The 230,686-nt window shown below is 34.0% G+C and carries 185 protein-coding genes, 4 tRNA genes, 3 rRNA genes and 4 pseudogenes; 89 read left to right on the forward strand and 107 right to left on the reverse strand.

Translation table 11 applies throughout. The features are described 5' to 3' along the window. Positions 1-10: 10 nt before the first annotated feature. The 8 genes from ACQY44_RS24205 to ACQY44_RS24240 all read left to right on the forward strand — a co-directional run bounded on the left by ACQY44_RS24205 (position 11) and on the right by ACQY44_RS24240 (position 11,599). On the forward strand, positions 11-979 hold the full coding sequence (locus tag ACQY44_RS24205) for a family 43 glycosylhydrolase (RefSeq protein WP_428233184.1): 969 nt from the start codon (positions 11-13) through the stop codon (positions 977-979). A 343-nt stretch (positions 980-1,322) separates the two neighbouring features. After that, complete coding sequence (locus ACQY44_RS24210; protein ID WP_428232845.1) at positions 1,323-2,363, forward strand: alpha/beta hydrolase; 1,041 nt, start codon at positions 1,323-1,325, stop codon at positions 2,361-2,363. Between the two features lie 532 nt (positions 2,364-2,895). Further along, a complete protein-coding gene (locus tag ACQY44_RS24215; RefSeq protein WP_428232846.1) occupies positions 2,896-5,211 on the forward strand; it encodes a glycoside hydrolase family 44 protein in 2,316 nt (771 codons plus the stop codon). Positions 5,212-5,794: 583 nt separating this feature from the next. Continuing rightward, positions 5,795-7,882, forward strand: a complete 2,088-nt coding sequence (locus ACQY44_RS24220) for a beta-galactosidase (RefSeq protein ID WP_428232847.1) — start codon at positions 5,795-5,797, stop codon at positions 7,880-7,882. 14 nt (positions 7,883-7,896) lie between these two features. Further along, on the forward strand, positions 7,897-8,064 hold the full coding sequence (locus ACQY44_RS24225) for a hypothetical protein (RefSeq protein ID WP_428232848.1): 168 nt from the start codon (positions 7,897-7,899) through the stop codon (positions 8,062-8,064). Positions 8,065-8,281: 217 nt separating this feature from the next. After that, positions 8,282-8,551, forward strand: coding sequence for a hypothetical protein (locus tag ACQY44_RS24230; RefSeq protein ID WP_428232849.1), 270 nt, complete (start codon positions 8,282-8,284; stop codon positions 8,549-8,551). Positions 8,552-8,597: 46 nt separating this feature from the next. Then, on the forward strand, positions 8,598-10,127 hold the full coding sequence (locus ACQY44_RS24235; RefSeq protein WP_428232850.1) for a family 43 glycosylhydrolase: 1,530 nt from the start codon (positions 8,598-8,600) through the stop codon (positions 10,125-10,127). A 419-nt stretch (positions 10,128-10,546) separates the two neighbouring features. After that, positions 10,547-11,599: a GntR family transcriptional regulator gene (locus ACQY44_RS24240; RefSeq protein ID WP_428232851.1), complete on the forward strand. Its 1,053-nt coding sequence runs from the start codon at positions 10,547-10,549 to the stop codon at positions 11,597-11,599. Positions 11,600-12,498: 899 nt separating this feature from the next. Here ACQY44_RS24240 and ACQY44_RS24245 read toward each other — a convergent pair. Then, positions 12,499-14,007, reverse strand: coding sequence for an ATP-binding protein (locus ACQY44_RS24245; RefSeq protein WP_428232852.1), 1,509 nt, complete (start codon positions 14,005-14,007; stop codon positions 12,499-12,501). 220 nt (positions 14,008-14,227) lie between these two features. Here ACQY44_RS24245 and ACQY44_RS24250 point away from each other — a divergent pair, with 220 nt between their 5' ends. The 5 genes from ACQY44_RS24250 (at position 14,228) to ACQY44_RS24270 (ending at position 20,289) form a co-directional block, all read left to right on the forward strand. Further along, positions 14,228-14,737: a response regulator gene (locus ACQY44_RS24250; protein WP_428232853.1), complete on the forward strand. Its 510-nt coding sequence runs from the start codon at positions 14,228-14,230 to the stop codon at positions 14,735-14,737. Between the two features lie 1,100 nt (positions 14,738-15,837). Beyond that, positions 15,838-16,665 carry a hypothetical protein gene (locus ACQY44_RS24255; RefSeq protein ID WP_428232854.1) on the forward strand — a complete coding sequence of 276 codons (828 nt, stop codon included), beginning with the start codon at positions 15,838-15,840 and terminating at the stop codon, positions 16,663-16,665. A gap of 76 nt (positions 16,666-16,741) precedes the next feature. Next, positions 16,742-18,193, forward strand: coding sequence for a DUF1254 domain-containing protein (locus ACQY44_RS24260; RefSeq protein WP_428232855.1), 1,452 nt, complete (start codon positions 16,742-16,744; stop codon positions 18,191-18,193). Positions 18,194-18,243: 50 nt separating this feature from the next. After that, positions 18,244-19,722: a DUF1254 domain-containing protein gene (locus ACQY44_RS24265; RefSeq protein ID WP_428232856.1), complete on the forward strand. Its 1,479-nt coding sequence runs from the start codon at positions 18,244-18,246 to the stop codon at positions 19,720-19,722. Between the two features lie 150 nt (positions 19,723-19,872). Next, positions 19,873-20,289, forward strand: coding sequence for a helix-turn-helix domain-containing protein (locus ACQY44_RS24270; RefSeq protein WP_428232857.1), 417 nt, complete (start codon positions 19,873-19,875; stop codon positions 20,287-20,289). A gap of 96 nt (positions 20,290-20,385) precedes the next feature. Here the strand turns inward: ACQY44_RS24270 and ACQY44_RS24275 are convergent, their stop codons facing one another. Further along, the gene (locus ACQY44_RS24275; RefSeq protein WP_428232858.1) at positions 20,386-20,760 is read right to left on the reverse strand and encodes a hypothetical protein; all 375 of its coding nucleotides are present in this window, start codon (positions 20,758-20,760) and stop codon (positions 20,386-20,388) included. 1,221 nt (positions 20,761-21,981) lie between these two features. Between ACQY44_RS24275 and ACQY44_RS24280 the strand changes: the two genes are divergently transcribed. From ACQY44_RS24280 to ACQY44_RS24305, 6 genes are all read left to right on the forward strand, one after another. Next, a complete protein-coding gene (locus ACQY44_RS24280; protein WP_428232859.1) occupies positions 21,982-25,056 on the forward strand; it encodes an amino acid adenylation domain-containing protein in 3,075 nt (1,024 codons plus the stop codon). Positions 25,057-25,180: 124 nt separating this feature from the next. Next, entirely contained in the window at positions 25,181-25,801 is a 621-nt protein-coding gene (locus ACQY44_RS24285; protein ID WP_428232860.1) for a 4'-phosphopantetheinyl transferase family protein, read from the forward strand. A gap of 1,002 nt (positions 25,802-26,803) precedes the next feature. Beyond that, positions 26,804-27,805 carry a hypothetical protein gene (locus tag ACQY44_RS24290; protein ID WP_428232861.1) on the forward strand — a complete coding sequence of 334 codons (1,002 nt, stop codon included), beginning with the start codon at positions 26,804-26,806 and terminating at the stop codon, positions 27,803-27,805. Positions 27,806-27,808: 3 nt separating this feature from the next. Beyond that, positions 27,809-28,681 (forward strand): S-4TM family putative pore-forming effector, encoded by an 873-nt coding sequence (locus ACQY44_RS24295; RefSeq protein WP_395340520.1) that lies wholly within the window; start codon positions 27,809-27,811, stop codon positions 28,679-28,681. A 195-nt stretch (positions 28,682-28,876) separates the two neighbouring features. Next, entirely contained in the window at positions 28,877-30,736 is a 1,860-nt protein-coding gene (locus ACQY44_RS24300; protein ID WP_428232862.1) for a hypothetical protein, read from the forward strand. Between the two features lie 3 nt (positions 30,737-30,739). After that, positions 30,740-32,464, forward strand: a complete 1,725-nt coding sequence (locus tag ACQY44_RS24305; RefSeq protein ID WP_428232863.1) for a hypothetical protein — start codon at positions 30,740-30,742, stop codon at positions 32,462-32,464. Positions 32,465-32,632: 168 nt separating this feature from the next. Here ACQY44_RS24305 and ACQY44_RS24310 read toward each other — a convergent pair whose 3' ends face one another. The 4 genes from ACQY44_RS24310 to ACQY44_RS24325 all read right to left on the reverse strand — a co-directional run bounded on the left by ACQY44_RS24310 (position 32,633) and on the right by ACQY44_RS24325 (position 36,827). Next, positions 32,633-33,598 (reverse strand): hypothetical protein, encoded by a 966-nt coding sequence (locus tag ACQY44_RS24310; protein ID WP_428232864.1) that lies wholly within the window; start codon positions 33,596-33,598, stop codon positions 32,633-32,635. A gap of 85 nt (positions 33,599-33,683) precedes the next feature. Then, positions 33,684-34,598: a hypothetical protein gene (locus tag ACQY44_RS24315; protein ID WP_428232865.1), complete on the reverse strand. Its 915-nt coding sequence runs from the start codon at positions 34,596-34,598 to the stop codon at positions 33,684-33,686. A gap of 176 nt (positions 34,599-34,774) precedes the next feature. Continuing rightward, entirely contained in the window at positions 34,775-36,178 is a 1,404-nt protein-coding gene (locus tag ACQY44_RS24320; protein WP_428232866.1) for a hypothetical protein, read from the reverse strand. Positions 36,179-36,275: 97 nt separating this feature from the next. After that, positions 36,276-36,827, reverse strand: a complete 552-nt coding sequence (locus ACQY44_RS24325; RefSeq protein WP_428232867.1) for a hypothetical protein — start codon at positions 36,825-36,827, stop codon at positions 36,276-36,278. A gap of 1,046 nt (positions 36,828-37,873) precedes the next feature. On the opposite strand from ACQY44_RS24325, the gene ACQY44_RS24330 reads away from it, so the two are divergent. Next, positions 37,874-38,191: a DUF3892 domain-containing protein gene (locus ACQY44_RS24330; protein WP_428232868.1), complete on the forward strand. Its 318-nt coding sequence runs from the start codon at positions 37,874-37,876 to the stop codon at positions 38,189-38,191. A 258-nt stretch (positions 38,192-38,449) separates the two neighbouring features. Here the strand turns inward: ACQY44_RS24330 and ACQY44_RS24335 are convergent, their stop codons facing one another. The 3 genes from ACQY44_RS24335 to ACQY44_RS24345 form a co-directional block, all read right to left on the reverse strand. Beyond that, on the reverse strand, positions 38,450-39,070 hold the full coding sequence (locus tag ACQY44_RS24335) for a hypothetical protein (RefSeq protein ID WP_428232869.1): 621 nt from the start codon (positions 39,068-39,070) through the stop codon (positions 38,450-38,452). Positions 39,071-39,219: 149 nt separating this feature from the next. Further along, entirely contained in the window at positions 39,220-40,770 is a 1,551-nt protein-coding gene (locus ACQY44_RS24340) for a hypothetical protein (RefSeq protein ID WP_428232870.1), read from the reverse strand. A 4-nt stretch (positions 40,771-40,774) separates the two neighbouring features. Then, the gene (locus tag ACQY44_RS24345) at positions 40,775-41,236 is read right to left on the reverse strand and encodes a hypothetical protein (protein WP_428232871.1); all 462 of its coding nucleotides are present in this window, start codon (positions 41,234-41,236) and stop codon (positions 40,775-40,777) included. 842 nt (positions 41,237-42,078) lie between these two features. Here ACQY44_RS24345 and ACQY44_RS24350 point away from each other — a divergent pair. The 4 genes and pseudogenes from ACQY44_RS24350 to ACQY44_RS24365 all read left to right on the forward strand — a co-directional run bounded on the left by ACQY44_RS24350 (position 42,079) and on the right by ACQY44_RS24365 (position 45,691). Beyond that, entirely contained in the window at positions 42,079-42,489 is a 411-nt protein-coding gene (locus ACQY44_RS24350) for a single-stranded DNA-binding protein (RefSeq protein ID WP_428232872.1), read from the forward strand. Positions 42,490-42,546: 57 nt separating this feature from the next. Further along, a pseudogene (locus ACQY44_RS24355) lies at positions 42,547-43,464 on the forward strand (DUF932 domain-containing protein); the annotation flags it as partial. Then, the gene (locus ACQY44_RS24360) at positions 43,457-44,995 is read left to right on the forward strand and encodes a recombinase family protein (RefSeq protein ID WP_428232873.1); all 1,539 of its coding nucleotides are present in this window, start codon (positions 43,457-43,459) and stop codon (positions 44,993-44,995) included. The pseudogene ACQY44_RS24355 and the gene ACQY44_RS24360, both read left to right, overlap by 8 nt. 237 nt (positions 44,996-45,232) lie before the next feature. Continuing rightward, a complete protein-coding gene (locus tag ACQY44_RS24365) occupies positions 45,233-45,691 on the forward strand; it encodes a helix-turn-helix domain-containing protein (RefSeq protein ID WP_428232874.1) in 459 nt (152 codons plus the stop codon). A gap of 61 nt (positions 45,692-45,752) precedes the next feature. On the opposite strand, the gene ACQY44_RS24370 is transcribed toward ACQY44_RS24365, so the two are convergent. The 3 genes from ACQY44_RS24370 to mnmE form a co-directional block, all read right to left on the reverse strand. Beyond that, positions 45,753-46,895, reverse strand: a complete 1,143-nt coding sequence (locus ACQY44_RS24370) for a tyrosine-type recombinase/integrase (protein ID WP_428232875.1) — start codon at positions 46,893-46,895, stop codon at positions 45,753-45,755. Further along, positions 46,892-47,455: a helix-turn-helix domain-containing protein gene (locus tag ACQY44_RS24375; protein ID WP_428232876.1), complete on the reverse strand. Its 564-nt coding sequence runs from the start codon at positions 47,453-47,455 to the stop codon at positions 46,892-46,894. The genes ACQY44_RS24370 and ACQY44_RS24375 overlap by 4 nt, the downstream gene beginning before the upstream one ends. 232 nt (positions 47,456-47,687) lie before the next feature. Next, complete coding sequence (gene mnmE, locus ACQY44_RS24380; RefSeq protein ID WP_428232877.1) at positions 47,688-49,088, reverse strand: tRNA uridine-5-carboxymethylaminomethyl(34) synthesis GTPase MnmE; 1,401 nt, start codon at positions 49,086-49,088, stop codon at positions 47,688-47,690. Positions 49,089-49,250: 162 nt separating this feature from the next. Between mnmE and ACQY44_RS24385 the strand changes: the two genes are divergently transcribed. After that, positions 49,251-50,084, forward strand: a complete 834-nt coding sequence (locus tag ACQY44_RS24385; protein ID WP_428232878.1) for a universal stress protein — start codon at positions 49,251-49,253, stop codon at positions 50,082-50,084. Positions 50,085-50,150: 66 nt separating this feature from the next. Then, positions 50,151-51,923 carry a MutS-related protein gene (locus tag ACQY44_RS24390; protein ID WP_428232879.1) on the forward strand — a complete coding sequence of 591 codons (1,773 nt, stop codon included), beginning with the start codon at positions 50,151-50,153 and terminating at the stop codon, positions 51,921-51,923. Positions 51,924-52,139: 216 nt separating this feature from the next. On the opposite strand, the gene ACQY44_RS24395 is transcribed toward ACQY44_RS24390, so the two are convergent. The 6 genes from ACQY44_RS24395 to ACQY44_RS24420 form a co-directional block, all read right to left on the reverse strand. Next, positions 52,140-52,769: a DsbA family oxidoreductase gene (locus ACQY44_RS24395; protein ID WP_428232880.1), complete on the reverse strand. Its 630-nt coding sequence runs from the start codon at positions 52,767-52,769 to the stop codon at positions 52,140-52,142. A 421-nt stretch (positions 52,770-53,190) separates the two neighbouring features. Continuing rightward, positions 53,191-54,309 (reverse strand): DNA polymerase III subunit beta, encoded by a 1,119-nt coding sequence (dnaN, locus tag ACQY44_RS24400; protein ID WP_428232881.1) that lies wholly within the window; start codon positions 54,307-54,309, stop codon positions 53,191-53,193. A gap of 107 nt (positions 54,310-54,416) precedes the next feature. Next, positions 54,417-56,102, reverse strand: a complete 1,686-nt coding sequence (gene gldG, locus ACQY44_RS24405; protein WP_428232882.1) for a gliding motility-associated ABC transporter substrate-binding protein GldG — start codon at positions 56,100-56,102, stop codon at positions 54,417-54,419. Continuing rightward, the gene (gene gldF / locus ACQY44_RS24410) at positions 56,102-56,827 is read right to left on the reverse strand and encodes a gliding motility-associated ABC transporter permease subunit GldF (RefSeq protein WP_428232883.1); all 726 of its coding nucleotides are present in this window, start codon (positions 56,825-56,827) and stop codon (positions 56,102-56,104) included. Before gldF ends, gldG begins: the two co-directional genes overlap by 1 nt. Positions 56,828-56,967: 140 nt before the next feature. Next, complete coding sequence (locus ACQY44_RS24415; protein ID WP_428232884.1) at positions 56,968-57,264, reverse strand: putative quinol monooxygenase; 297 nt, start codon at positions 57,262-57,264, stop codon at positions 56,968-56,970. A gap of 164 nt (positions 57,265-57,428) precedes the next feature. Then, positions 57,429-58,256 carry an SAM hydrolase/SAM-dependent halogenase family protein gene (locus ACQY44_RS24420; RefSeq protein ID WP_428232885.1) on the reverse strand — a complete coding sequence of 276 codons (828 nt, stop codon included), beginning with the start codon at positions 58,254-58,256 and terminating at the stop codon, positions 57,429-57,431. Positions 58,257-58,572: 316 nt separating this feature from the next. On the opposite strand from ACQY44_RS24420, the gene ACQY44_RS24425 reads away from it, so the two are divergent. The 7 genes from ACQY44_RS24425 to ACQY44_RS24455 all read left to right on the forward strand — a co-directional run bounded on the left by ACQY44_RS24425 (position 58,573) and on the right by ACQY44_RS24455 (position 66,435). Continuing rightward, positions 58,573-59,523 (forward strand): PhoH family protein, encoded by a 951-nt coding sequence (locus ACQY44_RS24425; RefSeq protein WP_428232886.1) that lies wholly within the window; start codon positions 58,573-58,575, stop codon positions 59,521-59,523. 202 nt (positions 59,524-59,725) lie between these two features. After that, positions 59,726-60,088, forward strand: coding sequence for a DUF1801 domain-containing protein (locus ACQY44_RS24430; protein WP_428232887.1), 363 nt, complete (start codon positions 59,726-59,728; stop codon positions 60,086-60,088). Between the two features lie 138 nt (positions 60,089-60,226). Next, positions 60,227-61,057, forward strand: a complete 831-nt coding sequence (locus ACQY44_RS24435) for a Cof-type HAD-IIB family hydrolase (RefSeq protein ID WP_428232888.1) — start codon at positions 60,227-60,229, stop codon at positions 61,055-61,057. A gap of 208 nt (positions 61,058-61,265) precedes the next feature. After that, positions 61,266-63,614 (forward strand): prolyl oligopeptidase family serine peptidase, encoded by a 2,349-nt coding sequence (locus ACQY44_RS24440; RefSeq protein WP_428232889.1) that lies wholly within the window; start codon positions 61,266-61,268, stop codon positions 63,612-63,614. Between the two features lie 116 nt (positions 63,615-63,730). Further along, a complete protein-coding gene (locus ACQY44_RS24445) occupies positions 63,731-64,687 on the forward strand; it encodes a phosphoribosylaminoimidazolesuccinocarboxamide synthase (RefSeq protein ID WP_428232890.1) in 957 nt (318 codons plus the stop codon). Between the two features lie 29 nt (positions 64,688-64,716). Further along, positions 64,717-65,856 carry a glycoside hydrolase family 26 protein gene (locus ACQY44_RS24450; RefSeq protein WP_428232891.1) on the forward strand — a complete coding sequence of 380 codons (1,140 nt, stop codon included), beginning with the start codon at positions 64,717-64,719 and terminating at the stop codon, positions 65,854-65,856. Positions 65,857-66,054: 198 nt separating this feature from the next. After that, positions 66,055-66,435: an ankyrin repeat domain-containing protein gene (locus tag ACQY44_RS24455; protein WP_428232892.1), complete on the forward strand. Its 381-nt coding sequence runs from the start codon at positions 66,055-66,057 to the stop codon at positions 66,433-66,435. A gap of 64 nt (positions 66,436-66,499) precedes the next feature. On the opposite strand, the gene ACQY44_RS24460 is transcribed toward ACQY44_RS24455, so the two are convergent. Continuing rightward, positions 66,500-67,039, reverse strand: a complete 540-nt coding sequence (locus ACQY44_RS24460) for an SRPBCC family protein (RefSeq protein WP_428232893.1) — start codon at positions 67,037-67,039, stop codon at positions 66,500-66,502. Between the two features lie 367 nt (positions 67,040-67,406). On the opposite strand from ACQY44_RS24460, the gene ACQY44_RS24465 reads away from it, so the two are divergent. Next, on the forward strand, positions 67,407-67,787 hold the full coding sequence (locus ACQY44_RS24465; protein WP_428232894.1) for an ankyrin repeat domain-containing protein: 381 nt from the start codon (positions 67,407-67,409) through the stop codon (positions 67,785-67,787). 198 nt (positions 67,788-67,985) lie between these two features. Here ACQY44_RS24465 and ACQY44_RS24470 read toward each other — a convergent pair whose 3' ends face one another. The 8 genes from ACQY44_RS24470 to ACQY44_RS24505 form a co-directional block, all read right to left on the reverse strand. Further along, a complete protein-coding gene (locus ACQY44_RS24470; RefSeq protein ID WP_428232895.1) occupies positions 67,986-68,588 on the reverse strand; it encodes a DUF2238 domain-containing protein in 603 nt (200 codons plus the stop codon). 141 nt (positions 68,589-68,729) lie between these two features. Further along, complete coding sequence (locus tag ACQY44_RS24475; RefSeq protein ID WP_428232896.1) at positions 68,730-71,828, reverse strand: efflux RND transporter permease subunit; 3,099 nt, start codon at positions 71,826-71,828, stop codon at positions 68,730-68,732. 58 nt (positions 71,829-71,886) lie between these two features. Next, positions 71,887-73,152 (reverse strand): carbohydrate porin, encoded by a 1,266-nt coding sequence (locus ACQY44_RS24480; protein ID WP_428232897.1) that lies wholly within the window; start codon positions 73,150-73,152, stop codon positions 71,887-71,889. Between the two features lie 4 nt (positions 73,153-73,156). Further along, positions 73,157-74,242 (reverse strand): efflux RND transporter periplasmic adaptor subunit, encoded by a 1,086-nt coding sequence (locus ACQY44_RS24485; RefSeq protein ID WP_428232898.1) that lies wholly within the window; start codon positions 74,240-74,242, stop codon positions 73,157-73,159. Positions 74,243-74,253: 11 nt separating this feature from the next. Continuing rightward, entirely contained in the window at positions 74,254-75,501 is a 1,248-nt protein-coding gene (locus ACQY44_RS24490) for a TolC family protein (RefSeq protein ID WP_428232899.1), read from the reverse strand. 84 nt (positions 75,502-75,585) lie between these two features. After that, positions 75,586-76,947 carry an ATP-binding protein gene (locus ACQY44_RS24495; protein WP_428232900.1) on the reverse strand — a complete coding sequence of 454 codons (1,362 nt, stop codon included), beginning with the start codon at positions 76,945-76,947 and terminating at the stop codon, positions 75,586-75,588. Continuing rightward, entirely contained in the window at positions 76,944-77,624 is a 681-nt protein-coding gene (locus tag ACQY44_RS24500) for a response regulator transcription factor (RefSeq protein ID WP_428232901.1), read from the reverse strand. Before ACQY44_RS24500 ends, ACQY44_RS24495 begins: the two co-directional genes overlap by 4 nt. A 65-nt stretch (positions 77,625-77,689) precedes the next feature. Next, positions 77,690-78,778: a M42 family metallopeptidase gene (locus tag ACQY44_RS24505; protein ID WP_428232902.1), complete on the reverse strand. Its 1,089-nt coding sequence runs from the start codon at positions 78,776-78,778 to the stop codon at positions 77,690-77,692. An 81-nt stretch (positions 78,779-78,859) separates the two neighbouring features. On the opposite strand from ACQY44_RS24505, the gene ACQY44_RS24510 reads away from it, so the two are divergent. The 8 genes from ACQY44_RS24510 to ACQY44_RS24545 all read left to right on the forward strand — a co-directional run bounded on the left by ACQY44_RS24510 (position 78,860) and on the right by ACQY44_RS24545 (position 94,174). Beyond that, a complete protein-coding gene (locus ACQY44_RS24510) occupies positions 78,860-79,543 on the forward strand; it encodes a DUF4294 domain-containing protein (protein WP_428232903.1) in 684 nt (227 codons plus the stop codon). Positions 79,544-79,835: 292 nt separating this feature from the next. After that, positions 79,836-86,732: a S8 family serine peptidase gene (locus tag ACQY44_RS24515; RefSeq protein WP_428232904.1), complete on the forward strand. Its 6,897-nt coding sequence runs from the start codon at positions 79,836-79,838 to the stop codon at positions 86,730-86,732. Positions 86,733-87,778: 1,046 nt separating this feature from the next. Then, positions 87,779-89,292 (forward strand): 16S ribosomal RNA (locus tag ACQY44_RS24520). A gap of 122 nt (positions 89,293-89,414) precedes the next feature. Next, a tRNA-Ile gene (locus ACQY44_RS24525) sits at positions 89,415-89,488 on the forward strand. A gap of 110 nt (positions 89,489-89,598) precedes the next feature. Beyond that, positions 89,599-89,672 (forward strand) — tRNA-Ala (locus ACQY44_RS24530). A 201-nt stretch (positions 89,673-89,873) separates the two neighbouring features. Continuing rightward, a 23S ribosomal RNA gene (locus ACQY44_RS24535) occupies positions 89,874-92,755 on the forward strand. Between the two features lie 185 nt (positions 92,756-92,940). Further along, a 5S ribosomal RNA gene (rrf, locus tag ACQY44_RS24540) occupies positions 92,941-93,050 on the forward strand. The 16S, 23S and 5S rRNA genes sit together here with 2 tRNA genes alongside, the layout of an rRNA operon. Before the next feature lie 692 nt (positions 93,051-93,742). After that, a complete protein-coding gene (locus ACQY44_RS24545; protein WP_428232905.1) occupies positions 93,743-94,174 on the forward strand; it encodes a nuclear transport factor 2 family protein in 432 nt (143 codons plus the stop codon). 6 nt (positions 94,175-94,180) lie between these two features. On the opposite strand, the gene ACQY44_RS24550 is transcribed toward ACQY44_RS24545, so the two are convergent. After that, positions 94,181-94,825, reverse strand: coding sequence for an endonuclease III domain-containing protein (locus ACQY44_RS24550; RefSeq protein WP_428232906.1), 645 nt, complete (start codon positions 94,823-94,825; stop codon positions 94,181-94,183). 47 nt (positions 94,826-94,872) lie between these two features. Next, positions 94,873-95,739 (reverse strand): alpha/beta hydrolase, encoded by an 867-nt coding sequence (locus ACQY44_RS24555; RefSeq protein WP_428232907.1) that lies wholly within the window; start codon positions 95,737-95,739, stop codon positions 94,873-94,875. 138 nt (positions 95,740-95,877) lie between these two features. On the opposite strand from ACQY44_RS24555, the gene ACQY44_RS24560 reads away from it, so the two are divergent. The 6 genes from ACQY44_RS24560 to ACQY44_RS24585 all read left to right on the forward strand — a co-directional run bounded on the left by ACQY44_RS24560 (position 95,878) and on the right by ACQY44_RS24585 (position 105,491). Further along, positions 95,878-97,305 carry a glycogen synthase gene (locus ACQY44_RS24560; RefSeq protein ID WP_428232908.1) on the forward strand — a complete coding sequence of 476 codons (1,428 nt, stop codon included), beginning with the start codon at positions 95,878-95,880 and terminating at the stop codon, positions 97,303-97,305. Then, on the forward strand, positions 97,295-98,575 hold the full coding sequence (locus ACQY44_RS24565) for a glucose-1-phosphate adenylyltransferase (RefSeq protein WP_428232909.1): 1,281 nt from the start codon (positions 97,295-97,297) through the stop codon (positions 98,573-98,575). The genes ACQY44_RS24560 and ACQY44_RS24565 overlap by 11 nt, the downstream gene beginning before the upstream one ends. A 38-nt stretch (positions 98,576-98,613) precedes the next feature. Next, positions 98,614-100,518 carry a 1,4-alpha-glucan branching protein GlgB gene (gene glgB, locus ACQY44_RS24570; protein WP_428232910.1) on the forward strand — a complete coding sequence of 635 codons (1,905 nt, stop codon included), beginning with the start codon at positions 98,614-98,616 and terminating at the stop codon, positions 100,516-100,518. 199 nt (positions 100,519-100,717) lie between these two features. Beyond that, the gene (locus ACQY44_RS24575) at positions 100,718-103,117 is read left to right on the forward strand and encodes a glycoside hydrolase family 31 protein (protein ID WP_428232911.1); all 2,400 of its coding nucleotides are present in this window, start codon (positions 100,718-100,720) and stop codon (positions 103,115-103,117) included. Positions 103,118-103,202: 85 nt separating this feature from the next. Then, a complete protein-coding gene (locus ACQY44_RS24580) occupies positions 103,203-104,015 on the forward strand; it encodes a M48 family metallopeptidase (protein WP_428232912.1) in 813 nt (270 codons plus the stop codon). A 171-nt stretch (positions 104,016-104,186) separates the two neighbouring features. Continuing rightward, positions 104,187-105,491: an MFS transporter gene (locus tag ACQY44_RS24585; protein ID WP_428232913.1), complete on the forward strand. Its 1,305-nt coding sequence runs from the start codon at positions 104,187-104,189 to the stop codon at positions 105,489-105,491. A 35-nt stretch (positions 105,492-105,526) separates the two neighbouring features. Here the strand turns inward: ACQY44_RS24585 and ACQY44_RS24590 are convergent, their stop codons facing one another. The 5 genes from ACQY44_RS24590 to ACQY44_RS24610 all read right to left on the reverse strand — a co-directional run bounded on the left by ACQY44_RS24590 (position 105,527) and on the right by ACQY44_RS24610 (position 110,653). Continuing rightward, positions 105,527-107,365: a serine hydrolase gene (locus ACQY44_RS24590; RefSeq protein WP_428232914.1), complete on the reverse strand. Its 1,839-nt coding sequence runs from the start codon at positions 107,363-107,365 to the stop codon at positions 105,527-105,529. A gap of 274 nt (positions 107,366-107,639) precedes the next feature. Beyond that, positions 107,640-108,380, reverse strand: a complete 741-nt coding sequence (locus ACQY44_RS24595) for a head GIN domain-containing protein (RefSeq protein WP_428232915.1) — start codon at positions 108,378-108,380, stop codon at positions 107,640-107,642. Between the two features lie 42 nt (positions 108,381-108,422). Beyond that, the gene (locus ACQY44_RS24600) at positions 108,423-109,481 is read right to left on the reverse strand and encodes a hypothetical protein (protein WP_428232916.1); all 1,059 of its coding nucleotides are present in this window, start codon (positions 109,479-109,481) and stop codon (positions 108,423-108,425) included. Beyond that, a complete protein-coding gene (locus tag ACQY44_RS24605; RefSeq protein WP_428232917.1) occupies positions 109,465-110,007 on the reverse strand; it encodes an anti-sigma factor in 543 nt (180 codons plus the stop codon). Before ACQY44_RS24605 ends, ACQY44_RS24600 begins: the two co-directional genes overlap by 17 nt. A gap of 91 nt (positions 110,008-110,098) precedes the next feature. Continuing rightward, positions 110,099-110,653, reverse strand: a complete 555-nt coding sequence (locus ACQY44_RS24610; RefSeq protein ID WP_428232918.1) for an RNA polymerase sigma factor — start codon at positions 110,651-110,653, stop codon at positions 110,099-110,101. A 286-nt stretch (positions 110,654-110,939) separates the two neighbouring features. On the opposite strand from ACQY44_RS24610, the gene lon reads away from it, so the two are divergent. The 7 genes from lon (at position 110,940) to ACQY44_RS24645 (ending at position 118,512) form a co-directional block, all read left to right on the forward strand. Beyond that, entirely contained in the window at positions 110,940-113,393 is a 2,454-nt protein-coding gene (lon, locus tag ACQY44_RS24615) for an endopeptidase La (RefSeq protein ID WP_428232919.1), read from the forward strand. A gap of 243 nt (positions 113,394-113,636) precedes the next feature. After that, entirely contained in the window at positions 113,637-114,656 is a 1,020-nt protein-coding gene (gene porQ, locus ACQY44_RS24620; protein ID WP_428232920.1) for a type IX secretion system protein PorQ, read from the forward strand. Between the two features lie 4 nt (positions 114,657-114,660). Next, a complete protein-coding gene (locus ACQY44_RS24625; RefSeq protein WP_428232921.1) occupies positions 114,661-115,260 on the forward strand; it encodes a murein L,D-transpeptidase catalytic domain-containing protein in 600 nt (199 codons plus the stop codon). 90 nt (positions 115,261-115,350) lie between these two features. After that, positions 115,351-115,950 (forward strand): murein L,D-transpeptidase catalytic domain-containing protein, encoded by a 600-nt coding sequence (locus ACQY44_RS24630; RefSeq protein ID WP_428232922.1) that lies wholly within the window; start codon positions 115,351-115,353, stop codon positions 115,948-115,950. Between the two features lie 43 nt (positions 115,951-115,993). Beyond that, the gene (gene cmk, locus ACQY44_RS24635; protein ID WP_428232923.1) at positions 115,994-116,686 is read left to right on the forward strand and encodes a (d)CMP kinase; all 693 of its coding nucleotides are present in this window, start codon (positions 115,994-115,996) and stop codon (positions 116,684-116,686) included. A gap of 68 nt (positions 116,687-116,754) precedes the next feature. Then, positions 116,755-118,131 (forward strand): nucleoside permease, encoded by a 1,377-nt coding sequence (locus ACQY44_RS24640; protein WP_428232924.1) that lies wholly within the window; start codon positions 116,755-116,757, stop codon positions 118,129-118,131. Between the two features lie 219 nt (positions 118,132-118,350). Further along, positions 118,351-118,512 (forward strand): hypothetical protein, encoded by a 162-nt coding sequence (locus ACQY44_RS24645; protein WP_428232925.1) that lies wholly within the window; start codon positions 118,351-118,353, stop codon positions 118,510-118,512. A 184-nt stretch (positions 118,513-118,696) separates the two neighbouring features. On the opposite strand, the gene ACQY44_RS24650 is transcribed toward ACQY44_RS24645, so the two are convergent. Next, positions 118,697-119,626, reverse strand: a complete 930-nt coding sequence (locus ACQY44_RS24650) for a DUF6708 domain-containing protein (RefSeq protein ID WP_428232926.1) — start codon at positions 119,624-119,626, stop codon at positions 118,697-118,699. A gap of 431 nt (positions 119,627-120,057) precedes the next feature. Between ACQY44_RS24650 and rpsA the strand changes: the two genes are divergently transcribed. Continuing rightward, positions 120,058-121,836 (forward strand): 30S ribosomal protein S1, encoded by a 1,779-nt coding sequence (rpsA, locus tag ACQY44_RS24655; protein ID WP_428232927.1) that lies wholly within the window; start codon positions 120,058-120,060, stop codon positions 121,834-121,836. A 127-nt stretch (positions 121,837-121,963) separates the two neighbouring features. Continuing rightward, a complete protein-coding gene (locus tag ACQY44_RS24660) occupies positions 121,964-124,087 on the forward strand; it encodes a DUF7619 domain-containing protein (RefSeq protein ID WP_428232928.1) in 2,124 nt (707 codons plus the stop codon). A gap of 113 nt (positions 124,088-124,200) precedes the next feature. On the opposite strand, the gene ACQY44_RS24665 is transcribed toward ACQY44_RS24660, so the two are convergent. Both ACQY44_RS24665 and ACQY44_RS24670 read right to left on the reverse strand, forming a co-directional pair. Next, positions 124,201-124,737 (reverse strand): ExbD/TolR family protein, encoded by a 537-nt coding sequence (locus ACQY44_RS24665; RefSeq protein ID WP_428232929.1) that lies wholly within the window; start codon positions 124,735-124,737, stop codon positions 124,201-124,203. Between the two features lie 100 nt (positions 124,738-124,837). Next, positions 124,838-125,770: a cation diffusion facilitator family transporter gene (locus ACQY44_RS24670; protein ID WP_428232930.1), complete on the reverse strand. Its 933-nt coding sequence runs from the start codon at positions 125,768-125,770 to the stop codon at positions 124,838-124,840. A gap of 213 nt (positions 125,771-125,983) precedes the next feature. On the opposite strand from ACQY44_RS24670, the gene ACQY44_RS24675 reads away from it, so the two are divergent. Then, on the forward strand, positions 125,984-126,538 hold the full coding sequence (locus ACQY44_RS24675) for a fasciclin domain-containing protein (protein ID WP_428232931.1): 555 nt from the start codon (positions 125,984-125,986) through the stop codon (positions 126,536-126,538). A gap of 71 nt (positions 126,539-126,609) precedes the next feature. Here the strand turns inward: ACQY44_RS24675 and ACQY44_RS24680 are convergent, their stop codons facing one another. From ACQY44_RS24680 to ACQY44_RS24710, 7 genes are all read right to left on the reverse strand, one after another. Then, a complete protein-coding gene (locus ACQY44_RS24680) occupies positions 126,610-127,455 on the reverse strand; it encodes an EamA family transporter (RefSeq protein ID WP_428232932.1) in 846 nt (281 codons plus the stop codon). A 105-nt stretch (positions 127,456-127,560) separates the two neighbouring features. Further along, a complete protein-coding gene (locus ACQY44_RS24685) occupies positions 127,561-127,701 on the reverse strand; it encodes an SsrA-binding protein (RefSeq protein WP_428232933.1) in 141 nt (46 codons plus the stop codon). Positions 127,702-127,791: 90 nt separating this feature from the next. Then, on the reverse strand, positions 127,792-129,162 hold the full coding sequence (locus ACQY44_RS24690; RefSeq protein WP_428232934.1) for a serine hydrolase: 1,371 nt from the start codon (positions 129,160-129,162) through the stop codon (positions 127,792-127,794). A gap of 104 nt (positions 129,163-129,266) precedes the next feature. Next, positions 129,267-131,024, reverse strand: a complete 1,758-nt coding sequence (locus ACQY44_RS24695) for a M56 family metallopeptidase (RefSeq protein WP_428232935.1) — start codon at positions 131,022-131,024, stop codon at positions 129,267-129,269. A gap of 67 nt (positions 131,025-131,091) precedes the next feature. After that, on the reverse strand, positions 131,092-132,732 hold the full coding sequence (locus ACQY44_RS24700) for a M56 family metallopeptidase (protein ID WP_428232936.1): 1,641 nt from the start codon (positions 132,730-132,732) through the stop codon (positions 131,092-131,094). A gap of 6 nt (positions 132,733-132,738) precedes the next feature. Further along, positions 132,739-133,107, reverse strand: coding sequence for a BlaI/MecI/CopY family transcriptional regulator (locus ACQY44_RS24705; protein ID WP_428232937.1), 369 nt, complete (start codon positions 133,105-133,107; stop codon positions 132,739-132,741). A 240-nt stretch (positions 133,108-133,347) separates the two neighbouring features. Then, positions 133,348-134,565 (reverse strand): MDR family MFS transporter, encoded by a 1,218-nt coding sequence (locus ACQY44_RS24710; protein WP_428232938.1) that lies wholly within the window; start codon positions 134,563-134,565, stop codon positions 133,348-133,350. A 97-nt stretch (positions 134,566-134,662) separates the two neighbouring features. Between ACQY44_RS24710 and ACQY44_RS24715 the strand changes: the two genes are divergently transcribed. From ACQY44_RS24715 to ACQY44_RS24735, 5 genes are all read left to right on the forward strand, one after another. Continuing rightward, positions 134,663-135,262 (forward strand): DUF1684 domain-containing protein, encoded by a 600-nt coding sequence (locus tag ACQY44_RS24715; RefSeq protein ID WP_428232939.1) that lies wholly within the window; start codon positions 134,663-134,665, stop codon positions 135,260-135,262. Beyond that, the gene (locus tag ACQY44_RS24720) at positions 135,262-135,921 is read left to right on the forward strand and encodes a TatD family hydrolase (RefSeq protein WP_428232940.1); all 660 of its coding nucleotides are present in this window, start codon (positions 135,262-135,264) and stop codon (positions 135,919-135,921) included. Before ACQY44_RS24715 ends, ACQY44_RS24720 begins: the two co-directional genes overlap by 1 nt. 79 nt (positions 135,922-136,000) lie before the next feature. Further along, positions 136,001-136,717: a tRNA threonylcarbamoyladenosine dehydratase gene (locus ACQY44_RS24725; protein WP_428232941.1), complete on the forward strand. Its 717-nt coding sequence runs from the start codon at positions 136,001-136,003 to the stop codon at positions 136,715-136,717. Between the two features lie 189 nt (positions 136,718-136,906). Beyond that, complete coding sequence (locus ACQY44_RS24730; protein ID WP_428232942.1) at positions 136,907-137,569, forward strand: HAD family hydrolase; 663 nt, start codon at positions 136,907-136,909, stop codon at positions 137,567-137,569. A gap of 67 nt (positions 137,570-137,636) precedes the next feature. Beyond that, on the forward strand, positions 137,637-138,479 hold the full coding sequence (locus ACQY44_RS24735; protein ID WP_428232943.1) for a DUF2911 domain-containing protein: 843 nt from the start codon (positions 137,637-137,639) through the stop codon (positions 138,477-138,479). Between the two features lie 199 nt (positions 138,480-138,678). Here ACQY44_RS24735 and ACQY44_RS24740 read toward each other — a convergent pair whose 3' ends face one another. The 12 genes from ACQY44_RS24740 to ACQY44_RS24795 all read right to left on the reverse strand — a co-directional run bounded on the left by ACQY44_RS24740 (position 138,679) and on the right by ACQY44_RS24795 (position 153,563). Continuing rightward, complete coding sequence (locus ACQY44_RS24740) at positions 138,679-139,308, reverse strand: MCP four helix bundle domain-containing protein (protein ID WP_428232944.1); 630 nt, start codon at positions 139,306-139,308, stop codon at positions 138,679-138,681. A 502-nt stretch (positions 139,309-139,810) separates the two neighbouring features. Continuing rightward, entirely contained in the window at positions 139,811-141,535 is a 1,725-nt protein-coding gene (locus tag ACQY44_RS24745) for a sodium:solute symporter (protein ID WP_428232945.1), read from the reverse strand. A 123-nt stretch (positions 141,536-141,658) separates the two neighbouring features. Beyond that, positions 141,659-144,190, reverse strand: coding sequence for a PIG-L family deacetylase (locus tag ACQY44_RS24750; RefSeq protein WP_428232946.1), 2,532 nt, complete (start codon positions 144,188-144,190; stop codon positions 141,659-141,661). 203 nt (positions 144,191-144,393) lie between these two features. Next, positions 144,394-146,025, reverse strand: coding sequence for a hypothetical protein (locus tag ACQY44_RS24755; protein WP_428232947.1), 1,632 nt, complete (start codon positions 146,023-146,025; stop codon positions 144,394-144,396). A 216-nt stretch (positions 146,026-146,241) separates the two neighbouring features. Beyond that, positions 146,242-146,772 carry a hypothetical protein gene (locus ACQY44_RS24760; protein ID WP_428232948.1) on the reverse strand — a complete coding sequence of 177 codons (531 nt, stop codon included), beginning with the start codon at positions 146,770-146,772 and terminating at the stop codon, positions 146,242-146,244. A 195-nt stretch (positions 146,773-146,967) separates the two neighbouring features. After that, positions 146,968-148,794 carry a hypothetical protein gene (locus ACQY44_RS24765; protein WP_428232949.1) on the reverse strand — a complete coding sequence of 609 codons (1,827 nt, stop codon included), beginning with the start codon at positions 148,792-148,794 and terminating at the stop codon, positions 146,968-146,970. Positions 148,795-148,871: 77 nt separating this feature from the next. After that, positions 148,872-149,972, reverse strand: coding sequence for an AI-2E family transporter (locus ACQY44_RS24770; RefSeq protein WP_428232950.1), 1,101 nt, complete (start codon positions 149,970-149,972; stop codon positions 148,872-148,874). A 109-nt stretch (positions 149,973-150,081) separates the two neighbouring features. Next, complete coding sequence (locus ACQY44_RS24775) at positions 150,082-150,612, reverse strand: mechanosensitive ion channel domain-containing protein (RefSeq protein ID WP_428232951.1); 531 nt, start codon at positions 150,610-150,612, stop codon at positions 150,082-150,084. A gap of 11 nt (positions 150,613-150,623) precedes the next feature. Then, positions 150,624-151,208: a Maf-like protein gene (locus tag ACQY44_RS24780; RefSeq protein WP_428232952.1), complete on the reverse strand. Its 585-nt coding sequence runs from the start codon at positions 151,206-151,208 to the stop codon at positions 150,624-150,626. Beyond that, positions 151,201-152,127 (reverse strand): geranylgeranylglycerol-phosphate geranylgeranyltransferase, encoded by a 927-nt coding sequence (locus tag ACQY44_RS24785; protein WP_428232953.1) that lies wholly within the window; start codon positions 152,125-152,127, stop codon positions 151,201-151,203. Before ACQY44_RS24785 ends, ACQY44_RS24780 begins: the two co-directional genes overlap by 8 nt. 163 nt (positions 152,128-152,290) lie before the next feature. Beyond that, complete coding sequence (locus ACQY44_RS24790; RefSeq protein WP_428232954.1) at positions 152,291-152,818, reverse strand: KdsC family phosphatase; 528 nt, start codon at positions 152,816-152,818, stop codon at positions 152,291-152,293. Then, positions 152,802-153,563: a Rossmann-like and DUF2520 domain-containing protein gene (locus tag ACQY44_RS24795; protein WP_428232955.1), complete on the reverse strand. Its 762-nt coding sequence runs from the start codon at positions 153,561-153,563 to the stop codon at positions 152,802-152,804. The genes ACQY44_RS24790 and ACQY44_RS24795 overlap by 17 nt, the downstream gene beginning before the upstream one ends. Before the next feature lie 171 nt (positions 153,564-153,734). Between ACQY44_RS24795 and ACQY44_RS24800 the strand changes: the two genes are divergently transcribed. From ACQY44_RS24800 to ACQY44_RS24815, 4 genes are all read left to right on the forward strand, one after another. Further along, on the forward strand, positions 153,735-154,724 hold the full coding sequence (locus ACQY44_RS24800) for a hypothetical protein (protein WP_428232956.1): 990 nt from the start codon (positions 153,735-153,737) through the stop codon (positions 154,722-154,724). 3 nt (positions 154,725-154,727) lie between these two features. Beyond that, positions 154,728-155,468: a hypothetical protein gene (locus ACQY44_RS24805; RefSeq protein ID WP_428232957.1), complete on the forward strand. Its 741-nt coding sequence runs from the start codon at positions 154,728-154,730 to the stop codon at positions 155,466-155,468. Between the two features lie 380 nt (positions 155,469-155,848). Then, positions 155,849-159,052 (forward strand): cytochrome c biogenesis protein CcsA, encoded by a 3,204-nt coding sequence (gene ccsA / locus ACQY44_RS24810; protein WP_428232958.1) that lies wholly within the window; start codon positions 155,849-155,851, stop codon positions 159,050-159,052. Positions 159,053-159,211: 159 nt separating this feature from the next. Next, on the forward strand, positions 159,212-159,865 hold the full coding sequence (locus ACQY44_RS24815) for a hypothetical protein (RefSeq protein ID WP_428232959.1): 654 nt from the start codon (positions 159,212-159,214) through the stop codon (positions 159,863-159,865). A gap of 60 nt (positions 159,866-159,925) precedes the next feature. Here ACQY44_RS24815 and arsB read toward each other — a convergent pair whose 3' ends face one another. From arsB to ACQY44_RS24855, 8 genes and pseudogenes are all read right to left on the reverse strand, one after another. Then, entirely contained in the window at positions 159,926-160,984 is a 1,059-nt protein-coding gene (gene arsB / locus ACQY44_RS24820; RefSeq protein ID WP_428232960.1) for an ACR3 family arsenite efflux transporter, read from the reverse strand. A 1-nt stretch (position 160,985) separates the two neighbouring features. Further along, on the reverse strand, positions 160,986-161,615 hold the full coding sequence (locus tag ACQY44_RS24825) for a low molecular weight phosphatase family protein (protein WP_428232961.1): 630 nt from the start codon (positions 161,613-161,615) through the stop codon (positions 160,986-160,988). A gap of 17 nt (positions 161,616-161,632) precedes the next feature. After that, positions 161,633-162,106 (reverse strand): DUF6428 family protein, encoded by a 474-nt coding sequence (locus tag ACQY44_RS24830; protein ID WP_428232962.1) that lies wholly within the window; start codon positions 162,104-162,106, stop codon positions 161,633-161,635. Between the two features lie 18 nt (positions 162,107-162,124). Beyond that, positions 162,125-162,457, reverse strand: coding sequence for an ArsR/SmtB family transcription factor (locus tag ACQY44_RS24835; RefSeq protein ID WP_428232963.1), 333 nt, complete (start codon positions 162,455-162,457; stop codon positions 162,125-162,127). Between the two features lie 83 nt (positions 162,458-162,540). After that, complete coding sequence (locus ACQY44_RS24840; RefSeq protein WP_428232964.1) at positions 162,541-163,275, reverse strand: DUF3667 domain-containing protein; 735 nt, start codon at positions 163,273-163,275, stop codon at positions 162,541-162,543. A 21-nt stretch (positions 163,276-163,296) separates the two neighbouring features. Continuing rightward, positions 163,297-163,674, reverse strand: coding sequence for a DoxX family protein (locus ACQY44_RS24845; RefSeq protein ID WP_428232965.1), 378 nt, complete (start codon positions 163,672-163,674; stop codon positions 163,297-163,299). Positions 163,675-163,778: 104 nt separating this feature from the next. Next, positions 163,779-164,567: an anti-sigma factor gene (locus ACQY44_RS24850; RefSeq protein WP_428232966.1), complete on the reverse strand. Its 789-nt coding sequence runs from the start codon at positions 164,565-164,567 to the stop codon at positions 163,779-163,781. Beyond that, positions 164,567-165,101: pseudogene (locus ACQY44_RS24855) on the reverse strand (RNA polymerase sigma factor). Before ACQY44_RS24855 ends, ACQY44_RS24850 begins: the two are co-directional and overlap by 1 nt. Before the next feature lie 974 nt (positions 165,102-166,075). Here ACQY44_RS24855 and ACQY44_RS24860 point away from each other — a divergent pair. After that, positions 166,076-166,663, forward strand: coding sequence for a glutathione peroxidase (locus tag ACQY44_RS24860; protein WP_428232967.1), 588 nt, complete (start codon positions 166,076-166,078; stop codon positions 166,661-166,663). Positions 166,664-166,830: 167 nt separating this feature from the next. Here the strand turns inward: ACQY44_RS24860 and ACQY44_RS24865 are convergent, their stop codons facing one another. Together ACQY44_RS24865 and ACQY44_RS24870 are read right to left on the reverse strand one after the other, a co-directional pair. Next, positions 166,831-167,328, reverse strand: coding sequence for an N-acetyltransferase family protein (locus ACQY44_RS24865; RefSeq protein WP_428232968.1), 498 nt, complete (start codon positions 167,326-167,328; stop codon positions 166,831-166,833). 158 nt (positions 167,329-167,486) lie between these two features. Next, a complete protein-coding gene (locus tag ACQY44_RS24870) occupies positions 167,487-168,665 on the reverse strand; it encodes a thioredoxin family protein (RefSeq protein WP_428232969.1) in 1,179 nt (392 codons plus the stop codon). 177 nt (positions 168,666-168,842) lie between these two features. On the opposite strand from ACQY44_RS24870, the gene menD reads away from it, so the two are divergent. After that, the gene (gene menD / locus ACQY44_RS24875) at positions 168,843-170,504 is read left to right on the forward strand and encodes a 2-succinyl-5-enolpyruvyl-6-hydroxy-3-cyclohexene-1-carboxylic-acid synthase (RefSeq protein ID WP_428232970.1); all 1,662 of its coding nucleotides are present in this window, start codon (positions 168,843-168,845) and stop codon (positions 170,502-170,504) included. 91 nt (positions 170,505-170,595) lie between these two features. Here menD and ACQY44_RS24880 read toward each other — a convergent pair whose 3' ends face one another. After that, on the reverse strand, positions 170,596-171,945 hold the full coding sequence (locus tag ACQY44_RS24880; RefSeq protein WP_428232971.1) for a M28 family metallopeptidase: 1,350 nt from the start codon (positions 171,943-171,945) through the stop codon (positions 170,596-170,598). Between the two features lie 167 nt (positions 171,946-172,112). Between ACQY44_RS24880 and ACQY44_RS24885 the strand changes: the two genes are divergently transcribed. The 8 genes from ACQY44_RS24885 (at position 172,113) to ACQY44_RS24920 (ending at position 180,816) form a co-directional block, all read left to right on the forward strand. Next, positions 172,113-172,970: a CvfB family protein gene (locus ACQY44_RS24885; RefSeq protein WP_428232972.1), complete on the forward strand. Its 858-nt coding sequence runs from the start codon at positions 172,113-172,115 to the stop codon at positions 172,968-172,970. An 806-nt stretch (positions 172,971-173,776) separates the two neighbouring features. Further along, positions 173,777-174,610 (forward strand): 1,4-dihydroxy-2-naphthoyl-CoA synthase, encoded by an 834-nt coding sequence (locus ACQY44_RS24890; protein ID WP_035681238.1) that lies wholly within the window; start codon positions 173,777-173,779, stop codon positions 174,608-174,610. Between the two features lie 86 nt (positions 174,611-174,696). Continuing rightward, the gene (menA, locus tag ACQY44_RS24895; RefSeq protein ID WP_428232973.1) at positions 174,697-175,659 is read left to right on the forward strand and encodes a 1,4-dihydroxy-2-naphthoate octaprenyltransferase; all 963 of its coding nucleotides are present in this window, start codon (positions 174,697-174,699) and stop codon (positions 175,657-175,659) included. A 31-nt stretch (positions 175,660-175,690) separates the two neighbouring features. Beyond that, entirely contained in the window at positions 175,691-176,368 is a 678-nt protein-coding gene (locus tag ACQY44_RS24900; RefSeq protein ID WP_428232974.1) for a metal-dependent hydrolase, read from the forward strand. A 124-nt stretch (positions 176,369-176,492) separates the two neighbouring features. Next, positions 176,493-177,020, forward strand: a complete 528-nt coding sequence (locus ACQY44_RS24905; protein ID WP_428232975.1) for a DUF2199 domain-containing protein — start codon at positions 176,493-176,495, stop codon at positions 177,018-177,020. Positions 177,021-177,023: 3 nt separating this feature from the next. Continuing rightward, the gene (locus tag ACQY44_RS24910; RefSeq protein WP_428232976.1) at positions 177,024-178,475 is read left to right on the forward strand and encodes a S41 family peptidase; all 1,452 of its coding nucleotides are present in this window, start codon (positions 177,024-177,026) and stop codon (positions 178,473-178,475) included. Positions 178,476-178,493: 18 nt separating this feature from the next. Next, positions 178,494-179,696: a tetratricopeptide repeat protein gene (locus tag ACQY44_RS24915; RefSeq protein ID WP_428232977.1), complete on the forward strand. Its 1,203-nt coding sequence runs from the start codon at positions 178,494-178,496 to the stop codon at positions 179,694-179,696. Between the two features lie 70 nt (positions 179,697-179,766). Beyond that, positions 179,767-180,816, forward strand: coding sequence for an o-succinylbenzoate synthase (locus ACQY44_RS24920; RefSeq protein WP_428232978.1), 1,050 nt, complete (start codon positions 179,767-179,769; stop codon positions 180,814-180,816). Between the two features lie 109 nt (positions 180,817-180,925). Here the strand turns inward: ACQY44_RS24920 and ACQY44_RS24925 are convergent, their stop codons facing one another. Both ACQY44_RS24925 and ACQY44_RS24930 read right to left on the reverse strand, forming a co-directional pair. Further along, positions 180,926-181,477 (reverse strand): hypothetical protein, encoded by a 552-nt coding sequence (locus tag ACQY44_RS24925; protein ID WP_428232979.1) that lies wholly within the window; start codon positions 181,475-181,477, stop codon positions 180,926-180,928. A 20-nt stretch (positions 181,478-181,497) separates the two neighbouring features. Continuing rightward, positions 181,498-182,409 (reverse strand): OmpA family protein, encoded by a 912-nt coding sequence (locus ACQY44_RS24930; protein ID WP_428232980.1) that lies wholly within the window; start codon positions 182,407-182,409, stop codon positions 181,498-181,500. Positions 182,410-182,608: 199 nt separating this feature from the next. Between ACQY44_RS24930 and ACQY44_RS24935 the strand changes: the two genes are divergently transcribed. After that, positions 182,609-183,085 (forward strand): CYTH domain-containing protein, encoded by a 477-nt coding sequence (locus tag ACQY44_RS24935; RefSeq protein WP_428232981.1) that lies wholly within the window; start codon positions 182,609-182,611, stop codon positions 183,083-183,085. A 4-nt stretch (positions 183,086-183,089) separates the two neighbouring features. Beyond that, positions 183,090-184,058, forward strand: coding sequence for a YpdA family putative bacillithiol disulfide reductase (locus ACQY44_RS24940; RefSeq protein WP_428232982.1), 969 nt, complete (start codon positions 183,090-183,092; stop codon positions 184,056-184,058). Positions 184,059-184,172: 114 nt separating this feature from the next. Here the strand turns inward: ACQY44_RS24940 and ACQY44_RS24945 are convergent, their stop codons facing one another. Together ACQY44_RS24945 and msrA are read right to left on the reverse strand one after the other, a co-directional pair. After that, positions 184,173-185,741: a protein adenylyltransferase SelO gene (locus ACQY44_RS24945; protein WP_428232983.1), complete on the reverse strand. Its 1,569-nt coding sequence runs from the start codon at positions 185,739-185,741 to the stop codon at positions 184,173-184,175. 123 nt (positions 185,742-185,864) lie between these two features. Then, positions 185,865-186,398 carry a peptide-methionine (S)-S-oxide reductase MsrA gene (gene msrA, locus ACQY44_RS24950; protein ID WP_428232984.1) on the reverse strand — a complete coding sequence of 178 codons (534 nt, stop codon included), beginning with the start codon at positions 186,396-186,398 and terminating at the stop codon, positions 185,865-185,867. Positions 186,399-186,576: 178 nt separating this feature from the next. Here msrA and ACQY44_RS24955 point away from each other — a divergent pair, with 178 nt between their 5' ends. After that, positions 186,577-188,064, forward strand: coding sequence for an aminotransferase class V-fold PLP-dependent enzyme (locus ACQY44_RS24955; RefSeq protein ID WP_428232985.1), 1,488 nt, complete (start codon positions 186,577-186,579; stop codon positions 188,062-188,064). Between the two features lie 332 nt (positions 188,065-188,396). Here the strand turns inward: ACQY44_RS24955 and ACQY44_RS24960 are convergent, their stop codons facing one another. The 6 genes and pseudogenes from ACQY44_RS24960 to ACQY44_RS24985 form a co-directional block, all read right to left on the reverse strand. Next, positions 188,397-190,139 (reverse strand): APC family permease, encoded by a 1,743-nt coding sequence (locus ACQY44_RS24960; protein WP_428232986.1) that lies wholly within the window; start codon positions 190,137-190,139, stop codon positions 188,397-188,399. A 126-nt stretch (positions 190,140-190,265) separates the two neighbouring features. Next, entirely contained in the window at positions 190,266-190,736 is a 471-nt protein-coding gene (locus ACQY44_RS24965) for a nuclear transport factor 2 family protein (protein ID WP_428232987.1), read from the reverse strand. Positions 190,737-190,788: 52 nt separating this feature from the next. Next, complete coding sequence (locus tag ACQY44_RS24970; protein WP_428232988.1) at positions 190,789-191,313, reverse strand: hypothetical protein; 525 nt, start codon at positions 191,311-191,313, stop codon at positions 190,789-190,791. Between the two features lie 8 nt (positions 191,314-191,321). After that, on the reverse strand, positions 191,322-191,798 hold the full coding sequence (locus ACQY44_RS24975) for a hypothetical protein (protein WP_428232989.1): 477 nt from the start codon (positions 191,796-191,798) through the stop codon (positions 191,322-191,324). A 6-nt stretch (positions 191,799-191,804) separates the two neighbouring features. Continuing rightward, a pseudogene (locus tag ACQY44_RS24980) lies at positions 191,805-192,477 on the reverse strand (peptidoglycan DD-metalloendopeptidase family protein). Positions 192,478-192,488: 11 nt separating this feature from the next. After that, positions 192,489-193,154: a spermidine synthase gene (locus ACQY44_RS24985; protein WP_428232990.1), complete on the reverse strand. Its 666-nt coding sequence runs from the start codon at positions 193,152-193,154 to the stop codon at positions 192,489-192,491. A 66-nt stretch (positions 193,155-193,220) separates the two neighbouring features. Between ACQY44_RS24985 and ACQY44_RS24990 the strand changes: the two genes are divergently transcribed. Then, the gene (locus tag ACQY44_RS24990) at positions 193,221-193,772 is read left to right on the forward strand and encodes a 1-acyl-sn-glycerol-3-phosphate acyltransferase (RefSeq protein WP_428232991.1); all 552 of its coding nucleotides are present in this window, start codon (positions 193,221-193,223) and stop codon (positions 193,770-193,772) included. Positions 193,773-193,856: 84 nt separating this feature from the next. On the opposite strand, the gene ACQY44_RS24995 is transcribed toward ACQY44_RS24990, so the two are convergent. Continuing rightward, a complete protein-coding gene (locus ACQY44_RS24995) occupies positions 193,857-194,309 on the reverse strand; it encodes a helix-turn-helix domain-containing protein (protein WP_428232992.1) in 453 nt (150 codons plus the stop codon). Positions 194,310-194,621: 312 nt separating this feature from the next. On the opposite strand from ACQY44_RS24995, the gene ACQY44_RS25000 reads away from it, so the two are divergent. The 4 genes from ACQY44_RS25000 (at position 194,622) to ACQY44_RS25015 (ending at position 199,567) form a co-directional block, all read left to right on the forward strand. Continuing rightward, entirely contained in the window at positions 194,622-195,776 is a 1,155-nt protein-coding gene (locus tag ACQY44_RS25000; RefSeq protein WP_428232993.1) for a M14 family metallopeptidase, read from the forward strand. A gap of 77 nt (positions 195,777-195,853) precedes the next feature. Continuing rightward, positions 195,854-196,333 carry an Lrp/AsnC family transcriptional regulator gene (locus tag ACQY44_RS25005; protein WP_008468989.1) on the forward strand — a complete coding sequence of 160 codons (480 nt, stop codon included), beginning with the start codon at positions 195,854-195,856 and terminating at the stop codon, positions 196,331-196,333. Positions 196,334-196,422: 89 nt separating this feature from the next. Next, on the forward strand, positions 196,423-199,008 hold the full coding sequence (locus ACQY44_RS25010) for a phosphoenolpyruvate carboxylase (RefSeq protein ID WP_428232994.1): 2,586 nt from the start codon (positions 196,423-196,425) through the stop codon (positions 199,006-199,008). Positions 199,009-199,051: 43 nt separating this feature from the next. Continuing rightward, positions 199,052-199,567, forward strand: coding sequence for a DinB family protein (locus tag ACQY44_RS25015; protein ID WP_428232995.1), 516 nt, complete (start codon positions 199,052-199,054; stop codon positions 199,565-199,567). Positions 199,568-199,776: 209 nt separating this feature from the next. Here the strand turns inward: ACQY44_RS25015 and recQ are convergent, their stop codons facing one another. From recQ to aroB, 5 genes are all read right to left on the reverse strand, one after another. Further along, entirely contained in the window at positions 199,777-201,885 is a 2,109-nt protein-coding gene (gene recQ, locus ACQY44_RS25020) for a DNA helicase RecQ (protein ID WP_428232996.1), read from the reverse strand. A gap of 141 nt (positions 201,886-202,026) precedes the next feature. Continuing rightward, entirely contained in the window at positions 202,027-202,434 is a 408-nt protein-coding gene (locus tag ACQY44_RS25025; protein ID WP_428232997.1) for a DNA primase, read from the reverse strand. 7 nt (positions 202,435-202,441) lie between these two features. Further along, entirely contained in the window at positions 202,442-203,410 is a 969-nt protein-coding gene (locus ACQY44_RS25030) for a deoxyhypusine synthase family protein (RefSeq protein WP_056253513.1), read from the reverse strand. A 104-nt stretch (positions 203,411-203,514) separates the two neighbouring features. Next, complete coding sequence (locus ACQY44_RS25035; RefSeq protein WP_428232998.1) at positions 203,515-204,918, reverse strand: arginine decarboxylase; 1,404 nt, start codon at positions 204,916-204,918, stop codon at positions 203,515-203,517. A gap of 298 nt (positions 204,919-205,216) precedes the next feature. Continuing rightward, positions 205,217-206,284, reverse strand: coding sequence for a 3-dehydroquinate synthase (gene aroB, locus ACQY44_RS25040; protein ID WP_428232999.1), 1,068 nt, complete (start codon positions 206,282-206,284; stop codon positions 205,217-205,219). 272 nt (positions 206,285-206,556) lie between these two features. Between aroB and ACQY44_RS25045 the strand changes: the two genes are divergently transcribed. Further along, positions 206,557-207,726 (forward strand): proline dehydrogenase family protein, encoded by a 1,170-nt coding sequence (locus tag ACQY44_RS25045; protein WP_428233000.1) that lies wholly within the window; start codon positions 206,557-206,559, stop codon positions 207,724-207,726. A 78-nt stretch (positions 207,727-207,804) separates the two neighbouring features. Here ACQY44_RS25045 and ACQY44_RS25050 read toward each other — a convergent pair whose 3' ends face one another. Next, positions 207,805-209,121 carry a hypothetical protein gene (locus tag ACQY44_RS25050; RefSeq protein WP_428233001.1) on the reverse strand — a complete coding sequence of 439 codons (1,317 nt, stop codon included), beginning with the start codon at positions 209,119-209,121 and terminating at the stop codon, positions 207,805-207,807. Positions 209,122-209,160: 39 nt separating this feature from the next. Next, the gene (locus ACQY44_RS25055) at positions 209,161-210,948 is read right to left on the reverse strand and encodes an ABC transporter ATP-binding protein (RefSeq protein ID WP_428233002.1); all 1,788 of its coding nucleotides are present in this window, start codon (positions 210,946-210,948) and stop codon (positions 209,161-209,163) included. Positions 210,949-211,211: 263 nt separating this feature from the next. Here ACQY44_RS25055 and ACQY44_RS25060 point away from each other — a divergent pair. Together ACQY44_RS25060 and ACQY44_RS25065 are read left to right on the forward strand one after the other, a co-directional pair. Beyond that, positions 211,212-211,289, forward strand: a tRNA-Val gene (locus ACQY44_RS25060). Positions 211,290-211,636: 347 nt separating this feature from the next. Next, positions 211,637-211,714: transfer RNA gene (locus ACQY44_RS25065), tRNA-Val, on the forward strand. Between the two features lie 95 nt (positions 211,715-211,809). On the opposite strand, the gene ACQY44_RS25070 is transcribed toward ACQY44_RS25065, so the two are convergent. After that, complete coding sequence (locus ACQY44_RS25070; protein WP_428233003.1) at positions 211,810-212,739, reverse strand: DUF2268 domain-containing putative Zn-dependent protease; 930 nt, start codon at positions 212,737-212,739, stop codon at positions 211,810-211,812. Positions 212,740-213,472: 733 nt separating this feature from the next. Here ACQY44_RS25070 and ACQY44_RS25075 point away from each other — a divergent pair. Beyond that, entirely contained in the window at positions 213,473-214,675 is a 1,203-nt protein-coding gene (locus ACQY44_RS25075) for a PQQ-binding-like beta-propeller repeat protein (RefSeq protein WP_428233004.1), read from the forward strand. A gap of 99 nt (positions 214,676-214,774) precedes the next feature. On the opposite strand, the gene ACQY44_RS25080 is transcribed toward ACQY44_RS25075, so the two are convergent. From ACQY44_RS25080 to ACQY44_RS25180, 21 genes and pseudogenes are all read right to left on the reverse strand, one after another. Beyond that, on the reverse strand, positions 214,775-215,245 hold the full coding sequence (locus ACQY44_RS25080) for a hypothetical protein (protein WP_428233005.1): 471 nt from the start codon (positions 215,243-215,245) through the stop codon (positions 214,775-214,777). A 50-nt stretch (positions 215,246-215,295) separates the two neighbouring features. Next, the gene (locus ACQY44_RS25085; protein WP_428233006.1) at positions 215,296-215,553 is read right to left on the reverse strand and encodes a hypothetical protein; all 258 of its coding nucleotides are present in this window, start codon (positions 215,551-215,553) and stop codon (positions 215,296-215,298) included. A gap of 128 nt (positions 215,554-215,681) precedes the next feature. Beyond that, positions 215,682-216,245: an adenylate kinase family protein gene (locus ACQY44_RS25090; protein WP_428233007.1), complete on the reverse strand. Its 564-nt coding sequence runs from the start codon at positions 216,243-216,245 to the stop codon at positions 215,682-215,684. Between the two features lie 23 nt (positions 216,246-216,268). Next, positions 216,269-216,796: a hypothetical protein gene (locus tag ACQY44_RS25095; RefSeq protein ID WP_428233008.1), complete on the reverse strand. Its 528-nt coding sequence runs from the start codon at positions 216,794-216,796 to the stop codon at positions 216,269-216,271. A 19-nt stretch (positions 216,797-216,815) separates the two neighbouring features. Then, positions 216,816-218,270 carry an FAD-dependent oxidoreductase gene (locus ACQY44_RS25100; RefSeq protein ID WP_428233009.1) on the reverse strand — a complete coding sequence of 485 codons (1,455 nt, stop codon included), beginning with the start codon at positions 218,268-218,270 and terminating at the stop codon, positions 216,816-216,818. Between the two features lie 675 nt (positions 218,271-218,945). Beyond that, positions 218,946-219,422 carry a DUF3471 domain-containing protein gene (locus ACQY44_RS25105; RefSeq protein WP_428233185.1) on the reverse strand — a complete coding sequence of 159 codons (477 nt, stop codon included), beginning with the start codon at positions 219,420-219,422 and terminating at the stop codon, positions 218,946-218,948. Between the two features lie 15 nt (positions 219,423-219,437). Continuing rightward, positions 219,438-220,511 (reverse strand): annotated as a pseudogene (locus tag ACQY44_RS25110) (serine hydrolase domain-containing protein); the annotation flags it as partial. 335 nt (positions 220,512-220,846) lie between these two features. Continuing rightward, positions 220,847-221,614, reverse strand: coding sequence for a T9SS type A sorting domain-containing protein (locus ACQY44_RS25115; protein WP_428233010.1), 768 nt, complete (start codon positions 221,612-221,614; stop codon positions 220,847-220,849). 147 nt (positions 221,615-221,761) lie between these two features. Beyond that, positions 221,762-222,133, reverse strand: coding sequence for a nuclear transport factor 2 family protein (locus ACQY44_RS25120; RefSeq protein WP_428233011.1), 372 nt, complete (start codon positions 222,131-222,133; stop codon positions 221,762-221,764). Between the two features lie 83 nt (positions 222,134-222,216). Beyond that, positions 222,217-223,293 (reverse strand): calcium:proton antiporter, encoded by a 1,077-nt coding sequence (locus tag ACQY44_RS25125; RefSeq protein WP_428233012.1) that lies wholly within the window; start codon positions 223,291-223,293, stop codon positions 222,217-222,219. A 243-nt stretch (positions 223,294-223,536) separates the two neighbouring features. Then, positions 223,537-223,863 (reverse strand): hypothetical protein, encoded by a 327-nt coding sequence (locus ACQY44_RS25130; protein WP_428233188.1) that lies wholly within the window; start codon positions 223,861-223,863, stop codon positions 223,537-223,539. Then, positions 223,848-224,255: a VOC family protein gene (locus ACQY44_RS25135; protein ID WP_428233013.1), complete on the reverse strand. Its 408-nt coding sequence runs from the start codon at positions 224,253-224,255 to the stop codon at positions 223,848-223,850. Before ACQY44_RS25135 ends, ACQY44_RS25130 begins: the two co-directional genes overlap by 16 nt. 261 nt (positions 224,256-224,516) lie before the next feature. Beyond that, positions 224,517-225,020, reverse strand: a complete 504-nt coding sequence (locus ACQY44_RS25140; protein ID WP_428233014.1) for an endonuclease V — start codon at positions 225,018-225,020, stop codon at positions 224,517-224,519. Between the two features lie 178 nt (positions 225,021-225,198). Then, positions 225,199-225,777, reverse strand: coding sequence for a YdeI/OmpD-associated family protein (locus tag ACQY44_RS25145; RefSeq protein WP_428233015.1), 579 nt, complete (start codon positions 225,775-225,777; stop codon positions 225,199-225,201). 13 nt (positions 225,778-225,790) lie between these two features. Then, positions 225,791-226,357: a DUF4256 domain-containing protein gene (locus ACQY44_RS25150; protein ID WP_428233016.1), complete on the reverse strand. Its 567-nt coding sequence runs from the start codon at positions 226,355-226,357 to the stop codon at positions 225,791-225,793. Positions 226,358-226,362: 5 nt separating this feature from the next. Beyond that, positions 226,363-226,818: an SRPBCC family protein gene (locus ACQY44_RS25155; RefSeq protein ID WP_428233017.1), complete on the reverse strand. Its 456-nt coding sequence runs from the start codon at positions 226,816-226,818 to the stop codon at positions 226,363-226,365. 88 nt (positions 226,819-226,906) lie between these two features. Further along, positions 226,907-227,290, reverse strand: a complete 384-nt coding sequence (locus ACQY44_RS25160) for a DoxX family protein (protein ID WP_428233018.1) — start codon at positions 227,288-227,290, stop codon at positions 226,907-226,909. A gap of 6 nt (positions 227,291-227,296) precedes the next feature. Further along, positions 227,297-227,764 carry an SRPBCC domain-containing protein gene (locus ACQY44_RS25165; RefSeq protein WP_428233019.1) on the reverse strand — a complete coding sequence of 156 codons (468 nt, stop codon included), beginning with the start codon at positions 227,762-227,764 and terminating at the stop codon, positions 227,297-227,299. 7 nt (positions 227,765-227,771) lie between these two features. Further along, positions 227,772-228,095, reverse strand: a complete 324-nt coding sequence (locus tag ACQY44_RS25170) for an ArsR/SmtB family transcription factor (RefSeq protein ID WP_428233020.1) — start codon at positions 228,093-228,095, stop codon at positions 227,772-227,774. Positions 228,096-228,299: 204 nt separating this feature from the next. Further along, entirely contained in the window at positions 228,300-229,886 is a 1,587-nt protein-coding gene (locus tag ACQY44_RS25175) for an ABC-F family ATP-binding cassette domain-containing protein (RefSeq protein ID WP_428233021.1), read from the reverse strand. 201 nt (positions 229,887-230,087) lie between these two features. After that, complete coding sequence (locus ACQY44_RS25180; RefSeq protein WP_428233022.1) at positions 230,088-230,456, reverse strand: hypothetical protein; 369 nt, start codon at positions 230,454-230,456, stop codon at positions 230,088-230,090. Positions 230,457-230,686 lie beyond the last annotated feature (230 nt).

The raw sequence follows: 230,686 nt of genomic DNA on the forward strand, positions 1-230,686 counted from the left end.
TTTTCTGCTCATTTCAGAAGGTGGTACTGAATATGGACATAAAATGACAATCGCGCGAAGCAAATCTATTTATGGACCTTATGAATCGAACCCGTCTAATCCAATTATGACACACATGAATGAAAATGCACAAAGCAACCCAATACAAGGTACTGGGCATGGCGATTTTATTCAGGCACATGATGGGTCATGGTGGATGGTTTTCTTGGGCTTTCGTCCGCAAAGCTTACTACATCACGTATTGGGACGTGAAACATTTTTAGCTCCAGTTAGATGGGATACAAATGCTTGGCCGGTAATCAATGGCAACGGTACAGTAAACATAGATATGAATGTACCTACTCTACCCTTACAAGCTGTTAAACAACATAACCTTGATACCGATTTTGATGAAGCTAAATTAGGCGTTGACTGGAATTACCTGCGCAACCCATTTATGAGAAATTATTCTCTTGCAGAGAAAAGAGGTTCGTTACGATTGAAAACAAGTCCGGTTTCTTTGGATGATAATGATTCCCCTACTTTTGTCGGACGCAGACAGGAGCATGTTAATTTTTCGGCTAGCACTGCATTATCATTAAATGATAAAAAGGAAGGCGACGAAGCAGGGATGACAATTTTTTACACGAGTCAGGCACATTACGACATCTTTTTAAAAAAATCAGGAAATGGCAAACAAAAACTGGCAATACGTTATCGTATGGGAGTGCTGAACCAAACCGCATACGAGGTGGAAATTCCCAGTGGTAAAATTTATTTGAAAGTTAAAGGAGATAAGGACTTTTACTCGTTTTATTATTCTCTGGACGGTAAGGAATTTAATTTTTTAAACAAGATAAACGTATGGTATCTGAGTTCTGAAACCAATGGGGGTTTCACTGGAGTTTATATTGGATTATATGCCGCATCCCAAAGTAAAAACTCTAAAGCTTATGCTGATTTTGATAAGTTTATGTATAAACCCGGCAATTCAGATTAATGTAGGTTTAATGGTATTTCGCCTAATCGATCTGATTAATAAAAAACCAAATGTAAAATGAAATCGGGTAGTTATTTATTTCAGAATTTGGAGGAGAATCTGTGTATGGAAATAATACTCGACCAGCATATGAAGCTGCTAATTGGACAGAAGAATGTCAGAAACAAATTTATGTCAATCAAATAGAGCTCATTAAGCCCATTTCGAACTTATCTGGTGTATCTCGCTAGCTGTTATTTGATTACAAATCTTTGGGGAGGATAAACCATGTTTATTAGAAAGGCTATAACAGAAAAGGATTGTTATCTGAAAAAAGGAAAAAAGAAAGCTTGGTATATTATGAATGGCTATTAAAAAAGAAATGAAAATAAAAAGCATAAAACAAACGGTATTGACCTTTGTATGTTTGATAGTAGTTGGTGGTACTATTTTTGGTCAAAGCAAAGTGATTGATCTATGGAACGGGAAAGTGCCTGGTTCAATTAAAAATCCCAACTATAAGCAAATAGTTGATTCTACGTATTACATAAAACTAAGGAATATTTCTGAGCCTACTATTGAAGTTTATCCTGCTTCTGCAGACAATAATTCAGGGACGGCTGTGGTGGTATGTCCCGGTGGCGGTTATTATGGGGTTTCTTTTATAAGTGAAGGTGTGGAAGTGGCAAAATGGTTAAATCAGTTAGGGATTACGGCTGTTGTTTTGCATTACCGTTTGCCTGATGACGCTATTATGAAAAACAAATCTATAGCTCCGTTGCAAGATGGGCAAGAAGCTATGCGTACAGTTCGCCGTAATGCAAAACAATGGGGTATTGATCCACATAAAATCGGCATCATGGGGTTCTCGGCTGGAGGCCATCTCGCATCTACTGTTTCGACTCATTTTGATGAAAAGGTGTATCAACCAAAGGATTTTACCAGTGCCCGTCCTGATTTTTCTTTGCTAATTTATCCTGTAATTTCAATGGATTCGACTATTACTCATGCAGGATCGCGCGATAACTTGCTAGGAAAACATCCTTCACAGGAAATGCTAAAACATTTTTCGAACGAGTTGCATGTTAATGCTAACACCCCTCCAGCATTTATGATACACTCAATGGATGATGATATAGTTCCGGTGGAAAACAGTATTGATTACGCCTTAGCTATGAAAAAGTATAATGCCTCCTGTGAACTTCATATTTATCAATCTGGAGGTCATGGATATGGTTTAGGAAGATCAAAAAACACTGAATCTACATGGACAGCGTCCTGTCGCAAGTGGCTTGAAGCTAACAGTTTTTTACCTAATATCGGTCAAGGAAGGGAGGACAGAAAGAGTGTATTGAGTCCTGACGACAAGCCTACATTCAAAGATCCGCCATTTGGTTTCAGATGAAAAAAGATGGCTAACGCACACATTGGATTTGAAACTGGATGTCTTAAGCTTGCTGGTTGGTATCAATGATGTGAATGCTATAATTGAGGGGAAGCAAGATGCGTTGGATGCAAAAACGTTCGATGCAACTTACCGTAAGTTGCTCGCTTGATGTAAAGAGCAAAAAACAAATCTTTTGATAGTACTTGGATTGCCTTTCTTTTTTGCTTCCGAATGGTGTAAAGATCAGTATCAAAAGTGGCATCCATTGACAGTTGAAAGAGCCGAAATCAACAGTATTTGGTCATGAACTGATGGCTCGTGAGTGCTTTAAGCAAGTTAGTAAACGCTTGAATTTTTTAAAGATATGTACAGAATAATCAAGCATTAGCTCCTTATGCTATCGAATCACCATTAAACGAAACATGGGAATTTAATTGAGTAAAATTACAGATCAATGTCCAATAGATGTCTGTATTTTATGTTTATGATAACTTTTGTCAATACTATTCAACCGAATTAAGCATAAGCTTAATATAACCAATTAATTATTATGATAAAACAACCAACAATTAGAAAACTCCATTTGGCAATTTTTGCTATTGGGATTTTAGTGTTTACCAATGGATGGTCACAGTCAGCTACCATAACCGTAGATGCAACGCTAAACAAACGTTTAATTTCCCCAAACATCTATGGGAAAAATGAAGACTTAGATAAATCTGTACAATTTTATAATGATTCAGGCTTGCGTTTTACGCGGTTGAATCATGGTAATAATGCCACAGGGTATAACTGGCAAAAAAAAATTACGGTTTCTCCCGACTGGTATAATAATGTGTATAGCGAAAACTGGGATGCAAAAGCTCAAGGACTTAATAATAACTATTCAAACATTCAGGGCATGTTTGCCTTTCAGTTATTGGGCAGGGTTGCATCCAACACAAACAACAATTTCAATGACTGGGCGTACAACCAATCACAATATTGGTCTGGTCTTGGCCAGAATTTAGCAGGAGGGGGAACACCCAATCCCGCCGGAGGAAGTACAGCACTCGTTGATGGAAATATAAATTTGTTTACTGAACCTTGGTCTGCTGATTCTTCTGTTGGTATTCTTGATCATTGGTTTGGAACCAATGGTTTAGGTTTGGACAAAAACAAGTTTGTTTATTGGAATATGGACAACGAGGTAGATATATGGAATGGCACGCATGATTGGGCTATGCCAACACAACTTTCGGCTTCTGCTTTTATGGATCGCTACATCGAATTAGCTAAAAAAGCGAAAGCTAAATATCCTGGAATCAAGCTTTGTGGACCTGTTACAACTTCAGAATGGCAATGGTACAAATGGTCAAATGAAAGTATTTATATCAATGGGAAGTACTATCCATGGATTGAATATTTTATTAAAAGATGCGCCGATGAAGAGCAAGTTTCCGGGGTTAGGGTGCTTGATGTTCTAGATATTCACAATTATCCTTTTTATAACAATGATGCTGAAGCACTGCAGGGACACCGAATTTATTATGATACAACTTATGATTATCCGGGTTCAAACGGTATTCGAACAAGTACTGGTGGGTGGGATACCACACTTACAAAACAATATATTTTCAAGCGTATCAATGATTGGTTAACTCAGTATTATGGAGCAAATAATGGAATAGGACTCGGATTGAGCGAATGGGGGACTATGTCGAGCAGTAACCCAAATCTTGAATCTGTTATATATGCTTCGCATCTTGGTGTATTTGCAAATAATGGCGTTGAATTGTTTTCCCCATGGAACTGGTCTATTGGTATGTGGGAAACCTTACATCTGTTTAGCAAGAATGCTAAAGATTATAGCGTTTCAAGTGTTTCTTCTGTAGAAAATACAGTTTCAGCTTATTCCTCGATAAATACAGTAGAAGATGCGATGACAGTTATTATTGTAAATAAAGACATGAACTCTGCTCAAAATGTGACAGTAAATCTTAACGGATTTTCAGTAGCGAATGGCAATTATACAACTTTACAATTATCGTCTCTACCTGCTACCGAAACTTTTGTATCGGAGACACAAAATGCACTTAAAACAGGTCAAGTTTCAGTGAACTCAAATTCGTTAACCCTATCTGTGCCAAAGCTTTCTACTACAGCCATTCTGCTTAAGAAAGCCCCAGTAGTTATCACAATACAGAATAAAACTACGGGGATGGCAATCGATGGAATGTATAGATTCAATAACGGCGCTATTACAGGACAGTGGACTTACAGCGGAAGCACTGCACAGCAGTGGGCGCAAGAAGCAGACGGAAATTATTTCAAATTTAAGAACGTTGCTTCAGGTTTATATCTTGATGGAAATGGACAGACCACTCCTGGATCAGCAGTTTATCAGGCCAATAATAGTACCGATTGGAATTTGCATTGGGCAAAGGAAACAGTCGGGGCATATATCAAATTTAGAAACCGTAATACCGGATTGTACCTCGATGGAATGTGGAGAGGTTCCAATTCAGATTTAGGACAATATACTGCCAGTACAGCAGATCCACAGCTATGGACAATAAATTTAGTAGGGAGCTCTCAATCCGCAAGAAAGAGTTTAGTATCTAAAGAAAATATTTCAGAAGAATCAAGTTTGTCGATAGTGTTGTATCCAAATCCGTTCTCGTCAACTTTTACCCTTAAAGTTGAAGAACCCAATAAAATAAATGATATTTCAATTTTTGATATGGCAGGTAAACTGGTTGAAAATATAGAATATTCTGAAATTACAAGTTCTATGTCAATCGGTTCTTCCCTAAAACCCAATGTGTATATTGTACAGGTTTCTGGGACAGATGGTGTAAAATCTTTTAAAATTGTTAAGAAGTAACGATTATTATGAGGTACAATGTTTTCAAGTCTGTGAAAGTAGTACGCAGTTGGATACATAAAAAAATATAACATCCGTTTGATGAAATTATTTTTTGAGAATTATTTTATCCAACGGTTGTTATTATGAAAATAAATGATAAAATAAAAAAACAGAAAATAGATAGCTTCTTCTTTTTTGTTTTTGAACAGTATTGTAATGCACAAACTTCAATTATTCAAAAAAAATAGTTTAGTTTCTGAATTTAAAAACGGTTCTATTTTTTTTTGACTTTTTCGGGAAAATTAATAGTACTAAAAAGATGAATCTTTAGCTGAATATTTTGTTATAATATCAACAAAAGCGCGAAAACGATACCTAAATGGATACATACGGATATTAAACAAGATAAAGGAAACAAATACTTTTGTAAGCTAGCTCCAGCAAATTAGTTTGCGATGAAGCTCTATTGTGCTCCCATATTGAAAAATAGATATTCATAAATCGTTATTAAGCTCTTAATATCGCATCAATATTAGCTTAAAATGCTGGTGATGAAGATAATAAATATGCGGTTTTAATTAAATTAAATGATTTGTAAAAAATGAAAAAAAGTATTAAATTCTTATTGTTACTAATGATAATAATGGGGACGACAGTGAAATCTCAAAATGCCAATAAATTTTTTCCAGAAAAGGACCTGATTACTACAGGAATTTATTATTATCCAGAACATTGGAACGAAAATCAGTGGGAACGCGATATTAAAAATATAGCGGATATGGGATTTGAGTTTGTGCATCTAGCCGAGTTTGCGTGGTACAAAATGGAACCTGTTGAAGGAAAATTCGATTTCGTTTGGTTAGATAAGGTTGTCAATATTTGTGTGAAAAACAACTTGAAAATAGTCATGTGTACACCTTCTGCAACAACGCCTTCATGGATGCGTATTGACTATCCTGAAACGTTTATTATGGACGGCCATTATATTCGTGGAGAAAATGGCACTCGAGGCTTAAACTCAATTGTTAACCTTAAATACCGAATGTTTGTTGGACGGATTGTTACCGAGCTAGCTAAACGTTATGGAAAAAACAATAATGTGGTAGGATGGCAAATTGACAATGAGCCACAAGCAATTACTGATTACAGCCCTGATTCTCAGAATTCATTCAGAGAATGGCTAAAAAATAAGTACCAAACCATAGAAGGATTGAATTACTCCTGGGGAGCTGCTTTCTGGAGTCAGTGGTTTAATAACTTTGATGAGGTTGTAATTCCAAATACGACCATAGTGGGCTGGTGGGGTAACAATCCTCATGCGTTGCTCGATTTTAAACGTTATTTAGCAGATCGTCAAGCAGAGTATCTTGATTTTCAAGCAAGTATATTGAGGGATCAGATTTCATATAATCAATACATAACGACAAATTACACGGCTATATGCACAGGTTCTGATTCGAGGAGAACCAAAAAACTTGATTTTGCTGCCTACACAGCCTATCCTAACGGAGGAAGTGACAATATTGGCGACCAGGGTTTTAGATTAGGAGACAGCAGATCCATTCTTTTTGCCGCCGAATATTATAAATCGGTTGGAGGTATTTCAGGGGTTATGGAAATTCAACCAGGCCCCGTTAATTGGGCAAATTATAATCCTTTATTGATACCGGGTACCGTACGAATGTGGTTATACCATACCTTTGCAGCTGGCGGTAAACTTGCATGCTCTTATAGATTTCGTCAAATAAATTATAGTGCGGAGCAATATCATGCCGGTATCATGAAGCCAGATGGTGTAACACTTTCTCCTGGAGGTAAAGATTATATCCAATTTATGAAGGAAATCAAATTACTTCGAAAAGAGTACAAACCTAATAATAAAGTGCCTGAAAAATTGAATGCAAGATCAACGGCCATTCTTTGGAATCTTGAGAATTATTGGGCAATTGATAGGCAAAAATTGACTTATCAATGGGATTCATGGAATTATCCTGTGAAGTTTTTGGAATTGACTAAGTCTTTAGGAGCTCCTACTGAAGTGATTTCTGAGAATGTGGATTTCTCTAAATATAAATTTTTAATTGTTCCCGCTTATGATTTAGCAGATTCCACTTTGGTTCAAAAATGGAAAAATTTCGTAGCCAATGGAGGGCATTTAATTTTAACTTGTCGAACCGCAACTAGAAATCGTAACGGACATATCTGGGAAGGAGAATGGGCAGCTCCAATATCTGATCTGATTGGTGCACATGTTGAGGCAACTGATATGCTTTCATCATATAAAAATGGAGATATATTGATGAATTCTACCCATTACAATTGGAATAATTGGGCCGATTTACTTACTCCTAAAAAAAGAACAGAAGTGCTGGCAGCATACAATAGTCAGTTTTATAAAGGGAAAGCTGCCGTTGTAAGAAATAAAATTGGTAAAGGCTCTGTTACCTATATTGGTGTAGATACTGATGATTCAAAATTGGAAAAAGATATTTTAAGAAATATGTATATAAATGCTGGAGCTACAACAGAAGACTATCCTGAAGGAATTTTCGTTTACTGGAGGGACGGATTCAACTTTGCAGTAAATTATTCCTCTGAAGATTATAAAATTAATATTCCTGAATCTGCAAAAGTCCTTATTGGTGAAAAATTATTAAAACCTGCAGGAGTTGTAGTTTGGAAAGAATAAGTAATATAAAATTCGTGAATCATCAAATCAAAGGATTAATTTTTGCTACTAAGCCTTTTATGAGCTTAAATACTTTTGCCCAATTGAAAACAAACCCAAAGTTTGCTAAACGTTTTTATTTAGGGAATGAATTAAAAGCTAGTTATGTTGCAAATGCAGGTAGAGCATGTAAAATCTCTTAGAAATTGAATGATTCAATTAAAGCCACAGGATTTAATTGTTAGAATACAAACAGTATGATGTTGTAAATCAGTTACGATATCATATTTCACTAATGTTTAATGTATAGCTCGTGTAAAGGTGGCTGATTTATTGTCTAAAGAATCAGCTTTATATGACTATAAATATGCACTAGGATACAGCTAGGATGGAGAAATATATTTAATAGAAAAAAATCAGATGGAAGTAGACTATAGAAAATATATTTATTGGACAGAACTAGCCAGCTATTTTAAAAAGCATGATGAACATTTACTCTTTGCAAAAGCCAATAAACGCAGTGCGAAAGAGGCTAAACAATTTGAAGCATTAAAGGCTTATGATCAAACTTTTATTTTTGCAGTTAAAGCAATAAGAAGAAACAATACATCTCAAAAACTGTTTTTTCAAGGGTATGAAACTGACAAAGCAAAAATAAAGTCTCTTTCAAGAAAAACCATTTATCAATAAATTCCTTTATATAACATATTTTATTTAACATTTATCGTCAACTAAAATGAATACAGTTAAATTTTTTGCGACATTTATTTGTCTCCAATTTGCATTTATCTCTAATGCCCAACACCAAACAACACCAAACAAAAAAGGAAATGGATATTACACCAATCCAATTTTTGCAGGAGATTATCCAGATCCTAGCATTTTGAGAGATGGCGATGACTATTATGTGGTGCATTCCTCTTTTGAATATCATCCCGGTCTATTGATTTGGCATTCAAAAGATTTGATTAACTGGACTCCGGTAACAGCTGCTTTAAACAAAAATATTGGTTCTGTATGGGCACCAGATTTAGTGAAGTATAATGACAAATATTATATTTATTTTCCTGCCAATGACAAAATATATGTAGTAGTAGCCGATTCAATTGAAGGGCCATGGAGCGATCCTGTTGATTTAAATATTAAAAACATAGATCCGGGGCATGTTGTTGATGAAAAGGGAAAGAGATATTTGTATTCTGCCAATGGTGAATTTGTACCCTTATCTGATGACGGGCTTTCAGTTATTGGAGAAACAAAACATGTTTATGATGGATGGCCAATTCCACGGGAATGGTCTATAGAATGTTTCTGTATGGAAGGACCAAAACTGGTTAAAAGGGGGGACTATTATTATCTCACAGTTGCTGAAGGGGGAACAGCAGGCCCTGCTACTGGACATATGATTATATCTGCGAGATCAAAATCGCCTTTGGGTCCTTGGGAGAATTCACCTCTTAATCCAATTATCAGGGCTGAAGATAGTAATAAAAGATGGTTGTCCAAAGGTCATGGGACACCTTTTGAAGATGCAAAAGGGAATTGGTGGATGTTGTTTCATGCTTATGAAAAAGGTTTTTATAACATGGGACGCCAAACTTTACTTTTGCCTTTAGAATGGACTAAAGACGGCTGGTATAAAATACCCGATGGGATTAGTGATGAAAAACCTATAAAAAGACCTAAATTAGATGTGACTTCAAATGAAAATACAGCAAGCTTTAATGATAATTTCGAGGGCAGTACACTAAATCCGAGATGGAACTTTTTTTCAGAATACAATCAAGAAAGATTTAAAGTTAAGGATAATGGTATTGTAATTAAAGCAAAAGGAAATGGAATAAGTGATTGTTCCCCACTGCTTTATAATCCAACAAATCATGCCTATACGGCAGAGGTAGAAATGTTAATCGAAGGAAATGCTATTGGAGCTTTGGTTCTTATATATAACAATATAGCTTATTCAGGCATCCTTACTAATGGTAAAGATATATTGGCAAACATTCATGGGTGGCAATTTGTAACAGAAAAAAATGTGGCCAAAGAGAGCGTATTTCTCAAAATAAAGAGTGTCAATAATACTGTTGATATGTATTATAGTACGGATGGAAAGAATTGGGTTAAAATTGAGAATTCATTAGAAGTTTCCGGTTTTAATCATAATACCTTTAGCGGATTTTTGGGACTTCGTGTAGGACTTTGCTCAATAGGGGAGGGATCTGTAACATTTAAAAATTTTAAATATACTCCAATAGCTAATAATTAAGAAACTGTTTCAATTTATTCGGAAAGAATTTAAACGATTATAAAAACAATTAACAAACAAATACAAGCAACGTGAATTCATTATAGTTATGCGATTACCTAGTTTTTTATTTTATTTTCCTGATTGCAGGTTATGGATTTTATATCCACAGACAAAAGAAAAAAGCTAGTATATCAGCTTCTCACGATTGAAGTGGTAACGCTTCGCTTCTTTCATGAGTTGCGTGCTTTGCAGATGGCTTTTGGCAAAGCGCAATATCATTTTTGATTGTCATTTCTTTTTGCTTCAATAATACAACATAAGAATGATTACTTGATAGTCATTCTTAAATTTTACTTTGTGAGTGCCGTTTATATCTGGTATAAATTTATAATTAACTATTTGAATATATGTTTACCCGCTAAGCTCAATAAGAAATGATGGAAAAATCAATAAATATTTTAATAAGAGTCAACAACCATTCCAGTATTCCTAAATATATTCAGGTAGCAGATAGTATTTCAGAAGATATTTTGAATGGAAATATTAAAAAGCAACATCGAATGCCGTCGATAAATGATCTTAGTAATTCGTCAAGGTTGTCTCGAGATACTATTGAAAAGGCATACAAAATCCTTCGAGACCGCGACGTAATTTTTTCTGTTAAGGGTATAGGATATTTCATTATCGACAATAAATCAGAATCCAAGAGTACTGTTTTTTTTCTCATAAATAAACCAAGTTCATATAAAATGGAAGTGTATAATGCTTTTGTCAATACAGTCGGCACTAAGGCAGATGTTAATATGTATCTATACTATTGTGAAGAGGATCTTTTTATTAACGCACTAAAGAAAAACATTAATAAGTATAATTATTTCGTGATTATGCCTCATTTTAAAAGTAAAAGCCAAAATCATGTATGTTATACACCCAAAGTAATTAAGGCCATTGAAACTATACCTAAAGAAAAACTTATAATAATAGATAATTCATATAGAGAAATTTCAGGCGCTTTTGCAGCCATTTATCAAGATTATAAAGAAGATATCGTCAACGCACTAAAAGAGGGGCTTGAAAAACTAAAAAAATATAAGAAAATAATTTTAGTGTATCCTTCTAAATTGGTTTTTCCGTATCCAGCGGGAATTCTTGTTGGCTTTATAAAGTTTTGCGAAAAGTATGGCTTCGAATTTGAAATTTTGGATAAAATTTATGCTGAATTAGAATTCGAATCAAAAGAGGCCTACATAATAATTGAAGAAGAAGACTTAGTTGAATTAGTACAACAGATTAGAGAGAAAAATTTGGTTATGGGTACGGATATAGGTTTGATCTCATATAATGAAACTCCCTTAAAGGCACTGCTGGGAATTACGGTAATTAGTACCGATTTTAAAGCCATGGGTATAGCGGCCGCAAAATTGGTATTAAATAACAAAAAGGAAATTTCTAAAAATCCATTCAATTATATTGAGCGTAATTCATTATAAAGTGGCTTCTTTATTGTAGCAGTATCATTCAGAACCCAGGTGAAAGTATCAATGAAAATGAGCTCTCTTAAATCAACTTAAATAAGGTTTTACTAGGGGCACTCAGAAATTAATGTGAGCTGCAGATTCGAACCTAACAGATGTCATTCTCTATAAGGTCCTTTTCAATGTTCTTCACCGTTATGTCTTTGGGGCCGCTTTGGGGTTCCTTTTAAGGGTTCTACGGGTCTTGGGGGCTGGGTGTTTTTGGCTGTGGTTTTTGGGTCTTTGATTTGGTTTTGGGAATTACGGTCTTCATGATCGTAATTTTTGGTTGTATGGGAAGTTGTAATTTTATTTTTTGAATTAGATTATTGCTGTTGTTTTTTTAGGTTTAATATTATTTTTTAGGAGCTTTTTCCCGCTATCCGTTCCAATCTTTTGCGCCGAACCCCGGCACAAAAGGATTTCCACTTCTATCGGGGCTAGGGCTGCTGAGGAGCCAGGCTGTTTAGACTAATAAAAATAAGTGAGATTATAAAAAAATGGCACCAATTGTCTTCAATTGGCGCCATTTGGCTTGTTTGTGACCGGGAACAGGACAAATTTCAATAAATTTTATGGAAGATTTGAAGAGGGTTGGCTTACTGGAAGTAGAGTTTGTCTTTGTATGGCGATAACAATTTGGTTAGATGTCCTGTTGGGGATTGTCGTTTTATGGTATCAATTTGTTTTTCTAATGCTTAAGTCAAGTACAGTACCTTGTAATAAACGAGGTTTAAAAAAATACGGCAAAATTTTAATAATAAAAATCGAAGTGTAATTTTTTAACAAGAACAGATATATTTGGAAATAAAGCCAATAGTTTAGATCGCAACAGTACTTTATTTCAATTATATTCTATTAAGCAATAGCGATTTCTAGATACTTTCGGAATTCTGCTTAAGGGGAAGGGTAACTATAAATTCGGCACCATTTTCTTTTTTTCCTTTAGCCATTATAGTTCCATTGTGCCTGTTAATTATTTTTTGGCATAGTGCCAGGCCAATCCCGTTTCCCTCGTACTGATCCTTGGAATGAAGTCTTTCAAAGGCGGCAAATATTTTTACTGCATCGACAGGGTCAAGCCCAATACCATTATCCTTGAAGGAGATTTCAACAGATTCAACCGAATTGATATTTTTTAGAACGGAGTTTATAATAACTCTGGGAGGCTGGCCCGCTTTTGTGAATTTGAGTGCATTTTGGATAAGATTATAAAATAGCTGCTGAATAAGAATAGCGGCTCCCTCGATTTCCGGAAGATCGCTTATGATTAAAATAGCGCCTTTTTCTTTTATTATAAGCTCCAGATCTGTTTTGATGTTCTCCAATAAATCGTTTAGGAAAATCTTTTCAACAGGCTGGGTGCTTTTGTCAATAGTAGAGTAGGCAAGGAGCCCTTCGATAATGCATTGCATGCGATTTGCAGAATGAGCAATTTTGTTTAAGTGTATAACGGAACGATCCGGCAACTGATTTGCGATCTCATTTTTTAACATGTTATTGAAGATCTTGATTTTTCTCACCGGCTCCTGAAGATCATGGCTCACCACATTGGCAAAATGCAGCAGGTCATCATTAGATCGCCGAAGGTCTAGTGTGCTTTCCTGAATCTTTCTTTTGAGTTCTGCTTCAATTTCTTTTTGATTATGTATATCCTGAACAATTCCTAGGATTGTTGACGGATCACCCTTTTCATTTTTTATGATTTTTCCAAAAACCTTAATCCACCTCGCAGGCTTGTTTTTCTCTATAATTCTGGCCTCGTAGCATACCATTCCGTTTACAAGGGCCTCTCTGTACGCTTTTTCGCGAAGGTGGCGGTCATCAGGATGCAGTTTTGCCTCCAGAGCCTCTATGGTAATGTCGGAGTCTATACGCCAGAGTTTTTTAAAATTATCAGAGGTCTTAACCTTGTTTGCTGTAAGGTCGATTTCGTAGGTTCCCATTCCGCAGGCTTCGATTGCCATGGTCAGCATTTCATCGGAATTTACTACCCGGCTTTTTGCCTCATGTAATCTGGTGGCCTCCGTGCAGGTATGAACCACGCCGTAAACAGCTCCCTTTTCATTGCACAGAGGGGTAAAACTATAATTATAAAAGAGTGGTGTCCATTCGCCCTTTACAAGTACATCAAGTTTTTGGTCATTGGCCTGAAAAGACAGCCCCGTTTTCATTACCCTTCGAATTTCCTGGCTGATCGGCTCCTGCTCAGGCCAAGCGGTAATATCAGCGAATTTTTTCCCGATAACCTGCCCGCCGGTATTCCACAAACTCAGCATGGCGTTGTTAGCAAAGGAAATCGTTAAATAGTCTGTACAGTAAACGGCAGTGGGCACAGGGGTTTGTTGTACTATATCTTGCAGAAAAATTAAATTATCGGGCACAGCTGTTGGCTTTATGTTTCATACCAAGGTAGTGTGCTGGCTGGCAAGTTATGTTACACAATTTAAGGATAATGATTGTACAACTCCAATGTAATGAAGCACTAACGGGTTATCTTTTGTCAATGCCAAATAAAAATTCAGCATATTAAAAATTATTGCTTTGACCGAATTTTAGTAAGCTTTTATATAGTACTTTTGGAAATTACAAAACCGCTTCAATATGACAAGTCCTAAAAATTCAGCCGTAACTTCTGATGACCAAGCAGAAAAAGAGTCGCTAAAAATTATACTCGCTGAGGATGATAAGGACGATCAGGAATTATTTATGGAAGCCCTTGAGGCCACGAAAGTTCCTTCTGAGGTTACTACCGTAGAAAACGGGAAGCAGTTGGTTGACACCCTGAAGGATCCGGCTGAACCAAAACCTGATATTGTTTTTATTGATATCAATATGCCCGTTAAAGGGGGCAAGCAGGCACTGGAAGAAATAAAGAGTGATCAAAAGCTGAAGGAGATCCCGGCGGTTATGCTCTCCACTTCCAATCATCCCAATGATATTGAAGAGACTTTCAGCAAAGGAGCAAACCTGTATATACAAAAACCAAGTTCTTTTACCGGCTTTATTCTCATTTTGAAAAAAGTATTCGTTCTTCATTGGACAAAAGCTTTAATCAATCCGGTTAAAAATATATTTTTTGTTTCGGAAAAGAATATTTCCCATAAGGATTAAATAAATGCCTTTAGTCTAAGTATGTATTGTAATTAATTCTGCCTTTGTCCTATGCTTGGGCCAGATGCGTTGTAAGGGCTGGCGGAAGTTTATATCTTAGAATCCAGTTTTCAGGCGTCAAATCTTCGTGTATTAAAATTTACACTGGGAAGGTTTAATATTGCCCGGTGCACCGCCCGTTTCATCCCTGGTGCTTTCATCTTCCTGAAGCTCGTCACTTCCAGGCTACCCAATTTCGAATTCCTTCCTTACCGGATTATCTTTTTGGGGTTCAATGGTCTCAAAGTAGTCATTTTCAGCCTCATCACTCTTGTTATTTTCAATATCAGTTTTTTAAACCCCTTTGATGGGTCATTCTCTATAAGGTCCTTTTCTATGTCCTTTCCCTTTATGTCTTTGGGGCCGCTTTGGGGTTCCTTTTAAGGGTTCTGCGGGTCATAGGGGCTTGGTGTTTTTGGCTGCGCGTTTTGGTCTTTGGTTTGGTTTTGGGAATTATGGTGGTGCTTGTGGTAATTTTTGGTTGTATGGGAATTTTTTAGTTTATTTTTTTTATCAGGTAATCAGGGTATTTAGGTATTGTGAATTGTTGGTGAATCTAATTGGGATGATTAGCATCGACGATTATATTTAACATTTTTTGAGGTTGATATTATTTTTTAGGAGCTTTTTCCCGCTATCCGTTGCAATCTTTTGTGCCGAAACCCGGCACAAAAGGATTTCCACTGCTATCGGGGCTAGGGAAGTTGAATCCGTTTTTTAGTAGTTATCACTTTAATTAAGACGATTTTCTTCTTTAAGTCTTTTGTCCATTTTTGTAAGATGCCATTAGACAGTGATACTTCGCTGGCAGCTGTGAAAACTCTTTTGAAAATAAACCAAGACGCCATTAGAAGATCATAAAGCAGAGGAGCTAATATTTATTAATTCAGCTGGCTTTATAAAAAGAAATCAAAATTACTGTGTTGTTTACCAGTTCTTTGTGTTTTTTGTATTCGAATTTTTCCTACTTTTATGTAGCTTGCTTACGAAATTAATTAGTTAACATTTCTTTAGCCAGAGTTTAAATAATTTATTCCTGTATTAACTATAACCTGTAGTATATGAAATATTTTAGACAACATATTCGAACTGCAACTGTAGCACTTACACTATTTTTTTATTTTACTTCAAACCCTGTTACGGCCCAGGAAGAAGCAAAAGCGGGCACAAGCGCGCAGGAACTTGCCGATAAAATGGCAAACCCGGTGGCGAGCTTAATTAGTGTGCCCCTGCAAAACAATCTTACCTACGGCATTGGTCCCTATAACGGCTCGAAATACCAGATCAACATACAGCCTGTCGTTCCTTTTAAACTGAGCGAAAATTTAAATTTAATTACCCGTTATATTCTTCCGGTAGTGGATCAGCAGGATGTCACCGGGGAAAACACGCATGAGTTTGGCCTCAGTGATGCTACGGTAACCGCTTTTTTTGCCCCTAAAACCAAAGGAATTATTTTAGGTGCTGGTCCCGCTTTTTTGGTCCCGACGGCAACCGAAAAATTGTTAGGAACCCAAAAATTTGGTATTGGCCCGAGTGTCCTTGTCATGCATCAGGGAAAAGGACTTTCTATAGGTTTTCTGGCCAATCAGATTTGGTCTGTGGCAGGTAATGCTGACCGGGCTGATTTCAACCAGTTTTACACCCAGATATTCCTGACCCACAGTTATAAAAGCGGGGCCAGTTTAGGTATAACTTCAGAAATTACACAAAACTGGCAGGGAAATACAACACTCATTACTGTTAGCCCCAATGTTGGGGCCATTACAAAATTAGGAGGGCAGACCATGCAATTTGCCGTTATGCCTTTAATACCCATTGTGGGCCATTCAGACATAAGACCTGATTGGGGACTAAGAGCTGTTATGGCTTTTGTTTTTCCACAGTAAACTATAATATATTCCTTAGCTGATCTGAAATTTAATTGCGAATCATTATCCATCTTAAGAAACAAAACGAAAAGACATGAAATCAAAAATTTTAGCACTTGCAATAGTTTGCTTTTTAGTATCCTGTACTAAATCGACAAAAACAAATGAAACCACAGCTGTTGCTGATACTACAGCAGCAGCAGCATTCAAACCTGCAGATTTTGAGGAACAGCTGGTGTATAATCGCGCAGTTGAAGCAGTGATTTGGGGAATGCCCGCCGTTAATTCTGAACTCATGCATGAAAGCCTGATAAAAGTTAAAGGAGACTATAATCAGGTGGTGTACTGGTCAGGATTAATCAGTTCTAAAAACCAGACTTTAACCCCAAATCCGGATGTCATTTACATTAATCCCTTTTTTGATACCAGACAAGGCCCGGTGGTGCTGGAAATTCCGGCAGCCGAAGGGGTTTCCTCACTTACCGGAAGTTTGGATGATGCCTGGCAGACCGCTATAGAAGATATTGGCCCGGCGGGGGTCGACAAGGGAAAAGGTGGCAAATATCTTATTCTGCCGCCCAATTATAAGGGAGCAGTGCCATTTGGATATATCCCGATGCCCTCAGCAACCTATACCGGTTATGCTATACTTCGCTCTAACCTGACCAACGGAAGCCCTGGTGATATTAAAAGGGCAGTGGAATATGGAAGAAAAGTAAAAATTTATCCCTTTGCAGAGGCGGACAGCCCTGCCGAAACAACATTTGTGGATTTAATAGATGCCTCCTTTGGAAATACAATACCCTATAACTTTCATTTTTTTGAAGTGTTAAACCAGTTTGTGCAAAGAGAGCCCTGGCTTCAGAGAGATTTGGTGATGATCGATCAGTTAAAAACCATCGGTATTGAGAAAGGGAAAGTTTTCCAGGCAGATGCCAGAAGACAGGAAATCCTGAATGCCGCCATAAAAGACGCACATAAGTGGATTGACAAGAAGTACGAAAAAATCTTTACACCTCCTTTTTATGAAGGAACGAGTTGGGCATTACCGGCATCGCAGGATGTGGTGAAAGCCATTATGTCCAATTATCTCGCGCCCAATATTTATCCCGTTGATGAAAGGGCCATAAGCTATTCCATGGCCTATTTCAGCGCCAAAAAACTGGGAACGGGGCAGTTTTATTTAATGTCAATTAAGGATAATAAGGGCCAGCAGTTTGATGGCTCCAAGCTGTATAAACTCCATTTGCCGGCCAAAGTTCCCGTAAAACTATATTGGTCCGTTACGGCTTACGATCGCGAAACGCATGCCCTGATTCCCGGCATGAAATATTCCAGCCGGGCTTCTACAAGTCCGGGACTTCAAAAAAATGCAGATGGTTCTGTGGATATTTATTTTGGTGCTACTGCTCCTGAAGGGAAAGAGTCCAATTGGGTGCCGACAGATCCGAAAAGAAAATTCGAACTCCTGGCGCGTTTTTACGGTCCGGAAAAAGGATTTTTTGACAAAACCTGGAAAATGGGAGATGTTGAAGAGGTCAAGTAAATCAAAATTAAATTATAAGTAAATAATTCACTGCTAAATTACCCTGAACTATGAAAAGTAAACATTTTTTTATTACAGCATTATCCTCTTTAATTTTAATTTTTGGTTGCAAAAAAGCAGCAACAGAAACAGAAAAACCTGTTGCTGTTCAAGTTTCAGATAGTGGAACTGAAGTTAAAATGGATGGAGAACTGCCTTCCAAAGAATCTATCGCTTTGTTATTTGACCAGATGGATTTCCAGCAGGCAACCCAAACTTATTTATGGGGACTGCCCATTGTGGCTTTTGCCCAGTGGCAGCAGCAGCAATACAAAACATTTAAGGCTACCAGCAATGATTTGATCCTTTATAATAATTATAATGACCGTTTAGGGATCCTGACCGCAAATGCTACAACGCCTTATATTGTTTCCTTTATAGATCTTGGTGCCAACGGTCCTACTGTAATTGAAATGCCCCCAGGGCATACCGCGGGCGGTCTGGCAGATTTCTGGCAGCGCGAGCAGGCCGTGATCGGGGAGATGGGACCAGATAAAGGAAAAGGAGGCAAATACATTTTAGTGCCCCCGACCATGAAAGATTTCAGGGCAGCAGGTTATTTTATAGTACCCTGCAATACGGTCAACATGTTTTTTGGGTTCAGGACCCTGGATCCGGATCCGAAAGTGACCCAAACTTTACTAAAACAGGTAAAAATATATCCGTATGACAAGCGGGCCAATCCAGCACCTACAAGGGTAATTAGCCCGCCCGCAGGCAAAAAATGGTTAGGGATTCAGCCCTCAGGGATTGCTTATTGGGAGCGTCTTCATGCCATTTTGCAGGAAGAACCCGTGCAGGAACGCGACCGCTTTTTTATGTCCTGGCTGAAAAATCTGGGCATCGAGAAAGGAAAACCTTTTGCCCCTGACGAGCGCCAGAAGAAAATTTTAATTGCCGCGGCCCAAAAAGGGGAGCAGATGGCCATGGCCAATTCATTTGAAAAACGCTTTAAGGATGTGAAACACTGGCCGGATAAAAAATGGGACTACGTGATGATTATCAAGGATCCCTCGCAGCATGCCGATAATTATGATGAGTTTTTCGAAAGGACTTCCTATTTCTATGAAGCCGTGACGTACTCCAAAGCAATGATCAGCAAAACTCCAAATGTCGGCCAGGCGTATTTGGGTTCCTATTTTGACAATAACGGAAACTGGCTCGATGGAGCAAAAAATTATACCCTTACCATTCCGGCAAACCCGCCTGCGGTAAATTTCTGGTCCATTACCATTTATGATGCTGCGACACGCTGCCTGATTGATAATGCGCAGCAAAATGCCGATTTATCATCGCGTAAGGATCTTTTAAAAAATGCCGATGGTTCTGTCGATTTGTATTTCGGGCCAAAGGCGCCGGTCGGAAAAGAGAAAAACTGGGTGCAGACCCTGCCGGGAAAACACTGGTTTACCTATATGCGTTTCTACGGGCCCACTAAGGCCTATTTTGATAAAAGCTGGAAGATGGACGATATTAAAGAGGCGAGGTAATACCAACGCATATAAAATCTTATCATAATTTGCTGCATGCCTGTCCTTACCGGTAACGCATCAAGGCTGCCTGTTATTTTTTGTCATTCATTTAGTGATAGTGCTGCTCTTTTACCCATATTGGACCACTTTTTTTATTAAGATATACATATGAATTTTAAAAAACTGACACAGAGCCAGAAACAGGTTTATCTGGCAAAAGCAGAAATTACCCTAGTTTCTGAAAAGCTCTTTTTAAAATGTGATTTGTCTCTGGGGGATCTGGCAAAAGAGTCAGGAATTCAGCTCCACACGCTTTCGCACCTGATTAATTCTCAGGCGAATCAAAATTTTAGGGATTATATAAATGTAATGAGAATCGGGTATTTCAAGGAAAAAGTAAACGATACTGGGTGGAAGGATTTCACGGTGGAGCAAATGGTAACGGCCTGCGGGTTTAATTCCAGGGCTACCGCTCACAGGGCCTTTATAAGGCATGTTGGCGCGGCGCCGTCGGAGTATTTAAAACTGCACAGGCTTCAGTATGATCACAGGACAGTTCCTAAAAAGGGTTATAACTTTGGCTGACTTTAAAAAAGTACAGACCATGCAATTTCTCATTTATTGATTAAAAAAGCAGATGAATCCAGGATGCTATAAAAACCGTTATTGATAACGGTTTTATTAAAATTTTCGCTGGGAAGGTTTAGTATTGCCCGGTGCATTATGACGCGGCTCATTTCTGGTAAGTTCCTCTTCTTTAAACGCCTGGTTGCCCAGCTTCCCAATTTCGAATTCCCTCCTGACTGGATTATCCTTTTCGGGTTCAATGGTCTCAAAGGAATCATTTTGAGCCTTGTCGCTCTTTTTAGTATCCATATCCCTTTGAGACCCCTTTGAAGGGTCATTCTCTATAAGGTCCTTTTCTATGTCCTTCACCGTTATGTCTTTGGGGCCGCTTTGGGGTTCCTTATAAGGGTTCTGCGGGTCATAGGGGCTGGGTGTTTTTGGCTGTGGTTTTTGGGTCTTTGATCGGGTTTTGGGAATTACGGTCTTCACGATCGTAATTTTTGGTTGTATGGGAATTTTTTGTTTTATTTTTTGGATTATGTTATTGCTGTTTTTTTTATAGGGGTAGCGGGGAGCAGGTTGGGTGGTATGGTTGTGCTGGTGTGGGATTGTGATTTGTCCTTTGCCATTTGCCCTTCGTCCTTAGTCATTTGTGCTATGTCAAATTTAAAAAGGATAGCAGCACTTTTTTTACAGAATAATGGTTTGGATTTATAAAATGGCTATCAGGTAATCAGGCGGGGTACGTTCAGAATTGTATATTATAGACGATGCTGATCACTTAGTTTTTAGGTTTAATTTTATTTTTTTGGAGCTTTTTCCCGCTATCCGTTCCAATCTTTTGCGCCGAACCCCGGCACAAAAGGATTTCTACTGCTATCGGGACTAGGTCTGCAGGACCTATTTTGCGTTGGAGAAATGTAAAATTGAATTCAATTGTTGTATTACTAATTTACAGGAGGTGCAAAAAATCAAGTATTTTTTCGTAAAATATTTTCTTATTTTTTTAGGTCTAATAAAAAGGAAACGAAAACAAAAAAAAAATAATTAATGTATTGATTAATAGTTTTTTAAGTAAAATAAGGTTCCAATTGTCTTCAATTGGCACCTGTTGGCTTTTTTGTGACCTTAACGGGCAGATTTCTATAAATTTCATCGAAGATCTGAAGAGATTGGCGTTCTATTGGTAATGGCTGTCTTTCAACGGCATAAATAAATTGGTTTGGATGTCCTGTTGGGGATTGCTGTAAAATTTATCTATTTTTTTTGCTATGAGTTATAAATATTTGAACCTAAATCCTGCAGGTCTTATTTTCCGAATTTTTAGTTGTTCAAAATACTTAGTGACATGATTCTGCTACAAAACTTTGACTTGTTAAATATTTCTAAAATACCGTCTTAACTTTTAGTGGAAAAAAAAGGTATCCACTGCAATATGGATACAGATTATAATTTGCACAAATAAGACTGTTATAATCTTAAAAGTGGAAAAAATAAAGCTCTATATTTTTTAGGTTGAATAAATTAGAAATTATACTCTTATTATTACAGCTTTTGATTACAATTTGTTACAGTTAATTTAGTATTTATTTTATATAATGTAAGATTTTTTAGCTATTTTTATCATACGTTTTTTAATGTTAAAATTTTATAAATAATTGATTTTTAAGTTTTTAATAAAATAAGTGTTTAACGTAAAATCAAATCACCATGAACAAGGAAATGCATGAAGAAAAGAATGAGAATCAAGGATTTTTTTTTAGTAGTAATTTTGAAAGACCCTCAAAAAATGTGGTAAGGAAGCTTGAACAAACAGCTAAAAAATACCCCGAAAAGCTGGCTCTGATTTATGAACAAGAAAGGATTACTTACAAAGAACTCCATGAACAGTCTAATCAGCTGGCTCATTATTTAAAAAGCCAGGGGGTTGAGCCAGGCGGAATTGTTGGAGTCTGCATTGGGCAGTCTACCAGCAGAATTATTGCTTTTTTAGCTGTTTTAAAAACCGGAGCGGCCTATCTGCCTATAGATGGCGAACTGCCTCAGGCACGTATACAGATGATGATCGAAGATGCCAGTATTGATTTAATGTTAACCGTTGAAATGTATCTAAACAAGGTGTGCAGTAACAACAGCAAGAGTATTGCATTAGATTTTTTATTTAAAAATGAAGATTATAAAAAGATAAGCATACAAGGTACCGATGTCGATATTTTACCTGAAAACCCAGCCTACATTATTTATACTTCGGGCAGTACAGGATTGCCAAAAGGGGTTGCTATTGGGCATCAGTCATTTTATAATTTTATAAAAGCACAATCAAAAGTTTTGGGTCTGTCGTCAGAAAATAAAACATTACAATTTTCTTCTCCGAGTTTTGATGCTGCGATAATCGATATCTGGACCCCTTTAATTAAAGGCGCGAGCGTCTATTTATACCCTAACAATAAAATTGTGGGTGAGCCTCTTTTAGATTATATTGTTAAAAATGAAATTGATACAATTCCGTTATTGCCGCCTATGGTTTTGGCTTCCCTTCCTTTAAATAAACCATTTGGAGATTTAAAAACCATAGCCATTGGAGGTGAAGCCTGTAGTGAAAACACAGTTAAAAAATGGTACAAAAGAATTAATCTGATCAATAGTTACGGGCCAACAGAAGCCACTGTCGCTGTAACAAATTACAAATTTAAAGCAGAAACCAATCCAAGAATTATTGGCCCTGCAATGCCGCTTGCACATTTATTTGTTTTGGATGAAAATTTAAAACCTGTTGAAAACGGAATCATAGGAGAACTTTATATCGGCGGTTCTCAGCTGGCTTTGGGATATCTTAAAAGGCCCGAAGATACTCAGAAGGCTTTTATAAAAGCTCCTCAGTGGCTGCTGGAAGATTTAAATGGATATGAAATTCTCTATAAAACAGGAGATTTGGTTTTAAAAAGACCCGATGGAAATCTGGAATTTTACGGCCGAAAAGACGATCAGGTTAAAATAAGAGGTTACAGAATTGAACTTGCAGAAATTGAACACAATATGGCAAAGCTGCCTCAGATTTCTAAAGCAGCAATTAAGGTTCAGAAAAAAGAAAACGGGCTTCCGGTCTTGGTGGCCTTTGTTCAATTACTATCTGCCGATGAAGAAGATGGGCAATCGCTGCAAAATATCAGGGCAAAACTGCAGCAGGTAATGCCGGCATATATGCTGCCGGATAAAATTGTTGTGGTCGATAAAATGCCGTTGACGCATGCCGGAAAAATTGATAAATTACTGCTGGAAATTCCAGAAAGTAAAAATAAGAATAATGCAGTTCCCAAATGGAAAGATGACAATCTTTCAGAGATTGTAAAACATATATGGAAAGAATTGCTATCTGTAGAAGAAATTAAAGATCAAGATGATTTTTTTGACCTCGGCGGACATTCCTTACTGCTGGCACAGTTTCACGTCCTGCTTCCTGAACCTGTGAGAAACCTAATCAGTCTTCCTGAACTTTATATTTTCACGACCATTTCATCATTGGTAAAAGAAGTCGAAAAAAGGATGCAGGACACTGAAATTTCTCAGAAAAACAAAGCACAATTGATGATCGATGAATTGGTTCGGGATTCAGAACTGCATATTGATTTTGATATAAAAGAACTTCCAGATGCGGAGGCTTTAACAAATCCGGAGCGTATTTTTTTAACCGGAGTTACGGGTTTTGTGGGTTCACATCTACTGGAAGAGCTGTTGCAGCATACAAGAGCGAGGATATACTGTCTGGTACGTGCGGTTTCACCCGAAAGGGGATTGGAGCGCATTAAGCAAACTTTTGAGAAATTTAAATTATCATGGCTGTCAGATTATGATAGTAAAGTCATAGCTCTTACCGGTGATTTATCCCTGCCGAATTTTGGAATGAATGCTGTTGATTATCAGTTTCTTACCGAGCATATTCAGGTTATATATCATTCAGGAAGTTCTGTGAGTTATGTACAGCCATATGAGTTAATTAAAAAATCAAATATTGATGGTCTGCATAATGTGATTGATCTTGCAGTTACAAATAAAATCAAATATTTGATTTTATTATCCTCCATGGGAGTTTTTAGCTGGGGAAGGCCTTTTACAAAAAAAACATGGATGTATGAAGATGATGGCATTGATCAAAACATGGAGGCTGTGTCGCGCGATTTGGGATATATCAAAAGTAAATGGGTAATGGAAAGCATTGCTGAAAAAGCCCGGGCAAAAGGACTGCCTATTATCAATTTCAGGTTAGGATTTGCAGTTTGTCACAGCACCTCAGGAGCTACGGTTATGAACCAGTGGTGGGGAGCTTTGATAAGGAGCTGTGTCCAGTTAAAATCATTCCCCCTGGTAATGGGATTAAAAGATGAGCTTACTACGGTAGATTATATGTGTAAAGCAATTACGCATATCAGTAAAAACAAAGATGCTGTCGGACTCAATTTTCATCTTTCACCGTTGGCTGAAAATGATGTTTCATTGACTGATTTTTGTTCTAAAATGAATGAGTATTATAATACTGATTTACAAGGAATGGAGTATCACCAATGGCTGAACCAATGGAAACACGATAAGAATCTGCCAATTTATCCCCTGCTGAGTTTGTTTACCCAAGATGTTCATGAAGGCAAATCATTGGTAGAGGCGTATGAAAACACCTATTATTATGACAGAAGCAACACCAGGCAGTTCCTGGCAGATGCAGATTTGACACCACCGGTTTTTGACAAAAAATTAATGACTCCATATTTGGAATTTATGGGTGTATTTTAAATGATAAAAGTGATCGGAAAGGAACAATACATTTTTGTTGTTCCTTTTTTCTTTTTTTGTCCCACGTTCAAATGATTGATTAATTCTTTAAAATTCAATTTTGATTTATATATATTACTGCTATTTGTCTGGAGAAAATCACGAAAAGTTATTAAAAAAGGAACTGCCCAAACTGCCTTTTGCTTTTAGGGAAAGATTAAAAAAACGTGCAAAATGGCAGGATGTACAGTTATCAGTCTTAGGAATGTCTTTGCTGTTTACTGCTGTTAAAAAGCAGTATCACTTAAATTTGGATGCTCATGATATATTTTACAATCAATATAACAAACCTTATTTTAAAGGAAATCCAGTCTACTTTAATATTTCCCATTCCGCTGAAATTGCTGTTTGTGCCATTACAGATAAAACGCAACTGGGAATTGATATAGAAAAGATATACCAAATTGAGTTGGGCAATTTCAAAGGTAACATGAGTGATCGCCAATGGAATGATATTGTTTTTTCAGATAATGCACAAGAGGCTTTTTTTGATTATTGGACCCAAAAAGAAGCTGTTATAAAAGCCGCTGAGAAAGGGTTAAATATTAATCTACAGTCATTCGAAATTCTGGAAAAATCTGCCAGTATAGAAAAAGAAATATATTTTTTGGAAGAGATAAAGATTGATAAAAGCTATAAATGTTATCTAGCACATAAGATAAAGGGAAAGACCTGTCTAAAAAGTATAGAAATTAAATTAATTTAAATAATCGAACATTGGGGTATCTTTCTTTTGATGCCGCGAAAATAATGCTGTCTTCTTAGGAGCCTTCCCCCTTTATGTCCAGTCTATGTGCCGAACCCCGGCACAAAAGGATTTCACTGCACACGAGCGAAGCGAGCTGGCGAAGCAATCGGGGCTAATAAGGCTTGACCATCACTATTGTTTTGCTGTAATCCACAGCACAAAAGCGTATCGCTTTGATTAAATAAAAGCCAGAGTTGATTTAAAACCTTAAATCCGTAAGGATATTGTTTTTCTTAAACTAAACATTTTTGAACCCCTGCAATACCTTTTTATTTTTGTAAATTAGTAACTGTTTCATGGAAGGGCCAATTGTACTTATTTTTAAGTCATTGGCTCTTTTTTAAAATACCCCTTTAAAGGGTCATTCTCTATAAGGTCCTTTTCTATGTCCTTCCCCCTTATGTCTTTGGGGCCGCTTTGGGGTTCCTTATAAGGGTTCTGCGGGTCATAGGGGCTGGGTGTTTTTGGCTGCGTGTTTCGGGTCTTTGTTTTGGTTTTGGGAATTACGGTGGTCCTTGTGGTAATTTTTTGTTGTATGGGATTTTTTGTTTTATTTTTTGAATTGAAGTATTGCTGTCGATTTTTTAAAAGACTCAGTTTTTAGGTTTGATATTATTTTTTTGGAGCTTTTTCCCGCTATCCGTTCCAATCTTTTGTGCCGAACACCGGCACAAAAGGATTTCCACTGCTATCGGGGCTAGGGCTGCGGCGGGGCAAATTTTATCTTTAGAGAATGTAAATTTGAGCCCAATTGTTGTATTCTAATTTTATTTGACAAAGTTTAGAAACAGGTATTTATACTGGATGTACTTTTTTAATTAAAAACTAATTTGCCATTTTAAAATTTGCCATTATGGAAAACCGTAATACAAAATAAAAGGAGTTTTATATGTTTGGTGAAAAAAGGAAAACAGTTAACAAAATAGATATCGTGAATTCTAATATACAAATTAATTAAGAATGGCAACAACAGTCAATAATGCTTTCGATACTTTTATGAAGAATATTATTCGTTTAGACAATGATCGCAATAATGTAGCAAAGAAAAGTAAAAATACTTTGGTTACGGAAATAGAAAAGTTCCCCAATGATGGGAAATTTTTAGACTTCTATACTGATTATATGAGTATTGATTACGGTTCTTTTTCCCGCAAGACAAAAATAAGGCCTTTGGATGACATTGATTTAATGATTGTTTTGCACGCAAAAGGTAATTGGAGAGAAGAAATTGAAGGAGGTTATAGAATTCGTGTCCAACAAGAAGCTAAAAAACAATTGGCACTCTGTAATCCTGGAACTGATGTACTCAATTCTATAAAGGTTATTAATAAATTTAAAGAATATTTAGCAAATGTTCACTTCTACAAGAAAGCTGATATTAAAAGAAATCAAGAAGCTGTAACGTTAGAACTAAACTCCTACGAATGGGTATATGATATTGTTCCATGCTTTCTAACAGCACCTAATCTCGGTAACACATTTTTTCTTATCCCAGATGGAAGTGGAAATTGGAAAGCTACAGATCCTAGAATTGATAAGGAAAGAACTTTAAGTATAAATAATAAACAGCAAATCTCCGTCCTTGATATGATCAGAATTATGAAATACTGGACTAAACGCCGTACAGCATCTACGATGGGATCATATTTCCTTGAGTGTATGATTTTGAATTATTATGATACTGTAAATGTTACTAGTACTACATACATTGACAGGGAATTACCTAATTTGTTTGCATATGTATATAATCAAATACACAAAAGTTTGTATGACCCCAAAGGATTTCAAGGGGACTTAAATACATTAAATTTGACCGAAAGAAATTCGATCCAAGAACGAGCTGAACTTGATTATAACCGATCTAAAGAAGCAATTGATTTTGAAACTAATGGAAAGCAAAAAGAATCCATCGAAAAGTGGAGAGAAATTTTTGGTCCTGAATTTCCAACTTATACAAATTAAAAAATGAACAATATAAAAGAAAATCAGGAATTGCCTCAAAATTTACTCTTATTGAAAGCACAAAGGGTGATATATGCTACAGCTAAAAAAATATATCGATGGCAACTTACGGTCACAATTATTATAGTAGTCATTTTAAACTTTCTGAAGCTAACTCAAAAAAACTTTACCGATATTGACTTAACGCCTTATATAGCCTTAGCTTCTGTTTCTATAACTTTATTTGATTTACTTTTTTTATCAGGCTATTTATCAAAGTTTAAAACAAACGGTGCAAAAGTTCAAGAATTATTTGACTGCCGTATATACAATATGGAATGGAATGAAACAAATAGTGGGGATATGCCGGAAAACTGGGTTATAGAAGAAGCTGAAAAGAATTATGTCCACAATCCCAAAGCGCCTGTGACAAATTGGTATCACATTGATCTTGATGGTCTAAAACATGAGCAGGCAATACTCCGCTGTCAAGAAACAAATTTGGAATATGATCGAAAGTTGAGATTTCATTTCAAAAATGATTGTATAATAATATGTTTAGTCATTGTCGTCTGTTCTTTTATCATAGCGACAATAGTTAATGCTTCATTAAAAGGTTACCTAACTAATTTTATTGCACCTACTTTACCTTTAATTGTAATTTTAATAAAATTAATTTTAGACAATCAAAAAGCAGTTAAATCATTGGAAGAAGTACGGAAAGCAGCCAGAAAACTTCGTAACTCAGAGAATCCCTCAATGAATCAGTTGCGACAAGTGCAAGATAAGTTATATTGTAGTAGAAAGGACAGCACGTTGATACCTGAGAATTATTATCAGTATCGCAGAACAAAATTGGAAGAATCAACAAAAAGTAATGTTGCAAAACAATTGTAAATACCATTTAAAAATAAGTTAAGCTTATATAAAAATGAATATAGTGAAATGAACTGTCTACTAGAATTTATCATATGATATAATTTTAGAAAGGACGGTAATAGTCATTTTTAAATTTAACATATTTAATTTGACGAAATTTATTTTTGATTCCATTAAATTTTAATAATTAAATTTACAACAAACTATTTGGGTATGGAAGATAATAACCTTATCGAAACTTTAATAATTTTTCACCTTACATATCCTAAAAATTCTTATAAAGTCAATGAATTGAGGGATGCATCAGAGCTTTTAAAAATTAATATTGTAAAAGAGAATGCAGATCATGATCTAGAGGTTAACTATGAATTGGATATCTTCCATAAAACCTTAATGAATATTGCATTTTTAGAACTTAAAAAAAGCATACCTGATGATATAGAGCTTGCGTTTCTCTATTGTAAAGAATTTGAAAAACATATAAGAGTAAAGTTTAAAAATGAAGGATATAGCACTATCTATAACCATCTTTTTAAAGCGGTAAAAATTAACTGCTTGAAAGTTATTAGTAATGAAAATAATATTTATCATTTTCTTATAAATCTTTATGACATCCCTAGCCGTCCGAAAGTGCTAAAGAATTTTGAAGAAATATACTTTTCATTTTTATTATCTTCAAACTACACACCAGAGATAGTTTATAACTCATGTTGTGCGGCCTATATTGATAAAAGTATAAACAATAGAAATACGTATCACGTAACAAAATATCTCACTGAAATAACTGCTATAAAAACTGATTTGGCAAATGAAATTTATTTATATGGGATTTCAAATGATATTGTTAAATATCCTGATTTTGCTTCTAACTTATTGATTGGACTCCACAATGCTAATGAAAAAAAAGCTTTTGACCTAGCTTTTGATTTGCTTCAATTAAGTATTCCGGAAGGACTAAAAGCATTTCGAGGCTTTGATATTGATACTTCGTTAAATGTTGAGAAAATATACGATGCAATAAGTCCACTATTAGTAGAAACAACTGAAATAGCAGATCTGAAAAGTTCTTTATTATCTCATATTATTCATCATAAAAACACACCAAATTATATCATTGAAAAAGGATTTGATCAAATTTCTTTTTTAGTTAAATCGCAAAATTTTGAAATTGCGAGAGCTGTAATTTTAAATGTGCAATATTGCATTAGGGACTATGAAGATAGGAAGTATAAAATATTGATTACCTATTTGGGTAATACAAAGGACTTTTCAATTCTTGATGATTTCTTCTACGAATTTAAGGATCTACAGTATTTTTTTCATATGCTGATTACCAATTATCGAGCAGTTGGCTTTAAAGCATCAGTTCATCGATTTGAACAAACTATTCTTCAATTCTGGCGAAAAAATCAAGAACAGATGGAAGCGCATATTCTTAACTTGTTTCGACATAAGGGGTTGAGTTTACTTGGAATCAAAGTAATACTAACAGGAGGGGCACCGTTAAAAGTTGATTTTCTAAAATTAGAAGAAGAAGAATTTCAAAATAATGCGATTGAAAGTATCTGTAATTATCCGCATTCCTTGGACAAACTTGTTGCAATTCTTTTAAATTTCAGAAATTCTAAATTCGTTCAGGTACAGAAAAACCTGGAGCTTCAACTTGCGGATCTAATTTTTACTACCTATCATGAATCTCTCTATGAACTAATCGAAAAGAAACTTGATACAAGAAAGGATAAAAAATTTCTAGAGCCTTTAATGAAAGCTTTACTGGAATATCAGGCCTTGAAAAAAAGAAAGTCCATAAAAGATTTAGATCCATATGAAAATGAACGGAATCTTATAGATCTATATTATAGGCTTGAGCATGAGAATAATGCCAAAATAATGAAAACAAGTAGTGAAGAGGATCGCTTTTTTACCACGGTAAAAATCGTAAGAGGGAACGCATGGAAGGTCGATGAAAGAGAAGAAGTATTGCCAATGCAGATAATTGAAAGCAGGTCTATGATTGATAGCAGAGCTTACAAGAATCCAATCGCTTACGAGCAAAACCTTGATAACTTTTAAGAAATGGATATTAAAAATATTATAGTTAAAGAGTATCTGGAATCACTTACTGAAAAAGATGAATTAAATCATATATTTCCGATACTTTTAGAGTCAATGGGATTCAGTATTCTATCAAAGCCTACAGAATACCTGGGTCTTCAAGAATATGGGAAAGATATTGTTGCTGTAGGACTAGATGATGATAACATAAAAAAAAGATTTTATTTTGAATTGAAGGGCGGTTCAGACAGGCACATAACCGAATCAAATTTTTATTCTTCGGATGGTATTCATAATTCAATTATTCAGGCATCTTATAATAAATATACATCTGCTTTTCCAAAATTTGAAAAACTACCACTTAAAATTGTTATTGTCCATAATGGAATTATAAAGGGAAATGTTCAGGGAACCTTAGAGGAGTTTTTTATTACAATGCAGTCAAAACTTGATAATGTGGCATTTGATCGTTGGGATATATCACGACTTACTATTCTTTTTTCTGAAAAACTTTTTTGCGCACATTTGCTGACGGATCCACAAACAACAAGATTATTCAATCGTGTATTAGTTAATTTAAATGTCACTGATGGTATATCAGGTGACTATGTTGAACTGCTTAATGTCATTTTAGCAAAAGAGAAATGGGAAAAAAAGAAACAGATATCACGAAAATGGAAATTACTTTTTGAAAGTTTAAAACTTATTGGTTTTATAATATATACCGAGGCAAAAGAATATGATAATTTAGAAATTGCGAAGCGCTATTTAGCGCATCTTGTAATTAAATTTTGGCACTGGATTCTAAAGAATAATCAAGAGGAAAATAAACTGATTATAAAATATTTTGATCAAGTTCTTTTATTATATCTAAAAGTACTGGGAGAATTTACCCGTAAAACATTGCCAATTGCGACTCTAAAAGACGGACTTTATTCCGAAAACGGAGGGCGTTATGAAGAAATCGGCTATACCAAGAGAACTTTGGAATATCTAAATTACCTGTGTTTTTTAATCAATGTTGAGCGATCAGTAGGGAATGGGAAAAATGATGCGCATATGGCCCAGGAACTAGTTAACGTAATTAATGCAAATAGTGTTTCCTCACGTTCTTTATTGGATATTCATTCTATACCTATTGTAAGTGTTTTAAGTTTATTTATAAGCTTTAATAAAATTGAGAGCGCAAGGAATTATCTTATGAATGTTGTAGATAATTTAATTAAGTCAAAAGAACAGCGCAATTTTCTGCCAGATGCCAATAATAGTATAGAAAATGTAATAAGATATACTGTAACGGATATGAAACCAGTATATTATGAAGACAGGACATCACTTTTAATAGGAGTCTTATTTGAATTTATACATTATTTGGATATGGACAAGCAATATTTGCTTTTGCGGGATTTCGTAATTAAATATAAAATTGAGATTGGTGTTTTTGTACCATTTCATGGAACAAATTCCTCATCAAAGCATCTCATTGCAGACAAAGAAAATGACCTCGAAGAACAATTATTTTCTCGTTCGTTCAGAGACGGTTATCAATCTCAATTATCTTTAACAAAAAACTTTGATAAGACTTTAAATTTTGAGGATTTTAAATTAAAAATTAAAAAGAAAGAAAAAGAATTTGAATATACATATAGAACCGATAAAGCGGGATATTCCTTTTTAAGGGATTTAGCACATATTTATTTTCAAACTCCATTTTTTCCTGATAAATGGAGAATTAATAATTTATAAATGTGAATCAAAACATAACAACAATGCGGCGCTATGTGGAACTAAATTAAGCGCATTCTTTGGATTTGCCATTCGAGCGAAGTGAACAGATATCCCATCCCAAATACAAAATGTGCTTCAAATTTATAGTAATATCCAAATTGCTTGTAACGTGTGTATTAGCATTGCTTATATGTTTTCAAATAGATTCAATTCTGTTTCTAATTTTGGACTATGGTTATAGATATTTTGACAAAATAAAAATTTGAATTCAGCAATTTTAATTTGAGGAATTTGATCGAAAAGATATTTTGACATTGACCAAAATTCAAGTCTTAGTGTTACTAAATCACTTAGTTCTTTGAAAATTTCTTTTTTATTTTCTGATTTCATTTTTTTAATAAAATTGTTTGTCCACTCGCAAGGATAATCTTTATGAAAACCAACTATTGCATAACTTTCATTTTCTTTCGGAAAAACATTTATAAAAGATGTGGGCATAATTTGTTTCTCTTCTCTCCACTTTTTATAATTAGAATTTTTGGGAATGTTTAACTCTCCAATATTTAGAGGCACTGAAATACATAATTCTATTTTTGGAATTTTTATGGTTTCAAAATAAAATGAATCTGAATTTTCAGAAATTATATTTTTCTCTAACTCAGTTTTAAATAAGTTAAGATTTTCAATACCATCATTATATCCATGAATTAAAGATTCAACTAATGGCAAAAATGCAGAAGGAAAATAAGGTTTTAATTCAATAATCCATTCGGTTGCAATTTCTTTCCGTCTAATTTCCTGACATAATCCACGATAACAAAAAAGTGCTTGTTGATTATTATCGTAGAAATTTAAGGTAGACTCTGTTTCTATTGATTTAAAAACATTAGAGTCATGTTTAGCACAAAAGCCTTGAAAAGTATATACATCATTTATCCCAACTAATTTAAAATCAGAAAATCCTTTTTCATTCATTTCAAAGGGATTGGCAGGCACCATTTGAATTAAATGATTATTCTCAGATATTTCACGAAGAATTCCATTTTTTTGTAAAACATGGGATTTGATTGTTTTGTGCGTGCAGTTTGTAAACATGCAATTTCTTTCTTTCTTTTCAGATTTTCTTCTAGCTTCTAAAACTGCTTTTTTCATGTTTTTGGTGGATTTATTGCGAAACGAAAACGCGGTTTTCACCACATAATTCGCTGCCTCGGTATACGCATGCTATTAGCCTTGCTTATTTTGTCAATTCGTTGAAATTTATATAAATATTTCCGGTCTCACTTGCTTTTCTTCTTTTTTTAAATAGTAAATCATTTAATGATATTCTATTGTCAAGAATTGAAAGTAAATCAATTCCGTCCATTATTATTATAGATTTGAAGTCGCTTGAAATTGCTTCTTTGGTAACTCCGTCTATAGAAATTAATAATCCTGCTGCATTTTTGAATTTTGTTTCAACTTTATAGCAGAATGTAGCTAAATCACTTCTGTTTACTTCTGTTGCCCACTTTGCTTCTAACAAATAATCTGTATTTTGAAATGTAAACGCTCCATCTATTTGTTCACCGTGAATTTTAAATGAGCCTTTAGGTTCAAGATCAAATAAAAGGAATATTTTGTACAGAAACTTTTCAAGTTGAAATCCTCGTTGATTGAAATTTGGATTAGTGGCTATTATATTAAATTCATTTTTAAGTTCATATAGTTCTTGCTCAAGCGATAAAGCTTTTTTTGTCTTTAAATCAGCCACAGCTTTCCTTAATTTAGCTTCTTCTTGTTCTTTTGTTATTTGTATAAAACCTTTACTTAAAGTTCTTAATCTATTTACTGCTTCTTTCGCTTTTTTTGTTTTCGTTCCGTCTTCATCCCAGTATGTTAGATTGCCAAAATCGTTAAAGTCAGTTACAGCTAAAATTAAGTTTATGAGATCGGATTCATAAATATCAATCCGATTAGTCATTCTTGTTATAAGTTCTTTTACAATTTCTCTTTTAGTTAGTGACCAATTTATGGTAGAAACAATTGCAGAATTATCAATTGTTAACTTTATAAATTGTTGTAAATCCTCTTTTTTCCAATAAATAACTGACAACGCTTCTTTGACTGCTGAGATTGCTTCTGCTGATATTTTCTTGTTTGTAAGTTTCATATATGTTGTTGAATTTTAGCAGTTTTGGTAGTATGGCTTATAACGTTCTACGGCTAGGTCCCAATAGCGGCAAGTTAGCGAAAAATGCTACAAGAAGTTGTGAAGTTCAAAGTTTTTCCCTAGAAAAGATAAAAAAAGACTAATATGCGAAACCGCTTTTATGCGGTGTTGATTTTTTACCACTCACTTTTCATCAAAGATTTTACTGCCAAATTTGCCAAGCTAACTCCCAAATTTAAATGATATTCTATTTCATCTTTCCAGTTTTCAGACAAACTCATTATTGCAATTTCTTTAATACTCATGTCATTGTTTAAATGACTGAATTCTTGTTTAAATATTTCTACATATTTATTTCGATCAGGAACTAGCATTAATATAGATTTCGAGTATTCTCGATGGTTATTTATGAAAGTCGGACAGAAAAGAATTGTATTTAGAATTCCACTTCTACTATTCATTAAATCCTTTAACTCTTCAAAGTTGTCTGTAAATTCACAATTACTTGAAGTCATTAATAATCCCCAAGACAAGTGGTGTTCAAAAATAAATTCTTCTTTTATATTTAATTTTTTAATAATTCCAATTGCAATATCAAGAATATATTTTTGGGCACTTATGTTGCCCTCAAAGAGAAAAAATGCAAGTGCAATATAAAATGGTACATGGTCTTGAATAAAAACATCATAGTCATAATTTAATCCTGGTAAATATTCAATTTTCCTAAATGTTTCAGTTTTCTGAGCTTTAATTAGTAAGTTGTTAAAATCAAAGTAATTATCTTCATTTTCATATTGTGAAAATAATAAACCTAAATTGATAAATTCAGATACTATACTTGCAGAGTAATTCTCATAACTCAGATTGAATGGTAGTTTGTCCTTAAAATATCTGTATATGAATTTCAAATATTGCTCTTGAAATGACTCGTCAAGAGAAGCAATATCAGCATATACCTGACCAATTCTGTAAAACTGGTTTTCATGCATTAATTTTTCAACATTCTTTAGAAATCCTTCGAATTCAATTTCTGATTTTATTTCTTCATAGCCGTTTATTAGTCTTAAAATATAACCCAAGTTTATTTCATTATGAATTCTTCTGTGTTGAGATATAATTTTTATTAATAAATTTTCAATATCTGCATTGTTTATTCTAAAGATGTCATAATTATGTTTGCCGAAAAGTCCAAGTAGGTCATTATATTTTTCTGAGTTTTCCGCTCCATCGATTATTATATGAAAAAAGAAAAGCGGTTTTTCAAAGACTTTACTGTCTTTTCCGAAAATTTTTGCTGGGTTATTAGCAATTGAATTATTGCTTGAACTTTCAATTTCAAATATGAAAAGTGGAAATTTATTCTCTTTATCATTAAACCATGCAATATCAATTGCTTGACTTCCAAATGAATTTTCACTCATCGGATATTCTGTATCAGTATGATAATATAACACATTTCCTAAGTCAATGAGGAAATCAAATAATTTTAAACTTGTTGTTGTCGAATGTTTACCCATTTTTTTTCCTTTGTTCTTCCATACCACATTACTTGCCGTAGCTTGATGCAGTAGTGAAGCCATCTGACTGATTATTGTCTGTTAAATATAAATTTTAGTGAAGAAAAAGCTTCAAGGCAATCAAGCAATCTAAATATTGCTTTAGCTATTAGCGACAGTATTAATTCACTAAATAACCTACTGTCATTGGATTTTCATGGAATATTAATTTTATTCGATCTTGATTACATCGCTGCTCATATTCGTGTAATAAATCATTTCTTCTATCTTCTGTTGGATTTCCAAAAACTAACAAGATTCCTCTATAATACCCATTTTCTAAATCTAACATACAATTTATTGTCCTTATATCTTTTAGAAAGCCCGTGTTTACATTATGTGTTGTTGCTCCAGTAAAAGTTTTTACCTCAATAATTGTATGGTTATCTTCCGGCCCCATACTTCCAGGTCTGTGAAGTAAAAAATCAGGATTTACTCTTCCGCAAAAAGGTGCTATTAATTCGTGTCCTGCTTTATCAATTTCGGCGCTAAAAGTGTATCCAATATTTTTAGGTAGAATATTTCTAATATGTCTATACAATTCATAACAATAATGTCTTTCTCTTTCAATGTGTTCAGCATTATATGCAACAGGTAGATTAAAATATTCTCGTTCAATTAATGCAGTTGATTGTAATATAGTTTCAATTAAAGTGTCAAATATTTGTTCCATACGTTGTTTATTAGATAAAGCGTTGTAAAATATTTCCGCTTTCTTTTGCCATTAGTAAGATTTTTAAGCGAATATAAGAATAAATGTCAAATCTTTTAGCTGTGCTGCAATAGCTGTCACAAAGTATTTTTAGCTCCTGTCTTTTACAAAACTTGGTAGGATCAGGGGGCAGTCTTTTGGAATTCTTCTCCAAGCTGACTGCTTTTCTTAATTTTTACTCTTAATCCACAGTATCCCAATTGCTTCCCTTTTACTTTTTACACGAGACCCTGTATGCTTTTGTTTTATTTCAGGAGCAAAGGTAGTCCGTGTCCTTTAGCAAAAGCAAGGCCGGGCCTTTCAGGTCTTGCCAAAAAATCTCCACCCATGCGGGTTTTTCTAGCTCATATTCTGCAAGGCCTGAATTAATCGGATATTAAGAATTGTTAGCAGAATCTAATTCGAAGTGATTATCATCGTCAATTGTATATAATATTATTTTTAGGAGCTCTTCCCGCTATGCGTTCCAATCTTTTGTGCCAGTGTTCGGCGCAAAAGGATTTTCACTGCTATCGGGGCTAGGGCTGCTGATCAGCCCCGTTTTGAGTTGGAAAACTGCCCATTCAGACCCAATAATAATTAAAAATTTATCGACCTTGATATTGTGACTCAAAACTCAAATTGTTAATTTTTAAACATTTTAAGTTGGTTAAAATGAATGACGGATATCAGAGCTAAAACAAAAAGTTTATGATTAATTTGAAAAGTTAGTGCTGGATACACTAATTAGGCCCTTAATACTAATAATGCTTTGATCGCCCATATATTAGTAAAGATAATTTGGAATTATTTTCAGTAGGAGCTTTATAAAAAAAGTGTACAAAAAAACCGTATAAATACCTGTTGTCAATCATTTATTATTGTAGTACTTGTTACCAATATTTATTCAACTTTATATTATCGCGATAATATAAAATACAAATGAATTTTAGACTTTTTATTAACCAACCTCTGATGATCCTATAAAATTAATTTGATAATGTCAGAGATCTTTAATTTTTATTTTTATGAGTACATTTTATGTAACAGCTGTTCGATATACGACCAATGGATCCTATATTTCCCATCTTATGGTACATGTTCCTGAATCAGAAAAAGGTCGTTTAAAAAAAGGAGTAATTATGACTAAAAATGATGTAATTACACTTTTAAAACAAAAAAATACCTTAACTACCGCGGTTTACAATTATACCGGTGGATTCTGGAGCAGAGGATCAGATATTGGTATAGTAGTAGTGAATAATATTGAATATTTGCGAACAGATCCTGATAAGACTTCAAGAGATAATTTAGCAAACCTCTTATTAATTGATGAAATCAGATAGATAAATTACCATTGTCTTGGTATTTGTGTTTTTGTATCAATGATGCAATTATTTACCGATCTTTTGATCTTAGATCCCTAAAGATTAAAGAAACCTCCAAGTTTGATTTTGGAGGTTTGTTTAATAATATAGTGCAGTATATCCGTAAACCTTACTTTGAAACCCTTTAACAGTAGGCTGCAAAATCTTTGCAGAAAAGCAGTTTCAATCAGGAAAGCCAGGATAGTTAATAATTTTTTAGATCTTTTTCAGAAATATTTACTGGTAACACGCTTCGATATTGTCAGGAAGTAAAATAGGATTAAGTTTTTGTCTTATTTTTTCACTGCTCAAAGAATAACAATTACCCGTAATCGCATTTGATATGTAAGCCTCCAGTCTTTTTTTCGGATCTGCTTTTTCTATCCAGCCTGCTTTTTTCTCCATATCATTTGTTTGATAAGGATATGCTCCATATCTATATTCAGCCAAAAGGAGGAAAAAAACCTGATCATCCTTAAGATTTTTATTGCGCCAGTCTCTAATTTCTTCACTTGTCAACTTATCCAAAGAAGTTACCGTGTAGGAGTTTGTATAATTATGCTGTACTTCTTTTAAAAGTCTGTTCCATGTATCCCTGGCAGCTGGGTAAACCTTTTTTAAATCATCGGGTATTGCATTGTTTTTAGAATAAACTAAGTTTATATCTTTGATCACGTTGCCTGCTGCCTGTTTATTGAAAAGATCTATGCCGTAATCGCATTGTGAAGAACCTGTAGATTCCGTGGTTACATCAATTTTACTATCTGTCCCCTTATGAACGTTTTTTGAACAGCAAAAAGAAAATAATATTGTAACTAATGGCAATAATATTACGCGATTTGTGAGTGTATATTTCATAAATTTATTATCTTATTTAAAAATAGTTTCCTTTAATTCTGTTCTTAACATATACTGTTTGTTGGAAGGAGTTCTAACGAAGAGCTTAATGCTCATTTTTATTCGGTTTTTGTCTGCCTTTGCGGTTTATTGCTGCAGGGGGAGTTATGTTAAGAGCGTGCTTCAATATTTAAATCTTTTAGCTGTCTTAGTTTTTTGAAATCTTCAGATGTCATCTTGTTTTTAGCAACGTATATTTTTTCAGTGCCGGAAACTTCGAAATAAATCTCAAATTTATTGGTACTAAGAGTTTTCGGATTTTCCTTGGCAATCTGTAGTTTGATCCATTTTAAAAATTCTTCAGGCTTGTCATCTGAAAACAAATCTAGTTCTTCTTCTTTTTTCCATGAAATATTAAGAATAACAGTGTTGCCAAGGGCATTTTTTGCGCTAATACGGTATACATATTTACAAAATAACATAGGATCTATTAGGGCATCGGCTCCATCTTTCATAGGAAGATGGTACATAGTGACTTTGTCGTCATATTCCAGGGAATTTTCCCCTGTTTGTTCTTTTAGATTTTCAACAGCCCTTAGTTCGCCTTCGTATTTCACTTTGAGCAGTAAAGGCTGGCTGTCGACGCATTTCACATAACTTACAGTCCTGCGGCCAAATGAAAGATCGTTTGCCGAGACAGGCTGGTAGCTCTCGTCAAACAAATTCTTGAAAGTATAGACGTTTTTCTCATCAGTTAAGTCCGAGCCCTTAAATTTAAGGGTTGCGTCTACGAATACATTTAATGAAATATCTGCATTCTGTCTGCCTTCCTGCGATACTACGATTTCATTAGGAGAAAATGAGAATCCTGCTTTCATCCTCTGTAGTTTAACAAGGCGTGCTTCATTCAAAGTTTCTGCATTTACATAGCCTATCTCACCTGTGACATTTGCTGAGGCACCATTTTTTGTAGTTGTTGTATTATTGGATTTCTTTGCACCGTTTAGATCTCCCGAACTATTAATCGTGCCTACTACGTTTCCATCTTCATCATAAACCTTTTTTTCGTTGCCAGACTTTGAGCTGTTGCTGTTTTCTGAAGAAACTGTACTTGTATTGTCGATGCTGCTTCCAATTTGTCCTGTAGCAGTAAGTTTTGAATTAAAAGTAACCGAGTTGCTTCGTGATAAATTACCGAGTTCAACTTCCTCAAATTCGTTTTCCAATTTATCAATACTTTTGAAAGCGATCCTGTTTTCCCCTTTTGGAATACTTATGTAAGTGTTTAAATAAGCAAGTCTGGTATTGGGATGTGTGAACCTCTTATCTGTAAAATACCTTTTTATGTTAGAAAAAGCCAAGCGGACCTTGTATTCAGTAAACTCAGTTGGCAATTCTGGAGGCGCACTATCCTTCTTAGCATTTATTGGCTTAGACATTAAGGCAATAATATCTTCGGGTTTCTGAGTTTTACTGCTGACTACTTTTAACAGGTGATGTGGCAGGCTGTCCTGCAGTTCCCATAATTGTTTAGGCTTCTCTTCCGGCTGAGCAGAAGCCTTATAAGGCAGTACACCAACCCTTACATCAATTACAGGGCTTGTTGTTGATTCATTGCCAAATTCATTATGATGAAGGTTGCTAAAAACTGGTTTAGGGCTTTTACAGCCTGTAAGATATATCAGGGTGGCAATGCAGATAAAGTAGATTTTTATTTTCATGGCTCTATACAATTTTAAATAATTTATATTCACGACCAGTACCGGGTTTGCAGCTGCCGGGTTTTTCTCCTAGATATTCAGCCACAACATCGTGAAATATTGGGCGTCCGTTGCAGTCTATATAAGGGTTTTCTCCTACACCGTAGTAATAATAACCGCTGTTTAAAGTGTAATTCTGTCCTATAACATGGGGTGTTTTATCCGGTTTTGTCCATAAAATGCTGCCAGTTGTAGGTTCTGATAATATTGCCTGCTTAAAGTATGAATTAGTAGCCTTATGAATGTAGGCTGGACTATAGCCTTTAACTTCAGTAAGAAGAAGATTAATTGTACCCTCTTTACTAAGGGTAACTTCTCCCTTTACACCTTTGTTCTGTAAAGCATGATGCTCAAACTTAATGGTCTTTTCTGAGCTGCCAGGCAGGTTTTTAAGCTCCTCTACAGCATTTATAATTTTTTGTTTCATGGTTTAGAGTATTGTTGTTTAGTTACTTACGAATTTAAAACTTATGCAAATTGTGGCATAGCGTATTTATACGGTATTATCAAATAATTATAATTTAAGGTGTAGGTCCATTTGGTTGTTCATTTTAAATGAACGGTATAAAAAGGAACAATGAGAACAGTACAAGTTACATTTACCAGCTTTATACTGATTCAGTTGCATGCGGTACTCATAAAATTGATGCATAATTTTTTATAACATAAAAATTTAAAACTCATTTTTTTGATGCGGGTAGATATCACAAATCAAATCATCCAATTTTTCCAGCCGCGACCCAGAAGCCGCGGTTTTTTATGTTTCTATAGGAAAGATTGAAAGTCTTGAACCGAAGTTGCCATCTTGGGGAATTCAAGCCCGTGCTGTCTGCTTTTTTCCTTAATGCCCTTTATCCACAGTATCCCCGTTGCTTCCCTTTTACTTTTTATCAAAGTCCCTGTATGCTTTTGTTTTTTGTTTCAGGAGCAAAGGTAGTCCGTGTCCTTGAGCAAAAGCAAGGCCGGGCCTTTCAGGTCTTGCCAAAAAATCTCCACCCCTCCGGGTTGTATTTTTTGCCAGAGCCTTGCTTTTGCCGGACACTTACCTTTTTATGCTCATGAAACAAAACATAGCATACTGCGGCTCTTTAGACGAATAAAAAAAAATGTCAGAAATGGGAATTGAAATATTGAAAACGGTCCTAATGAAACAAAACAGCGCCTGCTCTCATTGCCGAATAAAATTTCAAAAAAAAATAAAAGTAAAAAAAGTCAAAAGTAAAATGCGGGGCGGGAAAAAGAAAGTGAAAATTTTAAAAACTAGAAATCATGAACATTACAGGAAGATTGACAAAAGATGCGAAAGTAAGCACATTGTCAGACAGCAGACAGGTAGTAAATTTTTCAGTAGCCATCAACGAGAGCTACAAAAACAGAAAAGGCGACAGGGTAGAGCAGACTACCTTTTTCGAGTGCGCCTACTGGATAAGCCCAAGGGTTGCCGAGTGGCTGACCAAAGGCACGGTGGTGGAGCTTACAGGGATGGTAAGCGCAAGGGCGTGGACAGGGAATGACGGAGAGCCTCGCGCGGGGCTGAATTTCAATACGTCCAATATCAAACTGCACGGGGGCGGGAAGAAGTCCGAAGATGGGCAGGCGGTGAAAACTGGGCAGATTGCAGAGCAGGGAGAAAACAAAAAAGCCACCTTAAAAGAGCCTGAGGACGACATCCCGTTTTGAGCAGGCAGTAAAGGGTTCTAAACAATTTTATTTTTCTAAATTTTAAAATCAAATATCATGGCACATAATATCAATTACAACAGCGAGACAGGAAAGTATTCTTTTTTCAGCGTAAAGGAAAAAGCATGGCACGGGCTCGGGCAGATTGTGGAGCAGTACCCGACAAGCTCAGAAGCTATCAGACATGCAGGACTTGACTATGAGGTGGCTAAAAGCCCTTTATACACAAAAGCATCGGGCATTATCCAAACTTCGGGCGGTATTGAAATGGGCAGTACCGAACTGGCAGTACCTGACTGCTTTGCCACTATCCGCACCGACAGCAATGCCGTTTTGGGTGTAGTAGGCAAAGACTACCAAATCGTGCAGAACCGTGAAGCGTTCAGCTTTTTTGATGCCATTGTAGGCGGGGGCGACGGCATACTGTACGAAACAGCAGGGGCGTTAGGACAAGGCGAGCGCATCTTTATTACCGCCAAACTCCCTGACTATATTCGTGTCGGAAACGGGGATGATGTGACTGAAAAGTACATTTTCCTTACCACCTCCCACGACGGGAGCGGAAGCATCACGGCGGCTTTTACGCCCATCCGCATCGTATGTCAAAATACCCTTAACGCCTCGCTTAGAAATATGAGCAACGTGGTGCGCATCCGCCATACATCAGGCGCTAAACAGCGTTTGGATGATGCCCATAAAGTGATGGGACTGGCAGATAAACTCAGTAGTCAGTTAGAGGGCATCTTTAATGACTGGGCTCAAGTTAAGGTAACAGACAAGCAGGTTAAGAAATTGATTCAATTGGCATTATGCCCCAATACCGAAACACTCGCTTTAATTAAAAAAGGGGCTGAGGATGAAGTTTCCACCGTGTTTAAAAATACCGTTGAGGATGCTTTTGCGTACGCCATGGCAAGTGAATCTCAGCAGATGGAAACCACTAAAGGCACGCTTTTCGGGGCTTACAATGGAGTATATTCGTGTAAGTACTGACGAGCAAGCAGAAAAAGGATTCTCCCAACGGAATCAGGAGGAAATGCTAAGAAAATATTGCAGCATAAACCAAATACAGATACGCAATGTAATTTATGAAGATCATTCAGCAAAGACTTTTAACAGGCCTCAATGGAAAAAATTTCTTGATGATGTAAAAAAAAATAAAAATAAAATTAATTTGGTTCTTTTTATGAAGTGGGATAGGTTCAGTCGTAATGCGGGTGATGCTTACCAAATGATTAATGTATTAAGAAAATTGGGTATAGAGCCGCAGGCTATAGAACAGCCGCTTGACCTGAGTGTTCCAGAAAACAAAATGATGTTGGCTTTTTATCTGGCAGCGCCTGAGGTTGAAAATGACCGAAGAGCACTAAATACCTTTCAGGGGCTTAGACGAGGTAAGAAAGAGGGAAGGCATATGGGTATGGCCCCTTATGGTTATGCTAATAAAGTTACAGAAGATGGAAAAAAATATATTGCCATTGTGCCTGAGAAAGCCGTAAAAGTTATATGGGTGTTTGAACAGATTGCGAAAAATATTTTTAGTACTGAATCTATTTACCAAATGGCCAAAGAGAAAGGCTTTGGTATCTCTAAGAACAACTTGTGGCTTATTATAAGAAATCCTCTTTATTGCGGAAAGATAGTTGTTCCTCAGTATCGAGATGAAGAGGCGAGATTAGTCAATGGTCAGCATGATGCAATTATTAGCGAAGGATTGTTTTACCAGGTACAGGATGTCCTTGATAGTAAATCAAGGACATATAGACCGAAAATTAAAACAATAGAAAATTTTCCCCTTAGAGGTTTTTTTATATGTCCTAAATGCGGACAGAAGTTAACAGGGAGCAAATGCAAAGGAAGAAATAAATATTATTACTATTACCATTGTGATAAAGTTTGTAAATGGAGAATAAACTCTGAGATAGCTAATAAAACATTTAAAGTGCATTTAAATAAATTTAAACCTTTACCGCAAGTGAAGAAACTGTATTCAGCAGTTCTGCTTGAAGGCTACAGGGAGCATACTGGGTTAATCATTAATGAAAAAAAGAAATCTCTTGAACAAATTGCAGTTTATGAAAAGAAAATGACCGTTGCCAGAAATTTATTAGTCACCGAGAAAATAGATGCTGAGGATTATCATCTTATGAAAATTGAATACAATGCTGTTATTAGCAAGTTAGAGAAAGAGATTGGAAATGTAGATGACGATAGAGAGAATATAGAGTATCTAACGAACACGGGACTGGAAAACCTTTTAAAGCTTGGTGACGCCTTTGATGGAGGGACTTTAGCTGATTCCAGAGAGATAATTGGTTTAATTTTTCTGGAAAATTTTACATTTTCAGAAAACAAAATCCGCACCGCCCGAGTCAATGAAATCATCAACTGTATTTACCTGGTAAACAATAGGTTACGGGCAAAAAAAAACGGGACAAAAGATGATATTTCTCTTTTGTCCCGAGTAGTGACCTCTACAGGACAAATTTCAAATCATTTTATGTAAGATTTGAAGAGATTGTCTCACTATAAGTAGATACTGTCTTTTAATGGCACCAGGAAGTTGGTTTAGATGTCCTGTCGGGGATTGAAGTAAAAAATTATTTACGTATTCATTACAGTTGAAAATGTAATTTCAAGTCAGAAAGGAAATAAGCTTCCAATTAGTGCCAAATACCGTCAATAAGTATTTCAAAAGCATTTTAGAAATAATTTACCTTAATAAATTCTAAAGATGCAAGTTATGGAGAAAAGTATTGACTATAGTGAATCTAAATTGGCGACTGAAAAAGCTTCACAAATTCTTCGTTCAGAGGGATTAGATGTAACGTCTGATACATCTACTAAACATATCCATACTATGAAAGCATATAAATTTGAAGACCTTCCAGATATTTTGGGAGCACTTTATTTAAGAATAGAAAATATTGAAAGAATTTTGAAAGATTACAATAAACAAGATAAAGTAATTGATAATGATCTACTCTCTATAAATGAAGCTTCAATATTATTAAAACTTTCCGTTGCTACAATTTATTCCAAGGTTTGTAGAAATGAGATCCCAGTAAACAAGCAAGGAAAACGCCTGTATTTCTATCGTACGGAATTACTGAATTGGATCAAATCCGGCCGTATTAAAACTATCTCTGAAATCCAGCGCGAGGTTGAAGCAAACTTTAAATCAAAACAATCAATCAAATAAAAAAGATCTGCTTTTTAATAGTGAAAGACGCCACTACAAAGTGACGTCTTTTTTTGTTTTACTATTTCAAGCTTATTCTAAGCGATGCTTCTCTTTTCTTCTCATCAATTATTTTTGTGTAAATCTGCGTAGTTTTCACACTTTTATGACCAAGCATTTTTGAAATGGTAAAAATGTCTGTTCCAGAGAAAATTTGCAATGTAGCATAGGTGTGCCGAAAACAATGGAAAGTTATGTGTTTTGTAATTCCGGATTGGGCAACCCAGACTGGTAAAACTCTATCCACATCCCACTTTTTTAGACCAATAAAGACTTTGTCATTATCATTTGTCCTTTCACCAAGAGTTTCAAATGCCTCAGTTGATATCGGCATAGTCTGTAAGCCTTCAGTTTTCTTTTGTTTAAACCTAATATAATGTCCATCATCTTCTCTATACTGAACTTCTGACCAAGTTAATTTAACTATATCTGAATATCTAATTCCAGTGAGGGTTGAAAACATAGAAATTCTAAAAACTATATCTTTTGAGCAAGGAGTTGTAAATAATTTTTTTGCTTCATTTAAAGTTAAAAAATTTCGTTGTGATTCCTGTTCTTTAATGGAATCAATTCCGGCATTTATATCGGTTCGTAGTTTCCCTTCTTTATACGCTCTTTTAAGTGTAGACTTAAGCTTGTTGTGATAGGAGAGAGCTGTATTTTGTGCCAGAGTATTCCCAGTATCTCGTCTGTTTTTGGCTTTTAATAAATATTCTTTATAATCTTCCATCAAAGTCACTGTTATATCTTTGAAACAAATGTCTCTGCCAGAAAGAAAGTTTTCAAAATGAATAATAGCACTGCTCCAAATCTGGTAATTCTTTCCCTGTTTTTTATCCGCTAAATTTTTAAAATAATCTAAAAATGAGCCGCGTGCAATCCTTTGAATTTCCAACTGTTCTTTTTCAAATTCACTATAGACATCACACTTTCGCAGTTCGTTTTGTCTTCGAATCTGAATCAGCTCTGCCGTATGCAGAGTCTCAATATTTGAAATTTTTTGAATTGGATTTTTTGGACGCTCAAAAAGGTACAGTTTTAAGAATTCACGTCTTGTGTACTTATTCGTTTCTGCATTTAGTATTGGTGGATAAAAATCCAGGTAAAGAGATATCATTCCGTTTGCCAAAAGTTTTTTTCTCAATCTTACATTTCCCTTTTTCATTTTTCACTTACATTAAATATAATATCAATATCTTTCTTCGCAACATAATTAAATTTCCCTATCGAATATTTGGCTATTCCCTGACGCTGAATTAGCATATACAGAGCTCCTGGCGATATACCGAACTTCTGCTGTATCTGTGTTATAGTATAACAGTTCTCTAATCCGGGAAATTCCTGAACAGGGCGCAGTAATGACTCTTCCAGAGGAATGGAAAAGAAAGCATCCATATCGCATTTTCGAATAACGGTCCTTGCTCCAAATTTGGCTATATCAAGCTCCCCTTTGGAAATGATCCTATAGATCGTCCTTCTGCTTATACCAAACAATAGACTGGCTTGATTTACGCTCAGAAAATCTTTTGTTTTTACAGCTTCAAGTTGCGGATGCCGGGCAATTTCTGTCTGCCTGTTGCTTTCTTCAATTTTAGACTTTCTTGTCCTTGCTTTGTAGGCTCTGCTGCTGCATTTCAGCGAGCAATACTGCGTTTTTGTTGTCTTGGCCGTGAATTCATTTTGGCAGAATTCGCAGATGCGGGTAATCTTAATGTTTGTACTCATAGAAATGTGACTTTAAGTGTCCCACTGTGACTATGTGTGTCTACGCGTGCCATGATTTGGCCAAAAAAAAATATTATTTGTACCTCACAATCCCAAGGTACAAATACGGTACAAATTTAATCAAAACATTACATAATATCCAAAAGAAAAAGGAATTAAAAAACGAGTTAAAATATTGTTTATCAATGCTTTAACTCGTTTGTTTGTCGTTATTTTGCGTTATTTTGTCCTGCTATTTTCCAATGCAGAAATTAGCAAAAATATTCCCCAATAATTCATCATTAGAAACCTGGCCCGTGATCAATCCAAATTGATATAAGGCTTCACGAATATCAAGTGCAATCAGGTCGCTGGAAAGATTCGTTTCAAGACCAAATTTTACTTTTTGTATTTCATCTAAAGCTTTTAATAAAGAATCATAATGTCTTGTATTCGTAACGATTGTTTCATTATTACGTAAAGCACCGGTATTTACAAATGAAAGTAATTGATTCTTTAATTCTTCGACACCAATATTTTCCTTAGCGCTTAGAAAAATTTGTTTCAGGTGTAAGGTTTCAAGTTCTTCATGTGTAGCCTGAAGTTGTTCCTGACTGAGTTGATCTATTTTGTTACAAACAATCAAAATTTCCTTTAAAGGATATTTGTTTTTTATTTTCTCGATTTCGACTATAAATGAAGCACTTGAAACCTGAAACTTTAAGCTATCCATGAGATAGATAACAAGTTGCGCCTGTTCTATTTTTTCGAATGTTTTTTTGATTCCGATACTTTCTACAACATCTTTAGTTTCGCGAATTCCGGCCGTATCAATAAATCTAAAACCAATTCCGCCAATTACCAATTCATCTTCGATTGTATCACGTGTTGTTCCGGCAATGTCAGAAACAATGGCGCGTTCTTCGTTTAGTAAAGCATTTAGCAAGGTTGATTTCCCGACGTTTGGTTCTCCAACAATCGCAACCGGAATTCCGTTTTTAATCACGTTTCCAACAGCAAATGAATCAATTAAACGTTTTAATACAAATTCAATTCTGTTTAATAATTCATGAAACTGAGTACGATCAGCAAATTCTACATCTTCTTCCGCAAAATCCAATTCCAGTTCAATTAACGAAGCGAAGTTTAAAAGTTCTTCGCGTAATTTGGCAATTTCATTACTAAAACCACCGCGCATTTGTTGCATCGCTATTTGGTGAGAAGCTTCATTATCAGATGAAATTAAATCAGCAACAGCTTCCGCCTGGGATAAGTCAAGTTTTCCGTTCAGGAATGCCCTAAGCGTAAATTCACCCGCATCAGCCATTCTGCATCCTTTACGCAATAACAGTTGAATAATTTGTTGTTGAATGTAAGTAGAGCCGTGACAGGAAATTTCAATTGTATTTTCGCCCGTATAAGAATTTGGACTTTTAAAAACAGAAACCAAAACTTCGTCAAGTGTTTTTGAATCATCAACAATATGCCCTAAATGCAAAGTATGTGTTTTTTGCCTGGTTAAGTCTTTGTTTTTGATGGATTTAAAAACAGAATTTCCAATGGTAATAGCATCAGAACCTGAAATTCGAATTATAGCAATAGCTCCAGCTCCTGAAGGAGTAGCTAATGCAACTATAGAATCTTGATTTATCATGATGCAAAGGTATAAAAAAAGCCATAAAGTTGTGTCTTTGAAGCCCCATTGCAGAGATGTTCTTTTGTAAAAATATAAAATGTTAAAATACTGATAATTGTCAGACTATTTTGATTTTAGAATGACTAAATTTGAGAGAATAACTTCTAAATCCGAATCAAAATGAAAAAAATATTATTTCCAACCGATTTTTCCGAATGCGCTACAAATGCATTCGTACACGCTTTAGAATTTGCTAAAGTTGTCAATGCCGAACTTATTTTGTTGCATACCTTTGAGATTCCGGTTTATGACAGCCAATTTTTCCCTGAAAACTATGCTGCAATTTACAGCTCTATTGAGTTAGCGAAATTTGAAATGTTTAAAGATGAAATTCCAAAATTAAGAACCATTGCAGAGGAACGAAATTTAGGCGATATTGTTATAAAACATCGCCTGATGGATGGTGATTTGATTTATAATTTAAAAAATGCTGTAGAAGAAGATAAAGCCGATTTTGTTATTATGGGAACATCGGGAATTACAGACTGGACTAAATTCTTTCTCGGTTCCAATACAAGTGCTGTGATTTCTGAGATTAAGGTGCCTGTTTTATGTATTCCAGCGGATACGAAATACAAAAAAATAAAAACGATTGGTTTTACAACCCGCTATCGTGAAAAAGACAAAGTTGAACTTAGAAAAGTATTGGATATCGCAAAAAAAACAAACGCAAAAGTAAAAACATTGTACGTTAAAACTTCAAGTTCAGATGTTTATGAAGGAACTATTAAAGAGTGGGAAAAAGAATTTGCAAATGAAAATGTAGAGTTTTTAGTGTTGCCAAGTGACGAAGTCAAAGAAACTATCCTGGACTTTATACTGTATAAAGATATTGATATCATAACCACTATAACACATAAAAGATCTTTCTTTGAAGGTCTTTTCGATTCTAGTTTCACAAAAAAAATAACTAAAGAAGTCTCTATACCTATTTTGGTAATGCATGAATCTTAAAATATTTTTGATAGCTTATTTTTAGCAGTGTAAAACCTATATTTGTATTTCATTTAAATTTAAAGAATGGAAGCTTATCAAAATAAAGTTGAACACTATACTATAATTTTTCAAAAAATCAATAAAAGATACAATAGCATAAGTATTTTGCGTCTTTTAAGTATTTTTCTGTGTTTGTTTTTATTGTTTTATTACATAAAAACCAATGAAATTCTTTACGCAGTTTTTGCTTTTCTGTCTTTTGTTGGTTTTCTTTTTTTAATGCGCATTCATTCGGGATTGTCTTTTCAAAAAGAGCTTACCAAGGCAATTCTAAAACTCAATCAAAATGAGATTACCTACTTAAAAAGAGAAAAAATCCCTTTCGAAAATGGAATCGAATTCAACGATTTTCACCATCCTTACGCTTATGATTTGGACATTTTTGGAGATCATTCCTTATTCCAGAATATTAACCGGACAGCTACTTTTATCGGAAAAAAAACATTAGCCAATCAATTATTGAAGCTGTCTCCTAATGAAACAATTCTCGAAAACCAGGAAGCTATAAACGAACTAAAAACCAAAATAGACTGGCGTCAGGATTTCCTCGCTTTAGCCATGATCAGTAATGATTCTAAAGCTTCATACGATTCGTTATTGCATTGGAATTCATTTAAAAATAACACGCTGCCTAAAGTTTTAGTTGCATTGTCAATTATCCTTCCCACTTTGTTTTTAGGAATTCTAGCAGCTTATTTTATAAGTTCAAAAACTATTTTATTATCGTATCTGACATATGTTTTTATTGCAAATTTGATCGTATTAGGACAGTCTTTTAAGCGAATCCAATCTGAAATTGCAAAAGCAGATAACGTCGATAAGATAATAAAGCAATACAGTCTATTAGTTCAGAAAATTGAAACTGAAACTTTTGGATCGAAGAAGCTAATCGATTTACAAAATCAGCTTGTTTTTAGAAACGCAACCGCAAGTAAACATCTGAAAGATTTATCAGAACTGTTCTCAAGAATGGATACAATAAACAATTTCGTAACGGCAATTGTATTTAACGGAGCATTCTTATTTAATCTTCACGTTTTGAAAGCACTTTTAAAATGGAAAGACAATTATTCAACAGAACTCGAAAACTGGATAGCTATTATTGGCGAATTCGAAGCCCTGAACAGTTTAGCAAATCTGGCATATAACAATCCTGATTTTGTTTTCCCTGAAATCAATTCTGAATACAAAATCGGATTTTCGGATTTAAGCCATCCTTTGCTGAATCCCGCAACAAGGGTAGGAAATGACACTCATTTTTATCCCGAATTCTTTATGATTCTAACAGGATCTAATATGTCCGGAAAAAGTACCTTTTTAAGAAGTTTAGGAATCAACATGGTTTTAGGCGGAGCAGGTTCAGTTGTTTGTGCATCAAAAGCTAACATTCATCCACTTCCAGTTTTAGTTTCAATGCGTTTGTCTGATTCTTTAGCGGATAGTGAATCGTATTTTTTTGCTGAAATCAAACGTTTAAAACAAATTATGGATGCGCTGGAAGAACGTCCTGCTTTTGTGTTATTAGACGAAATTTTAAGAGGTACAAATTCTGATGACAAAAGAAACGGAACAATTGAAGTAGTCAAAAAGATCATTGCTAAAAATGCCATTGGCGCCATCGCCACGCATGATATCGAAGTATGTTTAACAACAAATGAATATCCAGATATCCTAACCAACCAATGTTTCGAAGTAGAAATTCAAAACAACGAACTTCATTTCGATTACAAACTCCGCAACGGAATCTGCCAAAATAAAAGCGCCACTTTCTTAATGCAGAAAATGGGAGTGATATAGAATTTTAGGGTGTAGATTTTTGATTTTTGAATCTGTAATGTGAAATTTTACCGGAAAGCACGCAAAGTTTTGATCAATAGGTTTTATAAAAGCAAAGTTCGCAAAGCTTGTTTAAACTTTGCGAACTTCGCGTAAAACCTTTGCGGTAAAATTCATAAGTGAATGTTTATCACAAGTGGCTAATAATCTAAAATCTACACTCTAAATTCTAAAATATTACTTCTGCACCTCCTTAATGGTATTTACAAAAGCTTCAACAGGCTGAGCTCCGGAAACAGCATATTTTCGGTCAAAAACGAAAAAAGGAACGCCTTGTACACCAATTTCCTGTGCTTCGGTAATATCACTTTGAACCTCCTTTAAAAATAAGTTTTCATCTTTTAAAACTTCTAAAACGAGATTCTGATCTAAACCAGCTTTTGCCGCCAATTCTATTAAAGTAGGGCCATCATTCAAATCTCTTCCTTCAGTAAAGTAAGCCTTGAAGAAAATTTCTTCCATTTCGTCGCCTAGTTTTTTGGCTTTAGCCAATTGTATAATACGATGTGCTGTCAAAGAATTCGAGATAACAGCTTTGTCAAAATGATAATCCAAACCAACGCTTTTTGCGCGTTCTACAACACCTTTATGCATTTCTATAGATTGTTCAACAGAAATACCTTTTCGTTCGGCTAAAAACGTATAAACGTCTTTACCTGATTGTGGTGTAATCGTAGGGTCAAGCTGAAAGCTTTTCCATTCAATTTCAAATTCGCCATTTGGAAATTCAGCTAAGGCTGTTTCCAGTTGTCTTTTTCCGATATAACAAAACGGACACATGATGTCCGACCAAATTTCTATTTTCATAGTACAAAGTTAAAGAAAAAAATGTTTCAGGTTTTATTTGTTTCAGGTTTCCAGTTTTTGTGCAGTACGATGTTTAACCGTAAAGTGCGCAATCCCGGTACCTATCAGGATACGCAAGGTTCGCAAAGACTTTATACAAAGCTTTGTAAACTTCATATTTATAAAGACAATCTAACGACAAAAAGACTTTGCGTGCTTTGCGATAAAAATCCACACAAACCATGATCTCATTTCAACCTTAAACTTCAAACCTGAAACAAAAAAAATTGTCTCAAAATAAAAAACCGCAAATCTTAAAAAAAGAATTGCGGTTTCTAGGTATAAAAAATGGTTGGTTAATAGCGATGTTTTTTTTTTTTACAATGATATGTCTTTAATTTGAAACTAAAAAAGATCCCTGTAACAAAAAGAAGTTTTGATGTTAACTATTTAACATTACGGGCATTACCAACATTGTAACAGTTTCTCCTTCTTCTAAACCATCAACTGGCGTCAGGATTCCGGCTCTGTTAGGTAATGACATTTCTAACATAATCATATCAGATTGTAAATTGGTTAGCATCTCTGTTAAAAAACGAGAGTTAAAACCAATCTGAAGATCATCTCCCTGATAATCACAAGTCAATCTTTCTTCTGCCTTGTTTGAGTAGTCGATATCTTCAGCAGAAACATTTAATTCGGCTCCGGCGATTTTTAAACGAATCTGGTGTGTTGTTTTGTTAGAGAAAATCGCAACACGTTTAACAGAACTTAAAAATAAAGAACGGTCAATCATTAATTTATTTGGATTCTCTTTTGGAATTACCGCTTCGTAATTAGGATATTTTCCGTCAATCAAACGACACATTAAAATATAATTATCAAATGAGAAAGTCGCATTTGAATCGTTGTATTCAATTTTTACTTCAGCATCAGAACTGCCTAAAATACTTTTTAAGATATTCAAAGGTTTCTTTGGCATAATAAAATCAGCAACCTGAGAAGCTTTTACATCTGTACGGGCGTATTTAACTAATTTATGAGCATCTGTGGCAACAAAAGTCAATCCTTCCGGAGAGAACTGGAAGAAAACCCCGGACATTACCGGACGTAAATCGTCATTTCCGGCAGCGAATATAGTTTTACTTACGGCAGTTGCTAAAACATCAGCAGGAACAAGTGTTACAGAAGGGTCTTCAAGATGTACCGATTTTGGAAATTCTTCTCCGGCAGCATATGCCAGAGCATATTTACCTGAGTTTGAACTAATTTCAACCGTATTGTTTTCTTCAACTGTAAAAGTTAAAGGTTGTTCCGGGAACGTTTTTAAAATTTCAAGCAAAAGTTTTGCTGGTACAGCAACGCTTCCTTTACTTGTAGAATCAATTGATAATGTAGCAGACATTGTAGTTTCAAGATCCGAAGCCGAAACCGTCAACTCATTATTGTCTAGTTCAAATAAAAAGTTATCTAAAATAGGCAACGTATTGTTACTGTTGATTACACTACCTAAAACTTGTAATTGTTTTAATAAGTACGAACTCGATACTATAAATTTCATCTCTTTTGTTTTATTTTTTTGCTCTTTTACTTAGTTTTTCTTCCACTAAGATAGGTTTTACAAATATATCGTAAACAATCTTAGTTTCGCAATTTTTTTATTAACATCTATTTACTGTATTTTCTTTTTCGCAAGTAAGTAAATACGAATCCAAAAACCATTAAAATTAGAATTGGAAGTCCGATAGTTATGAATTGTGTAAGACTATAATTTTCGTAAACTTTCTCTTTGTCCAATAAAGGTAAATTGACATCTTTACTTCTAATGTTAATAAGTCCTGTGTCATCCAGCAAATAATTAACACAATTCATCATGAAATCTTTGTTGTCGTATAGGTTTCCGGTACGCTGATCATAACCCAATTCAACTGGCATCATGTTTTTGTCCAATTGATTTCGGGCTAAATCTCCATCAGCAATAACAATCATTTTATTTGGCTTTCCTTTTGCTAAAAAGTTATTTTCTTTAAATGGTAAAACACGATTCTCGAAAGCAGAGTGAAAAGAACCTTCCAGTAAAACAGAAAGAGGTATGTTGCCTTTGTTTAAATAATCCTTAGGAGAAGTTTTCTCAGTCACAATATTTAAATTAATTTCTACCGGAGTGCCAATTACTTTTGAATACTGAGAAGATTGTAACAACACCGTTTTTTTGATTCCGTTTTTTAAAGTATCAATAGGGCTTGCAAAATCAAATTTAATTCCACCTAAATTTTTTACAATAGGGTGTTGGCTTGCCGGGTAAACTTGCGGAGCATATTTCCATACAAAATCCTGATATTGGGTAGCGCTTCCCTGTTCTCCCGTCGCTAATTTTATAGGACTGCCTTGTTCGTCTTTTACCAGGTCAGGATTAATTCTGAATCCATATTTAAAAAACATATCATTGAGGTTTAAATCTCTTGGATATGCCAGAGTCGCACCAGATTGATTGTAAAGGCTGTCCATATCCGCAGCAACCTGATCGATTAGCCATAGAGTTTTTCCGCCATTCATAATAAACTGATCTAAAACCTGTTTTTCTTCGTCAGAAAAAGTCTCAGTCGGTTTTGAGATAATCGCCAGGTCGTATTTTTTTAAAGCGTCTAACGTTCCGGTTGGATTCTTAGCCACAGAATCTAAAGTAAATGGTCCAATGTAATAGCTTTCGCGAATTTGTCTCAGTAATTTAGCAATGTGAATTTCGTTCAATTCCCCATTTCCTTTGATGATCGCTACTTTCTTTTGCCTGTCTTTTGTGATTTTATTAATAGCATCAGCGATCGAATATTCTAAATGCTGAATTGATCCAATTACTTTTTGTGTAGTCGAAGCACCCATGATGTTTTTCAACAATGGAATATTAACTTCTTTATTGTTGTAAACCGCAACGGCCCAGGGAAAAACCATTGCCTGAGATTGCTTTCCTTTATCATCAACAGTGATGTTTATTGGCGTAAGACCTTTTTGATAAAGAGATTTTACCACATCCAGATTATCTTCTCCATTTTCTAACGGATTCACAAATTCAAAAACAATATTACTGTTGTAAGCCTGAAACTCCTCCAGTAATTGTCTTGTTTCTTGCTGCAATCGTCTAAAATCTGCCGGTAAATCACCTTGCATATAGATCTTGACAGACAAAGGGTTTTTAACCTGTTTTACGATTTGTAAAGAGGTTTCGGATAAAGTATATCGTTTGTCTTTGGTTAAATCAAAACGGTGGAAAAATAAAGTTCCTAATATATTTAAAGCGATTAAAACAAAAACAGTAATACCTAATGTTTTGATATTTTTTTGAGTAGATGCTTTCATTATGCTTTAAAAGATTTTAATTGATAAACAGTAAAAGACAGGAATAACACCGTGATGCTTAAAAAATAAACAACATCACGCGTATCGATAACGCCCCGGCTCATACTTTTAAAATGATCCTGCATCCCAAATGCCGAAATAAGGGTAGACGATCCCGGAATCAATGATGCCAAACCTTCAAATCCAAAATAAAATATAAAACTCAGGAAAACAGCCATAATAAAAGCCACAATTTGATTTTCAGACAGGGTAGAAGTGAAGATTCCGATAGCAGAATAAGCAGCAATTAGAAATAATAATCCGAAATAAGAACCAATCGTACTACCCATATCGATATTGCCTTCAGGAGAACCAAGATCTGAAATTACTTTTACATAAATAAAGGTTGGAATAATAGCTAAAATAATCAATAGGAGTGAACCTAAAAATTTTCCGTTTACGATTTCCCAAATCGATAAGGGTTTCGTCAAAAGCAATTCTAATGTTCCCTGTTTTTTTTCATCAGAGAAACTTCTCATCGTAACAGCCGGAATCAGGAAAATTAAAATCCAGGGTGCCAATGTAAAAAACGGGGTTAAATCAGCATAACCGGTATTCAAAATATTATAATCTCCTTGGAAAACCCATAAAAATAGTCCGTTGCTAATTAAGAAAATAGCAATGACCAAATAGCCAATAGGAGAGCCAAAAAAGGATTTTATTTCTCGTAAAATGATTGATTTCATTCAATTGTTTGTTTTAAATCGTTGATTTTTTTGTTTCAAGTTTCAGGTTAGCTGCACTGTGTGAACTTTGTATTTTTTTGCAGTTAATACACTTCAATTTTCAGATTCAGTATATAACTTGCAACCTGAGACTTTAAACTTTAAGCCAAAGTAACTAACTTCTCTACACTCCAGGCTTCCGGTTTTGCATTAAAAAGCTTTTTTGTAAAACTCCAAACGGTATTAAATAACTGAGATTGCCTATAATTCTCTAAATCTTCTTCGGTTTCCCAATAACTGTAAGTAAAAAAGATGCATTTATTATTTTTATCCTGATACAATTCTAAAAAACGATTTCCTTCTGTATTTCGTATTTTCTCTTTTACGGTTTCAAAATTTTCCAGAAAATCCGGAATCTTTTCTTCGTAAAAACTCATCTTTACTATTCGAACAAACATGTGTTTAATTTTAGATTTTAAACTGTAGACTTTAGTTTTTTTTGAATATCTAAGATCATACAGGTGCGCAAAAATACCAAAATTGATGGTTCTTTTCAGGAAAAAATAAAATAATCTAAAAAGCGGTTCGTATTTGTTAAAACCGGGCAAAATCAGCGAGGTATTTACAAAAACTTAATCGTAATCACATCTCTGTAATTCAGTCCTAACAAACTATTAGCAGAGCCTACTTTTGACGGATTGCTTCTAAAAATAGCAATTTCAAGAAAACCTGCTTCGTTAAAAATAGCAAGTTTTTCTCCTTCATAAGTTTTAATGGGATACTTCTCAGAACTTGCAATTGCAGAATAATTGGGCAGAATTGTTTTGATACTTTTGGGCTTCATGACAATTTCGTAAGAGCGACCCTTTGCCACTTCACCAAATTGTCTTTTAGAGATATTAGTAATGACATTTCCAAAATGATCAATATAGATCACGTATCCTTTCATCGAATTTCCGTCATTTGAAACAACAGGCTGTAGTTCTGTAATTTGTTTGATTTCCTGAATTTCTTTTCCTATAACATTCAGTAATCCACCTTTAGCAAGATGACAGGCTACTTTTATAAAAATATCCAAATCACTAAATTCGCTCGGAAAACGATCGTGTATATTGATAGCAACAATTTTTTGCGGAACAATTTTTTGCGTAAGCATACTCAGGATACCATTATCAGCACAGATAAAGTAGTGATCGTTCCATTGCATGGCAATATGCTGATTTTCTTTATTGCGTTCGATATCGACACCTATTAAATGTATCGTTCCTTTTGGAAAACTTAAATAAGAAGCTCCAATGATATAACTTGCCTCCGCATTATTAAAAGGATCTACGTCATGCGAAATGTCAACGATTGTAGCTTCTGTGTACTCAGAAAATATTTTACCCTTTAGCGAGCCAACAAAGTGGTCCTTTAAGCCGTAATCGGTAGTAAGGGTAATTATTGACATAATTTTGTTTATAACTATTGGTAGTATTTAAATCTAATTTTCATTAAATTTGAGAAATGCAAAGCTAATAATAGTAAATGCAAATTGAAAGAAAGAAAAGACAAATTGCGATAAAATTATAGTAAAAGCATATAGTCGTCTCAGTTTACAGTTTCAGTTTTCAGTCTTTTAATAAAAAGTTGATTTTAACTAAAATTTTAAGTAATTTTTAAACAATATTAAAAACTGTAATAACAACTAAAAATTGTGATTAAAAAAGATACCCGACAACCCTAATTTATAACACTGATTTATTTTTAATTTAAAACTATCTCATTTGAACGAAAGAATTATCGAGCTCATAGACATCGCTCCAAAAGACTTTTGGGGCGCTCAAGACACTCATCTTGAAATAATTAAAAAGTATTACCCAAAGCTTAAAATAGTAGCAAGAGGTACCACTTTGAAAGCATTTGGCGAAAAAGAAGTTTTAGATGAATTCGAAAAAAGATTTCAGAGGCTTATGCTTCATTTTACCCGATACAACAACATTGACGATAATGTAATTGAACGCGTAATTATGAGTGATGGTCAGGATGAACGAAAATCATACGATCATGACAAAATACTAGTTCATGGAGTGGGCGGTAAAATCATAAAACCCATGACGCCTAACCAGCAACTTTTGGTAGATACCATTAAAAAAAACGATATGGTATTTGCTGTTGGCCCGGCCGGAACTGGAAAAACATATACCGGGGTTGCAATGGCCGTAAAAGCGCTTAAAGATAAAGAAGTAAAAAGGATCATACTGACGAGACCGGCGGTAGAAGCAGGAGAAAATCTTGGTTTTTTACCCGGTGATATGAAAGAAAAACTAGACCCTTATATGCAGCCGCTTTATGACGCTTTACGCGATATGTTGCCCAACGAGAAGCTCGAAGATTACATTTTAAAAGGAATTATACAAATTGCACCATTAGCATTTATGCGTGGTCGTACACTTGACAATGCCTTTGTAATTCTGGATGAAGCGCAAAACACAACCCACTCGCAAATGAAAATGTTTTTGACCCGTATGGGGAAAAATGCCAAATTCATGATTACGGGTGATCCGGGACAGGTCGATTTACCACGCAGAACTATTTCTGGTCTGAAAGAAGCTATTTTGGTTCTTAAAGATGTTGACGGTATCGGAATTATTTATCTTGATGATAAAGATATCGTACGTCACAGATTGGTTAAAAAGGTAATTGATGCTTATAAACAAATAGAAAATCACGATTAATTTTATGAAATGTCAAATGTAAATCGTGAAATGTGTTTTGATATTTAATGATATTCGTTTTACTCATGTCTTTTAAAGAAATGCGTAAAACGAATATTTTTTTGATTTATTTTGTCAGCTATAGTTTGTCAGACTAAGCGAAGTCGAAGCCCCGAAAAGTCAAGAAAAGTAAGCATGTTTGAATTTACAAATAAATTAGAAAATGAAACAACTCGATGATTTTTATTTAAAACAAGAAGAACCTGTAAAGGGACTATTTCTCGCATTAAAAGAAATTATTCTAAAACAGGACAAAGACATCACGAATGTTCTGAAATACGGAATGCCGTTTTTTTGTTACAAAGGAAAAATGTTCTGTTATTTATGGATACATAAAAAACTGAAACAACCGTACATCGCGATCGTAGAAGGAAAACACTTTGACGAACCTTTTTTAATTCAGGAAAATCGTTCAAGAATGAAAATAATGCTGATTGATTATGATAAAGATTTGCCATTAGTTAAGATTGAAAAAATCCTGAATAAAGCAATAAATTTATACAAAACAGGGATTATCAAGATTTAAATAAGAAAAACACAAGATTTAATTAAATAGTTAAATAAATAATAAACTTGCCTTACTTCAAGCTTTTAAGCGTTGCAATCTTTGTTCTTCTGAGGTGAAAGCCGTAAATTTGCATATCATAAATATTTGATCTTTAATATGACAAAACTTAAAAATATAAAAGTTGTAGTAAGTGACTTAGACGGAACTTTACTCAACCCACAACACAGAATTTCAGAATACACAAAATCTATTTTTCAGGAACTTCACAATCAAAATTATCTTATTGTCGTTGCCACAGGCCGTCATCATCTTGATGCTATGGCAATTATCGAAACACTGGAAGTGCCCGTTTATCTGGTAAGTTCAAACGGAGCGAGAATTCACTCGCCTGAAAAAGAAGAACTTTTCGCTTTTAACTTAAATAGTGATGTTGTAAAAGCAGCATTAAATGTAGAGATAGATCCTGAAATTACGGTAGTTTTATTCAAAGAAAATGTTTGGCAAACCAATAAATGGAGCGAAAAACTAAATGCTTTTCAAGCAGATTTAAAATACCATCCTGAATTGGTTGATTATAAAACCCTGGAAGATTTTGGTGCCATTAAAATTTTCTTTTCATGCGATAATCACGAAAAATTAGTACAGCTAAAAGATGCTATTCTGGCGAATTCTTCAGAACATTTACATCATGCTTTTAGTTTACCAACGTGCCTGGAATTTATGGACAAATCTATTGATAAAGCAGTTGCAATTGAGATAGTACTTGAGAAACTTGGCTTTACTCTGGATCAGGCCCTTGCTTTTGGTGATGGTTTTAATGATGTTCAAATGTTATCTGCAGCCGGAAAAGGTTTGATTATGGGAAATGCCCCAACTTCATTAAAAGAAACCTTACCAAATTTAGAAGTAATTAAAACCAATGCAGAAGATGGCGTAGCACATTATATTGCTTCGAAAATTTTAAATAAGGAATTCGCAGCGAGTTAATTAATTAAATACAACTACTATTTTAAATTTTAATTTTTTAGAGATTGAAATTTTAGACTTTTGATAAAAATGTGATCCTTGGAGATAATTCTTCAAGGATTTTTTTTATTAATTGAATATTACATAAAGAATTTCGCAAGCAAATGACAAAAACATTTTTTTAATAATTTTCAAAGTGTATTTTTGTTTTCTCAAAAAAACTAATACCATGACAAAAAACATTTTTATCCTTGCCTTTTTAATTTTTTCAATATCGGGCAAAAGCCAAACATTGAAATTAGAAGAAATAATGAAAGGCGAATCTTTTATTGGAAACCAACCAACAAACGGACGCTGGTCTTTAGACGGAAAAAAGGTTTATTTTGAATGGAATCCAACCGATGATTTAGGCGCAAATACCTATTCATGGCAAAAAGGTGCAACAAAACCTGTTTTGACCGAACCAAAAGAGGCTGCTTTTTCTAAATTGGATTTTAAAAGAAAAACAAATTCTGATGTTGTTTATTATACTGATAAAGGAGGTTTTTATTCTTATACCATCAGTACCAAAACGGTTAAGAAAATAATTCAGCAAAGCGCACCGGTTTCAAACATTGAATTAGGCGCAGCAAACGGAATCGTATTCTTTGAACAAAACGACAATATCTTTAAATACAATGCTAAAGAAGGATCAGTGCTACAGATCACTAACTTTAGTAAAGGTGTTAAAAAAGAAAAAACTCCCGAAAAAGAGTCATTTTTAAAAACACAACAAAAAGAATTATTCCAGTTTATTAGAGATAAAGAAGCAAAAAAACAATGGAATGTTGCTAAAAACAAAGCCGTTAAATCTGATTTTGCTAAAGAATATTTTTACGGAAAAGATAACTTATTTAATCTAAAAGCAAATCCAAATGGGAATTTTGCGACCTTTAGTTTAGTAGAAGAATCAGAGGTTAAAAAAGAAAAGATGGAAGTTTTTATAACAGACGATGGCTATAATCAAACCCCTGATACAAAACAAAAAGTATCTACAGCGAATTTGGTTAAAATGAAATTCGGAATTTGTTCTGTTGCAAAAGATACTGTTTATTTCGTGAATTTTTCGACGTTAAGCCACATTCAGGATACTCCAAAATATTATGAGTCTTATGATAATTTAAAAAACAAAGCCAAAGAAGACAGGTTAATTATGGTTCAGGCTCCGGTTTATAACGAAGACGGATCTTTTGGAATTGTAGAAATCAGAAGTCAGGACAATAAAGACAGATGGTTGGTGAGTTTAAATCCTGAAAACGGAACATTTCAGGAAATTGAACACCAGCATGATGATGCCTGGATCGCTGGTCCCGGAATTCCATCGTATTCTTTTGATTCTGGAACTCTTGGTTTTTTAGCTGATAATGAAACAATTTATTTCCAGTCTGAAGCTACAGGATATTCTCATTTATATACTTATAACTTAAAATCAGGTAAGAAAACGCAACTAACAACCGGAAACTGGGAAGTACGAGATGTAACATTGTCTAAAGATAAAAAAGTATTTTACTTAACAACAAATACAACACATCCCGGTAACAGAAACTTTTATAAATTAGCCTCGACAGGCGGTACTTTAGAACCAATTTTAACCAAAGACGGAGCTCATGAAGTAGTAGTTTCTCCGGATGAAAAGTCACTTTTAGTGCGTTATTCGTATAAAAATATTCCTTGGGATTTTTATATTGCTGAGAATAAAAAGAACACGACTTTGCAACAAATTTCTTCTTCAGTTTCTGAGGATTTCAAAAAGTACAAATGGAGAGAACCGGAAGTGATCACATTTAAAGCACAAGACGGAACTCCTGTAAATGCAAGATTATATACACCTAAAGCAGAAAACACAAATAAAGCAGCGGTTATATTTGTTCATGGAGCCGGGTATTTGCAAAACGCACACAATTACTGGAGTAATTATTACAGAGAATATATGTTTCATAACTTGTTGACTGATCTAGGCTATACGGTTTTAGACATTGATTATAGAGGAAGTGATGGTTATGGACGTGATTTTAGAACCGGAATTTACCGTTTTATGGGTGGAAAAGATTTATCCGATCACCTTGACGGAAAGAAATTATTGGTAGAAAAATACGGAATTGATGCCAATAGAGTAGGGATTTACGGAGGTTCTTACGGAGGATTCATTACCTTAATGGGAATGTTAACGACTCCTGGTGAATTTGCGTCAGGTGCAGCTTTGCGATCCGTTACAGATTGGGCACATTACAATCACGGATATACAGGAAATATTTTAAATTTCCCTGAAACAGATCCTGAAGCATACAAAAAAAGTTCCCCGATTTATTATGCAGATAATTTAAAAGGAAATTTAGTAATGCTGCACGGTATGGTGGATGATAATGTCGAATACAAAGACATTGTACGTTTGTCACAACGTTTTATAGAGTTACAGAAGAAGAACTGGAGTCTTGCTTCTTTCCCGGTTGAATCTCACGGATTCAAAGAAACATATTCCTGGATTGACGAATACAGCAGAATTCTAAATTTGTTTAATTCGACACTTCTGAATAAATAAGGTTACAGTCACTGCACGACTAAAAACTGTGGATAAAAAAAGAATCTGAATAGATTCTTTTTTTATTTTAATTAGTTTTAAATTTGCATTCATAAAAAACAACACAACTAAGGATAATGAGCAATACAATTACAACTACAAATTTTAATTTCCCAGATCAGAAATCAGTTTACCGAGGAAAAGTAAGAGAAGTTTATAACATCAATGACGAACTTTTGGTAATGGTAGCAACCGACAGACTTTCGGCTTTTGATGTGGTTTTACCAAAAGGTATTCCGTACAAAGGACAAATCCTGAATCAGATCGCGACAAGATTTATGGAATTGACAGAAGATATTGTACCAAACTGGTTGATTGCAACTCCGGATCCTAATGTTGCCGTTGGTCATTTGTGTGAGCCTTTTAAGGTTGAAATGGTAATTCGCGGATACCTTTCAGGACATGCTGCCCGTGAATATGCTGCCGGCAGAAGACAAATTTGTGGTGTAACAATGACAGAAGGTTTAAAGGAAAACGATAAATTTCCGGAACCAATTATTACACCAACTACAAAAGCAGACAATGGTTCTCATGACGAAGATATTTCCCGTGAAGACATTTTAGCCAAAGGAATTGTTACCGAAGAAGATTATATCGTTTTAGAAAAATATACACGTGATTTGTTTCAAAGAGGAACTGAAATTGCTGCTGAACGTGGTTTGATTTTAGTAGACACTAAATACGAATTCGGAAAAACAAAAGAAGGTGTTATTGTTTTAATTGATGAAATTCACACACCGGATTCTTCTCGTTATTTTTATGCTGACGGATATCAGGACAGACAAGATAATGGAGAGGAGCAAAAACAATTGTCAAAAGAGTTTGTGCGTCGTTGGTTGATCGAAAATGGTTTTCAGGGTCAGGACGGACAACAAATTCCGGATATGACAGAGGAATATATTGAGTCTGTTTCTGAAAGATATATCGAATTATATGAGAATATCTTAGGAGAAAAATTCATAAAAGCTGATATTGCTAATATTGATCAACGTATTGATAAAAACGTATTAGAATATCTTACTACTAAAGAGTAATTTTCGGGTTTAAACTAACTCTTTAAACCATGAACATTATTAGAAATAAAAAAAATGCCTTGTTATTTATAGTAATAATAACAGGGCATTTTCTTTTTGGGCAAATCGATAAAAACGCCACAAAAGAAACCAAAGTCTTATATGAAAATCTAAAAATAATTTCAAAAAAACACATCCTTTTTGGGCATCAGCATGCGTTAGAGTATGGACACGGATGGTCTAATGAGCCCAATAGATCAGATGTAAAATCAGTTACGGGTTCTCATCCTGCGGTAATAGGAATTGATTTTAATGGATTTTCCGGACATTCTAAAGACGAAATTGAAAAGACTGCTGCAAGTCTAAAAAAGAATGTTATTGCCACTTACGAGCGAGGCGGAATTACAACAGTTTCATGGCATTTTATGAATCCTGTTTCCGGTGGCAGTTTTTATTGGAAAGATTCAACTTCTGTTGCTGCTATGTCTCTAATTAAAAAAGGAGGATTGTATCACGAAAAATACAAAGAAATTCTAAAAACGATTGCCGATTTTGCACATTCTGTAAAAGCAAAAGACAGTACATTGGCACCTATGATATTCAGGCCTTATCATGAGTTTGACGGAGATTGGTTCTGGTGGGGAAAGTCACATACTTCGCGTGAAGATTTTATAGCCGTTTGGCAATTTACGGTTTCTTATTTAAGGGATACTCTTGGCGTGCACAATTTTATTTATGCTTTTTCTCCTGATGTTAGATTCAATTCAGAAAGTGATTACTTAGAACGTTATCCGGGCGATGATTATGTAGACATGTTAGGCATGGATGATTATGGGGATTTTGGTCGTGACGGAAAATACGACATTGCCGGGGCGGTTAAGAAACTCAAAATAATATCTGATCTTGCCATTAAAAAAAATAAACTTGCAGCTTTGACTGAAACGGGCTTAGAATCAATTCCGAATGCAACCTGGTGGACAGATACTTTATTGAAGGTTTTAAAATCTGAAAATCTTGAATTATCTTATGTTTTAGTTTGGAGAAACGACAGCACAAGTCCAACTCATTTTTATGCTCCTTTTCCGGGGCAGATAAGCGTACCGGATTTTTTAAATTTTTATAATGATCCCTATACGCTGTTCGAAAATGATTTAAAGGGTGTTTATATTAAAAAAATCAGTTTAAAATAAAAGCTTTTTGCAGCAATAAATGAAGTGCAATGTAGGTTTAGCCCACATTGTACTTTTTTTATTTATAATTTTTGGTATTTATCTGTAACGTTTTTGAACATTTATGCGTCTACTATAGTAATCATGGATTTTTAAAAATTGCATTATGCAATAATTTAACTTCCATTTAAATCATCAATCATTAAATCATCAATCAACATGAAAAAATCAGTAATTATTTTAGGTATGGCCCTGGCTATATTTACAACTGCATTAGAAGCTTCTAATCTTAAGCCTTCAGTAAAAGATCAAATGAGTTCCCCATCGTATGTAGCATCTCCTTTGCATTACGCCGTATGTGACGGAGATATCGAAAGTGTAAAAAAAATCATTAAATATGGTGCCGATGTAAATAAGTTGTCCAGAGACATGTCACCTTTAATGCTGGCAGCACGCTTTAACAAATTTGAAATCGTTAGAATTTTGCTGGCAAATGGAGCTAATCCTGCAATTGAGAATGAAAAAGGTTTTAAAGCATTAAATTATGCAGAATACGCAAAAGCAAATGAGTCTATTGCTATTTTAAAAAATCTAAAATAAGTTGTAATAACAAAGCATCATTAATTGTAATGATGCTTTGTTATTTACCAGAGATATTGATTCATTATTGTTCTAATGTGGACTTCAAATTTTCAAGACCTTTTTGTAAATCGTTTCCAATCATATGATCCATTTTCATCATAGGCAACATAATATTCATAGGGTAGGGAATAACCCCGTTAATTCCCCATTTTACTTTAGTTTGATTTCCTGCAACAGTTTCTGTCGACATATATCCTACAGCAGTATCTTCCATTGGTTTCTTGAATCGTAACGCAAAATCAATACGTTTTCCTTCTGTTATTTTTGTAATCTCCTGTTCGCCCACACCAACTTCTTTCACATCACTTTCCCAGGCAGATTTTGAACCTACAGCTCCATCAGTTCCGGTATAAGTAGATTTCATTTTTGGATCAATGTTGGCCCAGACACTAAACTCATTTTGATTTTTTAAAGATTTTACATAATTGAATACGGTGTCTATCGGTTTGTTAATTGTAATCTCTCTTTCTACAGCATAAGTTTTTGGCATAAAATACGCCGCAGTCAGTACAATAGCTACAATCAGGATTAGAACTATCAGAATTTTTTTAATGATTCCCATAATTTTTGGTTTTTTTAGGTTATTAATTGTTTTTGGCTCATGATTTAAATTGTAAAACACTCATATAGAGTTGTTTTAATTGAGGCAAAGTTAAAAAACTAAAGTTTTTAATGCGTAGAAATCAGACTTTTTTACTGCTTTTTGTTTATTTTTTTGTTTTACTGTAACATTTTAGGTTTTGCAACGTCTTTTATAGAGAAGCTTTAATTAGATAATATAAAATTTAGTTTAGCCGGGTTTTATTAGTAAAATGTTAAGAATTAGTTAAAACATAGTACTTTGTTATACATAATACATCAAATAGAATTACATTTACAAAAGAATTAAAAATCATCATTAATCAATCAACAATTAACAATCAATCATTATGAAAAATTCAATCATTTATTTAGGAGTAGCTTTAGTAGCATTTGCAAATGTTTCAATGGCATCAAATCAAGCATCATTTGTACAACCACAAATGGAAGTAGCATACGATTTTACAAGTCCACTAACAGTAGCAGTTAGTAAAGGAGATTTGGACTTTGTAAAAAAATTAATAGAATACGGAGCAGACGTAAACGAGATATCTGAAGACTTATCACCGTTAATGATAGCGGCCCGTTATAATAAAGTAGACATTCTGAAAATTTTACTGTCTAACGGTGCCAATGCATCTGCTAAAAACGAAAAAGGCTTTACAGCTCTTAAATATGCACAATTATCAAATGCTACTGAGGCTATTGCCATTTTAAAAGATTTGAAATAAGAGTTTAAATCGAGTTTTTGAGTTAGTATATGAAACGACCTTCCTTGAGCAGAGGGTCGTTTTTCATTTATGTAGTTTTACTGGTTTACTACCTAACGTTACCGGATATCGGGAAACATAAAAGACAGAAAGAGGACCGGAATAGCACTGTTGATTTTCCCCATAAGTTTTCAATCCCTAAGATTGATCGTAACTCTTTTAAAAATATATTTTTTGAATGTATTTATCCTGAATTTTAGAAAACAGAATCAACCCTGCAATCGCTCCAATGGTTGCAAACAACATATCTGATTGGGTGTCCCAAACATAACCCTGGGTCCCTAAAAACGCATCACCACCATCACCTGTAGCTATAGAAACGAACCATTCGATAAATTCGTACGTAGCGCTAATTGCCAAACAGACAGAAACAATAATAAAATTGAAGAAGCTTTGATCGGCAATTACTTTTTTGCGAATAAACAATTCTCTAATAATCATTGCCGGCACTAAACCCTGAGCAAAATGACCTACTTTATCATAATTGTTACGGCTTTGATGAAATAGCTCTTTGATATAATCAAAAAGAGGAACTTCGGCGTACGTATAATGACCACCAATAAACAGAATAATACAATGAATCAATATCAAAGTATAAGTAAAGTTGGTAAAGCGGAATTTTTTAAAAGTGAAAGCTAAGATTAAAACTCCGATAATAGCAGGGATAATTTCCAGAAAGCAAGTAAAAATTTCTTTTGGATTTATAATTGATGCGATTAAAGAGATAAAAAAAATACTGAGTAAAAAATAAATGTATTTCATAAATTGGCTTACATATTAAAAATACATGCAAGATATAAACTTATGTTTCTTAAAATAAAAAAAGCACCATTAAAAATAATGATGCTTTCTTCGTTAAAATCCAATCAAATTAATTTAACCAATTAATAAATCTTAAAATTCTTATTCTATAGGAATATTTTTTTTACGATTGAATACCCAGAATATAATTGGGAAAACCAATAGCGTTAAAATAGTCGCTGTAATTAAACCTCCAATAATAACAATAGCCAATGGTTTTTGCGATTCAGAACCAATTCCGGTAGAAATTGCAGCCGGCATTAAACCAATAGACGCCATAAGCGCTGTCATTACAACTGCTCTCGTTCTGGCTTTTACCCCCATAAAAATAGATTCTTCTAGTGTAAATTTTGCTTTTAGATTATGATGAAATTCGGATATTAGAATCACTCCATTTTGGATACAAATTCCAAGCAGAGCGATAAAACCAACTCCTGCAGAAATACCAAAATTCATTCGGGTAAGATGTAAAGCAATAATTCCTCCAATAATAGCGAACGGAACATTTGCCAAAACCAGTAATGAATCTTTGATGTTTCCGAACAAAATAAACAGCAATACAAAAATCCCGATCAAACTGATAGGCACCACCTGGGCCAAACGGGCACTGGCACGAACCTGATTCTCAAATTCACCTGTCCATCCTACGGTATATCCTGTCGGAAGTTTCATTTTAGCCACTTTAGCCTGCGCCTCTGCAATGGTACTTCCTAAATCCCGATCACGAACAGAGAATTTTACTCCAATAAAACGTTTGGTATTATCTCTGTAGATGAAAGCGGGACCTGTAATGGTTTTTAAATCACAAATTTCTTTTAATGGAATTTTGATTCCGCTAATGGTCGGAACTTTAAGTTCGGCAATATCATTTTCATCTTTACGGTATTCTTTAGAAAAACGAACACGAACATCAAATTTCTTGTCATCTTCGTACTTCTCAGTTGCTGTTTTTCCTCCAAATGCTAATTCTAAAACTGCTTGTGCATCACTTAATGTTACCCCGTAAGCTGCCATTTTATCCCTGTCAAGTACAACACTAATTTCAGGCTGCCCCACATTTCGTAGAATTCCGGCATCTTTTATTCCCGGAATATTCTTTATCTGATTTAAAACCTCATTAGACAATTCGTCTAGTTTATCCAGATCATCCCCATAGATTTTAACCGCATTTGAAGCCTTAAAACCTGCCACAGATTCTGCTACGTTATCAATTACGGGTTGTGAATAATTATAGGTAATTCCCTGATGAACTTTTAGTTTTTCATCCATTTCGTTGATTAAGTCATCCATGCTAATTTTTCGTTTCCAATCTGATTTTGGTTTTAAATCAACTTGTAGCTGTATAAATCCAAAACCATTTGGATCTGTTCCGTCATTACTTCTTCCGGTTTGTGATAAAACTTTTTTTACTTCAGGAAAACTTTCTAAATCTTTTCGAATAGTTGCTGCAGTTTTGACGCTTTCAGGCAATGATGTACTCATTGGTAACTCGGCCGTAACCCATAATGCCCCTTCATTAAGTTGTGGTAAAAATTCTGTTCCTAAAAAGGTGGCTGAAAAAAATACCGCAACTAAAAGGGCTATTGAACCAATAAGTGTTTGCACTTTGTGCTTAAACGTCCAGGCAAAACCACGACTTACAATACGGTCCCAGAAATTAACAAATGGATTGTGTTTTTCTTTTACGTTCTTATTTAAAAGTATGTGTGATAAAACAGGAACGAGCGTCAAGGTAAAAAGTAAAGCGCCCATTAAAGCAAAACCTAAAGTATAGGCCAGGGGAGAGAACATTTTTCCTTCTACTTTCTGGAAGGAGAATATAGGTAATAAAGCTGTAATGATGATTAATTTAGAAAAGAATATGGCTTTACCCATTTCAGCCCCCGTTTTTTTTATCAAACTACCTTTGGCAATTTTATTAAAAGCCGTCATTCCTAATTGATGTGCCCTGCGGTCTAAAACAACAAATAATCCTTCGACCATAACGACGGCACCATCAATGATGATTCCGAAATCGACCGCACCCAAACTCAGTAAGTTAGCACTCATTCCCATCATTTTCAGACATAAGAAGGCAAATAATAAGGATAATGGTATGACAATCGAAACGGTAAAAGTAGTCCTCCAATCCGCCATAAAAAGAAACACGACGCAAGTCACCAGAATGATTCCTTCGAATAAATTGTGCATTACAGTTTCTGTCGTGAAGTTCATCAAATTATCACGATCATAAAAGGTCTCTAATTTGATGTCCTTTGGGAGAACATTATCATTCAGGTCTTTTATTTTGGCCTTGATTAAAGCTAACGTTTCCTGTGGGTTTTCACCTTTACGCATCACAATAATCCCTTCAACAACATCATCATTTTTAGCTAAACCAGTTTGTCCAACTCTTGGCATGGCACTTTCATAAACAGAGGCTAAATTTTTTACCAATATTGGGTTTCCATTAGCATCGTCTACAATGATATTCTCAATATCCTGTATCGATTTTAGAAGTCCAACACCACGAACTACAAAAGCCTGACCATTTTTTTCGATAATATCACCACCAACATTTAAGTTCCCTCCGTTTACTGCGTTATAAACCTGAAGCGGTGTAATGTTATATTTGGCCAATTTGATAGGATCTACACCAACTTCGTATGTTTTGGTTTGTCCTCCAAAAACATTTAAATCGGCAACACCGGGAACAGAACGAAGCTGTTTATCGATTACCCAGTTTTGATACGTTAGTAATTCTCTACTATCTCTGCTGTCGCTTTTTACAATATATCTGAAAATTTCACCGGTAGGACCATAAGGAGGCTGTACATCCGGTTCTACATCATCCGGCAGCGAAACATTCTTTAATAAGTTGTTGACCTGCAAACGCGCAAACTGATCATCGACACCATCATCAAATATAATTTTGATAACGGATAAACCAAACATCGTAATACTTCGAACGCTTGTCTTTTTTTGTACCGAGTTCATCGAGATTTCAATAGGCGACGTCACAAAACGTTCTACTTCCTCAGCACTTTTTCCGTTCCATTGCGTAATGATGATAATTTGGGTGTTGGTTACGTCCGGAAAAGCATCGATTGGCATGTTTTTGAAAGAAATAAATCCCGCAACAGCCAATAATCCAACCCAAAAAAAGGTAAATGCTTTGTTCTTAAGCGAAAAAGCAATAATGTTTCTTATGAATTTGTTCATTTTAAAAAGTATTTTTAATGATGATTTTTTATTTTTTAATTATATTTTCATTTTAAGCTTAGAACTCCGTATGGAAGCGTAATGCAAAAAACTGAATTGGCCCCCGATCTTTATTATAAGCCGGATTCATCGCAAATTGATAATCCGGTGAAAGTGTAATATGCGTATTAGGGACTAAAAAAGAATAAAAAACTTCTACAATTTGTTCTATTCCGTAATTTAGGGTACCATCACCAATCATAAAACCATTTCCGCCAAGTTTCTGGTATTCTTCGTGTGGTTTTGATAATCCGTTAGCCACTAGTGCAACTCCGGCAAAATCATTTTCACGGTTCCACATTTTACCTTTTAAATTAATACCCAATTGTGCTGACCGGTCTATTTCTGTAAATGCCCAGGTTTCATTTTTACCATCATTATAGCTCATTCGTGCAAAAAGCCCCCAATTATCTCCATGTGAATAATCCATATTCAACCCCAGACCATATTTAGTACGGCCTTTTTGTCTCGTGCTTTTAATATCCGGTGTTGTTGTAAAATTTGAATTGGCTTCATCATAATTTCCCATTCCGGCTACATTTCGAAATCCCAGTAGTTTAATGGTACTTGTATCACTATTTTTAAATACTATTTTCTTTTCAATTTCTATGTTTACAGCATTAGAATCGTTAAAACTAAATTCCACATTTGGTCCATTAGCATAGGTAGGCAAAGCAGAAAGCGAACCTCTTACCTGCCAGGTATCAAACTGATAATTAATATATAGCCCATCTGTATATCCTCGGGTATTTGCGGCATAATCCCACGCTCCGTGCGTCATCAATGCCCAGTTTAAAAACTGTGTTCTGGGATCGTGAGAATAGGTATTATTATCAAAATAATCAGATAATCCAAATTTTCCAAAAACCAATTGCAATGATTGATTATTTTTAAACTGAAACTTTTGCTCCAAAAGCATTCTGGCCACATAGACAACAGGCTTAGTGTCTCCAATTCTAAAAGTTTCTCCGTTAGGAAAGCCACCTAATCCTCTGGCTTGGGACAAACCTTGGCCTCCGGACATTTCAGGATTAAAAGTTATGGTGGCACCTTTCCAGAGTGGAACATCTAAATACAAAGTAGAAGTTAGTGATAACGCACTTTCTTCTTTAGGATTCATACTGTTGGCACCTGAATAGTCAGCATGAAAATCTGGATGGTATTGATATATAGACGTCATTTGAAATTTCAGACTATATTTTCGTATCGAATCTGTTTCTTGTGAAAATAAAAGTGCTGAAAAAAACAACGTCGCAAAACTCAATATATATACAGATTTTCCCATTTAATTACTCGTTTAAAGCGCGATAGATAAATAACTGATTATTTGTAATTACTTTTTCATTTTCTTTTAGTCCTTTAGAAATATAGGTAACATCCCCAACGACTCTGTAAACATCTACCTGTCTGGTTTCAATATTATTACGGTCCTTAAATATCATTACGAAGTTTTTGCTTTTGTCAAAAACAATTGCTTTACTAGGTACGGCTATCATAGACTCTCCTTCACTGTAAGATAGTTTTATATTAGCATTCATATCCGGTTTTAGCATATATCCGGGATTCTGCAATTTGATACGGGCCTGCATCGCTTTAGTTTCCGGATCGATTACATTGAAGATCTTGTCTACTTTTCCTTTAAAAACTTTATCAGGATAACTTAATGTAGTCACATCAGCATCAATACCTAATTTTACTTTATTAATATCAATTTCATTAATATTAGCCAATGCCCAAACTTCACTAATTTCTGCAATATCAAAAATATTTTCAGAACGATCGCTTCGTAAAAGCATATCCTGATTGATACTTTTTTGAATGATAAAGCCACTAATTGGAGCAGTTACTTCGTAAATAGAACCGGCTTTGATATTATAAATTTTGTAGGTTTCCTGAACTTTACCCAATTGAGATTGTGCTTTATTTACTTCAGATTTCGCCTGAAGTACATCGCTCTCAGAATTTAATTTTCCATCAAATAATTCCTGAGCAACTTTCAAATGGTTTTTAGCTACTAATAAATCATTTTTAGCATCGATTGACTGCTTTTCAAAATCAGCAATATCAGTACTTTTTATCGTAGCCAGGACTTGTCCTTTGCGTACATAATCTCCAAGTTCTACATTTACTTTGACTACATTTCCACCAACAAGAGGATACACATCAATCATTTTATTGTTATCAGCAGTAATTTTTCCGTAAAAACTCAAAATGTTTTTTACAGGTTGCGTTTCTGCTATTGCAGTTGTAGTCGTTTTTAGCATCGAATCGCTTAATACAAAAGACGCATTAGTGTCAGGATTGTCAACTTGCTTTTTGCAACTTGCGATTAATAAACTCACGAGCGCAATTCCTATAATTAGTTTATATTTCATTTTATTTAGTTTTAGAATAAGTCTTTGTTGATGGTACTATTTAATTCTTCGCCTGAAAGCACTACTTTTTTCTTCAGTTCATTTATCTGAATAGAAGCCTGATTGTAACTCTCCATAAAATCAGTAAACTCTAGTAAACTAATATTTCGTTTTTGAAAGTTGGTCAGGATCCCGTTATAAACCGCTTCAAAGTCTGAATTGACAGTAGGTTTGATTACAACATAGTTTTTACGGGACTCATCCCATTTGTTCCATGCCGAAGTAATTTCGGTTTGCAATTGAAGTTCAAAGTTTTGTTTTTCAACTTTGGACTGTTCCAAAATAGTTTTTGCATATTTGATATTTCCTTTGTTCTTATTCCAGAGCGGTAAAGGAATCCCAAGTGTAAGATTTGCCTCTCTGTTAAAAGCGCCACTTCGTTGGTCATAATTGGCACCAACAGTAATGTCAGGCACAGAAAGTGCTTTTTGCCATTTCACATTGATTTCATTAGCTTCAATATCTTTTTGTTTGGCTAAATAATCCGGACGATTGGCAATGGCATCATCCTGAAAAATCTTAAGATCAAACGGAATTGGTTTGGTGTATTTATTAAACTCATCACTCGTAACATTTGGAACCACATTTTCTGTAGAATTTAATAACAATTTTAAATTCGCTTGCTCTTCAATATTTTCATTGACAACTTCCATACGCTCATTTTTAAAATTTAAATAAAGCGATTGCAAACGCACAAGATCTCTTAAAGGAATGTTGCCTTTTTGCACCTGAACAGAATAAGAGCTGATCAAATCTTCGATATGAGCAAGTTGATTGTCTGTAGTTTCAAGACTTTTAGTATTGTAGTATACCGTAAAAAAACTAGTCCGCAATTGCAGCTTTAATGTTCTCAACAAATCATTGAATTGTAACTCCGCCAGTTTTTCGTTCGTTTGGGCTAATCTTACTTCGTTGCGTTTTTTTCCGCCCAAATAAATCAATTGTTCAACGCCAAATGCTTTTTGCCCCTGTTTTCCAATATCGAAATATTGGTTTCTTTCCGGATTATAAGCATTTAATTCTGCCGTAAGTGAGGGATTGTCCCAAATTCTGGCTTGAATTGTCAGTGCTTTTGAAGCATCGATATTATATTGCGATGCCAACAGAAAAAGATTTTTTTTAAGAAATTGGCTTTCACAGTCCTGAAGCGTAACTGTTTTTTGAGCCAACACTACAGGGCCAAATAGTACAAGTAGTAATAATGCACATAGTTTTCTCATTGTATCATTTTTATTTTATACAAATATGCTATTAGTAGACTTTAAGACACCTTAAAATCTACCTTAAAAATACCTTAAAATAAATTACGAATGAAAAAATAATTGAAATAAATTCGTGTTAATGTTTGGAACACTGTAAGTTATTGACGCATTATGGAGTGTTAAAATACGCTGAACGATACGTAATCCAAGGCCAAAGCCTGAAGTTCCCCTGGAATTTTTACCACGCATGAAGGGCTGAAAAAGATTTTTTTGTTCTTCTTCGTTTAAAGTCGATCCAGTGTTTGAAATTGACATAACTAAGTTGTTATCCTGAGTACTTATAATTACTTTAGCCTGTTTGTTGTCTGAATAAACACAAGCATTTTTTAAAATATTACTTATAGCAATTTCTAATAAGTTTTTGTTACCGTTTATTTCTAAAGCAGTATCTAAATTATCATTTTCTTCTATTTCAAATAAAATCACAAATTCTGGATAGCTTTTATTTAAATTTTCAATAGCAGAAAACAATACTTCATCCATACGATGAACGTCATTGTCCGCATGTTTCTTATTGTCTATTTTAGATAAAATTAATAACGAATTTATCAGTTCAGTTAATTGATTGACATCAGACAGTATGTTCGTTAAAAAGCTCTTTCGCTCATCACTTGTTTTGCTGTCGGCAATGACGTTTTCTATTTGAGATGTAATTCGGGATAATGGTGTTCTAAGCTCATGAGAAGCGTGTGCAGTAAATTCTTTTTGTCTTTGATACGAGATTTCAATTCGATCCATCATAAAATTGAATTCATTAGCAATCAAATCAATTTCGTTTTTATTACTTTTTGACTCTACACGAGTATCCAGATTGTTCTCGTTTATGTTTTTTATTTTTTGATGAAAAGTATTTAACGGGCTCATCAGTTTTTTTACTGTAATAGAAGTGATTACCCAACAAATACAGGTAAAAAAGATATAAGATACTACTAATGTATATCTTAAAAAAAGCAATCTTCGTTGTCCAAAATTATCAGTTGCCGATATTAAAGCATAAAAATCGCGGTCTTTAGTATCATAAAAAACACCGTAAACTTCGTAATTTCCCTGTTTCTTAAAAAAGGTTTTATGTTTTTTTAAATATTTTAAGTCATCGACAGACCACTTAATTTTGGCATCATCAATACTGCTGTAAATAAGTTTGTAATTAGAATCAAAAACCAATGTTTTTTCATCATACAATTTATTAATGGAGTTTTGGTCAATCATTTTCAAAAGCTGATTGTCAACTTCTTTCACATTTACCAAAAGTTTAATGTTTGAGAGCGCTTTTATTTCAAGACGATCTCTAAATTCATCTTTTCTAAAATTAGAATACAAAACAAATATCAAGGTAGAAGCCAACCCAAAAAGGATCGTAAATAATAAGCTGACTAAAAGTGATATTCGGTTTTTTAACGTCATTCGTGATCGCTCAAATAGTATCCATAACCAATTTTGGTTCGTATAAGTTTTGTCTCGTGGTCTTTATCAATTTTTTTTCTTAAAAAGTTGATGTAAACTTCAATTGTATTCTGATTGGTTTCGATGTGATAATCCCAAAGTTTTTCAGCTATAAACTGCTTGGACAAGATTTTTCCCTTGGCATGAGCCAAAATCAAAATTAGTTTGAATTCTTTTGGAGTCAACTTTATCTCTTTGCCTAAACGAAATACTTTCATTTCTGTTTCCAGAATTTCTAGGTCGTTTATTACAATTTTATTTTCAATTTGTTGTGGAATTTCTTTTCTTCTCAAAAGAGAAGTAATTCGGGCATACAATTCTTCAAAATGAAAAGGTTTTACCAAATAATCATCCGCACCATTATCAAAAGAAGCCAGTTTATCCTCGATTTCACTAAAAGCCGTAAGCATGATGATGGGGGTTTTTTTGTCGATTTCGCGAATACCTTTGCAAACTTCGATTCCGTTAGCTCCGGGAACATTAATGTCGAGAATTATTAAGTCATATTCATAAGGGAAATATTTTTTTAATAATAAAGAACCGTCATAGTAAGGGAAACACTCGAATTCTTTTAGGGTAAAAAATGCTGAGATTTCTTTGGATAAAGTAAAATCGTCTTCGAGTAATAGTATTTTCATTTAATTGTTTATTTACAAATTCGGTTATTGTTGCAAATAACCGAATTTGTATTTTAAATCTTCTCTTATTTAAAATAAGAAAAAGTTTCATTATTTTCAATTTTTAATAAAGATGCATAAATCAACTGAATTACATTTTCTACGTCTTCTCTATGAACCATTTCTACAGTAGTGTGCATATAACGCAGCGGCAAAGAAATCAATGCAGATGCCACACCACCATTACTGTAAGCAAATGCATCAGTATCAGTTCCCGTAGCTCTTGAAGTTGCATGACGCTGAAACGGAATTTTGTTTTCCTCTGCAGTATCAACAATCAGATCACGAAGTTTATTCTGAACTGCAGGAGCATAAGCAATAACAGGACCTTTCCCCATTTTAAGATCACCTTCTACTTTTTTATCAATCATAGGAGTAGTGGTATCATGACAAACATCAGTTACAATAGCAACATTGGGTTTAATAGTTTGCGCAATCATTTCTGCACCACGAAGACCAATTTCCTCCTGTACAGAGTTCACGATATACAAACCAAACGGAAGTGTTTTTTTGTTTTCGTGTAATAAACGTGCTACTTCGGCAATCATAAAACCGCCCATTCTGTTATCGATGGCACGACAAACAAACTTATTCTCGTTCAGGATCATAAATTCATCAGGATAGGTAATCACGCAACCTACATGAACGCCCATTTCTAAAACTTGTTCTTTCGTTTCACAACCCAAATCAATAAAAATATTACTGATTTTTGGAGACTCTTCCTTATCACGTAAGCGTGTATGAATTGCCGGCCAGCCAAAAACACCTTTTACAATACCTTTTTTGGTATGAATATGAACTCTTTTTGATGGCGCAATCTGATGATCTGAACCACCATTTCGTATTACATACAATAAACCATCATCTGTAATGTAGTTGACGTACCATGATATTTCATCGGCATGACCTTCAATAACTACTTTAAAAGGCGCATCAGGATTGATAACACCAACAGCCGTTCCGTAAGTATCTGTTATAAAAGTGTCTACATAAGGTTTTAAATAATTCATCCAAAGTTTTTGGCCTTCACTTTCGTAGCCGGTAGGAGAGGCGTTATTTAGGTAGCTTTCGAGGAAAGCAATAGAGGTATCTTTTAAGATCGATTCTGTGCTCATAAAAATATTTTTTTGCTAATTTATAAATTTGGTATTAGAGTTGTGTATAAATATATAATTTTACACTTAAATTATGATTCAATGAGATTTACTTACTGCATTTTATTCTTTATATTGATTCCGTTTATAAGTCAGGCCCAGGTTACTCCCAAAGAAAACCAACAAATGGGTTATATATTAACGGAACGCGATTCTATTTTGAACGATACGATCGAATTACCCGAGATTATTATTTCAAAAGAAAAATTAGATCCCGAATCGCAAAAGCAATTCCTGATTCTTCAAAATCGTGTTTACAAAGTATATCCTTATGCAAAATTAGCCGCAGATCGTTTGACAGCTTTAAATAGTGGTATGGCACGTTTGAAAACCAATCGCGAAAAGAAAAAATATTTTAAAATTGTAGAAGACTACCTGAATAATGAATTCGAAGAAAGGCTTAAAAAGCTTTCCCGCAAACAAGGGCAAATTCTGGTAAAACTAATCCACAGGCAAACCGGAATCACAACTTACGAATTAATTAAGACCTTAAAAAGCGGTTTTAAAGCTTTTGTTTCAAATACTACCGCTAACTTATTCGACATAAGCCTAAAAACAGAATATAAACCTTTTACCTCTAATGAAGATTACTTGATAGAAACCATTCTTCTCAGGGCATTTGAATCAGGTCGGCTTGCGAATCAAAAACCTGCAAATCCTGTAAATTATGAAGAGCTGATGAATCATTGGGAAGCGAAAGCAAAAGAACCCAAAGCAGAAAAATAGCTAATGGATTACCGACTAAAAAAGACTTACAAATTATTTGTAAGTCTTTTTTTTATACAAAAATGCTGTTTAGACTACAATACATTTTCAAATTAAAAGAATTTACTTACTTATATTTTTAATTATGTTCGGCTGTGATGGCTTAGTATTACTGTGTTTTTGTTATATATTTTTAGATTAACATGAAATTATATCTTTTTTTTAACAAATTAAATATAAATATTATTTGTTATTGAAAGTTTAATTTGTAGGTTTACTCTTCTCAACTATTTGTTAACTAAAATATTAAATTATGAAAATAAAATTACTTAATTTATTTATGTTACTATTGACCAGTATTTTATGGTCACAAAAGGAATCTGATAATAATTTTACAATTTCCATAAACGGTAATAAAATCGCTACCACTGCAAATTTTAAACAGCAGTTTAAAGAAAAAAAGAATACGGGTAAACAAAATCCTAAAACAGAGTATACTTTGTTACAGTTTACAAAAATACCATCAGTAGAAGAGCAGCAAAAATTAAAATCACAAGGAATATTATTGCTTAGCTATTTATCTGGTAATGCATATTATGCTGCAATTTCTTCTGAATTTTACAGCAAGAGTACTGTTTCGGATAATATAAGAGCAGCCATAACGGTCGATCCTAAATATAAATTAGATCCAATGATTGTTGATAGCGCTATTCCTGATTACGCAGCAGAAGGAGCTAATGGGATAAAAGTTGTTATTAGTTATTTTAAAGGGGTAAACAACAAGGTTATTGCACAGGATTTAGCATCGTTATTTATTAAAAGCAGTAATAATATAGAAGATTTTAACCAATTATATCTTCAGGCCCCTAAAGAAAAACTTGAGGAAATTGCAAAACTCAATTGGGTTCAGAACATTGAATTAGTTCCTGCTCCAGTCGAAAGCGACAATAAACCGGGACTAACTTCACATAAAGCCAATGTTTTAGGATCTGTAATCCCGGGACTAGGCTATGGATTAACCGGAAAAGGAGTAAAAGTGGGGGTTTGGGATGGTAATCTTGAACTGCATAAAGATCATACCGGCAGAGTTATCAATAGGGAATATGAATCAAATTCTTCGCATGGAGATCACGTTTCCGGAACCATTGGAGGAGCGGGTCTACTAGACCCAAAAGCCCGCGGAATGGCTCCGGAGGTACAAATGTACGGCTGGAATTTTAATATACAATCGAATAATAAATTAGTTTACGAAGAAAGAAGGATATCAGCTGATGAAGACGGCATTGAGATAACATCAAACTCATACGGTGTAAATTTAACTTCCGGATATAATTCCAGACGTTATGACGCAGGAGATGTAGGAGACGATAAAGTTACGGTCGATTATCCTTATCTACTCAATATATATTCGAACGGAAATGCGCAAACAGCCTATCCTGGCGGTTTTAATACATCAACAAAAAATTCAAAAAATGCATTGCATGTAGCCGCAAATAATCCGGATGATTTAATAAGTAGTTATAGTAGTTTCGGCCCCACAATAGATGGTCGTTTAGTCCCTCAGATTGCAGCAGTTGGTACTAATGTTTATTCATTAGATTATAGTAACTCTTATCAGATAATGAGCGGAACCTCAATGGCAACACCAGGAACTACAGGTACAGTGGCATTACTGTACGAAAGATATAAAAATATTTACGGAACAAAACCTTTAGCATCTTTAATGAAAGCTTTAGTGACCAATACAGCCAAAGATGCCGGTAATCCGGGTCCTGATTATAAATACGGATTTGGTAACTTAAATGGTTTAAGAGCAGTTAAAGCATTAGATAACAAATTATTTTATACCGCAACAGTTGCTAATGGAGCCACTTACGAAAAGGATATTGTAGTTCCGGCAGGATTGGTGACATTAAAGGTAATGCTTGCATATTCTGATTTACAAGGAACGCCTGGCGCAACTTCAGTTCAGATAAATGATTTAGATATTAAAATTGTAAAAGACGGTATCACTACTTTACCATGGGTTTTAAATCCAACAACTCCAAATTCAAATGCTTCAAGAGGAGTAGATAATATGAATAATATCGAACAGGTAACTTTAGACAATCCTTCATCCGGAACATATAAAATTATTGTTACAGGTTCAAGAGTTCCGCTGGGTACTCAGGAGTTTTCTGTAGTCTATGATTTTGTAGCCCCGGAATTAATTCTTACTTATCCGGTGGGTGGAGAAAAATTCGACACAGATAATACGGAGTACATTCGTTGGGATTATGAAGGAGAAGAAAAAACATTTACAATTGAATATTCAACGGATGGCGGAATAACTTATCAGTTGATAGCCAAAGATGTTCCGTCTGCTGCGAGAAATTTTGCATGGAAAGCACCAGCGGGTACTGTTGCAAATGCAAAAATAAGAGTTAGCGCAGGAACAAAAGTAGATACTTCAAAAGAAGTATTTAATATTATTGCAGAGCCTAAAAATTTGGTTATCGCACCGTCAGTATGTGGTACATCTTCTTATAAAATGGATTGGGATCCAATAGCAGGTGCAAAATACGAGGTTTTAAAAATGAACGGTTATAAGTTTGATGTGGTGGCAACAGTTACAGATCCTACTTATACTTTTACAAATCTTACACCTGGAGATGATAATTGGTTTTCAGTGCGGACTGTAGACATTGCAACCGGAATTGTTTCTGAAAGAGTTAGAGCTGTAAACGTAGAACCAGTTTCTCAGCCAGTCCTTAGTGCTATAAATTTACCTTTTACAGAAAACTTTAATACCAGAAAAGCAAGTAATTATGTATTTACTGAAGGCGTAACAGGAACGGTAAAATACGAATATATAGATCGCACTTTATTAGACGGGGCAAAAATGTCAGGATCTGGTGATGCACCATCAGCTCCCTGGATAGCAAGTACAATAGCTAATGCTTTTACTAATAATCCAAATTTTATTCAAAAAGTTTCTTTTTGTGATATAGACGCCACAAGTCTTACAGGAAAAGCACTTAGACTTAAATTTAATTTACTTTGGAGTAATGTTGGGCCAGTAAACAAAAACTTTTTTAGGCTTACTGTAAATGGCACTCCATTAAATAGTTTTGAAAATCTAGGCGTTTATGGGGGGACTGCCTTAACGGGTAATACAGAACTGGTATATGATTTATCTGCTTATGCGGGAACAACATTTAGCCTCGCTTTTGAATCAGCTATCGATAATGATGTTATAGTAGTGAATAGCGATAATGTTTACAATTCAGTATTCATTGATAATATTTCGCTTTTTGAAGCTACAGCTACAGATCTTGCACTATCTTCATTCATACCTAATGCAGGCCTTACTGTTGCCGAAACAGTAAAAGTAAAAGTGTACAACCACTCTCCCGTTGCAGTGAGTAATATTCCCGTTTCTTATAAAATAAATAACGAAGCTGAAATAGTTGAAATTATTCCAGGACCACTAGCTCCTCTTAGTGAAATATCTTACGATTTTGTACAAAAAGCAGATTTTTCAGCTCCCAATATATATACTGTAATTGGAAACGTAAACTATCCAGGGGATGCTGTTGCAGCAAACAATACAATTCAAAAACTAGTTACCAATGTCGGATCAGACATTCTTATAGGGGCACTACCTAGCGTGACTACTTGTTCAGCAGTATTTACAGATGGCGGAACTCGCTACGCTAATTATGGAGATCAGCTTACACAAACCATAACTTTTAAACCCGGAACGATTGGTAGCAGTATTAATGTGAATTTTACTGATTTTGATCTTGAGCAGGATTATGACTTTTTATATATTTATAACGGACCAAATACTTCTTCTCCTTTATTAGGTACTTTTACAGGAAGTAATTTACCACCATCATTAACATCTACAGCTACTGGTGGAGAGCTGACTTTTAGATTTATTTCAGATCAAGTTGAAAATGGAAGAGGTTGGATTGCTGATATTACTTGTGTTGCAAAACCACTTGTAAACGATGCGGCTATTGCTTCTATCGTAACGCCTGAAGTTTTGGGTAAAAAGACAAGTACGAATGATATAACAATCAGAGTTAGTAATCTGGGACCAATTGCTTTAACGAATTTCCCTGTGTTTTATCAGGTAAACGGTGGAACTAAAGTTACTGAAACTATTCCTGTAATTGCGCCTGGCGCCACGGTTAGTTTCACTTTTACCACTAAAGCAGATTTATCCGTTGTAGGTAGTACTCCTTACACGATCAAAAGCGGAGTAGATATTGCAGATGATAACGCTGCCAATGACACACGTGAAAAAGTAGTTTACAATCAAAACGATTTGCCTGTTCATACCAATACAAACGGATATGCTATTTCAAAATTAAAATGGAATGATGTTGTTAACAATTCTGGAACTACAGCTTATTCCGATTTTAAAAATGTGAAAATTCCAGTTTATGCTGGTTTCACTTACCAGCCGGAAATATCAATTACTAAAACGGAGACACCAATTACAAAAGATCAATCAGCGTCAGCAGTTGGAGTATTTACGATGATTGTGATCGATTTAAATGGAGATGGTAATTTGACAGATGAATTTTACGCAGGAACCTTTTGGGTAAATACTACACCAACTTCTGCATCGCCAGCTATTCCGTCAACAACAGGCACACATTATTTCAGAAACAACTCTACCTTAGCAGGAGGGGTAACTATTCCTGCAGGTACAGTTTCGGGTGAAAAGTTAATGCGTATAATACACATGTTCCGTTCACCATCGGAATATTACAATGTCAATCTCGGACCAACTTTTGACGGACTAACCAGTTCAAGAAATGATTTTGAAGTAGAAGAATACACTATTAATGTACTACCATTCACAGCTGCTGATGCGAGTGTAGAAAGAATAATAGCACCAATTAAACCGGGTAATGCACCAGTGTCGGTTACTGCTTTAATTCGTAATTTTTCAAATTCAGCAATTTCAAATTTCCCGGTAGCTTATAAGATTAATGGAGGAGCAGAAGTAGTTGAAAATTTCACAACCCCAATTGGGGCAGCTGCAACAGTTAATTTTACATTTACCACAAAAGCTGATCTGGGAAATACCGGAAATTACACAATTGAGGTGTATACAAAATTACCTGGAGATACAGATCCTGCAAATGATTCTAAATCAGTAACTCTTTCTCACGTTGCAAACTATGCTACAAATGTCACGGGAACTTTTGACGGAATAAATGATTTTATTAAAACAGATGTAACTCCAGCTCTAGATATTATCCATAATTATACGTACGAACTTTGGGTCAATCAAAATAAACCATCAATTTTTGGAAGGCTTTTAGAGAAAGGTTCAGTATTGGCTTTTATACATAACAATAGCAGCCTGTCTATTTATAAAGAGAATAGTTTAGTAATTTCTATTACAACACCTACAGGTTCTTATGTAATTAATACAGGATTAAATTCTATCAGGCAAAATACATGGCATCACATTGCCTTTACAGTAAGTGAGACTAATGATTATACAGTTTATATTGATGGAATTTCGGTTCCTTATACAAGTACAGGTATTGCAAATGCAGCCTCTTCTAATGCGACAGCAGCAGCCTATATCGGCAATAATGCAGGTTTAGCACGTGGTTTAAATGGTAATATAGACGAAGTTCGTATATGGTCAGGAGTTAGAAGTCAGGCAACAATTGCAGCAAATGCAATGACAAAATATATTGGAAATGAACCGGATCTACTGGCTTATTATTCTTTTTCAGAAGGAGACAAGCCATTTGTTTTTGACAGCACAATAAGCGATAATACAGCTGTAGTCACAAATGCAGACACTGATGGTATAGGAGTTGGTAAGTTCTGGAATGTACCAGTATTATTGCAAAAAATAGAATTTGTAAATCAATTATCGTCATCTTATGATGCTGCAACCAAAACATATTCGATATTATTAAATGACGGAGCTGATATAACGAATGCAATTGCTAATTATTCCTTAGGAATGAAGAGTATTGCAAAAATAAACAATGTCACACAGGTTAACGGAGTAACAGCAAACGATTACACAAATCCTGTTACAGTAGTAATAGAGGGTGTTGGTTTTAATACTGGAATCTCAGAGACTTATACAGTTAAAGTAATTACAGGTCTAAGTAATGAAAGTAAATTACTTTCTTATGATTTCAAAACTGCTTCAAATCCCGGACTATTACAAGAGATTAATACAGATATAGTCGGAAATAATGCAACTAAAATCGTTCCATTTGGTTATAACGTTTCAAATTTAATAGCTGATTTCGCTGTTTCTCCGGGAGCTGAACTTTATGTGAATGGAGCTAAACAATTGAATTCAAAAGTAGTTGCTTCAGATTATACCAATAGTTTTTTCGTGACAGTACTTTCAGAAAACAAGCTTTCTCAAACGAATTACAACGTTACTATCAATGCTAAAAATTCAGAAGCAAATATCTTAAATTATTCAGTTGCAAATCAAGTAGGAGTAAGCGTTATAGATCCAACGTTAAAAACGGTAAAAGTTTTAGTGAATAATAACGCTGATTTAAGCACCTTAGTTCCTATTGTTCAGTTATCTGATTTTGCTACTTTGCGTATTGGTACTTACATTCAGAACAGCGGGGTCACAACATTAAATTACACAGCACCTGTAACATACAATGTGCTTGCTCAAAATGGAACTATAGAAAATTGGACGATTACAATCGAAGCCGCCAAACCAACTATTACCCTTTCAGGAGATGCTGTAGTTTCAATTGATAAAGGTTGTGTATATACGGAACCAGGTTATGCAGCTGCAGACAATTTAAATACAGATCTTACTGCTACAGTTGTGGTATCGGGTAATGTTGATGTGAATACAACAGGGCAATACATGTTAAGTTACACAGTTAAAGATGCCTTACAAAATCAAACTGTAGTAACCCGTACAATAAACGTATCAACTACTGATTGTACTTTAGGATTACCTGTCAATACGATAGAAGGTTTTGTATTGTACCCAAACCCGGTTACAGAAGACAAGGTATATATAGAAACAGCATCTGGCAGCAGTAAGAATATTTTAATATCAGACATGTCTGGAAAAAAACTGCTTTCTATTCAGACTAATAAGAATGAATTAAATGTTTCTGGTCTTTCTACTGGAGTATATATAATAAAGGTAGAACAGGACGGAAACAATGCAATACAGAAACTAATTATTAAATAAAGAATTTTATCAAATAATCAAAAGGACTACCATAAAACAGCCTTTTTTATAAACATTCAGAGAGCTTTTGTTATTTTATTGGAGAGCGTTTTCTTCACTACTATACACAAGGCAAGATTTCAATCCCTCAACCCGACAGGTTTCCAAAACCTGTCGGGTTTATTTTTTGTTACTTATATATAAGAAGGATTTTTATCTAACGGAGAGAAAGAAGAGCTTATGAAATTAGGAATTTGAAGTTTTATGAGGAGCTATTTCCCGCTATCCACTCCAATCTTTTGTGCCGAACCCCGGCACAAAAGGATTTCCGTTTCTATCGGGGCTAGGGGAGCAGTTTGCGGAAGAGTTGTAGATGTATATAAGGTAAAAAGGCAAAGTTAGGATCTGTTCAAAGCTAGTAAACCCGGTAAACTCCACTTTTACGTTCTTTTCGAAGCAGATCCGGAGAAGCAAAACCTGGCGTCTTTGAGATAAAATCAGCCTAAGGCACTTAATGCTGAGAGAACTCAAAAAAAAACTGGCTTGTAAAAAACACCTAACCAGTAACTTATGAAAAATATCGAAAATAGTGGAGAAAAAGTATTGTTTAAGCCTGTAAAGAGTGTACTTTTGCACCCGCAACAACGATAGACGTTCACTGAAATACTGGCAGGCACAACGAATCAAAACTGAGAATTTATTTTCAAAAAAGATTTCAAAAAGCTTGCGAGATTTGAAAACAGATGTTACCTTTGCACCCCGCAAAATACGGAAAGTTCATTGATAGACTGGTTGGGAGATGAGAAGAAAAGGAAAAGAAATTTTCTAAAAAAAAACTTCAAAATTTACTTGCCGGTTAAAATAAATTTTCTACTTTTGCACCCGCTTTGAGAAACAAGCGAAATTGAAAAAGAAGACACGTTCGTAGACATATTGAATTGACAGCCGCTTTAACAGAGATGTTAGGGCAAAAGAATAAAGAGTAAGATAATCGAGAGATTAGAAAAGAACCGATAGAGACTGATTCGAATAACAATACGATCTGATGCAAATCAGATCAACAATATACGATGAAGAGTTTGATCCTGGCTCAGGATGAACGCTAGCGGCAGGCTTAACACATGCAAGTCGAGGGGTATAAGTCTTCGGATTTAGAGACCGGCGCACGGGTGCGTAACGCGTATGCAATCTACCTTTTACAGAGGGATAGCCCAGAGAAATTTGGATTAATACCTCATAGTATAGCAGTTTCGCATGAAACCACTATTAAAGTCACAACGGTAAAAGATGAGCATGCGTCCCATTAGCTAGTTGGTAAGGTAACGGCTTACCAAGGCTACGATGGGTAGGGGTCCTGAGAGGGAGATCCCCCACACTGGTACTGAGACACGGACCAGACTCCTACGGGAGGCAGCAGTGAGGAATATTGGACAATGGGCGCAAGCCTGATCCAGCCATGCCGCGTGCAGGATGACGGTCCTATGGATTGTAAACTGCTTTTATACGAGAAGAAACACTACTTCGTGAAGTAGCTTGACGGTATCGTAAGAATAAGGATCGGCTAACTCCGTGCCAGCAGCCGCGGTAATACGGAGGATCCAAGCGTTATCCGGAATCATTGGGTTTAAAGGGTCCGTAGGCGGTTTAATAAGTCAGTGGTGAAAGCCCATCGCTCAACGGTGGAACGGCCATTGATACTGTTAGACTTGAATTATTAGGAAGTAACTAGAATATGTAGTGTAGCGGTGAAATGCTTAGAGATTACATGGAATACCAATTGCGAAGGCAGGTTACTACTAATTGATTGACGCTGATGGACGAAAGCGTGGGTAGCGAACAGGATTAGATACCCTGGTAGTCCACGCCGTAAACGATGGATACTAGCTGTTGGGAGCAATTTCAGTGGCTAAGCGAAAGTGATAAGTATCCCACCTGGGGAGTACGTTCGCAAGAATGAAACTCAAAGGAATTGACGGGGGCCCGCACAAGCGGTGGAGCATGTGGTTTAATTCGATGATACGCGAGGAACCTTACCAAGGCTTAAATGTAGATTGACCGGTTTGGAAACAGATCTTTCGCAAGACAATTTACAAGGTGCTGCATGGTTGTCGTCAGCTCGTGCCGTGAGGTGTCAGGTTAAGTCCTATAACGAGCGCAACCCCTGTTGTTAGTTGCCAGCGAGTGAAGTCGGGAACTCTAACAAGACTGCCAGTGCAAACTGTGAGGAAGGTGGGGATGACGTCAAATCATCACGGCCCTTACGCCTTGGGCTACACACGTGCTACAATGGCCGGTACAGAGAGCAGCCACTGGGCGACCAGGAGCGAATCTATAAAACCGGTCACAGTTCGGATCGGAGTCTGCAACTCGACTCCGTGAAGCTGGAATCGCTAGTAATCGGATATCAGCCATGATCCGGTGAATACGTTCCCGGGCCTTGTACACACCGCCCGTCAAGCCATGGAAGCTGGGGGTGCCTGAAGTCGGTGACCGCAAGGAGCTGCCTAGGGTAAAACTGGTAACTAGGGCTAAGTCGTAACAAGGTAGCCGTACCGGAAGGTGCGGCTGGAACACCTCCTTTCTAGAGCCTCGAGTGTTAGCAGTAATGCACGCTGAGGAAAAAAGAAGAAGCTTTAAAGGTTTTGATTTTAAGACTATTTTACTCTTGCTGTTAGTTCAAATAATAAATTTTAAGAATAAGAGTGTCTCGTAGCTCAGCTGGTTAGAGTACTACACTGATAATGTAGGGGTCGACAGTTCGAGTCTGTCCGAGACAACTATTTTGCTCTTAAAAAAAGGAAATTCTGGAAGTTGGAATTCACCAAAAGAGATTAGAGAAGAATTCAAGAATCTAAAATCTGAATTCTACAATCTAAGATTGAAAAATGGGGGATTAGCTCAGCTGGCTAGAGCGCCTGCCTTGCACGCAGGAGGTCAACGGTTCGACTCCGTTATTCTCCACAAATTTAGTCGAAAGACTAAAGTCTGAAAGTCAAAAGTATGACTTTATGACCTTAGGCTTTACAACTTTCGACATAAATAAAGTTCATTGACATATTGAGATAAGAAAATAATAAAAAGTAGAAAGCGTTTTTTGTTATAAGTAGCAATACGAATAATAAAAGACAAAAAAAACGGTCATAATTAATTTTATGATTGGTACAATAAGCAAAATAAGGGCGTATGGGGGATGCCTTGGCTCTCAGAGGCGATGAAAGGCGTGATAAGCTGCGAAAAGCTGCGGGGACGGGCACACACCGATTGATCCGTAGATACCTGAATGGGGCAACCCACTATGTTGAAGACATAGTACACCGATAGGTGGGCAAACCCGCTGAACTGAAACATCTAAGTAGGCGGAGGAGAAGAAAACAAAAGTGATTCCGTAAGTAGTGGCGAGCGAACGCGGATTAGCCCAAACCAATGATGTTACGGCATTGTTGGGGTTGTAGGACCACGACATTTTATGTACAAGGAACCGGAAGTTACTGGAAAGTGACGCCATAGAGGGTGATAGCCCCGTATGGGTAACGAGTATAATAGATAGTGGTATCCTGAGTAGGGCGGGGCACGTGAAACCCTGTCTGAATTTGGCGGGACCATCCGCTAAGGCTAAATACTCCTGAGAGACCGATAGTGAACCAGTACCGTGAGGGAAAGGTGAAAAGAACCGTGAATAACGGAGTGAAATAGATCCTGAAACCATACGCTTACAAGCGGTCGGAGCCCTTTCGTGGGGTGACGGCGTGCCTTTTGCATAATGAGCCTACGAGTTAACGTTGCTGGCAAGGTTAAGTGGTTCAGCCACGGATCCGTAGCGAAAGCGAGTCTGAATAGGGCGCTTTAGTCAGTAGTGTTAGACGCGAAACCGTGTGATCTACCCATGGGCAGGATGAAGCTGTGGTAACACATAGTGGAGGTCCGAACCGGTTGACGTTGAAAAGTCTTCGGATGACCTGTGGGTAGGGGTGAAAGGCCAATCAAACTCGGAAATAGCTCGTACTCCCCGAAATGCATTTAGGTGCAGCGTTAGTTATAAAGTTATATAGAGGTAGAGCTACTGATTGGATGCGGGGGCTTCACCGCCTACCAATTCCTGACAAACTCCGAATGCTATATAATGTTCACTAACAGTGAGGGCTTGGGTGCTAAGGTCCAAGTCCGAGAGGGAAAGAACCCAGACCATCAGCTAAGGTCCCCAAATATATACTAAGTTGAAAGAACGAGGTTTGTCTGCCCAGACAGCTAGGATGTTGGCTTGGAAGCAGCCATTCATTTAAAGAGTGCGTAACAGCTCACTAGTCGAGCGGACGAGCATGGATAATAATCGGGCATAAGTATATTACCGAAGCTATGGATTTAGAGTTTACTCTAAGTGGTAGGGGAGCATTCTAACAGGGTTGAAGGTGTGTCGTAAGGCATGCTGGACTGGTTAGAAAAGAAAATGTAGGCATAAGTAACGATAATGCGGGCGAGAAACCCGCACACCGAAAAACTAAGGTTTCCACAGCTATGCTAATCAGCTGTGGGTTAGTCTGGTCCTAAGGCGAACCCGAAAGGGACAGTCGATGGCTAACGGGTTAATATTCCCGTACTACTAATTACTGTGATGGGGTGACGGAGTGATGAAAGCGCCGCGAACTGACGGAATAGTTCGTTGAAGTACCTACCTATAAGATGCGCAGGCAAATCCACGCGTCTTGGGGAAATACGATAGTACTCGGAGTCTTCGGACAAAGAGATAGTGCGCCTAAGGGCTTCCAAGAAAAACCTCTAAACTTCAGGTAATTAGTACCAGTACCGTAAACCGACACAGGTAGTTGAGGAGAGAATCCTAAGGTGCTCGAGAGATTCATGGCTAAGGAATTAGGCAAAATAGACCTGTAACTTCGGGAGAAAGGTCGCCAGCGCAAGCTGGCCGCAGTGAAGAGGTCCAGGCGACTGTTTATCAAAAACACAGGGCTCTGCAAAATCGTAAGATGAAGTATAGGGCCTGACACCTGCCCGGTGCTGGAAGGTTAAGAGGAGATGTTATCTTCGGAGAAGCATTGAATTGAAGCCCCAGTAAACGGCGGCCGTAACTATAACGGTCCTAAGGTAGCGAAATTCCTTGTCGGGTAAGTTCCGACCTGCACGAATGGTGTAACGATCTGGACACTGTCTCAGCCATGAGCTCGGTGAAATTGTAGTAACGGTGAAGATGCCGTTTACCCGCAGTGGGACGAAAAGACCCTGTGCACCTTTACTATAGCTTAGTATTGACCTTGGATAAATGATGTGTAGGATAGGTTGGAGACTGTGAAGTGGCGTCGCCAGGCGTTGTGGAGTCATTGTTGAAATACAACCCTTTGTTTATCTGAGGCCTAACCCCGTTTTGCGGGGGACATTGCTTGGTGGGTAGTTTGACTGGGGTGGTCGCCTCCAAAAGAGTAACGGAGGCTTCTAAAGGTTCCCTCAGTACGCTTGGTAACCGTGCGTAGAGTGCAATGGCATAAGGGAGCTTGACTGAGAGACATACAGGTCGATCAGGTACGAAAGTAGAGCATAGTGATCCGGTGGTTCCGCATGGAAGGGCCATCGCTCAAAGGATAAAAGGTACGCCGGGGATAACAGGCTGATCTCCCCCAAGAGCTCATATCGACGGGGGGGTTTGGCACCTCGATGTCGGCTCGTCACATCCTGGGGCTGGAGAAGGTCCCAAGGGTTGGGCTGTTCGCCCATTAAAGTGGCACGCGAGCTGGGTTCAGAACGTCGTGAGACAGTTCGGTCTCTATCTACTGTGGGCGTTAGAAATTTGAGTGGATCTGATTCTAGTACGAGAGGACCGAATTGGACAAACCTCTAGTGTATCTGTTGTTCCGCCAGGAGCATCGCAGAGTAGCTACGTTTGGAAGGGATAAGCGCTGAAAGCATATAAGCGCGAAACCCACCACAAGATGAGATTTCTTTTAAGGATCGTGGAAGATGACCACGTTGATAGGCTATAGATGTAAAGGCAGTAATGTCATAGTCGAGTAGTACTAATAATCCGTAAGCTTATGTACACCCTTTCCCGATAGCCTAGGCTATCGGGAGAAAACTTTCTAAAAATAGTAAATAAAAGTACTTTTCTTTATCTCAGTATGTTAAGATATTTGCCCGTCGCGGGCAGTCTTTTAGTCAAAAGATAAAAGTCATAAAGTCGAAAGGCTTTATAACTTTAAGACCTTTGACTTTAGACTAACAACCTTAAGGTGGTTATTGCGGCGGGGCTCACCTCTTCCCATCCCGAACAGAGTAGTTAAGCCCGCCTGCGCAGATGGTACTGCAGTTATGTGGGAGAGTATGTCGTCGCCTTTCTTTTAAGAATCCTTCCCGATTTATCGGGAGGGATTTTTTGTTTTACAAATACTGCAGTTATGTGGGAGCCCCGATAGCTATCGGGGGTCGTCGCCTTTCTTTTAAAGAATCCTTCCCGATTTATCGGGAGGGATTTTTTGTTTTACAAATACTGCAGTTATGTGGGAGCCCCGATAGCTATCGGGGGTCGTCGCCTTTCTTTTAAGAATCCTTCCCGATTTATCGGGAGGGATTTTTTGTTTTACAAAATACTGCAATTATGCGGGAGCCCCGATAGCTATCGGGGGTCGTCGCCTTTCTTTTAAGAATCCTTCCCGATTTATCGGGAGGGATTTTTTGTTTTACAAAATACTGCAGTTATGCGGGAGCCCCGATAGTTATCGGGAGGCGTCGCCTTTCTTTTTAAAAAACCTGTTTTTAACAAAACGTTTTTTTGTTTTTATATACTTCTTTAAAAAACTCACTTCTTTTTTTTTTTGAAATTAAACTAAGAATATTTGATTTAAGCCCACAAACGTGGACTCTGAGAATCCCTTATTTGAAAAATATTAAGGACTTATATCGATAAAGCAATTCTCAGTGAGGTAATTTTATGCTTAAGATATGTGATTTCAAATAATTCTGCCTAAAATCAATTATTAATATCTGATAAGAATTTATATCTTAGATTAGAATTTTTAATTTCTTAGTATATGAAACTTTATATTATAATTTTATTGCTTATAGGATTTTCGGTTCATGCACAAAAACAAGATGTGCAGAAAAGTATTGAATTGTTTTTTGAAGGATTTCATCAAAAAGATACTGTAAAAATACAATCTGTTTGTTCTTATAAAGTTATTTTGCAGTCAATTAGTGAGAGTGTCACAGAAGGAAATAAATTATCGGATGAAAGTGCAAAAGAATTTTATAAATCTACTGCTTCAATTCCGTCAACTATGAAATTTCAGGAGAAAATCTTAAATTATAATATTCAAATTGATGGCACAATGGCTCATGTTTGGGCACCTTATGAGTTTTATTTGAATGATAAATTGAGTCATTCAGGAGTTAACACCTTTACTTTATTTAAAGAAAAAGACACCTGGAAAATTATTTATCTGATTGATACCAGAAGAAAATAGTAGTTTTTATATTATTTGTGTTAGATAATAATGGCAAATATCTGCCAATAAACATTCTTCGCATTTGGGCTTTGGTCTACATATTTCTCTTCCATGAAATGAAATTGCCATTCCAATTTCTGACCAGATAGATTTTGGCAACGCTTGCATTAATTCTTTTTCGACTTTATTTCCGTCTTTACTTTCTTTTATAATTCCAATCCTTGGAGCTACACGAATAACGTGTAAATCAGCAATAATACCTTCAGCTGGCTGATGGGTTTCTCTCATTATAACATTAGCAGATTTTCTTCCTACACCTTTTAATGCGGTTAATCCTTGCATGGTTAAAGGTATATCTTCATCATTTTTGATTGTTTTTGCCATTTCTAACAGCCATTGTGCTTTTGTAGGATAATTTCTAACATTGCTAATAAAGGGTATAAATGTTTCAGCATCAGTTTTTGACAAACTTTTAAGTGTTGGAAATTTATCAAATAAAGCGGGAGCGATTTTATTAATATTGGCATCAGAATCCTGAGCAGATAAAACTACCATAACCAGTAATTGGTAAGTATTTTGATATTCCAGAGGATGCTTTTTTCCTTTATATTTCTTTAAAAGGGGTTTTAACTTTGTTCCCCAGTCAGATGTTTCTCCAAATAAATCCATTTCTATTTTCTTTACAATTGACGAATAAAAACATAACTATCATAAAATTAGTTACTTTTAATGAAATCTACGACCTTTTTAATCACATTTTTATCTCCCAATATTTTTCTGTGGCCTAGCCCCTGGGTTAAAAACAAACTTGAGTTTTGTAGATTTTCATGAATATGAATTCCGGCTTTTACAGAAACTTCAGGATCATCTTCATCATGAATGACTAAAACAGGAATAGTAACTTTTTGTGCGGCAAGATAAGCGGAATAATCATTCATTTTAGTTTGATATTTCTTTTCAAAAAGATCACGTAATCTATTGCTGATTTCCTGTTTCAAGCCTAATTTTGAAATAAATTCGTCCAAAATATCCTGCACAATATCTCCGCTACCAATAATAATGGCTTTCTCTACTTTTAAACCGTCTTTAATAGCGTTTAAAACTGACATTCCACCCAGGGAATGCCCAATTGCAATTTCAAATGGCCCATACTGTTTTTCCAGTTCTAAGATGGAAAATATAAAATCGGACATAATGGTAGTTTTTCCTTCGGATTTTCCATGTGCAGGAGCATCAAAACTCACGGTAGAATATCCGTTTTTTAGAAGCTCGTCAGCTATTTTAAATAATTGTGTTCCGCGACCGGACCAACCATGGACCAGCAAAATTTTATGTTCACTTTCTCCATATTCATAAGTAACAATGTTTTTATGTATTGCAGGAACTGAAATCGTTTTTTTAATGCTTTTATGATCCATCTCAAACTCTCGTTTCGGGACTTTGTGTTTTATTGGTGTTGTAAAAAGCCTTGCAGTAAATATAGTAGCTGTTTTAGGTGAAATAAAAGCTAGTATTTTACTGTATAATATGATAATCTGTGGAATTTTTAAAGATTCTATAGGATTTGTAGCCTTTTTTGTCATATCAATAAATTTTTTTCGGAGCCTTAATTTTACTTATTTTTTCCTAAATTTAGGAAACATAAAAGTAGCATTTTAATATGCTTACTAAAAAAAAATAATTAGCAAATTAGTTTTAATAATACGTTTATAAATTTCTAAATGGAAATATTTCATATTAGTGCAGAATGTTACCCAATGGCAAAAGTCGGCGGTTTAGCCGATGTCGTAGGTGCATTACCAAAATACCAGCAGAATGCTGGCCATGAAGTTAAGGTTGTGGTTCCTTGTTATGATACTAAATTCAGGAAAGAAAATGATTTTGAGTGTGTGCATTGGGGAACTGTAAAACTCGGTAATTTTGATTTCCCTTTTAGTGTACTAAAAGAAACTACAGATAAGTTAGGATATGAATTGTATCTGATCGAAATTAAAGAATTATTTGACCGCCCAAATGTTTACGGATATGAAGATGATATCGAACGATTTTTATCTTTTCAAATTGCTACTTTAGATTGGATTTCAGCCCGTACAACTGTGCCTGATGTTATGAATTGCCATGACCATCATACCGGATTAATTTCATTTTTGGTTAAATATGCTTATAAATATGAAACTTTACGATCTGTAAGAACTGTAATTACAATTCATAATGGATTGTATCAGGGTTGGTTTGGTTTTGATAAATTACATTACTTACCAGAATTTGATTTAATTCATGTTGGATTTTTAGAATGGAATAATTCGCTTAATTCTTTGGCTGTAGGAGTAAAGTGCGCACATGCTGTAACAACAGTTTCTCCTAGCTATTTAGACGAAATTAATATCTCTGCAAATGGTCTGGAATCTCTGTTTAATTCGGTTAGAAATAAATCAAAAGGAATCTTAAACGGAATAGACATTGAAGTTTGGGATCCTGCAAAAGATCAAATGGTTGCTGAAAATTATTCTATTGAGAATTTAGAAATTGGAAAGCAAAAGAATAAAGAAAAGTTATGCGAACAATTTGAGTTAGATCCTGCTAAACCATTATTTAGTTTCATTGGTCGATTATTTGAAGAAAAAGGAGGAGATTTATTACCTCAGGCTTCTGCGTTGGCCTTGTCTGAAAATTTCGAAAACATAAATATTTTGATTTTGGGATCTGGAAATTCTGTTATTGAGGAGCAATTAATACAATTACGAAATGATTACAAGGGAAATTATAATGTTTTTATTGGTTATAACGAAGAATTAGCACATTTGATTTATGCAGGTTCAGATTTTATTTTAATGCCCTCAAGAGTGGAACCTTGCGGCTTGAATCAGATGTATGCCTTGCGTTATGGTACTGTTCCAATTGTTAGGAGAACTGGTGGTTTGCGTGATACGGTAATTGATTTTGGCGATAACGGAAACGGAATATGCCATGATCAGGCGTCAGTTGGAGATATTTGCTATTCTATAAATCGCGCAGTAAAATTATACGACGATAAAATAAATTTTGATAAAATAAGAAAAATGGGAATGGCAATCGACCATTCATGGGAAAGAGTTTGCCAAGAATATATTGAGATATACAACCTAATAATTGAGAAAAATGAAATTTAAAAAGAAAAATGTAATTGCCATTATTTTAGGAGGAGGACAGGGATCGCGTTTGTATCCATTGACAGAAACCAGATCAAAGCCAGCAGTACCAATTGGTGGAAAATACCGATTAGTAGATATTCCTATTTCAAATTGTATCAATTCTGATATTTTCAAAATATTTGTTTTAACACAGTTCAACTCCGCATCTTTAAATGCACATATAAAAAACACTTTTAATTTCAGTATTTTCAGTCAGTCATTTGTTGATATTTTGGCAGCAGAACAAACTCCGGATAATCCAACCTGGTTTCAGGGAACTGCAGATGCTGTACGTCAATGTATGTCACATTTTTTAAAACATGATTTCGATCATGCTTTAATTCTTTCAGGGGATCAATTATACCAAATGGATTTTAATGAAATGCTGGAAGCTCACATTGCGGCAGATGCTGAAATTTCAATAGCAACTTTACCGGTAAATGCAAAGGATGCTCCTGAATTTGGAATTTTAAAAACCTGTCACGAAAGTTTTGTTGAAGCTTTTATAGAAAAACCTCACGCATCACTTTTGCCGGAATGGGAATCTGAAGTAAGTGAACATATGCAGGAAAAAGGTAAAAAATATTTGGCATCAATGGGAATCTATATTTTTAACCGCCAATTATTAGAAGATTTAATGTCTAATCCCGAAACCAAAGATTTCGGTAAAGAAATTATCCCTCAAGCTGTTGGTAAACACAAAATTTTGAGCTACCAATATGAAGGGTATTGGACTGATATTGGAAATATAGAATCATTTTTCGAGGCAAATATTGGTTTAACAGCTGATATACCTGAGTTTAATTTATTTGATAATGATAATAAAATATTCACGAGACCCAGATTATTGCCACCATCAAAATTTAGAAATTCAATTATAAATCAATCTTTAATTTCCGAAGGCTGTATCATTAATGCAAAAGAAATTAAAAGTTCTGTAATTGGTATTCGTTCCAGAATTGGGGAAGGGACTATTCTGGAAAACTGTTATGTAATGGGTAACGATTTTTATCAGGATCTTGACGAGATGAACCATGAAAGCACGATTAATAAAATTCATGTTGGTATTGGCGAAAATTGTTTTATAAAAAATGTTTTGGTAGATAAAAACGTTCGCATAGGAAACAATGTTCATATCAATGGAGGAAAACATTTAGATAATTTTACAAACGAATTATACAGTATAAAAGACGGAATTGTAGTTATTAAAAAAGGAGTGGTTCTGTCGGATAATTTTAGAATTGAATAGTATACTTAAAAAATTAATTGTTGCCTTAAAAACCAAATATGAATAAAGTTATCACGCATTCTCTTTTTACTGATTTTGATATTAATCTATTTAAAGCAGGCAAACACTTCAGGTTATATGAAAAGTTAGGAGCACATTTAGTTGAAGTTAACGGAGTAAAAGGCGTTTATTTTGCGGTTTGGGCCCCAACGGCTCAATCTGTTTCGGTTGTTGGTGATTTTAATTATTGGACAGAAGACGAACATTTGCTACAAGTCCGTTGGGATTCTTCGGGAATTTGGGAAGGATTTATTCCGGGTATCGAAAAAGGAGCACTTTATAAATATAAGATAGAATCGAGTATTAACGGAATTGTAACTGAAAAAGCGGATCCATTCTCGTTATATTGCGAAAAACCACCCCATACAGCTTCGGTAGTTTGGGACTTGGATTATAATTGGAAAGACGAAAAATGGATGGAAATACGTCCGGGAAAAAACGGTTTGGACAAACCTTACTCGGTTTATGAAGTGCATTTAGGTTCCTGGAAACGCGGAGAACACAATCGTTTTTTGACTTATCTGGAACTTGCTGACGATCTGGTAAACTATATAAAAGAAACAGGTTTTACACATGTTGAATTTATGCCTGTTATGGAATATCCGTATGATCCTTCGTGGGGATATCAATTGACAGGTTATTTTGCTCCAACTTCCCGTTTTGGTAAACCGCAGGATTTTATGGTGCTGGTCGACAAATTGCATCAGGCTGGGATTGGAGTGATTTTAGATTGGGTTCCATCTCATTTTCCTGATGATGCGCATGGCTTAGGTTTCTTTGATGGCTCGCATTTGTACGAGCATCCCGATCGCAGGAAGGGATATCACCCGGATTGGAAAAGTTTGGTTTTTAATTATGGACGTAATGAAGTCAGGGCATTTTTAATCAGTAATGCCGTTTTTTGGTTGCAACATTATCATATTGATGGTTTGCGTGTTGATGCCGTAGCTTCTATGTTATACCTTGATTATTCACGAGAAGAAGGGGAGTGGGAGCCTAATATTTATGGAGGCAGAGAAAATCTGGATACAATTAGTTTTCTTAAAGAGTTTAATGAAGTAATCTATGCTAATTTTGATGGAGTTCAAACTATTGCTGAAGAAAGTACTTCTTTCCCAATGGTATCAAGACCAACGTTTACAGGTGGTTTAGGTTTTGGAATGAAATGGATGATGGGATGGATGCACGATACTTTAAAATACTTTCAGAAGGAAACAGTTTATAGAAAGTACCATCAGAACGATTTGACTTTTTCGATGACCTACGCTTTTACTGAAAATTTTATGCTTCCGTTTTCTCATGATGAAGTGGTCTATGGAAAAAAATCTATAGCCGGTAAAATGCCTGGTGACGAATGGCAGAAATTTGCTAATTTAAGGTTGTTATACGGTTATATGTTTACACATCCAGGAACCAAATTACTTTTTATGGGTTCTGAATTTGGACAAAGTGACGAATGGAATTTCGAAAAAAGTCTGGATTGGCATTTGTTGCAATATGATTATCATTTAGGAACACAGAAACTGATTACAGACCTAAATCAATTGTATAAATCGCGTCCTGCATTATATGAAAAACAATTTTCAGGAGAGGGCTTCGAATGGATTAATTATTCGGATCATCAAAATGCAGTTTTGTCTTATATTCGAAAAGGAAATAACCCTGATGAAAATGTAATCGTAGTTTGTAATTTCACACAAATAGTTCGCGAAAATTATAGAATTGGAATTCCGAAAAAAGGTAAATTGGAAGAGATCTTCAATAGTGACGCATCTGTTTACGGAGGGAGTGGAGTTGGAAATTTTAAATCTTTAAAAATTGATCCTGTACCTTATGACGGAAGAGACTTTTCAGTTGAATTAATTTTACCTCCTTTAAGCGTTACCGTTTATTCTTTTAAATAGAAAATTATCTTTTTTTCGAGATACCAATTTATCAATTTTATGTTTTAAAATTATCGAATTGTTTATTTTTTGAGGTCTAATTTATCACCCATTCAGAAAAAACGTTTTCGTGAATAAACCTTATATTGATATAGGTTTAAATGGTTTTTTTGTATGTTTGGAATAGAGATAAAATTCGAATAATTAATTCATTAGCGTTATGATTACAAATACATCATTAGAATACAAAGGCGATTTATACCCATCAAAAATTGTTTCGTATGAACATGAAGGCGATTCTGTTTTTTTTCATACCGATAACAAAGTCATCTTAAAAGTTACTATTCTTAGAGACAGTTTAATTCGATTTCGTTTTACTACAAAAGGTTATTTTAGTAATGATTTTTCGTATGCAATTGACAAAAGCCAGTTGCATGGTTATAATTTTTTAGAACTTACTGAAGAAGAAACGTATTTTCAGATCAAAACCAGTAAAGTAAAATGCAAGATTCAGAAAGCTGATCTTCGTTTGTCTATCTATGATTTAAACGATCTTTTAATTCTTGAAGACGAACTTGGTTTTCATTGGGAAGAAAGTTACGAATATGGCGGAAACATCGTAAAAATGAGTAAATCTTCTAAAGATGGAGAATGTTTTTACGGCCTTGGAGATAAAGCTACCCAAATGAATTTAAAAGGCAAAAGACTAGAAAATTTTGCTACAGATCAATACGCTTATCAAAAAGAGCAAGACCCTTTGTATAAAGTAGTTCCTTTCTATATTGGTCTACAGAACAAACAATCTTATGGAATTTTCTTTGATAATACTTTTAGAACTTTCTTTGATTTTTGTCAGGAAAGAAGAAACGTTACCAGCTTTTGGGCCGAAGGTGGAGAAATGAATTATTATTTTGTTTATGGCCCTCAAATGCAGGATGTTGTAACCACTTATACAGATTTAACGGGGAAACCGGAACTTCCGCCACTTTGGGTTTTAGGATACCACCAATGTAAATGGAGTTATTATCCCGAGAGTAAAGTTAAAGAGATTACTTCAAAATTTAGAGAACTCAAAATTCCATGTGATGCCATTTATCTTGATATTGATTACATGGAAGGATTTCGATGTTTTACCTGGAATAAAAATTATTTTCCTGATCCCAAACGAATGATTGCTGAATTAGCCGAAGACGGTTTTAAAACGATTGTTATCATTGATCCGGGAATTAAAATTGATAAAGATTACTGGGTTTATCAGGAAGCTTTAGAAAAAGATTATTTTTGCAAAAGAGCCGATGGGCCTTACATGAAGGGTAAAGTTTGGCCGGGAGAATGTAATTTTCCTGATTATACAAATCCCGTGGTAAGAGAATGGTGGGCAGGATTATTTAAAGAATTAATTTCAGATATTGGAGTAAAAGGAGTTTGGAATGATATGAACGAGCCTGCCGTTATGGAGGTTCCTAATAAAACGTTCCCGATGGATGTTCGTCACTCTTATGACGGAAATCCTTGTAGTCATAGAAAAGCTCATAATATTTATGGAACGCAAATGGCAAGAGCAACATATCACGGTGTGAAAAGATTTACTTATCCTAAACGCCCTTTTGTAATTACGAGATCGGCTTATTCGGGCGCACAACGTTATACATCATCGTGGACGGGAGACAATGTAGCAACCTGGGAACATTTGTGGCTTGCTAATATTCAGGTACAACGAATGAGTATTTCCGGAATGGGATTTACAGGTTCTGATATTGGTGGTTTTGCAGAACAACCTACAGGCGAACTTTACGCACGCTGGATTCAGTTAGGGGTATTTCATCCGTTTTGCAGAACGCACTCTTCAGGAGATCACGGCAATCAGGAACCTTGGGCCTTTGATGAAGAAGTGATTAATATCACCCGTAAATTTGTGAGTCTTCGTTATCAATTATTACCTTATTTGTACACCATGTTTTGGCAATATATTGAAGAAGGAATCCCAATGCTAAAACCATTGGTTTATTATGATCAGGAAGATACACAAACACATTACAGAAACGACGAATTTATATTTGGAAATCAAATTTTGGTGTGTCCAATTCTTGAACCTAATGCTGTAGGTAGACGTATGTATATCCCAAGAGGCGAGTGGTATAACTACTGGACAAATGAATTTGCAACAGGAGGAAGAGAAGTTTGGATTGACACTAAATTCGACGAAATCCCGGTCTTTGTAAAGGCAGGAGCTATCATTCCTAAATATCCTGTTCAGCAGTACGTAGGTGAACTTGATTTTGATGAATTAACACTTGATTTGTATTTTAAAATTGGTAAAGAAAAGTCAGTTGTTTATGAAGACGGACAAGACGGTTACGACTACAAAAAAGGACGTTACAGCTTTTTATCTTTTAGTACAATCGGAAAAGAAAAAGAGCTTATTATCCAACTTCATAAAGAAGGAAAATACGATACCCCTTACACTAAATATAAAATTAACTTAATCGGACTGCCATTTAATGTTATAGAAATTGAAATTGATAATGAAAAAATAGCTTTTGAAAAAATAGCTTTTGATGATAATAATTTCTTAATTGTTGATAAAGAGTTCAATGAACTTCATATCATAGGTAAATAAGCAAATTCTGTTAAAATTCTAAAAAATTATATAAAACATAAAATAATATTAATTGTATTTTTGCTTGTGTTAAAAATATAAAACCATGAAGAAACATTTAATATTAGTGATTTTTACTGCTGTGTTAGTAATTAGTTGCGCTACAAACCCTGTAACAGGAAAGAAAAATTTGAACTTCGTTTCAAATAGCGAATTGTTCCCTTCTTCTTTTCAACAATACAATACTTTCATAGCTCAAAATAAAGTTATAACAGGAACTGCAGACGCCAAAAGAGTGGAAGCAGTTGGAATGAGAATCAAAGCAGCTGCAGAAAAATACTTAACCTTTTTAGGCCAGTCTCAATATTTAAAAGATTACCGTTGGGAGTATAAATTAGTTGAAAATAAAGAAGTGAATGCATGGTGTTTGCCAGGAGGTAAAATTGTAGTGTATTCCGGAATTTTACCAATAACCCAAAACGATGCAGGCTTAGCTACTGTTATGGGACACGAAGTTTCGCATGCATTGGCAAATCATGGAGCACAAAGAATGAGTGCTGCACAATTGCAACAAATAGGAGGGGCGGCATTAGATGCAGCAACAAGCTCTAAGTCAGAAGTAACCAGACAAATATTCGCACAAGCTTACGGAGTTGGTTCTGAAGTAGGAGTAATGCTTCCGTTTAGCAGAAGTAATGAAACAGAAGCAGACAAAATTGGCTTAACCCTTATGGCAATTGCAGGTTACAATCCAGATGACGCAATCTCATTCTGGACCAGAATGTCCGCCAAATCCGGAGCAGCAGGAACACCTGAATTCATGAGTACTCACCCGTCTGATGCTACGAGAATTGCTAATTTAAAAGCGTTAATTCCTGAAGCGAAAGCTACAGCACTTAAAGTTGGAGTTTTAAAATAAAGATCTTAATTGTTCAATAATATCATAAAAGCTATTCTTTTTTAGAATAGCTTTTTTTATGTAGAGATTATTTAAAATTGTTTATAATTTATTAATATACGATTTATTAGATTTCTATTTGATTATGATAAAAAATAGATAAATTCGTAGCCTGTTAACTAAACCAATTATATGAAAGATTTACAAAAAGGAGATAAAAAATTACTAAATGCCTGGGCTTTTTATGATTGGGCAAATTCAGTTTATCCATTAGTTATTTCATCTGCTGTTTTTCCTATTTTTTATGAAGCTTTATTTTCTGAGAGAGATCATTATATTGATGCTTTCGGAATGAATCTTAAAAATTCGGCCTTAATAAGTTTTGTTACTGCTGCAGCATTTTTAGTTGTAGCTTTTATTTCTCCTTTGTTATCCGGTATTGCAGATTATGTGGGAAATAAAAAATTATTTATGAAATTCTTTTGCTATATGGGGGCTTTGTCCTGTATGGGATTATACTGGTTTAATCTTGAAAATATATACATAAGCTTACTTTTTTACTTTTTAGGATTGATTGGTTTCTGGGGAAGTTTGGTTTTTTACAACTCCTATTTGCCGGACATTGCTTTTCCGGAACAACAAGATAAATTAAGCGCTAAAGGATATTCATTAGGATATGTAGGAAGTGTTGTTTTGTTAATTATAAATTTAGTAATGATAATGGGCGCTGAAGGCGGAGCTGCTAAAGTTGAAGCGATGCGATATTCATTTCTAATGGTAGGTATTTGGTGGATTCTTTTTAGTCAGTATACGTATTATTATTTACCAAAAGGAAATAAAACAACAGATCAAAAAGTAACAAAAGATGTTATTTTTAATGGTTTCAAAGAATTGAAAAAAGTGTGGAAATTACTTGAAGAAAATATTTCGTTAAAACGATATTTAGGAAGTTTCTTTGTTTACAGTATGGCAGTACAAACCGTAATGATTGTGGCTACTTATTTTGGAGCGCAGGAAATTCAATGGTCTTCAGAGAGTGAAAGTACAACAGGTTTAATTATCTGTATCCTATTAATACAACTGGTAGCGATAGGTGGAGCCCTTTTAACCTCAAGAGCATCAGCAAAATTTGGAAACATTCCAACATTAATTGTTATCAATTGTATTTGGGCAGTACTTTGCATATTAGCCTTTTTTATAACATTACCGATTCATTTTTATGTTATGGCAACTTTAATAGGTTTTGTTATGGGAGGAATTCAGGCGCTGTCTCGTTCAACATATTCTAAATTATTGCCTGAATCAGAAGATACAGCATCTTTTTTCAGTTTCTATGATGTTGCAGAGAAAATTGGAATTGTAATCGGAATGTGTATTTATGGTATAATCGATCAAATTACCGGAAGTCCTAGATTTTCTATTGTTTTTCTGGCAGTATTTTTTACAGTTGGCGTTTTGTTATTAAGGAGAATACCCAAAAAAGGCATTTTAAATTAATGCCTTTAGTGATTTTATAATTTGTTTATTTTTAATTAAAGCCGAGTATTGATTCTTGCAATCATCTGTCTGGCATTTTCATTATGAGTATTAAGATCTAATGATTTTTGATAGCTTAGTTTGGCGAAATCTAATTTTCCAATTGTTTCGTAAATTTCTCCTAAACTGTCATAAGTATTGGCAGATTGAGGATATTCCTGGCAGTTAAGGATAAAAATCTGAAGAGAAAGATCAGTTTGTTTTTTGTTTAAAAACAGATATCCCAGATTATTCAAACTTTTTTCAAAATTAAAGTCAGGATATTTTAATCTCAGCTTTTTTAATATGATTACCGCGTTTTCAAAAGTATTTTCGCTAAAAGCTTCCGTTAACTGAGTTTGAGGAGTTCTTATCTGATCTAAAGTTAACTCTAATGCTTTGGTAGTAAAGTCTGGCCTGGAAATACTTATTCCTGTAAGTTCATTTTTGTCGTTCAGATTAAATTCAATAATATTGGGGTAGTTGTCCATTTTGAAAGAATTATTCCCCAGATAATGCATCCTGCTTTTTTCGTCGCTAAAACTCTCCGCTAAAAATGGTGAACTAAGATATAATATGTTATTTTCTTCAAAAATTTTAGTTGTCCCTATTCGGTCGTAGCCATATAAAATTTCAGTATAATATCCTTTTATAGTTTCCTTTAATTTTAAAGGAATAGGATCTTCATTTGTTATTTCAATAGGTTTGTCCCAATTAAGTTTTGTAATGACCTCTTTTTCTATATAAGAAATTACAGGCAAACGATTTGGTTTGTCTCCATTTGCAAGTACTGCAATTCCATTACCATTTTTCATTGTACCCATTAAATCTCCCCCGGTTCCGGTGTTTGACCCATCGTGAGAAAACCATTCCAGATTTCCAAAACCCAAACTCCTTTGCCAGCCATAACTCCAGCCACGCGGGCCATTCATGGTAACAATATCAGTAACCTTTTTGGCAACAGCAGTAGAAATTACTTTATTTCCTTTTCCTGATAATGCTTTTTGCATTTCGATAGCAATTTCCGCTAAGTCAGTAGGAGTAGACCATAAACCTGATGGAGCAACCTGTGGCGTAATAGGTATTCCGGTTTTAATAATTTTGCCTTTGCTATTATGTACTTTGGCAATATTGGTTAAAAAACCTTTTTCGTTAGGCTGAATCATAGTGGAATTTTGTAATTGTAAAGGATCCAAAAGATTTTCTTTTATAATCTGAGCTAAAGTTTTTTTTAAATGATCCTCAAGTGCACATTGAATAATTACATAACCACCACCGCTATATTCCCAACTTGTTCCTGGTTCAAACAGAAATTCAATTTCTTTGTCAGATCGGGATAATAATTTTCCTTGTAAACTTTCTACAATTGTTGGTATTGAATCGCCTTGATAATAATCTTCAAAACCACTTTGACTTGTTCCGGCTGTATGTGATAAAAGTTGTTTCCAGGTCACATTGTTAGTATTAGAAGAATTACTTTTAGGTAGTTCCCATCTTTTTAAATAACCCGCAATAGGATCATCTAAATTAATTAGTCCTTTTTCTTCTAACATAGCACAGACAATTGCTACCATAGGTTTTGAAATTGATGCAGTCGAAAAAGCAGTATTTTGATCGATTTTTTCTTGATAATCTGCTGCTTTTACTCCCCACTGATTTGTCCAGATTATTTTGTAATTTTCGAAAACAGCAACACTTAACCCTTTAAGATTATACTGTAGCATCATTTCTGAAGTACTGTTTTTTAAGCTGTCTAAAGAATTGATTTTATACGCTGAATTTTCTGGATCTTTTGTTTGAGAAAAAGATAAGGCACAAGAAAAAGCAAGAAGGAAAATTAAGATTGTCCGTCTCATAGTATTGATTTTTGAAATTTATTTAAGTAAATTTTACTTTTTTATTCTCATTTAAAGAATTCTATACGAGATGTCTGGTATAAGTTTTACCATTTTACAACACGAATAGAAACGGAATGTTTTAAGTCTGGATTGTTTTACTATAGTGAAGATTAACACTATTGACTAAGATTGTAGAATTTAAGCTCAATAATAAAAGAAGATGATTGTGTTTCTTTTAAAATTTTGATTTGATGATTTTTTGAATTCTTTTATTATTGAGCTTAACTTAAAATTATGCTTTTGAAATATTTCCTGATCCTGAAACTTTAACGTCACGTTTTTCAGGACTTCCGGTGTATTTAATATCTCCTGAACCGGAAACTCTTGCGGTTAGACTTTCGGTGCAGTTAACCCTGCTATTTCCGGATCCTGAAACATTTACATCAACATTTTTAGATTTTAAATCAGTAGCATCAATGTCACCTGACCCTGAAAGTTTTGTCGTGAAAGTATCAGTATTTCCTTTTAAACGAACATTTCCGGAACCACTTAGGTTTAATTCTAAATTATTGGAATCGATTGCTAAATTAAAGTTGCCCGAACCGGATAATTTCGCTAAAAATTTATCATTTTTGATACTATTTTTTGATTTAACATTTCCTGAACCGGTTAAATTCACTTCCGATATTTTTTCAAACGGAACCGTAACTTCGATTTTTTTACCAATACCAGGTCTGATATTGCTTCCTTTTTCAACATAAATTTTCAGGACATTATCTTCAACTTCGACTTTAATAGAAGATAATAAATTTTCTTCTCCTTTAATGATAATTTTGCCTTCTTTTCCGGCTACCAGATCAACGTCAAAAAAGCCGGAAACTCTTATTGCGTCATATTCAGCTGTTGTTCTTGTTTGAGAAATTACATTACCGTTTCCTTTGATTTTGTTTTTGTCATTTGATGACCATTGCGCATTTGCAATAAAACTTATTAATAATGCACTACAAACTAGTAATTGAATTGATTTTTTCATGGTTTTGATTGATTATTATTTGTTGATTGACTTATGAAACTACTATTTTCTAATTAGGATTACATTGCCATAATTAGAATTGATCACGACTTTATTTTGCCCTTTTTTCTTATTATATCCACTTATTCTTTTTGAATTATTTTTAATTTCGCTAACTGAAACATCTAAAGAACTATCATTCTTGATATTGCCGTATTTTGTATTGATATCAAAATCAAAAGAATAGTTTGCATCATAACCTAACGAGATATTTGTATATCCAGTATTAATATTGACGTTCTTTGACTTCTCATTCATTAATTCTACGTTTATTTTAGAGTAAGTCGATTCAATAGTTAAGCTGTTAGAAACTTCAGCTACAGAAATGGTTAAGTAATTTCCGGAACCAACGAGCGAGTTTATTTTTTGAAATTTAAAACCGCCATAATTCCCATCATATTTTATGTTTTGGCCTTCCTGCAATGATACATCGCTGTAATTGGCATCAAGATTCAGATTTCCTGATTCGTTTATTTTTAGTCCTGAATAACGCGCTTCAATATTCCCGTTTTTAATATAATCTATACTTGAGTTTTGACTGTATCCAAGTTCAATTCTATTGTTTGTACCATTTAGTTTTCCTAGTATAACTTTACCATATTTACAAGAAATATCGGTACTGGATTCTAAAGTGAATGTTGTGATGTTTCCGTATTTATTATTCAGCTTTACCGTTCCGTTTTTCGGAATTTTTATTACATAATTGATTTCAAAACTATTACTGCTTCCCCTGCTTTTTAAGGAAGAGTTGCCAAGGTTGGTAACTGCCGAAACGAGGGATTTAAGAGCCGTAATATCAACATCGATACTGTTTAATCTTTCACTTACCCAATTTTCATTTCCTCCTGTTACCTTGATCGTGATATCAAGATCAATTTTATCTTCATCCCAGGTACTTACTGTGATGTTTCCGTATTTATTATCGATATCAATTCCTGCGTTCGAGTTTACGATATAGGTTTTTTTGATATTTTTCTGTTTTGAAATAAAGCTGTCATCATTTGAAAATCCTAAAAAAGGAAGCAAAAGAAATAAGGTTAGTATGTTATAATGTTTTTTCATGAGTAGTATTTTTAAATTTTTCATTATCATCAATTCGCTGTAAAACCGTTTGTAAAAAAGATATTCGGGTTTGCAGATTGCTGATCATGGCATAAATGATTTGTTTGTTTTCGCCGTTTTTTTGAACCTCTTTTAGAATTTTCTCATAATCTGCATCAAAAACCTTCATTTGTTTCAATGCATCGTTAATGATTTGTGCATTTTCAGGTGAACTTTTCTCTTTTAGTTTAATTAATTCATTATCAATTAGAATGCTAAAAATAGAATCGGTTCTTTTGGTTTCTTTCGAAGCAAATTTAAATTCTTTGGGTTTTTCATAATTGTTATAAAAAAGGGACACTCCTAACAATACTACAATTGATGCAGCAATTGCCCAGACGGCATAATTTAATTTTTTAGGTTGTTTTTGTTTTTTGTTTAATTTATTTAAAAAATCAACTTGATGGTCAGCATTCATTCTCTTTACATCCCACTGATTTTCGAATTTTTCAAATAATTGATCTAAATCGTCATTTTCCTTTTTCATATATGTAAAATTTATTTTTTAGTATTAAAATATGGCGCCGCCTTTTTATTTCCTTGTCTTTGTTTGCGCAAAACTCTTGTTGTCGGCGACCTCATAAATCCTCTAATTTTTTTCGTAAGCTTTCTTTTGCTCTGCTCAGTGTTGTTCTGCAATTCGCATAGCTAATGTTTAAAATTTCGCTAATTTCTTCCTGATCATAACCTTCAATATAGAAGAGCGTCAACACCATACGATAGTTATCTTTTAAACCTAGAATGGTATCTAAAACTTGTTTCACTTTAAGTGAATTCAAATCTATATTTTCAGAAAAAAAGCTATCGTTTTCTTCTATTTTATATAATGTCTTACTCAGATCTTCGACCTGAAAGGCATTATTCTTCTTATAAAAATCAATACTGTAATTGACAATTATTTTTTTTAACCACGCTCCAAAAGCCACTTCCTGTTTGTAGTCGTTAATTTTAGTAAAAGCTTTGAGAAAACCTTCCTGCATGACGTCTTGTGCAAAATGTTCATCTTTTACTATACGGTACGCCACATTATACATGGCTTTACTGTAACGATTGTAAACTTCGAATTGTGCCTTTTGGTTATTCTCTTTACAAAGTGTGATTAATTCTTCGATATTTTGGTTTGTAATACTCAAGTAATGGTTGCTAGTTTTTTATAATGACTTTCCTTTTTTTGGTTTGTTACACTTTTGCTAAAATTAATTGTATTTTTTTTTAAAATACCTCTGTTTGTTCTATTAATTGGTTTTCTGTATTAAATTTCAAAACTTTCTTTTTTGCTTTTGGCATAATGATTGTCTATTTTTACCGCCTATCTTATAAATGAAACACTTAGCGCAGTTTTATTAAAACGAACTACATCTGAGGTTAGATTTGAGGTTAGAATTAAAAATTTAATGACAAAACGACTTATATACTATTATGTCAGACCATAAAATACTCACAATTGACAATCTGTCACTTCAAGAATTTGATTCAGAAGCAGAATTGATTCCATTATTAACTCCAGAAGACGAAGAGGAAATGAACAACGAGGAGCTTCCGCTTTCGTTACCAATTTTACCTTTGCGTAACACTGTTTTATTTCCGGGAGTTGTTATTCCTATTTCTGCGGGGAGAGACAAATCAATTAAATTAATAAACGATGCTAATGCTGGCGGAAAAATCATTGGAGTAGTTTCTCAAATTAATGAAGAAGATGAAGACCCATCAAAAGATGATATTCATAAAATAGGAACAGTAGCGCGAATTCTACGTGTTTTAAAAATGCCTGACGGAAACGTTACGGTAATTTTGCAGGGAAAAAAACGTTTTGAAATAGACGAAGTCCTTTCGGAGGATCCATACATTACTGCAACTATTAAAGAAGTTTCAGAAGATCGCCCGGAAGAAAACGATACTGAGTTTACGGCTATTTTAGATTCTGTAAAAGAATTGGCCATCCAGATTATTAAGGAAAGTCCAAACATTCCTTCAGAAGCTACTTTTGCGATTAAAAATATTGAAAGCCAATCGTTTTTAATCAATTTTGTTTCTTCTAATATGAATTTATCGGTAAAAGAAAAACAAGGTTTGTTATCGATAAGCGGATTAAAAGAAAGAGCGCTTGAAACTTTACGTTATATGAACGTGGAGCTGCAAAAATTAGAATTGAAAAATGACATTCAGTCAAAAGTTCGTTTTGATTTAGACCAGCAACAGCGTGAATATTTCTTACACCAGCAAATGAAAACCATTCAGGAAGAATTGGGAGGCGTTTCGCAGGAGGAAGAAATGGATGAAATGGGACTGAAGGCGAAAACTAAAAAATGGGATGAAAAAACGCAAAAACATTTCGAAAAAGAATTGTCTAAAATGCGTAGAATGAATCCGCAATCGCCAGATTTTGGAATTCAGCGTAACTACTTAGAATTGTTTTTAGAATTGCCCTGGGGTGAATATTCTAAAGATAAATTTGACTTAAAATATGCACAGAAAATATTAGATAAAGATCATTTTGGACTTGAAGAAGTAAAGAAAAGAATGATTGAGCATTTGGCTGTATTGAAACTTCGAAACGATATGAAATCGCCAATTATATGTTTGACAGGACCTCCGGGAGTTGGTAAAACATCAATTGGACGTTCTGTTGCCGAAGCTCTAGGACGTGAATATGTACGTATTTCATTAGGTGGCTTACGTGATGAGGCAGAGATTCGCGGACACAGAAAGACTTATATCGGTGCAATGCCGGGAAGAATTATTCAGAGTCTGAAAAAAGCCGGAACATCAAACCCTGTTTTTATTTTAGACGAAATAGACAAACTCTCAAGTGGTAATAGCGGAGACCCTTCTTCTGCTTTATTAGAAGTTCTGGATCCGGAACAAAACAACGCTTTTTATGATAATTTCCTCGAAATGGGGTATGATTTGTCTAAAGTCATGTTTATCGCTACATCTAACAATATGTCTTCGATTCAGCCTGCTTTGCGTGACAGAATGGAAGTGATTAAAATGTCAGGATATACAATTGAAGAAAAAGTAGAAATCGCAAAAAGACATCTTTTTCCTAAGCAATTAGAAGCACACGGATTAACGGCTAAAGATTTGACAATTGGTAAAAAGCAATTAGAAAAAATCGTAGAAGGATATACGCGTGAATCAGGTGTTCGTAATTTAGAAACTAAAATTGCTCAGGTTATTCGTAATGCTGCAAAATCAGTTGCGATGGAAGAGGAGTACAATAAAAAAGTAACTGATGAAGATATTGTCAAGGTTTTGGGTGTACCGAGATTAGAACGTGATAAATATGAAAACAATGATATTGCAGGCGTGGTAACAGGTTTAGCCTGGACTAGTGTTGGTGGTGATATTTTATTTATCGAGTCTTTAATATCTGAAGGAAAAGGTTCGTTGACTATTACCGGGAATCTTGGGAATGTAATGAAAGAATCAGCTACAATTGCTTTAGAGTATATCAAAGCGAATGCTAAAAAGTTAGGATTAAGTGTTGAGCTGTTCCAAAAATATAATATTCACTTACATGTACCTGAGGGAGCAACACCAAAAGACGGACCAAGTGCGGGTATTGCAATGCTGACTTCATTAGTTTCGTTGCTGACACAAAAGAAAATAAAGAAAAGTTTAGCAATGACAGGCGAAATCACGCTACGTGGAAAAGTTTTGCCAGTTGGCGGAATTAAAGAAAAAATCTTAGCAGCAAAAAGAGCTAACATTAAGGAAATTATTTTATGTCATGAAAATAAAAGTGATATTGATGAAATAAAAGCCGAGTACTTAGAAGGTTTGACTTTTCACTATGTAAAAGAAATGAGTGAAGTTTTAGCTTTGGCGCTTACAGATCAGAATGTTAAAAACGCAAAACAGTTAAAATAAAAATTGACTGTAAATTCAATATTTAAAAATCCAAATTCCAAAAAAACTGAATATTTTTCACTTTGGAATTTGGATTTTTTTTTGTTTTTTAGTTTCAATTTGGAACTTTTAATTTTGGAATTTCTTCTTCAATTGGAATTTGAAATTTTTTTATTGGAATTTTAAATTTAATTTATTTTTTATAAGTTATATAATTTTATCTTCGCAGTTGCGTTATTCCCATATAGGAATCGCCCCAAAAGCATGTTAAAACGATTTGTTTTACTTTTTTTTATGTTAGTTTGTTCGGTTTCTTTCGGGCAAATTGGAGGGCGCTACACTTATCAGTTTCTTAATCTAACTACTTCTCCAAGGCAGGCGGCGTTAGGAGGTAAAAATATAACCATTTATGATGAAGATGTCAATCAGGCAATGTCCAATCCCGCAGCTTTAAACGAAGATATGGACAATCATCTTGCAATGAATTACGGCAACTACTATGGGGAAGCTTCTTACGGAACTGCTTCTTACGCCTATACTTATGACAGGCATGTGCAAACATTTTATGCCGGAATAAGTTATGTGAACTATGGTTCGTTTGAAGGTTATGACGAAAATGGCCAGGCAACATCAGATTTTACAGGGAGTGAAGGTGCTCTTTCGTTAGGATATGCTTATAATATCCCTTACACAGACATACATGTTGGAGCTAATGTGAAGTTAATAAGTTCGACCTTAGAAAGTTATAATTCGATTGGCGGTGCAATTGATGTGGGAATTATGTATGAAATTCAAAAAAATAATGTAAATTTGGCCCTAGTATTTCGAAATATAGGAAAACAGTTTACTACTTATTCAGGAATACAAGAGAATTTGCCCTTTGAAATCATTGCTGGTGTTTCGCAAGAATTAGAACATGTACCTATTCGTTGGCATCTTTCCTTAGAGAATTTGCAACAATGGAATATTTCTTTTTCGAATCCGGTCAGAAGCGAAACCAACATTGACGGATCAACAAGTGATGAGAAAGTTTCGTTCGTAAATAATGCTTTGAGACATGTGATTATGGGAATCGAACTTTTTCCTCAAAGAGCATTTAATTTGCGTTTAGGATATAATTTTAGAAGAGGTGAAGAATTAAGAATTGACGAGCAACGTAATTTTTCAGGAGTTTCTTTAGGATTTGGTTTAAAAATGAATAAGTTAAAATTTAATTATTCGTATTCAAGATATACATTGGCAGGAAATACAAGTCTTTTTGGTCTAATCTTAAATTTTCAATAGTGATATGAAAATAATCAGTTTGTTTTTATTTGTAACTGTAGGGTTTTTAACGGGTTCAAAACACTACTATAAGGAAGAAGCGATGACTTCTCTGGAAGTCGAAAGAATGAATACCAGAGTTAGTGAAATAAGAAACATGATTAGTATTGATCCTAAATACAATACTAAAATTGCTTTTTTTGTCGATATGAGAATACCTTCAGGTAAAAATCGTTTTTTTGTTTACGACCTGGTAAATAATAAAATTATAGATCAGGGACTTGTAGCTCACGGGTCAGGATCTGAAACCGGAGTAAAAGGTAGTTTGAAATTCAGTAATGAACCCAATTCAAATTGCACTGCATTAGGCAGATATTCTATCGAAAAATGTTATAAAGGATGTTTTGGAAAGTCATACAAACTAAATGGTTTAGACGAAACAAATGATAACGCCTTAAAAAGAGCTATCGTTTTACACTATTATTCAGCCGTTCCTTATGATGAGCAGGATTATTATATCAGTAACAGTCATGGATGTCCAATGGTTAACGAACAATTCTTTAAAAGAATTGAAAAGATAATTGATACTTCAAAATCTAAGATTATTTTAGACGTTTATTATTAAGATTCTTAGAAATTAATATCTATTCATAAAACCTTTTATGATCTAAAGCAGTTTTGTTTTTGATTATAAAGGGATTTTTTTTTAATATCTATGAAAAAGTTGTTTTTTGTAATGCTTTCTATTGTGTTAGCCATTATAGTTTATAAAGTTAGCACAAAAAGAAACAGTACTAATTACGAAGTAGTTAACAGAATTAATTCCCGTGTTAATGAAGTAAAAAAGATAGTTAATAGTAACTCCAGGTACAATAAGGATATCGCTTTTTTTATTGACATGAAAATACCGTCAGGGAAAAATAGGTTTTTTGTTTATGACTTAAAGGAAAATAAAATTATTGACAAAGGTATAGTTGCACATGGTTCGGGTTCTGAAACCGGGGTTAAAGGAAAGCTTAAATTCAGTAATGCTCCTAATTCGTTAAGCACCTCATTAGGAAAGTATTGTATTGGGAATCATTACAACGGTAAATTCGGAAAAGCTTATAAATTATACGGATTAGATAAAACCAATAGTAATGCATTTATTAGAGATATTGTTTTTCATCACTATTTTGCTGTTCCGTATAAAGAGAAAGATGGTTATATTTGCAACAGTTTTGGATGCCCGATGGTTAATAAAAAATATTTTGAAAGAATAGCCCGAATAATTGACAATTCGGAATCGGATATTATTATGAGTATCTATTACTAGCATGTAAATAAAGTTTAGGGATTAAGAATTAAAATATAAGAAATTGAAAAAAATTACTGTTGCTATTGATGGATTTTCATCAACAGGAAAAAGCACTTTAGCTAAACAATTAGCAAAAGAGCTAGGATATGTTTATGTAGATACCGGAGCAATGTACCGTGCAATCGCCTATTTTGCAATGCAAAATCAGCTCATCGAAACTGATTTTTTCAATAAAAAAGCCTTGATTGAGGCGTTGCCTAAAATTCAATTAGAATTTAAATTCAATGCTAATTTAGGTTTTTGTGAAATGTATCTGAATGGTGAAAACGTTGAAAAGCAAATCAGAACTATTGAAGTTTCTAATTTTGTAAGTAAAGTAGCAGAAGTTTCTGAGGTTCGTTCTAAATTAGTAGAGCAGCAACAGGAAATGGGAAAAAATAAAGGTATTGTTATGGATGGCAGAGATATAGGAACGGTTGTTTTTCCTCATGCTGAACTTAAAATTTTTATGACAGCCAGTGCAGAAACCCGAGCACAAAGGCGTTTTGATGAATTGCAACAAAAGGGCGATGATGTATCGTATGAAGACGTTTTAAAAAACGTCATGGAAAGAGATCATATAGACACACATCGTGAAGATTCTCCATTAGTGATTGCAGATGATGCAATTGAAATCGATAATTCGTACTTAAGTAGAGAAGAACAGTTCTCAGCTGTTTTGGAATTAATAAATGATGTTGTTAAAACAGTTTAATTTTTTGCAGATATCATTTTTAATGGTAGTTTTACCGCTTCATTTATTTAAAAAGACAATTTCATCATATGGGAATTAAAAACAGGTTGATTATAATGAGCTTTCTTCAATTTTTTGTTTGGGGAGCCTGGCTTATAACAATTGGAAATTATTGGTTTGGAACTAAAAATTGGGAGGGAACCCAATTTGGTCTTGTTTTTGGAACCATGGGAATTGCTTCCTTATTTATGCCCACACTTACCGGTATTATTGCAGATAGATGGATAAACGCAGAAAAATTGTATGGTTTTTTGCATATAATCTATGCATTAGTTTTGTTTGGGATCGCTCAGGTCACTACACCGGATAATTTTATATATGTAATGTTTGCCGCAATGTGTTGCTATATGCCAACGATTGCATTGAGTAATTCGATTTCGTATACTTCGCTAAAACTGAATAATAAAAATATTGTAAAAGATTTCCCGCCAATTCGGGTTTGGGGAACTATTGGGTTTATCGCAGCTATGTGGATTACCAATTTAAGCGGAAGTAAAGCAACTGAATACCAGTTTTATATTGCCGGGGTTGGTGCTTTGATTTTAGGAATATATGCTTTTTCATTGCCAAAATGCGAGCCGCAGCGTTTGACTAAAGAGGATGCTTCATTAGTTGAAACTTTAGGATTGGAAGCGTTTAAGTTATTTGGTAATTATAAAATGGCTTTGTTCTTTGTGTTTTCTATGTTTTTAGGAGGTGCATTACAATTGACAAACGCTTATGGAGATGTATTTCTGGATGAATTTAAGCATTTTCCTAAATATGCAGATTCTTTCGTAATTCAATATTCGACTATTATTATGTCGATCTCTCAGGTTTCTGAGACTTTGTTTATCCTGGCAATTCCGTTTTTCTTAAGACGTTTTGGAATCAAACAAGTAATGCTAATTAGTATGCTGGCATGGGTATTACGTTTCGGATTATTTGCTTTTGGAGATCCTGTTGGTGGTTTATGGATGATTATTTTATCCTGTATCGTTTACGGAATGGCCTTTGACTTCTTTAATATCTCAGGTTCGTTATTCGTAGAAAGTAATACTGACTCTAAAATACGTTCTTCAGCACAAGGTTTATTTATGATGATGACCAATGGAGTAGGAGCGGTCTTAGGAAGCTTAACCTCAGGTTGGGCTATTGATCGTTTTTTTACTAAATCATTTCATAACACCACTGAATTAGCTGGATTTTTACAAACCGATGCTTCAAATTCTAAAATGTTAGATTTTGTAAAAAGCCATGGTAATACAGTTTCTCCGGATGGTATTTTTGGTAGTGAAATTTTGATGAAAGACTGGCACAACATCTGGCTGTCATTTGCAGCGTATGCTTTGATTATCGCTATAGCTTTTGCTGTTTTATTCAAGCATAAACATGATCCTAAAGAAATAGAAAATTTAAGTCATTAAGACTTCTATATATTATATCCTAAAAACCCGTTTTCAATAAATTGAAAACGGTTTTTTTTTTTTTTTGCTTTATAGGTATATTTGATTATTCATCTTTAGTGTTTTAATATGTAAAATCAACAAAAATCACTTCCTCCGTTTAGAGTTGTTAGCTCAAAACCGATGGTGATCCTAAATTTTATTTTTGGCTTATTTTGGATGGTTTTTGCATTGTTTTTTATGGGAGGAATAATTTTTCTGGCAACAAATTCTCCTGAAGAAACAGGGCTGGACGAAATTGGCACTCCAGTTTTATTTTTTGTATTTATTATTGTTTTAGGAATAGCTCTATTACTGATCTATTCAAGAGAAAAAATGTCTACCAGTACCGACCGGAACTAATTCGGACTTTTTTATTAGGGGTAAAGCATTACCGACAAGATATTACTATAGACCCTATTAATTTACAGACAATTATATAGATCCGGAAAGTTTTGTAATTAATCATGGTCTGCGCAGACATCTTGAAATTATCGGAATATTATTTTTTGTGTTGATTTTATTGGTTGTATATTATTTTTTTTGATTATCTATATCCTTCAGGGTTTGAACCTGAATCTCCGATATAAGGATCACTTGGTTTAATTCTACATTCATCTTCGGTTTCTTTTGGCCATAAGGGTACTTTGCTTGTCCAGCGATAAATAAAACGCCCAAGGAAGGCTAATGCCAGAAATGGAGTTATTATGGTTTTAAACACAGGCATTGATTTGTATTCTGATATCAATGCCATCCAGCCCTGATGAATGGTTTCGTGTTTGTCTGCAATGGGGAGATAATATTCCAGGCCAGGGGCTTTAATAACTGCCGGAACACCTTTTTCCATATAACGGCGAATAAATTCCCAATATCTTAAACTGTCGCTTTCAGTAAATGAATCTGAGCCAATATTGAACTTTTCCTTAACTGTTTGAGAATCTTTCATGACCAACCCCCAAATATTATATTTGGTGTTCCTTGATACCGATGCCAGTACGATAAAATATACTTCATCCCACGGAACCTTTAAGACGGTATCGTCACCGCGAAATACATAGATCATGCGATTTTTGCGGTTAAAACGTATAGGATAATGTGTGTAACGAAACCATTCGCCAATTGTACGATAGAAAGCAATTGACCCGATAATAAACAGTAATGAAATAGCAATAATAGAGAAAGTTCCCCAAAGCATTTCAGATTCTTCATGGTGATCCCAAGTCGGATCGAGATACGTGGAAATTGTACTATATAGTAGAAAAATAATAACGAATGCAAAAAGACCAATGCTAAAAGCCCCACCCAAACTCAATACCCCTCGTTTTGTGTACATATAGTCTACTGTTTCTAAATAGGTAGAATTCATACGAATCGCTCTTCCGTAAGCATGTGGATTTTCAACAGCTCGATCCAGATGTAAACGATTATAGCACTCCTGATCTTTTAACTTACGTTCTTTTTTTACCGTTGTGAACATTATTGAAGGGAATAAATTGAGCTGAGATTTTTTTAAGAGACCTGCAAAATTAATTTATCCATTTTTGTAGTATTGCCTCAATAAGACATAAAAAGGTCTGGAAATAGTACAATAAGGCATAAGTGTTTTTAGTAGTATTTTTGCTGTTTTAAAAACTTTTGCTTAATCCTTTTCCTGGGGCTTTAGCCAGAAAAAATATAGGAGCGAAAGCAGGACTTCAGGTCTTGAAAACCCTTAAATTTCCTGCTTCTGAACAATAGGCTGATAATCATATAGAATTGTTTTGCTATTACAAATAAATGTATTAATTTTGCAAACCTTTTGGCAGAGAAGAGTTTCCATTAGGTATCAACTATTTATGTAAAACAACTTCTGTTTTTTCTATCGCTTTATGAAACTCAAGAAAAGCAGAATACAAATTTTTTATCAGCATGTCTGAACAATTAAAATCACAAGAAGAGTTTTTAGCAAATTTTAACTGGCATAACTTCGAAGAAGGTATCGATGCAGTAGATGAGAAAAACTTACAAGAATTCGAAGACTTAGTATCAAAAACTTTCATCGCTACAGATCAAGAAGAAGTAGTTGAAGGTGTAGTTGTTAGAATTACAGATAGAGACGTTATCGTTGATATCAATGCAAAATCGGAAGGTGTTATTTCTTTAAACGAATTCCGTTACAACCCAAACTTAAAAGTTGGTGACAAAGTAGAAGTATTAATCGACATCCGTGAGGACAAAACAGGTCAATTAGTATTATCTCACAGAAAAGCACGTACTATTAAATCATGGGATAGAGTTATTTCTGCAAACGAAACAGGAGAAATCGTTAATGGTTTTGTAAAATGCAGAACTAAAGGTGGTATGATCGTTGATGTTTTCGGAATTGAAGCTTTCTTACCTGGTTCTCAAATTGACGTTAAGCCAATTAGAGACTACGATGTATACGTAAACAAAATGATGGAATTCAAAGTGGTAAAAATTAACCACGAATTCAAAAACGTTGTTGTATCTCATAAAGCGCTTATCGAAGCTGATATCGAAGTACAGAAAAAAGAAATCATCGGTCAATTACAAAAAGGACAAGTATTAGAAGGTGTTGTTAAAAACATTACTTCTTATGGTGTGTTTATTGACTTAGGTGGTGTTGACGGATTAATTCACATTACTGACCTTTCTTGGAGCAGAATCAACCACCCAAGTGAAGTTCTTGAATTAGACCAAAAATTAAACGTTGTAATCCTTGATTTCGATGATGAGAAAACAAGAATTCAATTAGGACTGAAACAATTAAACGCTCACCCATGGGATGCTTTAGATGCTAACTTAAACATTGGTGATAAAGTAAAAGGTAAAGTAGTTGTAATCGCTGATTACGGTGCATTTATTGAAGTTGCTGAAGGTGTTGAAGGTTTAATCCACGTTTCTGAAATGTCATGGTCAACTCATTTACGTTCTGCACAGGATTTCGTAAAAGTTGGAGATGTTGTTGAGGCTGTTATCTTAACTTTAGATAGAGATGACCGTAAAATGTCATTAGGTATCAAACAATTGACTCAGGATCCATGGACTGACATTACTTCTAAATACCCAGTAGGTTCTAAACATACAGGTATCGTTAGAAACTTTACAAACTTTGGTATTTTCGTAGAATTAGAAGAAGGAATTGATGGATTAATTTACATCTCTGACTTGTCTTGGACTAAGAAAATCAAACACCCATCTGAATTTGTAAATGTTGGTGAAAAACTTGATGTAGTAGTATTAGAATTAGATGTTGAAGGACGTAAATTATCTTTAGGTCACAAACAAACTACTGCTAATCCTTGGGATCAGTATGAAGATTCTTTCGCTGTAGGAACTATCCACAATGGTGAAATTTCTGAAATCGTTGACAAAGGAGCTACTGTAGAATTCGGAGATGATATCGTTGCTTTCATTCCTACTCGTCACCTTGAAAAAGAAGACGGAAAGAAATTGAAAAAAGGTGATACTGCTGATTTCAAAGTAATCGAATTCAACAAAGAATTCAAAAGAGTAGTTGCTTCTCACACTGCTATCTTCCGTGAAGAAGAAGAGAAAAATGTGAAATCTGCAACTGAAAATACTTCATCTAACTCTTCTACAAATGCACCAGCTGCAACTTTAGGAGATAACAATGATGTATTAGCTGCATTGAAAGCTAAAATGGAAAAAACTGAGAAAAAATAATTTCTAAGTTTCCTCTAAATAGAAAGTCCCACAGCAATGTGGGACTTTTTTTTGTCTTATGCATTTAATTTTAACAAATAAAGTTGTGTTATAGTCTTAAAAAGTTATTTTTGTTAAAATTTTATATATGAAAAAACTCTACTTTTTAGTTCTGCTTATGGCTTTGTTTTTTTTTAATGTTTTGAGTGCGCAAGTTATTAATTTTCCTGATGCTAAATTAAAAGCAAAACTTTTAACTGCAGCTGCCGGAAATACTGTACCGGTTGCATCTATACAATATGTTAATCAAGGATATCCGACTTATTATAATAAGATTGATACAAATAATGATGGTGAAATTCAAATTAGTGAAGCATTATTAATTAAATCATTAAATATTTCTAATGCAAATATTACTGATTTAACAGGTTTATCATATTTTAGTAATTTGCATACACTTTTTTGCCATAGTAATAAAATATCAAATTTATCTGAACTTAACTCAATTCCAAGTTTAGTGCAATTTCAAATGAATTACAATACTGGTTTAAATCAAATTGATTTATCTAATTTAATTAATTTAAAAACACTTACTTGTATATCTGATAATTTAACCCTGCTAAATGTTTCTAACAATGTAAGTTTAGAAAGTATTTCTTGTCAAGATAATAAACTTACTTCGTTAGATGTATCAAATTGCCCCAATTTAAATTGGTTAGTATCTTTTTATAATCAGTTAGAATTTTTAAATATTAAAAATGGCAACACCAAAAATTGGTCAAATTTATCTATTCATAATGGTGAACGATATTTAAGATATATATGTTCAGATGAAGAAGATGTATCGTTGGTTCAAAATAAGACTTCAAATTTACCAAATTGTCATGTAAATACTTATTGTAGTTTTACACCTGGAGGTACGTTTTATACTATTGAAGGTAACCAAAAATTAGATTTTTTAAATGACGGTTGTGATAGTGATAATAATTTAATTCCATATTTCAAATACTTATTAAATGATGGTGATTCTACTCAAATACTATTTGCAAACAATTTTGGATCCTATTATATTCCTGTGCAAGCTGGAGAATACACGCTAACACCACTACTGGAAAATCCAACCTATTTTTCTATAACTCCTCAAAATATTACAGTTAATTTTCCAACACAAACTAGTCCGTTTATTCAAAATTTCTGTGTTTCTACTTTTGACAAACATGATGTTGAAGTAATAGTTGTTCCTATTAATTCTGCCAGACCAGGCTTTGAGTCTAATTATAAAATCATTTATAAAAACAAAGGAAACAGAATAGAAAACGGGACAATTAATTTACAATTTAAAGATGCAGTTTTGGAATTGGTTGTTGCTAGTCCCATAGTTTCGACTCAAACTGAAGGTAACTTATCCTGGATTTTTTCTAATTTAAAACCATTTGAAACTAGAGAAATTACTTTTACATTAGATGTAAATTCGCCGATGGAGATACCTGCGGTAAACAACGGTGATATATTAAAATTTGTAACAACAATAGTATCACAAAGCACAGACGAAACTCCAATTGATAATACATTCACTTTAAACCAAACAGTTGTAGGTTCTTACGATCCTAATGATAAAACTTGTTTAGAAGGTTCTGTTATTACTCCAAGTTTAATTGGCGAATATGTTCATTATATGATTCGTTTTGAAAATACTGGAAATTATCCAGCTCAAAATATTGTTGTAAAAGATATGATTGATTTGTCAAAATTCGATATTTCTACCTTAATTCCAACCAGTTCAAGTCACTCATTTGTAACTAAAATTTCAGGAGAAAATAAAGTAGAATTTATTTTTGAAAACATATATCTTCCTTTTGATGATGCCAATAATGATGGTTATATTGCTTTTAAAATTAAAACAAAGCCAACGCTTGTTGTTGGAGATTCATTCACAAACGAAGCTAATATCTATTTTGATTATAATTTTCCGATACTTACCAATAAAGCAACATCAAAATTTGAAGTCACTTTAGGTACTAAGGATTTTGAATTCTCTAATTATTTTACTTTGTATCCAAATCCGGCTAAAGATGTTTTAAATATTAGTACTATACAAAGTATAGAAATACAATCATTAGCAATTTATGATATTTTAGGACAATTGGTTATTGCGGTACCAAATGCAAAATCGGTTTCTAATATTGATGTTTCGAAGCTTAAAACGGGCAATTATTTTATAAAAGTAAAATCAGATTTAGGAAATTCAAGTATGAAATTTATTAAGCAATAAAAGTTTTTATATATAAAAAGTCCCACAGCAATGTGGGACTTTTTTTGTTTCGGGATTTTCTTGTTTTGTTGTCTTTTCATATAGCCCGTGGTTTCAACCATGGGATAACGAAATTATTTAGCGGCAAGTAATTTCGATTCTTCGGGACTAAACTCATTGACAATAGCGTAAGTATCAATTTTCGCGATAGTCATTTCGTCTAAAATATCTATTAAATTTTTATAATTACATTCTTTACTGGGTTTTATAATGACAATAATTCCGTTACCTGGCTTACCTACATTTGCTGAATATTGAAGCATAGACTTATTTCTAGCAAACAATTCCTGACGAATACCATTTTTGCCATAATTTATCTCTTTTGGAGGAACTAATGGAATTTCTAAAATACCTAGGTAAGAGACTAATCTATTGTCGCTTCCTAACAAAATAGTCATAACTCTTCTTTCTGTTCCGCAACCTGAATAAGCCCTAATACAAGTCCATTCATTATCAGGCAAACTTAAATCCGCCACTTTAGGTTTCGCCAACTCAATTGTCACCATAAAAAAGATGATCAATAAAAAAGAAACACTCACCATTGCGGTTAAATCAACTCTTGTACTTAGCTTTTTACTTCTTACTTTTCTATCATTTGTATTTGATGTCATAACGAATGTCTTTTAGATGAATTAAGAATATAATTGCATTACTTTATGCTAAAATGTTAAATAAATATAAAAAATAAAAAATAGCTATGGTTGAAAAATTCTAAATTGTTTTCCATTCCTGAAAATCTGGTTCAATATAAAGCCATTTTACATCTGGACGTTTTGTACGTAGTTTATCTTCAAAAGCATTGATTAACAAACTAATACTTTGAGTAGTGAGATCAGGAACAATTTTTATTTTGATACAAACTAAAACTTCTCCGGGACCTTGCTGAACAGTTCTGCAGTTTAAAACTTCGGCGATTTTATTTTCTGCTTTAGCAATCTCCTGTATAATTTCTAAGATTTCAGGATCGGCACTTTCTCCAATCAATAATGATTTTACTTCACTTGCCAGAAAGATCGCAACAGCAATCAACACGATTCCGATGCAAAGAGAACCGATGGCATCATAACGGCTGTCGCCTGTATAATGTGATACCAACAGCGCAATTAAGGCCAAAAACAACCCCAAAACAGCTGCTGCATTTTCCCCAAAAATAATGATCAAATCGCTGTCTTTTGTAACGTGCAGGTAGCGAAAAAAGGAAATTAATTTTTTACGTTTTCGAATTTCTATAATGTTAGATATCATGGCATAACCTTCCATTACAATAGAAAAAAGAATAATTCCAATCGCCCAGCCAATATTATGAACGGGTTCGGGATTGTTATACTTGTGTACGCCTTCATAAACGGAAAACATTCCCCCAATAGAAAACAGCAGCATAGCCACCATAAACGACCAGAAATAAACGGATTTTCCATATCCAAACGGATGTTCTGAATCGGCATCTTTTTTGGCTTGTTTTACACCAAGCAGAAGCAAAAGCTGATTGGCGCAATCTGCTGTAGAGTGAATTGTTTCAGCCAGCATTGCACCGGATCCGGTCATAAATGCCGCAAATCCTTTTGATACGGCGATGGCCACATTTACCAATAAACTTTGAATTATATGTTTTGTTCCTTGATCGGCTTGGTTTTGATTTTCCATTAAAATTGAATTTTATACTTAAAATTAGTGATAATAAAAAGACTAAAGTCATTCTGATTTTAAAAATAATCAAAAATAATTTTAAGGATTAAAGCCTTGTTTTACAGACTTATTTGAGGATCTTTTATCTTTTTTTAATCTTTTTTACATATTTAGTAAAACCAAAACAATTATTACTCCGTAAATGAGCTTATAACTTAAAAATATTTAATCATGAAAACTAGAAAATTTTTAGCCGTAGCAATCTTAGCATTAGGATTTGGATTTACATCATTTGCACAAAAAACCGTAATGGTTGGTGGAGCCGCAATGTACCCAAACAAAAATATTATTGAAAATGCCGTAAATTCAAAAGACCATACTACATTAGTAGCTGCTGTAAAAGCTGCCGGGTTAGTTGAAACTTTAGAAGGTAAAGGCCCATTTACCGTTTTTGCCCCTACAAATGAAGCGTTTGCTAAATTACCTGCCGGAACTGTTGAAACATTATTGAAACCTGAAAACAAAAAAATGTTGCAAACAATCCTGACTTATCATGTTGTTGCTGGTAAATTAAATTCATCAGATATTGCTAAAGCTATTAAAGCCGGAAAAGGAAAAGCAACTTTTAAAACTGTTAGCGGAGGTACTTTAACCGCCTGGATGAAAGGAAAAGATTTATACATCAGCGACGAAAGCGGTAATAAAGCTAAAGTTACTATTGCAGATGTAAATCAGTCTAATGGTGTAATTCATGTAGTTGATACAGTATTATTGCCAAAGAAATAATAGCAATATAATTTTACAAAAAAAGTCCTGTATTTACAGGACTTTTTTTGTTTAATCAATTTTATAAAAAATTATCTCTTAGCAGTTAAAGTTGATCCGACAGAAGCAATAACAACACAAACCACAGCCAAAATCTCATAAAAATTCAGGTGTTCCTGTAAAAATACAAAAGCACAAATAGAAGCTGCCGCAGGTTCTAAACTCATTAAAATACTAAAAGTTCGGGGAGGGAGTTCACCCAGGGCTTTCATCTCAAGAGTAAACGGAATAGCACTTGACAATAGCGCCAATGCGATACCCATCCCTAAAAGTTTAGGAGTAAGATTTGCTAAGCCATTTTCGTAAAAACCAAAAGGCAGAATTAAAATTGCTGCAAACAACATTCCGGTTGATACGGCCTGACCGCCATTCATGATTTGAGAAATCTTTCCACCTAAAACAATATAAGCTGCCCAAAGCCCTCCAGCCAAAAGAGCAAATAAAATCCCCAGTGCATTTACATTGTTATTTGTCCAGGGAGCGATTAAGGTGATTCCGATAGCAGCTAGTATCACCCAGCAATAATCAACTAAACGTCTAGAACCAATAATAGCCACTACTAATGGCCCAATAAATTCAAGTGTCACAGCTAACCCAATAGGTATTCTTTCTATCGCTAAATAAAAAATCAAATTCATAGCACCTAATGATAAACCATAAGGCACAACTATTTTCCATTGTTCAGGTGTTATTGCTTTTAGGTTTGGCCTGTAAGCTATTAATAAAATTATTGCCGAAACACCAATTCGTATCGAAGCCGTTCCTGCAGCTCCAATGGCAGGAAACAAGCTTTTAGCGATCGCTGCTCCGCATTGTACACTAATAATAGCCAGAAGTACCGCATAAATAGGCGGTATATTGAATTCTTTATTTTTCATGAGAAATTTGAAATGAAATCATAAGAAATGATTAGGAAAGAAACATTTCTTATTTTTTTAAGCGTTGTTGAAATGAAAGTCAACTATTTATAAAGAAACTTTAAATTATTCTAAAGCACGTTTTGTAACAAACGCACGATAACCAATAATAGCCATTTGCCATTTTTTTGCTTTCGAAATATCCAAACCTTGCCTTGTAAAACTTGGTAAAAGAAATTTATTTATTTTAGCTAAAATTTTATACATGGCAGATTAATTTTTACCAAAGATATAAAAAAAAGACTTTGCGATTAGGGAAAGTCTTTTTTGAATTAGAAGTTATTACCGGAGATTGATTTACGACTTTTTAGTTAAAGCCTTTTCTATTTTTTCAAGCATTTCTTTTGCATTAGAATTATCCGGTTTGAGTTCTAATGATTTTTTATAATTTTCTTTTGAAATTTCGAGCTGATTGTTTCTAAAATGACCATCAGCCAGACTGTCAAATGCATTTGCGGATTTTGGATTTTCAATTGCATTTAATTCCAAAACTTCGATACCATCCTTTAGTCTTCCGTAATCCATCAAAGTATAACCAATAACATTTAATCGATATTCAAAATCCCAATCTGGACGGCTCTTTTTTACATCCAAATAATTTTGTTTTGCTTTTGTGATTTCGAGTTTCAAAAAGTCTTGATTTATTTTCTCGCCAGCAAGATAGTAATCGTCTGTTAATGCTTTATCTATAATGGCAGCAACATGATTTATTACTTGACTCTGAACATACAAACCAGAATATTTATGTCCATTTGATAAAAATATAATTGTTAATTTGTTATCGGGAAATTTTCTAAAAGCAGTTTCATTTCCACCTGTAAAGCCATAAGAAAGAATTTTATTTACAGGAACAATTTCCCAACCGTAAGCAAAGCGATCTGTTTTGTTGGCAAACGGGAATGGTTCCCACATCGCATATTTAGTTTCTTTTTTGATATAAAAATCATTATCCAGATTTTGATTCCAGAGAATAAAGTTTTGTAATGTGATATTTAAACCATTGGCAGAATGTGCATCTAATCCGAAATTCGAAGTGTTTTTTATATATTTTTTAGTTTCAGTACTATAATTGTATCTCGGCGCACTATTAGGGACAGTCTCTCCAAAATTTGACGAAAAATAAGCACCTGATTTTATAGACGGAAATTGATTTTGTAAAATGTAATCTTCAAAAGTCTGACCCGTTATTTTCTCAATGATTTTAGTCAGAAATAAATAATTGGTTTGATTATAATTGTACTCATTTCCAGTTACGAACTCCATTGGTTTTTGCGAGAGTATTGTTATTTTTTGATCGAATGGCAATGTAATCGGAATATCTGGAAACATTATAATATTAGGTAGACCGGAAGAATGCGATAATAGATTTTTAACTTTAATTCCCTGCCATTCATTAGGCAGATTATCAAGATATTTAGAAACAGGGTCTTCTAATGACAATTTACCTTTCTCTATTAGCTGAAAAATCCCAACATTTGTTATTAGTTTTGTTGTGGAGAAAACTTTAAAAGCAGTGTTTTTATCCACTGCTTTATTTTCCTCCAGAGAAGCTTTTCCGAAATATTTTTCATAAATAATTTTTCCATCTTTAATGACCGCTAAGGCGACTCCGGGAATTTCATTTATTTTGATTACTTCTTCGATGTAATTATCAATTTTCTGTTCCATTAATTTTTTGTCATTTTTTTGACTAAACGACAAATTACATATAAATACGAATGACGCGACTAAGAAATATTTTTTCATCTATGAGGTTTATAATGCATTTAAAATTAAGACTTTCTGCAATCTCTCTCCATTCTCTTCAGTTCTCTTTCATGAAGCTTCATATCTTTCTCCTGCTGTTTCATATCTTTTTCATGTTGTTTCATATTTATTTCATACTGCCTCATATTCAGCTGATATTCTTTGGAGTCTTTACCATACTTTTGCTCCATGTCGGCATTAAATTTCTCCATCGCAAGTTCATATTTTGCCATCTCTTTCTCGTATACAACTTCTCTTTGTGACATAATTTCTTCTATCTGTTTCTCATAGGCTGACATATCCGGTTGAAAAGCCTCCCTCTTTTTTTCAAATTCCGCGATTTCCTTTTCAAACTTGGCCATTGCCACTTTATCTTTATGATTTGCTGGTGCTACAGGAGGCTTTGGCATTTTAGACATATCAGCATTAGGCGCCTGTGGCATCGGACCAGAAGGAAATACTGGAAGAGTTGGTGGTGTAGGAGGGGCCACAGGTACTGTACGAACATCAGGATTATTTGTTTCACTTACTTCTATAACGCGATTTGCCACAACCATTGGTTTATCAACGTCACCATCTGTAAATAAATTGATCTTTTTAGAACCATTATCTTCAGTTGAAACGACAATACCACAATTTTCAATAGCTTTATCTCCTTCAATATGAAAACTTTGTACTTGTCCAGCGCTTTTTTTAATATCAACTTTAATAGCGATCAATTCATTCGCTGAATTTCTTTTTACCTCAGATACAGCAATATCAATATTGTGATTTTTCTTTAATTTTTCAGCTATTTCTTTTAATTCCTGATCTGTTGTCGTTTTTTTGATTTTGTAAACATCAATTTGATCTTCTTTTTCGACAACTTCTTTACGTTCTTTTGTTTCTTTTTGCTGAGCTATTGTATTAATTTGAAACAATAGCACAAAAGCAATAAGTGCCGGAATTACAGCGTAATATTTCCAATAATTTCGTTTTTTTGATTGATTTTTGCTTAACATGACAATTCGTTTTTTGATTAATGATTGATAAAAATGATTGGTGATGGCAACACAACTTTCATGTGTTGTTATTTTTAAAAGCGTGTATTGATAGGCTTTTTTGTCTGATATTTTTTTGGCAGCTTCATTATCTGCAATAAATTCAAGGTTTTGCAGGATCGCTTTTTTATACAGCCACATGATTGGATTAAACCAGAATAATACACAAAATACCCTTGAGATTAAGACATCTACAGTATGATACTGATCACTATGCACTTTTTCGTGTTCGATAATATTTTCTAATTCTGAGTCCGTAAACATTGATGAGTTGTAAACGATATATTCAAAATAAGAAAAAGGAGCAATATTTTCTTTAATGTCAACAAATTTAAAATCAGCCTGTTGTTGTATTTCTTTGCCTTTTAAAACGGAATTCAGACTATAGAAATCAATAGCAAATTTTATGAGTAAGATTAAAAAACCGATAGTATAAATAGCGAGAAGTACGTAATTCCAATTAATATCAAAAGACTCTTTTTCGATAATATGGCGCAAAGAAACCTGAGAATTGTTTAGCGGGGAAATCGCATTTGTATTTAAAACATTAACAGGTGCCGGATCAATCCAAACTACTTTAGTATAAACTATAAAAGGCAAAACCACTGAAGTAACTAAACCGGCTAATAAAAACCATCTGTTACTATTAAAGAAGGTTTCTTTGTGCAATAAAAGATAATAAGCACAATAAAACAATACTAACAATGCGCTCGATTTTGCAATAAAAATAAAAAGTGCTTCCATAAAATTCGGATTATTTCTTCTTCTTTAATTAATCAGTTTTTTCATAACTCTAGTTTTGCCCAATGAATTATTTTCTGGTTTCAATTATAATAACACCATTTTTTCCTTGCTCGCCATACTTTACAATTGCGTCAATTCCTTTATAAACATCCATGCTTTTTATATTTAGTTCCTGAAGATCATCAGTTGTTATTTTGTCATTGACAACAACACCATCTACAATTACTAATTGTTCTAAATTTTTCTGAGATCCTGATTTTTTAGAAGATATCTCAACTATCGTTCCTGCTTTAGCATTATCATTCACACTTACAGTAACAGAACTATCGACATTTGTACTTACATCAGTATTGACATTAGTTGTACCAGTGTTTGCACTAACATTTTCATTAGTATTAGAATTAGATTTAACATTGTTATCAGAATTAGAATTGGTTTTTGTAGTAATTGAATTAGTGTTCTTACTTGTAGTTATGACTGTTTTTAGCTTTTTGTGAGTTGCATTCTTTTGATTTTCATCCGTCCCATTACCTGTTTGAAAACCAACTTCTTTGCCACCGTCTTTGTCTGTTGTAACGACTATCCCGAAATCTTTGATGGTTTGATGTCCTCCTGTCTGAATTGATTGTGTTTCCTGATTGCCGTTTTTGATATTAATTTTAATTGATATAAGATCGCTTTCGGTATTTCTTTTTATGTCAGAAGCTTCAAAGTCAATATTATGAATTGTTTTTAATCTCTCTTTGATTTCTTTTAATTCAGTGTCTGTAGAATTCTTTTTGATTTTGTAAAGATCAACAGATTTAATTTTATCTGAAAATTCTTTTGCTGCCAATACTTTATCTTTTGCAATTACTTCCACCTGAAATAAAAACATAAAGACTACAAGTGCTGGAATTACGGCATAAAACTTCCAGTAATTTCTCTTTTTTGATTGGTTTTTGTTTAACATAATGATTCGTTTTTTGATTAATGATTGATAAAAATGATTGCTAATGGCAACACAATTTTCATGTGTTGTTATTTTTAAAAGCGTGTATTGATAGGCTTTTTTATCTGATATTTTTTGTGAAGCTTTATGGTCTGCAATAAATTCAAGATTTTGCAAAACGGCTTTTTTGAACAACCAGATAATTGGGTTGAACCAAAACAAAACACAGAATAATCTTACTATTAAAACGTCTGCCGTGTGATTTTGTTCGCTATGCACTTTTTCATGCTCAATAATACTTTCTAATTCTGACTTGGTATAGAATGATGAATTGTATACGATATAATCAAAGTAACAGAAAGGAGCAATGTTGTCCCTGGTATCTATAAACTTAAAGTCAGCTTTTTGTTGTATTTTCTTTCCTCTTAAAACAGCATTTAAACTTTTAAAATCCATTAGAAATTTAAACACAAAAAACAGAAGGCCAATGTTGTAAACCGCTAGTGTTATAAAACTCCAATTGATTTTAAAGGAGTCTTCTAGTGGTTGATTGACAGTAAGTTGAGAAAGACCGAAATCCTCCATTGGCGCAGGAGTTATCCAGATAGTCTTAGTGTAAACTATAAAAGGTAAAATTATTGAAGTAAATAAACCAGCCAATAAAAACCATCTGTTGCTATCAAAGAATGTCTCTTTTCGCAATAGAAAATAATAAGCACAATAAAACAAAACTATTAGTCCACTGGATTTTGCGATAAATACGAAAAGTGCTTCCATAGATGATTATTTTTCTTCTTTTGGATTTTCAATCATAGCTAAAATTTCACGTAATTCTGCCGCGGAAATTTTTTCTTCTTTAGCAAAAAAAGAAACCATATTTTTATAAGAACTATTAAAATAGTTTTCAATTGCAGTATTCATATACTTCTTACTGTAGGTCTCTAAAGTAATTACAGGATAATACTGGTGCGTGTTTCCAAATGCATTGTGACCAACAAAACCTTTCTCTTCAAGGTTTCGTATAATAGTCGATAATGTATTATAATGTGGCTGATCTTCAGTTATCTCTGCCTGAACTTCTTTTACGAATGCTTTTTTTAGCCTCCATAAAATGTGCATAATTTCCTCTTCTTTGTTTGTTAGCTTTTGCATGTTTTGTAATTTTAATTCAAACCTACAACTATTTTTTTAGTTACACAACTATAAAAATAGTTATTTAACTAAAAAACACGTTTGAATTACTTTTAAGGCGCAGAAAATCCATTCTTAACTGTTTAATTTAAAGGTTGAAATGATGATAAAAAAAAATTTACCGCAAAGTTCGCAAAGCTATAGTTGATATAGCTTTGCGAACTTTGCGGTAAAATTTAGAAAGTAATTTAAATTTAGTATTTAAGAGATTTTTTCCCGTAGCAATGCTTTCTTAATCCAGAAGCAACAAAGCGTTGCCATAACCCCAATAATAGCCATAAAGAACCAATTGATTTGATAACCGAATCGGGAAATAATTTCGAATCCAACTTTTGAACTTACGATATGAGCCAGGCTAAAACTCATCGTATAAAGCGCCATATAACGACCTTCCTGACCTTTTGGTGCCCGGCTTAAAGCAAAAGCATTAGAGAACGGAAAGGTTAAAATCTCGCCAATCGAAATGCAAACCATACTAATCACCAGTATTCCGGCCCAAACATTTATTAGCAATAAAAAGAAACTGGAAGCCATTATAAAGGATCCCAGAATAATAATTCTTATTTTAGGAAAACCTTTTCTCTCCATAAAACCAACCGTTGGCATTTCCAAAGCAAAGATTAAAAGTCCGTTTAAAGTCATTAATAAACCCGTTTGAAATTCGGTCAGGCCAAACTTCTCATTATGATATAAAGGTAAAGTTGTAAAAAGCTGAAAGAAAATCATAGCGGTTACAAAACTCACAAATAAGAAAACCCAAAAGATTTTATCATGAAAAACAGATTTAGTATTTAGAGCACTCTCTTTTTTATCGTCATGAACAACTTTTTTCTTTTCCTTAACTAATAAAGCAAAAATCGAAATCGAAACAATACAGGATGCGCCATCAATCCAGAACAAACCTGAATAACCAATTCCCATAATAATCAAACCACCTAAAGCCGGTCCGGCAGCAAAGCCAAGATTTACTGCCAAACGCACCAAGGTCAAGGCTCTTGTTCTGTTTTCGGGTTTGGCATAAGCGCCCAACGAAACAAACATAGCCGGACGAAACATATCAGCAATAACCATTAAGAAAAACATCGCCATGCATAATGCCCAAAAAGAAGTAACGTATTGTATGAAGAAAAGGGAGACCCCACTGGTGAACAAACTAAAAATCATGATTTTATAAAAACCAATTTTATCAGATAATTTTCCGCCCAGCCAGGAACCTAACATTGAACCCAGACCAAATGCCACCATAATCCAGCCCACTTGGTTATAAGTAAACTGAAGATCTTCTTTTAAATATTTTGACAAAAAAGGAAGTACCATGGTACCGGCACGATTAATAAAAGTAACTATAGCAAGTATCCAAATTTCTCTTGAGAATCCTTTAAAATTATTGATGTAGTGACGAAAAGCGGTTTTGAGCATTATAAATAAGTTATTTGCAACAAAGTTAGGAAACTTTGTACGGATGAGCGGTTGCTGCTTTGTTACTTTTAAACTATTTTTGCTCAAAATTTCCAAGATGAAAAATATTATTGCTTTTTTAGTATTGCTAATCGTTAATTTCTGTTTCAGTCAAAATAAATTTGATCAAAAAGAAACTGAAAAATTTCAAAAGACAATTAATAGTGAATATGCTGATGCTAAGACTAGTCCTTTAATGGAAGAAGATTTAAAAACATTTAAAAGTTTAGATTTTTATCCTATAAATGCTGAATATTTTGTGGTTGCCAAATTTGAAAAAGCAAAAAATGAAAAGGTTTTTGAGATGAAAACAACCGGAACAAGAACTCCAAAATACATTAAGTACGGAACATTATATTTTACTTTGGACGGTGTTGCTTTAAAATTGAATGTATATCGAAATATTGAACTTTCAAAAACAGCGGAATATAAAGATCATTTATTTTTACCTTTCTCCGATTTGACTTCTGGTAAAGAAAGTTATATAGGGGGAAGATACATCGACTTAAAAATTCCGAAGGGAAATACTATTGCAATTGATTTTAATCAGGCTTACAATCCGTATTGCGCTTATAACCATAAATACTCTTGTCCGCTTGTTCCTTTAGAAAATGACTTGAATGTAGCAATTAAAGCAGGGGTAAAAACATTTCATTAATGGAATTCTTTAATTTTCATACCCATCAATTTACGAATCAATCCAATATTTTGGAAATGGTCAATCAATATCCGCAAGAATTTGATGCTTCACTTCCGTATTATTCTATTGGAATTCATCCGTGGTATATTCAGGAAGACAGAATTGATGAAGATTTGAAAATCATAGAAGATAAATTACAAACCAAAAGTTGTTTAGCAATTGGAGAATGTGGTTTAGACAAACGAATTGAAATTCCTTTAGCACTACAAATCATAGTTTTTGAAAAACAATTGGCTTTGGCCGAAAAATACAAAAAACCAGTGGTTATACATTGTGTTGCCGCTTATCAGGAAGTAATTGCCATTAAGAAGAAGATGAAAGTTACGGTCCCGATGGTAATTCACGGTTTTTCAAAAAATAGTCAAATTGCGCATCAGCTCATTACGGCAGGATTTTACATTTCGTTTGGAAAATATTTACTAAGAAATCCAGATTTAAAAACCGTCTTTGAGAACGTTCCAAACAATAGATTCTTTCTCGAAACTGATACAATCGAAGAAGGAATTGAGGAGGTTTACAGCAAAGCATCTGATTATAAGAATATAGCAATGAAGGAATTACAAGGGATTATTTCAAGTAATTTTGAAGTATTATTTAAGGATAAAAGTAATAAGTAAAAGAAAAAAGTAAGAATTGGAACTTCAAACCTGAAACCTGAAACAAAATTTTAAAACAAACAAAAATAATAAAGAAGATATGGCAGAGTGGACAGAAAGAGCCGAGCTTTTATTTACAAAAGAAGGATTACAAAACCTGCAAAACTCTAATGTTTTGGTAGTAGGTTTAGGAGGAGTTGGATCATTTGCAGCTGAGTTTTTGGCGAGAGCAGGAGTAGGGAACATGACCATTGTAGATGGCGATGTAGTAGACATTACAAATATTAACAGACAATTACCTGCTTTGCACTCTACTGTTGGACAGCCAAAAATTACCATAGTAGGAGATCGATTAATGGATATTAATCCGGAATTGAAGCTTACGCGTGTACAGGAATTTTTATCTCCGGAAAGAGCTTTTGAGATTGTTTCTGCTGATTTTGATTATGTTTTGGATTGTATTGACAGTATAACTCCAAAGTTAAATTTAATCATTGGAGCAAAACGTAAAAGAGTAAAAATCATTAGCAGCATGGGCGCTGGTGGAAAAATGCTGGCTTCTAAAGTAAAAGTGACAGACATCTCTAAAACCATAAACTGTTACTTTTCGAAAGCAATCAGAAAGCGCTTAAAAGCAGAAAAAATAAACAAATTAAAGGTAGTTTTTTCCTCAGAAATCCAGGACGAAAAAAGCTTAAAACTAACTGACGGGAAAAATTTCAAAAAATCATTTTACGGAACAAACAGTTATATGCCGGGATTATTTGGCCTGCATGCTGCTGAAACCGTGATTAGACATTTGCTGAAGAAGGAATAGACAGATTGACTAAGATGCTAAGGACCGAAGTTGCTAAGTTTGCAACTAAAAATAATTCCTGAACAACTTTACCAAAGTTAAGTCAGGCAGAAAAACCGAAACAAAAGCTTAGCGACTTAGAATCTTACAACTTTATCAGCTAAAAAACTTAGAGCATTAGCAACTCAGAATCTTACTAACTTAAAAAGAATGATAAAAACAGTAATTTTTGATATGGATGGTGTAATTGTAGACACTGAACCAGTTCACCGTTATGCTTATTACAAACAATTTTCAGAATTAGATATTACAGTAACCGAAGAAATGTACACTTCGTTTACCGGATTTTCGACCCGTAATACATTTCAGACCTTAAAGGGATTTTTTCCAACGATAGAACACGAAGTAGAAGATTTGATACAAAGAAAAAGAAGTATTTTTAATGATGCCTTCGATACCAAAGAAGATTTGTATTTATTGGAAGGAGTAGAAGATTTAATTAAGGATTTATACGCTAACGGAATACAATTAATTTTAGCGTCGTCAGCTTCAAAAGTGACCATTGATCGTGTTTTTACAAGATTCAATTTGCATCAGTATTTTACTGACATCGTTAGTGGTGAAGATTTTCCGCAATCAAAACCTAATCCGGCCATTTTTTTACACGCCGCTTCATTGTCGATTGCTCCAAAAGAGAATTGTATTATCATTGAAGACAGTACTAATGGTGTAAAGGCGGCAAAAGCAGCAGGGATCTTTTGTATAGGATACAACAGTCTTCATTCTAAGATGCAGGATTTATCAGAAGCGGATTTGATTATCAATCATTTTAGCGAATTAAACGCTCAAAAAATATCACAGTTAAAGGGCTGAATTATAGAAAATTTAACATTTGTTCGCTAATTGAATTTGTAAATTTGAACAAACAAATAAACTCAAAATGAAAAAACTACTTATTGCATTAGCCATTATTCTGGCTCCTTTTGCTACAGAAGCACAAATAAAAACTCCGCAAGCGAGCCCTAAAGGATACATCAAACAAACCGTTGGATTAACTGATGTTGAAGTGACCTATTCAAGACCAGGCGCCAGAGGAAGGGCGGTATTCGGAAATTTAGTGCCGTTTGGTAAATTATGGAGAACCGGAGCAAATGAAAACACGATCATTAACTTTAGTGACGATGTAGTAATCGATGGTAAAACATTAAAAAAAGGAAAATATGCAATTTATACCATTCCTAAAATCGAAAGCTGGGAAGTAATTTTTTACCTTTCGACAGACAACTGGGGATTGCCTGAAAACTGGAGTGATTCATATGTAGCTTTAAGAACTACTGTAAAAGAAGATGCCTTACCGACACCATTAGAGACTTTTACCATTGGAATTAATGGTTTAGATCCAAATTTTGGATACTTGGATATGGCTTGGGAAAACTCTCATGTAGCTTTAAAATTTGAAGTTCCAACTGCAAAAATCGCTACTGCAAGTATCGAAAAAACATTAGCAGGACCAACTTCGAATGATTATTTTGCTGCAGCTACTTATTTGTTTCAATCCAACGGAAATATCGAAACTGCCAGAACTTATGTAGATAAATCATTAGATATGAGTACTGAGAAACCATACTTTATCCTAAGATTAAAAGCACAGATTCAAGCCAAGCAAGGAGACAAAAAAGGCGCTATCGAAACGGCAAAAGCATCACTTGCTGCTGCTGAAGCGGCTAATAATCAGGATTATGTAAAACTAAATAAAGACAGTATTGCTGAATGGAGCAGATAATTCTTTAAATTCCAAAACATAAAAAAATTCCAAATTCCAAAGCTTTTAGAAGTTTTAGTATTTGGAATTTTTACTTTAATAGAGTTTGTTTTTTTTGTCATCTCGACGCACAAGGAGAGATTGCACTAGAAACTCAGCAAAGATTATCCAGTATAAACGATTTCTTCCACTCAAAGAACAGGACAAAAAACGAATAAGATCAATTCATACTTGGCGATTCCGGAATTTTGATGCTTCTCTTGATTTTCTTTACGATTAAGAGATAGAACGTAATTCCTCCCAAGATTATAAGCAATGCGATTTGTAGTTGCCCCAGACTATTATTTTTACTATACATGGCGTTAGCACTTGCCAATTTTGCTTTTCCTTCCTGAATCTGAATTTGGGATAAAGATTCTAATGTTATCAAAGCTTCATGACTCAAAACAGCAATTTTACTCCAGTCTTTGCTCGCAACATGTTTGTTTATTTCTCTACAGGAAAGTAAAAAAGCATCAAAATACTGTTTTTCTTTATTAGTTAAAACCGTCTTCGCATACAAATCATCAATAGTATGAATAATGCTTAAGGTATGAATAATTTCATTTTTCTTAATAGTATCGCTTAAATCCAGTTTTTCAGCTTCTGCTTTTATAAAATGAAGTTCCTTAGAATATTGAAAGATATAATGTGCCACAACCAAACGATCCTTGTAAATAGCATTAATATTTTCATTTACGTTTTTTGAATTGAGAAGTGTATTAAAATTACCCAACAAAATTATTAGCATCACAATAAGTAAAATAAAAGCAGCCTTGGTTTTATTGCTGTATTTTTTTAAGTCTTTCATAGTGATGCGTTTTTGGCTGATTTAAAGAATGGTCGTTTTTCAAAGATATCACTTTTGATGAAGAATCAAAACTATAGATTACTACAATCTTTGTCAAAAACGTATCTTCAAAATTGGTCTGTGCATTTTTGTCATCCCGTTCATATGGATGACAATGATGGTGTTTTTTTTGTTTGAAATACTTTTTAACTTCCTTGGGTTTTTAAAAGGAATGTTCCTTACAGTCTTGGGTTTTATATCTTGACAAAGATATATTGGTTGATTTTTTGAACTTTACGTAGAGAACATGAAAACTTTAAGATTAGAATTTTCAGGAGCTGTTTCCTGCTGTATGCTATATCTTTTTCTGGCTAAAGAAGCCAGAAAAAGGATGCCGCTCCCATCAGGGCTAAGGATTTAGTGCATCATTTAACTTTTAGAATTATAGTACGTTTTTTAGGTAATACAGCTGTAAATATTTTATATCGAAGAATTAGGCTTTAATACCATTGATTTTAAATAGTTATTCCAAAACCACCTCTTCAGAATATGGTTCTTTTCTAAAAAACAAAAATTGTATTAGTAATGACAACACAATAGTCAAAATAGCCCCAATAAAATTCAGCCATAAATACCCTAATTTTTCCTGACGGTAAATCATGAAATAATAAATGATAAATATAGTTGCCTGACTGATAATAGCACTAATAAACATGGCTTTTGCCTTTACGCGACGGAGATAAAATCCAACGAGAAAAATTCCTAAAACCGTTCCGTAGAAAATAGAACCAATGATGTTTACCAACTGAATCAGGTTTTCAAACAAAGTACCTACACAAGCAAAAAGTATGGCTACAATTCCCCAAAACAGGGTAAAAAACTTAGTGGCATACAGATAATGCTTATCCGATTTCTCGGTTTTTAAATTGCGTTTATAGATGTCAATTGCTGTTGTAGAAGCCAAAGCGTTTAATCCTGAAGCTGTTGATGACATTGCCGCCGAAAGAATTACAGCTAATAACAAACCAATAAGTCCTTTGGGCAAATAATTCAGGATAAAGTGAAAAAACACATAATCTTTATCATTAGTTTCACTACGTGGGTCAGCTCTTAAAATGATTTCTTTGGCACGATCGCGTAAATCTTTTTCCTTGTTGGACAAAGTCACTAATTCTTTACGTAAAATCGGATTATCAAAATCCTGATTCAACTGATCGATATACAATAAATTGATTACTTTTTTATCTTCAGAAAGGTTGCTTAGTTTTTTTTCTAAAGAATGATATTCTTCTTTATAAGGTGATTTTTCAATCACCGTTTTATTATTCGGATTAAAATTTAGGGGTACGGGATTGAATTGAAAAAAGACAAAAACCATAACTCCTGTTAGCAGAATAAAAAACTGCATGGGCACTTTTAAAAGCCCGTTCATAATCAATCCCATTTGACTTTCACGAATTGATTTTCCGGACAAATAACGTCCAACCTGAGACTGATCCGTTCCAAAATAGGCAAGAGCAAGGAAGAAACCACCAGTTATTCCGCTCCAAAATGTATATTTTTCCTCAGGATCAAATGAGAAATTTACAATATTCATTTTATCGTTTGCACCGGCAATATGCAAGGCACTTGTAAAAGTCATGTCGTTTGGCAAGTAGTGTAAAATCAGGAAAAAAGTAATAAACATTCCCGACATAATCACAAACATTTGTTGTTTTTGCGTGACGTTTACAGCTTTTGTCCCTCCTGAAAAAGTGTAAATAATCACCAGAACACCAATCATGATGTTCATTAAAGTTAAATTCCAGCCTAAAAGTGCTGATAAAATAATTGCGGGAGCATAAATGGTCAATCCTGTTCCTAAACCTCTTTGCACTAAAAATAGAATTGCAGCGAGTGAACGCGTTTTTAAATCGAATCGTTTCTCTAAAAATTCGTAAGCTGTAAAAACTTTATTTTTATGGTATAGCGGAATAAATGTCACACAAATAACTATCATAGCGATTGGCAATCCAAAATAGAATTGCACAAAACCCATTCCGTCATGATAAGCCTGTCCAGGAGTAGATAAAAAAGTAATAGCACTGGCCTGTGTCGCCATTACCGAAAGCCCAACAGTGTACCAGGGCGTTTCATTGTTTCCTAAAATAAAATCCTCGACATTTTTACTTCCTTTGGTTTTCCAGGATCCATATCCAACAATAAATAAAAGCGTTACAATCAGTACGATCCAATCAAATAGTTGCATAGGTTATGAGTATAATTTCATGATTAAGAAAAAAATAACAATGTAAATAGCGTTGACTACCAGTACATAAGTGTAGCTTTTTTTCCATTTTTTTGTTTTTTTAGCTTCCATATTTTGAATGTTCTATTTCTTTAATTCTTGCTTTGGAGTTTCTATGGGCTGTTTTAATGAAATCATATTCGATAATAATCGATATGCTCCCGGAACACCTTCCGGTAATTCCCTGAAAAAACTCAAACTGGTGTAAATATAGTATCCTTTTCCGTATGGAGCGACCAAAAGTGCCCCATCTTTAGGCGATTCACCTTTGTCATGCGAAGACAGAATAGGAGTGAAGGCAGGATCGTATTGATCCGGATAATTTAAACCCTGCTCTTGTGTCCAGCCTTCGAAATCTTTTGTACTGATTTTGTTTGGCGTATTCAAGATAGGATGATTGGGCGCAAGAAAAGTAACCTTAGCATTTTCTTCAGTTACACGATCATTTGATATTCTTAAAGGGTAGGGTGCAATTTGATCCGTTACTGTCTTACCATAAGTATTATATTGTACAATCATGTTTTTACCACTTTTCACAAAGTTGAAAAGTATCTTTTGCTTGTGAGCCAAAGCATTTACAGTGTTATAAGCACGAATTCCGGTAATCACAACATTAAAAGAATCCAGCTTTTCAGGGGTAATCTCTTCCGGTTTTATGAGGGTAACTTTATAGCCCATTTGTTCTAAGCTTTCAGGAACTTCATCACCCGCTCCCATAATATAGGCAATTGCGTCACCATTTGTTTTTAAATCAATTCGAATGCTCTTTGATTCTGCCGGTTTTAAAACCATTTGTTTGGTGATATGATTGTAGTCAATAATTGTTTGATCTTTGTCAAAACGTTTATTGTCTACAATTGCAATACTTTTTGCTACAGCTTCTTCCGGATTTACGGGAGGTGTAACTTCAAAATAAAAGATTTGTTCATTTCCTTTTTTCTCTAAGGTAAAAGGAATTTCTTTTGGAGAAACACTCCAGCTTTTAGGCAATTCTAAATGTAAATCACCTTTAATTTCGTCTTTTCCGGCACGTACTTTTACAGGAACCATTTTACTTTTAGTAGTTCCGAAAATCAGAACTTTTTCTAAAATCGAAGTAGTAACTTCAGGAACGATGTCAAGAAAATTATACATTTCGCCTTTTACACCATCATTGTATTTGTACACCACTGTACGTTCCATCGGAATTTCAACACCATTTATTTTGACATTAAAAATAACTTTTACTTGTCTGATAATATCCGGAATACCGATATTTTCCTGATTCGAAACCGTATACATTCCTACAGTTGCTTTTTCTTTCAGCCAGTAAGGCTGCGTATATTCAATTGTATCCGGAAGCTTAACCTGTAAGTTTATTTTTTGATCGTTATTGTTTTTAAGCAGAATATTTTGAACCGTATTTTTATTATCAGGCAATGAAGTCACACTCGTCAGTTGCATCTCTACAGGAGACCTGTTGACAGCTTCAAGGCTAAGTCTCAACGTACTTCCCGGAGTTGCCTCCTGTTCGCTGGCAACGGCTTCCAAATACAAACCGGAACACGACGCGATAATGTTTTTTATGGCGGCAGCTTTTAAAGTTTTCCAATGGTCATCTTCCAAAGCTTCGATCATTGTATAAGCTTTTACCAAATCCGGGATACTGGCAGAAGGATTGCTAAAATCATATTTTTTGATAATAGCAGAGATTAAATCTCCAATTGGTTTTCCGTTTTTGACACGGTTCCATGAGGTATCAATTCCATCAAAGATATTATCACGTTCTTTAGGGCTGTCTCCGCTGATAAGTTCCAGATATTCCGTTTCTTCACCACGGGCACCTGTACTTCCAAAGCCCTGTGACTGATGCCGGCTTCTGCTTAAAGCAGCAATTTCCTGATTAGATTTGCCAATTCCGGTGTAATAAACGCCAATGTCTAATTTTGTGAATGTTGACTTATTCGCGGCATCAAATCTTTCCTGACTTCCGTAAAACCACCACGAAGGATTAAAAAACAAACGTTTTACCTGCCAGGGTTTTACATATTTTAATTGTTCAGGATATATTTTTGGATCGTTGGTTAATTTAAAACTTTCTACACTCAACATAGCCGATGATGTGTGATGTCCGTGTGTTGTGCCTGGAGAGCGATGATCGAATCGATTGATAATCACATCAGGCTGAAACTTTCTGATGGTCCAGACCACATCAGCAAGTACCTTATCCTTATCCCAGATTTCTAAAGTTTCATTCGGATTTTTAGAGTAGCCAAAATCATTGGCACGAGAGAAAAACTGTTCACCACCATCTATTTTTCTGGCTTCAATTAATTCCTGGGTTCTGATAACACCTAATAATTCACGCAATTGCGGACCAATCAAGTTCTGACCACCATCCCCGCGAGTTAAGGATAAATAACCTGTCCGGGCATTCATCTCGTTGGCCATATAAGAAATTAAACGGGTATTTTCGTCATCCGGATGGGCAGCCAAATACAAAACAGAACCTAAAAAATTCAGTTTTTTGATTTGATTGTAAATTTCGACAGAACTTAATTTTTGTGGTTGTTGTGCAAAAGAAAAGGAAATCCCCGTTAAAAAAATAAGAAGAATTTTTATCTGAATTTTCGGCATAGTTTGATTTGGTGTTTTGAAAGAGCTTCAAAAATACTAATTTAATCTTTGAACAGTATTTAAATGATATGTTAATGTTTGGTTATTGATTTCCTCTCTGAGACAAGTGACAAAAAAAAAGCTGTCAGATTTTATCTGACAGCTTTTTAGAGAATCAACCTAATAACCTAAATTATATGCTGTTTTTGATAGTACAGAAGCACTTATTTCAATTTGTTTTCTGTGTCTTTATAGGTTCCGGTAATGGTAACATTACTATTTTTTGTTACTTTTCCGTATATTGTTATAGCGGAATCGTTTCCTATAAAATTGATTTTTGCCCCACTATTTAATCTTAAATCGCCCCAAATCACAACAGTACCTTCAATTTGCAATACCGCATTACTATTTATAATAAGTTCTGTTGGGTTTTGTTGTTGGTATTTACCCTGAAGTAAAGTTCCTCTCATGTTGAAAGTTCCTCCGCTATTCAGTGTCAAACCATTTTGAATAGTGATGGATCCACAATGCGTTAATACAGCACCGGAATTCACCATAGCAGAATTGATTGCAGTAGAACCTGAGTAGGATTTAATTTCATTTGAATTTAAAATCAAATTCTGCCCCTGATTATAAGCACCATATTGTGTACAGCTATCAAAAGTAGTATTTGGTTTTTCCATCTTAATGATTTTCAAACCACCTTTTCCGCTGGCTACATAAATAAAATCTCCACTTGATTTTACATAGTTTGATGAACCTGTAATATCTACTGTACCTAATAAACTAAGCTGAGAACCTGTTTTATATACATTTAAACCTGCAGCACCATTCGCTACAAATGCATAACCATCATTAACAGAAACTGCATTGGTTACATTTTCTTCACCCGCTGTGGCAATGGCTATCGTTTGTAGTTTCGAACCACTATTGATATCGTAAACCCCTAAACCATTATATCCTTCAGATACTAATAATTTAGTACCATCTAAATCCATTGTTCTTTTTGCAGCACTTACATCTGTAGATGTTGTAAAGCTTTTTTGCAAAGCAAGAGTAGATTCATTGTAGATATTTACTCCTTTTGTACCACTTAAAGTAATAATCTTATCACCGCTAATAACTACAGAGCGCAAATCTTCTAAAGTTGCTTTTGCAGAAATTGCTTTGGTAGCACTATTAATTTTAAACAGACTTCCCTGATCTCCGGTTGTAGCAAAATAAGAAGCTGAATTTGCAGCAACATCTGTGGTCACTTTGCCCTCAAGATCTGTTATGGTGTATTTATCCGTAAGCATGCCGGAACTCAATGGCACGGTTATAATAATTGAAGGACTTGCTAATTCCGGTTTTTTATCAATATCAGTCGCAGCACCAATGATCAAATTTCCGTTTGAGTAGGTCAGGGATGTAATATCAGTGTTTGCAATTAATGCAGACGTAATCAATTTAGGTTTATAAGGATCGGAAACATCAATAACGTCAATTGCCCCAGAATAGGTTTCTCCACTCATTGTATAGGCTACATAAGCATAATTTCCGTTTACAGCAACATGATTCGCCTGAAGAGTACGTCCATTACTATCCTTTGGCGGATTTACTTCTGCTATTTGTACTAATGGTAAATCACTAGCTGAAGATTGACTGCTCTTTGCCAGCATTCCACCAGAAGGACTTGTAAATGAAAGTACTCCCGAATTGGTATAATCAAGTCTTTTATTTAAAGAGGTAAGATCGTTATTGATTTCGATAGTATTATCTTTAGCCTGATTATCAGTACTTGATTCGTCATTGCTACTACAACATGCAAAAATTGACATCGCTATTAAGGACACTATATAAACACTCTTTTTCATAAATCTATTTTTTTGTTCTAATTTGGCGCAAAAGTAAGTTATTAATATTGTTTTGTCAATATGTTTAGCAATAGTTTAACTTATATGTGTTTTTGTAATGTTATTTTGGTAAAAAATTAATAATTTAACATTTAATCAATTTAAAGTAGGGGCATAAAAAAAGAGTATCATTATTTTGATACTCTTTTGTGTTAAAAATCAGGTGATTATGATTTTTTATCTTCTTCCAGGTCCACGAGAACCTTCATGCCCATGGTCATCATGATTATCATGTCTGTCACGTCTATCGTGTTTATCGTGATGATTGTTATCATAACGTTTGTAATCTCTATGATCATTACGACGATCATTGTAACCATACACTTCTCTTGGTCTGTAAGGTCTTTGTGGAGCTCCGTGATATCCTTTATAATAACTTACTCTGTGACGATCAAAATAGGTGTAAGGTGTTCTTCCGTGGTAATCGTTTAGCACTACTTTGTAACCTCCGTATAAATCATAATTTCTGTATTGTCTTGGTAAACGACTTGCTCTTATCCATCTTCCTCCTCCAAAATAAATAAACTGAGAGGCTCTAACATCATAATATGCTTCAATGTCAGGTAAATAATAATATTCCATTTCAGCATATCCCGCAGGTCCCCAGGCAGGAGGTGATCCTATGTTAACATTTATTGATACCTGGGCTTGTGTGGCACTTGCAACCAAAAGGAATAAACCTGCGATTGCTATTTTTATTGTTTTCATTTTGTTTAGTTTTAATATTAATGTTATTCTTTTAGGGATATTCATATACTGTGCCAAAAATAAAAACAGAATGCATTTGGTCGGTTAAAATAAGCATTTTAACGAGTATCAACAGGGTAAAGATGTTGTAAAGTTTTGATTTTTAAAACGTTTTGATGATTTTAAGGAGATAAAAAAAAATCACGATTAATTTTATTATTTATATTCTACAACTCTTGGTTTTGCGAGTTCAAAACTTTGCAGACCAAAATCACTAGTTTCAAAAGTGTTGGTTTTAAATACACTATCGCCCTGATAAGGAATTGTGGGATAGTAAGAGATGGAAAGCTGAAAGGAACTGAATACCAAATAGTCATTACTGATTAATAAACCCAGCGTTATTTTTTGATACACTTTATTTTTCCCCATTGCATTATGTGGACTTCCTAATACAGCGGCTGTATAGTTAAAAAATGGATTCATACGAAATCCCCAAAGCGCATGAGGCGCATAAGTTTGCGTCTGAAGTGACAACAACATCTTATTGGTGCCATATATAGCACTATTGAAACCCGCTAAACCGTTTTGTTCATTTATATTTAATTGGTCTCCAATAACATAATCACGGTTTGCACCTATAACTACTTTTGGATTAACAAATTGTCTCAATTTCCAGTTTCCTATGCTGTACAGTTTCGTAAAATAGTTAGTTTCCATTGAAAACGCCGTTTGATAGGTTTTGGAATCCTGAAAAAATGTACCGGCTTCAAAATTCATGCTAAGAAAACCTAATCGATAATAATTTCCAAATGAAAATTGAGCACCAACATACGGTCGCCAAAAGGTATTTTTATATTGATATCCGAGTGTAATTCCGTAGATACGTCCAATAGGGACATCCTCAGTTCGTCCGTTCCTAAAAATGTAACTGTCTTTTATAAATTTACGTCTGTTTAATCCAATTCCGGCTAGAATTAGTTTTTCATCTGAGTAAAAATTATTAGCATCATAAAGCTCACTTGGTGATTCTGTATAATCAACGTTTAAAAAACGACCAGTTGCCACTAAGTTCGTAATACCATTTTCATCTTCAAATACTTTACTGGCATGTCCTGCCCAGAAATCCTGAAAACTATTTTTAAAAGACTGGTAGGCAAACGACAAATCCGGTGCCTGGAGAGTATCTTTTCTGAAATTCTGACCTACATAAACACCACCTGCCCATTTTGTTAAAGGAGAATAAAAGAGCCGTTCGACATTTATACTTTTAGCATAATTATTGTCAAGATCCATCCTGTAGTACAACTTGGTTCCTATATAGGTATTCTTGATATTAGGAACGGTATAAATCACTTCATTGGCATTTTGGCCATCGTCAAACCGATTGGTAAATCGATATTCGAATTGCTGGCCTGAGCCAAAAAAATCTTTTTCTTTTACTCCTAAAGAAACCTGGTTGCCAGAGATCGAAAATTTAGGAATTGTACTCCAAGAATCTAAAACACGAATTGTTACATCTACAGAATCTGAAGCGACACCGGCCAGCTTATTGGTGACGCGTACTGCAGTTACATAAGTCTGAGAACGTATTAAACGTTCAGATTCCTGTACTTTATAAGTATCATAAGGAGTGTTCTTTTTGAATAACAGTAAATTTAGAATGGCTATTTTTTTTGTTTTCAAATGCAATCTGTTTCCTGTTCGTTCTCCCCAATTTCTTGGCATTTGAGTAGTATCTGAGACAGAATGCCCAAAAGGATCGAGGGTTACTATATTGATGTTTCGAATAATTTTACCACTAAAATCAGTGGTATCATTTTGCACCAATATTTCTTTTTTTCGGGGTTTACTTCCTCTAAATAATAATTTGTGAAGAGTTTGTGTAAATTTATTTTTTTTAGAATAATTTCTAATTTTTGTATACACCTCTATACTGTCTTTTTTGTCGTGCGCATCCTGTTTCGTCTTATCAACCTGCCCATAGGTGCTTTGTAAACAAAAGCACAATAAAATAAAAACTACTATTTTTTTGTTTACAAACATTATTTAGACTGACTTACAGGTGAATTGGATATCAATATAGGAAATTTACAGGACTTTTTTTAAAATTGAATTACGATTTAGTTTTCAATTTTTAGTTTTCGGATTCTCCAGGTGAATCTTTTAGGCATATGATTTCCCATCAGATAGCCCCAAGGCTCCAGGGATTCAATTCTTTCAAATATAATCTTTAAGATCGCTAAAAGCGGAATGGCCAGGAACATACCCGAAATACCGGCAGCAGCTCCTCCGATTATAATTCCCATAATAGAAACAAAAGCATTGATTTCGACTTTTGAATTAATAATCAATGGTACAAGTATATTGTTATCAATAAACTGAACAATAATATTTACAATCAGAATCCCCAGGATAATTGAAGTTTCAGGTGTTCCCGTTAAAGACGCCATTACTGTAATAATTCCGGCAATTAGAATTCCTATATACGGAATCATGTTTAGAATTCCTGTGATCAGTCCCAACAAAACAAAATATTTGACCCCAATAATCCAAAGGCCTAAACTGGTCAGAACAGAAACGACAATCATTTCAAAAATCAAACTGAGAATATAATTATTGATAGAAACTTTTATTTGAGATAAAATATTTTTTAAAGTAGAATGGTCTTCTTTATCTACCAGCTTAGCCAGAAAAAGAACAAAATGATCTTTATACAACAGGAATAAAAAAGTATAAATAGGAATGATGGTACAATCTAAAAGCAAGTCTGTTATTGACAATATTGCGGTACCAATTGTGGCTTTTCCGTTCTGAACGGAATCTTTGGTTACATTATCCAGGTATTTTTTTTGTTCGCCGATACTAACATGAAATTTTTCATTTATAAATTTATGAATGTCAGTAATAAAGGAATTTGCATTTTTCTTTATAGTATCAAAATCATTGGCAATATCACTTACCTGATAAGAGATAAAAGCCAGTATGCCAATAATAAACAAGGCAAATATTAAGATACAGCACGCAGCTGCGAGATGTCTTGGAAATTTAAATCGTGTGTGTAAAAAAGTAAAAATTGGGAGTAGTAACACGGCAAATAAAAATGCCAATAATACCGGGGTAATAATATCTTTTCCGATACAAAAAATAAAAGCAAACGAAATAAGGCTAACTAATATAAAGGCAAGTTTAGCATAAAACGGTAATTTTATGGTGCGAATCATGGTTTTGGGTGATTTAGTAAAACTAGTAATTGGTAAAGCAAATATTATATTTTATTTAAAAAATAACGTTTTAGCTTTTTCTTAATAGTTTATAAAATTCCCATTATGATTAATCGAAAAATTCTTTCTCTTCGTAGTGTGGCTGCATGATTGAGATCCCTTTTTGAAGTAAAAGGTTGTTGGGAAAAATGATTCTTTCGCCTTCTTTGGTCCTTAGGTTGACGTGAAAAGCGCTAATATCTTCAATCTCCGCTTCGATAGGGAAATCTTTGTCATGAATTTTGATGGTATCTCCAATTCTAAAAGGAAAAGAAAAGAACAAAATCATTCCTGAAGTAATGTTACTTAAAATAGACCACTGTGCAAACATAGCCACTCCAATTACAGTTGCGATAGAAGAAACAGTTATAAAGATATCTTTAGTTTCAACACCCCAAATTACAATCAGGCTAATCGTTACCAATATATTCATTAGTACATGAATATATTTGATGACCAAATTGGTTCTATGCTCTAGCAATTGACTTGTACTGGCGTAACGACGGATTAATTTTGCAATAATCACCCTTAATGCTGCTAAAGCAAAAAGAATGACTAAAGTGCTTAAAATCTCGTGGCTATATTCTTTAAAAGAAAACATAAATATTTATTTTACACTAAAGTACTCAAATATTCGTAAACTTTAGCCGTTGGTAATCCCATAACATTTGTATAAGAACCTTCTACTTTTGCAACTGCCATAAAACCAAACCATTCCTGAATCCCATAAGCCCCTGCTTTGTCATAAGGTTTATAGTTTTCGATATAGTATAAAATTGCTTCGTCTGATAAATCTGTGAATGTTACTTTTGTCACGTCATTAATCACAGTAGAGGAGGAGTTCGTTTTAAAACAAACTGACGTAAACACTTCATGAGTAGTATTAGACATTGATTTGATCATTTCAAAAGCTTCTTCAGCGCTTTTTGGCTTTCCTAAAGCTTTGTTCTGATGCCAGACAATCGTGTCGCTAGTAACTAAAATTTCATCGTCTTTTAGTTCTCCTTCAAAAGCAGCGGCTTTTAATTCTGCTAAATAATCTGTGATTTCAACTGCTTTTAATTCGGGAGGATATATTTCTTCGATTTCTTTTAATCTAATTTCGAAATCAAGGTCCAGATCTTTAAAAAACTGTTGCCTGCGTGGTGATCCGGAAGCCAGGATTAGCGTATATTTTTGTAATTTCTCCTTAAGCATTGTATTTTATATTTAAATTAATAATCAGAATTGATAAAATCCCGAAGAATAAAATCAGTTTTAAAACCGTACTCAAATGATGAAAATCCTTCTGTGATTTGGCAGAAAATATTTTCATAATAAAATATAAAAGCGGTGCCAAAATTAAGGCAAATGCATAAAATGTGGCAAAAAAAAGATTATTTTGAAAGAAATAAGTATTGCTATAAAGCAAACATACAATAAAGGAAATGACAGCTAATGCCAATGCTATTTTTGCCGCACGACTGATCCCTATTGCAATTGGTAAAGTGTTCATTCCTTGATTATAATCGCCATTTACATCTTCAATATCTTTAATAATTTCACGAATAAAATTAATCATAAAAGCAAATAAAGCGTAATCTGTCAAGATAGAGAAAAAACTTGCCATTTCAGGCTGGTTTTCTGCATTAGTAACCGGAAAAAGATCAAAAACACCAATAATAAGAACGCTTATTGAAAGCAATAAGGCTACAACAAAATTGCCCAGAATCATAATCTGTTTTAACGAAGTCGCATAAAAATAAAGCAGTGTAGCAATCAAAATAAAAAGTGATGCAAAACCTGGTTTTGATATGATATTCGATAAAATAAAACCAAGAGCAACACCGGTAACATTAAGCGCTACATAAATATTATAACCGGCCGTTTCAGAAATTCCTTTGCCTATTACTACGTCTTCCGGTTTATTGATTGTATCTGTGGCAACATCATGAATGTTATTGATGACATAACCAGCCGCTGCTAATAAAACAGTACTTAAAACCAATAGTCCGTATTGCCAGTCAGATAAAGCCAAAGGGATGTTTTGCTGTTTTAAAAAGGCATAACGAAACAATAGCTGCATAAAAGCAAGCATGAGTAGGTTTTGATATCGAATGAGTTTGAGGAATTTCATTTTTTAAGGTTCTGAGTGGCTTAGTTACTTAGGTTCTAAGTTTTTTTGACTTGGAAATTTTTGTCAAATTTTAAACTTTGACAAAGATAGCTTTACAAATAATGATTAAAAACGATGAGTAAAAATCATAGAAAGTGACTCGTAATTAATAATTTATAATTATTTAATCGTGTTTGCCGCTAAAATGTTCCATCCATTTTCCTTGTACTTTCATTACTTGTTCGATTACATCACGTGCAGCACCTTTTCCGCCTTTTACATGCGAAATGTAACGACAAATATTTTTGATTTCAGGGCTTGCATCTTGAGGACAAGTTGGCAATCCTACTAATTTCATGACATGAAAATCCGGAATATCATCGCCCATATACAATACCTGTTCAGGTTTAATATTATAAAGCTCTGTGTATTCTTTAAATGTTGCTACTTTATCAGGAGTCCCCAAATGAATGTCTTTAATTCCAAGATTGCGTAAACGAACGCGAACTCCTTCGTTGCTTCCGCCAGAAATAATACATACATTATAACCACTTTCAACTGCCGCTTTCATAGCATAACCATCACGAATATTCATCGTACGAAGTATTTCTCCTTCATTGGTTACAAAAACAGAACTGTCTGTAAGTACGCCATCAACATCAAAAACAAATGTTGTGATGTCATTCATTATTTCTTTATAACTTTTTGCCATTATTTTGTATAGATTGTGTTAGTATTTTATAAATATTCTTTTGGTTTTCATTGGTTAAATATTCCAAATGAGCCTCAATTGTTGTAGAATCATGTCGTTTTGCAGGTCCGGTTTGCGCATCAATCGGCTCAAGTGTTTGTATCTTTTCAGCAGTTTCCCGTATCAAAGGTTTTAAAATCTCAAATGGAAGCTTGTGTTCTTTGCAAATTTCTTCTCCTATCTGATATAAATGATTTGTAAAATTATTGACAAAAACAGCTGCAACATGCAACGCTTTCCTTTGATCTGAATTAATGGGAAAAACGACGTTTGAGATACTCTTTGCTACAGATTCTAAAACACGAAAATCGAAAGTGTTTTCAGCTTCTAAACAAAGCGGAATGGTCGAAAAATCAACCTCTTTATTCTTAGAAAATGTTTGAAGCGGGTAAAAAACACCTTTTCTGTTTTTGGAGTCGATAACATCCAGTGAAGCTGCACCAGAAGTATGAACGACAATCCGGTTGTGGAAAGGCAATTGCTTAGAAACCTCTGGAATAGATTTATCTGAAACCGCTATGATGTATAAATCGGCCTCTTTTAAATCCTCAAAAACATTGACAATTTTATCAAATTCGATTAAAGAAGCCAAAGTTTCCTTTTTTCGGGAATATACTTCTACAATTTCGACAACTTCACTTTTAGTAAAGGCTTTGATCAAATGTTGCGCAACATTTCCGGAACCAATTATTGTAATTCGAATCATGCCGCAAAATTAGCATTATTTTTTTTAAAGAATAACGCTTTTAAATGGTGACATATAAATTTACAAGCATTTTACTTATTTACTGAAATTTGAAGTAAGATAAATACTTGTAATTAAAGTTTAGTAATGCCATTTTTTGATCTATTTTTGGCGTCTAAATAACATAAAAAAATGAAAAAACTTATTATCATAATTACAATTTTATTTACTAAAATGATCTCATTTTCACAACAAATTAGCGATGGTTATGCACCGGGCATAGATAATTATACTATTCCTCTAAAGTCGGGTGTTTATAGTGGCTTGAATGCTTTGGGAGGTATTCCAGATACGAGTCAACAATGGAATCACTTATTTGTAATCAGACATGGAAATGCTAATACTAATTATCAATTACAAATTGCATCTACAATCTTTGAAAATGACAGATTGTTTTTTAGAAAAATAGCGAGTGGTGATTTAACTTCTGCAAATCCTGTGTGGCTTGAAGTTGCAACAAGAGGCGCAAATATTTTTAGTGGAAATCAAACTATTGATGGAGATTTAGTTATAGGTGCAAATAACAATGTAGCCAAGTTAACTATTCAAGCCAGTCCTAATGGTTTTCCAACACCATTAAAAGCTATAAGTATCAATGGGCCAAATTCACCAGAAAATGCTAATTCTGCTAGAGAGATAAGCTGGGATTTTGCTGCAGCAGGATCAGCTGCCATAAGAAGTTATAGAGGAAATAATTATGATACTTATTTACAATTTCTAACCAATCCCAATTCAACAAGTGGTAATGTACCTCAAATTCGCTTGCATATAAACGGTGATGGCAATGTAGGTATTGGCACAACAAACCCAAAGAATAAACTAGACGTAAATGGAACAATTCGCTCGAAAGAAGTAAAAGTCACCGTAGAAGACTGGTCAGATTTTGTTTTTAAAAAAGATTATAATTTACCAACGCTTGCAGATGTTGAAAAACATATTAATGAAAAAGGACATTTAGAAAATATTCCAAGTGAAGAAGAGGTTTTAAAAAATGGAATTAATCTTGGAGAAATGAATGCTAAACTTCTGCAAAAAATTGAAGAGTTAACAATTTATATGATAGAGATGAAAAAGGAGAATCTTGAAATGAGAAATAGATTAATTAAACTTGAAAATAAATAAATTATGAAAAAAATCACCTTAATACTTTTGCTTTTATTTGTTTATACAATTGGACTTTCTCAACAAATTAGTAATGGTTATGCAACTGTAATAGATAATTATTCCATCCCACTTAATTCAGGAGCATATAGCGTGAATACTACTAGCTTAATTCCTGATACAAGTTCTAATTGGAATCATCTTTTTGTAATTAGACATACGAACGCTAATAATAATTATCAATTACAAATTGCTTCTTCATTTTCTGAAAATGATAGAATTTTTTTTAGAAAATTAGCAGTTGAAAATTTATCTTCTGTAAATCCTGTTTGGGTTGAAATAGCTACAAGAGGAACTAATACTTTTACAGGAGATCAGGTCATTAATGGCAATGTAGGCATAGGCGTCACAAACCCAAACAACAAACTAGACGTAAAAGGAACAATTCACTCCAAAGAAGTAAAAGTAGATATGATTGGCTGGTCTGATTTTGTTTTTAAAAAAGAGTACAATTTGCCAACACTTGCAGATGTTGAAAAATATATTAATGAAAAAGGTCATTTAGAAAATATTCCAAGTGAAGAAGAGGTTTTAAAAAATGGAATTAATCTTGGAGAAATGAATGCTAAACTTCTGCAAAAAATTGAAGAGTTGACATTGTACTCAATTCAGCAATCAAAAGAAATTGAAATACTTAAAGAAGAGAATAAAACTTTTAAAATCCTTTCAGACAGACTCTCTGAAATTGAGAAAAAGTTAAAATAAAAAATATTTTTTTTAAAGAAAATAACCACGGCAAAGTTTAGCCACAGATTGCAGGGATTAAATAGATTTTCACTGAATATTATTTTGTTAATGATATTCAAATGTTGTTTAAAGACAGGTAATTTATTTGACTTTGGCTTTTGAACAGAAAAAATAGATTGATAATTTGGAGAATTCTTTTAAACTTGTGAAATCTCAGGTAAATATCAAATTCACGCTAAATATTGGTCAGTGGGATTTTGTAAAACTAAGCGTACATTTTTATGGCTTTTACTTAATTTGATATCCTATTTTTAGTTTTTATTAACAAACTTCAAATATTGGAACTCAACATTTTTAAGTACTTTTGTGCCACTTTTATACAATGTAATTCCTCAAAAATGGATAAAAAAATATTCTCTTTTTTGTTTTCTACACGATTAATGTCTGTTCTTTTTTTAACATTTGCTATCGCAATGGGTATTGGTACTTTTATCGAAAGTAAGTACAATACAGACACAGCCCGAATTTTAATTTATAATACCTGGTGGTTTGAAGCTATAATGGTCTTTTTTATGATCAATTTCTTCGGAAATATCAAACGTTACCAATTGCATAAAAAAGAAAAATGGGCCACGCTTTTACTTCATATTGCTTTTATTTTTATTCTTTTAGGAGCATTTATTACGCGCTACATCAGTTACGAAGGTATGATGCCAATTCGTGAAGGTGCTGCCGAGAATCAAATTTATTCAGACAAAACATTCCTGACTGTTTTTGCAGACGGAGAATATAAAGGAGAAATGAAACGCAGAGTCTTCGAAAAGAGCCTATTGTTTTCACCTGTAACCAATAATGATTTTAGTATTTCAGGAAAATTTGATGAAACCCCTTTTGAAGTGAGTTACGTCAATTATATCATGGGAGCTAAAGAAACCATAAAACCAACTGCTAACGGAACTTTATACCTTAAATTGGTAGAAGCGGGAGCAGGCGGACGTGAAGAGCATTTCCTGAAAGAAGGCGAAGTTCAAAATATTCATAATGTACTATTTGCGTTGAATAAACCAACTGAGGGCGCCATCAACATCAATACTAAAGGAGAGAAATATACCATTCAAACGCCTTTTGAAGGAGAGTTTATGCGAATGGCAGATAAATTAAAAGGAACGGTAACCAAAGATAATGTACAGCCTCTTATGATGCGTTCGTTATACAGCATTGGTGATATCCGAATTGTATTTCCGGATCCTGCAGTAAGAGGAATTGTTGACTATGAATCGAATAACGATTTTAAAGCCAAATCACATCATGATGCTTTGATTGTAAAAGTAAAAGCAGAAGGTCAGGAAAAAGAAGTTCGACTTTTAGGTTCTAAAGGTAGTGTAGGGGAGCCTCAAACCGTGAAAATTGGTAAAATTGAGTACAGCTTGTTCTACGGCAGCAAAGCCTATATCCTGCCTTTTAAAGTGAAATTGAATGATTTTATCGCTACAAAATATCCGGGAACTGAAAAAAGTTATTCGGCTTTTGAAAGTAAAGTAACTGTTCAGGATTCAACCGAAACATTTGATGCTGATATTTACATGAATCACGTTTTAGATTACAAAGGATACAGATTTTTTCAATCTTCATTTGATCCGGACGAAAAAGGAACAGTATTGTCTGTAAACCATGATTTCTGGGGAACTTCAATTACTTATTTAGGATACTTTATGTTATTCTTTGGCCTAATGGCGATCATGTTTACTAAACATTCTCGTTTTGCAGATTTGAAGCGAAAATTAGAAGACGTGAAAAAGAAAAAAGAAAAATTCATCACCATTTTGGTTTTAATGATCAGTATGAGTGGTTTTGCTCAGGCACCACATGTTCATACTCCTGGTCACGATCACAATCATACAACAGATCCCAACGATCATGCGAATCATGTTACAGCACCACCAAGCCAGAAACAATTAGATTCTTTATTGACTATTTACAAAGCACCAGCAGCACATGCTGCTAAATTTGGGCGTTTGATTATTCAGGATGCAGGCGGTAGAATGAAGCCAGTGAATACTTTCTCATCTGAATTATTGAGAAAAGTAAGTCATGATGATAAATATAACGGAATGAATTCTGATCAGGTATTCTTGTCGATGACACAATATGCTCAGGTTTGGATTCAGGTTCCGATTATTTATATTAAACCTGAAAACGATAGTATTCGTAGAATTATCGGAATTGATAAAGAAGCTAAATTTGCTCCTTTTGTAAAATTCTTTGACGAAAACGGAAATTACAAACTATCACCTTATTTAGATACAGCGTATAAAGCAGCAAATCCAAATAACTTTGAAAAAGATTTTATCGAAACAGATAAAAAGGTAAACCTGATGGAATCTGCTCTAAGCGGAAGTATTTTGAAAATTTTTCCAATCCCGAATGACCCAAACAATAAATGGATTTCTTATTTAGAGATTCAAAATGCAGGTTTAAAAGGAATGGATTCTACATACGTAAAGCAAATTTTACCCATGTATTTTAGCGCTTTAAACAACGGTGCAATTACTAAAGATTTTAAAACTGCAGATCAGTTAGTAGAAAGCATCAACGGTTTTCAGAAAAAATTCGGAAGTAAAGTACGCCCAAGCGACAAAAAAATCGATCTTGAAATAGCGTACAATACCTATAATATTTTGCCAAAAATGTTCTATTGGTATTCGCTTGCCGGAATCTTTATGTTGATTTTTACCCTTTTTAGTATCTTTTTTGATAAAAAATGGTTGCGAATCACAGTTAATGGTTTTCATATATTAATAGGAATCATATTTGCATTTCATACCGTAGCCTTAATTGCACGTTGGTACATTTCAGGTCATGCACCTTGGAGTAATGCTTACGAAGCAATTGTTTATGTAGCCTGGGCAACCATGTTCTTTGGATTAGCTTTTGACAGAAAATCAAAACTTACCGTAGCATCAGCAGCCTTCGTAACTTCGATGATTTTCATGGCCGCAAACGCCAACTGGATCGACCCTGAAATTGCAAATCTGCAGCCGGTTCTGAATTCATATTGGTTAATGATTCACGTAGCAGTAATTGTAGCAAGTTATGGCCCGTTTGCATTAGGTATGATATTAGGTTTTGTATCGTTGATATTGATTTTCTTTACCAACGAAAAGAACAAGGCCAAAATGGATTTGAATATCAAAGAAATCACTTATATCAACGAAATGTCTTTGACTATTGGTTTGATCATGTTGACTATTGGTAACTTTTTAGGAGGACAATGGGCCAACGAAAGTTGGGGGCGTTACTGGGGATGGGATCCAAAAGAAACCTGGGCTTTAATCTCGATTATGGTGTATGCTTTTGTAATTCATGCCCGCTTTGTACCTTCATTAAGAGGACAATGGTTCTTTAACTTAATGAGTATGTTTGCTTTCGTTTCGATCTTGTTTACCTATTACGGAGTAAACTTCCACTTAGTTGGTTTGCACTCATACGCAAGCGGAGAAGCACATTCACTAAGCTGGATCTGGTATTCGTTAGGAACGATTTCACTTATTGGAATCCTGACCTATCCGAAATACCGCAAGCATTATAAAAAGAAAAAATAAGTAAACACAAGGAGTTTTATTAATTCATAAAAAAGGTTCGGCTGGATAGTTGAACCTTTTTCTGTTATTGCAACCTTCTAAATTTTTAAAATCTCCCAAAGGCAGAGAAATTTACATTTAGTATTTTTGCGTTCACTTTCAAAAAAACGTATTAAAGTTATGATAAAAAATACCGCAGAAAAATTGTTAGGACGTTCGTTAAAACACGAAGATGGCTTTGATAGCGACACAATTGATAAAATAGAAGCCCAATTAGGGCAAAAAATCCCAATTGCATTAAAAGAGTTTTATCTGGCCGTGGGAAAACTGGATATTTTCATGTCATCATTTCAGCGTTTCCTTCAACCGGAAGATTTGTTTTTTGAAGATGAAAAACTAATCTTTTTAGAAGAAAACCAAGGTGTATGTTATTGGGGAATTAGCTTAGAAAGCAAAGAAGAAAATCCTTTGGTTTATCAGATGCAAAATATAGAAAATACTAACTGGCAGTCTGAAGAAATTTTACTTTCTGGTTTTTTAGAAATGATTTTGTATGGACAATGTGCAGAAGGAGGATATCAGTTTTCAGGAGCGATTTACGATATGGATCAGGATGAATTAATAGCGTTTTTAGAAGAAATTAAAACAAACAGCTGGCAAAAAGTGGTGGATCATAACAACTGGATTGTTTACGAGAATAATAGAAAGTTAATATGGTTTTATACAGATACTGAGGGAAAATTATCTGAAGATTATCCTTTATTTGTTTCTACGCAAACTCAGGAAAATTTTCTGGAAATGGAAAAAGAGTATGGTTTCTCAGATCTGGATTAGATAATGCATAAAAAAAAGTCCAACCGCTAAGTGGAACCTTTTTTTGCACACTATTTAGAATCAAAAAAATCTTTTTCTAAACCAAAAAGCCACATTTACCAAAGCTATTAAAGCAGGAACTTCAACCAACGGACCAATTACGCCGGCAAGAGCCTGCCCGCTATTGATACCAAAAACACCTATTGCAACCGCAATGGCCAATTCAAAATTATTGCCTGTCGCGGTAAAAGCAATAGCAGTACTTTTAGAATAATCGGCACCAAAATATTTTCCGGTAAAAAAACTAATGACAAACATCAATCCAAAATAAATCATCAACGGAACCGCAATTCGTACAACATCCATTGGAATCTGAACAATCAGTTTGCCTTTTAAACTAAACATAAGGACAATTGTAAATAATAAAGCAATCAAAGTAAAAGGAGAAATGAAAGAAATATATTTTTGCTGAAACCATTCTTCGCCTTTGAGTTTTATCAAACCATATCTGCTTATAATTCCTAACGCAAACGGTATTCCTAAATAAATACCAACACTTTCAGCAATCTGAATCATGCTAATATCAACCGTAAAACCAGAATATCCAAAATAAGGAGGCAAAAGCGTTATAAAGATATAAGCGTAAACACTATAAAGTAAAACCTGAAAAATACTGTTTAAGGCAATAAGTCCAGCAGCATATTCGCGATTACCATCAGCAAGATCATTCCAGACTACGACCATGGCAATACAACGTGCCAAGCCTATCAAGATCAAACCAATCCTATATTCAGGATAGTCTTTTAAGAATAAAAGCGCCAAAGCAAACATTAAAACAGGGCCAACAATCCAGTTTAAAAAGAGAGAAGCACCTAATATTTTGGTGTTTTTAAAAACTTTTCCAATTTTAATATAATTCACTTTTGCTAATGGTGGATACATCATTAAAATAAGTCCAATTGCTAACGGAATATTAGTCGTTCCGCTAGAGAAGGAGTTGATGAAACTGCCGCCTGACGGAAAAAAATATCCTATAGCAACACCAATTGCCATGGCGAGAAAAATCCAAAGCGTTAAAAAACGATCCAGAAATCCTAATCTTTTTCTATCTGCAGCAGGAGCACAGTGATCTATTGCCATATTATTTTTTTATTTGAGAGAAAACATAAAACATTTCAGTCGCAATTTGAAGACTTCTTTCGTGATATTTTTCTGTTTGTTGTACACTGTCATCAAAAGCTTTTGGATCTTCATAAGTTATGGCAATTCTTTGTTCAGCTCCAGCGATAAAAGGACAACCGCCATCTGCCTGAGAACAGGTCATAATAGCTGCAAATTCATTTTCAGGATTAAAATCATCATCATAAGTTTTAGAAAAACCTATAATTGGAGCTTGATTTCCAGCAAATTTTATAGCATAAACAGGATTATTACCTTTTGATAACTTGGTGATTTTAAAACCAGATTCCGCTAATGTTTCAGCAATTTTAGGATATAAAGCTGTTGCTTCAGTTCCTCCGGAATAACAAAAGACATTCTGAATTCCGTAATGATGCGCAGCTGTTTGCGCCCAAACCTGAGATAAATGGCTTCGTCTGGAATTGTGCGTACAAATTAAATTCAATCTAATTTCCTGATGTTGGTCAGACTTTAACTGAATAAAACCAATAAGAGGCTGGAGGGTTTCTCTACGATCTTTAGAAATTGAAGCAAAATCAAAAGATTGGACTAAAGATTGAATTTTCGGTAATAAAGCATTTTGATTTGACATTTTGTAGGCATTTAAATTTAACAACAGCTTCCGCCCGGAGTACAAGAATTGCCTTCATCTGTACTTAATTGTGTCAGTTTCAATTTTGGTTTTTCTGACGAAATTCCGCATTGATCCTGCGCTAAGCAAGCTGTAGTTTTATTTAAAAGCAAAAAAACTTTTCCATTAAAACCTAAATCGTATTTTCCAATAGTCGTGTTTTGATATTCTACTTCAATTTCAAAATCTTCAATTCCCAAAACTTTTTCGGAAAGTTCTATAATATGAATTAATTTTCGAGGCTTTAAACTGTGTTCATAATCGTTCGCATCCCAAAGTTGAAAATTTACAACGGTTTCTTTACGAACAACTCCGCCACAATCAATAAAATTCTTAGTAACCAAACCCACTTCGGTTACGTGAAAATATTCCGGAACAAAATTTCCGTCAGGTAGTTGAAAATTAACAGCTTCAATAGTAGTCAGTATTTTTTTAATTTCAGACAGTTTCATAATGATTCGATTTAATAATTAACAACATTCGTTTTTTCTTTTTTCTAAATGAAGGTTTATTTGATTGAATAAAACTTTTATTTTTTCAAAACCCGCTTCGTTAATACAATAACAAATGGCATTTCCTTCAATATTTCCTTTTATCAAACCAGCATTTTTAAGCTCTTTTAAATGCTGGGAAACCGTTGGTTGAGATAAAGGAAGTTCGTTTACGATATCGCCACAAATACATGTATTGACTTTCAATAGATACTGAATAATAGCAATTCGTGCAGGATGCCCTAAAGCTTTAGTTAAAATAGCCAATTCGTTTTGGTTATCTGTAAAGTAATCTGTTTTTGTAGCTCCCATTGGTTTATTTTAATATTGCAATATTACGATATGTTATTTTATAAAAAAAGAAACCATTTCATTATTTTCGTTTTTTTTTAAATTTACTCAAAAAGTTTTCCTGTACATAAAAGTACAATTGCCATTACTATTAAAAAACAAATTAAAAAAATGAGATGACTTAATACAGACAACAAGAATGCTTTAGTTTTCGATATTTTATCAAAAAACTGAATGTTAGTCCAAAATGTTAATGCGATATCAACCGCATAAATAAAAGAGGTAACTTTTTGAATTTCAATCATTCCGTTATAATAGATCAGTAATGGAAATAATAAAAGATGAGAAAAAAGCTTTTGAGAAGCCTTGAAAGTGTTCAGAACGAAATATTCGACAAAATTATAACCCTGTTTTTTAAAACAAATAAAAGTACCGATAGTAAACAAAGGAATTGTCGCAATTGTTATCCAGGAAAAATGAGTCGAAATCCATTCGTTAAATTCAGGATAATTTAAACTATCTTCTGATGTAGCGGGAAGTAAATTGATCTTAAAATAATGATATAAAACTCCATAAAGAGTAGCTAAAACAACGACTAATGATAACGGTTTAAAATGTTTAACACGTTTGCCCTCTATAAATTCCCGAATAGAATTTCCCGGTCTGGTAAATAATTGTTTAAAAGAATACAGAATCCCTTTGTCAAAATGCAATAGTCCGTGCTGAATATCGTGCCATAAAAAATGCCAGTTTATCTTGTGCGTTTCAGCAGACTGTCCGCAATTATTACAATAATGTCCTTTGTAAGTGTGATGACAATTTTTACAGACTATTTCCATTTGAGTTATGTTTATTCTGTTTTATTTTTTTACAAATCCATCAGGATACATAATCGCCAATAAAACAATAATTAATAAAAAATTATATTCCACACCATTTCTTCCGCCTCCAACAACAAACCATCCATCCTGAAAATGAACCAGAATAATACCCATTATCAAAACAAAAATGGTTACAAAACCAGCCAGCTTAATATATTTGTTTAAGATTAAAAGTACAGCAGCCACTACATGTGACAATTTAATTGACCAGGCTATAAAAACCCCAAAAGGAGCAAACCCAATCTGGTTTAAATATAAATTCCCAAAATCATTAATTCCATTATTGAATATTCCGGAAACAGAATGAGTGAGGAGAATAAGAGCAACTGCAAATCGCAAAAGTAAAGTTCCGTTCATATTTTAATTTGTTTAGATGGTGTGTTTATTAGAATTAAAAATAATAAAAAAACGCGTATCAAAATAAATGAATACGCGTTGTAAATTTTATAATTAGCTTATACTTAAACTTTTCCTAAGGTATACAATTGCTCCATTGTAGGCGTTAAACTTCCTCCTGCAGGTTCCAGTGTAATTCCAAAAGCTTCTGCAGAATCTGTTTGACTTACAGCAAAAATCTTTTGGCTGTTCTGATCAAAATCATTCAGTAAACCAATGCTTGTAGGAGTAAGGACAGGACTTAATTTTAAAGCCCAAACCTGATACACCATACCTTTTGGTGGTTTTGGTAAACCTGCCGCATCGATATAAGTGGTTTTAGTGTCTTTATTCCAATATACTTTTGCAAATGAAGCAGGAGAAACCGCCTGACCGCCAAGTGTTACACCGGTATTTTTAATATCCCTGACAATCGTTAAATTTTTCTGCGTTTCTTTGTTTTGTTGGTCTAAAAAAGCATAATCTCTCTGGATTTTATTTTTCTCAGTGCCAACAGTAGCAATAGTTTCTTTTGTTTTGGTAAGTTCTAAAGTTTGATACCCAAGACCCAAAAGCAATAGTACAGCCGCTGCCCAGCCCACATATTGTGACCAGTTTGAAGCAGGTTTCATATCGACTACTTTACCATGTTTCAGTTCTAAACGGGCCTTTATCTTTTCAAAATTTGCTACCGAGTGAAAAGGCGAAAAACTGGATGACAAGGCCACAATAGCTTTTTCTATCGAAATAATTTCCTGATCAACTTCCGGATTCTTTTTAGCCAATTCGGCTATTTCCAGATTCTCAGTTTCGGTCAATAAACCATAAACATAAAGTTCCAGAATTCCTGATTCTATATATTCTTGTGCTTCCATTATATTTTTAGATAATTTCTTAGATCGTTAATACAGTTTCTGTTTTGCGTTTTGATAGTCCCCAATGGGAATGGCCAATTCTTCTGGAAGCTTCTTGCTGGGTATATCCTTTAAAAAATAATAAATCAATAATCTCAATACATTTTGGTTTCAATTTCTTTACAAATTCCTGAATTCCAATGGTATCAATTCTATTAACGAGTTTATTACTGTCGTCTAACAGATTTACGAAATTATCTGAAGAAAGGTTTTTTTGACTGTTATTAAAATTTTTCGATCTCAACTTATCAATCGATGTATTCCTAGCAATATCTAAGGATCCACGTATAAAAACGACCTTTACTTTCATTATATGAATCTATATTTTTCCAGATTTTGACAAAAACTTCCTGCAAAACATCTTCCGCTTCTTCCCTGTTTTTTATAAGAACATTTATAACCGAAAATAAACTTTTTGAATACATATCATATAAATGGGTAAAAGCTCTTTCGTCTTTCTTGTAAATTAAAAACTAACAATTCATCTTGACTCATAGATTTGGATTTTAAGCTTAAACAAAATTTTAGTATACTTTTTTATACTTTGAGATAAAGATAATTTATTTTTTTGTGAAAAACCTAAATTTTTTAACAGGCTTAAACCTAGTAAAACAGGGCGTTTAAAAAAAAGATTACTTTTTTTTTCATTTTTTTAAAACCAAAAGCAATCCAATTACGTAAATGCTATTATAACATTAAAAGATAATTCTGTAAAATAGCAGTACGAAAGAAAAGAGCTTCAAATTAAAGATTTATAGTTTTTTTGAAAATTGTAACAGGAGACAAAGTTTAACATTTGACAGATTGTAAATTGTAAATTAAATCTCAGTAAATAAAAAAGAAATATCATGATTACCGTATATAATTTGAAAATATTGATTGTTGGTTTAACGACAGTTTTAGCTTTAGCACATTTTTGCAACAGTGATTTCAGCAAGGTATTAATGATCATCAGGATTTGAATTTGAATGCCAATATTTGAAACAAACAGAAATTATGAGGGTCTTAAAAATATTCTTGTTATTGAGCTTTACCAGTATTTTTTATCACTGTTTGAAAATAAGATTTAAAAAGAAAAAGGATCTGACTTACATTTAAATACAGAATAGTTGATGTCCCCGGACTTCCAACCCGAAAATTTAAGTAGTAATTTAAAATACCAAGTTAATCTCAAATATAAGAATTAGTAAATTTTATGATGTAAACGCCAATAAGCAATAGAAGAAATGGAAGGTATTTGAGATTCTAAATATAATTTTCACTATAACCGGGGCATTAACTATAATTTAGTAAAAAACAGAAAATAACATTACAATTAATTCATGGTTTGATTTGTTTGTATGGGGGGAAGCCTAGCGTCTGATTAACGCTAGGCTTCAATTTTTTATTTAACTTATGTTTAATAAAAATAAAGAGGCTAAAGCATTTAACGAAAACAGTTTTTAACTAATTTTATAAAAAATTAAACGATGAAAAAAATAGCATTAATAGCTTGTAGTGTAGTTTTATTAATAAGCTCACAAGTTCAGGCTCAAACGAGTAAAAATAAATTATCTAAAACGGATAAAGTCATGGCAAAAGAAAACATTTACCAATTTAAAGTTCAGGATTTATCTGGAGACACCTTTGATTTTGCTTCTCTAAAAGGTAAAAAAGTAATGATTGTAAACACTGCTTCAAAATGCGGATTAACACCTCAGTACAAAGATCTTGAAGCGATCTACAAAGAGTATAAAGATAAAGGGTTTGTAATTGTAGGTTTCCCGGCTAATAACTTTGCCTCTCAGGAACCTGGAACAAACAAAGAAATCGAAACGTTTTGCCAACAAAATTACGGGGTAACTTTTCCAATGATGGATAAAGTTTCTGTAAAAGGGGATGATATGTGTGAAGTATATAAATTCTTAACGCAAAAATCTAAAAATGGTTTACAGGATTCTGAAGTTGAATGGAATTTTCAAAAATACCTGATCAACGAAAAAGGTGAATTGGTTAAAGTAATTAAACCAAGAACATTACCAACAGATCCTGAAGTGATCAACTGGATAAAAAGTTAATTAATAACTATCTCAACCCAAAAATCCACAAATCTGAATTAATTCAGGTTTGTGGATTTTTTTTTATAGGTCATTCTTAGTTCTTTGCTGTAAATTAAAAAAAAAACTTTTTTGCTTTCTGTTAGCGACCTTTTCGTAAACCTTTGCGCTCTTTGTGGTTAAAAAATCTACTTCAATATCAATTGCATGAAAACCAAATCCAGCCAATGATCAAATTTATAACCCACCTCACGAATAGTTCCGGTTGCAACAAATCCAAATTTTTCATGAAAAGCGATACTCCCGGAGTTATCAGCATCAATAGCACCAATCATTACATGATAACCTTGTTCTTTTGCCAGACGAATTAGTTCGAGTAATAATTGAGATCCAATGCCTTTGCCTATTATGTTGTCAATAACATAAACAGAGTGCTCCACTGTATATTGATATCCAATTTTTTCCCTGAATTGTCCGTAACTCCCAAAGCCAACCACTTCACCATCTAACTCAGCAACAACAATGGGTAGGTTTTTAGCAGTTTTGTCTTCAAACCATTTTGTCTGAATATCTATAGTTTGAATATCATAATTATAATTTGCAGTGGTGTGCAAAATAGAATGGTTGACAATTTCAAGAATTTTCTCTAAATCATTGGTTGTGGCTGATCTAAGTATTACGTCCATGTTTTTTGTTGGTAGTTTTTGCTATGATTGGCAAATTAGTTTATATAATTAATTCGTGCTTGTTTTTGTTTATTTCTCTGAATTTTATTTTAAAGCATGTATAGAGTCTTCAGGAGAAGCTCGCTTTAAATTTGAAATTTAATTATTGGAGTTAAAAGCTATTTAGTCCCTAATTCCGCTAACAAAGCATCTACATCTTTGGTACTCCAGGTCATTTCGGTACAAATTACTTTGGCATCCCTGGCATATTGTATAGCTGATTTTTTATCCTTTATCTTATTATATAGTCTTGCCAGAAGGAGATTTCCATCATAAGAATCATTCAGTTCTAATGAACGTTTAACCCAGCCTATCGATTTTTTTAAACTTTCAGTATCTGTAATATGTTTCAGGTAAGTCTGGCCGATATCTTTAAGGAAACTGGCATCATTCCAAGCTAGCTTCTCCGTATCCGCAAGTGTTACTTTTTTATAATTTTGCCATTTCTCAGTTCTTTCCGCAAGCGTCAAATCCAATTTAAAAACGATAGAATCTGTTTTCTGCAATCGTATCGATTTTACAATTTCCCTTTGTTTATAATAATTTATCGTATCTAAATTATCGACATACGGACGAAGCGATTCATTAACAATACTTTCTATCTTGCGGTCAATACGACTCTGGGATGCTACCGCAGCAAAATCCTTCTGATGCTTTAAAACATATTGAAATTCTCTTGAATTAATATCAGTTACACCATTTGCAATCACACGCCAGTTCAATTCGCTAACCAATTGTGTGTCAGATTGTGTATTAAGATAAATATGCGTAGGAATTGACAAGTCTGTTCTGTCTTTTCCTTTTTTCAATGTATTCAAATACGCAAAAAATTTAGTTGAATTGCCTGGGTCAGCAAGGAATTCTTTTTCTAAATAAGGCAATTGCATCCCGGGATTCAAGGCATAATTGGCCTCGGTCATAAAATCTGCCTTTTTCGATTCTCCTTTTAAAGCATATAAAAGAGTTTCATTATTGGGATCTATAAATAAAAAAGTAGGCAATGATTTAGTATTGTATTGGTCTTTAAGGGCAATTCCTTCTTCTTTTTCGACGTTTTTCCAGGCACAAACATAATTTTTATTTAAAAAATCCATCACTGCAGGATCACTGAAAACTTCTTTCTTCATTTGATTGCAATGAGGGCACCAATCTGCATAAAGCATGACAAAAAGAGGTTTTCCTTGTTTTTTTGCATTTTCTAAAGCTGTTTTATAAGGTGTGTCGTCCGGTACAAACTTATTTTGGGAAGTAACGGTTTGCAAGAAAAAACAAAGAAAGAATATAGAGAAGAAACGCATAAAGAGTTTGTTTTTTATTAAAAAATCTGTTTTACAAATATATTCCCTTTTTCTAAAAATACCCCTTAATATCTTCCTATTTATAAGTTAAATCCAGTACTAAGTTTGTAACTTTGTGTTATCAAAAAGAAATCGCGAACTTTAGATTTCTTTAAAAAAAAGTAATACACCATAATAATGATTTACCCCAAAATAGCGCTTGCTCAAAGCATTATAGAAATTTGTTCAGCAAAAGGAATCACCAATATCATAATTTCTCCCGGATCAAGAAACGCCCCTTTAACTATTGGATTTGCACAAAATACTGATTTTAAATGTTACAGCATTGCAGATGAGCGTTGCGCTGCTTTTTTTGCGTTAGGAATTGCACAACAAACTAAACTACCAACTGCAGTTGTTTGTACATCAGGATCAGCCTTATTAAATTATTATCCGGCTGTAGCCGAAGCATTTTACAGTCAGATCCCATTAATCGTAATTTCGGCAGATCGTCCGCAAAGCAAGATCGATATTGGCGACGGACAAACGATTCGCCAGGAAAATGTTTTTCAGAACCATTCTGTTTTCAATGCCAATTTATCGGAAGAGGCTTCTGTAGAAAATGATATAAAAATCAATAAAGCAATCGAAACCGCAATGCTTCAAAAAGGGCCCGTTCATATCAATGCCCCCTTCGAAGAACCTTTATATGAAACCGTTGACACACTTTCAGTTCAATCAAAAATTACCCATTCCGAAGACACTATAGGAACAAAAATCATCGAAAACATAGAAGATGTTGTTTCAGTCTGGAATGCCGCTAAGAGCAAATTAATTCTTGTAGGTGTTAATGAAGCGAACAGTATTGATCAGGATATAATAGAAAATTTCGCAAAAGACGAATCTATTGTGGTACTGACAGAAACAACTTCGAATTTACATCATTCAGGTTTTATTAATAGTATTGATACTTTAATTACGGCTTTTGATGATGCTGAATTTAAAGCTCTTCAACCGGAAATTTTAGTCACTTTTGGAGGAATGATTGTTTCGAAACGTGTCAAGGCATTTTTAAGAAAATACCAGCCCAAAGAGCATTGGCACATTGATACTTTACGTGCTTATGATACTTTTGGTGCTTTAACGCAGCATTTCATCATGCAACCGAATGATTTTTTTAAGGCTTTATTGCCTAAAGCTACTTTTACAGAAAGCAATTATTTTTCTAAAATTGATGCGATTTACGATTTACGGAAAAATAAAAGACAGGAATATTTAGAGAAAATTCCATTTTCAGATTTTAAAGTTTTTGAAAAAGTAATCGAAAGTTTGCCTAAAAACAGCCAACTTCAAATCAGTAATAGCTCTGCCATTCGCTATGCACAATTAATTGATACTGACCCTTCGATAGAAGTTTTCTGTAACAGAGGAACCAGCGGAATTGACGGTAGTACCTCTACAGCAATTGGCGCTGCAGTAGGAAGCGGAAAGCAAACCGTTTTCATTACAGGTGATATTGGATTTTTATACGACAGTAACGCATTATGGAATGCCTATATCCCTAAAAATTTCAAAATTATTTTAATTAATAATGGAGGAGGGGGAATCTTTAGAATTTTACCAGGGCATGAGGAGAAACCGGTTTTTAATACGTATTTTGAAACGTCACACGACTTAACAGCAGAACATCTGGCAAAAATGTACACCTTGAATTATTTTACTGCAAAAGATGAAGAATCTTTAAGCAGAAGTATTAGAGCTCTTTATCAGGACAATGAAGCCGGGGGAATTCTTGAAGTTTTCACTCCCACTTTTGAGAACGACGTCATTCTGAAACAATATTTTAAAGAGTTAGTTTAATACTCAGGGAAAATATAAAGTTCATAAAATAACCAAGAGAATTAAAATGCAAAAAGCGCCTAATTGGCGCTTTTTGTATGTTGTATTTTCGTTAACGAATTGGAACCGGAAAAACCGGTAAACTCGCATGTCCTAAAGCATCTACGGTTTGTATTGCAAAAAAGTAATTGTCTTTGGAATACGGTATTTCTGCTTTCGTATCCTTTACAAAAAATGTTTTTTCCCAATGCGAAGAAGACGTTTCTCTCATTAGAATTTGATATCCGTATTGTTCTTTTTCTTCAGGAGCAGTCCAGGAAAAAGAAGAAGAGTTAGAAAGGTTTTTAACTTCAATACCCACATTTACAGGTGCTTTTGGTGACGATGCTAAGTTGGCAAGAGTAGCTAAATTAGCACAGGTATTTTTTCTTAAATAGTCGAAATCCATAAATTCGATCAAATCGCCGTATTTAATACCATTCTCTGTTCTTAAATCCTGATGCTGATGATCAAAATTTTCATTCATCTCACAAAAACGGACCGCTGTAAAACCATTTTGACTGAACGGCGTATGGTCTCCACCGCGTAAAAAACGATCGTTTCTATATACTAATTTCACACTCAGTTGATCTACATATTGCTCGGTAACGGTTTTGATATAACGCGCCAATAATCTTGACGGACTGTCATTGTCACGATTAGTTGCTTTACGCATCTTAGCTTCATCTTCAGTTTCTAAAAACGGAATGGCCTCACTAAAAATTCTAATTTGCGTGTTATCTCTTAAATTGGTTCCGCTAGACAAGCTATTGCCAATCATATCATTATTCAGCATTGCGATGATATTCCAGTTTGCTGCTTTTGCTGTTTCGGCAAGATGACGAGCACCAATAAGTCCTTGTTCCTCACCAACCACAGCAACAAAAATAATAGTTGCAGGAAATGATCTTTTGCTCATTACTTTCGCTAATTCTATAACGGCAGCCACACCGGATCCGTCATCATTGGCACCCGGCGCATCCGATTTTACATTCATAACATCAGAAACTCTCGAATCAAGATGTCCGCTTATAATAAGAACGCGATTATCTGTAGGATCAGTTCCTTTTAAAGTAGCCATTACATTTCCAAGTTCACTGTCTTTTAAAACTCGCTTTCCATCCGCTTTAGCGGTAAAATAATCAATTGTAGAAGTCAGTCTTCCGTTAGATTCTAAAGCATATTTGTCAAATTCAGATTTCACCCATTGTTGCGCAGCACCAATTCCTTTGGTTTTGCTTTTGGTATCGCTTAGAGTGTGCCTTGTGCCAAAAGAAACCAATTTACGAACAGTCGCTTCGAGATTTTCGGCTTTGATTTCAGTAATCATTTTTTTTATTTCCGGATCTTCAACAACTTGAGAAATGGCAATTTGGGTAAAAAACAGAAAGGTAAAAACGGAATAAAAAACGGTTTTTTTCATTGATTTGGGATTAATTTTAGATTCCCAAATTTAATTAAAAAAAAGACAAACCACTAAAAAGATATTTCCTCTGTTTTATCTAAAACATTTTTCACCGTACCATTTTCAAACTTCGTACATTTGCACTTTAAAAACTCAGCTACTTTTTAGCTTAGAATCTCAAGAATATGATTGAAATAGGAAAATACAACACCCTTACTATATTACGTGATACCAAAGTTGGTTTATTTTTAGGAAATCCTCAAGAAGATCCGGAAGGAATTCACGATATTTTGTTACCCAATAAATACGTTCCAAACGAATTTGAAATAGGCGAAGAACTAATCGTCTTTGTTTATCTGGACCATGAGCAACGCCCGGTTGCCACCACACTTGAACCTTACATTTTATTGAATGAATTTGCTCTCTTAAGAGTCAACTATACGAATCAGGTAGGAGCTTTTATGGATTGGGGAATGGAAAAAGACATTCTGGTTCCGTTTAAAGAACAAGCTCGTCCGATGGAAAAAGGGAAACGTTACTTAGTTTACCTTTATATGGATGAAAAAACCAATCGTTTGGTAGCTTCAAGCAAATTGAATCAATTTTTAAGCAATGAAAACCTAACGGTTGAAAAAGGAGAAGAAGTTGACTTGATCGTTTCGCATATTACTGAATTAGGAATCAATGTCATCATCAATGAGCAGCACAAAGGATTGTTGTACAAAGACGAAGTGTATGATGACGCGATTAGAACCGGAGACAGAATGATAGGATTTATAAAAAATATTCGTCCTGATAATAAAATAGATGTTGCCTTACAAGTGCAAGGCTATCAGAGTATTGAGCCAAATGCAGAGAAAATACTAGATGAATTAAGAGCCAATCGTGGTTTTTTACGCCTAAACGATGCTTCGCATCCGGAAGATATTAAAACAGTTCTGAAAATGAGTAAAAAGACTTTTAAGAAAGCAATTGGCGCTTTGTATAAAGATAAACTGATAGAGATCAAGGACGACGGGATTTATCTTGTAAAGGAAAATTAAAATCTCAAAAATTTTAAACTCCAAAGTCCAATATCAAACGTATACATTGGAATTTGGATTTTTCTTAATCGAAATTTAAGAGTAAAGTATTAGAATTTATTCTATAATAACAGAAAAGGCTACCCATCACGAGTAGCCTTTCCCTTTTTATTCTAGTTTTAAAAAAAATTGTAATTAAAAAAAAACAGAAATAAAATAAATTCGAATCCATTCAGAAAATAACAGCTTTAAAAATTTTAGAAATTACTTCCTGAATTGGTATGTCTTTAAACAATCTATACATTCATATTAAAAGCGAAACATCAAGTTCACGGCTAATCCATTGGTTTGATAAAATAACTTATAGAAAGTTTTAGTTAGCATTTTTTCCTCTTTTCGTAATCAATTTTATACTAATTACTAAACAATTCCAGCATTTAACCTTAGGTGCTACTATCTCCTTTTCGAAGTTTCAACAAATGAATAAATCATTTGCCCATTATTTAAGGGTTTAAGAATAAAAACCATATAAAAATGAGCGACAAATTTTTTAAATTTTCTCAAAAAAATCATTTTTTAGGTTAATAAATCAGTGAAAGAAAATCAATCTGAAATCGACGAAATAAAATGTATCTCATTGATTTCTAGGCTGTAAAATTACTTATTATTTTTTGAAACTAATGTTAAAAAGTGTTATTTTTTATCTGTAGCGATTAATTGTTAACATTGAAAGTAATTTTCGTACAGACTTAAACTAAATTGAGTAGGTAAAAATGTAAAAATGCTTTATTTTTACGCTATAATTATTTAAAATAAAACAAATAGAAATGGATTGGATAACTGCCAGAGAATTTGAAGATATAACTTATAAAAAATGTAACGGAGTTGCGAGAATCGCTTTCAACAGACCAAATGTTAGAAATGCTTTTCGCCCTAAAACAACTTCAGAATTGTACCAGGCTTTTTACGATGCCCAGGAAGACACCTCGATAGGAGTAGTTTTACTTTCTGCAGAGGGACCTTCAACTAAAGACGGTGTATATTCTTTTTGCAGCGGTGGAGATCAAAATGCCCGCGGTCACCAGGGTTATGTTGGTGAAGATGGACAACATCGCTTGAATATTCTTGAAGTTCAGCGTTTAATTCGTTTTATGCCAAAAGTAGTTATTGCAGTAGTTCCCGGTTGGGCAGTTGGTGGCGGACACAGCTTGCATGTCGTTTGCGACATGACTTTGGCCAGTAAAGAACACGCTATTTTCAAACAAACAGATGCTGATGTGACCAGTTTTGATGGAGGATACGGATCTGCTTATTTGGCAAAAATGGTAGGGCAGAAAAAAGCACGTGAAATTTTCTTTCTCGGAAGAAATTATTCTGCTCAGGAAGCGATGGACATGGGAATGGTAAATGCCGTTATTCCACACGACGAATTAGAAGATACCGCTTATGAATGGGCTCAGGAAATCCTTCAAAAATCACCAACTTCTATCAAAATGCTAAAATTCGCTATGAATCTGACAGACGACGGAATGGTTGGTCAGCAGGTTTTTGCCGGAGAAGCAACCCGATTAGCTTATATGACCGAAGAGGCTAAAGAAGGAAGAAATGCTTTCTTAGAAAAAAGAAAACCAAACTTTGGAGAAAACAAATGGTTGCCATAAAAAAATAAAATAGTTTCAAGTTTCAGGTTTCAGGTTACGAAACGTGAAACTTGAAACCTGAAACTAAACTTAATAAAAAAATACGCATGAAACATTGGATTGAAGCCGCAAGATTGCGCACATTACCTTTATCAGTTTCCGGAATTATAGTGGGAAGTATTTACGCGCTTTCAAACCCAACATCGACCATTGATACACCAACAGAAGTATTTAGCTGGAAAATTTTTGGTTTTGCACTTTTAACAACATTAGGTCTACAGGTTTTATCCAATTTTGCAAATGATTACGGCGATGGGGTAAAAGGCACTGATAACGAAGACAGAATAGGACCAAAGCGCGCCATTCAGAGCGGTGTTATTACACCTCAGGCCATGAAAAAAGCAATAATTATTACTGCACTATTAACTTTATTATCGGCCATTGTATTGATTTATTTTGCCTTTGGCGAATCGAATTTCGGATATTCTATTTTCTTTTTATTATTGGGTATTGCTGCTATTGCTTCAGCAATTCGCTATACAGTGGGTAATTCAGCTTATGGATACAAAGGATTGGGAGATGTATTCGTTTTCGTTTTCTTCGGATTGGTAAGTACTTTAGGGGTTAACTTTTTATATTCTAAAGAAGTCGATCCGCTTTTGATTTTACCGGCAATTTCAATTGGTTTATTGAGTGTTGGAGTTTTAAACCTGAACAACATGCGCGATGAAGAATCAGACAGAAAATCAGGAAAAAATACGATCGTAGTTCAAATGGGTGGGGCAAAAGCGAAAATTTATCATTTTTCATTGATTATTACGGCAATGCTTTCAGTGGTTATTTTTGCCATTTTGAGCGATTATAATTTTGATCAATATTTATTTTTACTGGCTTACATACCTTTAACTAAACATTTAATTACCGTTTATAAAAATCAAGATCCTAAGCTGTTAGATCCGGAATTAAAAAAACTGGCACTTAGCACGTTCTTACTTTCCATATTACTGACAGTGTGTATGATTTCGTTGATTTCAGACATTATTGTGAACCTATTTTTAGGAGGAAGATAAAACAAAGTTCAACTTTAAAAATTTAAACAAAATGAAAATCACATTTTACGGACACGCTTCATTAGGCATCGAAGTTGGAGGAAAACACATTATTGTTGATCCCTTTATTACTGGAAATCCAAAAGCCGCAGCGATAGACATCAACACATTACAAGCAGATTATATTTTACTTACGCACGCACATGGCGATCACATCCTGGATGTAGAAGCTATTGCAAAGCGTACAAACGCCACTATAGTTTCTAATGCTGAAATAGCAAGCTACTATGCTCAAAGAGAATTCAAAGCGCACCCAATGAATCACGGCGGAAGCTGGGATTTTGATTTTGGTAAAGTAAGATACGTAAACGCAATTCACTCAAGCTCTTTTCCTGATGGGAGTTACGGTGGTAACCCTGGTGGTTTTGTGATCGAAAGTGAGCACAAAAATATCTATATCGCCGGAGATACAGCACTTACAATGGACATGAAACTGATTCCGTTACGTACAGAATTAGATCTGGCCATTCTTCCAATCGGAAACAATTTCACAATGGATGTTGAAGATGCCATTCTTGCATCTGATTTTATCGAATGCGATAAAATCTTAGGCTACCATTTTGATACTTTTGGTTACATCGAAATTAATCATGAAGATGCCATTCGTAAATTTTTCGATAAAGGAAAAGATTTAATGCTTCTTGAAATCGGAGAATCAATCGAATTGTAATAAGAAGCTATTTCCCGCTTTCGGCTATATCTTTTTTGAGGAATCCCGAAGTTTTCGGGACACCTCAAAAAAGGATACCGCCTCTATCGGGGCTAGGGCTTTAGTTTTTATAAGAATTTTTTAAATGGATAACAATATTAAATTTATTTGTGATTGTTGTGGTCAGGAGCATGAAAGTTGGCCGGCACTCACGTATAACACACCCAGCGTATACAATAATCTTTCGCCTCAGGAAAAAGAAGAGATCGCAGTAATTGATCAGGATTTTTGTGTCATTAAACACCCCGATAATGTCTATCGATTTGTTAGAGCTGTTCTGATTCAAAAAGTAAATGACCATTGCGAAGATCTGGAGTATGGTTTCTGGGTTTCGTTAAGCGAGAAAAGTTTTGACGATTATCTTGAAAATTTTGATAACGAAAATCATGAAACGGATTATTTTGGATGGCTTTCCAATTATATTCCACAATATAAATTTTCAGCTAGCATTCCAACAACAGTGGTGACTAAAAGCGGTAATGAAAGGCCGGAGATTTTTCCTCATAAAGATTTTGATCATCCCTTTGTAAAAGATTACTATGAAGGAATTACAAAAGAAGAAGCTGAAAAAAGAATTAGAAACATGATGCAATCCAGCAATCAAATTGCATAAATTATGAATTTAAGAAAAGTTCTGCTACTGCTTCTAATCACCGTTTCATATCCTACTTTTGCTCAAAAATGCAATTGCGAGGATAATTTTTACTGGCTCAAAAAAAACTTCGAACAAAATGATGCCGGCTTCCAATATATAATTGATAAAAAGGGATTAACAGAATATCAAAATCATAATATTCTTTTTATTAAAAAAGCAAAAAAGAGTAAAGATCTCAATGAATGCAGGAATATACTTTTTGATTGGTTATTATTCTTCAGACCAACACACTTATCTTTAGCAATAAATAAAGATTTTATAACTCAATCATCTTCTAAAACCAATTCAGAATCTGAAAAAAAATGGGAGACTTTAGTGCTAAATCAAGAGGAATTAAAAAATAATCTATCAAGTGTCGTTCAGCCAGGTTTTGAAGGGATTTGGACTTCAGGTCCTTATACCATTGGAGTTATAAGAAAAAATAAAGAATATATTGGATACATTCTAGAGGCAAAAGGCACAAAATGGAAGCAATATGACGTGAAATTCAAGATAAAAGAGAATTTAGATCAAAACTATAGTTCACTATATTATCTAGGTGATTATTCGAGTCAAAAATTTAATGAGGTAAAACTTATTGGAAATAATCTTCTAAAGATTGGCTTTGTTTCCTTAAAAAGAGTTTTTCCAGATTATTTAGAGAATAATCCTGAAATAACCAATTACATCGAGTCTTTAATGACTCAAAAACCATTTTTTAAAGAAATTTCAGATCAGACCGTCTTACTGCGAATACCATCATTTAATTATTCTGATAAAAAAGAGATTGACAGTATACTCGTCGCAAATAAAGAACTAATTATTTCAAAAGAAAATTTAATAATTGATGTACGAAATAATGGCGGTGGGTCTGACGCCAGTTTTCAAAAGATAATTCCATATTTATATACGAATCCCATCAGAACTATTGGTGTAGAATATTTATCGACAGCTCAGAATAATAAAAGAATGGAAGATTTTATTGCAGATCCTGATTGGTCTTCTGAAGAGAAGAAGTGGGCCAGAAAAGGATTAGAGAAATTAAATTCTAACATAGGTAAATTTATAAATTTAGAAGAGCATATAGTTGAGGAACAAAAATTAGATGTTGTTTATCCCAATCCAAAAAATATTGGCATAATTATTAATGAAAGTAACGCAAGTACAACCGAAGAATTTTTATTAATAGCTAAGCAAAGTAAGAAAGTAAAACTTTTTGGAACAACAACAGAAGGTGTCTTGGACATTTCTAATATGTATTTTGTTGATTCACCATGTAAAGATTTAAAATTAGGATATTCACTTTCAAAAAGTTCAAGAATTCCAGACATGCAAATTGATCAAAAAGGTATTCAGCCAGATTATTATATTGACAAAACTATAAATGATTACGACTGGATTAGATTTACAGAGAATATATTAAAAGCAAATTAAGTTTTAAATCTATAAAGAATGAATTTCAAAAAAATAATTTTATTCCTTTTAATCGCGTCTTCATACCACACTTTTGCACAAAAAGACGGTTATTGGGACAAAGAGCGCGCAACTACAAAAGAAATTATCGTTTCGGCGCGTGACAGAATCACCATTAAAACAGAAGATTTACCAGTTGGAACTACTGAAATCGTATACCGAATAACACTTTTAGATGAAAATCAGCAAATGACCAGTAGCTTGGTTTCAATGCTTAAAGCCATTCCGGATCCATACGGAATAGGCCAGGGCTCAGCAGGTGCGGTTTTTTTGATGTCAAAAATTTCCGGAGACGACTCTTGTACTTATGCATTATTTACTTCAAATGAGGATGCAAAAAAATACGTTGATGACGGAAAAACGGATAAAGCATGTTATGCCCAGGTTGATCCCGTTAATAAAGATGCCAAGAGATTATCTATTGACAAATCATCTTGCCTGAAGCAAAACACAACAACAATTTGGTTTGGATTTACCAGTAAAAACTGGGTTTTAAATCAAAAAGTAGTTCTTGAAGTCGTGCCGTGGGTAGATACAAAACTAAATCGAGGCTGGAATCAAGATAACAAAAACGAAATCATAAGTCTTTGTAAAACATCGACAATGGCTCAAAAAATGGCTAATTCTGATGATTTTTGCGTTTGTATCCTTGAAAAAATAATGAAGCAATACCGCTACACAGAGTTTCAGAAATTATTGCCCATAGAAAAAACCAAAGCTTACAAAGACTTCGGAAACATCTGTTATAAAGATGCTGATATTTCTAAAAACGTCTATAATGACTTGAGAACTCAGGTTTCTGCTTTAATTAAATTGCAAAAATACAACGAAGCAATTCAAAAAGTGAATACGATTATCAATGACGGAAAAGCGACAGCCATCGATTATAGCGCCCTTGGTTATTGTTATATTTTAACCAAACAATACGGAAAAGCTATAAAATCCCTGAAAGAAGGCGAAAAATTAGACGATACAGAATTATTGGTTAAATTAAATCTCGCACATGTATATTTGATCAGTGACGATTACAGTGAAGCGAAAGCAATTTACAAAAAATACCAAAATCAGAACGTTACGGAAAGTTTGAGCTGGAAAGAAAAAACAAAACAAGACTTTGCAGTTTTCGAAAAAGCAGGATTACCATCAAAAGATTTTGAAAGAGTTTTGAAGCTCTATAATTAATAAAAAAAGGTTTTAATATATGTGGTATAAATTAAATAGACTTATATCACTTATATGGTAAAAGAAAAACATGAAAGCAACTTATCATAAATACATGCTCGAGTTTAAACGTCCTTCCGGAACTTCGAGAGGCATTATGACGAAAAAAGAAACCTGGTTTATTGTACTTGAAGAAAACGATAAAAAAGGAATAGGCGAGTGCGGAATTTTGCGCGGTCTGAGCGCAGATGATTGTGATGATTACGAAGAAAAACTCAATTGGGCTTGTGAGAATATTCATTTAGGAGAAGCCGTCCTTTGGGAAGCTTTGCTGGAATTCCCATCCATACAATTTGGAATTGAAATGGCTTTTTTGTCACTCACAAGCCAAAATCCGTATGTATTATTTCCTTCTGATTTTACTAATAATTCGAAGTCAATTGTTATAAATGGCTTAGTCTGGATGGGCGAAGCTGCATATATGAAACAGCAAATCGAAGAGAAATTAGCCGATGGTTTCAATTGCATCAAACTTAAAATAGGAGCGATAGATTTCGGGAAAGAATTAGAATTATTGCATTTTATCAGAAGTCATTTTTCAGCAGAACAAATAGAAATTCGGGTAGATGCCAATGGTGCTTTTGCTTTAAATGAAGCTTTAGATAAACTAAATCAATTACATCAATTTCAGTTACATAGTATCGAGCAACCTATTAAAAAAGGGAATTTTAAAGCCATGGCAAACTTGTGCCGGACAACTCCCTTTCCAATTGCTTTAGATGAAGAATTAATAGGTGTTTTTTCATTGCCGGAAAAAGAAAAATTACTACAAGAAATAAAGCCTCAGTATATTATTTTGAAACCAAGTTTTATAGGTGGCTTTAGAGGAACACAAGAATGGATCACTCTGGCAGAAAAATATAATATTGGCTGGTGGATTACATCAGCTTTAGAAAGCAACATCGGACTCAATGCGATTTCACAATGGACTTTTTTGCAAAACTCAAAAATGCCACAAGGTTTAGGAACCGGAGCGCTCTACACCAATAATTTTGATTGTCCGCTTGAAGTTTCTCAAGGACAATTATGGTATAATTCATCTAAAGATTGGAATACGAATTTTTTAAAAAATTCAAAGTAACAAAGGCACAAAGGTTCAAATGCAAGAAGCAAAAGTGCAGAATAAAAAAGCACAGAGTAGAAAAGCCTTTAAACCTTTGCCACTCTGTACCTTTGAACCTGTATTTTTTTTACTCTTTTCCGCCAAGCAGTCCTTGCTGCCAGTCTTTAAGTTCCTGCCATTTTCCCTGATACGCCAATAACGCTTGCTTTGCCCAGGTACTTGGATTGTGAATGGCGAAATTTTCACCACCGGCATCTAAAATGGATTGTAATTTTTCTGTTGGTGTTTCTGATAATTCCTGCCAGGTTGTAATTCCGGCCGCATTAAACAGAGCCTCAATTTTTGGCCCAATCCCTTCTACAACTTTCAAATCATTTTCTTTTACTTTTTTGCCATAAACTTTTGTCGCCAAGGCAGCATCAAATAACAATCCGGGAGAAGCATTTGCAGCAAAGGACTGTGCAGGAGTCGTAATTTTTGCTTTGGCAGCTAAATCAGCCTCTAGCGAGGAGATCTTAGCATTCAGACTTCGGGTATTTGCTTTACAGGCATCTAAATCAGCTTGTAATGACAATGCAAGCGAATCATCTCCTTTTGAATTCATTTTCCCTAGTAAGTAACCCAAAATTCCACAGATTAACCCCACTAACGCAGGTATTAAGATACAAGGTATATTCATAATAGTATATTTTTGATTAATTATTTGATTGTAATTACAGTTCTTCTGTTATTTGCTTTTCCTTCAGCTGTAGTATTTTCACCGACAGGTTCGTCCGGACCTTTGGATTCAGTAGTAATGCGATTACCATCGATACCTTGTCTGGACAAATATTTCTTAGAAAATTCAGCACGTTTTTGACCAAGAGCAACATTAGAATCATGGTTACCAACATTATCGCTATGGCCTACAGCGAGAATAACGGCATCTTTTACATGCTCCATATAGCGAACCAAATCAGCAACTTTCTGCTTTTCTATAGCTGATAATTTATCGCTGGATTTATTAGTACTGAAATGTAAAATCAACGGATCACCATTTATTTTATCTTTCAAAATAATCCATTCATCTGTTACGGCAGGAGCAGCTTCCACAGCTTCAAATTTGTATGCAGCAGGTCCTAAAACCGTATCTGAATTTGTTTTCAATTTATCAATTATTTCTCCTTTTGTGTCAAACTGAGAACCTGACAAACCTTTAGAAACAAAATACTTTTTAATATCGTTTGCCCTTGCAAGCCCCAGATTTTCAAAAGTAGTTGAATTTGTTTCCCCAGCAGTGGCATAACCCGTGATGGTAATTTTTTGCTTTGGATTTGCAATCAAAAATGTTTTAAGATTTTCAATTCCAATTGATACAGAATCACTAACAGGCAGAATTACTGCAAAACTGTTTTTAAGGAACTTGATATTATCATTGGTATGATAATCAATTCCGGAACCATTCAGAATAAAAGGGACAAAAATATCGTCCTGAGCTACAACTACTGCCACCTTTTCAGTCGCAACCGCTGGTGTGTTTATAGTACAATTGCAACAGAATTTGAGATACAAGAAAGTACCTAAAACAATCGTTATTGCAATGCCTAATAGATAAAGTGCTTTTTTAGACATAAGTGATAAAGTTAAGATTCTATCAAATTTAACAAAAAAATAGATACATATTGTATTAGCGATCAGTTATTTTAAAGTTATCTTTCTAGTTTTGAGGTAATTATAAAATTATGTAAAGCGGATAATGATTGCTGAATCCCGATTTCAGGAATAAATTAAATTGAGTAACTTGCATAAAAATTAAATTCAGACAATAAAAATGGTCGAAATAGAAAGAAAGTTTCTCGTGAAGTCAGATGATTTTAAGGAACAGGCTTTTGCTCAAAACACTATCGCTCAGGGCTACCTGAGTTCTGTCCCTGAAAGAACTGTAAGAGTTCGAATTAAAGGAAATAAAGGCTTTATCACGATAAAAGGAATCAGTCAGCAAGGTGGAATGTCCCGCTTTGAATGGGAAAATGAAATTCCGATTGATGAAGCGCAGGAGTTACTTAAGCTATGCGAAAAAGGTACAATAGAGAAAACCCGTTTTGAAATAAAATCAGGAAAACACATTTTTGAAGTAGATGAATTTTATGGCGAGAATGAAGGTTTAGTAATGGCTGAAATAGAATTAGCATCAGAAACAGATTCATTCGAAAAACCGGAATGGCTTGGAGAAGAGGTTACCAATGACGAAAGATATTACAATGCTTATTTAAGTAAAAATCCTTTTAAAAACTGGAAAAAACAATAATGTCATGACTGAACCGTATGATCTGATCATTGTTGGAGGCGGTCCTATTGGACTGGCCTGTGCCATCGAAGCTCAAAAGAAAAACCTGCATTATCTAATTATTGAAAAAGGCGCCATTGTAAATAGCGTTTTCAACTATCCGTTGTACATGACCTTTTTTTCAACAGCAGAAAGACTTGAAATAGGAGAAATTCCGTTTAATTGCCTGGCTCCAAAACCAGGACGTCTGGAAGCATTGGAGTATTATAGAAATATTCATCGCTATTTCAAATTTTCAATTCATTTATTCGAAAAAGTAACTGAAATTCAAAAATTAGAGAATTCCTTTTTTAAAATTACAACAGACAAATCTTTGTACGAAGCAAAGAATGTGGTGATTGCCACAGGTTTTTATGATATTCCGATTGAGATGAACATAAAAGGAGAGGATCTGTCCAAAGTGCGTCATTACTACAAAGAAGCACATGAATATGCTTTTAGAAATGTTTTGGTGGTTGGAGCCAATAATTCATCAGTCGACGCAGCTTTAGAATGTTGGAGAAAAGGAGCGAACGTTACAATGGTGATTCGTAAAAACGAAATCAATAAGCGCGTAAAATACTGGGCAAAACCAGATATCGAAAACCGGATTGCAGAAGGCAGTATTAAGGCTTATTTTCAATCTAATATTACTGAAATTTGCGAAAATGAAGTTGAAATTGAAACTCCAAACGGAAAAGTTAGGATAGAAAATGATTTTGTTTTGGCGTTAACAGGATATAAACCGGATTTAAACTTTCTTGAAAAAATGGGTATCCAATTATCTGATGATGAACTAAAAACGCCAGTCTACAATCCCGAAACCATGCAAACCAATGTTGAAGGCTTATTCCTGGCAGGAGTCGTTTGTGGTGGAATGCATACACATAAATGGTTTATCGAAAATTCTCGTGTTCACGCGAATATGATTGTAGATTATATTACTTCGAAATAAAAAAAATACTACCAATTTAGCAAATTTCAATTGTCAGTTCGAGCGAAGTCGAGAACACTTTTCGCGCATGTCGACTTCTCTCAATATGACAGTTTTACTCGTAGCAAGAAGAACTTAAGAACTACAAGAAAGCATTGAACAACCTACTTTAGATCGCGCCCAATCCGGTCGTTTTGCAAACCATTTTTCGTATTGGGGTTGTTCGTCATATGGTTTTTGCAACAATAAATACAATTCGTCTATCAAAGAATAATCTTCTTTATCAGCTGCATCAATTGCCAATTGTGACATATAATTTCTCAAAACATATTTTGGATTTATAAGGTTCATTTTCTCTGAACGAACTTGACCTGATAACTCCTCAGCATTTAATCTTTCGATATAAACAGCAAACCATTTTGTCCAGGCTGCTAAGATTTCGCCTGAAATTTCTTCCGGAACATAAAAAGCATCCTTAATTTTCTCAAGTGCTGTTTCAATAGAATCCGTTTTTTGAATGTGGCTCAAATTTCTAAAAAAGATCGTCATATCTGTTTCTGATAATTGCAAAACAGTTTCTAAACCGGCAATCAATTTACTATCAGCATCTGTCGAAGTAAATAACCCTAATTTACTTAAAAACATATTTTTATAATCAGAATCAAAATCATTAATAAAGGATTCTAACATTTTTTCCAAAGGCTCCGCTTCATTAATCAGAGGATAAAGTGCATTTGCCAGCTGATACAAATTCCATTGGGCAATTTGCGGTTGGTTCCCAAAACGGTATCTCCTGTTTTGACTATCAGTTGTATTGGGAGTCCAATTTGGGTCGTAGTTTTCCAGCCACCCATAAGGGCCGTAATCAATCGTGATTCCATGAATCGACATGTTATCCGTATTCATTACACCATGCACAAAACCTACACGTTGCCAATTCAAAATCATTTCACGCGTTTTATCCGCAACTGTTTTAAAGAATTCTAAATATTGATCTTTCGGTTCTCCTTTAATTTCCGGAAAATAATGTTTGATCGTATATTCTACAAGATCTTTTAGATTGTTAAGTTCATTTCTGGCTGTGAGCATCTCAAAACTTCCAAATCGAATAAAAGAAGGAGCGACACGGCAAACTATCGCGCCTTTTTCGTAAGCTGGATTTCCGTTATACAAAATATCGCGCAAAACTTCATCACCGGATAGCATCAGCGAAAGCGATCGGGTAGTAGGTACTCCTAAATAATACATGGCTTCGGCACATAAATACTCTCTGACAGAAGAGCGCAAAACAGCCAAACCATCAGCAGTTCTGGAGTAAGGAGTTTTTCCCGCACCTTTTAGCTGAAGCGTAAAAAACTGATTATTATGTTCTACTTCTGTTAAGTTTATCGCGCGGCCGTCGCCCAATTGCCCAGCCCAATTTCCAAACTGATGCCCTGCGTAACACATTGCATAAGGGCGGGTTTCAGGAAGAATTTCTGTTCCGGAAAAAGCATTTAAAAATGATTCTGATTCAATTTCATCTTCAGAAATCCCAACTAATTCAGCCACTTCTTTTGAAACGTGAACAAGCTTAGGCTTTGATGGTTTTGTTGGATTTACATAAGAGAAAACAGTATTCTTAACCTGACGAATTTCATTAGTTTCATCAGGATCTGCAGCTAATTCAGCAGTAAATCGATTGTTTATTTTTAAATTTTTCATTTGAGTATTTATTTTTAACCACAGATTATACAGATTAAAAGGATTCTTTTTAAATCTCTCGGAAATTTAAAAGTAAGTAAGGAAAATCACTCTAATCATTCTAATCTGTGGTAAAATCTTTATTTAATCAACTAATTTACCGGAGTACATTTTTTTCAATTTTTGTACTTTTGGATCTATTATAATCTGGCAATAACGTGCGTCCTGATTGTTATTATAATAATTTTGATGCTCTTCTTCAGCATTGTAATATACTTCAAAGGGAATCAATTCGGTTACAATTGGATCTTCGTAGAAAGATTTCACTTCCTCAAAAACGTGTTCTGCAATCGCTTTTTGGTCACTATCATGATACAAAATAATCGAGCGATATTGTGTACCACTATCTGCTCCCTGACGATTTAAGGTTGTGGGATCGTGACTTGTCATAAATATATAAATGAGATCATGATATGAAATTATGTCAGGATCGAAAGTAACTTGTATCACTTCAGCATGACCAGTCCTGCCCGTACACACTTCACGATAAGGAGGATTCTTGATAAAACCTCCGGCAAAACCTGATTTTATTGATTCTATCCCTTTTAAACGCTGAATTACAGCTTCAATACACCAAAAACATCCACCACCAAAAGTAGCTACTGATACATTTTTCATAAAGTATTGTTTAGTTTTACTTGCCCTATTAATCCGATAGAATATTATGATAAATTATTAAAAAAACTGCATTTTAACTAAAGATACTCATCGGTTATGGAATGATTGAAGTTTACAATTGATAAATTCGCAATTCTATAAAAAAGCAATATATTTGCAATCAAACTCAGGCACACTAATGAATAGCAAAAATAGTACCATCACTTTAGAAACCTATTTTAAGGATTTTAGAAAGCATATTGTTGGAATTGATCAAGAATTTACTTCTCCGTATGGCAAAAAAAAGATTATTTATACAGATTGGACTGCCAGCGGAAGGCTTTATCGCCCCATAGAGGAGCAACTTTTGAATAATTTCGGACCTTTTGTAGCCAATACCCATACAGAAACTACTGTGTCAGGTACTGCCATGACAAAAGCATATCATCATGCCAGAAATATCATCAAGCGTCATACAAATGCCAATCAGGACGATGTTTTGATTACGGACGGAACCGGAATGACGGGTGTTGTTAATAAATTTCAACGTATTCTTGGCCTTAAAATTCCTGAGAACCTGAAAGATTTTATTAGTGTTCCTGCTGAAAAAAAACCAATTGTCTTTATTTCACACATGGAGCATCATTCCAATCAAACGTCATGGTTAGAGACGATTGCTGATGTTGAAATTATACCGTCTTGCGAAAAAGGACTTTTTTGCCTGGATAATTTGGCTTTGCTATTAGAAAAATACGCCGACAGAACTATTAAGATTGCCTCGATAACGTCATGCTCTAATGTTACGGGTCTGAAAACACCTTTTCATGAAGCGGCAAAATTAATGCACCAACATCATGGCGTTTGTTTTGTTGATTTTGCATGTTCGGGACCTTATGTCGAAATTGATATGCATCCTGAAGATCCGGAATCTTATCTGGACGCGATTTTCTTTTCTCCACATAAATTTTTAGGAGGACCGGGAACTTCAGGTGTTTTAATCTTCAATAAAAAATTATACAATAATATGATTCCTGATTGTCCTGGTGGAGGAACAGTTAGCTGGACAAATCCATGGGGCGAACATAAATACATTGACAACATAGAGGATCGCGAAGATGGTGGAACTCCAGGTTTCTTGCAGGTTATCAAAACTGCTTTGGCCATTGAACTGAAAGAGGAAATGGGAATTGAAAACATCCTGCAACGCGAACACGAAATTGTTAATTATGTTTTTAACGCATTAGATCCTGTTTCCAATATTAAGATTTTGGCAGGACAACATCAAAATCGTTTGGGAGTAATTTCGTTTTTTATTGAAGATCTTCATTTTAATCTGGGAGTAAAATTACTGAATGACAAATTCGGAATTCAGACTAGGGGAGGGTGCAGCTGTGCCGGAACTTACGGACATTTTTTATTACATGTAGATCAGGAGACTTCAAACAAACTGGTTAATGAAATTACGATTGGTGATCTCATCAAAAAACCGGGATGGATCAGAATGTCGATACACCCCACTACTACTGACGAAGAAATTGCTTTTGTTTGTGAAAGTATTAAGGATTTAGCTGAAAATCACAAAACCTGGGCTTTGGATTATGCTTACAATAAAAACACAAACGAGTTTATTCATAAAAATGCAAATTCATTTGAGGATGAATTGGTTGCCGGTTGGTTTAGATCGTAGCACTTTTTAACCGCAAAGCACGCTAAGATTTTTATCTCAAAGTATGTTTAGAAAACACAAGGTTCGCAAAGCTGGTTCAACACAAAGCTTTGCGAACCTTGTGTTTTTATAAAACCCTTAGTTAAAAAAACTTTGCGTGCTTTGCAGTAAAAATTATGCTTTACGGTAAAATCAATTTAGTTAACAAACTCTTTTTTCGTTTCATATGAATGATAAATTTCCAGTGTAGCTCCGATAGAGCCGGTATCCTTTGAGAGGAACGAACAAAGATAAAGGCGAAAGCGGGACTAAAGGTCTTGAAAAACCGAATTTATCCGCTTCTGAAAATTTTACTACATAATCAAGCGAACTCCGCCAAGGTCAGAAACGCGGTAAGAGAATTTATTTCCGGGAGAACCTATAAACATAAAGTTTTTAGGTATTTTCCATTTTTTAGATAGTTCGTCGATAATTTCAGGCCCAAAAACACCTTTAATTTCAAGATATTCAAGATCAATTTCATCATACGCACGATCTAAAACTTCTAAATCTTTTATTAAAGCTTCGTTGGTTGAAGTGTTATTGGTTACGTACACAATCTTTAATTTATTGGTCGTTTCGTTTCCCTGAACATATTGCAATACTTTGTTTAAAATCGCAATATCATCGCCTTTGGTAAAAAAGACAAACTCCTGTGAATTGATTTCTACACTCATTTTTTGCAAATAGCGATTGCTAAGAATTACCATTTTTCGTAAAGGCTGATAGAAATATTCCAAGGCCTCAATTAGTAATCGTATCAAAAAGACACGGTTAAGCATGATGCCGATAAAAATCAGTGAAGGAACCATGTATTTCAGAAAGGTGTAAAAAGAATTGATATTCAATTTCATATTCCCGACAAAAGCGGCGATAATAAGCAAAACAGCCACCACGACGGTGATGCCCCGGGCACGTTCAGGTCGGGGTAATTTTCTGCGTTTGAATTTGAGCAATAAATTTCCGATTCCGAATAACGCCATTACCGCCAGAAAGGAGAATGTGTAAACACCGGCCAAAGATTCTAAATGCCCGTTGGTAGCAAAAAGTACTGAAATACATAAAACTAAAAAACTGATTACAATTCGGTAATGAGAACCTCTTTTGTTTTGCTTTAAAAAATAATTGGGTAAAATCCGGTCTAATGTCATTCGGTTTAAAAGTCCGGAAACCCCAACAAATGAAGTTAATACAGCTCCGCATAATACTAAAACAGCATCTATGGAAATTAGCCATGCCAGCCATGATCCGCCGGTTGTTTGTCCTAAATGCGCCAGAAGAGATTCTTTATTAGCACCAACTTCGGTTAAAGGAATTATACAAATCAATAAAATAGCGATTACAGGATTGAAGAAACTTACAATTGCCCACATATTTCTCAGCGTTTTAGGAAAAACACCATGTTCTTGTTCTTCGACAAAATTTGCCGAACTTTCAAAGCCGGAAATTCCGAGCATAGCTGCCGAAAATCCCAGGAAAAGAGCTGTTTTTATATTTCCGTAGGCGATAGGGGCTTCCCAATTGATATGAAAAGTTCCCAAACCGTTATTTAAAACAAACCATAACGAGGCCAAAACGAGTAAACTTAAAGTTGCCAAATGGGTAATGAAAATGATTACGGCCACAAATGCTGATTCACCAATACCTAAAATAGCAAGTCCTGTAAACAGGATTAGAACAACAACTGTTGCAATGGTGACGTTTAAATTTTCGAAAATTCCATGCAAATAATGCATTCCTTCTGAAGCTGAAATCACAGCTGTTGCCATATAAGACAAGACCGTTAATGTTGCAGCTAACGAAGCCAATCGTTTGGTTGAAGTATTTAATAAAACATTGTAAGCACCTCCGTTTAAAGGAATCGCCCCAACAACTTCGCCGTAAATTTTTCTGAATAAATATAAAACAACTGCAACAATTAATAATGAAATCCACGCATATTGACCAGCATATAAGATCGTTAGCGCTGAAACATACAAACAAGAAGAACTGATATCGTTTCCACAAATCGCTGTTGCCTGTAATTGATTTAATTTTTTGTGTATAAGTTCTTCCATAGTTATTCAATATTAAACACGATCAACTCAACAAAAAGTAGTAACAAGCAAATTCTAAAAGACAGGTATATGTACTAAAATTATATTTTAGCTAATGTGTGGATCTTGAATTCTAAAGTATAGCAATTATTTCGATTCCTGAAATTTCCTGAGTGACAATAAGGCTTGTTCCTGAATTTTCTTCTGAAAAAAACCAGTCCATCCCAACAAATACCCCATAGGACCAAAGGCTTGTTTTGACCATTTCCAGACATCAAAACTATCCGTATGTTTGATAATCAATCCATCCTGAAAGGCAAATTCTGCCGTAATTTTATTGATTACGTTTCTATTGGTTTTACTAAAATTATAAGTAGCAATCCATTTTGCAGCACCCGAGAAATCATCCGCTTTTACATCTGAAAATTCAACTTTAAGATTGCCTTTGCTTTTTAAAATCAGCATTTTCCACATTGCAGTAACCTGATCTCCCTTCAGTAAACCAAAAGCAGGATCAATAAAATGAATTTTTGGATGGTAACATTCACTCATTGTTTGAGCGTCAGCGTTGGCAAAAGCAGTATAGAATTTTGTAATTAGAGCCTCGTTAGCATTCATAGAGTAGGAAAATTAGAGTATAAATATAAGATTTATTAGATCAAATAATTATTTATAAGGCACTAATTGCAGTAGCGGTATCAAATGTTTTTTTAGATTTATCAAATGCTGTAGAAAAATACTCCTTTTTATTAGAGGCTGTAAAATATCCAGTCTGATCACCAAATGCATTAGAATTTCCGGTTACTATAAACCGCACTCCTTTAATATCCGCTTTTTTAAGTTTGGCCATTTCAGCCGGAGTAAAATAATAATAAGATGATGTCTTGCCATTGACAGTTTCATTAATTTTTTTATCTACACAGGGAATCGCGTCTCCATTGGTCAGATCAACATAAATACCACCTGAAATTCTGGTTTTGTCATTCGCTGTCTGAATAGTGATCTTTAAAACTCCTCCTTTTTCTGTTTTTGCAATTTGAACATTTGCTTCACCGGTAAAAACATATTTTTCGCAAATAAAAGTATAATTTTCAGTTGCAGGATAAGGTTTTGAGCCTTTTATACTCATGGTTTCCTGGGCATTTGCAAATGTCGAAATCAGCAATACTATTAAAAGAGGCAATTTTAAATTCATAATTTTATTTATTGTTGAGTTAGTTTAGAATCAAATTTTTCATCCCAATCCATAGATTTTATAGAAGAAACCAAATTATCTTCATTCACAAAAACGCGCAATTCTTTATTGGCTACTTTTTTTGTGTATAAGGCACGATAGCGGTAAACAACCTCTTGTTTGGTTTTGTAAACGCCATCTAATTTTAAATCTATAAAACTTCCGTAATATTGTCTAAATCTTTGACACGTTTTAGTAAGACGCTCTTCAGTCGTATTTTCCATTACAGATGGCGTAACTTCTGTAGCATTAAAAGGTTTAAACTTTGAGGTATTACAAGTTTCTAAAACTCGTTTCCCTAATTCGTACGCTTTTTGTTGTTGATTAGAATTAATCTCTGCACCAGAAATTTTCTTAATTTTCAAATCTTCAGTATCTCTACTGATTGTTTTCGATTTACATCCAATTAACAATAACAAACATATAATCAATCCTGCTTTCTTCATAACTATTTAAGTAATTTTTAATAATAAGTTAGGGTCAGGGCAATTTTCTATATAAAAATTCAAATCATTTGTATTGCAAACTCCCGGATAATCGCCATAATACTCTTCAATATTTTTTATAATCTGAAAATGTACATGTGGCGCGTAATCCCCATTAACAGTGGAGCTTCCTAAAGTTCCGATTTTTTCACCTTTATTAAAATTGGTCCCAACACTTAGGTTTTCTATACTTTCTAACGATAAATGCCCGTATAAAGTATAAAATTTTTCATTTTCGATGGTATGCTCCAAAATAATTGTTGGCCCGTAATCTCCCAAACCAATATTGTTTTTAAAGCTATGCACCTTTCCGTCAAGTGGAGCCAAAACAGCCGTATCTACTTTGGTCCATAAATCCAATATGAATGTTACGTTCCGGAATAGAATCATTTTTAAAAATCGCACTTCGTTGGTATAAGGTACGACCTTCGATATAACCTCCAAATGCCACTTCGGCATTATTTTTCTTCAGATAATTTGAAATAAAACCCTCAAATTCTGTAGCACTCTGAGGTTTACTTTCAACAAATTCCCGATTGGTCACAGATAAATCTAATGAAATGTATTTTGAAATATGAATATCATCATCGATAATTTTAGTAGGCAGTAAGGCTTTCAATATAGAGACAAGAGGTTTCATAAAATTTAAATTTAAGCGACTTTTTCAATAATTATTAATTCATTATGTACTTCTATGCGGGGCAGCATTTTTGAAGTAAACAATTCCGGGTTTATTTCTGAAATATATTTACTGTTTCGAACGTTATGAGCTTCGTCTAAAATCATGGTATTAAAAAGAACAAAACCTTTGCTTTTTAAAAGAGAGCAAATATGTCCGCTAAAAAAACTTTCAAATAAGAAATTTGGCATTTTGATATCTTCAAAAATATCTATAATAATCAGATCGTATTTGTCTTTAGTTTTTAAAACAAATTCAAAAGCATCATCAATAATAATTTCAAGTTGCTTTATTTGATCCAGTCCAAAATATTGATTTGCAATCTGAATCATGTCCGGGTCAATCTCGACACCCGTAATTTTACCTTTATATTCGATTTCATCCACCAAAGTTTTAATGACACTTCCTCCTGCAACTCCTAACAATAATATATGTTCCATCTTAAGGATGCTTTCATAACCTATATTTCTAAGACCGTACCTTAATATACGCTGCAGACTTCCATACGAGTAATTGGTGTTTTCAGAATCCAGGACCAACTCACCATTAGCCCATGTAATTTCAATAATTTTACTTCTTTCTGATCTTTTCTTAAATACTTTTATTGGAATGATATAACTGAATAATTTTTGGATCATTTTTAAATGCTTTTACTCAAATTTACCACTTTAAATCTTTTATTTTGCAACAAAAAATAATTTTTAATGAAAAGACAATTGTACAAATTCATCTTTTTTAAGCTAATGGGCTGGAAAATAGTAGGAATTGAAAATGCGGAAGTGAAAAAATGTGTGATGATGGTGATGCCCCATACAAGCAATCATGATTTTTATTTAGGAATATTTACAAGAGGAATCTCCGGATTAGAAATGAACTGGGTGGGAAAGAAGGAATTATTCAAATTTCCTATTGGATATTATTTCAGAAGTGTAGGAGGAGAACCTATTGATCGTACCGGAGGTTTAAATAAAGTAGATTCTATAGCTGCTATTTTTGAACGAAAAGAAGTTTTTCGTTTAGCAATTGCCCCAGAAGGAACTCGCAAGGGAGTTAAAGAGATTAAAAGCGGATTTTATTATATTGCACTTAAAGCTAATGTTCCCATTGTTCCGGTTGCTTTTGATTGGGGCAAAAAAGAAGTTAATTTCGGAAAAGATTTTTTCCCCACAGGAAATTACGAAGCTGATTTATTGGTTTTGAAAAAACATTACGAAGGTGTTTTAGGAAAAATTCCAGAAGACGGGTTTCAATTGTAAATTTTCGATATTTTTAAGCTTACGTGAGAATCGCTTAAATGAAAATTATTTTAAAAATTTTCCAAATACGCGTTTTTCTCTAATTTACGGGACGTATGCTTTAAAAGTTCCGTTTTTATAAAAAATAACAATTTTCTCCATTTCACTTTCTTCGGTAATTAAAATTTGATTTTTAATTTCCGGAGGAGTTCTTGTTTGTATTTTTTCAGTTTCTTTAAAATTAATCTGAGAGAATAAATCTCCTGTAGCTAAATTTTCATTTGCAGCAATTGGAGTGGGCGCTTTTATAGATTCTGAAACTTCTTCACTATTTTTAGGAAAACTTCCTTTACCGTTTAGAATCCAATATAAATCTACATCGGGAAAAACTTCCATAATTTTCATGACAAAATCCAGGCTTGGTTTGTTTCTTCCTGAAAGCAGATGAGACATACTTGATCGCTGAACCCCAATTCTATCCGCAAAAGAAGAAGCGTTTAAGGCATAATAATCAAGTATTATTTCAAGACGTTTTACAAAATCATCGATGTTTACCATTGTAAATTGTTCTTTTTAAAATCGTTGTTTACAAATGTAATTAAAAGGAATCAATAAAGCAATTTTACACTTGTAAATCGTATAAAATAAAGTATATAAAGCGAATAATCACTTCATGTGGATATATATAAAACACTGAAAAACAATTTATTAATTATTTATAATTAAAGTAATAACATTTGTCAACTGTCATCAATGCAAATAATGGGATTTAAGGCAAAACACTGTTTACATTTATAAATTCTACTGTTTTTTAATTGTTTACAATTGTAACAATAAAGATGTTTACTTTTGTAAACTAATCAAAAGACAATGAATTTAGAAGAATTATTCAGCCAATACAAAGAACAATCAATAGAAGGTCGTTACCTGACTTTAGATCACATTCAACCTTTATTAGATAAAATCAATACTAATGATCAAGTCCAGATAATTGGCCGGTCAGTATTAGACGAACCTATTTATAGCTATCAAATCGGTACCGGACAAACGCGAATTTATCTTTGGTCACAGATGCATGGAAACGAAAGCACCACAACAAAAGCATTGTTTGATTTTATTAATGTATTAAACAGTGGATCTGAATTTGCTCAGAAAATGCTCAAAACGTTTACGTTTTATTGTATTCCAATTTTAAATCCTGACGGAGCAAGACTTTATACACGTGAAAATGCCAATAAAATCGATTTAAATCGTGATTCTCAAAACCTGACACAACCTGAAAGTAAGATATTAAGAGAAGTTTTTGAATCCTTCAAACCTCATTACTGTTTTAATCTTCACGATCAGCGTACTATTTTTGGTGCAGGAGCAACGGGTAAGCCGGCAACTGTTTCATTTTTAGCACCTTCCTATAATGAAGAAAGAGATATAAACGAAAACCGCTTAAAGGCTATTAATGTAATTGCGGGTATTAATGATGTTTTACAGCAATACATACCAGGGCAAGTAGGGCGCTTTGATGATTCATTTAATATCAACTGTATAGGAGATACATTTCAGTTTTTAGGAGTACCCACAATTTTGTTTGAAGCAGGTCATTTTCCCCACGATTACGAACGCGAAATCACCCGAAAGCTCCTATTTTTCTCACTTTTATCAAGTTTTAAGCTAATTAGCGAAAACGATTTAGTTGATAACAGAATTAATGATTATTTGAATATTTCACAAAATAAAGTGGTTTTTTATGATTTTATGTATAAAAATATCAAAATAAATTATGATGGTATCGAAATTATTACGAATTTTGTCGCACAATACAAAGAAGAATTGATTGAAAATAAAATTCATTTTAACGCTTACATAGTTGAAGTAGGCGAATTAGAAAATTATTTTGGACATTACGAATATGATGCAAAAGGAGCAATTTATTCCGATGACTTTAGTGGTTTTCCGAAATTGAATCAAAAAGCAGATTTTTATTTAAATAAAAATGTTAAATTTGTTAACGGATTGATAAAAAGTTAATTTTTATGTGAATTTGTTGTTTTTTATTTATATTTTTATACTTTGTAATAGCAATTAGTAATATTAATTAAAGAATTATGAGTAAATTTCGTTTAGATGAAGTAGATCACCAGATTTTAGATATGTTAATAGACAATACGAGAGTTCCGTTTACTGACATTGCAAAAAAACTATTGATATCTGCTGGAACAGTGCATGTTAGGGTTAAGAAAATGGAAGACGCAGGTATAATAATGGGTTCTTCATTGGCTTTGGATTACGATAAATTAGGGTATTCATTTATCGCATATGTTGGTGTATTCCTTAATAATACGTCTCAAACTAAATTTGTATTAGAGCGAATCAATCAAATTCCGTTCGTAACAGTAGCTTCTGTAACGACAGGAAAATTCAATATTTTTTGCAAAATCAGAGCAAAAGATACTAAGCACGCAAAAGAAGTTATTTTCATGATCGATGATATCGATGGTGTATATAGAACAGAAACTATGATTTCATTAGAAGAAAGCATAAACGATAAGAAGCGTTTGATGCATACTATTTTTAAAAATATGTAATTTTTTCTTGAATGCTATATTAAAATATAACCTCAAGTTTATTCTTGGGGTTTTTTTATGACTAATTAACCAACCAACTACAATATATTATGTACACGTTGCCAAAAATAGAACGCTTTAATCAAGACGTTCTTTCAAAATACCACATTTATAATAGTGTATTTATAACATTACCTTTTGATTCTATAGATAATACCGGAGTATTACTTCCTTTATTTACAGAAACGTGCGAAACGGGATTTAAAAAACATGAAACCCCCAAAGAAATTTTTAATTTCTTCTCAGACAGATATTTAAATGATGCTACTGAGGCAGAGAAAATCGATTTGATGTTTCGGTTTATTCAATATACAGAACGTCAGATTGTATTGTTTGATGCTATTGAGGACGCTGCTTTTCCTGAAGTGAACAATATGGAAGGACGAGGCTCTTTGCGTGATATCAAAGAAAAATCAGATGCAAAAGAAAAAGACGGCGAACTGATTGAATTCTTAGAAAATTTTAATGTTAGAACCGTTTTAACAGCGCATCCGACACAATTTTACCCTGGGCCGGTTTTAGGAATTATAAACGATTTAACTGAAGCAATTCGTTTGAATGATTTATTAAAAATCAAACAATTATTGGCTCAATTAGGAAAAACACCTTTTATCCAGAATGAAAAACCAAATCCTTACGATGAAGCGGTTAGTCTGATCTGGTATTTAGAAAATGTTTTTTATTCGACTTCCGGAGAAATTGTACATTATTTACAGAAAAATATCCTTCACGGAAATCCAATTCAAAATCAATTAATAAAGCTTGGATTCTGGCCAGGAGGAGATCGTGACGGAAATCCATTTGTTACTACTGAAATCACACTAAAAGTTGCAGAGCGTTTACGTACTTCAATTCTGAAGTGTTATTATATTGAAATGAGAAATCTGAAACGTAAGTTAACTTTCTCAGGGGTAGATACTCTAGTGTCCGAACTTGAACATAAACTTTACCGTTCTGTTTTTTATTCTAAAGGGGAGATCTACATTACTTTAGATGAATTACTAACAAAACTGAATCTTATCAGAGAGATCATTATCGAAAAACATCAGTCTCTATATCTGGATGAACTGGAAGGCTTTTTGGTAAAAATTAATCTTTTCGGTTTTCATTTTGCTACTTTAGACATACGTCAAAATAGTAAAATTCACGATGCTGTATTTAATGATGTGGTGAATTACTATTTGAATTCAGGTTCTGCCATTTTCCCTTCAAATTATTTTGAATTATCTGAGGATGAAAAATTAGTTGTTTTATCAAAGGTTAAAGGAAATTTAAATCCGGGTGATTTTGATAATGAGATTACAAAATCTACTTTAGAATCCGTTCAGGCCATCAAAACAATACAGGAACGCAACGGTGAATTTGGTGCCAATCGCTATATCATTAGTAATAATGAAAGCGCACTGAATGTAATGGAAACTTTTGCAATGATCCGACTGAACAATTGGGAAAATCCTACTGTGGACATTATTCCCCTTTTTGAATCTGTAGATGATTTGCAAAACGCTCATCAGATCATGGAGCAATTGTATACGAATATAGAGTATTCTAAACACTTAAAAGCAAGAGGAAACAAACAAACAATCATGTTAGGTTTCTCTGACGGAACTAAAGATGGCGGTTACTTAATGGCCAACTGGAGTATTTATCAGGCTAAAATCGCGCTTACTGAAATTTCAAGAAAATACGGAATAAAAGCTATTTTCTTTGACGGACGCGGGGGACCTCCTGCACGTGGTGGTGGTAAAACACATAAATTTTACGCCTCTTTAGGACCAAAGATTGAAAACAACGAAATTCAAATTACAGTTCAGGGACAAACCATTAGCTCTAATTTTGGTACTTTAGATTCTTGTCGATATAATATTGAAAATTTATTAACGGCAGGAGTAACAAATCAGGTATTTAGTAAAGAGAAAAACGAATTAAGTGCTGAAGAAACTATAATACTGACTCAATTGGCTGATTTAGGCTATGAAAAATACCTAAGTTTCAAGAATCACCCGAAATTTATTCCGTATTTGGAAAAAATGAGCACGTTAAAATATTATTCAAAAACCAATATCGGAAGCCGCCCTTCCAAAAGAAGCAAATCAGAATCACTTGATTTTGCTGATTTAAGAGCGATTCCTTTCGTAGGATCATGGAGTCAATTAAAACAAAATGTACCTGGATTTTTTGGAGTAGGATCTGCTTTAAAACATTTCGAAGAAACTGATCAATGGGATAAAGTACATGATTTGTACCACAATTCTTTATTCTTTAAAACGCTTTTAGAAAACAGTATGATGTCTTTGGCTAAGTCATTTTTGCCCTTAACAGCTTACATGAGAAAGGATCCTGAATTTGGTGAATTCTGGCAAATTATCTACGATGAGTTCCAGGAAACAAAACGTTTATTGCTTAAAATAGCAGGTCATAAAACCCTTATGGAAAATTATCCTGATGGTATAGCATCAATTCAGGTAAGAGAGCGTATTGTACTGCCATTGTTAACGATACAACAATATGCTTTATTAAGAATTAATGAATTGAACAAAGAAAAAGAGGTAAACGAGGAGTTGATCAAAGTATATGAAAAAATTGTTACAAGATCACTTTTTGGAAACACCAATGCAAGTAGGAATTCTGCGTAAAGAATAAATTTAAAAAATTAAAGGATATTTATAAATTGTAAAAATGAATTCAGACCACTTATTAGAAACAGAATATTCCGGTCCTTTTGCTAATTATATTCATGAAGCCGGAGAAGTTAATTTGATCGAAGAGTTAGAAATTTCACTTCATGATTTTATCAGGTTTGTTCAAAATATTCCATTGGATAAATTTGATTATCGTTATGCAGAAGGAAAATGGACAATTAAAGAGATCATTCAGCATTTGATTGATTGCGAACGCATCTTTACATATCGTGCCTTACGTTTTTCAAGAAATGATAAAACGTCATTACCCGGATTTGAAGAAAATGATTATGTCGAAAATACAGCTGCCAATAAAAGAAGCATTCAGGAATTATTAACAGAACTATCTGCTTTAAGACATTCCACTTTATTGTTTTACAAAAGCTTATCCGAAGAACAACTTAGGAGAGTAGGAATAGCTTCGACACATCAAATTTCAGCTGGTGCTTTGGGCTTTGTAATTATAGGACATCAAAAACATCATCAAAAAGTTTTTGAAGAGCGATACTTATAAGTTTACTTTTAAATATATAAAAAATCCTGTGATGAATATTTTTCACAGGATTTTTTGTTTTTAGGTTTATGTTAGTTTTGTATCATTTCGACCGAAGGAAGAAATCGCACAAGTTAATTGACAAAAATTAACGACATTTCTTATGGATTTTCCCCTGCAATTCCTCCTTACACCGAAATGACATAAATGAGGATAAATCCAAAAAAAAATTATTTATTCCGCTCAACAATAGCAAGACCTAGCCTAATTTTATCATAAGATAATTTTTCTTCAAAATGATCGTAATAGGGTTTCAAAGCTGTCGGATATTCCAGGTCAATCTGCGCTTTGTGCAAAAGCATAACTTCTTTGTCGGAAACAAACGGAGTCAGGTCAATATCATTTCCGTCGACATATAATTTGGCTAAATGCGAAATAATGGTGGTATGTCCCAATTTTCTTTGTTGGGCAATTTCTTCTACTGAAACACCACTTTGAAATAATTCTAAAGTTGTTTTATAAGTGTTGCCTTCTTTCTTAGCTTTTGCTTTTGTTTTTTTAGCGTTTTCATAATACACAATAGCATCTATAAATTCTGAACCGTATTTTTCAAGTTTTACTTTACCAACACCATCAATAGATAAAAATTCTTCATCACTCATAGGGCGTAAAGTTTCCATTTGTCTTAAAGCAGCATCACTAAAAATGACATAAGCAGGAACTTCTTCGTCCTGCGCAATTTCATAACGCAATTTACGAAGGATTTCAAAAAGAGAACTTTTAGCTGCTTTAGTTTTTGTTTCTTTGATTTCGTTTTTATCAATTACTTTTTTAACAACGGTATTCAATTTTACTTTTTCTCCTTCGAATAAAACTTTCCTTGCAAAAGAAGTCAGTAATATTTTATTATGCTGATGAAAGGCAATTTCGCAATATCCTAAATTGATTAACTGAATTAAGTATTGATTCCAATCGTACCAGGAAATGTCAGCGCCAATTCCGTACGTTTTTAAGCTTTGATAATTTTTTTCGTAGATATACGCGTTTTTTGAGCCACGCAAAAAATCTACAATCACTGCCAAAGGCTCAGATTCTTGCAAACGACTAATGGCCGACAATGCTTTTTGCGCGAGAATCGTACCATCAAAAAATGTTGGAGGATTTTTGCAAATATCGCAGTTACCGCAATTCTCTTTTACCAGTTCTCCAAAATAGGAGAGAAGAATTTTTCGCCTGCAACTTAAAGCATCTGCATATTGTTTCATTCTTTCCAGTTTTGCCAACTGAACATCTGAGTTCAATCCCTCTGAAGCAAATTTCTGAAGCTGAATAACATCCGCGTAACTTTCGAACAAAACGGTTTCCGCAGGTAATCCATCACGACCGGCACGACCAATCTCCTGATAATAACCTTCAATATTTTTTGGTAAATTATAATGAATAACCCAACGAACATTCGATTTGTCAATCCCCATTCCGAAAGCAATTGTAGCACAAACCACCTGACAATCGTCATTTATAAATTCGTCTTGTGTTTTAGCACGAAGTTTATTTTCTAAACCGGCATGATATGCTTTGGCTTTAACTCCGTTTTTTTGCAGTTTCAAAGCAAGTTCTTCCGTTGTTTTTCGGCTTAAACAATAAATAATCCCGGATTCATTGGGTTTGTTTTCTACAAAATCAATGATTTGTTTTACCCTGTCTAACGCCGGACGAACTTCTAAGCTTAAATTTATTCTGTCAAAAGAAGCCACAAAAGTTTTCGGGTTTCTTAGGTTTAGTTGTTTTGTAATATCGGTACGGGTCGCTTTATCTGCTGTCGCTGTCAAGGCCAGCACCGGAGTAGAAGGGAAGCGACTCTTTAGATATCCTAAATTAGTATAAGCCGGACGAAAATCATGTCCCCATGACGAAATACAATGGGCTTCATCTATCGCAATTAAACTAACAGTCAGTTCATTAAATACAACATCCAGATAAGATAAACTTTCAGGCGCTATGTAGACTAATTTAAATTTATTCGATTTTAAATTATCAATATAAAACTGTTGTTCTTCGCCGGATTGACTACTATTGATATAACAGGCGTTAATTCCGTTCGTTTTTAAACTGTCTACCTGATCTTTCATCAAGGCGATTAGAGGAGAAATAACAATAGTAATTCCCGGCAAGACCAAAGCCGGTAACTGAAAACAAATTGATTTTCCTCCACCTGTTGGCATAATAGCCAGAGTATCCTGACCGGAAAGAATCGTATTGATTATAGTTTCCTGATTGGGTCTGAATTTTTCAAACCCGAAATTTTCTTTTAATTTGGCGTGTAAAATTTCTGAAGTCATTGAGCTGATATTTATGGATCGTTAAATATAATAAAAAGTATTAAATATAATATTTTTCTTATATTTAAAAAGTATTTTCTTGTAATTAATAAAAAAAGGAACCCGAATAGAGTTCCTTTAGTTTATTTTGAAAAACGCAGATTAATCTTCGTCGTCTTCATCATCTTCGTCAGCGATATCATCCGGATCTCTATCCTCATCGTCATCATCATCTCCGCCATCTGTATCTGGTTTATCTATCGCATCGTCGTCTTCGTCATCATCACTATCATCATCAAGATCAAGACCTTTTACTGGTTCGATTGTATCAACATCAAGATCAATGTCGTCATCTTCATCATAATTCTCAATTCTGTCAGCAAGCTTAGTACTAATTTTTACTAAATAAATAGTGTCTTCAGTACGAACTTCAACAGCTTCGATCAATTCGTTTTTAGCATTTCTAAAACGGATAACATCCGAATCATCATAACCATCAGGAAATTTCTCTACCAAAAGGTTTAAAATTTCGTTGGTAAGTTTAGCGTAGTCTACTATAACTCTTTTCATAAATATCCTATAAATCTAATAAGTAAGCAAAAATTAATGGTGCAACAATTGTAGCATCCGACTCGATAATAAATTTAGGGGTTTTAATATCTAATTTACCCCAGGTGATTTTCTCGTTTGGAACAGCTCCGGAATACGATCCGTAACTCGTTGTTGAATCTGAAATCTGACAGAAATAACTCCAAAACGGAATATCATGCATTTCCATATCCTGGTACAACATCGGCACCACACAAATAGGAAAATCTCCTGCAATACCACCACCAATTTGGAAAAATCCAATTCCGTTAGCACTATTTTTTGGATACCAGTCTGAAAGGAAAACCATATATTCGATTCCTGACTTCATGGTTGAAGCTTTTAAATCTCCTTTTATCACGTATGAAGCAAAGATATTTCCCATTGTACTATCTTCCCATCCCGGAACAATAATAGGTAAATTTTTCTCAGCAGCTGCATACATCCAGCTATCTTTTAAATCAATTTCGTAATATTCTTCTAAAACACCGGACAACAACATTTTATACATGAATTCATGAGGAAAATAACGTTCTCCTTTGTCATCAGCATCTTTCCAGATTTTGTAAATGTGTTTTTGTAAACGACGAAATGCTTCGTGCTCAGGGATACAAGTGTCAGTAACACGGTTTAATCCTCTTTCAAGCAATGCCCATTCGTCTTCCGGGGTTAAATCACGATAGTTTGGTACTCTTTCGTAGTGAGAATGTGCTACCAAATTCATGATGTCTTCTTCTAGATTGGCTCCAGTACATGAAATAATCTGTACTTTATCTTGTCTAATTATTTCGGCAAAAATTTTACCAATTTCTGCTGTACTCATAGCGCCAGCCATACTTACCATCATTTTAGCACCATTTGCCAATTGTTGTTCGTATGCTTTTGCAGCATCTACTAATGAAGCAGAATTAAAGTGTAAATAATGTTTTTCAATAAACTGACTGATTGGTCCTTTCATTTTTTTTTGTTTTTGTTTTTTTTGAATTAAAAGTTTAACCTTTTGGATGGTACTGCAAATTAATAATTTTATAGATAGTAACTTTTAAATTTGCAGGTTTTTTTTTATATTTTTTTAGTATATCCTAAAATCTTTAACACGTCGTCAGAAGTTTGTTGTTCTGAAAAAACTTCAGTAGCTAAAATGCCATTTTCGTCACGATCTATTAAAATATGTTTAGGTTGTGGAATCAAACAGTGGTGTAAACCTCCGTAGCCTCCAATAGTCTCCTGATACGCACCAGTATTAAAGAAACCAATATACAATGGCTTTTCTTTGTTGTATTTAGGCAAATAAATTGCGTTCATATTTTGTTCTGAGTTGTAATAATCGTCACTATCACAAGTCAGACCTCCTAATAAAACCCGCTCGTATGTATCATTCCAACGGTTAACCGCCAACATAATAAAACGTTTGTTTATAGCCCAAGTATCCGGCAAAGTAGTGATGAATGATGAATCAATCATATTCCATTTTTCTCTGTCATTTTGTTGCTTTTGATACAAAATCTGATAGATCGCACCACCGCTTTCGCCTACAGTAAATGATCCAAATTCTGTAAAAATATTAGGAACGTCAACTTCAGCTTCATCACATGCTATTTTAATCTGATTGATAATTTCATCAATCATGTATTGATAATCATATTCAAAGGCAAGTGAGTTTTTAATTGGAAAACCGCCTCCAATGTTCAGGCCATCAAGGGTAGGGCATTCCTTTTTAAGGGCAATGTACACTTTAATACATTTTACCAGCTCATTCCAATAATAGGAAGTATCATTTATTCCGGTATTGATAAAAAAGTGAAGCATTTTAAGCTCTAATCTATCGTTTTCCTGAATTTGTTTTTTGTAGAAAGCTACTATGTTTTTATAACCAATACCTAATCTTGACGTATAAAACTCAAATTTTGGTTCTTCTTCAGCTGCGATACGGATTCCAATTTTGAATTTTCCTTTAATCTCAGCCTGAAGCAGGTCTAATTCTTCGTAATTATCAATAATCGGAATAGTATTTTTGTGCCCGCTATTGATTAATCGCGCAATGTTGGTAATGTATTCGTCTCTTTTGAAACCATTGCAAATTACGTAAGTACTTTTGTTGATCTTGCCATTTTCAAGTAAATTCTCTACGATATTAACATCAAAAGCTGATGATGTTTCGATGTGAATGTTATTCTTGAAAGCTTCATTCATAATATATTCAAAATGAGAGCTTTTTGTGCAATAACAATAGTAGTATTTTGCATCATACTTATTCTTTTCCATTGACTTTCTGAACCAAGACTTAGCCTTGTTGATGTTCTCAGAAATTTGTGGTAAATAAGTAAATTTTAATGGTGTACCATATTGCTCCACCAATTTCATCAAATCGATATTGTGAAATTGTAAGTTATCTTTGTTTAATTTAAACTCCTCTTGTGGGAAATAGTACGTTTGATTGATTAGATCGGAATATTTTGTATTCATTATAGTTTTCGATATTATAAGATTGTAATTTTAATTTAGTGAACTGTGCTAAATCTAAAATTCAAACCCTAATATTCGCAAATACAATTTGCAGTTTTTCATGTTCTGCTTTTGAGCATTTAAAAATATCACAACAAAACGGACTTTTACTAGCATAAAAACGGTTCAATATCCTTAGTAAGGAACTATTGAGACGGTTTCTATAAGAACTAAATTGTCTTTGTTTGTTGTTTGTTTTCATCGTGGCAAATGTAAAAAATAATATATACCTAAAGCAAAGCTTTTTATTAAAAAAAGTTTAAGATTTATAATCCTGAAACGCGTCTAGAATCAATTTATTTTCAACGGATTGATTAATTTTTATTTTTCCGATTCCTTCAATTAATGCAAATTGAATCAAACCGTATTCATTTTTTTTGTCGTGAATCAGCAATTCAAGGATGGGATCGATGTCATTTTCTTCTACTTTTACATCGTTGTAAATGCTTTTTATTGCCGTTTTGATTTCAGCATATTCTGCTGCCGTGATCAGATTTTTGTGCAAAGAGATGTAACTTTCCAATATCATTCCAATAGCAATCGCTTCACCGTGCAGCAATGTTTTTTTAGTTTCGCTCTCTAAAAAATAACTTTCGATAGCATGTCCTAAGGTATGACCAAAATTCAAAGCTTTACGAATATTTTTTTCAGTTGGATCCTGAATTACAATTTCATTCTTAATTTCAACAGAACGATAAATCAATTCGTCAAAATCAGCAAAATCAATTGCTTTCAAATCCAGAAACTGTTTCCAGTAGACTTCGTCATAGATTAAACCATGTTTGAGCATTTCAGCCAAACCGGAGCGCATTTCGCTTTGTGGTAACGTCTCAAGATAATCGGTATCAATTAATACCATTTGAGGTACGTTAATAACGCCTATTTGGTTTTTAAGATTTCCTAAATCAACACCGGTTTTTCCTCCAACAGAAGCATCAACCATAGACAGCAGGGTAGTTGGGATATTAATAAAGTCAACTCCACGTTTGAAAGTAGAGGCAACGAAGCCTCCTAAATCAGTTACAACTCCACCACCAAGATTAATTACAAGTGATTTTCTGTCAGCACCAAGTTCTGTTAATACTTTCCAGATTTCGATACAGGTTTCGATGTTTTTATTGATTTCACCTGCTTCAAATTCAATAATTTCTATTGTTAAATCAGTTTCAAGTAAAGGCAGAAATTTTGGCAAGCAATGCTCATTGGTCTCATTATCAACTACAATAAATAAATTAGAGTATTTATTTTCTTTTAAATGCTTATTTAAAGCTTCGTATGCATTTTGATTAAAATGCACGAGATAATTGTTGGCTTGAATGGATTGCATATTTGTTCTGTTAATTGAAACCGCAAAATAAGGCATTTTTAACTAAATAATATTCAAAGTTTTGCTCTAATTTGTTTTAAAACGATTGATTCTAAATTAAGAATTGGGTCTTTTATTTTAATTTTTTGGAAATAAAATATTATACCGGAAGTAAACTCTTACTTAATAGTATACTATTTGACATATTGTTATTAACGATAGTGAAAAATAGGTGCTATTTTAGTAAATAATATTCAAAACTCTATCTATATTTGCACAAAAAACTGACCTTAATGGAAAAAATATTCGATAACACTCAGGTTGCATTTTCGCTAAAAAGCGATACAGAACTTGATAGAGCTTATTTTCTTTTTAAAATGATTGACAGCCAACCCTTGGTGAGGATAGGAACCGCTGTTACCAATTTTGCGATAAAAGCAAATCTTCCGGTAGAAGGATTAATTCGTGCAACTGTTTTTGACCACTTTTGTGGTGGTGTAAACGAAAACGATTGTATTACAGTAGTAGACAAAATGTTTACCAAAGGCGTTTCATCTGTGTTAGATTATTCAGTCGAAGGAAAAGAAGAAGAAGAGCAGTTTGATGCTGCTTTACAAATGACTTTAAAAACTATTGAATTTGCAAAGGAACGTTTAGCGATTCCGTTTGCTGTATTTAAACCAACTGGTTTTGGTCGTTTTGAATTGTATGAAAAATTAGGGGAAAAACAAACGTTGACTCCGGCAGAACAAGCAGAGTGGGACAGGGTAGTAGCCCGTTTTGATCAGGTTTGCGGCGAAGCACATAAAAAAGATGTGGCTTTGCTAATTGACGGTGAAGAAAGCTGGATGCAGGACGCTGCTGATGATTTGGTTACCGATATGATGCGCAAATACAATAAGGAGAAAGCAATTGTTTTTAATACTTTGCAGATGTACCGTTGGGACCGTTTGGATTATTTGAAAAAACTACATGAAATTGCCAAAAAAGAAGGCTTTTTTATTGGAATGAAATTGGTTCGTGGCGCCTATATGGAAAAAGAAAACAAAAGAGCCGAAGAAAAAGGATACGTTTCGCCAATTTGTGTTTCTAAAGAAGCTACAGATATTAATTATGATGCTGCTGTACATTATATGTTAGAGCATTTAGATATTATGTCAATTTTTGCAGGAACCCACAACGAACTGAGTTCTTATAAGTTGATGGAAATGATGCAGGAGAAAGAAATTGCCAAAAACGATACTAAAATCTGGTTTGGGCAATTGTACGGAATGAGTGATAATATTAGCTACAACCTTGCCGAAAACGGTTATAATGTTGCTAAATATTTACCATTTGGACCTGTAAAAGATGTTATGCCGTACCTGATTCGTCGCGCTGAAGAAAATACTTCTGTAGCAGGACAAACAAGTCGCGAATTGTCTATGATTAAAGCAGAGCGCAAGCGTAGAAAAGGAAAATAAATTAAAATCCAATAAAAAAATCCAAATTCCAATTGTTATGATTAGAATTTGGATTTTTTTTATTGTGCTTTTAAACTTTTAAAACGAAACCTGACATTGTAAAACGACCATTCCTAAACGATCTGCCTGAGTGTATTTAGGATTTAAAGCTGTTTTATCATATACCGCTCTGTTTTGGTAATTTAAACTGAATTTAGGGCCAAAAGTTCCCGTTGTATAGTAATTGGCTCCAATTTCATACATCGCCATCGGAGTAGCTAGTGCCTCCAAATCGGCAACTTGCGCTGCTAAATAAGGCTGAAAGCGTCCTTTTTTTAATGTCTTATCTGAATTTTTGAATAAATATCCCACCTGGGCATAATAAATATTTCCTGTTCCTACACCAATAAAACCTGTACCGGAACCATTTAACAAACCAGGATCAGCAATTGCAGGATTTGGTATTGAGATAAATTGTGTGTAATTCTTCCCGTAATTGTTATTATTAAAAGCTGCATAAGCAGTAATTGCCGAACCATTGTCACCAATTGGACTATCATAGAAAACATCTAATCCCAGCACTTTCATGTCATCATGATGAATCAAACCTGAACCATCGGTATCTAAACGCCACATTGCATTGGCTTGTGTCATATAACCTAATCCCAGATTAAACACTTTTTTAGTTCCTAAATAAGTTCCTCTGTTATAAGCTTCCAGATTTTGTTCTTTTTCTAAAAAATGATAGGTCACAATTCCTGCAAATTGTGCTTTTGGCGTTTCCGGGCTTACAGTAGCATTAAAACCAATGTTAGTATTTGTATTTCTGTACGGATTTGTTACTGCAACTCTATAGCTTAAATCCCCAAGATATCCTTTGGCATAAATGCTTAAATTACGATTACCAAAAGTAGAGGATATGTTTGCGATTTGCTGGTACATTGGAGTATCTAAAGTCAGTTGGGTCGCAGAACTGTTTGAAGAATAACGTGTTGTTCCGGACCCCCAGCTTGTTAAACCACCACCAATATGAAGTTGATCACTAAAATGATATTCTCCCAAAGCATCCATTACAGAAAGCGGTGCATTTGACGGCCCGTTATTTTGTGTGAAATTGATATTATTCTGACCTAACTGAAGGTGAAAAAAAATATTATCCGTAAGCATTCCCATTGCTTGTAAACGCAAACGCCTGATGACAACATCAAAAGTTTCGTCAACTTCATTTGTCCCTATTTTACTATTAGGATTCAGTTCAGCATACCTTCCCCAAACCTGAAGATTCATTCCAAACTTGATGTATTTGGTCCCGTCAGGGGTAATGTTTACAACGTTAAAAGGTTTTTCTTGTGCAAGAACACTAATCGTATTTAGGATAATAAATAATAAAATCAGGACGAGTCTTAAATGTGGCATTTATTTGTATTTAAAAATTAATTACAGGCTTTGAGTTGATTAATAGTTGCTAAACTGAAGATTGCTTAAGTTTTTATAAGTACCGTTATCAAGATTGATTAATTCCTGATGGGTTCCTTCTTCGGTTATTTTACCATTATCTAAAACTAAAATTTTATCAGCATTTCTGATTGTTGAAAGACGGTGAGCAATAATAATACTTGTTCTTCCTTCCATCAATACTTCTAACGCCTCCTGAACTAATTTTTCACTTTCACTGTCCAAAGATGATGTTGCTTCATCTAAGATTAAAATACTTGGGTTTTTAAGTAATGCTCTTGCAATGGCAATACGCTGACGCTGACCGCCTGACAACTTTACACCTCGTTCTCCTACTAATGTTTCGAATTTTTCCGGGAAACCTTCAACAAAGTTAAAAGCATTTGCCTGTTTGGCTGCCAGAATAATTTCTTCATCAGTCGCATCGGGTTTTCCGTATGCAATATTTTCTTTGATGGTTCCTCCAAATAAAATCACATCCTGAGGAACAATACTCATATTGCCACGAAGATTTTCTAAATCATAGTCGTAGATATTTTTTCCATCAACCGTAATTTCTCCTGAAGTAATATCGTAAAAACGCAATAAAAGGGCAGATATCGTTGATTTTCCAGCCCCACTTGGACCAACAATAGCGATTTTTTGACCAAATTCGGCTGTAAAATTTACATTTTTCAATACCTGAACTTCTTTTCTTGAAGGATAACTAAACGCTACGTTATTGAATGAAACATTTCCTTTGATTTTTTCTAACGGAACTGTATTTTGTGTCGCGCTTATTTTCTCCGGAGTTTCTTCTAATAATTCAAAAACCCTTTCTGTGGCCCCAATTGCTTTTTGAATTTGTGCATATAACTCGGCAATTCCTCCAAAGGAAGCACCTACAAATGTAGAATACAAAACAAAAGAAATCAATTGGCCAACACTCATTTCTCCGGCAATACTTAAACGTACTCCGTACCAAACGACAGCAACGATAGCGCCAAACAAACAGAAAATGATAAAGGATGCAAAATAACCACGGTATTTACCGCCTTTGATAGCAAGCTTGACAACTTCGCTAATTTTTCCTTTATAACGGGCAACTTCGTACCATTCGTTGGCAAAGGCTTTTACAATACTAATTCCCTGCATAGTTTCTTCGACAATTACCTGGCTTTCTGCCACCTGATCTTGCACTTGTTTAGAATATTTTCTAATAAAACGGCCAAAGATTACAGCAGCAACAGCCACTAAAGGAACTACGGCTAACATTAATAAGGTTAATTTAAAGCTTTCTGTAGCCAATAAAATAACACCACCAATAATAAGTATAAATTGACGTAAAAACTCCGCAATTGTGGAGGTTAAGGTATCTTGTATCTGAGTAATATCTGCACTGATACGACTGTTTAGTTCTCCAACTCTTTTTTGGGAAAAGAAGGTCATAGGCAGTTTGACCAAATTAGTATATAAGGACAAACGCAGGTTTGCCAGTGTATTTTCGGTAAAATTGACAAATAATGACAATCTGAAAAAGGAACAGAAGGATTGCAGGAATAAAATCAGAACCAGTCCTAAGGCAATCTGGTTGGCCTGATCGCTGTTTTTATTTTTAACACAATCGATCAGCATTCCCATTAATTTAGGAAAGGCGAGGGCTGTGGCTCCTGTAAGTAACAGAAAAACCAAGCCAACATAAAATTTCCATTGGTGTTTTCCTGCGTATTTGAATATTATGGTTGCTTTGTTAAGTGAAGTAGCGGTAATCTTTGATTTTGGTAAATCATTTTCTTTGAATCTTGCCATTTGAATATACAATTAAGGTATACAAATGTATGATTATAGTGAATGAATACAAAGTAATATTCAAAATTAGCTGTTTTGATACCATTTTCTTAATGCAATCCGGAAATATCTAAATAGTATCTTTTCATTAAATAACTGCAAAAGAGTATACTAAAATAATTAATGAAAATTTATTTCATTTTTTTTCAAAAAAGGCTTGTAAATACAAAATCTAGCAGTAAGTTTGCACTCGCAATCAGGAACGATAGCAACCTAATAAAATAGGGCGATTAGCTCAGCTGGTTCAGAGCACCTCGTTTACACCGAGGGGGTCGGGGGTTCGAACCCCTCATCGCCCACCAATAAGACAACCTCTAAAGTCATTTGATTTTAGAGGTTTTTTATTTGCTCTAAAGTCATGGGATTTTTGGCGTTTTTATTTTAGATCACTTTTGAAATTTACAGCCTAAGATTATATGGAATCAATACGAAAACCTACAAAAAATTAAAAAATAGTTTAAAAAACATTACGCTTAAAGCAATAAAGATTAACTGAGAATGTATAAAAGCAGCTTGAATTCTCATATAAGACTGACAAATAATACGATACAAAAATGTTTCATTTTTTTTTCTAAAAAGGCTTGCAAATACAAAATCTAGCTGTATATTTGCACTCGCAATCACATAATGATAGCCACCTAGTAGAATAGGGCGATTAGCTCAGCTGGTTCAGAGCACCTCGTTTACACCGAGGGGGTCGGGGGTTCGAACCCCTCATCGCCCACCAAACTCCTTAAGGAATTAAGGAGTTTTTTTTATCTATTAATGCCACATTAGAGCTCTACAAAATTAAAGCACGCTAACTTTTTTAATGATTTTTTATTACTTAAAAAAATCATCATAACTTTCTTTATTTGATTTTTGATGCTTTTCAATATATACATCTAAGAAACCACTTTGTTTTAAAAATTGCATTGGGTCTTTTATATTTAGTATTTCTGCAATTGCTTTTTGCTTGTCTTTTTGTTTGTTGAAATAGGATTCTATTATTTTATACCCCATCCAATACCCTAAATCATTTGGTCGGTCATCTTTCTTAGAAGTTCCATATAACCAATCCTGATAATCAGCCTTTTTTAATCTCGTTACAAATTCCTGACATAGTTTATCCTGGTTTTGCGCTCCGTATTGATATGAAAACTGATGTATTGATTCTCCTGAAATAAGTTCGCCTATAAAATCCGCACCTCCTTCAAGCAAACACCATTTCAACAGCATATCTTTACCTTTTATATTTTGCTGATAATGAATGAGCTCGTGTGCTATTAAACCTGAGACTCCATCTAAATTTTTAAGCATTTCAGTTCCAATGATAATACCTTCAGAAGAGGAAGTTCCCCCAGAATTAAATCTTCCGTAAACAAAATAAACGGGAGGAAATTTTGCATTTGGATACCAATATTTTAACGCACTATAAATTGCTCTTACTCTCTTTTCTTTAAAAGAAATACTATCTAAAACATTCCTTGAAAGTTCATAATCTATTTTTCTTTTCTTCACAACAGCAAAAAGAGAGTCCGCATTGATTATTCTGTTTTCAGTAAAACCTTTAATACCTGGAGAACCTTTTTGCATGTATTCAATAAATGGATTTTGTTTTGATTTTTCCATTTTGTCAAATGCTTCCCAAAAACTTTTTGAATCTTTTGTTTCAAAAACCGCATCTAGTGGACTGTCAGAGAAATTATTTTGTGCAAAAAGAAAATTGGAAAATAGTATAAAAAGTGTTGTAAAAATAAGGCTTAACTTCATATCGTATAATTGTTATCGTAATTTTTTTATAGAATGCAGTATAACTTAATAATACTCATCAAGCGAATATAAGGAATATTTTTACTACAATTCATCTGTTTCTATAAGATAAAAACAAAATTAATCATCCTGTAGCCTGCCTGTATAAATACAGATTAATCGTTGCAGGTTATTTTTTTAAGTAGTAAAAAAGATCAATTTGGAACAAAAACCACCATAATAAAAGAGGTTAATTCTTACCTTTTAAAATGAATAAATCTAAATTTACCAAAAAATGCCAATTGAACGGTTTTTTGTATAGTATTGAGGAACAAATCATTTTTTGTAACTGGACAGAATATTTTAAAACATACTTTTTGCAATAAGTTTGAAATGCAAACCAAACTTAAAGAAAGAAACAGAATTATTGTGATAAATACTAAAATTGAAATACAAAATATTTACCCGATACAAACTTTACTTGTTTTGCGATCCCTGCTTTATTTTGCAAATCTGAATGTGAGCAATTACTCAATGCCGGGATTAAAAACTCGTTTCAAAAAGCAATTTCAAATTATCCGACCTTTTACAGAAATCGACGCTCTAATTCGTAACGTATACAGCTTATATCCTCAAAAATCTATAATATTTTTTTTACTATATTTGACACTGGCATTGTCAGTTTGCTTAATAAAAATATTGAATCCCCACATCTTAACCAATATTAAATCAGATATAAAACCCAAATTTTAAAATGAAAAAAAACTTAATAACGCTTTTATTTGTATTTGCTATTATCAATATGTTTGGGCAAGCACCTGTAACTTCAAACCCTGCCAAAGCTAATTCTAATAATAAAACTTTACCTCCTAATGAGATGGTTACTAATAAAGCCATAAAACCTGTTACAAAAGTTCCATTAGATAAAAATTCTATTTTAATTTATGATTACGATGGCTCGCTCATGTCGTTTAATTTAGAATCCGAAGCCTTTAACTGGACTATAAAAGCCACTGATGCTACTATTGAAATGTGCGCCAATCAGGTCACACTAAAGGACGGGGTGATATATGTTCCGTTTATTAACGGTGAAATTTTTGCAATTGACAATCAAACGGGTACTATTTTTTGGAAATCAAGGTTAGGCAACATTACAGATCAAATAATAATCAAAGATCAAGTCCCGGTCATAAGTGATGGAAAACTGTATATCACTACTCAAAACCCCAATAATAACATTTATGCCCTTGATATAAAAGACGGTAGTTTAGTCTGGAATTACAAGCTGGAGCCTTCAGACAATCATACTCCGGTTCTCTTTTTTGACAACAAGGTTTTTACCCAAAGCGGAACCAATTTCTATAGTTTTGAAGCCAATACAGGTAAACTTATTTATCAAAAAAACTTTGAAGAAGCGATCTCAGGAAAACCTGTAACAGATGGAGAAAATGTATTTATAGCAAATGAAAAAGATGTGGTTTATGCCTTAAGCCCTAATAAACCGGATGTTTTATGGCAATTTAAATTAAACGAAAATCAGCATACTATTAAGGAGCGCATCTTTTGCAAAGACAAAAAAGTATATTTTGCAGCACAAGGACCGGAAGTTTCTTCAATATATGCCGTAGATTCAAAAACAGGAACTCAGATCTGGAAAACCGATTTTAACAATGATAACATCGAATACATAGTCGAAGAAAGTGATAATGTCTGGGGATATACCCGTAAAGCAAAACTTTTTCAGATAGACATCAATAATGGCGAAATAGCTTTTGAAGCAAAATTAACTACCAAACCTATTTCGAATCTGGAATTTGCAGAAGATGATTTCTTATTTTATTATTCTGACGCCGCTTTAATTCAATTTGAATTTAAAACAAAGGATGAGAACGACGTTTATTTAAGAACTTCTATAAAGGACGATGTTTATAGTGCCAATCTTAAACTAATTCGATAAAAAAGAAGCTGTTTCAATATTGAAACAGCTTTTTTTTTGATATCTTACTCAATAGAATATTTTCTAAAAAGTAAAATTTTAACTCATTGCTAAATCCTATTATTTGAGGTGCTCTATTTTTTTAATTCCGATTATTTCAGTCAAACTTTTTAGCGTACACTTTGAAATAAATTGAAATCCTAATTCCAAAATAATAAATCTCATTAGAAGGATAGTTATAAAAAGTTGAAACATCGTTTCTAACTTATTTTGTATAATTGCCGTGATTATTCCAGAAAGGCCAAAAAGTAGCATTACAACAAAAATAATTTTAAAAATCCCGCCAGTCCTGATTTCCAATGCTCCCTCTTTATTTTGCAATTTTCCGCTTAAAATGCAAATCTCACCAAGTAACTTTTTAGATAACTTTATTTCAAATTCACTCTCTTTAATTTTACCTATAAACACCTGACCATTCCAGTTTGTAACGAATTTTTCGTTTGATAAAGTCTGTTTTTTTAATTCTGAAATAGCCGATATACTGTCACTATTTAATTCGATTGAATACTTACTTTTAGGAAATATTTTCATTTAGTTCCGGATTCTTTTTAATCTCGTGCCATTATTATTTTTTAGAAGATTTAGAGATTTCTTGATTTAATTTCTTTATTCAGCAGATTTAAATTTATCAATAAAGGAACAAAAGTTATAGGCAATGTAAAAACAGGGATAAGTGTTGCGATAGAAACGTTTTTAAAACCTTTTACAGTAAAGAGATAGATTATGATTACAATGGCCAAGGCAAAAATAACCCCAAAACCAATTGAAACCCCTTTAAATAAATCTCTCTTTTTTATTAATTTTTCATTTGTTAATTCTTCATAAATATTTTTCTTCATAGCAGTAGGATTGGTTAGTTTATTATAGAAATTTGGTTTTTTTTTTGAACATTTTTCGTTTAAAATTCTCTGAGATATTAAATGATTAGCATTCGTTTTACTTGTTAGATTATATAAAGTTAAGCCTTCTACAAACTGGCTTTTATCCTTTCGGTAATTTCGTCAATCGTGCCAAGACCGTCAAAAGTAAGCACTTTTATTTTTGATTTCATATACTCAATTGCAGGTCTGGTAGATTCTTCAAAAACGTTAATACGTTTGATATGAATTTGAGGGTCTTTGTCGTCTTTTCGATTAGATGTTTGGGCTCTTTTTTGGGCCCTGATCAACAATTCAGATTTTGGAACATCAATATTTAAAACTTTTCCAATTTTAAGATTTTTTGAATCAACAAGCTCCATTAAATCATCAACCTGAGCAATCGTTCGCGGATAACCATCTAAAATTATTCCTGCTTTTGCCTTATTTTCATCCAGTATTTTACTAAATAAGTCCTTCATGATAGCATCAGGTACCAAATCTCCCTTTTCTTCGTATTGAGACATTATTTTCCCTATTTCGGTTTCATTTTGCTTTTCTTCCCTGCACTTGTCTCCGGTTGAAATATGTTCAAAACCAAGAATTTCTTTTAATACATCGCATTGCGTTCCTTTTCCTGAGTAGGGCGGCCCGGTTATTATTAATATCTCCATTTTTGTTAGTTATTTTGCATTTGTTACTCTAAAACCACAATATCTTTAATGGTGATTCCCGTAAAACAATCATCCATACAACCATTTTCTACGTACCCGCATACAGATAGTAAACCATTGTTTGCTGATTCAAAATACGTCTTTGCATTTTTCCTTTTAATCAGCCATTGTGTTTTAGCTTTATCATAAATTTCATCTAATGTCAAGGGACTTGCAGCGCCTGAGAATTCATGACTATTTATTTCATTCTCATTTTCTGTCCATGATAATTTATCCGCAGGAATATTTTCTGTTTTACCTGTATATTTAAAATCTCGTTGTATTATTTTTCCACCTGATATTGTTAATGTTGTTTCCCATCGATAATTTGTGAATAGTGATCCTCCGTGCACAACATATTTATAAGAATTATTCGAAGTATCTTTAAAATTCAGCCAGGCTTTTTGGCTTGTGTCAAAATCATTTTGATAGTTCAAATCATCATCTGACGAACAAGAAAATAGTAGAATACTAATGAATAATAATACGATCAAAAAAAATCTATTTTTCATAATTTTAATATTTATTTAGTTAATCTTCTCTTTTTAAACAACGTCCTCTTGGCTCGTCACCCTCATAAAGCACAATTTCAGAGTGCAGGAATTGTGCAGCCTCTGCAGAACCTTTTACTTTGACAGCACTTCGCTCTAACATTTCAGATTCAAACTCTGTCAGGACACTTTTTCGTATTCCGGTTTTTCTCCATTGAGACGAAGGCCGACATCCTGCCAAGATGCCGCGGGCCAGCATAAGTGCATCCAGCAGCGCCTGATTTGCGCCTTGTCCTTTGAAAGGACTCATTGGGTGAGCAGCGTCTCCAATCAGAGTCGCTTTTCCTTCTTTTTCTAATAATTCTTTTTTAAGCAATTCCCGGTCATAGACAGGATAGCCAGAAACCTGAGCCTCCAGGGTTGCTGATAAAATCTCCGGAACAGGAGTATGCCATTGCGTTCTCTGAATTGCTTCTTCTTTGAGCACCTGAGCTCCCTGAGCACTTAAGGCTTTAGCTTCACTTTCTGACATAGGAAAACTAAGTTGCCACATTACTGAATCTGCAGCATAAGGCATGATATAAATTCGCTCATTGCCATTAGCAGTCTGAAATACGGTCGCTGAATCGAGTAATGAAGTATTAATCCCTTCGAGCGCGCTCAAAGGGCAAATGCCTAATATTACGATACAACCAAGATATCGCAAAGGAGCAATAGATTCATCGATCAATAGCCTCCGTACTGAACTACGGATACCATCAGCTCCAACGACAAGATCTGCTTTAGCACTTTTCGTTTCTCCATTTACCTGAAATATCAAATCAACTCCTTCGGTGTCAGATTCCTTAAAATCGACTAACTGATGTCCCCATTGCACCTTATCGTTTCCGCCCAATTGATCCAGCAGTGCTAAACGTAAAGATTGTCTTGCGATGTGCATATTGGTGCGTTTTAGAGATGTTTTCGCATCTGATGCTATCCATTTCCTGATTCCCCATTCGCCAATCACTTTTCCCTCTGTAGTATGAACGACATGCCGTGTTGAAATCACTTTTTCTTTTAAGGAGAAAATTCCAAATCCTTCAATCGCTTTGCTCGCCTGCTGCAAAGTAAGTCCGTAACCCTGAGATCTGGCCTCGAAATGGCTGTCACGCTCATAAAGCGTAAAAGGAATTTTGCGGTGCAAACACGCCACAGCCAAAGCAACTCCGCCTATACCGCCGCCAATGATCGCTACGTGTGGATAGTTTTCCTGATCCGGAAGAGGAGGGGTGGCTGAATAAATCAATCCTGATCCGTCACATTTTAAACAGGTATAAAGATGTGCTTTAGGACGAACCGGAGCCGTTTCTTCGCCATTTGTTTTTTCAAATTGATCTAATGCCGTCTGATAGTCACGTCTTGCTTTTAAGCTGAGCCCCCGGCTTTTTTTGCCGCGACCCTGACATTGAGGACAAATAGCCCAGCTTCCTTCTTCATTTTCCTCTTTTATCACTTCTACTTTATTTAATCGGGTCTTAAATGTTTTATAAAAAAGACTCGTCGCATGTAATTGATTAACAAATAGATTACATGCATTTTTTTTTGATTTTTATTTCTATAATCTAACCTGAAAAATTTATACTTTTCAGCACCTTATTATTTGCAGGAATTATCCAGGTTTAAGACAAAAGAAGCGCAAAATATTCGATTATTAAAAATTGAATTTGAACCCTAAACTGAGATTTTCCTAAGCGAATATAAGAAATATTATTACGATCATCAGGTAACTTTTGAAAATTGAAATCAGGAGACGCTTTGCGGATTGTTTCTTATTAAATTTCCTTGCATCCGGCAAAGAAAGATTCGGAAATAATTTTAAAATGTAGTACCAAAAAAAACAAAACCTCCAAAATCAAATGACTTTAGAGGTATTGTTTATACTATATAATAATTACGATCTTCGGGTTAAATTGGAAAGAAGCTCAGACAGCAAAGTATATTTGATTCCGATATGGAGACAATTAGAAAGCTGGGGAGCTAAACATAAAGATTTATTGAAGTGATACTTCTCGATATACATTTGTTTTTATCTGTTATTCAACAGTAATAACAAATAAAAAAACTTAAATAGTTTTAAACGCAAAAAAAACTCTATTATTTCTAATAGAGTTTTTTTGTATAAATATTTTTACTTTTGAACCCTCTTTAAATCTAAATCCTGAAAATCAAAGCTGAAATCAATATTTGGAGAGATTCCTTTCATTTTAATAGATTGTGCTTTGCCTGTTTCATCGAGTGAAAACATAGCAAAAGCATCACAATTCATTGCCTGATATTCCCATTTTACTGCGAATGTATTGGCATTATAAAAAGCCAAAGGACCTGTTAATTTTGGCGAACGATACGATTTGAACCATAATTGCTTATCCTTTTCAAAGACTTCAATTTCACCAAACCAATTGTCTGCATAAACACCTGTAAAATCTTCATTTTTGACTTTTATATTTTTTGAAGATTTCACTTTTTCCCAAACTTTTTTAGTTACATCATCTCCTGTACTTTTACCCTCTTTCATCCATTCAACCATTTTGTCTGTCCAGCCAAAATCATCTAAGCCTAAATAACTGTCTGAAATCGTATTGGTAACTGCTGAAAAAAGTCCCATGCCACCACTTTCAGTATTGGTTAAAATTACGATCCCCAGGTTAAGATCCGGATACATTGTCACAATAGACAGCATTCCCGGTACACCGCCGATGTGAGATATTTTTAGGTTTCCTTTCTCATCTGCAACTCCCCATCCCAGGCCATAGCCACTAAAATGCGCATTGTATCTTGGATCTGGATTAGCTCCTAAAACGGTATGTATACGCCACATTTCACGGTGATTCTCCGAAGAAAACAATGTTTCCTTCAAATCAGTTCCATATTTACCTTTATTCAAAAACAATGTCATCCATTTAGACATGTCTGTTGCATTAGAAAATATTCCGCCAGCCGCACTGTTCATCTGAACATTAAAAGCCTCAATAGTTTTTATAGTTCCTGATTCTTATGAATGTGGTATGGCAAAGTTGTTTTTGTCGGTGATCAAACTGGTGCCAGCAAAACTATTGCTCATTTGCAAAGGTTCTATAATCCGCTTTTGTACAAATGCCTCATAACTCATCCCGCTTACCCTTGCAATTACTTCACCGGCCACTACATAGAGTAAATTGTCATAATCAAATTTGGTTCGAAATGCAGAAACAGGTTTAAAGTACTGAAAACTCGTCACAACATCTTTAATAGTAAAATTTGAACCATCAGGAAAAAACATCAAATCTCCAACTCCTAATCCAAGTCCGCTTCGATGCGTTAATAAATCCTGGATGTTAAAATTCTCGGTCACATAATCGTTATACATTTTAAATTCAGGGATGTAATCTTTTGCTTTATCAGTCCAGTTCAATTTACCATCATCCTGTAAAATCGAAAGTGCGGCAGCTGTAAATGCTTTGCTATTGGATGCAATTTGAAAATTAGTATATTCATTTACAGGCTTTTTTGTTTCAATAGAAGCAACGCCATACCCTTTTATGTGAATTACTTTTCCGTCTTTGACAACGGCAATTGAAGCACCTGCTACTTTAAATTTTTTCAAGGCATCTTCCATTAAAGCATCAATTTTAGGAGATGCTACTTGCGCAAATGTAGCTGTCGATGCAAAACAAATAAAGAGGAGGGAAGTTAAACGAATTGTTCTTTTTTTCATATTGGTTCTTGTTTTTGAATCTTGTTGGTACTTCTTTTTGACTAACTTTTAATTAAACAATAATAATACTCCTAATTTAAAATAAATTATAGTATAAATTAACAATTATTATTATCTAAATATAAGAAATAACCTTACTCAGCATAATTAATGCAGGCAACTTAATGTAAGACTTGTCAAAATTTATTTTCTCTAATTCTCTGTATAGAATTCTCTTAAATACCCTTCAAAGAAATCGTAAATAAAAAAAACCAGCAGCAAAAAATGTTTTCACTGCTGGTTTCTTTATCTAATAACTTGTATCTGGACAATACCTCTCGAAATGCTTTCTATTTTTATTCTTTTATAAACTTATTCGAAACTTCATTAATTTTATAGATATAAACGCCTGGCTGTAAACCCGAAACATCTAATTTAATAAAATCTTGAGCGTCATTAGAAATGTTTTTTTGTAAAACTAATTTTCCACTTACAGCATATACTTTTAAACTTGAATTTTCTGTTTTGTCTGAAGGATTGGTAATACTTAAAATGTCTTTCACCGGATTAGGATAAGCAACTGAAGCTTTAGATAACTTGTTGGTTTGATTTACAGATAGTGTTCCTGTTAATGAATAAACATCTTTTGTTGTAGTATAAATATCTGACTCATAAAATGCTTTTTGAGTAATTAATTTATAATTGTTAGATAATGTTTTAACGATTAAGGCATCTTGTTTATCCCCAAATTGTTGCAATACTACTCCGTTTTCGTTTACAAGCGTCATTTTGTGAGTTCCTGTCGGACTTCTGGTAACTAGTAAAAACTCTATTAAATTATCTGAATTGAATAATTTATCTGTAAATAAGTACATATTATTTATAATATAACCTGTATCAACCGGTAAATTTACTGTCTTGTAAACTGAATGAGTTTCGGTATAAATTTTTAAAACATTACTGGTATCAAAAGTATAATGATACGATGCTGTTTCAGTATTAAAAAAATAGCTTTGATCTCCTCCTTCATCTTGATTTATTGCATAAGAATGTTCAAGTGTTGCTTGCGAAAAAGAAAGAGTAGTGGTTAAAAATAAAGCAAGTAGAGTAATTTTTTTAGTCATAATTTTTAAATTTGATTTTTAAATGTTTCTCACTCAATAGTACGACTAACATTCTGCCACCACTAAGAGAATGGCAGAATAGAAACCTACTCTGAATAAAGTAAATATAATTGAATTTATCTTCTGAAAAGATCTTCTTAACCTGAATTAATTATTCTCAACCAATTCTATATCCATAGTTTTGATTAATTCGTCCTGAAAGGTATAAATATGTTTTACCATTCCGTCAAATATTAGATTGCCTTGTAACTCTTTTACGTTTTGATGCACATTGACTTCTAAACTTCCGTTATCTCTTTCAACAAAGCCAATTGGTTTCACTTTAGGATCTATTTCAGTCCATTGTCTTGTCCAATATTCCTTGATTTCATTGTGTCCGCTTATGTAGCCACCTTCCCAGGCTTTTGACCATTGTACATCTTTTTGCATTGTTGATAATGCTTTATCAATGTTTCTTTCGTTAAAAGCAGCGTATGCCATTTTGATTACGTCTTCGAATTGATTTTTTGTTTTTGCCATCGTCTAGTACTTGAGTTGTTCAGAATAATGTTATGTAAATATATTTATTTTACCAATACTTTAGACAACTTGGTCTTTAGTGATTAAGGATAAATCATCAGGAATACAAAAGCAAATAGATTTACCAGAAGTACAACTCCGTAAACAATATTGGACTTTCCTTTACTCAAGGACAACATTACAGTAAATACAGACAATGCCAAGAGTACAATAGATTTAATATCAAGTCCGAGAATAATAGGCATGTCCATCATAATACAAACTACTGCAACACTGGGAATAGTTAATCCGATACTTGCCAAAGCAGAACCTAAAGCCAAATTAAGACTCGTCTGAAGTCTGTTTTTTCTTGCTGCGATAATTGCCGCAATAGCCTCAGGTAGTAAAATTATTGCCGCAATAACAACTCCAACTAAGGTTTTTGGCAAATGATAACTAACAATAATACTTTCTATGGTAGGGGATAGCGTTTTAGCCAATAATACTACTATACCTAAACTGATGATAAGAAAAACAAGGCTTGTATAGAAGGTTTTATTATCGATTGCTATTGGCTCAACTACATCTTCATTTTCATCGTCACCAACGGTAAGGAAATATTGTCTGTACCTGCTGGTTTGTGCAAATAGAAAAGAAGCATAAATAACAATACACGCAATTGAAGCAAAAACAAGTTGTGGTAATGAATAATAAGATCCTTTAACGCTTTCGGTAAAAGTAGGGAAGACCAGGGTAAACACAATAATAGAAACTAATGAAACTAAACCTATGGTTACAGAAGAAACAGAAAAATTCTGTTCGTAATGTTTCAGACCACCAATTAAAAGACAAAGACCAATAATACCATTTAGAATAAGCATCGTAGCAGCATAAACTGTATCCCTCGCTAAAGAAGCCGCTTCAGAACCTTCTGATAACATTAGGGACACAATAATTGAAACTTCGATAACCGTTATAGATATAGCTAAAATAATAGTTCCATAAGGCTCTCCAACTCGTTCTGCTATAATTTCTGAATGATGCACTGCTGACATCACACTAAGAATAAGCAATATACTGGCTATGACCTGAAAGAAACTGCTGTTATCTACTAATCCGCTAAAAAAAAGAACCCAGGCAAGTGCCGGAATGATGATGGTCCACTGAAGTAATCGTTTCATATATAAATATTTTTGCCAATCGTTTTTAAGCTAATCCGGCATTTTTAATTTCTCCAAGATAGGGCTTTTATTTTACTATAAGAAGCTAAAACACTATATAATGCCCGCTTAAAGACTAAAAAACCTATCTTTCGGAACAATTTACTTAGAGCTAATACATTTAAGCACAAGACAGTATCAACACAAAAAAAAACTAACTATTCCCAATCAGGTTTTTTTTATATATTTTAAAAATTACTTTATTTATATCGTATTACCAAAACTTTTATTAAGCCTGACCAATCTAATAATTTGATAAACAGCATGATTTTCTACCGATAAAGACCGCACGATTTCAGGAATAGCCTGCATGTGTGCTTCGCATAGATACCCAAAATCAAGTTCTGTAACTATTTTAGCGTGGTTTGAAATAATTGTACTAATTGTAGTATTTGTTACCGGTACTTCTACATATACTAAATAAAAGCCCTCCGAATAGTCTAATGGAGAACCTATATTTTTTAGCAAATGTTCATAATCTTTATTTTCCATGGCGCAGACTCTTTTTCCTATTATTAAATGGGCTCCCAAAGTTCTATTTTATTGCCATCACTATCCATAATGTGTATAAATTTGCCATAATCATAAGTTACTATTTCATCCAGCACAGTTACGCCGTTTTCTTTGAGTTGGCTTACAAGTTCTTCAATATGCTGAACGCGGTAATTAATCATAAAATCTTTTTTGGAAGGGGAGAAGTAGTCATCTCCTTTTTTGAAAGGACTCCATTGCAGGGAATTGATCTCCCCGGGTTTATCGACATTTCCGGATTCAAAAGTAGCTCCCCATTCATTTACATCAAAACCTAAATTTTTAGCATACCAATTTCTGGTTTCCTGAGGATTCTCTGTGAAAAAGAAAATACCGCCAATTCCTGTTACTTTGGGTGTTGCATGATCTGCTTTATTTTTTTGATCTTTCATGTCAGTTGTTTTTTAGTTGTGCATAACAAATTTAAAAAACTTTTATCATTAGCATTGATAATTAGTCTTCTAAACCAGTATTCTTTAAAAAAAAACAGTAGATCCCAAAAATCAAAATCTCAATATATATTAAATGGGCAACGTTTAATTTTTTAATTTTTTATTATCCGGAAAAACACAGTTATTCTTATTTTCAATTTTAGAAAATACGTTCATAGCATTACAACTCCAGTAATTCGTTTCTCTGCGGATGTTCTATGACTACAATTCCTTCGTCAATCGATCCATTTCTTTTAGCAAAGTCGGCATTCTGAATTCTCCAGCCATACTTTCTACTTTCTCAAAAGCATCATCCAGATCAATACCAATAGCAGTTACAAACAATGGCTTTTTGCTGTCACCTCTAAATAACGTTTTTTTGTATTTTTCGATCGAGGCAAAATTGGTTTTGGCCACGCCAATAACCGGAATTTCTTTATTGAGCTTTTCATATAAATGACCTCCTAAACCATATTTCTTTTCATCATCCAGATAAACAAATCCGTCGACAACAATATATTCAATAGCCCTCAAATCAAATTGATTTAGCAAACTTATGATACAAGGCAATTCTCTTCTGTAAAATTCGCCCGGAATATACTCTTCTACATTCCCGATGATTTCGGTATGAACCTTAAAATTTTCACTTTGATTCCATTTTGTAAATTCTATGCAAACTGTTTTTGCTTTTCCGTCAAAGTAATAGGTATCGAAGGCTAGTATCATTTAGTTTTAAAATTATTTTAATATTAGAATGTAATTTATTTTTTAGTTGGCAAGAGCGAATATAAAACTATTTCTACAACAGCTATAAATTGTGTTTCACATAATGCAGTTCTGTTAATAAAAAAAACTCCATTGCTAATGGAGTTTCTTGTCTGTTTTTTTTATTTTTTAAACATCATCAATCATTCAATCCTTTTCCTTCTATAATCTGATCAATTACTTTCTCAATTCTTGATTCTCTTGTTTTAGATTGTTTTGGAGATGAAAAATACAGTAAGTAAGCTCTTTGCCTTCCCGGAGTTAAAGCTTTGAATGCCGTTTCGAGTTTAGTATTTTCGTCTAATTTCTTTTGAAACTCTTCTGAAATCTCAAATTCTTTTGTTTTCTTCAATACCACTTTTAACCCCGCTTTTTCGACTTCGACAGCTTGGTAAACATACGTTTTTAGAATCGATTTTTGATCTGCAATTTCGTCAAGACGTGTAAACCGAATTTGTCTTGCCGCCTGAACATTTTTAGATTGTTGAATTAGGATTCCATCTGTATCACTTAATAAAGCACCTTTAAAAAATAAAAGCGCACAATAGTCCTTGAACGCATGAATTAAAACAATATTATTGCCCTGAAAAGTATAACAAGGACAGCCCCATTTGAGTTCTTCAGTTAATTGACAATCTAAAACAATTTTCCGTAACTCCTCTTGTTCTTTCTGCCATTTGGCGTCTTTCTCAAAATAAAAATCAACTTTTGGATTCATACTTTATTTTTGATTAAACTCGTAATAAACCGCGAAAACCTCTTGCCGCATAATATGATTCAGCGCCGTTATGATAAACAAATACAGTATTATAGCGAAAATCAGAAAATAAGGCACCTCCCAATTTTCGAATAGCAGACGGTGTTACAATCCAGCTGGATGTTTTGGCATCAAAATTTCCCAATTCCTGAAGTTCCTTGTATTGTTCTTCATTTAAAATTTCAATTCCCATTTCGGCAGCCCTATTAATTGCACTGTCCACAGGTTTATTCTCTTTCCTTTTTTCCAATGCTTCATGGTCATAACACAAACTTCTGCGACCTTTAGGACTTTCCGGAGAGCAATCATAAAAAATATATTCGTCTGTTTTTTTATCGTAACCCACAACATCCGGCTCACCTTCAGTTCTTTCCATTTCATCCAGTGACCATAATTTATGAGGATTTGCTTCTAGTTTTGCTTGTACTTTACACCATTCAATCCCTTTGTGCCGTTGGATGTTTTTTTCAAAACGTGCTGCCAGAACATTTAGTAATTCTTCTTGTTGTTCAGGAGATAACTTGTTTTTATGTGCATTCATATCATTTATACTTTATTAGCAAGATATTTTTCAAGTTTATCTAAATTTTCCTGCTGGCCTTTGTCAGCTTTATGCGCTTTTACTACACTGTCACGCATTTCCCGGGTATCAAATAACATTGACCAGTCCAGTACAGTTTTTTCGGCTTTGGTTTCAAATTTAACTGTCGTAATAAAATGAGGATTCAAATGTTCAAACACAATTTTCTCAAACAAAATAATTTCTTTGAAAATACTTCGGTTGGGATAATTGGTTCCGTCCGGGCCATGCATTGTTAGATCCCATCCTCCGTTTTCGTGAAGATCCATTTTGTGAATCGTATTCGTAAAACCATTGGGACCCCACCAAACTTCAATATGTTCGGGATTTGTCCACATTTCCCAAACTAAATCAATTGGCGCATTTAACGTTCTTGTAGTATGCAACTTTCTTTCCTGATTGTTACTGTTTTCTTTATCCATTTGAAGTTCTCTTTATTAGATAGATAATATGTTTTATTTCTGATTGCTAAATTTCAGCTTTACTAAGTTAGAAATAATTTCAGGACGATCAGGAATTAAACGATGTGATTTTTCTTTCAACAGGTCTGAAATACCAGGATGTAATCGTTAGAATTAGTAATAGTACAGGGCCAAAAAGAGTTAAAGTGGCATCTCCACAAGCCAGATGAGAAAAAATAGCTCCGGACATCGCAAAAAAGAATCCCGCATAAGCCCATTCTTTTAACAAAGGAAATTTAGGAATTAATATTGCAATTACGCCTAATATTTTCCAGATTCCTAATAAGGTCAAAAAATAAATAGGGTAGCCCAAATGGCGCATCATATCTACTTCATCTTTCATTTTTAGTATTTGTACCACTCCGGTTGATGTCATTCCTAAGGCAAGCCAAAGAGTAGCAATCCAATAGATGATTTTGTTTCGTTTTGTCATGCTGTTTTATTTTAGTTGGTTTACGATATCTTGTAATCTGTTGTGAGCCATATTAATGCCTTGTGCAAAAGGTAATTTCAGCATTTGATCTCTAAGATCCGGAGATTTATAAATAATATGCATAGTAAGTTTACTTTTTTCTGTAGAGATCGATTCAAACTCTAAAAATTCAAGCTGAGCTGCAAAAGGGGAGTTTTCCATCTCGAATGTTCTTGTAATTCTTTGGTTTTCGATAAACTCATGAATGACACCATTTGCTTTAAACACAACATTTCCTTTATGATCTTTAGTTTCAAATTGATAACTGCCGTACTTTTTGCTTTCGAGTTTCAGCACTTTTGTGCCCATCCATTGTGCTACAATTTCAGGTTCGTCATAAGCTTTAAAAAGCAATGCAAGCGGAAGATCAAATTCTCGTGTAATTACGAGATCTTGTTGGCCATCTTCGGCACTAATTTTTGTTTTGAGTTCCATAAACAATCTATTCTTTAGGTTTGTAGTTTTTCATGATAGTTTCTAATGTATTAAATCGATCGTCCCACATTTGGCGAAAAGGCTCAATAAAATCAGCTACTTCCTTCATTTTTATAGCATTAATGTGATAGTAAATTTCCCTTCCATTTTGAGCTTGTTCCAGCAATTCGCATTCGGTAAGGATCTGAATGTGTTTTGAAATTGTTTGTCTCGACGAATCAAATTTTTCCGCTATTGTTCCGGGTGTCATAGCCTGAATAGCCACCAAACTCAATATTGCCCTGCGGGTAGGGTCGGCAATTGCCTGAAATACATCTCTACGAATTTCCATTGTGCAGTTATTTGACTGCAAATATAATGCAGTTATTTAACTGCACAAATTTTTTTGATAATTTTTTTGAGGTTTAATTACAGGTAAACTGTTCATTACCAGTAATAATAAGTAAAATAATTAAAGTTTGGGTTCTTTTAGAAAAACAAAAACCTCCAAAATTCTGTTGTTTTTGAAGGTTCAGTATTAGGGGTTTATAAAATTTTAAAGTTCAATCGTTTTTTCAATATTGATCTGTTCCAGAAAAGATTCATCGTGTGAAACCACAATCAAAGTTCCCTGATAGTGATTAATAGCGGCAGTCAGAATTTCTATGTTCTGAATATCTAAATTGTTCGTTGGCTCATCTAATATGATAATGTCCGGCGATTCATTATTTATTGTTAAACAACAAAGCATTAGTCGCATTTTCTCTCCGCCGCTTAATGCACCGCAAGTTTTATCCCAATATTCCCTGTCGAACAAAAAGCGGTTCAGTCTCATTTTTATCTCATGTTCTTCAAGTCCTGAAGTATTAAATTCCTGGGCTTGTTCATAGATTTTAAGATTATTGTTTATTAATGAATAATCCTGATCGATGTAAACAGATTTGTTTTCTGCCCTGTAAACTGTTCCTGATTTTGGTGTTAATTTTCCGAGTATGATTTTAATTAAAGTCGTTTTACCGGATCCGTTAGCACCTTTAAGCGCAATTCTTTCTCTGCTGGTTATTTCAATATCCAGATCATTCTTCCAGAGCATCAGCTCATTGCAATTAAAGTTAATTGCACTTGCCTTAAAAAGAATTTTTCCCTTATGCAAAGCCGAATTATCAAAACCAAATTTCATCTGATCACTATCGGGCAGGACAGAACGTAGTTCGCGCAGTTTTCTCGAAATTCCATCAATTTTCTCTACATGAACACTTTTGAGTTTTGATGCACTATTTTCGGCATTATTGCGCAAAGTATTCATCATTATCCGTGCAACACCTGAATTTTCCTGTTTCTTCTTTCCACGTGCATCCAGTTTTTGCTGCCTTTCTAAAGTTTCGCGCTCTTTTTCTTTAGCTTTTCGTAAGGCTTTTTCTTTACTGTGCAAATCGTGGTTTAAAGCATCATTTTCGATTTGTTTCTGTTCAGTATAAAAGTCATAATTTCCACCATAAATAGCAATACCGCGTTTACTAAGTTCATAAACAGTATTCAGGAGATTTAATAATTTCCGATCATGACTTACGACAATCAAACTACTGTTTGCAGATGTAATAAAATCATACAACACTTCTCTGGCAACTTTGTCAAGATGATTGCTGGGTTCGTCAAGCAAAACCAATTCCGGCTCGTGAATCAAAATACCAGCCAGAAAAACTTTTGTCTTTTGTCCGCCGCTTAAGGTTTCCATTTTTTGTGTTAAATCTAAGTCTGATAATTGCCAGTAATCAAGTGCATTATTACAGCGCTCTTCAATAGTCCAGTCGTCGTTTAAAACATTTAAATTTTCTTCTGTAACATTTCCGTCTAATATTTCCCTGAGAGCATTCAGTTTATGATTGACACGCAATGCTTCAGCAATAGTAAAATCATTGTATTGCCCAAAGATTTGGGGTATATAATATAACTCAGAACCAACTCTTATTTCTCCGCCCGAGGCTTGTAGTCCGCCTGAAATAATTTTTAATAGTGTTGATTTTCCAACACCATTATGTCCAATTAATGCGATTTTTTCGTGATTATTGACGGTAAAACTAATATTGTCAAACAATAAATCACCGTTGGTGTGTTGATATGAAATGTTTTGTAGAATAAGCATAATTTCTTTCTCTAGAGATGAATAAATAGGGTAACGGCGAATGCTGTTTACTCTTTAAATTGTCTGAAAGAAATTATTTTTCACATAAAATTATGCCTTTATTTAAGATTGCAAAGATACAAATTGTGTTTTAAACTATAATAAAAAACCACGCTGCATTTTATTACAGAGTGGTTAAATTAATTTATATGTGATTGTTGGTTATATTTTTTTGAGTGTTATTTTCATTTCTTTGCTGTCTAATATCAGTTGATCATCTGTTATAGTACTTTGACAAGGATATGGAGTTCCTGTTTCATCTTTTATTACTAAACTTTTTCCACCATTAGACAATACAAAAGTACCATTGTTAATTTCATTTTGTAAATATCCCGTTACATGTCCGTCTTCCGTAAAAGTCAGTGTTCCATTAGTCAGAATCACATTTTTTAAAGAATCAGAAAGGGCAATTTTAGGTTCAACTGTAGTGATTTTCCACGAATTCACCAGTTTATTTCGACCTTTATGGCATGAAATCATTAATACTGCTAATAATGTAATTCCGAGGATAAATAAGTTAGATTTTCTCATGATTTTGTGATTAATGTTAGACATTAGAAAATTACAAAATTTATTTTAATTAAAAATCTAAAAATCAAATATTTGCAAATTAAGCAGCAATTAAACCTACAAAAATATATTTTTAATTTATAGTTTTATCACATTGACTAAGTGGTGATTATAAAATTAACCGCAAAGAACGCACAGAATAGTAATTAAGGTTTAATAAAAACACAAAGTTCGCAAAGCTTAATTGTAAA

Origin of the sequence: Flavobacterium sp., assembly GCF_965277525.1 — a bacterium.
GTDB lineage: Bacteria > Bacteroidota > Bacteroidia > Flavobacteriales > Flavobacteriaceae > Flavobacterium.

Excerpts from the sequence above, each read along its gene's own strand:
- ACQY44_RS24490 (WP_428232899.1), bottom strand. The coding sequence starts at position 75,501 with ATGAGAAAACTATGTGCATTATTACTACTTGTACTATTTGGCCCTGTA.
- ACQY44_RS25160 (WP_428233018.1), bottom strand. The coding sequence starts at position 227,290 with ATGACAAAACGAAACAAAATCATCTATTGGATTGCTACTCTTTGGCTT.
- ACQY44_RS24840 (WP_428232964.1), bottom strand. The coding sequence starts at position 163,275 with ATGGAAATAGTCTGTAAAAATTGTCATCACACTTACAAAGGACATTAT.
- ACQY44_RS24280 (WP_428232859.1), top strand. The coding sequence starts at position 21,982 with ATGAACAAGGAAATGCATGAAGAAAAGAATGAGAATCAAGGATTTTTT.
- ACQY44_RS24365 (WP_428232874.1), top strand. The coding sequence starts at position 45,233 with ATGGAGAAAAGTATTGACTATAGTGAATCTAAATTGGCGACTGAAAAA.
- ACQY44_RS24670 (WP_428232930.1), bottom strand. The coding sequence starts at position 125,770 with ATGGAAAATCAAAACCAAGCCGATCAAGGAACAAAACATATAATTCAA.
- ACQY44_RS24970 (WP_428232988.1), bottom strand. The coding sequence starts at position 191,313 with ATGAATTTAAAATTGCCTCTTTTAATAGTATTGCTGATTTCGACATTT.
- ACQY44_RS25090 (WP_428233007.1), bottom strand. The coding sequence starts at position 216,245 with ATGGAGATATTAATAATAACCGGGCCGCCCTACTCAGGAAAAGGAACG.
- ACQY44_RS24435 (WP_428232888.1), top strand. The coding sequence starts at position 60,227 with ATGACAAAACTTAAAAATATAAAAGTTGTAGTAAGTGACTTAGACGGA.
- ACQY44_RS24495 (WP_428232900.1), bottom strand. The coding sequence starts at position 76,947 with ATGACGTTAAAAAACCGAATATCACTTTTAGTCAGCTTATTATTTACG.
- ACQY44_RS24790 (WP_428232954.1), bottom strand. The coding sequence starts at position 152,818 with ATGGCAAAAAGTTATAAAGAAATAATGAATGACATCACAACATTTGTT.
- menD (WP_428232970.1), top strand. The coding sequence starts at position 168,843 with ATGATTTACCCCAAAATAGCGCTTGCTCAAAGCATTATAGAAATTTGT.
- dnaN (WP_428232881.1), bottom strand. The coding sequence starts at position 54,309 with ATGAAATTTATAGTATCGAGTTCGTACTTATTAAAACAATTACAAGTT.
- ACQY44_RS24510 (WP_428232903.1), top strand. The coding sequence starts at position 78,860 with ATGAGATTTACTTACTGCATTTTATTCTTTATATTGATTCCGTTTATA.
- ACQY44_RS24580 (WP_428232912.1), top strand. The coding sequence starts at position 103,203 with ATGAAGAAACATTTAATATTAGTGATTTTTACTGCTGTGTTAGTAATT.
- ACQY44_RS24705 (WP_428232937.1), bottom strand. The coding sequence starts at position 133,107 with ATGCAAAAGCTAACAAACAAAGAAGAGGAAATTATGCACATTTTATGG.
- ACQY44_RS24465 (WP_428232894.1), top strand. The coding sequence starts at position 67,407 with ATGAAAAATTCAATCATTTATTTAGGAGTAGCTTTAGTAGCATTTGCA.
- ACQY44_RS24265 (WP_428232856.1), top strand. The coding sequence starts at position 18,244 with ATGAAAAGTAAACATTTTTTTATTACAGCATTATCCTCTTTAATTTTA.
- ACQY44_RS24730 (WP_428232942.1), top strand. The coding sequence starts at position 136,907 with ATGATAAAAACAGTAATTTTTGATATGGATGGTGTAATTGTAGACACT.
- ACQY44_RS24910 (WP_428232976.1), top strand. The coding sequence starts at position 177,024 with ATGAATTTAAGAAAAGTTCTGCTACTGCTTCTAATCACCGTTTCATAT.
- gldF (WP_428232883.1), bottom strand. The coding sequence starts at position 56,827 with ATGAAATCAATCATTTTACGAGAAATAAAATCCTTTTTTGGCTCTCCT.
- ACQY44_RS24485 (WP_428232898.1), bottom strand. The coding sequence starts at position 74,242 with ATGAAATATAAACTAATTATAGGAATTGCGCTCGTGAGTTTATTAATC.
- gldG (WP_428232882.1), bottom strand. The coding sequence starts at position 56,102 with ATGAAAGCATCTACTCAAAAAAATATCAAAACATTAGGTATTACTGTT.
- ACQY44_RS24680 (WP_428232932.1), bottom strand. The coding sequence starts at position 127,455 with ATGAAAAATAAAGAATTCAATATACCGCCTATTTATGCGGTACTTCTG.
- ACQY44_RS24360 (WP_428232873.1), top strand. The coding sequence starts at position 43,457 with ATGGAGTATATTCGTGTAAGTACTGACGAGCAAGCAGAAAAAGGATTC.
- ACQY44_RS24775 (WP_428232951.1), bottom strand. The coding sequence starts at position 150,612 with ATGTTTTCTTTTAAAGAATATAGCCACGAGATTTTAAGCACTTTAGTC.
- ACQY44_RS24710 (WP_428232938.1), bottom strand. The coding sequence starts at position 134,565 with ATGCTCAAAACCGCTTTTCGTCACTACATCAATAATTTTAAAGGATTC.
- ACQY44_RS24650 (WP_428232926.1), bottom strand. The coding sequence starts at position 119,626 with ATGTTCACAACGGTAAAAAAAGAACGTAAGTTAAAAGATCAGGAGTGC.
- ACQY44_RS25105 (WP_428233185.1), bottom strand. The coding sequence starts at position 219,422 with ATGGGACTTTTTTCAGCAGTTACCAATACGATTTCAGACAGTTATTTA.
- ACQY44_RS24420 (WP_428232885.1), bottom strand. The coding sequence starts at position 58,256 with ATGTCAATAATTACCCTTACTACCGATTACGGCTTAAAGGACCACTTT.
- ACQY44_RS25070 (WP_428233003.1), bottom strand. The coding sequence starts at position 212,739 with ATGAAGTTAAGCCTTATTTTTACAACACTTTTTATACTATTTTCCAAT.
- ACQY44_RS24590 (WP_428232914.1), bottom strand. The coding sequence starts at position 107,365 with ATGAGACGGACAATCTTAATTTTCCTTCTTGCTTTTTCTTGTGCCTTA.
- ACQY44_RS24475 (WP_428232896.1), bottom strand. The coding sequence starts at position 71,828 with ATGAACAAATTCATAAGAAACATTATTGCTTTTTCGCTTAAGAACAAA.
- ACQY44_RS24990 (WP_428232991.1), top strand. The coding sequence starts at position 193,221 with ATGAAAAGACAATTGTACAAATTCATCTTTTTTAAGCTAATGGGCTGG.
- aroB (WP_428232999.1), bottom strand. The coding sequence starts at position 206,284 with ATGCAATCCATTCAAGCCAACAATTATCTCGTGCATTTTAATCAAAAT.
- ACQY44_RS24815 (WP_428232959.1), top strand. The coding sequence starts at position 159,212 with ATGATAAAAAATACCGCAGAAAAATTGTTAGGACGTTCGTTAAAACAC.
- ACQY44_RS24915 (WP_428232977.1), top strand. The coding sequence starts at position 178,494 with ATGAATTTCAAAAAAATAATTTTATTCCTTTTAATCGCGTCTTCATAC.
- ACQY44_RS24865 (WP_428232968.1), bottom strand. The coding sequence starts at position 167,328 with ATGGACGTAATACTTAGATCAGCCACAACCAATGATTTAGAGAAAATT.
- ACQY44_RS25165 (WP_428233019.1), bottom strand. The coding sequence starts at position 227,764 with ATGGAACTCAAAACAAAAATTAGTGCCGAAGATGGCCAACAAGATCTC.
- ACQY44_RS25135 (WP_428233013.1), bottom strand. The coding sequence starts at position 224,255 with ATGAAAGATCAAAAAAATAAAGCAGATCATGCAACACCCAAAGTAACA.
- ACQY44_RS24995 (WP_428232992.1), bottom strand. The coding sequence starts at position 194,309 with ATGGTAAACATCGATGATTTTGTAAAACGTCTTGAAATAATACTTGAT.
- ACQY44_RS25155 (WP_428233017.1), bottom strand. The coding sequence starts at position 226,818 with ATGGATAAAGAAAACAGTAACAATCAGGAAAGAAAGTTGCATACTACA.
- ACQY44_RS25050 (WP_428233001.1), bottom strand. The coding sequence starts at position 209,121 with ATGCCACATTTAAGACTCGTCCTGATTTTATTATTTATTATCCTAAAT.
- ACQY44_RS24725 (WP_428232941.1), top strand. The coding sequence starts at position 136,001 with ATGGCAGAGTGGACAGAAAGAGCCGAGCTTTTATTTACAAAAGAAGGA.
- ACQY44_RS24350 (WP_428232872.1), top strand. The coding sequence starts at position 42,079 with ATGAACATTACAGGAAGATTGACAAAAGATGCGAAAGTAAGCACATTG.
- ACQY44_RS24255 (WP_428232854.1), top strand. The coding sequence starts at position 15,838 with ATGAAATATTTTAGACAACATATTCGAACTGCAACTGTAGCACTTACA.
- ACQY44_RS24900 (WP_428232974.1), top strand. The coding sequence starts at position 175,691 with ATGAAAATCACATTTTACGGACACGCTTCATTAGGCATCGAAGTTGGA.
- ACQY44_RS24955 (WP_428232985.1), top strand. The coding sequence starts at position 186,577 with ATGAATAGCAAAAATAGTACCATCACTTTAGAAACCTATTTTAAGGAT.
- ACQY44_RS24240 (WP_428232851.1), top strand. The coding sequence starts at position 10,547 with ATGGAAAAATCAATAAATATTTTAATAAGAGTCAACAACCATTCCAGT.
- ACQY44_RS24700 (WP_428232936.1), bottom strand. The coding sequence starts at position 132,732 with ATGGAAGCACTTTTCGTATTTATCGCAAAATCCAGTGGACTAATAGTT.
- ACQY44_RS24905 (WP_428232975.1), top strand. The coding sequence starts at position 176,493 with ATGGATAACAATATTAAATTTATTTGTGATTGTTGTGGTCAGGAGCAT.
- ACQY44_RS24665 (WP_428232929.1), bottom strand. The coding sequence starts at position 124,737 with ATGACATCAAATACAAATGATAGAAAAGTAAGAAGTAAAAAGCTAAGT.
- ACQY44_RS24230 (WP_428232849.1), top strand. The coding sequence starts at position 8,282 with ATGGAAGTAGACTATAGAAAATATATTTATTGGACAGAACTAGCCAGC.
- ACQY44_RS24870 (WP_428232969.1), bottom strand. The coding sequence starts at position 168,665 with ATGCGTTTCTTCTCTATATTCTTTCTTTGTTTTTTCTTGCAAACCGTT.
- ACQY44_RS24595 (WP_428232915.1), bottom strand. The coding sequence starts at position 108,380 with ATGAAAAAATCAATTCAATTACTAGTTTGTAGTGCATTATTAATAAGT.
- ACQY44_RS24335 (WP_428232869.1), bottom strand. The coding sequence starts at position 39,070 with ATGAAATATACACTCACAAATCGCGTAATATTATTGCCATTAGTTACA.
- ACQY44_RS24880 (WP_428232971.1), bottom strand. The coding sequence starts at position 171,945 with ATGAAAAAAACCGTTTTTTATTCCGTTTTTACCTTTCTGTTTTTTACC.
- ACQY44_RS24630 (WP_428232922.1), top strand. The coding sequence starts at position 115,351 with ATGAAAAAGTTGTTTTTTGTAATGCTTTCTATTGTGTTAGCCATTATA.
- ACQY44_RS24315 (WP_428232865.1), bottom strand. The coding sequence starts at position 34,598 with ATGAAACTTACAAACAAGAAAATATCAGCAGAAGCAATCTCAGCAGTC.
- ACQY44_RS24300 (WP_428232862.1), top strand. The coding sequence starts at position 28,877 with ATGGAAGATAATAACCTTATCGAAACTTTAATAATTTTTCACCTTACA.
- ACQY44_RS25180 (WP_428233022.1), bottom strand. The coding sequence starts at position 230,456 with ATGAGAAAATCTAACTTATTTATCCTCGGAATTACATTATTAGCAGTA.
- glgB (WP_428232910.1), top strand. The coding sequence starts at position 98,614 with ATGAATAAAGTTATCACGCATTCTCTTTTTACTGATTTTGATATTAAT.
- ACQY44_RS24295 (WP_395340520.1), top strand. The coding sequence starts at position 27,809 with ATGAACAATATAAAAGAAAATCAGGAATTGCCTCAAAATTTACTCTTA.
- ACQY44_RS24430 (WP_428232887.1), top strand. The coding sequence starts at position 59,726 with ATGAAACAACTCGATGATTTTTATTTAAAACAAGAAGAACCTGTAAAG.
- ACQY44_RS25150 (WP_428233016.1), bottom strand. The coding sequence starts at position 226,357 with ATGAATGCACATAAAAACAAGTTATCTCCTGAACAACAAGAAGAATTA.
- ACQY44_RS24830 (WP_428232962.1), bottom strand. The coding sequence starts at position 162,106 with ATGAAACTGTCTGAAATTAAAAAAATACTGACTACTATTGAAGCTGTT.
- ACQY44_RS24755 (WP_428232947.1), bottom strand. The coding sequence starts at position 146,025 with ATGAAAAAGAGTGTTTATATAGTGTCCTTAATAGCGATGTCAATTTTT.
- ACQY44_RS24455 (WP_428232892.1), top strand. The coding sequence starts at position 66,055 with ATGAAAAAATCAGTAATTATTTTAGGTATGGCCCTGGCTATATTTACA.
- ACQY44_RS25115 (WP_428233010.1), bottom strand. The coding sequence starts at position 221,614 with ATGACTAAAAAAATTACTCTACTTGCTTTATTTTTAACCACTACTCTT.
- ACQY44_RS24210 (WP_428232845.1), top strand. The coding sequence starts at position 1,323 with ATGGCTATTAAAAAAGAAATGAAAATAAAAAGCATAAAACAAACGGTA.
- ACQY44_RS25000 (WP_428232993.1), top strand. The coding sequence starts at position 194,622 with ATGAATTTAGAAGAATTATTCAGCCAATACAAAGAACAATCAATAGAA.
- ACQY44_RS24505 (WP_428232902.1), bottom strand. The coding sequence starts at position 78,778 with ATGAGCACAGAATCGATCTTAAAAGATACCTCTATTGCTTTCCTCGAA.
- ACQY44_RS24770 (WP_428232950.1), bottom strand. The coding sequence starts at position 149,972 with ATGATTCGCACCATAAAATTACCGTTTTATGCTAAACTTGCCTTTATA.
- ACQY44_RS24575 (WP_428232911.1), top strand. The coding sequence starts at position 100,718 with ATGATTACAAATACATCATTAGAATACAAAGGCGATTTATACCCATCA.
- ACQY44_RS24345 (WP_428232871.1), bottom strand. The coding sequence starts at position 41,236 with ATGAAACAAAAAATTATAAATGCTGTAGAGGAGCTTAAAAACCTGCCT.
- ACQY44_RS24585 (WP_428232913.1), top strand. The coding sequence starts at position 104,187 with ATGAAAGATTTACAAAAAGGAGATAAAAAATTACTAAATGCCTGGGCT.
- ACQY44_RS25045 (WP_428233000.1), top strand. The coding sequence starts at position 206,557 with ATGGAAAAAATATTCGATAACACTCAGGTTGCATTTTCGCTAAAAAGC.
- ACQY44_RS24545 (WP_428232905.1), top strand. The coding sequence starts at position 93,743 with ATGAAACTTTATATTATAATTTTATTGCTTATAGGATTTTCGGTTCAT.
- ACQY44_RS24780 (WP_428232952.1), bottom strand. The coding sequence starts at position 151,208 with ATGCTTAAGGAGAAATTACAAAAATATACGCTAATCCTGGCTTCCGGA.
- msrA (WP_428232984.1), bottom strand. The coding sequence starts at position 186,398 with ATGAAAAATGTATCAGTAGCTACTTTTGGTGGTGGATGTTTTTGGTGT.
- ACQY44_RS24690 (WP_428232934.1), bottom strand. The coding sequence starts at position 129,162 with ATGGAACAGAAAATTGATAATTACATCGAAGAAGTAATCAAAATAAAT.
- ACQY44_RS24640 (WP_428232924.1), top strand. The coding sequence starts at position 116,755 with ATGGGAATTAAAAACAGGTTGATTATAATGAGCTTTCTTCAATTTTTT.
- ACQY44_RS24395 (WP_428232880.1), bottom strand. The coding sequence starts at position 52,769 with ATGAAAATAGAAATTTGGTCGGACATCATGTGTCCGTTTTGTTATATC.
- ACQY44_RS24845 (WP_428232965.1), bottom strand. The coding sequence starts at position 163,674 with ATGAACGGAACTTTACTTTTGCGATTTGCAGTTGCTCTTATTCTCCTC.
- ACQY44_RS24965 (WP_428232987.1), bottom strand. The coding sequence starts at position 190,736 with ATGAATGCTAACGAGGCTCTAATTACAAAATTCTATACTGCTTTTGCC.
- ACQY44_RS24220 (WP_428232847.1), top strand. The coding sequence starts at position 5,795 with ATGAAAAAAAGTATTAAATTCTTATTGTTACTAATGATAATAATGGGG.
- ACQY44_RS25030 (WP_056253513.1), bottom strand. The coding sequence starts at position 203,410 with ATGAAAGGACCAATCAGTCAGTTTATTGAAAAACATTATTTACACTTT.
- ACQY44_RS24985 (WP_428232990.1), bottom strand. The coding sequence starts at position 193,154 with ATGATCCAAAAATTATTCAGTTATATCATTCCAATAAAAGTATTTAAG.
- ACQY44_RS24850 (WP_428232966.1), bottom strand. The coding sequence starts at position 164,567 with ATGGAAGCACAAGAATATATAGAATCAGGAATTCTGGAACTTTATGTT.
- ACQY44_RS24310 (WP_428232864.1), bottom strand. The coding sequence starts at position 33,598 with ATGAAAAAAGCAGTTTTAGAAGCTAGAAGAAAATCTGAAAAGAAAGAA.
- ACQY44_RS24735 (WP_428232943.1), top strand. The coding sequence starts at position 137,637 with ATGAAAAAACTACTTATTGCATTAGCCATTATTCTGGCTCCTTTTGCT.
- ACQY44_RS24555 (WP_428232907.1), bottom strand. The coding sequence starts at position 95,739 with ATGACAAAAAAGGCTACAAATCCTATAGAATCTTTAAAAATTCCACAG.
- ACQY44_RS24515 (WP_428232904.1), top strand. The coding sequence starts at position 79,836 with ATGAAAATAAAATTACTTAATTTATTTATGTTACTATTGACCAGTATT.
- ACQY44_RS25085 (WP_428233006.1), bottom strand. The coding sequence starts at position 215,553 with ATGAAGAAAAATATTTATGAAGAATTAACAAATGAAAAATTAATAAAA.
- ACQY44_RS24330 (WP_428232868.1), top strand. The coding sequence starts at position 37,874 with ATGAGTACATTTTATGTAACAGCTGTTCGATATACGACCAATGGATCC.
- ACQY44_RS24805 (WP_428232957.1), top strand. The coding sequence starts at position 154,728 with ATGAAAAAAATCACCTTAATACTTTTGCTTTTATTTGTTTATACAATT.
- ACQY44_RS25080 (WP_428233005.1), bottom strand. The coding sequence starts at position 215,245 with ATGAAAATATTTCCTAAAAGTAAGTATTCAATCGAATTAAATAGTGAC.
- ACQY44_RS24930 (WP_428232980.1), bottom strand. The coding sequence starts at position 182,409 with ATGTCTAAAAAAGCACTTTATCTATTAGGCATTGCAATAACGATTGTT.
- ACQY44_RS24925 (WP_428232979.1), bottom strand. The coding sequence starts at position 181,477 with ATGAATATACCTTGTATCTTAATACCTGCGTTAGTGGGGTTAATCTGT.
- ACQY44_RS25075 (WP_428233004.1), top strand. The coding sequence starts at position 213,473 with ATGAAAAAAAACTTAATAACGCTTTTATTTGTATTTGCTATTATCAAT.
- ACQY44_RS24550 (WP_428232906.1), bottom strand. The coding sequence starts at position 94,825 with ATGGATTTATTTGGAGAAACATCTGACTGGGGAACAAAGTTAAAACCC.
- ACQY44_RS25175 (WP_428233021.1), bottom strand. The coding sequence starts at position 229,886 with ATGCTTATTCTACAAAACATTTCATATCAACACACCAACGGTGATTTA.
- ACQY44_RS24720 (WP_428232940.1), top strand. The coding sequence starts at position 135,262 with ATGGAATTCTTTAATTTTCATACCCATCAATTTACGAATCAATCCAAT.
- ACQY44_RS24260 (WP_428232855.1), top strand. The coding sequence starts at position 16,742 with ATGAAATCAAAAATTTTAGCACTTGCAATAGTTTGCTTTTTAGTATCC.
- ACQY44_RS24715 (WP_428232939.1), top strand. The coding sequence starts at position 134,663 with ATGAAAAATATTATTGCTTTTTTAGTATTGCTAATCGTTAATTTCTGT.
- ACQY44_RS24605 (WP_428232917.1), bottom strand. The coding sequence starts at position 110,007 with ATGAAAAAGGAAAATGACGATTTAGATCAATTATTTGAAAAATTCGAA.
- ACQY44_RS24825 (WP_428232961.1), bottom strand. The coding sequence starts at position 161,615 with ATGTCAAATCAAAATGCTTTATTACCGAAAATTCAATCTTTAGTCCAA.
- arsB (WP_428232960.1), bottom strand. The coding sequence starts at position 160,984 with ATGGCAATAGATCACTGTGCTCCTGCTGCAGATAGAAAAAGATTAGGA.
- ACQY44_RS25035 (WP_428232998.1), bottom strand. The coding sequence starts at position 204,918 with ATGAATACAAAATATTCCGATCTAATCAATCAAACGTACTATTTCCCA.
- mnmE (WP_428232877.1), bottom strand. The coding sequence starts at position 49,088 with ATGATAAATCAAGATTCTATAGTTGCATTAGCTACTCCTTCAGGAGCT.
- ACQY44_RS25120 (WP_428233011.1), bottom strand. The coding sequence starts at position 222,133 with ATGGCAAAAACAAAAAATCAATTCGAAGACGTAATCAAAATGGCATAC.
- ACQY44_RS24235 (WP_428232850.1), top strand. The coding sequence starts at position 8,598 with ATGAATACAGTTAAATTTTTTGCGACATTTATTTGTCTCCAATTTGCA.
- ACQY44_RS24940 (WP_428232982.1), top strand. The coding sequence starts at position 183,090 with ATGACTGAACCGTATGATCTGATCATTGTTGGAGGCGGTCCTATTGGA.
- ACQY44_RS24600 (WP_428232916.1), bottom strand. The coding sequence starts at position 109,481 with ATGAAAAAACATTATAACATACTAACCTTATTTCTTTTGCTTCCTTTT.
- ACQY44_RS24460 (WP_428232893.1), bottom strand. The coding sequence starts at position 67,039 with ATGGGAATCATTAAAAAAATTCTGATAGTTCTAATCCTGATTGTAGCT.
- ACQY44_RS24340 (WP_428232870.1), bottom strand. The coding sequence starts at position 40,770 with ATGAAAATAAAAATCTACTTTATCTGCATTGCCACCCTGATATATCTT.
- ACQY44_RS25140 (WP_428233014.1), bottom strand. The coding sequence starts at position 225,020 with ATGATACTAGCCTTCGATACCTATTACTTTGACGGAAAAGCAAAAACA.
- ACQY44_RS24960 (WP_428232986.1), bottom strand. The coding sequence starts at position 190,139 with ATGGAAGAACTTATACACAAAAAATTAAATCAATTACAGGCAACAGCG.
- ACQY44_RS24745 (WP_428232945.1), bottom strand. The coding sequence starts at position 141,535 with ATGCAACTATTTGATTGGATCGTACTGATTGTAACGCTTTTATTTATT.
- ACQY44_RS24795 (WP_428232955.1), bottom strand. The coding sequence starts at position 153,563 with ATGATTCGAATTACAATAATTGGTTCCGGAAATGTTGCGCAACATTTG.
- ACQY44_RS24765 (WP_428232949.1), bottom strand. The coding sequence starts at position 148,794 with ATGTTTGTAAACAAAAAAATAGTAGTTTTTATTTTATTGTGCTTTTGT.
- ACQY44_RS25170 (WP_428233020.1), bottom strand. The coding sequence starts at position 228,095 with ATGGAAATTCGTAGAGATGTATTTCAGGCAATTGCCGACCCTACCCGC.
- ACQY44_RS25145 (WP_428233015.1), bottom strand. The coding sequence starts at position 225,777 with ATGAATCCAAAAGTTGATTTTTATTTTGAGAAAGACGCCAAATGGCAG.
- ACQY44_RS24375 (WP_428232876.1), bottom strand. The coding sequence starts at position 47,455 with ATGAGTACAAACATTAAGATTACCCGCATCTGCGAATTCTGCCAAAAT.
- ACQY44_RS24890 (WP_035681238.1), top strand. The coding sequence starts at position 173,777 with ATGGATTGGATAACTGCCAGAGAATTTGAAGATATAACTTATAAAAAA.
- ACQY44_RS24935 (WP_428232981.1), top strand. The coding sequence starts at position 182,609 with ATGGTCGAAATAGAAAGAAAGTTTCTCGTGAAGTCAGATGATTTTAAG.
- ACQY44_RS24445 (WP_428232890.1), top strand. The coding sequence starts at position 63,731 with ATGAGCAATACAATTACAACTACAAATTTTAATTTCCCAGATCAGAAA.
- ACQY44_RS24750 (WP_428232946.1), bottom strand. The coding sequence starts at position 144,190 with ATGCCGAAAATTCAGATAAAAATTCTTCTTATTTTTTTAACGGGGATT.
- ACQY44_RS24660 (WP_428232928.1), top strand. The coding sequence starts at position 121,964 with ATGAAAAAACTCTACTTTTTAGTTCTGCTTATGGCTTTGTTTTTTTTT.
- ACQY44_RS24885 (WP_428232972.1), top strand. The coding sequence starts at position 172,113 with ATGATTGAAATAGGAAAATACAACACCCTTACTATATTACGTGATACC.
- menA (WP_428232973.1), top strand. The coding sequence starts at position 174,697 with ATGAAACATTGGATTGAAGCCGCAAGATTGCGCACATTACCTTTATCA.
- ACQY44_RS24860 (WP_428232967.1), top strand. The coding sequence starts at position 166,076 with ATGAAAAAAATAGCATTAATAGCTTGTAGTGTAGTTTTATTAATAAGC.
- ACQY44_RS24290 (WP_428232861.1), top strand. The coding sequence starts at position 26,804 with ATGGCAACAACAGTCAATAATGCTTTCGATACTTTTATGAAGAATATT.
- ACQY44_RS24685 (WP_428232933.1), bottom strand. The coding sequence starts at position 127,701 with ATGTATAAAATTTTAGCTAAAATAAATAAATTTCTTTTACCAAGTTTT.
- ACQY44_RS24695 (WP_428232935.1), bottom strand. The coding sequence starts at position 131,024 with ATGGAAGCACTTTTTATTTTTATTGCAAAATCGAGCGCATTGTTAGTA.
- ACQY44_RS24920 (WP_428232978.1), top strand. The coding sequence starts at position 179,767 with ATGAAAGCAACTTATCATAAATACATGCTCGAGTTTAAACGTCCTTCC.
- ACQY44_RS25015 (WP_428232995.1), top strand. The coding sequence starts at position 199,052 with ATGAATTCAGACCACTTATTAGAAACAGAATATTCCGGTCCTTTTGCT.
- ACQY44_RS24320 (WP_428232866.1), bottom strand. The coding sequence starts at position 36,178 with ATGGCTTCACTACTGCATCAAGCTACGGCAAGTAATGTGGTATGGAAG.
- ACQY44_RS24560 (WP_428232908.1), top strand. The coding sequence starts at position 95,878 with ATGGAAATATTTCATATTAGTGCAGAATGTTACCCAATGGCAAAAGTC.
- ACQY44_RS24975 (WP_428232989.1), bottom strand. The coding sequence starts at position 191,798 with ATGAAGAAAGCAGGATTGATTATATGTTTGTTATTGTTAATTGGATGT.
- ACQY44_RS24675 (WP_428232931.1), top strand. The coding sequence starts at position 125,984 with ATGAAAACTAGAAAATTTTTAGCCGTAGCAATCTTAGCATTAGGATTT.
- rpsA (WP_428232927.1), top strand. The coding sequence starts at position 120,058 with ATGTCTGAACAATTAAAATCACAAGAAGAGTTTTTAGCAAATTTTAAC.
- ACQY44_RS24625 (WP_428232921.1), top strand. The coding sequence starts at position 114,661 with ATGAAAATAATCAGTTTGTTTTTATTTGTAACTGTAGGGTTTTTAACG.
- porQ (WP_428232920.1), top strand. The coding sequence starts at position 113,637 with ATGTTAAAACGATTTGTTTTACTTTTTTTTATGTTAGTTTGTTCGGTT.
- ACQY44_RS24385 (WP_428232878.1), top strand. The coding sequence starts at position 49,251 with ATGAAAAAAATATTATTTCCAACCGATTTTTCCGAATGCGCTACAAAT.
- ACQY44_RS25005 (WP_008468989.1), top strand. The coding sequence starts at position 195,854 with ATGAGTAAATTTCGTTTAGATGAAGTAGATCACCAGATTTTAGATATG.
- ACQY44_RS24270 (WP_428232857.1), top strand. The coding sequence starts at position 19,873 with ATGAATTTTAAAAAACTGACACAGAGCCAGAAACAGGTTTATCTGGCA.
- ACQY44_RS24480 (WP_428232897.1), bottom strand. The coding sequence starts at position 73,152 with ATGGGAAAATCTGTATATATATTGAGTTTTGCGACGTTGTTTTTTTCA.
- ACQY44_RS24835 (WP_428232963.1), bottom strand. The coding sequence starts at position 162,457 with ATGGGAGCTACAAAAACAGATTACTTTACAGATAACCAAAACGAATTG.
- ACQY44_RS24500 (WP_428232901.1), bottom strand. The coding sequence starts at position 77,624 with ATGAAAATACTATTACTCGAAGACGATTTTACTTTATCCAAAGAAATC.
- ACQY44_RS24760 (WP_428232948.1), bottom strand. The coding sequence starts at position 146,772 with ATGAAAACAATAAAAATAGCAATCGCAGGTTTATTCCTTTTGGTTGCA.
- ACQY44_RS24740 (WP_428232944.1), bottom strand. The coding sequence starts at position 139,308 with ATGAAAGACTTAAAAAAATACAGCAATAAAACCAAGGCTGCTTTTATT.
- ACQY44_RS24565 (WP_428232909.1), top strand. The coding sequence starts at position 97,295 with ATGAAATTTAAAAAGAAAAATGTAATTGCCATTATTTTAGGAGGAGGA.
- ACQY44_RS24215 (WP_428232846.1), top strand. The coding sequence starts at position 2,896 with ATGATAAAACAACCAACAATTAGAAAACTCCATTTGGCAATTTTTGCT.
- ACQY44_RS24785 (WP_428232953.1), bottom strand. The coding sequence starts at position 152,127 with ATGAAATTCCTCAAACTCATTCGATATCAAAACCTACTCATGCTTGCT.
- ACQY44_RS24370 (WP_428232875.1), bottom strand. The coding sequence starts at position 46,895 with ATGAAAAAGGGAAATGTAAGATTGAGAAAAAAACTTTTGGCAAACGGA.
- ACQY44_RS25055 (WP_428233002.1), bottom strand. The coding sequence starts at position 210,948 with ATGGCAAGATTCAAAGAAAATGATTTACCAAAATCAAAGATTACCGCT.
- ACQY44_RS24250 (WP_428232853.1), top strand. The coding sequence starts at position 14,228 with ATGACAAGTCCTAAAAATTCAGCCGTAACTTCTGATGACCAAGCAGAA.
- ACQY44_RS24450 (WP_428232891.1), top strand. The coding sequence starts at position 64,717 with ATGAACATTATTAGAAATAAAAAAAATGCCTTGTTATTTATAGTAATA.
- ACQY44_RS24470 (WP_428232895.1), bottom strand. The coding sequence starts at position 68,588 with ATGAAATACATTTATTTTTTACTCAGTATTTTTTTTATCTCTTTAATC.
- ACQY44_RS25125 (WP_428233012.1), bottom strand. The coding sequence starts at position 223,293 with ATGAAACGATTACTTCAGTGGACCATCATCATTCCGGCACTTGCCTGG.
- ACQY44_RS24645 (WP_428232925.1), top strand. The coding sequence starts at position 118,351 with ATGGGAGGAATAATTTTTCTGGCAACAAATTCTCCTGAAGAAACAGGG.
- recQ (WP_428232996.1), bottom strand. The coding sequence starts at position 201,885 with ATGACTTCAGAAATTTTACACGCCAAATTAAAAGAAAATTTCGGGTTT.
- ccsA (WP_428232958.1), top strand. The coding sequence starts at position 155,849 with ATGGATAAAAAAATATTCTCTTTTTTGTTTTCTACACGATTAATGTCT.
- ACQY44_RS24440 (WP_428232889.1), top strand. The coding sequence starts at position 61,266 with ATGACAAAAAACATTTTTATCCTTGCCTTTTTAATTTTTTCAATATCG.
- ACQY44_RS24305 (WP_428232863.1), top strand. The coding sequence starts at position 30,740 with ATGGATATTAAAAATATTATAGTTAAAGAGTATCTGGAATCACTTACT.
- ACQY44_RS25095 (WP_428233008.1), bottom strand. The coding sequence starts at position 216,796 with ATGAAAAATAGATTTTTTTTGATCGTATTATTATTCATTAGTATTCTA.
- ACQY44_RS24945 (WP_428232983.1), bottom strand. The coding sequence starts at position 185,741 with ATGAAAAATTTAAAAATAAACAATCGATTTACTGCTGAATTAGCTGCA.
- ACQY44_RS24800 (WP_428232956.1), top strand. The coding sequence starts at position 153,735 with ATGAAAAAACTTATTATCATAATTACAATTTTATTTACTAAAATGATC.
- ACQY44_RS24390 (WP_428232879.1), top strand. The coding sequence starts at position 50,151 with ATGGAAGCTTATCAAAATAAAGTTGAACACTATACTATAATTTTTCAA.
- ACQY44_RS24325 (WP_428232867.1), bottom strand. The coding sequence starts at position 36,827 with ATGGAACAAATATTTGACACTTTAATTGAAACTATATTACAATCAACT.
- ACQY44_RS25025 (WP_428232997.1), bottom strand. The coding sequence starts at position 202,434 with ATGAAAAGAGTTATAGTAGACTACGCTAAACTTACCAACGAAATTTTA.
- ACQY44_RS24415 (WP_428232884.1), bottom strand. The coding sequence starts at position 57,264 with ATGTTTGTTCGAATAGTAAAGATGAGTTTTTACGAAGAAAAGATTCCG.
- ACQY44_RS25010 (WP_428232994.1), top strand. The coding sequence starts at position 196,423 with ATGTACACGTTGCCAAAAATAGAACGCTTTAATCAAGACGTTCTTTCA.
- lon (WP_428232919.1), top strand. The coding sequence starts at position 110,940 with ATGTCAGACCATAAAATACTCACAATTGACAATCTGTCACTTCAAGAA.